Below are 230,686 nucleotides of genomic sequence, written 5' to 3'. Positions count from 1 at the left end.
AGCGGCATCGTCGGCGTTGCCCGGTGCGATGGTGGGCACCGCAATCCAGCCGCGCCCGTACCACGGAGAGAATGCCGTTGCTGCCACGGTTTCGACGCCGGCCACGTGGCCGTTCAGTGCCGGGAACGTATTGAGCGTGGCGGCGGCCATCAATAGCGGGTCGGTGGCACGCGGTAATGCGACTTCGCAGGCCATGACCTGGGGGTCAACGCGTTGCGGCAACAACCGCAGCTCGACCTGCATCGGTGAGGTCGGTTGATCCAGCGGATCATCGCCGATACCGAAGCGGCCTGGCCGCACGCCGAGCAGCGTGTAGCTCGCCACGCGCAGCGGCGGCTGAGTCGTCAACGTGATCCTGCGCTGGCGTGCCGCGTCCGGCGCTTGAGCGGTCGCCAACATGGTGCGCGCAACACCGCCCGGTAGCAGGGCCCACACGCCCAGGTAGCAGCGCTCGGCAAGTGGATGCAGTGATGGCACATCGGTGATCAGGGTTGCGGTGCGCAGCAGGATGTCGGTATGCACGCGCCTGTTGGGCAGCTGGAGCTGCGCGGTGACACGGGTAGGGATGGCATGTGTACCTTGAATTCCGCTCAGCGCCTGTAAGCCGTACGACAGCACGGTCAAGCGGTCGGCCGGGATCACGCCGCCGGCAGCGATCTCAAATCGTCCGTCGATAAACCGGTAATGGCTCACGACATCGGCGGTGGTGGTGTGGCCGCCGCCGCCGTGGCGGATGCGCCGGCTTTCGGCCTGCAACAGCGGGGTGAAGGTGTCCAACAACGCACGGCGCGCAGCCGCATCGTCGCGTTGCAAGGCGATGCTGATACGGGTGGCCTGGTAGCCGAACAGCTGCCCGCACAAGCGCTGCAGGTCGGCGGGCGTGGGGAAATGCAGCAGCAACCAGGCCAGCGTTGCCACGGCACCGGCCAGGCTGAGCCCGGTCCAGAATGGCGGCACACGCTGTTGCTGGTCCGCGAGCAAGCTCTGGTTTGCGCTGCCGGCTCCGCGTTGCTTCTGGCGCCCGGCATGTCTGGACGATGCTTTCGAATGCTTGCCGAGCCCCGCCCGCGCTTGAGCGCGACGCACCGCCACGCTGTACAGACGGTAGGCCTTCATTACCCCAACGCCAATCACCTGGATGCCCAACAGCGCCAGTAATGGGCAAACCAGGACGGCCACGACCAACACCGCAATGTGCAACAAGGACATCGTCAAAAACATCGGCGTTAACAACTAGGGTGACGAGGAGAGTGGCAGACGCTGCACAGCGCGCGTGCGCTGCAGCCCGGGGACGCATGCCTGTGCGACAGCCTGGTGCAGCGATGGTTAGTACGTATCCCGCCGCCATCGATGCACTTGCCGGGTCTGTACGACCCCAAGCGCCGCCGAAGCCGCATCAGATCTGTGCCGACCACAATTGGCCAGCGCAGTGCTTGCGTGCCCCTTCGCTCCATATCGCATGGGTGATGCTGGCGTCGCCTGCAGGCACGAAATGACCAAGCACCAGCCCACTTCCCTTGGCCGGCAGCGGGACGGACGCCGCGTTGCTTGCCGCAGTCTTCGTGCGGTGAGCGGCTGCAAGTAGCCTGCGGCCAGCAATGCGCCGGCACTGCGTGCGGTCTTGCGCAGGCCGCGGCGGCGGAAGTTGGTGAATACAGTCATCGCGGTTCCTGGATTGAGGGCAAACCGCCCGCCGGCAGCGATCGAAACACACCGCTGCCACGCGCTCAGTGTTGTTTCGCCACAAAATCGCGCAGCGCCGGCGAGCGATAGAACGTCATGCATCGCGCAAAAATCTTGGTGAACGGCCCACGGCGTGCTTCGTCCTTCATCGGCACCTCGGTGCGGTGATAGTCCGCCGTCTGCTGCGCGACAAAGGCCTGCAAACGCCCGGTGGTGCCGGGCTTCGCATTGTCCAGCGCGTAGGTGGTGAGCAGATACGAGCGGTCGCGCAGTTGGTCGGGCTCCAGCCGGCTGCTGCGTTCGTAGTTTTGCTCCAGGCACAGCTGCAGTGCGTAGGCCTTGACGTCCTCCGCAGCGGCCGGCGTCGACGCCATCGCGGCAGTGGAAATGATGGAAGCCGCGCCAAGCAGCGCCGTGATGACGGTATGGCGAGGGCGAATGGGAAGCAACATGCCGATCCTGCGATTGAAGTGCGTGCAGTCTGCAGCATCGCGTCTCGCTTTGCTCTTTTGAACCCGCTCTGGACCCGGCTGGGCGAGGCGCTGCGGCGTCGCTGCGGCGATGGCCCACGGGCACCAGCGCGTTCGCTCACATGGGGCGCGCGATCTTGTGTTTGCTAGCCTTTGAGCGGGTTAAGCGATACCAGCAAGAGATAATTGTGGAATGACCCATCGCGGGAGCGCATCACCCGCATTGCCGTGACTGCGCCAGGCAAGACGCGGCGTACATCGATCATGCGGGCGGCAGTGCAGGCATCGCTTCGCGTCCAGGAGCGGCTCACACACCGTAGCGATCAGTCCTCAGCTGCGGGTCTACACCGCACAGGAACCGGAAGGTGCAAGTGGGAATGAGGATTCCGGGCACTGGCCATGCCTGCCGGATGGTTGCGCAGTGGTGTTGTCGGCGACAGACCCAATAGGGGGCATGGACGCGTGGCAGGCGATCTATCGCCTGCCACGCGTTGATCGCCCACGCTCGGGTTACTGCCCGAAGTACGTCGAGATCGACGAATACACGTCGGAGAAGCGCGAGTAGTAATCCGGATCGGTCTGCGCCGTGCAATACGAATAGCCGCCATACAGACCGCCGCGCAGCTGATACGCACCGCCGCTTGCGATGGTGAACAGCCCCGAGCCGGACGAGCCGCCTTCGGTGACGCCATCGTTCCAGACCACGCGATACAGCGGGGTCTTGCCGTCGATGGAGGTGTTAAGCCCATTGACCGTGCCCAGCGAGTACTTCTTGACGTCACCGGAGGGGTGATGGATGCCCACGATCGAGGTGCTGGTGGCACCGATCGCCGCGCTGTTCCAGGCGGCATAGAATGCGCCGCTCGGCGGTGCGGTCTTCAGTTCCAGCAGCGCGGTATCGCGCGTGGTGTTGGCATGGCGCAGGAACGCGCCGCCGGTGAGCGTGGTTGCTTGCGAGCTCACGGCGTTGCCGTTGCAGCTGGCCGCGTCGTAGAACCAGTACGTCTGCAACGTATTGGCCACCGTCTGCGTGCTGATGCAGTGCGCCGCGGTCCAGAACAGATTGCGCTTTGGCGTGTTGGTGTTGTTGAGCAAGGTGCCGCTGCACAGGAACGAGCCCTGGCTGGTGGTGAACACCATGCGTGCCACCGCTTTTGCGGCGCTGGTGAAGCCGGCGGTGGGATTGGCGCGGCACACGATGTCGTTCTGGCAGGAATCGCTCTCGCCGATGGCAATGGTCATCATGTCGCGCGGGCTGGCGGTGGGGCTGATATCCAGATGCGACAATTGCGGAACGCTGAGGCCGAAGTTTTCCGGATACAGGCCTGCCGGCAGCGACAGTTCGACCAGCAGGTTTTCGCCACTCACCGTCGGCGACCAGCCGATCGCATCGCCGGTGCCGACGAAGCTGGCGCCGGATTGCTCGAACACGCGGCCATCGTCGCCGGCAAAGCGCAGCGTCACCTTGGACGGGTCGCCCGGTGTTGCGCCGGCACCCCGCAGCACCAAGGCCGCCCGCAATGATGCGGCCTGCGCGGAGCTTAGCTTCAAGGTCGCAACGCGCGAGCCGTCGCCGGCCATCTGCCAATCGAGCTTGGCCAGGTTGACCAACGGCTGCGCCACGGCACGCGAAAAGCCGATCTGCAGCGGCTGCCCATGCTTGACCTGCGCAATGCGGCGCTCGCGTACGGCCCCCAGTTCCTTGCTGCTCGGGGCCGCCAATTGCGCCACGCGCATTGGCATGATGCCGCCGCGCAGGCTGGCCGATTGCAACGTCGCCGCGCCGAGCTTGGCCGCCTGCGGCACGCTACTCACCGGTGCGGCATCCATCTCGGTGGGTGGCGCAGCCAGCGCAACGCCGGACACAGCAGAGAGCAGCGCGAGGTACAACGCATTCTTGCGATTCATGGGTAGTCCTTCTCGTCAGGGAACGGCAGGCTGCGGCGGGGGCCACACCCTGCGGCGCCATCGTTGGCGCCGAACGAGACTAGCGAATGTCTACAACTGAATATGTGCTGAAAATCTCGTTCAGAGATGGGCGATCAATTAAAATAAAATCGCTTATGCGCACATCGATGGACTGCATCGCATGTGCGATAACAGGGGAGCGGCGCGTAGGCATGCGCCAGCGCACGTGTAGGCGTGCGTGCACAGCACTGCTGCTGCAGGACGTTAGGAAAACTGGCAACGCGACCACGCAGGTTGCCACCTGTGCGTGCGGCGCATGCATCACGGCCTATCGCGTTCGAGCGGAATGAATGGTTGCAACGGTCTCACGCCCTGCAGCGCGTGCGTGGTGCGCGCTGCGCGACAGACAACACATAGCGCTCAACACCGTACGCGAAGCGCTATTCCACCGCGTCGCTGGCGCGGAACTCGGTCGAGCGGCCACTGAGTTTCAGGAACACCAACACGCACACCCCCACCACCATCCATGCGCTACCGCCGAGCTGCGCATGCCGGTCGGCGTTGATCAAGACGTAGGCCAGGATCACGCTGCCGATCAGCGGCACCACGCCATGCAACACGACCCGGCGCTGGCTGCGAAAGTGCCAGAGCACCGCGAGATGCAACAGCACGAATGCTGTCAGCGCACCGACGTTGCACAGCGACGACAGCAGCGCGATCTGGCCGACAAACACCTCCCCCAGCACCATGCTCAACGCTGCCACCAGCAGGATGGCGCGTTGCGGCACCCCGGTGCGTGGATGGATGTAGCGCAGGAACGCCGGTAACTGGCGGTCGCGCGCCATGGCGAACAGCAGCCGCGAAGTTGCCGCTTGGGCTACCAATGCGTTGGCGATTGCCGCACTGATCGCCACCGTGAGCGCAATGACGATCTGCAGCCACGGCCCGGCGATCAGATGGCCGATTTCGAAGAACGCATCGTTGGATGCCTGTTCATTGGGGTAGCGCAGCAGGGTGGGTTGCAGCAGTGCGGCCAGCCAGGTCTGCAAGACGAATAGTCCGGCGACCAGCAACAAGGCCAGCAAGGTGGCGCGGCCCACCACGCGGTTGCCGCCACGCGTTTCTTCCGACAGCGTGGAGATCGCATCGAAGCCCAGAAACGACACCACCGCCACCGACAGTGCGCTGAAGATCAGCTGCGGCGAAAACGCCTGCGGATTGTAGAAGGGGCGCAAATTCCACTGCGCGCCATTGACGCCGCGCTGGATCGCCAGCGTCGCCAGCACCACGAACACCGCCAGCACTACCAGCTGCGCATACAAGAAAAACCGGTTCGCCCGCGCCGTCGTTTCGATGCCACGCAGATTGACCACGGTATTGAGCACCACGAAGAACGCGATCCATGCCGGTTGCGGCACCGCGGGCAACACGTTGTGCATGGCGTTGGCGCCAACCACGTAGAGCAGGGTGGGCACCAGCAGGTAATCGAGCAGGATCGCCCAGCCGGCCAGAAAGCCCATGCCGCTGCTCAACCCACGGCCGACATACGCATACACCGAGCCGGCCACCGGAAACGCCTGCGACATCTGCTGGTAGCTCAAGGCGGTGAACAGCATCGCCACGAAGCCCAGCAGATACGTCAGTGGCACCATGCCCGCGCTGATGTCGAATACGCCACCGAAGATCGAAAACGGCGCGGTCGGCACCATGAACACCAGGCCGTAGATCAGCAGATCCTTCAGCGTGAGCTGGCGCTTGAGTTCCTGCGCGTAGCCAAAGCGTTCCAGCTCTGCCGCATCGTCGCGGCCGGGTGTCTCGGTCATGCAAGTGTCCGCTGTAAGGAAGGCACGGTCGCCGCAGGCGCGCGGTCCGTGGGGCCGATGCTGCGCTGCAGCTGTGTGACCGGCATTGTGACGATAATGTGGCCGGCAAGCCCATCCATTGGTAAAAGTGCTAGGTTTTCCGTGCTGGATGTCATCCAGCGGCGTCAACTGCGACGAAGGATCCCCATGTTCGACACTCTGGCCAGCCTGGGCCGCGATCTGCAGGCACTGCACACGCTCGATGCCTGTCTGGACCGGGTGTTCGGCGACGTCTGCGCGCTCGGCTTCCAGTCGCTGGTCTACGACTACGCGCCGGTGCCGCTAAGCATGGAAGGCGGGCTGATCACCCCAACAGTGTTCATGCAGCGCAATGCGCCCGGCGATATGCAGCATGTCTGGTGCGAACACGGTTACTACCAACATGACCCCGTTCAGCAGCGCGCAACGCGCCGCACCACGCCCTTCGTGTGGTCGTACCGCACCGACGGCAACCGACCAGGGGTGGAATACGTCGGCGCGCAGCACCGTCAGGTGACGCGCTATCTGTGCGATAGCGGGATGGGTAACGGTGTCACGGTGCCGCTGCATCTGCCTGGCGGCGCGTTTGCCACGCTCAGTGGCGCGGTGGATGCGGTTGCCGCCGAAGCGCCGCGCCTGGCCGAAGCACAGCTTTCGCCGTTTTTGCTGCTTGCCCATGCATTTCAGGCGCGCGCGCAGGAACTGCTGGACCCGCAGGAGCGACGCTGTCACCACATCGCGTTGACCCGGCGCGAGCGCGAATGCCTGCAGTACTCGGCCAAGGGGCTGACCGCCAAAAGCATCGCTGCCGCGCTCAATCGGTCCACCGCCACAGTGAACCTGCATTTGAATTCAGCCGCGCGCAAACTGGGCGCACGCAATCGCGTCGAGGCGGTGGTGCGCGGTATGCACTATCGCTTGCTGGAGCCGTAGGCGTATTGCCGTCGCTGTTGGTGGCATTGGCTGCATATACGCATCGATGCGCGGCGATCGACGCTCCCAATGACCCGCGCCGCGTTACTCAGGCTTAGATGCGGCTGCTGACGTGTTGGCAGCGCAGGCGAGGACAGTGCGGCGGTGGCCTTGAAGGGCTTGCTCCCGTTGCACGCCACGTCAGTTGCAGTGACCGAGCCGATAGTCGCCGACCTCGAACATCGGGCGTGTCATTGGTCGGCACAATCACCCGTGCTGCCAAGAGATAGTTCGAAGCCCGTCCAACGCGCAAGCCACGAACACTGCCCCGAAAACGCCGCAAACCTGTGACATTTGCCAGTTAACGCGAAGTGGACTGCCCGCTAGGCTCGGCGCTCATCATTGCCGAGCAGGCGCAGGTCATGCAGTCCACCGAAGGGTATGTCCAATTTCGCGGCTATCGCACCTGGTACCGCATCAGCGGCGACCTGCGTAGCGATGCCTACCCCCTGGTGGTCGTGCACGGCGGACCGGGCTGCACGCATGACTATGTCGACAGCTTCAAAGACCTGGCCGGCAATGGTCGTGCGGTGATTCATTACGACCAGCTTGGCAATGGCCGCTCAACGCATCTTCCCAACGCGGATCCGGCGTTCTGGACGGTCGGGCTGTTTTTGGACGAATTGCAGACGCTGATCGAGTCCTTGGGCCTCTCGCAATACGCCCTGCTCGGGCAGTCGTGGGGCGGGATGCTGGCGGCCGAACATGCGGTGCGTCGGCCCAGCGGGTTGCGAGCGCTGGTGATCGCCAATTCGCCAGCGTCGATGGGCTTGTGGCGGGCGGCAGCGCTACGCCTGCGTGCCGGCCTGCCCGAGCAGGTACAGGCTGCATTGGACGAGCACGAGGCGGCCGGTACGCTGGATCACCCCGACTATCGGGCGGCCAGCCAGGCGTTCTACGCGCAGCATGTGTGCCGCCTGGTTCCATGGCCGGAGGAAGTGGCGCGCACGTTCGTCGCGATCGATGCCGACCCGACGGTGTATCACGCCATGAACGGGCCAACCGAATTCCACGTGGTAGGCAGCCTGCGTAACTGGAGCATCATCGAGCGGCTGCACCGCATCATGGCGCCGACGCTGGTGCTGTCGGGCAAGTACGACGAAGCCACGCCGGAAACTGTTGAGCCATACGCGCGGCTGATTCCGGACGCACATTGGCACGTGTTCGCCAACTCAAGCCATATGCCGCACGTAGAAGAACGGGCGGCCTGCATGCGGCTGGTCGGCGATTTTCTCGAGGATCACACCCCCTGGCCGGGCGGCGAGCTTACGCACGCGTCGGGGTTGGTGAACCGCGCCGTGTGAGGTGCGGCCCCGCTTGGGGGCAGCTTGCCTGTTGCGTGGTGGCGTTGCGGTTACGCGATCTTGGCGTTCGCGGTGACAGTCGTGAGCGTTGCGCATTGCTGCGCGAGTCTGTTGCAACGGTGCATCGCACCGAGCGTGCAGCTGGTTGTTTGAGAGCGCCCTACGGACGCTCGGCGAGGTGTCGATCGCGTGCGTCGACGATACGCGGTTGCACTGCTCGATCAATGCGCTGCTTGCGGCGCTACTCCAGCCCAGGCAGGCTGCGCACCCTGTGTCATCGGCTTCCATGATCCACGCACTGTCGGTCGCGCGCGTTGCGCGCCTGTCACGTGGGCCGAGTCAGCCCGCCATCGCCAAGCGCCCCGGCTGATCCGACAGTGCGCGGCTTGCGCAGGCATGGCATCAGCACGCGCCGGAGCAAGCCGTGTCTGCGGCAAGTGCGCGTCACTTCAGCGCTGTCATGCGGGTGCGATGCATCGATGCTGCATGGGTTTGTCCTCTGCCGCACCGCACGGCGGTGATGTGCCGCCCGTGCGGTGGCGCAGGACATCGCACTGCAGCAACGGGTTGAATCAACGTGTTGCAGCAACGCAACCGGATAGCAGCCTGCGCTGACATAGCTGCGCTCGCACGTAGCGCGCGCGCACGTGGGCATCTTCGAGCATGCCTCGACTGCACGCACGGCAGTGTCCTGTCCTGCGTGTCTCTCGCTGTCTCTTTTGCATGTCCCGCAAAGAGAACACCGTGGTGCGTCAAAGTTTCAAAGATGTATAATTGTTTTATGTTTTAAATCGCGCGAAGAATGCGGCCCCCACGCACTGCTTTGCCGACGTCGTTGCCATCGTGCAGACGTCGCGCATCGCCTATCGACTTCTTTGGGAGAGGCTGCATGACCAGCAAGATGCTCCAGGGCGCACTCGCGCTCGCACTGTCCGCCTGCGCTGCAAGCGCCATCGCCGGCCCGGTCGGTTACGGCGCTGCCACCACCGGCGGCGGCAACAAGACACCCGTCAACGTGGCCACCTTCGAAGCGATGCAGGCAGCCATCGATGGCTACTCAGGGAGTGGCGGTCTGGTGCTCAACTACACCGGCAAGTTCGACTTCGGCACCATCAAGGATGTTTGCGCGCAGTGGAAGCTGCCAGCCAAGACCGTGCAGATCAAGAACAAGAGCGATGTCACCATCAAGGGCGCCAACGGCTCGGCGGCCAACTTCGGGGTGCGCGTGGTGGGTAATGCGCATAACGTCATCATCCAGAACATGACCATCGGCCTGCTGCAAGGCGGCGAAGATGCCGATTCGATTTCGCTGGAAGGCAACTCCAGTGGCGAGCCGTCCAAGATCTGGGTCGACCACAACACCGTGTTCGCGTCGTTGACCAAGTGCTCCGGTGCTGGCGATGCCTCGTTCGATGGCGGCATCGACATGAAGAAGGGTGTGCACCACGTCACCGTGTCCTACAACTACGTCTACAACTATCAGAAGGTCGCCCTCAACGGCTACAGCGATAGCGACACCAAGAACTCGGCCGCGCGCACCACCTATCACCACAACCGCTTCGAGAACGTGGATTCGCGCGTGCCGTTGCAGCGTCGCGGGTTAAGCCACATCTACAACAACTACTTCAACAATGTCAGCACCTCCGGCATCAACGTGCGCATGGGCGGCGTGGCCAAGATCGAGTCCAACTACTTCGAGAACATCAAGAACCCGGTGACCTCGCGCGACAGCAGCGAGATCGGCTATTGGGACCTGATCAACAACTACGTCGGCAGCGGCATCACCTGGGGCACGCCGGATGGCAGCAAGCCCTACGCCAATGCCACCAACTGGATCAGCTCCAAGGTGTTCCCGGAATCGCTTGGCTACATTTACACCGTCACGCCGGCTGCGCAGGTCAAGGCCAAGGTGATCGCCACCGCAGGGGCGGGCAAGAATCTGGCGGAATAAGCGCCGGCGCAGCAGGACGTCTTCAGATCCCCGGCACTGCCGGGGATCTTCTTATGTGTGGCAATGGCGCCGGTCACGTCGTTCTGCGGGGTCTGACGTAGCCACGCGCCGTGGCGAGACGCCAGTTGGAAGACGAAGGACGATGACGGCTGCGCATCGCCGCCGGGCGGTAAGCAATGGCGCCGCAGATAAGTATTGCGGTACGAGATCACGGCGTGGTTGGGGTGACTTCGATGAGCGCGCTCGGCGAGGGCGCCACGTCGCAGCGCCGTGTTCACACCGATCGATGCGGCTGTTGTCTTGGCGAGTGCAAGACTGCCGCTGCTTGTACCATCGGTGAGTGTGCACTGCAGCATGGCGAGCGCGCGTCGTGCATTGGTATGTCCTTGGGCTACTGCCTTGGAGGGGAGGACGCGCTGTCGACGACGCAGCCGCGCCGTCAGCCTGGCTTGGGCGTCTTCGTCAAGAGGCGCGGCCGGCGTCATGACGCGGTATCGTGTCGCGTTACCACCTTCCCGATCCCGTCCATGTCGCTTCCGACCGATCCTGTTGCTGAGACCGCTGCGCCCGCATTGCGCCATGCCTTGAAACCGCGGCAATTGATGATGATGGGCCTGGGCACGGCGATCGGCGCCGGGTTGTTCCTGGGCTCGGGGGTGGGCATCCATGCGGCCGGCCCGGCCGTGCTGGTGTCCTATCTGATTGCCGGTGCGCTGGTGATCATCGTGATGAACGCGCTCGGCGAGATGGCTGCGGCCAAGCCGGCCAGCGGCGCCTTTTCGGTGTACGCGGCCGATGCGATGGGGCCGACCGCCGGTGCAACCGTGGGCTGGCTGTGGTGGTTGCAGATCGTGGTGGTGATCGCCGCCGAGGCGGTAGGCGCGGCCAGTCTGCTGGCGACGGTGTGGCCGGCCTTGCCGGTGCCGATGCTGGCGTCGATCTTCATGGCCACCTTCACCGTGATCAATCTCTTGGGCGTGCGTAATTTCGGCGAGTTCGAATTCTGGTTCGCCATCCTCAAGGTGGTCGCCATCGTGATCTTCCTGTTGATCGGCTGCGCGTTGCTGGCGGGCTTGCTGCCGGGCGTGGCATCGCCGGGGTTGTCCAATTTCACCCAGCACGGCGGGTTCGCGCCCAAGGGCCTGGCCGGCGTGGGCACCGCATTGCTGGTGGTGGTATTCGCCTTCGGCGGCACCGAGATCGTGGCAGTGGCGGCGGCTGAAACCGCCGACCCGGGGCGTAGCCTGGCGCGCACCATCCGCACCGTGGCCTGGCGCATCCTGGTGTTCTACATCGGGTCGATCAGCGTGATCGTGGCCGTAGTGCCGTGGACCAGCGCGGCGCTGAGTTCGCCGTTCGCCGCCGTGCTGGAAGTGGCGCGGATTCCCGGCGCGGCGACCGGCATCACGCTGGTGGCGGTGGTGGCGCTGTTGTCGGCGCTCAATGCCAACCTTTACGGGGCCTCGCGCATGATCTTCTCGCTGGCCCAGCGGGGTGAGGCGCCGCGTTGGCTGGGCAATACCAGTCGCCAGCAAGTGCCGCTGACGGCGGTAATCGCCAGCGTGCTGTTCGGTTTTGCAGCGGCGGTGCTGGAGTTGTTGTATCCGGGCAAGGTACTGCCGATGCTGCTCAATATCGTCGGCGCCACCTGCCTGCTGGTGTGGACCATCTCGCTGCTGTCGCAGTTGATCCTGCGCGCGCGCGCTGACCGCGCAGGCATCGCCTTGCCGTTCCGCATGCGTGGGTATCCGGTGCTGACGTTGCTGGCGTTGGCGATCCTGGCGGTGATCTTCGCGTTGCTGGCGTCTTCGCCTGACACCCGCGCGCAATTCCTGTCGATGGTGGGACTCACTGCCAGCATCGCGTTGGTCAGCGAGTTGGCCCGGCGGATGCGTACGCGCTAGGCCGCATCGGTGGATCTGCGGCGCGTGCGCGCCGCGTTCCGGCACCGGCGTTCGGCGCGCAAGGGCCCACGCGCGGCACGGCGGGTGTCGACTGCTTTGGCCTGCTTCAAGACGGCTCAAGTCACTGTCATCGCCGATAGCGTCCGTGCCGCCCTGCAGGGCGGCACGGCGCAGGTGCATTGATTCAACGCAGTTCACGCGCGACACGTTGACGCAGTGCGACGCCGTGTCGCATCGGGAACGGGTGCATGCGTCCCTATCATGATCGTGTCGCACGCAGAACCTGCTCGCACACACCGGCGGTTCTTCGGCGATCGATCCGCGGCCATGTGCCGGCGGTCATCCCCACTTTCCTGGAGCCTCCTCCATGGATGCCCTGCTGCTGTCGCGTATCCAGTTCGGATTCGTCATCGCCTTCCACGTCTTGTTCCCCGCCTTCACCATCGGTCTGTCCAGCCTGTTGGCCTTCCTGGAATGGCGTTGGTTGCGAACGCGCCTGCCGGTCTGGCGCGAGCTGTATTTCTTCTGGCAGAAGATCTTCGCCGTGTCGTTCGGCATGGGCGTGGTCAGCGGCATCGTGATGGCGTTCCAGTTCGGTGCCAACTGGCCGGAACTGAGCCGTATCGCGGGCGGGGTGATCGGGCCATTGCTGAGCTACGAAGTGCTCACCGCGTTCTTCCTCGAAGCCAGTTTCCTGGGCGTGATGATGTTCGGCTGGGGGCGCATTTCCGAGCGCCTGCACTTCTTTGCTACCTGCATGGTGGCGCTGGGTACGCTGTTTTCCACGTTCTGGATTCTCTCGTCCAACAGCTGGTTGCAGACGCCGGCCGGCTATGACGTGATCAACGGCATCGTGCATCCGGTCGACTGGTTGAAGATCATCTTCAATCCCTCATTCCCGTATCGGCTTGCGCACATGGCGCTGGGCTCGTTCATCACCACCTGTTTTGTGGTGGGTGCGGTCGGTGCCTGGTATCTGCATCGCGGTGTGCACCGCGAAGCAGGCCTGCGCATGCTCAAGCTGGCAGTGGTGTTCGCGGCCATCACCGTGCCATTGCAGATCTTCGTCGGCGACATGCATGGCTTGAATACGCTCAAGCACCAGCCGATGAAGATCGCGGCGATGGAAGCGCACTGGCATGCCGAAGAACCGGGCAAGGGATTTCCGTTGGTGGTGTTCGCCGTGCCAAATGCGCAGGCCGAGCGCAACGATTACGAGCTGGCGATTCCACGCCTGGGCAGCCTGATCCTGACCCACAGCCTGGACGGCAACATCGCGCCGTTGACCTCGGTACCGGCGCACGACCGTCCACCGGTGACGCCGGTGTTCTTCGCCTTCCGCATCATGGTGGGAATCGGCTCGCTGATGCTGCTGGTCGCCTGGGTGTCGGCATTCGCATTGTGGCGCGGCACGCTGGTGCAGTGGCGCTGGTTGCTGGCGACCTGGCGCTGGATGCTGCCAAGCGGCTTTATCGCGCTGATTTCCGGCTGGTTCGTCACTGAGATCGGCCGGCAGCCGTACGTGGTCTACGGGCTGCTGCGCACGGCCGATGCGGTAGGCCCGCAGTCGGCGCTGATGACGGCGATCTCGCTTGCGGTGTACGTGGCCGGCTATGCGTTCGTGTTCGGCTGGGGCATCTGGTACCTGGTCAAGATCGGCAAGCTCGGGCCGACCCCGCACGATGCGCCGCAGTTGGACCATGGCGAACACACGCCCGCACGGCCGCTATCGGCCGCGGACGAACCGATCGATGGAGCTGCCTGATGGACATGACGACCATTCTGCCGGTGGCGTGGTTTGCGGTGATCGGCTTCGGCGTGCTGATGTACGTTGTGCTGGACGGCTTCGTGCTCGGCATCGGCATCCTGGCGCCGTTTCGCAAGGACGAGGCGCAACTGGACCTGATGATGAACACTGCCGCGCCAATCTGGGACGGCAACGAAACCTGGCTGGTGCTGGGCGGGGCAGGGTTGCTGGCAGCGTTTCCCAAGGCCTACGCGGTGATCCTGTCGGCGCTGTATCTGCCGGTGTTGCTGATGGTGATGGCGTTGGTGTTCCGCGGCGTGGCGTTCGAGTTCCGCTTCAAGGCGCAACGGTCGCGGCGGTTATGGAGCAATGCGTTTGCTGCGGGCTCGATCCTGGCCACGTTTGCGCAGGGCGTGATCCTGGGCGCGTTGGTGCAGGGCCTGCCGATCGAGAACGACCGCTATGTGGGCGGGATCTGGGGCTGGTTCAGCCCGTTCGCCATGCTGACCGGCGCTGCTTTGGTGTTCGGTTATGCGCTGCTCGGCAGCACCTGGCTGATCCTCAAGACCGAAGGCCACGTGCATGCGCTTGCGCGTCAGTTGAGCCGGCCATTGACCCTCAGCGTGCTGGTCTTCATCGGCCTGGTGAGTGCCTGGCTGCCCTCGTTGCAATCGCATGTGATGGATCGCTGGTTCAACGATGCGCATTACCTATGGCTGATGCCGGTGCCGGTACTGGTTGCAACGGTGGGCTATGCGCTGTGGAGCGCGACCGAGCCGGGGCGACCGGACACGGCGCCGTTCCTGTTGGCGATGGGCTTGTTCGTGCTTGGGTTTGTGGGCCTGGTGCTGGGCATGTGGCCGTATCTGGTGCCGCCGGTCTACACCATCTGGCAGGCTGCTGCGCCGCCGTCCTCGCAACTGTTCGCGATGGTAGGGTTGGTGATGTTGCTGCCGCTGATCCTGGGTTACACCGTGTGGTCGTACCGCGTGTTCCGCGGCAAGGTCACCGCAGAAACGGGCTACCATCACTGAGTGCCCGCATCAGGTCATCGCACGCTGCGCCGGATGAAATCCGCAGTGAGGCGTAGCGGCGATGGCCGACGTGTGTACCGCGAGTACCGCGTCCGGCCCTTCGCTTTCAGTGATGCGATCTCCCCTCACTGAGCAAGCGTCCACTGCGCGCGAGCGCAACCACGCTCAGCGCAGGCGCTGCTGGAACATCCATTTCCACATCGCCGGGTCGGCGTAGGTCACGTCCCAGACGTTGTGGCCGCCTTCGGGATATTCGCTGTAGCGCAGATTGGCGCCCACGCCTTTCGCGGCGCGGTACAACGCGCGATCGTCGTGCGGCGGCACGGAGGTGTCCTTGGCGCCATGGAACGTCCAGATCGGCACGTACTTGAGTTGGGTGACCGCTGCCGTGTACGGGTCGGCTTCCTTGGCGACCAGGCTGACGTACAACGTGCGGCGCTCATCGCGTGGCGCCTTGAGCGCGCCGCAGACCGGCACGATCGCGGCAAATCGCTGCGGCTGCATCAGCCCGATTTCCCATGCGCCGTAGCCGCCCATCGAAATGCCGGTGAGGTAGGTGCGTTGCGGGTCGGCAGCGAACTCTGCGCTGGCCGCATCCAGCGCGGCGATCGCCATGCGTGCATTGACGCCCAGCCATTCCTCGTCGTCGGGTACCTGCGGCAACACCACCAGTGCCGGGAATTCGGCGGTGTGTTCGCTCAGGTAAGGGCCGACGCCGACCTCGGCCTGATCGCGCCCGTTATCGCCGCGCTCGCCCGAGCCGTGCAGGAACAACACGATCGGCCGTGGCTGCGGTGCCTTGGCGGCCGGCACGAACACCTGGTAGCGGTATAGCCGCCCCTCCAGCTGCAGGGTGCGGGCGACGAAGTGGCCGCGCCGCCCGTCGTGCTGGCGCTCAGCCATGCTGGAGCAACCGGCAAGCACCAGCGCAAGAATTCCAAGTAAGACGCACCGAACGATCACGCAGCACTCCCCATCGATCACCAGGCTGCAGTATCGCCGTATGCAGGCGCGCTGGCACGTCGCGTTGCGGCGAGCGCTCTGGATGCCTCATTCCGCCCTTCATTCGCGGTTGCGCGTGCACGCGATCAGACGCATGCGCTTACGCTCACGGCATCAGGATCAACGTGGCCAGGCCCAGGAAGCTCAAAAAACCCATCACGTCGGTCAGCGTGGTCAGGATCACGCCACCGGCCAGGGCCGGGTCGAAGCCCAGCCGTTTGAGCGTCACCGGCACCAGCACGCCGCCGAAAGCCGCGGTAAGCATGTTCAATGTCAGCGCCGTGCCGATCACCAGCGACAGCATCGGCTGACCGAACCAGGCCAGCACGATCAGCCCGAGCCCAACGCCCAGGCACAGCCCGTTGATCAGCGCGACGGTGAGCTCCTTCTTGAGCAGGGTCATCACGTTGGACGAGCCGATCTGCCCCAGCGCCAGGCCGCGCACCATCAGCGCCAGGACCTGGGTGCCGGCGTTGCCGCCCATGCCGGCCACGATCGGCATCAATGCCGCCAGCGCCACCAGTTTTTCGATGGTGCCCTCGAAGCGGCTGACCACGCTGGAGGCCAGAAAGGCGGTGCACAGATTGATGCCCAGCCAGATCAGCCGGCGACGGAACGCGCGCCGCGCCGGGCTGAACATGTCCTCGTCTTCGTCCAGGCCGGCCGCGCTCATCGCCTGGTGCTCGGCCTGTTCGCGGATGATGTCCACCACGTCATCGATGGTGATGCGGCCGAGCAGGATGTTGTTGTCGTCCACCACCGGGGCGGAGATCCAGTCGTGATCCGAGAAGCGCCGCGCCACCTCGTCGGAGCCATCGCCCACATCGATTGCCGGTTGTTCGTCGTCGATCAGCCGGTTGACCGGCGTGCTGTCCTCGTGCGTGACCAGCGCGGCCAGCGATACACGGCCCAGATATTGATGGCGCCGGCTTACCACGTACAGGTGATCGGTGTGATCGGGTAGCTCGCCGCGCAGGCGCAGGTAGCGCAGCACCACATCGACATTGACGTCGGCGCGCACCGTCACCACGTCCGGATTCATCAGGCGGCCGGCGGTGTCTTCCGGATACGACAGCACCTGCTCGAGCCGCTCGCGGTTCTCGCGGTCCATCGACTTGAGCACTTCGTCGATGACAGTGTCGGGCAGGTCTTCGACCAGATTGGCCAGATCGTCGATGTCCAGGTCTTCGACCGCAGCGACGATTTCGTCGGTGTCCATGTCGGCCAGCAGGCTTTCGCGCACTTCGTCGCCGACATGCAGCAGCACTTCGCCATCGTCTTCCGGGTCGACCAGTCCCCACACCACCTCGCGCTTGCCGGGTGGCAACGATTCGAGCAGGTTGCCGATCTCCGCCGGCGCCAGTGTGTTGACCAGCCGGCGTACCGGCCCCAGGCGTCCGCTATCCAGTGCGTCGGACAGCAATCGTAGCTGGCGCGCAGTCTTGTCGTGGCGGACGGCTTCGGCCATGCGCGGCTCCCCGGAAGAGTGGACGCGCCGTCAGTGGAGGACGCGGTGCTGGATCAGCACGGCATTATCGCTTGCGCATGGTGACGAAACATACAGCGCAGTGGCGATCCATCTGCAGATTGCCGAAGCGATGCGTGATGCGCCCGGAAATGGTGAGCGCATTGCGCGGACGCTTGCCACATGGGCGAACGACGTAGGGCGTTCGCAAGCTGCTATGACATGGCCGACTCTGCGTGTCGCTATGCGTACAGGGATGGGGCGATCAGTCGCCCGTGGCACTACCGCAACACAGCTTGCGCATTGCAGGCCAGCCACTTCTCGATGCCCTTGCGGTCGCGTGTGCGCAATAGCTTGTCGCCATGCACGCGCAGCTCGCCCAGGTGGATGTCGCGCACTGCGCGGCGGACTTCCAGCAAGGTGGCCGGATGCAGGCTGAATTCGGTCAGTCCCAACGCCAGCAACATCGGCACGAAGCGCGGGTCGCCGGCAATTTCGCCGCACACCGCCACCGGCTTGTTGTAGGCGCGCCCGGTGGCGATCACCTGCGCAATCAGCCGCAGCACCGCAGGGTGCAGCGGCGAATACAACTCGCCCAGCGCCTCGTTGTTGCGGTCCACCGCCAGCAGGTATTGCACCAGATCGTTGGTGCCGATCGACAGGAAGTCGATGTCGTCGATAAAGCAATCCAGCGCCAGCGCCGCAGCAGGCACTTCGATCATCGCGCCCAGCGGAATGTGCTCGGCAATCTCGTGGCCTTCGTCGCGCAGCTGCGCGGTGAGCTTTTTCAGCTGTTTGCGCACCAACAGGATTTCTTCGCGGCCGCTGACCATCGGCACCAGGATGCGCACCGGCCCGTAGCCGGAAGCGCGCAGGATGGCGCGCAACTGCGCCTGCGCCACCGCCGGGCGGGCCAGCGACAGGCGCACGCCACGCAGGCCCAGGGCAGGGTTGTCCTCGTCGCTCAGGGTCAGGCCGGTGCGGTCGGCCTTGTCGGCGCCCAGATCCAGCGTACGGATCGTCACCGGGCGGCCGCTCATGCCCAGCACGGTGTCGCGGTAGGTGTGGAACTGTTCGTCTTCGTCCGGCAGCTCGTTGCGCTGCAGGAACAGGAATTCGGTGCGATACAGGCCCAGGCCGCTGGCACCCAGCGCATGCGCGCGCGCCACGTCTTCCAGCGACTCGGCATTGGCCAGCAGGGTGATATCGACGTTGTCGCGGGTGCGCGTGGGCTTGGAGCGCAGCCGCCCGAGTTCGCGCTGCTCCTTGGCCAGCGCGCGCAGGCGCTCGCGGTAGTCGCGCAAGTGGTCGGGCGTGGGGTCGACGATCACCTGCCCGGAGCCGGCATCGACGATCAGCACATCGCCATCGTCGATCCGCTGCACCGCGTCGCTCACTCCCACCACCAACGGCAGGTGCAGGCTGCGCGCCAGGATCGCGCTATGCGACAGCGCACTGCCGGCGGTGGTAACAATGCCGACCACGCCTTGTGCCTGCAGCTGCGCCAGTTCTGACGGCGCCACGTTGTCGCAGACCAGGATCTCGCCGGCCACACCCTTGAGGTCGGGCGCACGCTTGTGCAAGAACGCATGGATGCGGCCGATCACGTGATCCAGATCGTCCATGCGGCTCTTGAGGTAGGCGTCTTCCATGCCGTCGAACACCGCCGCCAGCCGGTCGCGCTGCACGCGCAGCGCATAGTCGGCGCTATAGCGGTGGGTGCGGATCAGCTCATCCAGCCCCTGCAGCAGTTCCGGGTCGTCCAGCAGCAGCGCATGCAGTTCGAGAAACTCGCCGACTTCGCGCGCGAGTGCGCCATGCAGGCGGTCGCGCAGCTGCTGCATTTCGACACGGGCTGCCTCGATGGCGGTGTGCAGGCGCTGCAACTGCGTTTCCACCTGGTTGGCGGGGACGCGTTGTTCGGCCACTTCCAGCGTATGACTCTGGCGCACGCGCGCGCGCCCGAGCGCATTGCCGCGCGAGGCCCCATGTCCGCGCAGGCGCAGGCTCATGCGCGTGCCTGGCGCGGCGGCGCCGTGTCGGTCGCAATAGCACCGACGCCGCGCATGCTCAGCTGTCCTCGTCGAAGCGACGCTCGAACAGCTCCACCAGCGCCTGCAAGGCGTCGGCTTCGTCTTCGCCATCCAGCCGCACCACCACGCTGGTGCCTTGGCCTGCGGCCAGCAACATCACGCCCATGATGCTCTTGGCATTCACTTCGCGGCCCTTGGCCGCCAGCGTGGCGTTGCTGCGATAGGACGACAACGTCTGCACCAGCTTGGCGGTCGCCCGCGCATGCAGTCCGAGTCGGTTGGACACAATGAGTTCGCGTTCAAGCATCGTCGATGATCGCTCCGTTGCGGGTACCTGCCGCCGCAGTGGCGGGCAGCTCCTGCAAACCTTGTTCGGGATAATTCATCACCCGCAGCAGCATCGGTAGGCTCAGTGCGGACACGCGACGGACCGGCGTGCCCAGCTTGGCCAATCGGCTGGCGAGATTGCTGGGGCTGGCGCCGTACAGGTCGGTCATGACCAGCACGCCGTCGCCGCTGTCGACCCGGCGCATCGCCGCCGAGGCCTGGGGCAATAATGCGTCCAGGTCTGCATCGAACGGCACGTCGAATGCTTCGGTCTTCAGCGGCAAGTGCCGCAACAGCCCCGTCGCCACGTTCAACAACGCTGCGCCGATGCCGGGATGAGTAATGAGGAGAATGCCACAGGCCATGCCGAAACGTTAACAGGTCAGCGTGACCGCGCGATAGCGTTTGCCCGCACCGATGCGTTGCGAACTGAATAGCCGTTTAGGACCGCTGCAGCAAGCCGGCGCAACGGCGTGTCGCCATCGCGTGACTGGGTGTGGTGTAGATGCGTGACGTACGCAGCGTCAGCAATGCGGACCAGATCGCAAGCGAACGCCACCGTTCTCAATTTAGCGGGCGGGGCCGCGTAGCCATGCGTGGCGGAACGGCACCAATGCAATGGTCTTGCAGCGTCGCGCAGCGCCTCAAGCGAAGACGCCGAGCGGCTTCTAGAACGTCGGCGCCCAGTCACGTCATGCGCAGCCTTGTCGCCTCGCGCATCAACCAGATGCAAGCCATGCGCAAAGATCGCAACCCAACACACGGCACTGCAAGAGCGCCATTTAACGTTAAGTACAGCACGCCCCCATCGCATGATGCCGCTTTGGCGAATCCCGAATCCCGAATCCCGGCCCCTCAGTCCTGCTCGCGATGAAACGTCGCCACTTCCGGCCAGCCCTGTTCGCGTGCATGCCGCGCCATGCGTTCGGCCATGTACACCGAGCGATGCTTGCCGCCGGTGCAGCCGAAGGCGATGGTCACGTAGCTGCGGGTGTCGTTACGCAATCGCGGCAACCAGGTGTCGAGCAAGTCCACGATCTGTGCGCTGTAGCGCTGCACATCCGCTTCGTTGTCCAGGTACTCGCGCACCCCGGCATCGCGGCCGGTGAGCGGGCGCAGCTCAGGGTCCCAGTGCGGATTGGGCAGCACGCGCGCATCGAACACGAAGTCGGCCTCAGCCGGCACGCCGCGCTTGTAGGCAAACGATTCGAACAACAGTGACAACCGGTCGTTGGAGCCGAGCGCGAATTCGGTGACCACGCGGCGACGCAACTGGTGCACGTTCAGCGTGCTGGTATCGATGATCGCGTCGGCCTGCGCGCGCAGCGGCTCGGTTAACTGGCGCTCGCGGGTGATCGCCTCCGGCAAGGCCAGGCCGAGATGACTGAGCGGATGACGCCGGCGGGTATCGGCGTACCGTTTGATCAGCGCTTCATCGCTGGCTTCGAAAAACAGCAGACGTGCCTCGATGCCGTATTCCTGCGCAGCCTGGCGCCACTGCGCCAGCTGGGTCAGGTCGCTGCGGCTGCGCACGTCGATGCCCACCGCCAGGCGCTGGTCGCCGATCGGATTGCCACGCAGGCGGCTCTTGACGAAGTCCGGCAGCAGCTCCACCGGCAGATTGTCAGAACAGTAGTAGTCCAGATCCTCGAAGGTCTTCAACGCGACCGATTTGCCCGAGCCGGACAGCCCGCTCACGATCATCAACGTGGAGGGCGCGATGCTCATGGCGTACGTCGCTCCAGCAGGTTGCTGTGGCGGGCAATGAACATCGCCGCCGGGTCGATGCCCTTGGTGCGCAGGATATGCAGCCGCGTGGCCGCTTCGGTCAGCACCGCCAGGTTGCGGCCGGGCATCACCGGCAAGGTGATCAGTGGCACGTCCAGGTCCAGCACGTGGCGGCTGCCGGAATCGCCGGTCAGGCGCTCGTAGCCGGAGGGCGTGGGTTCGGTCATCGGCCGGGTCAGGTGCACGATCAGGCGCAGGTACTTGTTCTTCTTCACCGCGGTGTCGCCGAACATGTCGCGCACGTTGAGCACGCCCAGGCCGCGCACTTCCAGCAGGTCCTGCAGCAGCTCGGGGCAGGTGCCGTCGAGCACATCGGGGGCGATCTGGGTGAATTCCGGCGCATCGTCGGCCACCAGGCGGTGGCCGCGGCTGAGCAGTTCCAGCGCCAGTTCGCTCTTGCCCGAGCCTGCCTCGCCGGTGATCAGCACGCCGATCGAATAGATCTCCATGAACACGCCATGCAGGGTGACCCGCGGCGCCAGCGTGCGCGCCAGATGGTAGGAGAGGTGGTTGAGCAGTTCGTGGCCGCGCTTGGGCGAGATCCACAACGGGGTGTTGGATTCGTCGGCGGCGGCGCGCAGGTCTTCCGGGCAGGATTGGTTCTTGCTGATCGCCAGTGCCAGCGGTTGCACCTGGATGATCTTCTCGATGGTTTCCCAGCGCTGGCGCGCGTCCAGCGAATCCAGCCAGGCCAGCTCTTCGGTGCCCAGGATCTGCACCTTGTTGGGATAGATCACGTTGAGATAGCCAGCCAGCGACGGGCGGCGGGCGTTGTTGCTGCCCGCCTGGATCTCGCGGTGCTCGCCCTTCTGCCCGGCGACCCAGCGCAGCGCCAGCTTGTCGCGCTGCTGGTCGAACAGTTCGCGTGCGGTGATGCTGGTATTCATGCGGCGCTAGCCTGTGGAGGAGGCGCATCGGTGAGCAACGCCATCAGCGCGTCGGCATCGGGCGCGGCGCGCAGTTGCTGACGGAAGTGCGCATCGGAGAAGCGCTCGGCCAGTTCCGACAACAGCATCAAGTGCTGGTGGGTGTAGTGCGCAGGCACCGCCATGGCGAACACCAGGTCCACCGGTTCATCGCTGCCGAACGCAACCGGGGCGTCCAGCCGCAGCAGCGCACCGCGGGGTTCGGTCAGATTGGGGCAGCGTCCATGCGGAATGGCAATGCCGTGGCCGATGGCGGTACTGCCCAGGGCCTCGCGCTCGCACAGGTTGGCGTAGAGCTCGTCGGCGCCGGCCTGGCGGCAGGACAGCAGATCGGCGGCGGTGTGCAGGACGGTGTCGCGATCGGCGGCCGGCGACACCACGGTGCGCACGGCCGCCATCAGATCGTTTAAAGGCATGAGGGCATCAAGCGGGAAGCGTCATGCGGGATTGTCGCGCACCTCGCGTGCGTGGTGGTTACATTTCTTTTCTTTGTGCTTGAGCACCAGGCGGTCGAGCTTGTCGACCAGCAGGTCGATGGCGGCGTACATGGTGGAACCGCTGGCATCTGCGTGCAGCGTGCGACCGGGAAGGTTGACGGTGGCGACCACGTGGTGGTCTGGCTTGCGAACGGCCAGCTGCGTTCGGACTTCACAGTGCTGGTCGAAATGGCGCTGCAGTCGCTGCAGCTTGCTTGCCACGTACTCCCGCAGGGCGGGGGTCACTTCAAGCTGGTGGCCATACGTCTCGATGCGCATCGGATACCTCCATTGGTCGGTGGGCCAATGAACCGTTCCGGTGATCCGACTAACCCGGCGCAGGCCGGCGTTGCGGTGGTTGCAACGTCAGGCGATGCGCACGCGTTCGTGGGAGGCGGAAATGTTCATGGCCTCACGATACTTCGCAACGGTGCGCCGCGCCACTGGTACGCCGGAGGTTTTCAAAAGATCCGCCAGCTTGGCGTCCGACAAGGGTTTGCGCGGGTTTTCTGCGTCGATCAGGCGCCGGATCATGGCCTGGATGGCAGTGCTGGAGGCCTCGCCGCCGCTGTCGGTGTCGATGCCGGAGGCAAAGAACGAGCGCAGCGGGATGGTGCCGCGCGGGGTACGCACGTATTTGCGGGCGATGGCGCGGGAAATGGTGGATTCGTGCAGGCCGAGCTCGCCTGCGATCTCGCGCAGGGTTAGCGGGCGCAGCGCCTGCGCACCGAATTCCAGGAACCCGGCCTGGTGCTGCAGCAGGCAGCGCACCACCCGCAGCAGGGTTTCGCCGCGCGCTTCCAGGCTCTTGAGCAGCCAGCGCGCCTCCTGCAACTGTCCGCGCAGATAGCCGGCATCCGATTCGCCGCAACTGCGGATCAGGTTCTCGTAGCCGCGGTGGATGGTGACCTTGGGCTGCGAGCGGCCGGCCAGCGAGGCGCGCCACACGCCGCGCTGGCGCCAGATCACGCAGTCGGGCACCACGTAGGTGTCTTGCGAGAGGTCGCCGATCTGCTTGCCCGGGCGCGGGTCCAGCGAGCGCACCAGCTGCACGGCTTGTTCGACATCGGTGGCGGAGCGCTTGAGTTCGTGCGCCAAGCCGGCCACACCGGCGCGCGGCAGGCGTTCCAGCGGGCCGGCGACGATCTGTAGCGCCAGTTCGCGCCCCGGGATGGCCGGGTCGAGCACCGCCAATTGCAAGGCCAGGCACTCGCCCAGCGTGCGCGCACCTACGCCGACCGGGTCGAAGCGCTGGATCTGATGCAGCACGGTGAGCACTTCGGCCTCGTCGACCGACGCGCCCAGGGCCAGTGTTTCGAGAATTGCCGATAACGGCTCGCGCAGATAACCGTCTTCGTCCAGCGCATCGATCAGCAGCGCGCCGATCTGTCGGTCGCGTGGCGACAGCGGCGACAGGTGCAACTGCCACAGCAGATGATCGGCAAGGGTTTCGGATTCGGCCACGCGCTCGGCGGCGTCCCCGGACTCGTCATCGTCGAAACTGCCGCCGCTGCCCGAGCCGGTCCACTGCAATTCGTCCTGCGACCAGTCGTCGTCGCGCTCGGCCGGGGCGGGTTGCTCGCGCTGGGGTTCCTCGCTGGACGAGGAGGGCGAGGACTCGGGTATGTCGCCGGCCGCATGCGCGGCCTCGTCGGCCCATTCGAGCAGCGGGTTGGTTTCCACCGCTTCGGCGATTTCCAGTTCCAGCTCGGTGGTGGACATCTGCAATAGCTTGATCGCCTGACGCAATTGCGGCGTCATGACCAGCTGCTGTCCTAGCGATGTCTGAAGCCGGGCTTTCATGCAGGCACTGACTGGAAGAATCGATGGCGCGGCGACGCGCTCAAAGGCGGAAAGTTTCCCCCAGATACACGCGACGGACGTCGGGATTGGCTAGCAGCGCTTCCGGTGCCCCCTGCGCCAGCACGCCTCCCTCGGCGAGGATATACGCACGGTCGCAGATTCCCAAGGTCTCGCGCACGTTGTGATCGGTGATCAACACGCCGATGCCGCGTTCCTTGAGGTGAATGATGATGCGCTGGATCTCGCCGACCGAAATCGGGTCCACGCCTGCAAATGGTTCGTCCAGCAGCATCATGCGCGGCTTGGCCGCCAGCGCGCGTGCGATTTCGCAGCGGCGCCGCTCGCCGCCGGAGAGGCTGGCGCCGAGCTGATCGGCCACATGGGTGATCTGCAGTTCTTCCAGCAGCGAGGCCAGTTCCTTCTCGCGACCGGCGGTGTCCAATTCCTCGCGCAGCTCCAGCACTAGCCGGATGTTGTCGGCCACGGTGAGCTTGCGGAAGATGGACGGCTCCTGCGGCAGATACCCCACGCCAAGCTTGGCGCGCGCGTACATCGGCTCGGCGGTGAGGTCGCGACCGTCCAGCTCGATGCGACCGGCATCGGCTTCGACCAGACCGACGATCATGTAGAAGCAGGTGGTCTTGCCCGCGCCGTTGGGGCCGAGCAGGCCGACCACTTCGCCGGCCTCCAAGGTGAGGCCGAATTCCTTGACCACTTCGCGTTGCTTGTACTTCTTGCGCAGACCGGTGGCGACCAGCATTACTTCTTCCCCTGCGGCTTGGCTGCAGGCTTGGTGGCCGGCGCCGGCGTTGCCGCGGCGGGGGCAGCGTTCTTGGGCTGGATGATGGTGCGCACGCGGCTGCCGTCGCCGCCGCTTTGCATATTGCCGGTCTTGGTGTTGTAGACCATGCGCTGGCCGGCATTGGTGCCCTTGGGCGAGTCGACCTTGTAGTTGCCGCTCAGGATGATGATCTCGTCGGCGACCTTGTATTCGATGTTGTCGGCCTGGCCGTTCATCATCGCGCCGTCGTCCATCTGCTGCTTGAGCGTGGCCTGCTTGCCGGTGAGCACTACACGGTCGGTCTGGCCGTTCTTCTGGAAGATGTCGGCGGTATCGGCGTGGATTTCCAGCGTGCCCTGGGTGATCACCACATTGCCGCTGAAGCGGCACTTGCCGCTGTCGTCGAGCATGTTGCAATCGTTGGCATTGGAGTCGATCGCCATCGGCTGATTGCGGTCGCTGGTCTTGGCCATCGCCATGGCAGGCAACAGCAGTGCGGCAAACGCCAGTTTAGCGGGCAGCATTCGGTTCATAGCGGGTCTTGACCTGGGAAAGGAGCTTGTACTGGCGCGATTTGAGATCGGCCTCGAAGCCGACCCCACTTTGCATGATACCCGGCCGACGCATGGTCACCGGAGCCGCGGTCTTGGCGAGGTTCTGCTGCGGAAACACGTCCAGACTCTCGGTGCGGAAGGTGGTGGGCGGCGTCGCGCCGGCGGTCGGGCTGTCGCCTTCGACATCGCCGCGCAAGCGCAACTCGTCGCCCTTGGGGCTGACCCAGCCGGTCTTGGCGCGCAGCGTCCACGGCTGGTTGGCGTTATCGGGTAGCAGGAACACCGGGGTGGTGATGTCGGCGGTCTGATCGGCGCGGTTGCGGTGCATCTCGGGCGCACGCAGCGTCATCGCTTCCTTGCCGGTCTGCTTGTCCAACGTGATCAGTTCGAAGTCGCGCAGCACGTAGTCGGCTTTGGACTCATCCACCACTGCCGCAGCCGGGCGCGCGCGCTGCTGCCATGCCGACCAGCCGGAGATGACCGCGGCGGCAAACAGCACCACGCCCAGGGTGGTGCGCCAGTTGAAGTTCATGCGGAAAACCTTTCGATGATGCCCTCGACCTGGCCTTGCGCGGCCAGCACCACGTCGCAGACCTCGCGCGCGGCGCCTTCGCCGCCACGGGCCTGGGTGTGCCACTGCACGCGCTCGGCGATCCACGGGTGTGCGTTCGCTGGCGCGACCGGCAGGCCAACCGCCAGCAATGCCGGCAGGTCGGGCAGGTCGTCGCCCATGAACAACACCTGGTCCAGCGACAGGCCGTGTTCCTGACACAGGGCCAGCACGGCCAGGCGCTTGTTCTTGACCCCGATCTGCACGTGCAGGCCCAGATCCTGGCCGCGCTTTTCCGCCGACAGGCTGGCGCGTGCGGTGATCAGCGCAACGTGGATACCGGCGTATTCGAGCTGCTTGAGGCCCTGGCCGTCGAGCACGTTGAACGCCTTGCTCTCGTTGCCGGCATGGTCGTAGTACAGGCGCCCATCGGTCAGGGTGCCATCGACGTCGAAACAGGCCAGACGGATACGCGCGGCACGTTCGATCAGCTCGGCGGGGAGGTGGTGCAAGGGAGAGTAGGGCATCGGCAACGAATCGGTAAGAACGGGGGCGCAGTTGAAAACTGAACCTGTTAAACCACCTTGGCGCGCAACAGGTCGTGAATGTTCAACGCCCCGACCGCGCGCTGCTGCGCGTCCACCACGATCAGGCCATTGATCTTGTAGTCCTCCATCAGCCGTGCGGCCTCGGCGGCCAACTGGTCGGCGCCGATGGTGCGCGGGTTGCGCGTCATCACCTCGGCGATGCCGGCGCTGCGCACGTCGATGTCGCTATCCAGCGCGCGGCGCAGGTCGCCATCGGTAAACAGGCCGATCAGTCGGCCATCGTCGTCGACCACTGCGGTCATGCCCAGCCGCTTGCGGCTCATTTCCATCAGCGCCTCGCTCAGGCTTGCGTCCTCACGCACGCGCGGCAGGTCGTCGCCGCCGTGCATGACATCGGTGATGTGCAGCAGCAGGCGCCGGCCCAGGCTGCCGGCCGGGTGGGAACGTGCAAAGTCGTCGGCGGTGAAACCGCGCGCATCCAGCAGTGCCACTGCCAGCGCATCGCCCATCGCCAGTGAGGCAGTGGTGCTGGACGTCGGCGCCAAATGCAACGGGCAGGCCTCCGCAGAGACGCTGACATCCAGGTGGACGTCAGCGGCCTGGGCCAGGCTGGAGCCGGGGCGGCCGGTCATGGCGATGATCGGGTTGCCTTGGCGCTTGAGTACCGGTAGCAGCATGCGCACTTCGTCCGATTCGCCCGAATACGACAGCGCCAGCACGATATCGGCTTCGGTGATCATGCCCAGGTCGCCGTGGCCGGCTTCGCCGGGATGCACGAAGAACGCCGGCGTGCCGGTGGAGGCCAGGGTCGCGGCGATCTTGCGCGCGATATGCCCGGATTTGCCCATGCCGGTGGCGACCACCCGCCCGCGCGACGCCAGCACCAGCCGGCAGGCGGCAGCGAAGTCGCTGCCGATGCGCGCGCCCACGCTGGCGAGGGCTTCACGCTCGATCTCCAGCACGCGCTGTCCGCTGGCGACCAGGCTGGCGTCGCTGACGGTGGCGGAGGGCAGGTGCGAGACGGCCATGCGGGACTCGGGTGAAGAGTAGAATGTGCGCTCATTTTATGAGGAAACGCCCTGTGGACGCCGAAACCATCCGTAAACTCATCGAATCCGGGTTGCCCGAAGCCCGCGTCGACGTGCACGGCGACGACGGTGTGCACTTCGAGGCGACCGTGATCAGCCCCGCATTTGCCGGCAAGGCGCCGCTGGCGCGCCACCGCATGGTCTACGCCACCCTGGGCGAGCTGATGGGCGGAGCGATCCACGCGCTGCAGCTCAAGACCCTGGCACCCGAGGAAGGCTGAGCGCCGCCGCCGCGCTCGCGGCCGGGCGGGCTGGGTCGGGGCAGTGCGCAGGGTGGGAGCGGGAGGCGGTACGCACCTGCATCGCCTCGGCTGGCGTCGTCCAGGTCCACGCAGTGACTGTGTCCAGCGCGTCCCTGGCAGTGCCGTATTCGGCGCCGCTCGTCCCCAGTTCCCGCGCGCGCCGCGTGCAGCACGCTCGATACATCCTTCGCTTCATTCCCCCGACATCCCTTCTACTTTCGGATTTCTCAGATTCCCATGGCAAAAATCGTAGTGACCGGCGGCCAAGCGCTGCATGGCGAAGTGAATATTTCCGGCGCCAAGAACGCAGTGCTGCCGATCCTGTGCGCCACCCTGCTGGCCGATGCGCCGGTGGAAATGAGTAACGTGCCGCACCTGCACGATGTGATCACCACGGTGAAGCTGCTCAGCGAGCTGGGCGCCGAAGTCACTATCGACGAAGGCACCCTGGCCAAGGGCCGCTCGATCCTGGTCGACCCGCGCTCGGTGACCCATCAGGTCGCGCCGTATGAGCTGGTCAAGACCATGCGCGCCTCGATCCTGGTGCTGGGCCCGCTGCTGGCGCGCTACGGCACCGCCGAAGTGTCGCTGCCCGGCGGTTGCGCGATCGGCTCGCGACCGGTGGATCAGCACATCAAGGGCCTGCAGGCGCTGGGTGCGGAGATCAGCGTGGAGAATGGCTACATCAAGGCCACCAGTAATGGGCGTCTGAAGGGCGGCCGTTACGTGTTCGACATGGTCAGCGTTACCGGTACCGAGAACGTACTGATGGCCGCCGTGCTGGCCGACGGCACCACGGTGCTGGAAAACGCGGCGATGGAGCCGGAAGTCACCGACCTGGCCGACTGCCTGATCGCGCTGGGTGCGCAGATCGAAGGTGCCGGCACGCCGCGCATCGTGGTGCAGGGCGTCGAGCGCCTGGGCGGCGGGCACCACGCGGTGCTGCCGGATCGCATCGAGACCGGCACCTTCCTGGTCGCCGCGGCGATGACCGGCGGCAGCGTCACCGTGCGCCGCGCCCGCCCGGACACCCTGGACGCGGTGCTGGACAAGCTCACCGAGGCCGGGGCCACCATCACCACCACCGCCGACAGCATCACGCTGGACATGCACGGCAAGCGCCCGCGCGCGGTCAACCTGACCACTGCGCCGTATCCGGCGTTTCCCACCGACATGCAGGCGCAATTCATGGCGCTCAACTGCGTGGCCGATGGCGTGGGCGTGATCAACGAAACCATCTTCGAAAACCGCTTCATGCACGTCAACGAACTGCTGCGCCTGGGCGCGGACATCCAGGTCGAAGGCCATACCGCCATCGTGCGTGGCGCCGAGCGCCTCAGCGGTGCGCCGGTGATGGCCACCGACCTGCGCGCGTCTGCTTCGCTGATCCTGGCCGGGCTAGTGGCCGACGGCGACACCACCATCGATCGCATCTACCACCTGGACCGTGGCTACGAAAACATCGAGGAGAAGCTGGGGGCGCTGGGCGCGACCATCCGGCGTACCGCATGATCCTGCGCGGCCGCTTCACGACGCGACGCAAGATCCTGCTGGGCGTGATCGTGCTGATCCTGGCGTGGCTGGCCTATGCCTGGAGTGTGGGCATGGCCATCACCCAGGGCGTGGAGTTCAAGGACATGGACTGGAACGGCGACGGCACCACCAGCCGCGACGAGATCGCGCAGTCGTTTTACGCGGTGGCGGTGAAAAAGACCGTCGAGGGCAAGCGCCATTGCGACCTGTTCTATTGGCGCAAGAACGACGCGCAGATCCGCGTGGATTGCCGCACGGTATTTACGACTGGCGATGACAAGGCTGTCGGCAAGCCTTGAGAGGTCGTACGTGGTCTGGCTCCGAGCGGTGGGTGAAGAGCGTCTGAGCTGCAGCTTGGCTGCAGGGCCTTGCCCGCATCATCACGGGACACGCTGCAAGTACGTCTTTGTAAGCTCTTTGGCGGCATCCATGCCGCCAAGGGTCCCGCGACGGTGGGCGGGCAAGGGCCAGTCACGATGGTCGGCGCCCAGGGTTTCGGCACAACCAGCAAACCGCGCGACGCGGTGGTTTCGTTCTTCAACAAAACCACAGACAAACTGTCTGGTGCTGTGAGGGCGCCGCGCCCTCGAGGTCTTCGCGTCTGCTGCAGGGCCCTTGCCCGCGCACCATCGCAGGACACGCTGCAAGTACGTCCATGTAAGCTCCGCGGCGGCATCCATGCCGCTAAGGGTCCCGCGATGGGGGGCGGGCAAGGACCGGTCGCATTAATCGGTGCCCAGGGTTTGGCACGGCAACCAGCAACCCCGAAACCGCGACGCGTTGGTTTCGTTCTTCAGCAAGAGCATCAGCAAACGGTCTGGTGAGGGCACCGCGCCCTCGAGGTCTTGGCGTTTGCTGCTGGGCCCTTGCCCGCCCACCATCGCAGCACACGCTGCAAGTACGTCCATGTAAGCTCCGTGGCGGCATCCATGCCGCCAAGGGTCCCGCGATGGTGGGCGGGCAAGGGCCGGTCGAGTTTGTCGGTGCGCAGGGTTGCAGCACAGCAACCAGCAGCCAGCAAACCGCGCGACGCGGTGGTTTCGTTCTTCAACAAAACCACAGACAAACTGTCTGGTGCGGTGTCCTTGCCGATTGCGGGACCGTTGGCGGCATGGGTGCCGCCAACGACCCTCCACGGATGGATTCACGGCGTGTCCCGCGAGCGGTGAGGGCACCGCGCACTCGTTTCACCAAGCTTTAAACCGCTTTTAGCGACTGTCCACACGCGATGCGTGCGCAGCAGCGCACCTCAGCGTGCTCCTGGGCACGCTCGGTCAGGGACGGATCGCTTAGCGCAGAGACTTGATCGTCAGGTCCAGTGCGTCCTGACCCTTTTCCTTCTGCAGCAAGCGCGCCGGCACCGGGAGATCCTTGACCACCCAGGCGATCAGTTCCTTGTCGCCATCCACGCGCGAGACCTTGGTGGCCTGCTCCTGCTTGCCGTTGACGGTGATGGTTTCCTTGCCGATCACCTTGTAGCTCATCGGCTTGATGCGGCCTTCGTCCACCATGCGGTAGTTCAGCGGCTTGCCGGCGGCCAGGTCGCGGGTGATTGCCAAGTTGATCAGTAACGCGTCCATATCGCCGGGCTGCAACTTGACTGGCCCCCGGCGGTCCGGCTTGATGTCGCCGCCCCAGGTCGCCTGGCTGGTCTTCCAGTCGTAGTTGGCGGTGACGTTGCGGCGCTTAACCATCATCGACGAGGTGTCGTTGCTGCTGACCGGACGCAGCTGGCCGCCGGCTTCTTCGAACACCGTGCTCTGGGTCAGGTTGGCCAACTGGTTCTGGATGGTCAGGGTGTAGCGCCACTGGTTGGCGCCGGCGGACGCCAGGGTCATCGTGCCGTTGGCCTGCATGCCCATGTAATTGGCAGAGTAATCGGCCTGGAACGGCTGCACGGCGAGCGCCGGCAGGCTGGCCACAGCCAGTGCGGCAGCGGCGATCAAGGCGCTAGTGCGGGAGAAGGTTTTCATGGTCAGACTCCTTGGTATTCGACCAGGCGGAGATCGACCTGATCCTCACCTTTGTCACGTTGCAGGATGCGCACCGGGGTCGGAACCCCGTTGGCGATCCAGAGGATGGTTTCGTTGTCGCCGCTGTTGACGCGGTACACGCGCAACGCGTCGTAGCTCAGGTCGCCGACCTGCACCACCTCGGTGGTGTCAGCTGCGCGATAGTCGTATTTGCGTACCCGGCCCACATCGACATAGCGGTAGCTCAGGCTGCGGCCGGGCTGTGCATCGCGCATCAGCGACAAATTCAGCGACAGCGCACTTTGATCGCCGTGCTGCAGCGGAATGGGCTGCTGGCGCTCTTCCTTCAGGTCGCCGTCCCATTGCGCGGTGCCGGCTTGCCAGTTGTAGACGCCGGTGACCTTTTTGCCGAAGAACATCGCCTTGCGCACGGTGCTCTGGCTCAACGGCACGTAGGTGTCGCCATCGACGCGAAACACCGTGCTCTGTTCCAGGTTCAAGCCCAGGATGCTTGCAAAGCCCTTGCGGCCGCGCACCGACATGTCGATCCGCCACTGGCTGCCGTCGCCGTGGCTGACCTGCATGGTGGCATCGCCGGCTTCCTTGCCACGGTAGAACGCCTGGTAGGTCGCCACGAACGGCTCCAGTGGCGGCGGCGTCCAGGTGTTCGCGGGCAGCGCGGCTGTCGTCGCGGACGCAACAGGCGGAGCGGGCGTGGCAGGTGCTTGAGGCGTCGCTGCCGGCGGGGCAGCTGCCTGTTGCGCACGGCTCGGGCTGGCCTGGCAAAGCAGGGCCGTGGTCAACAGCGCGGCGGCGATCGGGATGGCTTTCATGCGCGGGAGCTGAGGCATGGGGCCGCAAGGATGTCCGAGACAGGATGAGGAGGGCGTATCCGCATTCAGGCGAGCGCGGTGTCAGCGGACTCTAGTCGTAGTGGCGTAAACAGGCACTGACCGTCGACATGCACCGCATCGCGGTCTACCCGGAGGCGTCCGCTGGCCAGCAGTGCCAGTGTGGCGAGCAGCAGCGGGTGCTCGCGGGCCAGGACGCGCGCGGCCAATTGCTCGGCGCTGTCGCCGGGAAGCACCGGCACGCGCGCCTGCGCGATCACGCTGCCGGCATCCAGTTCCGGCACCACCAGGTGCACGCTGGCGCCGTGCTCGGTATCGCCGGCCTCCAGCGCGCGCGCATGGGTGTGCAAGCCCCGGTACTTGGGCAGCAGGGACGGGTGGATATTGAGCATGCGGCCGGCGAAGCGGTGCACCAATGGCTCGCCCAGGATGCGCATGTAGCCGGCGCAGATGATCCAGTCCGGCTGCACGGCAGCGAGGGCATCGCCCAGTGCGGCGTCGAAGGCCTTGCGGTCGGCAAAGTCGCGCGGGTTCGCGCTCCAGCGGCGTGCCACGTCCACCTTCTGCAGTGCCGGCGCCTGCGGGCGGTCGGAAAACACTCCGACCACCTCCGCACGCAGCCGCCCACCCGCGATCTCGTCAATGATGGCCTGCAGATTGCTGCCGCGGCCGGAGGCCAGCACGGCCAGGCGCAGGCGCGGGTCAGTCGCGTGCATTGAACAATGTCCTCACCATGGGGTAGGCAGCGAGGCTGCCGAGGGTTGCCAGCAGCATGTCGGTATGCGCGTCCCAGGGGTCGCCCTGCTGGCCGTTGTAGGCTTCGGCGGCCTGTGGCGACAGCAACAGCGCGATGCCCCACTCGAACCACTCGTAGACCAGGCTGACGCACATGATGGTCATCACCGTCAGCGCGAAGGCCTGCCGCAGTGTCAGGCGGGGCCACCGCCGCAACGCCAGTTGCGCAATGGCCGGCGTGAAACACAGCCCGAACAGCAGATGGATCAGCCGGTCGAAATGATTGCGCGTCCAGCCGAACGTGGCGCCGGGCGACCAGTACAGCAGCTGCATGCTCCATTGCTCGTAGGGCACGTTGGAATACAGCCAGCGCGCGCCGATGCAGTGCAATCCGATGAACACGCAGATCGCCACGAACGCGGCGTTCTCCAATGGCCAGCGACGGTCGGCCCACACCAGTGCGATCAACCCGAGCACAGTCAGCGAACTGTGCAAGGCCTGCTCGACCGGCCACAGTGGTGCGATCCAGCTTGCCCCGAACACTGCGATGGTGACGATCAACGCAGCCGGCTTGGCGCGGCTCACGGCCCTGATGATCACGTGGCTCTCAGGCAGCGGTAGCGGCAGGGCCGAACAATGCCTTGACCTGGGGGCGCAACAAGGTGACCAGCGTGAACACGCCGAGCACTGTGCCGAACGGCATGAAGGAGCACGAAATGCCGGCCACGATCAGGCACAGCACATGCCGCCGGCGCTGGGCGATGCAACGGCCGGCATAGGCCATGAAGCCGGCCAGCGTCATGCCGCAGATGATGAGCGCCGCTGCAAACACCACGAAAATCCAGCCGAACATCCGCATCTCGTCCGGCGCCGTTTCGCCGTTGTTGCCGTTCATCGGCAATTGCCCGGTGACGATGGCAAGACCCATGAACAAGTGGATCAGCGGAAACAGCGAAAACAGCCCGGTGATGCCGGCCAGCACGTAATGAAAGATCGACAGCAGCTTGAGGTGCTGCAGGTCGTCGGCGCTGGCCGGCGTCGGCAGGGTGGGAGGGGAAGCGTCCATGCGGGTCTCCTAGGCTTAGCCAATCCGCACGCGTTCGTCGCCGTGCGCGGCGATCACCTGGCCAATGCGCCAATGCGCCAGCGATTGCGCGTCCAATGCCTGCTCCAGCGCGGCGGCCTGCTCGGGCGAGGCGATCAGCACAAAGCCAATGCCGCAGTTGAAGGTGCGCCACATTTCGGCATCGGCCACCGCGCCTTCGCGCTGCAACCAGGCAAACACCGATGGCAAGGTCCAGGCCTTGGCATCGATATCCAGGCCCAGGCCGTCGGGAATCACGCGGATAATGTTTTCGGTGAGCCCGCCGCCGGTGATGTGGGCCATGGCATGGATCGCCTGGCCATGCGACTTGAGCAGGGCAAGCACCGGCTTGACGTACAGCGCGGTCGGCGCCATCAGCGCGTCGATCAGCTTGATGCCATCGTCCAGCACCAGCTCGGCGGGTGCGCCGGCACGTTCGTAGATCTTGCGGATCAGCGAATAGCCGTTGGAATGCGGGCCCGAGGACGCAATGCCGATCAGCAGATCGCCCTCGCGCACCTGCGCGCCGTCCAGCAGCTGCGATTTTTCCACCGCACCCACGGTGAAGCCGGCCAGATCGTATTCGCCAGGCGGGTACATGTCGGGCATTTCGGCGGTTTCGCCACCGATCAACGCACACCCGGACAGCTCGCAGCCGCGCGCGATGCCGCCGACGACGGCCGCTGCGGTATCCACGTCCAGCTTGCCGGTGGCGAAGTAGTCCAGGAAGAACAGCGGCTCGGCGCCCTGTACCAGCACGTCGTTGACGCACATGCCGACCAGGTCGATGCCGATCGTGTCGTGGCGGCCCAGTTGCTGCGCCAGCTTGAGCTTGGTGCCTACTCCGTCGGTACCGGAGACCAACACCGGCTCCTTGTACTTGCCCGACAGGTCGAACAGCGCGCCAAAACCGCCCAGGCCACCCATCACCTCCGGCCGGAAGCTGCGCTTGACCAGCGGCTTGATGCGTTCGACCAGGGCATTGCCGGCATCGATGTCGACACCCGCGTCGCGGTAGGTCATGGGCGAGGGAATGGAAGGCGTTGGGCTGGTCACGGGCGGGGGTGGCTCGGCAGTAAAGGCGGCGATTTTAACAGCCACGTTGGCGCTAGCGCCCCATTCGGGCAACAATTCACCCGGATACGCTTACGCCATGGAACCGTCGATGCGCCGCAGTCTCGCTTTCTTTCTCGCCCTCGTGGTCGCCATGCCTGTGGTTCCGGCCTTTGCGCAGGCCGATCTGCGCACCGAAGGCGACGTCGCCAAGGCGCAAAGCGCCTACGATGCCGAAGTGCCGGTCAACAGCCAGGGCGAATCCGATCGCCCCGGTGCCTTGGCACGCGCGCTGGGCGCGGTGCTGGGCAAGGTCTCCGGCGATCGCTCGGTGATGAGCCGTCCCGGCGTGCCGCAGGCGCTGCGCAATGCGCCCAATTACGTCGAACACTACGACTACCGGCAGGATCAGGGGACATCGCGCACCGGGGCGCCGACCTTCCGCACCACCCTGGTCGCGCGTTTTCGCCAGTCCGATGTGGATGGCCTGATCGCCGCGCTCGGCCTGCCGGTGTGGCCGCTGCCGCGCCCCAAGCCGGTGTTGTGGCTGGCCATCGATGACGGCAGCGGCCCGCGCCTGGTAGGTGTTGCTCAGGCCAATGCTGCACGTAGCGTGCTGGACCGTGCGATCGAGCGCGGCTACCGGCTTGGCCTGCCGGGCGGTGCGGCCGCCGAGCAGGCGCTGGCCGGCGCGATCTGGCGCAAGGACACCGCGGCAGTGTCGCGCGCGTCGGCCAAGTACAGCCCGCCGATGCAGTTGATCGGCAAGCTCTACCGCAATGCAGCCGGCTGGACCGCTGACTGGGTGTTTGTGGACAACGGCAATGCGCTGTCCAGTTGGACCAGCAGCGACGGCGATGCACGCCGCGCGATGGCCGCCGGTGCCGATGGCGCCGCCGATGCCTTGGTCAAGCGCTATGCCAAGCGCGTGGATTCGGGAGTGCCGGGCGTGTACCGCGCCGTGATCACCGGCATTCACAGCGCCGATGATTACCTGCGGGTTGCCGCTGCGCTGCAGGGCGTGTCGGTGGTACGCAGCATCCGCCCGGTCAGCGCCAACGGCGACCGCATGGAAGTGGATCTGGAACTGCTCACGGGCATTTCCGGGCTCAACCGTATGCTCGGCGACAACAGTCCGCTAGTCTCGGTTTCGGTACCGACCGAGGGCCCGATCATTCTCGACAACGAGCACGCCGAGTACCGCCTGAAATGACGTTGACTCCCGAAGCCGAAATCGCTCTATTCCTGCGCCGTCTCAAATGGACGGCGGTGATTGTTGGCGTGTTGTGGGTGGTCTCGCTGCTGGCGCCGATCCTGACCCCGTTCGTGCTTGCGCTGTTGTTGGCCTGGCTGGGCGACCCGCTGGTGGACCGCATCGAACGTGCCGGACGCTCGCGCAACATGGCAGTGTCGCTGGTGTTCGTGCTGGCGACGCTGCTGTTCGTGTTGGCGCTGATGATTCTGGTGCCGATGATCGAGCGCCAGATCATGACCCTGATCGATGCCTTGCCGCAGATGCGCGCCTGGGCAATCAGTACCGCCATTCCATGGCTGGAAGCCAAGACCGGCGTGGAGCTGATGGGCTGGCTGGACCCGGAGCGATTGATCGACTGGATCCGCAGCCACTGGGAACAGGCCGGCGGCGCCGCGAAGACCTTCTTCGGCTACGTCTCGCGTTCGGGTTTTGCAATGGTGACCTGGGTGATCAACCTGGCGCTGCTGCCGATTCTGGCGTTTTATTTCCTGCGCGACTGGGACCGTCTGGTCGAGCGCGTCGCGGCGGTCATCCCGCGTGCCTACATCGGCACCGTGAGCCGGCTGGCGCTGGAATCCAACGACGTGCTCGGCGGCTTCATCCGCGGCCAGTTCCTGGTGATGCTGGCACTGGGAGCGATCTATGCCACCGGTTTGTCCATCATCGGGCTCAACCTGGGGTTGTTGATCGGCATCATCGCCGGCTTCATCAGCTTCATCCCGTATCTGGGCGCGACCACCGGCATCGTGCTGGCGCTGCTGGCAGCGATCGTGCAGGCACAGGGGCTGGATCTGAAGCTGCTGATCGGCGTGGGTGTGGTGTTCACGGTCGGCCAGTTGCTGGAAAGCTACGTGCTCACTCCGCGTATCGTCGGCGACAAGATCGGCCTGCATCCGGTGGCGGTGATCTTTGCGGTGATGGCCGGCGGCCAGCTGTTCGGCTTCCTCGGCATGCTGCTGGCCTTGCCGGTGGCAGCGGTGGCCAACGTGCTGCTGCGGTATGCGCATGAGCAGTACACGCGCAGCGACCTGTATGCCGGTGAGCGTGCGGGCATCGTGCTGCAGTCCACCACGGCCGAGCGCAGCGTCATCATCGACCCGACCCAAGACGCCAATCGGTCGTGAGCGTGCCGCAGTTGCCATTGGCGTTGCGCGCGCCATCCGATCAGCGTTTCGATAGCTACATCGCCGCGCCCGAGGGCTTGCTTGCGCAATTGCAGGCGCTGGCGGCTGGGCAGGTGAGCGATTGGCTCTATCTTGCCGGGCCTGCCGGCACCGGCAAGACACATCTGGCGCTGGCGGTGTGCGCGGCGGCCGAGCAGGCCGGGCGCGCCACCGCGTATCTGCCGCTGCAGGCGGCAGCCGGCCGCCTGCGCGATGCGCTCGAAGCATTGGAGGGGCGCAGCCTGGTGGCACTGGACGGCGTGGACAGCATTGCCGGGCAGCGCGACGACGAAGTGGCGCTGTTCGATTTCCACAATCGCGCGCGCGCTGCCGGCACCAGCTTGCTCTACACCGCACGGCAGATGCCCGACGGCCTGGCGCTGATACTGCCGGATCTGCGTTCGCGGCTGTCGCAATGCATCCGGATCGGGTTGCCGGTGCCCGACGACGCGGCGCGCGCCGCAGTGCTGCGCGACCGTGCGCAGCGGCGCGGGCTGGCGCTGGACGATGCGGCAATCGACTGGCTGCTGACGCACAGCGAGCGCGAACTTGCCACCTTGGTTGCCCTGCTGGAACGTCTGGATCGCGAATCGTTGGCGGCCAAACGCCGTATCACGGTGCCGTTCCTGCGTCGCGTGCTTGAGGATCGCGGGGCGTAAAGCGGCTGATCGGCTGCTTTTTTGCAGGGCCCGTGCCCGCCCACCGTTGTGGGAGACGCGGCAAGTCCGTTCCTGTAAGCGCTGACGCGACCTCTATGCGTCCGGTCCCGGCACATTAGCCGAGCAAGGGCTAGTCGAAATGGTCGGCGCGTGGTTGCGAGCACTGCACGCGGTGCGGCCTGTCGATCACGTGCGGTCTGGTCAGCTCCTTTCGTCCCAGCGATGTCATTGCGAGTTCTGACATCACTTCATCCTTCGTCGAGGGCACATGCGGCAGGCACGTTGCAACCAGCGAGCCAGTGCTAGAAGGGTTTTAGTTGATGCGCTTGATGCGAGCGTTGCAGCGACGAGGTTGCGATCAGCCGCCGTCGCGCAAGAGCTGTGCATCCAGCTCCTCCAAACGCTGCGGAGTGCCGACATCGGTCCAGCGCCCGGCATGGTGGATGCCAGCGATGAGGCCTGCCGCCATCTGCGCGCGCAGGATCGGTGCCAGCGGGAAGCGCGGCGACGCTCCGGTATTTTCAGGTGAGGCGCCGATGGTGGACTGCCAGTTATGCAGCAAAGCCGGCCGGTAGATGCCGACGCCGGCGTAGGTGTGCGTGGCAGGCAGATCGGCATGGACCTTGCCATCGGCGTCCAGCGCAAAGTCTGCGCGTGCCGCATAAGCCGGTCGGTCGACCAGCACCAATTGCGCCAGGCCGTCGGGTGTGGCGGAAAGACGGGCAAAGTCGAAATCGGTCCAGATATCGCCATTGACCAACAGGAACGGTGCATCGCCCAACAGCGGCAGTGCGTGCAACATGCCGCCGCCGGTTTCCAGCGGCGTTGCGCCTTCATAGGAATACGTCAGGCGCAGACCGAACGCGCTGCCGTCTCCCAGCGTTTGCGGGAATTGCTCGGCCAGCCACGAGGTATTGATCACTACCTCGTCCACGCCCAGCGCCGCCAGCTTGCGCAGATGCCAGACGATCAACGGCGTGCCGCCGACCGACAGCAAGGGTTTGGGCATGTGGTCGGTCAACGGCCGCATGCGCTCGCCAAAACCCGCTGCAAAGATCAGCGCTTTCATGCGTTTACCTGCGCTGCGCGCGTTGCCAATGCGGGTTTGATGACCTCGTCCAGCAGCGCAATCAGCGGCGCCAGCTCGGCGTAGCGCGGCAGTACTTCGTCCAGATAGGCAATGAAGCGCGGCACATTGTCCAGATACCAATGCTTGCCATCGCGATGGCTCAGGCGCGAAAAAATACCCAGGTTTTTCAGATGTCGCTGCACGCCCATCCAGTCCGCGTCGCGCAGAAATTGGTGCAATGGCGGCACCGGCAATCCGGCCGCCTGAGCACGTGCGTGATAGCGCGCCAGCCAATTGTCGACGCGCGCGATCGGCCAGCTCACCGAGGTGTCCTTGAACAGACTGATCGGGTCGTAGGCAATCGGCCCGATCACACAATCCTGAAAGTCCAATACCGCAGGGCCATCGGGCACCGGCATCAGATTGCGCGGCATGAAGTCGCGATGGGTGAACACGCGCGGCTGCGCCAGTGCGTTGTCCATCAAGCGCCGCTGGACCAACTGCAACTGTTCGGCCTGGCCGCAGTCCAATTGCACGCCAAGATGGCGACCCATAAACCATTCCTCGAACAAGCCGGCATCGCGTTGCAGCAGCGCCTCGCCGAACACGCCGCAGTCGGAAGGTGGCGGGATCTGTTGCAGCAACAGCAATTGCGCGATTGCGCCATCCAGCAGGGTGTCGGCATTGGCGTCGGTCAGGGCCTGCGCCAGTGTCGGTATGCCCAGGTCTTCCAAGAGCAGGAAGCCGATCTCCAGGTCCTGGGCCAGTACGTGCGGCACACGGACTCCATGCGCGCCCAGCACGGCGTGCATGCGCAACCACGGCGCCACGTTTTCGAGCTCCGGCGGCGCATCCATCAGGATGCGATCGGTACCGCGTCCCTGCGTGCGCCAATAGCTGCGAAACCCGGCGTCCACCGAGGCGCGTTGCAAGCCGGCAGATGGGTCGTCCAGTGCATGTCGCGCCCATTGCAGGCGCAGCGCTTCGCGCGCAGGGTCAGAAGGCGATACCGTCATGGGTCGTGGTTGCGTAGTGAAATGAGGACGAAGCGCGATGCCGCGGTCAGCGTTTGCTGCCACTGAACAATCGCAGTAAGGCAAGGATGGCGATGGCGCCGAGCAACGCCCCGAGGAAGCCGGCTGGTTCGCCTGCGTGGTACCAGCCCATGTAGCGGCCAAACCAGCTCGCCACCACCGCCCCGGCGATGCCCAGCACGATGGTCAGCAGGCACCCCAGGCGCTGCGTGCCGGGCGTGATGAAACGCGCCAGCAGCCCGACCACAAATCCCACCAGCAGAATGTAGAGCCAGCTGTCGCTACCAAACAAAGTGTTCATTGCAGCACCGAAGGCGGACGGGATCGGCAGACTAGCATTTCGGACGTCGGCGACTCATACCGCAAGCGCAGTGCTTGCGGCCCTGATGGTGTGCCTTCAGCAAGTCCTGGGCCGTGTCGTCGCAGCGCCGCTCCACAACGCCGGTCCAATACTCGATCGGTCTTCAACCGAATGGTCGAGTAGCCAGCGGCTGCCTTGGCACGGCAGCCGCTGGGTGACAGGCAATGGGTCCCGTCGCCGTTGCTGATTTGTTCAAGTCGACTGCAACGCAAGGCTTGAAGTCGGCACACGGCTTCGACCCTTGGTGGTCTTTGGTCGCCTCAACAGCAACCATGTCCACCATGACGGGTACCGCTATCGGCAGCCACCGGCGAGCCGCTGGTTTCGCCGCGCAGGCAGGCGGCGTGATGCTCGGCGATCACCTTGGACACGCAGGCCGTCACCCGCTTGCCCATCGGGATATGCAGGAACTCGTTAGGCCCATGCGCATTGGAATGCGGGCCGAGCACGCCGGTGATCATGAACTGCGCGCCGGGGAACTTCTCGCCCAGCATGCCCATGAACGGAATCGAGCCGCCTTCGCCCATGTACATCGCCGGCTTGTCGAAGAACGCCTGGCTGGCGTCGTCGATGGCGTTCTCCAGCCACGGCGCCATGGCCGGCGCATTCCAGCCGGACGAGGCCTTCTCCAGCTCCAGCGTCACCTGTGCGCCATTCGGTGGGTCGCGCAGCAGTGCCTGCTTGAGCAGCTCGCCGCAGGCCTTGCCGTCTGCGGTCGGCGGCAGGCGCAGCGACAGCTTCACCGCCGTTTGCGGACGCAACACGTTGCCGGCAGAGGCCAGCGGCGGCATGCCGTCCACGCCGGTGATCGACAGCGCCGGGCGCCAGGTCCGGTTCAATACCAGTTCGGTCAGATCCTCATGCATCGGCACCAGGCCATCGACCATCGGGAACTTGTCGAAGATGGCGGTATCCAGCGTCGCCGCCGCGGCCTTGGCCTGGGTCAGGCGCTCTGCCGGCACCTCCACGTGCAGGCCTTCCAGCAGGATGCGGCCCGTCGCCTCGTCTTCGATGCGCGAGAGCAACTGGCGCAGCAGGCGGAAGCTGGACGGCACCACGCCGGAGGCATCGCCCGAGTGCACGCCTTCCTCCAATACCTTCACGGTCAGGTTGCCGCCGGTCAGCCCGCGTAGCGAGGTCGTGCACCACAGCTGCTCGTAATTGCCGCAACCCGAATCCAGGCAGACCACCAGCGACGGCTTGCCGATGCGCTCGGCCAGATGATCCACGTAGGCCGGCAGATCGTAGCTGCCGGACTCCTCACAGGCTTCGATCAGCACCACGCACCGCGCATGCGACAGGCCCTGGGTACGCAGCGCCAGAATCGCCGCCAGCGAACCGAAGATTGCGTAACCGTCGTCGGCGCCGCCGCGCCCGTACAATTTGTCGTCGCGCAGCACCGGCTCCCAGGGGCCCAGGTCGGCATCCCACCCGGTCATCTCCGGCTGCTTGTCCAGATGGCCGTACAGCAGCACGGTGTCGTCGCCGGACTCTGCGCCGGTGGCCGGGATCTCGATGAAGATCAGTGGCGTGCGACCGTCCAGGCGCACCACCTCGACCTGCATCTCGTCGATGGCCTGTGCCCGGGCCCAGGTTTCCATCAGCGTGACGGCCTGCTCCATGTAGCCATGGGCCACCCAATCGGCGTCGAACATCGGTGACTTGTTCGGGATACGGATGTAATCGACCAGCTGCGGGACGATCTCGCGGTCCCAGGTGTCGCTGACGAATTGGTCGATCTTGGCGCTGTCCATGAAGGCTCCGAATGCGTGACGTAATGACACATTCTACGCCCGGGGCCAGGGGTAGGTATTTCCCTACAAGGCGGCGCGCAGTTCACCGGCTGTGTGAAAAGTTCGTTGGCGATAGGATTGCTGCATGTGGCGCGGGACACTGGCTCCGCCGGCAGGAATGCTGGCTAGGACCATCACCCAAGCCACAAGGAGCGTTGCAATGAAGTCATTTACCGTAGTCCTGAAGTCCCTGCTACTGGCGTTGTTGTTGTCCTCGAATGCGTACGCGCTTGAAAAGGTCGATATCAACACCGCGTCTGCTGAGGAATTGGACAAGGTGCTGACGAATGTCGGGCGATCAAAAGCCGAGGCAATCGTCGAGCACCGTCAGGCAAACGGTCCCTTCAAAAGTGCCGAGGAACTGGCACTGGTCAAGGGCATCGGTCTCAAGACGGTCGAACGGAATCGTGACCTGATCGAAGTAGGAGCCACGATGGCTCCCGCCAAGAAGGCTGCCAAGGGGGCGGCGGTGAAACCGGTGGGACGGCGTTAAGGGGAAAGGATCCGAGATACGGTTCGACGCGAGGATGCGTGGCCGCAACCTAACTGGACAGGATGTCCGGGGGATGGCTGGAAGCCGACAAGGACGTGGAATCGCCCGGTGTTGCACTTGGATGTGCAGCCGGGCGTTTTTCGTTTCAGGGGTGCTGTTCTGCCGCGCGGCCGCAAGAGGGCCCGGGCGTCGGGCTTCGGGCACAATGTGCCGATGCAGCTGACAGACCTGAGCAGCCGGGTGATTCCGGCCACCGAGTACCGCCGCGAGCGGTGGCGCAATCAATTGGGTTGGACGCGCGAGATCCTGCGGCTCGGGGAGCCTGATGCCTGGGAATTGCGGCTGTCGATTGCCGAGATCGAACAGGACGCCGCGTTTTCTGAATTTCCGGGGATCGACCGCGAACTAGTGTTGCTGCACGGGAACGGCATGCGGCTGCAGTTTGGGGCTGGCGGGCGCGATGTCGGCGATTGTGCTGCCCGTGGGGCTGCACTGATTGCAGGCCAAACCGATGCTGGCGCAAGCGTTGCCGGCGCAAATCGTATCGTCGAATTGCTGCCGCCCTACCAGCGCGTCCGATTCGCTGGCGAGGAGACTGTCGACGCGAGCTTGCTCGATGGGCCGACGCAAGACTTCAATCTGATGTGGCGCCGCGATCTGCTGCACACCGAACTCCTGCATCGCCCCTTGGTCGGCACCATGCTGTTCTTTGCGGATCCGGGCAGCGCCTGGGCCATCCACCTGCTGGCGGGCCAGGCCAGCTTTGGGCGCGACAGCGAATTGCCGCCCATGGCTGCAGGCGACACAGCGTGGCTGAGCGCGTCGACGCGGACCCGCTACGTGCTCGATGGTGGCGGCGAGCTGCTGGCAATTCGGGTGAGTCCGCTTTCTAAGATCTCCGATTAGCCATTCAACGCAGGCAAGAGCGTTCTTGCTTGCGTTGAACGGCCGAGATGCAAGTACAAGTACAAGCGCAGCCAAAGACCGGCGGCCAGCACTTCGGATTGGCACGTGTTGCGCGCGTTGTCTGCCTGAGGCATTAGAGAGACTGACAAAAAGCTAGCGAGTACTCGTCAGGCGGCCTAAACGGCGCGCTGGGACCGGCGTGTAATTGGCACATCAGCATTCCGAGCTCTGGCCGCCTGGCGGCCGCGCAGTCGTGTTGCTCGCTGTTTTTAGAGAACGCTCATAAATGCAACGTACCGAAGCGCATAGATGCAGAGCACGGTTGCGGCAAACGAGCATTGCTGCATGCCAGACCGATACGCAATGACCTCCCACCGATCACTACGTGATGACTGCGCTCCACGGTCCCAGCTTGCAACGTCAGCCTACTTGCTCTCTATTCAATACACGTCGCGACGGTAGCGGCCGCTGCGCAGCAGCTCTTGCCTGACCTCGATGCCCAGCAGGGTATCGAGGGTGCTGTCCACTTCCGGCGCCATGCCGCGCAGGCTGCCGCAGAGGTAGATGCAGGCGCCGCGGTCGATCCATTGGCGCAGGCTGTCGCTGGCGGCGGCTAATGCATGTTGTACATAGCGCACCGATGGGTTGTGAGCGCGCGAGTACACCAGGTCCAGACGCGCGATCCAGCCATCGTGTTGCCACTGCCGCAGTTCGTCGGCATACAGCGCATCGTGCGCGGCATTGCGTTCGCCAAAGATCAGCCAGTTATCGCGCACACCGGCGGCGATGCGTGCGCGCAGGTGTGCGCGCAACCCGGCGATGCCGGTGCCATTGCCGATCAGCAACATGGGTTGCTCGGGGGCGGGCGGATGAAACCCCGGATTGCTGCGTAGGCGCAAGGCGATCGACACGCCGACGGGAGCATGCACACAGAGCCAGCCGCTGCCGAGTCCGAGCTGCCCATCGGCATGCCGATGTTCGCGAATCAACAGTTCGGCGTGGCCCTCGTCGCGGACCGAGGCCAGCGAGTATTCGCGATGTGGCAGTGCAAGCAGGCCACGCACCAGGGTGGCTGCGTCCGATGACGCCGCGGCCGCTGTCTGTGCATCGGTCGGCAGTTGCGAGCGGCCAAGCCAGTCGCGCAGCGTACGACCGTCGATGATGTCCGAGCCGTCGCGGCGATGGCGCTGCAACCAGGCTTCGACACTGTCCGGTGCGTTCGGTGGTGCGATCTCGGCGATGTCGCCAGCCTCCCACTGCGGTAGCGAGCCATCGATAGGCGTGAGACGCAGCCGATGGATCGGTGCGCCGGCACTGCCTGGATTGATGTGGACGCGTTCGCGCAGCTGCCATGCGGCGTAGGTCGGCACGCTCCAATCCGGCTGCGTCGCAAGTGCAGGCGCCAATGTCGACAGACGCTGCTGCCATTGCTGCAATGCGCGCGGGTCGGCATTGTCGACCTCGATACGTTCGAACAGGCGGGTGCCGCCACGCGCCTGCAGGCGGTGGTCGATACGGCGGCCGAATGCGCAGAACTGGGTGTAACGGCGATCGCCGAGTGCCAGCACCGCATACTGAACGGCGGCCAGATCCTGACCGTTGTCGGCGAGCCAGTAACGCTCCGCAGCCTGTGCGTGATCCGGGGCATCGCCTTCGCCCGTGGTGCTGACGATGCACAGCAAACGCGGCACGCGCGCAAGCTGCTCGGTACCCACTGCCTCCAGCGGAAGTGCGTAGGCGCCGATACCTACCGATTGCAAGGCCACAGCGCTACGCTCGGCCAGTTCGCGGGCGAACCCGGTCTGGCTTGCCCACACGATCAGTATGCCGCTGTTATCGCCATGCGCCGTGTTGGCGCGGGCCCGGTGCAGGAAGACCGCAACGCACAGCACGGCATACGCGGCTATTCCGACGGCGGCTAATTGCCAACGATGCGGTGTGGGCGGGCTCCACCACGCACCGTCGTGCAGGCGGGCAAGCCATCCGACGAAGGCGGCAAGTGTCAGCAGCGCCATCCCGTTACCCATCCACACGCGTGGGCTTGCGGCACTCATGACGCCGCCAGATGCTGCGCGAACGCAGGGCTCATCGCTTCGTGCAGGTTGCCATCGTAGCGCGTCAGAAAGCGCACTGCCAGGTCGGTCTTGGCGGCATAGGCAAGACCGGCATCGGTGCCGAGCACGGTCATCGCGGTGGCCCAGGCATCGGCCTGCATGGCATCGCGCGCCAGGACGGTGACGGCGGCAGGCGCATGCGGAATCGGTGCGCCGGTGCGTGGGTCGAAGGTGTGCGCGTAGCGCAGGCCGTCGGCATCGAAGCGGTGCCAACGATCGCCCGAGGTAGCGACTGCCAACCCGTCCAAGGTGAGCACACGTACCGGCAATGCCGCGCCGGCGTCTTCATCGGGTGCGGATTCGACCAGCACACGCCATGCGCTGCCATCAGGTTTGCGCCCATAGCCGGACAGCTCGCCGCCCACGTCGATCAACGCGCTGGCGATGTCGGCCTGTTGCAAGGCGTGCCGCACGCAGTCCACGCCAAATCCTTTTGCGATGCCGGACAGATCCAGCGCGATAGCACCGGGCTGCAGCACCCGCTGGTCGTCCAGCGTCAGGCGTTGCCAGCCGCAGCGCAGCCTGGCCAGCGCGATTTGCTCGGGCGAGGGCACGTGGCGCCGGCTGGCGGAGGCGCCAAAGCCCCACAGTTCGACCATCGGCCCGACCGTGGGGTCGAACGCGCCGTCGCTGGCCTGCGCAACCTGCAGTGCGGTGCGCAGCACGGTGAAGAAGTCATCGGGCAATGTCTGCCAGTGACCGGCCGCAGCACGGTTGTAGCGGCTGATATCCGAGTCCGCTTCCCAGGTGCTCATTTGCGCGACCACGCGGTCGAGCGCACCCTGGATACGCGCATGCAAGGGATGCAGGTCGCGCGCACGCGGCGCCACCAGCTTCACGCTCCAGGTCGTGCCCATGCTATGGCCGCCCAGGGTGGCAAGCGTGGTGTCTGCGGGAGCAAGTGAGTTCATACGTGGACTGGTGAGCGGCTACTGCAGCAGGAACATTGATGGTGACGCGCGGCGCAGCCGATTGCATCAGCATTCCGGTGGTGGGCGATGGACGCCATCGGCCGTGCGCATCATCCCGACCATCCCGACCATGCCGACGTGGCCGTCGCCGCACGGACAACAGCGCGGGGCGACGGCTCCATCGAGCAAGGGGCCTGGCACGTCACCAGGCCCCTTGCCTGCGGTTAAAAACGTAGCGAGCGGTCGCCAGGAGGGTGTGAACGGCGCACGGGAGCCGGAGTGTGCGAGGGGGAACACGCGGATTCCGGGCACCGACCGCACCCACTTTGCGGCAGCGTCGCAGTGGTGTAAGCCGCGCTATTGCGGCAACACTTCCAGCGTCACCACATAACCCAGGCGACGCTGCTTGGCCTGCGGCAGCGAGGTCTTGGTGTCTTCGCTGGTGGTTTCCAGCCAGTACATGCCCGGTTCCGGCCAGGTCACGCTGAAGCTGCCCTTGGCGTCGGTCTTGAGCTTGATCTCGTTCTGCGCATCGCGATAGCGCGTGCCGCCACGCACGATCTCGATCTCCAGCCCGGCTGCCGGCTTGCCGTCCAGTTGCAGGGTGAACTGCGCCGCTTCACCGGCAACCAGATCGTTGGGGTGGGTGACCGGAATCAGCTCGATCCCCTTGCCGCTGGGCTTGAACGCGGTGGTCGTCGGCGCGCCACGGGTCACGAAGGTTTCCACGCGATTGAGCGATTGCGACACCTGCAGCTCTTTCGCGTCTTTCGGCACTTCGGTGGCGAAGCTGGCCTCGTTGCCCCGCCAGCGCTTGGGTTTGCCGTCTTCCTTCCAGCTGGCGAACAGGCCGGCGTTGAGGATGCTGAGCTTGTAGGTGCCCGGTTGGGTGAGTTGCAGATCGAACACGCTGCGGTACTTGCCGGTGGCCGGGTTCTCCGGCTTCAGCGTGCTGCCATCGGGCGCGGTGATGCTCAGGTTGTCCAGGCGCAGCGGCACATGGTTGAAGTAGAACAGGTCGTTGGACACCGCCGCATCGACAGTGATCCACGGCGCCTCGCCGGCAATGACGGTCTGTGAGGGCAGCAGCCAGGCCTTGTGCGCGAGTGCGCTGACGGGCAGTGCGGCAAGCAGGGCGACCAGAACGAGCGAACGTTTCATGACAACTCCTTGAAGGACGATAAGGCGGGTGGGTCACGTGTCTGATCAGCGCACTGCGGCGCTGCGTGGATGCGTGGGGAGCAAAGTCGATACGCACCTGCGCAACGCAGCGCGTGCGTCATACACATGGATGCATGCACGGCGGCACCGCATCCGCGCGCATCTGCATCAGGGCTTGGCCGTCAGGCTCACTGCGCCCAGTTCGCTGCTGCCGCTGGCCTTGGCAGACTGCGCAGACGTCGCGGGCCAGGTGAAAGGCACCTTGACCAACTCGCGGCCACCGACTTCGCGCGCGGCTTCCACCACCAGCGTGTACTGGCCAGCCGGCAGCGACTTCAGCGCGCCCTTGGTGTCGGTGAACGACAACGCATGCGCGCCGGCCGGCCGGGTCGGTCCGGTGACGCCATCGACCGGCACGTCCAGCGTGCGCCCGCTCTTGCGCCACCACTGGCGCAGATCCGGCAACCACTTGGTGCCGTGGCCTTCGGCGGTGTCCTTGGATTGGTACCAGACCGCCAGATTGGCGGCGACCTTCTGGTCTGCGCCTTCCAGCCAGATCGCCACGTACGGGCGGTGGTATTCGGCGACATTGAGCTTGGGTATTTCGACGTTGATGTCGAGCATGGCCGCATACGCCGGCATGGCGAGCAGGCCGCTCAGAGCGATGGTCAGGGTGGCGCGCATGATCGTCTCCGGTGAGGTAGGTCAGTGGATCAACAGCAAGGCAAGCAGCAGCGGAATCAGCAGGCCCAGGCCGACCAGCGGCCAGGTCATGCTGCGCTGACGCGCATGCAGGTGCAGCAGGAACAGGCCGGTGATGCAGAACACCAGGCAGGCGATGGCGAACACGTCGATGAACCAACCCCAGGCCGGCCCGGCGTTGCGGCCCTTGTGCAGGTCGTTGAGATAGGCGATTGCACCACGCCCGGTGCGTTCGTATTCGACCGCGCCGGTGCTGCGGTCCAGGCTCAGCCAGGCGTCGCCGCCGGGTCGGGGCAGCGCAACATACACCTCGTCGGACGACCATTCGCCGTTGCGCGTGCCGATGCTGATATCGAGCTCGCGCCCCAGCCATTGCGCCACGCGCGGCGGCAGCGGGGCGTTGGCGTCCTGGCGTGTGCCCAATGTCTTCAGCAGCGTAGGCGGAAGGGTGAGCGTGCGTTGCTCGGTGGACGGGCTGGCTTCGATCCGCGCGGCGTGATTGAGAGTGAGCCCGGTGACCGTAAACAGCAGCATGCCGATCAAACACAACGCCGAGCTGATCCAGTGCCATTGATGCAACATGCGCAGCCAGAAACCGCGGCGTTGCTGTGCAGTGGCGATGGTGTCGTTGGAAGCGGGCATGCCGGTTTATGCCACGTCTGCGGTAACGGGCGGTTGCAGCTGCGACTGCCGCGCAGCCACATCGCTGAGCAAGGCGCGCAGACGCGGCTGCGGCGCGTTGGCCAGCACGGGCGTGAGCTGATGCAGGAAGCCGGCATGCCCGCCGTCGATGGCGCGGCGCATCCAGTGCTCGGCCTGATCGAGCCTGCCTTCATCGGCGAGCAATGTTGCATAGCTGGCCTGTCCGCGAAAATCGCCCGCCTCTGCGGCGCGGCGATACCAGTCGCGTGCCGCCAGCGGATCTGCGACGCAGGCCAGACCCTGATCAAGATAGCGCGCCACAAAATTCATCGATTTGGCGTGACCACGTTCGGCCGCGGTGCGGTACAGCGTCAATGCGTGTGTATGGTCCTGCGCCACGCCGCGGCCGGAGGCGTACAGATGCGCCAGGTTGTATATGCCCCAGTCCAGGCCATGCTCGGCGGCGCGGCGATACCACAACGCGGCCAGCGTCTCGTTGATGGCGGTGCCAAAGCCCAGCTCGTGACAGCGGCCCAGTTGGTTCATCGCTTCCGGATGCCCTGCATTGGCAGCCACCTCGTACCAGAGCATCGCCTTCGCCGGATCGGCGGCAATGCCGCGGCCTTCGGCATACAGCTGCGCGAGCAACAGTTGTGCAGTCACATCCTGCCCGGCGGCTGACTTGCGCAGCAATGCCACTGCCTGAGCGGGCTGGGTCTGCAGCAGCGCAATCAGCAGGGCCGGGTCAATCGCAGGCTCAGACATCGGCCCACTGCCGCAGCAGGTTGTGATACACGCCGGTGAGCTGGATCAACGACGGATGCCCGGGCGTGTCCTGGGTCAAACGACGGATCGACACGTCCAGTTCGAACAACAGACGGCGCTGCGCATCGTCGCGCAGCATGCTTTGGGTCCAGAAGAACGAGGCGACACGCGTGCCGCGCGTCACCGGCATCACTTTATGCAGGCTGGTGCCGGGGTAGATCACCAGATGTCCGGCTGGCAGCTTCACCGACTGCGTGCCGTAGGTGTCTTCGATCACCAGCTCACCACCGTCGTAACTGTCCGGGTCGCTGAGAAACAGCGTGCCCGACACATCGGTGCGTACCGGCTCGGCCCCACCGCGGCTGCGGTCGTAACGCACCGCGTTGTCGACGTGATACCCGAACGACTGCCCGCCGCTATAGCGATTGAACAACGGCGGATAGATTCGACGCGGCAGTACGGCGGAAAAGAACGTGCTGCTGCGGGAGAGCGCCTCCAGCACCAAGGCGCTGGCCTCGCGCGCAACCGCGCTGTCCTCGGGTAACTGCGCGTTGTCCTTGGCCTGTGCGGATTGATGGCCGGCGGTGATGCGGCCGTCTGCCCAGTCGGCCGCGTCCAGCCGCGCGCGCAACTCGCCGAACTGCGCGGGCGTCAAGACATCGGGAATGGGCAGCAGCATGCGGCGATCTCCATGCCGTCCGGAATGTGGGGACGGCGTGCCGGAAGGTTAGAAACTGAAGGTAGCGTTCAACACCGCCGAGCGGCCATCGCCCGGCAACGCCCAGCCACTGCCAGCGGTCACGGTACCCGCGGCGTTGACGGTGAGGTTGTTGCGGATGCTGGTGTAGTACTCCTTGTCGAACAGATTGTTGACGTTCAACTGCAGGCTGAGCCAGTCATTGACGCGCAGGCCGACCATCGCACGGTGTACCCAGTACGCGTCGGTCTTGTGGTAGACCGCGGTCGAGGTGTTGTTCGGGTAGAAGCTACCCTGGTAATTGACGCCGTAACCGAACGTCCACTGGTTGAGCGCATAAGTGGTCCAGAGATTGCCGGCATTGCGCGGGGTCTGCACCAGTTCGCGTCCGGCAATCGGGTCGCCGGTGAGGCTGGCGGTGCGGTTGGAGACGCTCTGCAGCACCTCGCTGTCCAGGAAGGTGTAGTTGGCGAAGACCGACCAGCGCTCGGTGAGGTAGCCGGCCGCGCCCAGTGCGATGCCGTCCACGCGCGCCTTGCCGTCGAGCACCTGCTCGGGAATCAGCGGGTCGCCGCTGTTGACCTTGTAGTTTTCGCGCTCATTGCGGAAGACCGCCGCCGTCAGAGCCAGACGCTCGTTCAACACGTCCCACTTGCCGCCGAGTTCGATATTGACCGCGCTTTCAGGCGCGACATTGCAGTTGGCGCCGGCCGTGGCGGTAGCGATCGGCGTGCATGAGCCGTTGACCGATGCCTTGGACGGGGTCTTGCTGTTGGCGTAGGACAGATACAGGCTGGCGTTGTCGACCGGCTTGAATACCAGACCGGCGCGGTAGGAGAACAAATCCTCCTTGCTGCCTGCCGGGAAGCCCGGAGTCACGCCGGTCACACCGCCGGTGGCATTGACGGTGTAGGTGGTGCTGTCGCCTTCGTTGTGTTCGTAACGGCCGCCCAGGTTGAGCATCCATTGCTCGTTGAACTGCAGTGTGTCGAACAGATACACCGCCTGATTGGTCAGACTGCCCTTGCTGCGTCCGGTGCGGAAATAATTCTGCGGGCCGGTCCAGATGTTGTACGGGTTGTCGAAGGTCTGCAGCGGATAGGTGATGCCGGTGGTGGAGCCGTCGGCGTTGCGGAAGACACTGCCGCTGTTGAGTTCGAAATCTTCCTTGCTGAAGGCCACGCCGGCGACCACGCGGTGCTCGATGGCGCCGGTGTGCAGGGTGGCGGTCAGGTCGGTCTGGCTATGCGCGATGAAGTTCTCGGTGTCGCGCACCAGCCCGCGTGGGCCGCTATTGGGATTCCAGGTGGACGGCGGCTGGCCGACGCAGGCACGGCCGGTGTAGGCGTTGGTGTTGTTGGGCAGGCACCAGGTGCCTTCCGGTGCGGTAGCCGATGTGGTCTGGTCCACGCGCTGCAGCCGCGCCAGGCTGCGCAGCTTGACGTTGTCGTCGAAGTCCATTTCCAGCACGCCGGTCAGCATGTCCACGTCGATTTCCTGGCGCGACACATTGCGGTAGCCGTAATAGGTTTCGCGGTCCACGCCCGGCAGCGGGCCGTCGTTGAACGGGCTGAGCGCGAACGGCACGCCGTACTGCGGCAGATTGTTGTCGTGCTGGTGCAGGTAGCTCAGCGTGAAGCGCGTGTCCGAGCCCAGGCCAAACGCGATCGACGGCGCAAAGCCCCAGCGGTGACGGAACTCTTCATCGCGGCCCGGCACATCTTGCGTGTGACCCATCGCGTTCAAGCGCACGGCGGTGCCGTTTTCGAAGTCGTAGTTGCTGTCGACGGTGAGGCGTCCGTAGCGGTCGCTGCCGCCGCCGATCAGCACGTTGGTGAAGTCGCCTTGCCCGGCGGTCTTGGTCACCAGGTTGATGTTGCCGCCCACCGAGCCGGCGCCGGACATGGCCGAGTTGGCGCCGTTGATCAGCTCCACCGCCTCGAGGTTGAAGGTGTCGCTGCGGCTGTACTGCGCGCTGTCGCGCACGCCATCGGTGGTGATGTCGCTGCTGGCAGTGAAGCCGCGCAGGTTGATGCTGTCGCCGTAACCGCCGCCGCCTTCGCCCGCGCCGAAGGTGATGCCAGGCAAGGTGCTCAGCACGTCGCGCAGCGACAGCAGGTTTTGCTGGTCCATGGTCTGCTTGGTGACCACGGTGATCGTCTGCGGGGTGTCGCGCAGCGCTTCGGTGTACTTGGGCGAGGACGGCTTTTGCGCACGTTCCTGCTGTACCCGGATGGCATCCAGATCCACCGCGCCCGGGGGTGCCGGCGCATCGCCGGGCTGGGCGAACGCGGGAGCGGACAGGGTCAAGAGCACGGCCGAGGTGAGCGGGGAAATCCTGGGAGTCATGAGACGTCTCGAAAAGGAAAGCGGTGCTCCGGCCTGGCGATGGCTCGGCGGATGCGGAAGGGTGTGCGTACGCTCGCTAGCCCGTCGCAGCCGACTGTCGTTTACCGCACGCGTAGCCGCGCCGCGCTGGGAAGCGCGGGCGAGGCATACGTAGAGCGAAGCTGTCGAACAGTGCAGGGCGCATGGGATCGCAGGGCAGGTCAGATGTTAAGAAGACCTGAAGGGCTGCGATCTTAAATGCAAATCATTCTTCTTTGCAATCGTTGCCGACCAAAGGCGCCTGCGATGAAACAGATGGCGGACTCAGTCGCGCCCCTTTGCCGCTTGACGCTGCCGCGCTAGCGGTCGTCGCGGGTCCAGATGCCGTCGTGTTTGCGTTTGACCGGGAACTTGGGCACGGCAGTGTAGGCGGGCGCGCACAGCGGGCGGCCATCGCGTACGTCGAAGCGCGCGCTGTGCAGCTGGCATTCGATGGTGCCGGCAACCGGGTCGAAGCTGCCGGGCGACAGCTCGTAGTCTTCATGGCTGCAGCGGTCTTCCAGCGCGTACAGCGTGCCGTCGAGGTTGAACACCACGATGGGCGCGTCGGTCACTTCATCCCACACGGTCTGCAGTTCGCCGGGCAGCAGCGCGTCGCTTGCGCAGACGAAGGTCCAGGTTTCGCTCATGGCGCAGAGACGTCCAGCGGTTTTTCCAGCACTTCGAAGCGCAGATCCTGCCGCAGCGGCACGCCAAAGCGTTCGTCGCCATACGGGAAGGGTTTAACGATACCGGTGCGGCGATAGCCACGGCGTTCGTAGAAGGCGATGAGCTCGTTGCGCACATCGATGACAGTCATGCGCATCACCGGCAGTTTCCACTCGGTGGCCACGATGCGCTCGCCTTCGGCCAGCAGCGTCTTGCCGAGCCCGCTGCCCTGCAGGGACGGGTCCACCGCGAACATGCCGAAATACCCCGCGCCGTCGTCGTCGGCGATATGCGCGCACGCCAACAGGCGCCCGTCCTGTTCCACCAGCAACACCAGGCTGCGCTCGCGCAGGATGTCCTGACGCAGCACCGCCGGATCGATGCGCGCCCCATCGAGAATATCCGCCTCGGTGGTCCACCCCACGCGGCTGCTGTCGCCGCGATAGGCCGAGGTCACCAGCAGGACAAGGGCGTCGATGTCATCGACAGTGGCAGTGCGGAACGTAGTGGTCTGCATGAAGGCGGGTTGTTGGCAGTGGGAATCGGGAATCGGGAATCGGGAATCGGGAAAAGCATTGCGCTGCTCGAAGAGCGAAATATAACGCGTCGAACTGCAACAGAACGCGGGAGAGCCGCTTTTGCAATTCCCTATTCCCTATTCTCGATTTCCATCAGCCCAGTAGCTGACGCACCTTCACCAACGCTGCAACAAAGCGCTCGATCTCGTCGTGCGTGTTGTAGAACGCCAGCGACGCGCGGCAGGTTGCCGCAACACCGTAAAACTGCAGCAGCGGATGCGCGCAGTGCTGGCCGGAGCGCACTGCCACGCCTTCGAGGTCGAGCAGGGTGGCCAGGTCGTGCGAATGCGCGCCATCGATCAGGAACGACACCACGGCGGCCTTGTCGGGCGTGGTACCGAAAATGCGCAGGCCGTCGATCCGCTGCAGCTCTTCGGTGAAGTGCGCCAGCAGGTCGGCCTCGCGCGCTTCCACATGCTCCAGGCCGATCGATTCCAGATAATCCACTGCGGCGCCCAGGCCAATGAAGCCGGCGATGTTGGGCGTGCCGGCTTCGAACTTGTGCGGGGCATCGTTGTAGACGGTGCCTTCGAAGCTGACTTCCTTGATCATTTCGCCACCGCCCAGGAACGGCGGCATGGCCTGCAGATGCTCGCGGCGTGCCCACAGCGCGCCGGTGCCGGTGGGCCCGCACATCTTGTGGCCGGTGATGGCGTAGAAATCGCAGCCGATCGCGGCCACGTCGATGCGCCGATGCGGCGCGGCCTGCGAGCCGTCCACCATGGTGACGATGCCGCGCTTGCGTGCATCGCGGCAGATCTCGCGCACCGGGTTGACCGTGCCCAGCACGTTGGACACATGTGTGATCGCCAGCAGTTTGACGTCCGGCGTCATCGCCTTGCGCAGTGCCTCCAGATCCAGCGCGCCCTCGGGGGTGATCTCGGCCACGCGAACGCTGGCACCGGTGCGCTGGGCCACCAGTTGCCACGGCACGATGTTGGCGTGGTGCTCCATGCGCGTGATCAGGATGACATCGCCTGGCCCAAGGCGCGGCAACGCCCACGAATACGCCACCAGATTGATCGCAAAGGTGGTGCCGCTGCACAGCACCAGCTCGTCGGCACGCACGTTGAGAAAGCGCGCCAGCTTGCTGCGGGCGCCTTCGAATGCGTCGGTGGCTTCGCTGCCCAGCGCATGCACCGCACGGCTGACGTTGGCGTTCTGACGCCGATAGAACTCGTCGGTCGCGGCGATCACCTGCAGCGGCTTCTGCCCGGTGTTGGCGTTGTCGAAATAGATCAGCGGCTTGCCATGCACCTGCCGCATCAGCAACGGGAAATCCGAGCGGACACGTTCCCAATCCGGGGTACTAGACTGAGTGACGGCAGGCGCGTTCATGCCACGCCCGCCGAATTCAGGGCACGGTCCAGCTGCAAGGCCAGCACGGCGCTCAACGCAGCCGGCAGCACCCGCAGTGGCTCGTGGCAGAACGCTGCGCTCAACAGGCGCTGCGCCTCGGCTTGCGGCAAGCCGCGCGAGCGCAGATAGAACAAGGCGTTGTCGTCGAGCTGACCCACGGTAGCGCCATGCGCCGCCTGCACTTCGTCGGCATCGATCACCAGCACCGGCTGCGTATCGATTTCGGCATTGGAAGAGAGCAGCAGATTCTTGTTGGACAGCCGCGCGTCGGTGCCATCGGCGCCCTGGCGGATATGGATGCCGCCGTGGAATACCACGCGGCTGCGGTCGGCACCGACACCGCGCCAGACCAGCTCGCAGGCGGTGTCACGGGCAATGTGTTCGATGCCCAGACGAGTGTCGACATGGCGGCGGCCATTGCCCAGCAACACGCCATTGGCGGTGAGCTGGGCATTGCTGCCTTCCAGGCGCACATTGAGTTCGTGCCGCGACAGGCCGGCACCCAGTTCCAGATCCACGCGTTGGTAGCGCGCATTCCGAGCCAGTACGGCATCGGTGCGCAGCAGGGCGGTGGCGTGCACGCTGTCGGCCTGCACGCGTGCATGCGAAAGCGTCGCGTCCTGGCCCAGATGGACATGCATCACGCTGTTGTCCAGATGCGCCGCGTCGCCGACGTGCAGATGATGCTCGACGACGTTGAGCGCTGCACCGGCCCGCAGTTCGATCAGATGCCGGTAATGCCAGGACAGATCGTGCTCGCCGGCCACGCCGACAAAGACGATGTGCAGTGGCAGCGCGATCTGCGCGCCATCGTGCACGCGCACCAGCACGCCTTCGTCGGCCAGCGCGGCATTGAGACGGGCGAAAACCGCATCGCTGCCGTCGAAGCGGCGGCCGAGCAGGTGCCGTGCGTCATCGCCTGCGGCCAGTGCGGCAGACAAGGTGTCTAGCTGCACGCCGTCCGGCAAGGTCGAAACATCGCTTAGCGCTGCGGAGGGGCGCCCGTTGACGAACACCAGCCGCGGCGCGGGGATGTCGTCCAGCACGGCGGCATCGAGCAGCGTCGGCACCAGCGGCGCCGGCTGAAAGCTGCGCCGTTCCAGCTGACGCAGCGAGGTGTATTTCCACGCTTCTGCGCGCGGGCCGGGCAGGCCGGTCTGCAGCGCTGCGTCAAGCTCGGCGCGGCGCGCGTCGTCGCCACTGAAACCGCGGGCCAGGGAGTCGAGCAGGGCGCTCATCAGGCGGCAACCTCGGGCACCACGCGATCCTTCAGAAAGTGGTAGCCGTGTTTTTCCAGCTCCAGCGCCAGCTCCGGACCGCCGCTCTGCACGATGCGTCCTTCGGACAGCACATGCACCACGTCCGGCTTGATGTAGTCGAGCAGGCGCTGATAGTGGGTGATCACCAGGAACGAGCGCTCCGGCGAGCGCAGCGCATTGACGCCGTCGGCCACACTCTTGAGCGCATCGATATCCAGGCCGGAGTCGGTTTCGTCTAGGATGGCCAGCTTGGGCTCGAGCACGGCCAGCTGGAAGATCTCGTTGCGCTTCTTCTCACCGCCTGAGAAGCCTTCGTTGACGCCGCGATGCAGCAGCTCGTCCTTCAGGTGCAGCACGGCCAGCTTCTGCCGCACCAGCTTGAGGAACTGCATCGAGTCCAGCTCTTCCTCGCCACGCGCCTTGCGCTGCGCATTGAGTGCCGCGCGCAGGAAATAGGTGTTGTTGACGCCGGGGATTTCCACCGGGTACTGGAACGCCAGGAACAGGCCGGCGGCAGCGCGTTCTTCCGGCGGCAGATCGAGCAGGTCCTTGCCGTCGAACTGCACGCTTCCTTCGCTGACTGCATAGCCATCGCGCCCGGCCAGCACGTTACCCAGCGTGGACTTGCCCGCGCCGTTTGGCCCCATGAGGGCATGCACCTGGCCGGGCTGGATGTCCAGCGACAGGCCTTTGAGGATGTCTTTGCCGGCGATGCTGGCGTGGAGGTTGGTGATCGTTAGCATGTCATCTTCCATCGAATTCTTTTTTAGCCCCTCTCCCGCCGGGAGAGGGGTTGGGGTGAGGGTACGGGCCAGTAGTTGCGCGGTCGGGTGCACGAGGCTTCGCTCGTACCCTCATCCGGCGCTTTGCGCCACCTTCTCCCGATGGGAGAAGGGCAGCAGCGTCAGCCGACGCTGCCTTCCAGCGAGACTTCCAGCAGCTTCTTGGCTTCCACGGCGAACTCCATCGGCAGTTCGCGGAACACCTGCTTGCAGAAGCCGTCAACGATCAGCGACACCGCATCTTCCTGGCTGATGCCGCGTGCGCGGCAGTAGAACAGCTGGTCGTCGCTGATCTTGGAGGTGGTGGCTTCATGCTCGACGGTGGCGCCTGGATTCTTCACCTCGATATAGGGGAAGGTATGCGCACCGCATTGCTTGCCGATCAACAGCGAGTCGCACTGGGTGTAATTGCGTGCGCCATCGGCATTGCGATCCACTTTGACCAGGCCACGATAGGTGTTCTGGCCGCGCCCGGCGCTAATGCCCTTGCTGACGATCTTGCTCTTGGTGCGCTTGCCGATGTGGATCATCTTGGTGCCGGTATCGGCCTGCTGACGATGATGGGTGAGTGCCACCGAGTGGAACTCGCCTACCGAGTCGTCGCCGAGCAGCACGCAGGACGGATACTTCCAGGTAATCGCCGAGCCGGTTTCGACCTGGGTCCAGGTCACCTTGCTGCGGTCGCCACGGCATTCGGCACGCTTGGTGACGAAGTTGTAGATGCCGCCGCGGCCTTCCTCGTCGCCGGGGTACCAGTTCTGCACGGTCGAGTACTTGATTTCGGCATCTTCCAGCGTCACCAGCTCCACCACCGCGGCGTGCAGCTGGTTCTCATCGCGCATCGGTGCGGTGCAGCCTTCCAGATACGACACATAGGCCTTGTCTTCGCACACGATCAAGGTGCGCTCGAACTGGCCGGTGTGGCCGGCATTGATGCGGAAATAGGTGCTCAGTTCCATCGGGCAACGCACGCCCTTGGGAATGAACACGAAGCTGCCGTCGGAGAACACCGCCGAGTTGAGCGCGGCGAAGTAGTTGTCGCCCACCGGCACCACGCTGCCCAGGTACTGTTTGACGATCTCCGGATGCTCCTTGATCGCCTCGGACATCGAGCAGAAGATCACGCCCTTTTCGGCGAGTTCCTTGCGGAACGTGGTGCCGACCGAGACCGAGTCGAACACCGCATCCACCGCAACGCCGGCCAGCCGCGCGCGCTCGTGCAACGGCACGCCAAGCTTGTCGTAGGTGTCCAGCAGTTCCTTGGGTACCTCGTCCAGCGAGGCGTACTTCGGGCCCTTGGGCGCGGAGTAGTAGCTCAATGCCTGGAAATCGATCGGTGCGATCTTGAGCTTGGCCCACTCCGGCATCGGCATTTTCAGCCAATGGCGATAGGCCTCAAGACGCCAATCGGTCATCCACTGTGGCTCGTCTTTCTTGGCCGACAACGCACGGATGGTGTCTTCGTCCAGACCAGGCGGGAGCGAATCGGATTCGATCTCGGTGATGAAGCCGGCGTCGTAACGTCGGCCCAGCCGTTCGATAATTTCGGCGTTTTGCGGGGGAGCAAGTTCGGTGGCCATCGGGCTGCCTACAGGTCAGGTGGTCGCGACGCGCGCGGCGATGGAACGCCGACGGCTGTCGCCAGGGAGAGAGAGGGGCTGCAACATCTGCGCAAGCGTGACGCGACGCAATGCGTCGCCAACCACGTCGTTGATCAGGCGCCAGTTGGAACGCACGCCGCATGTCTGTGCGATGCCGCACTGGCTGTGGTCCTGGCTGCATTCGGTGATCGCCAGCGGGCCTTCCATTGCCTCGACGATCTCCACCAGGGTGATCTGGCCGGCGTCGCGCGCAAGCCGGTAACCACCGTGCACGCCGCGCAGGCCTTCCACCAGTCCGGCCTGCGACAGCGGCTTGAGGATCTTGCTGACGGTCGGCGCTTCCAGGCCCGCCTGTTCGGCCAGTTCGCTGGCGCTGAGCACTTCGCCGCTGCGCGCGGCAAGCACGGTCAGCACGACGGTGGCGTAATCGGTGAGTTTGGTGACGCGCAGCATGAGCAAGCGGGAACCTTAAAGCGGACCGAAATTGTACTCTTTTCGGCCGGGCAGGGCCAACCGCCCGGTTCAGCCGCCGGCAAGCGTGCGCCGTTGCGAGCGGTGGTGCGCTTGTGCTTGGCGCATGGGCGCACTGCGGTCACAATGAGCGGCCCCATCACTGGACCCTTACATGTCGCGCAAAGTTGCCGCCCGCAAGTCACGTATCCACGGCAATGGCATGTTCGCCCTCGCCCCGCTCCGCAAGGGCGAGCGCATCATTCAGTACAAGGGTCGGCTGCGCACGCATGCCGAAGTGGACGCCGACGACACCGGCGATGTGGAGAGCGGCCACACCTTCCTGTTTACGCTCAGCGACGATTACGTGCTGGATGCCAACTACGAAGGCAATGTCGCGCGCTGGATCAACCATAGCTGCAATCCCAATTGCGAAGCGGTGATCGAGGAAGCCGAAGGCGACGACCGCAGCAAGGACAAGATCTTCATCGAGGCCAAACGCGCCATCAAGGCCGGCGAAGAACTCACCTATAACTACGGCATCACCTTGAGCGAGCGCCACACGCCGCGTCTGAAGAAGATCTGGGAATGCCGTTGCGGCTCCAAGAACTGCACCGGCACGATGCTGCAGCCCAAGCGCTGAGCATGGACAGGGGCGTTGCGCGCTGACGTGACGCACACATCGGTTCACGGGTGCGCAACAGCGCGCTGCCTAGGGTGCGGGCTTCTTTCATCGAGTAGCCCCACATGTCTTATTCGCTCTCCGGCAAGACCGTCGCCGTCCTGGCCACCGATGGCTTCGAGCAATCCGAACTGACAGAACCCAAGCGCCTGCTGGAATCTTGGGGGGCCAAGGTCGATGTCATCGCACCTGGCGATGGCGCAAAGATTCGCGCCTGGAATCACACCGACTGGGGCGATTCGGTCGCTGTCGACCAGCATCTCGAACAGGCAACCCCCGACAGCTACGACGCGCTGGTGCTGCCCGGTGGCGTGCTCAATCCGGACACGTTGCGCACGGACCCGCAGGCGATTGCCTTCATCCGCGCCTTCGCCACGGCCCGCAAGCCGGTCGCTGCGATCTGCCACGGCCCGTGGCTGTTGTTGGAAAGCGATCTGGTGCGTGACCGCAATGTCACCTCGTGGCCATCGGTGAAGACCGATCTGACCAATGCCGGTGCGCGCTGGCAGGATGCCGAGGTGGTGGTCGACGGTCAGCTGATCACCAGCCGCAAGCCGGACGACATTCCCGCATTCAGTGCGGCGGTGGCCAAGGCGTTGGTTGCATAACCCGGGCTGGTCGCTACGTTCTACCCCGCTCAATCAAAAGGCCCGGCGCTGTTGCGTCGGGCCTTTTGCATGATGGCTGGCATGTGTGTGCGGATCACGCAGGTTACGGTTGCGCCGTCTGCCGGCAGATGTGCGGGCCTATTTGCCCGACAGCGCCGCTGCCGGCACCATTTGTTCGATGTTCTGATTGAAGTTGACCGCCACGCGCCCGTTCTGGATGCCCACCGATTCCACCTGCACGGCGCCCATGACTGCGGCAATCGACGGATCGATGCGATAGATGGGTTCCTTGCGCGCGTAATCGGCCAGCCAGGTGTTGAGCAGCTGACGCGTGCTGTGGTCGAGCTTTGCGCCGGAATTGGCCGGGCGGAAATCGTCGATGCTGGGCTGGTCGAGATAGAAGCCCTGTTTGGCGACGTCGTAGCGCAGCGCGCTGGTCAGGGTCACATTGCCCACCGGAGCGGGGGCGCCGCCAGCGGTTGCTACGGCCAAGTCGAACGCCATTTTGAGCCGGTCGCCCGGCGGGAGCGACAACACCGGATTACTGACCGTCATTGCAATCAAACCACCGAGCGTGTCGTGCGTCTGCGGAAAGCGACCGCCCAGATACTGCTGCAGGTCGCTGGCCTGCACGCTGATCTGATGGCCCTGGATCTGCGGCGCGGCCCAGGCGCTGCTCATGGGGAGCGCCATGGCGAGGGCAAGCACAGATCCGGCAAGCGAACGCAGTTTCATCGGGTGACTCCGGTAACAGGTGACCCAACCTTAGTCGGCGCCGGTGAACCACGGGTTAGCGCAGGACCGGGTGCAGGGTGGCCGAGTAGATTTCCCAGTTGTCGCTGCCGGCACGCGGTTGCAGGCGATAGGCGCCGACCAGCTGCTGCGTGCCGGAACCGGTACGCACCGTGATGCGCACCGGCACCTCGATGCGCCGCGGCGGGGATTCCTGATCCAGCGGCATCGGTGGGTCGTTGTTGATGCGCATCGAGCGGATATCGCCGATGCCGCGCAGTACCGCATCGTCCGGCACTGGCGATGGCCGTCCGCCGGCCCACAACGCATCGGCATCGGCGCGTGCAGCGCCGGGCAGTGCACCCAGATAACGCTGCACGGTGGCGCTTGCTTCGGCAAAGCCGGCGCGCGCTTGCGCATCGCCGGGGTCTTCGGTCGCAGGCGGCATCGGTGCCTGTTTGGCAGTCGCCGCGGCGGATGCTGCCGGCGTACTTGCGGTGGGCAAGCTGGTTGTCGCACCCGTGTCTTGATCTGCAGTGCGATGACAACTGCAGCCTGCGAGTGCGACGACTGCTATGGCAATTGCGATCGAGCGCATGGCGCCTCTCCGTCCCTCAAGGCGCGCAGTGTAGCCGGCGTATGCGCCGCGAGGTGACTCAGACGCCGGGGTGTACGCGCTGCAGGCGGTCGAGCAGCAGCTGCAGCTTGGGCCGTAATGCATCCAGCGCATCGCTGGGCTGCGCGCGTGGGCGGGCCGCCAGGTCTTCCAGCAGTTGCGAGCCGACGGTGAGCGCAGCGCATTCGTCGCTGCTCAGATCGCGGCGCAGATGCAATTCTTCGAGCAGGCGCATCCAGTCGGCGCGCGAGCGCTGTTCGAACTCGATGGTGCAGCGGTCGTCGCAGGGACGCCCGTCGTTTTCGATGGGCGTGACCGTAATGCGATAGCGTTTTCGGGACATGGTGGTCGCGTCACTCCTGGGCTGCGTCCACCATAGGGGCAGGCCGCCGCGCGCTCGAGAGTGCGGGCCATGACGCAGTGTTCCAACCTGCTCAGTCGGCAACCTGTGGCGCGGTTTTACGTAAGAGCGGCAGCGGATCGTACGCACCGTTGCGCCCATAGACACCGTAATGCAGGTGCGGCGGCGTGCCACGCGCGTTGCCGGTGGTCCCCACCATGCCCAGCGCGGTGCCTGGCTCGACGACATCGCCAACCGCCAGCCCGGATGCCCAGTCGTCCAGGTGTGCGTAATAGTGCCGCTCCATCGCCGGCCCGATCACCCAGACCTGTTTTCCACCCAGCCCGGCATCGCGAATGGCACTGACCACACCGCGGGTGGCGGCGACCACCGGCGTGCCGCGCGGCGCGAAAATATCCACGCCGGCATGGCTGCGGTCGCGTCCGCGGGGTGCACCGAAGGTGTCGGCGATCTGGCGGGCACGGACATTTTCCACCGGAATCTGCAGGGCTTGCGGCGGCGGCATCCGTGATAGCTCCCAGCTGGTACGCAGGCGTTCGGCCATCGGCGACTGCCAGGCCCAGCGCGCTGCCACACCCAACGCGCACAGCAGGGCGATCGAGACCAGCAGGCGGCGCGCGCGCCGGGCAGGGCTGCGGGTGGATGGTGCGGTCATCGGCGACTCAATTGCGAACTCACTGCCAGGGTAGGCGGGCGGCGATGAGTGCGATGTGGTGTGTCGACACGCACCGCCAACAAGATGCGGGAAAGGCGCAAAAAAAAAGACGGCCCGAAAGCCGTCTCGATGAAACCGGATGCGTGCTCAATTAGAGCGCGGCGTCCTTCAACTTCTTCAGCAAGCGGGCCTTGACCTTGAAGCTGGCCGGCTTGGCTGCGAAGGTCTGCTCTTCCTTGGTGAAGGGGTTGATGCCCTTGCGCTTCGGCTTGGCCGGCACATGGACGCTGGTCAGCTTCAGCATGCCCGGCAGGGTGAACGAGCCGGCGCCTTTCTTGCTCAGCGACGAATGCGCGGCCGATTCCAGCGTCGCCAGAACGGCGCGGACGTCCTTCGGAGCCAGCTGGGTGGTTTCGGCGATATGCGCGACCAGGCCGGTCTTGCTCAGGGCTTCCTTGATCGGCTTCGGTGCGGCGGTCTTGGTAGCGGCCTTGGCCGGCTTTGCGGTCTTGGTCGCGGCGACCTTTTTCACTGCCTTCTTGGGGGCAGCCTTTTTAGCGGCGGTTTTTGCCATGAGGTATTCGTTCCGTATTCGTTGGTGGTGTTGGGTCTGCCGACCCAGTCGGCAACGCGAAATGTAGGGCAACTGCTGCGCGCCGCCAATAGGCAATCGATGAAACGACACAAAAAAAGCGTCTTTCGACGGGGATTCGTTCACCAGTGGCGCAAAAGGCGCCTAAAAATCAGTGCCGAACGCGTGCAGCGCGCAGACATGTGCCGGATCTGACGCAGGGCAGCAGATCGTTGCGCAAGGTTGCGGTCGCAATGCGCATGCCAAAGACGATGCATTGGACAATCCCGTTCCGCTGCCGATGGCAGATGCCTCGCCGCGAGATGCCGAACACGTCGCGCGCGAACGTCTGGCAAGCGCCTATTGGCATCGATTGCAAAACGTTGGGCGCTGCGTGGAAGGATGCGTGATGCCTGAAACCGGATGCCGTACGGCGGGCGGCGACTGCTTGCGATGCAGGCCATCGATCACGCGGCGCGTTGCGGATTGCCGATGCAGCCAGCAACGCGTTTGCGCGAACCGCTACCGGCTAATCGTTAGCTGCCGACAAGCTGCGGCCGCGTTCGGTCGCCGCGGCAATTGCTCGCGCTGTCAGCGCTTCGAATCCGCCTGCCTGGAACGTTTCGATGGCCGCTTGCGTGGTGCCGTTGGGCGATGTCACGCGACGGCGCAAGACCTGCGGCGCTTCACCCGATTCGGTGAGCATGCGCGAGGCGCCAAGCAGGGTTTGCAGGACCAAGGTGCGCGCGGTATCGGCCGGCAGACCCTGCGCCAGGGCCGCCGCTTCCATCGCTTCGGCCAATAAAAAGACATAAGCCGGGCCGCTGCCGGAAACGGCAGTCACCGCGTCCATCTGCGCTTCGTCGTCGATCCATACCGTCACACCGGCGCTGTCCAGCAACTGAGTTGCCTGCGCGCGTTGCGTATCGGAAACGCGTGCAGTGGCATACAGCCCGGTGACGCCGGCGCCAAGTAGCGCGGGAGTGTTGGGCATCGCGCGGACTACTGCCGTGTCGCCGCCGCACCAACGCTGCAACTGCGTGGCAGTGATGCCGGCGGCAATCGACAGCAATAGTGGCTGCTGCGCTTGTGCAAGCTCGGCCAACTCAGCGCACACGTTTGGCATGACCTGCGGTTTAACCGCCAGCACCCAGGTGGCTGCGCCATCGGCTGCATCGCGCGCGCTGTCGACCACCTGCACGCCAAAGTCGCGCGACAACCCCGTGCGTAACTCCGCCACTGGCTCGGCGACGCGCAGGCTGGCGGCCGGCACACCTTGCCGGAGCAGTCCGGCGATCAGGCTGCGCGCCATGTTGCCGCCACCGATGAAGGCGATCAGCCCGGCATTGGCGGGCGATGGCACAGGCGGCGTGGGCTGAGTCATTGCGGTACCTCTACTAAAAGGAATGGATTGGGCGATGCGCGAGGTGGATCAGGCGGACGCGGCGGGCGCGCGCGCACCGAACAGGGCTGTGCCCACACGCACCATGGTGGCGCCAGCCGCGATCGCTTCGGCAAAGTCCGCGCTCATGCCCATCGACAAGGTGTCCACCTGGCGGTGGCGCTGCTGCAACTGTGCGAACAGGTCTTGCATGCGCGCGAACGCCGAAACGCGGCGTGCCTGGTCCGGGAAGGGTGCCGGAATCGCCATCAGGCCGCGCAACTGCAGCCGCGGTTGCAGTGCGATGGCATCGGCCAAGCGGTCGATGGCGTCGGGCGCGCATCCGTACTTGCTGTCCTCATCATCGATGTTGACTTGGATCAGCACGTTCAATGGCGCGCGGTCGTCGGGGCGGTATCGCGCCAGCAGCGGGATCAACTTGGCGCGGTCCACCGTTTGCACCCAGTCGAAGTACTGGCTGGCGATATCGGCCTTGTTGGATTGCAGGTGGCCGATCAGGTGCCATTCCAGCCCCAGTTCGCGCAGCGCGGCGATCTTGGTGTGCGCTTCCTGCACGTAGTTTTCGCCGAAGGCACGCTGCCCTTGTGCAGCCAATGCGGCGACGGCATCGGCCGGTTTGGTCTTGGAGACCGCCAGCAACCGGACGTCGCTACGCGCATGCTCGGCTGCTGCGGCATGGATGGCATCGAGAATCTGCTGCAGCGACGAAGCCGGCACGTGGCGATCCAGAAAGAACGGGAGCGCTAGTGTGCCGCCGCCGGTGGCTTCCTTCCAGCGCGCCGTGACCGCGCTGACGGCGGCAATGCCCACCGACAGCGGCGCCGCGATGAGGCGCAGGGTGCGGTCGCTGCGTGCGCACTCCAGCCTGGCCGGAGCCGATACAGGCAAGCGCCGTGCCCGGCCACGCGGGAAAACAACGCCTTCAGCCCCACGTGGCACTGCCGACCTGAACCGGCGGCAAGCCGCTTCCCGCCAGCAGCCAGAACGCTATACTGCCGGCCGGGGAGTACCTTCCAATCGCAGCCTAGGGGAAAAGCAGCGCATGGATATCGCTGAACTATTGGCGTTTTCTGTCAAGAACAAGGCATCGGACCTGCACCTGTCTGCAGGGCTGCCGCCGATGATCCGTGTCGATGGCGATGTCCGTCGCATCAATATTCCGGCGTTGGACCATAAACAGGTGCACGCGCTGGTGTACGACATCATGTCGGACAAGCAACGGCGCGATTACGAAGAATTCCTCGAAGTCGACTTCTCGTTCGAGATTCCCTCGCTGGCGCGCTTTCGCGTCAATGCGTTCAATCAGAACCGCGGTGCCGGTGCGGTGTTCCGCACCATTCCCTCCGAAGTGCTGACGCTGGAAGACCTGGGCTGTCCGCCGATCTTCCGCCAGCTGATCGACCAGCCGCAGGGCCTGATCCTGGTGACCGGCCCGACCGGCTCTGGCAAGTCGACCACGCTGGCCGGCATGATCGATTACATCAACAAGAACGAATACGGCCATATCCTCACCGTCGAGGATCCGATCGAATTCGTGCACACCTCGCAAAAGTGCCTGATCAACCAGCGCGAAGTGCACCGCGATACGCACGGCTTCAACGAAGCGCTGCGCTCGGCCTTGCGCGAAGACCCGGACATCATCCTGGTCGGCGAGTTGCGCGATCTGGAAACCATTCGCCTGGCGCTCACCGCCGCGGAAACCGGTCACCTGGTGTTCGGCACCCTTCACACCAGCTCGGCGGCCAAGACCATCGACCGCATCATCGACGTGTTCCCGGCCGGCGAAAAGCCGATGGTGCGCTCGATGCTGTCCGAATCCCTGCGCGCGGTGATTTCGCAGGCATTGCTCAAGAAGGTGGGCGGCGGGCGTACCGCAGCCTGGGAAATCATGGTCGGCACCCCTGCGATCCGTAACCTGATTCGCGAGGACAAGGTGGCGCAGATGTATTCGTCGATCCAGACCGGCCAGCAATACGGCATGCAGACGCTGGATCAGCATCTGCAGGACTTGGTCAAGCGCAGCCTGATCACGCGCAACCAGGCTCGCGAGTACGCCAAGGACAAGCGGATATTCGAGTGATTCGGGAATAGGGAATCGGAAATGGGGAATCGCAACAGCACGCTTCCCTGACCGGTCCCGGCTCCCGGCTGCTGGCTTTCCAATTCCCGATTCTCGATTCTCCATTCCCGGCTCCGAGGGAGCACGCCATGAGCACCATCGACTTCACTTCCTTCCTCAAGCTGATGGCGCACCAGAAGGCGTCGGACCTTTTCATCACCTCCGGCATGCCGCCGGCGATCAAGGTGCATGGCAAGATCAGCCCGATCACGCAGACGCCGTTGACCGCGCAGCAGAGCCGCGACCTGGTGTTGAACGTGATGACGCCCTCGCAGCGCGAGGAGTTCGAAAAGACCCACGAGTGCAATTTTGCCATCGGCGTGTCCGGGGTCGGGCGTTTCCGTGTCAGCTGTTTCTACCAGCGCAACCAGGTCGGCATGGTGCTGCGCCGGATCGAGACGCGCATTCCCACCGTGGAAGAGCTGAGCCTGCCGCCGGTGATCAAGACCCTGGCGATGACCAAGCGCGGCATCATCATCTTCGTCGGCGCCACCGGCACCGGTAAGTCCACCTCGCTGGCGGCGATGATCGGCTATCGCAACCAGAATTCCACCGGGCACATCATCACCATCGAAGACCCGATCGAATTCGTGCACAAGCACGAAGGCTGCATCATCACCCAGCGCGAGGTCGGCATCGATACCGACAGTTGGGAGAACGCGCTGAAGAACACCCTGCGCCAGGCGCCGGACGTGATCATGATCGGCGAGGTGCGCACCCGCGAAGGCATGGATCACGCGATCGCCTTCGCTGAAACCGGCCACCTGGTGCTGTGCACGCTGCATGCCAACAACGCCAACCAGGCGATGGACCGCATCATCAACTTCTTTCCGGAAGATCGCCGCAACCAGCTGCTGATGGACCTGTCGCTGAACCTCAAGGGCGTGGTGGCGCAGCAGCTGATCCCGACCCCCGATGGCCGCGGCCGCCGCGTGGCGATGGAAATCATGCTGGGCACGCCGCTGGTGCAGGACTACATCCGCGACGGCGAGATCCACAAGCTCAAGGAGATCATGAAGGAGTCCACCAACCTGGGCATGCGCACCTTCGATCAGAGCTTGTTCGAGTTGTATCAGGCCGGCGAAATCAGTTACGAAGACGCGCTGCGCTACGCCGACTCGCAGAACGAGGTGCGCCTACGCATCAAGCTTTCGCAAGGCGGCGATGCCAAGACCTTGTCGCAGGGGCTGGATGGCGTGGAGATCGCCGAGGTTCGGTAACGCGGTCCACTGCCGCAATGTCCGCGCGGTTTACGGCCGGCGCCGGTGCGGTCGTTTGCAACGGTGATCGATACGGCGCCTGGTATTGGCGCCTTTGGTGGCCGCGGTTGCTCTGGATGGGTCACGGCGCGCGTTTCGTACGGAGACATCGCCGCTGTTTCAGATGTAACCAGGGCGGCCGATAGTGTCTAATATCGCACCCCACTGCAGTGCCCAGACCCGTGAGCCTTCCCGATTCCGACCTCCGTCCGGAGCAAGAACCGTTGCCCGACGACGGCACCGTGGTGACCTCCGGGCGGCTGACGCCACCGCCGGATTCGGCAGGGACCACGGCTGACGACCACGCGTATCACCATTCGGTGGCCGAGGACGTGCAGGGCATGGTGCTGGCCACGCTGGTGGCCTCCCTGGGCTTGGCGATCTTCGCCAAGGGCGGGCTGATGATTGGCGGCATGGCCGGCGTCGCCTTCCTGCTGCACTACGCGTTGCACTGGAATTTTGGCGTGGTGTTCGTGCTGGTCAATCTGCCGTTCTACTGGCTGAGCGTGCGCCGCATGGGCTGGGAGTTCACCCTGAAGACCTTCGCCGCGGTCGGTGCCTGCGGTGCATTGACCGACCTGCTGCCGCGCTGGGCCGATTACGCGCACATGAGCACCGCGTTTGCGGCCATCGTCGGCGGTGCGCTGGCCGGGCTGGGCATCCTGTTCTTTATCCGCCACCGCGGCAGCCTGGGCGGCATCGGTATCCTGGCGGTGTATCTGCAACGCGAACGCGGTTGGAGTGCAGGCAAGGTGCAGATGAGCTTCGATGCGATGCTGATGCTGGTCGCCTTCTTCGTGCTGACGCCGGACAAGGTGCTGTATTCGGCATTGGGTGCGCTGATGCTGAGCCTGGTCCTGATGTTCAACCACCGCCCGCATCGTTATATGGGCGTGTGACCCTGTCAGGTAACGTCGTCGCGCGCAGGGCAATCGGTGGGCAAGTTCAAGCGTTGCATCAGCCCGCGTGCGTCGAAGGGCGCATGGACTTTCATGTCGTTGTCGAAATAGCAGTAAACATCGCGTTTGGCACGTTTCACCGCGCGTGCACCGACGCGGGCCGCATCGTCCGGTTCGCCGCCGTGTGCCCAGGCATCGATGCGGGCGGCCCAGCGATCCAGCGCGGTGTCGCTATAGCCGCTTGCGTAAAGCTGCGCATCCCCATGCAAGCGCAGATAGACGAAATCGGCGCTGACATCTTCCAGGTAAGGGAACTTGCCCGCGGTATCGGCGACCACGACGGCCACCTTGTGGCGGCGTAGCAGACGCAGGCAGGCCGGGTCCATGAAACTTGCGTGGCGCACTTCCAGCGCATGCCGGATCGTCCGCGCTTTGTCGATCGCAAGTGCGCTGCGCCCATGGAGCAGCGCTGTGTCGCGCTTGCGTGCCAGGGCCAATGCAGCTTCGCTATCGCCTGGCAGGCTTCCCAAGAACGCATCCAGCAACTCGGCATCAAAGCGCAGCGTGGGTGGCAGCTGCCACAGGATGGGGCCCAGTTTGGGCCCCAGTCGCAAGACGCCGGACGCGAAGAAATTCGCCAGGGCCTGTTCGCAATCACGCAGGCGCTTCATGTGGGTGATGAAGCGCGGCCCCTTGACCGAAAAGACGAAGTCATCCGGTGTTGCGTCATGCCAGTTCTGAAAACTTTCCGGGCGCTGTAGCGAATAGAACGAGCCGTTGATTTCTACACTGGGAAAACAGCGCGCCGCGTATTCGAGCTCGCGCCGTTGCGCCAGGCCGGTGGGATAGAACGTGCCGCGCCAGCGCGCATAGCGCCAGCCGGAAATGCCGATGCGAATAGCCATGGCGCGACCATGCCGGCTTCGGTGTTCAAGCCTCGTGCAAGCTGCGCCAAGGCGACGTCGACTACCAGGATGCAATCAGCAGTGGTGCTGGATCGAACCTTGATCAGGCTGCGGAGAGCGGACGCAGGCGCTGCGTTTCGAGACGGCTGCACGGCAAGCCTAGGGTCCGCGCTGGCTGAGGTTGCTGCCAGCTGCGGCAATGCACGGCGGCTATTCCGGACGCGCAACCGCAGCCACCAACGCCACGCCGGATCGTTCGCGTCTTGAGCGCAGCGGCAGGGTGGTGACCTGATTGCCGGGAGCATCGAACAGCCACAGCGCGCAACATCCGTCCGGAGCGGTCAGAAAGCTGCTGCGAAAGAACACGATGCTGGCGCTATAGCAGGCTTGGCCGTGGCGTACACGAAGGTCGGCGACATAATCGAAGCTGTAGTGGCCTGCACCGTGCCAGGGCCATTGATCGGCCTCGTCGGGATCGCCACTGGTCTGCACGGGGCAGCGTGCGGCCGGGTCCGGTGCGCGCTGGGTTCCATCCGGCGCAAATGCAAGCTGCTGCAGCTGACGGTCCATGGCTGCCTGCAGTTGAGGGTGTTGCGCCAGCCAATGCGATGCCTGTTGTTCTTCGGGTGTTGCGCTGGCCGCGTCGTGCGATGGTGGCGCAAGCGTGTGCTGGTAGCGATAGCGTACCTGCAGCACCTGCGTGTCCACAGGCTCGCCGGGCGAGGGCAATGGACGCGATACGGTCACCGTGTCCTGGAAATAATCGCCATCGCGGTAGGCCGCGTAGCTTTTGCCATCGATGCGCAGCCAGTACAAGGCCTGATCGCCGCCGCGACCATTGATGCTGAAGCTGCCCGGTGTGCTGTCGGCGTCGACCGCATTGGCCGCTAGCGGGAGAAAGCCTTGGGTACGGTCGAAGTGCAGCACGGAAATGGTGTTGAACAGCCCGGTGCCGCCGACATACGCATCGTCTATCAGATCGCGCTGACCATCGTCGTCCAGGTCGACCAACATGTAATGGTGGTAGCCGTTTTCGGCGATGTCGTTCTCTGCACTCGCGCTGGTGGCGCGGTAAGCCTGTAGTGCCGACCACTCTGCCTCCGTGACCCCTGGCGGCGGCACGGCCGGGGTTGCTTCGGTATCGTCGGTGTCGTCCAGCCTTGACATATCGAAGCTCAACCCGGTGGTGTCGGCATGGCGCTGCAGCACGGTCTCGATCGGGACGGGATTGGTGGCAGGCTTGGCGGCAATTTCGCGCCGCAATTGGTCGAGCACCTGCGACACCGTCCCCGCGGATGGCGCGGACGCCTGTGACTGCAATATCAGCCCAGCCTGGGCGGCCAGTACGAGCAGATAGCCGTGACGCCTGCGCGCCGAGGCAAGCGATGGCGCCACACCGAAAGCGTGCGTGCCTCCAGGCATGAACATCGGTGTGCTCATGCTGCCTGCATCCAGGCTGGTTTGAGTGTGGCGATGCGTTTGAACACCGGGCATTGTGCGTGATGTGCACCTGGCAGGTAACCCAGGCTCATCAGGAATTCGCCGGTGATTTCGCCGCCGGTGAAGCGGAAGGTCTTCTTGAACAATTTGACCCAGGCCGGCTTTTCGAGCGGATGCTGGGCATCCAGCCATTGCGCAAAACTGCCATGCGAACGACGCAAGGTCTGGATGACCTGCGCATTGTGGATGGCGGCCAGGATTTTCAGCCGATTGCGGATGATGCCCGCGTCGCTCATCAAGCGCGCAACGTCAGGCTCGCCATAGGCCGCGACGGTATCGACGTCGAACCCATCGTAGGCCTGCTGGAAATTGCTGCGTTTGCGCAGGATGGTTTCCCAGCTCAGGCCTGCCTGATTGATTTCCAGCACCAGGCGCTCGAAAAGTTCGCCTTCTTCGCGCTGCGGGAATCCATACTCGTGGTCGTGGTAATGCCCGTGCACCGGGTGGCCGGGTGCGATGCTGCAGTAGCCGCTCATGGCTTCTGCTCCCGTGTGCGTGCATTCGCCGACGGCGCAATGCGCATCCGCTCTGCACCGGGAAACTGCAAATCCGGCCAGCGTCGCTGGTGGGTGGTCAGACGGCCCTGACGCACCGCCTCGCGCAGCGCTTCCTGATCCTGCTTGCGTTCGGGGAGGCTATCTAGCGTGTCCACTTCATACCACCCTTGTGCATCACGCGTGTACAGAAAACAGCGAATGCCAAAGCGATCCGAAATATCGCACAGCAGCGCGTCGTTCTGGCCATCGCCATCGATGTCCTGGCTGCTGACAATGCATTCGCGATCGGGCTGCAGGCAGACGTCAGCGTCGAGTTTGCCCTGTGCCAGCGCCTGCCACCAGTCCGGGTCTGGAGCCTGGCTGCCGGTCGCAATGGCCAGATGCGCGCGCAGTGCATCTGGGTCACTGATGCGCGTGCGGCGCAAGTTCTCTGGCGCGGCTTCCAGCTCCCAGCGCTGCTGCCGTGCCAGCACCTGATCGAGTCGTTTGCTGCGCTTGGCATCGTTGGCAAAGGCCGGTGTGGTGCGCAGCGCTTGCAGTGCCTGGTAGCCGCGCCGGCCGTTGTCGAAGCGCAGGAATTCCAGGTCCTCCCGCTCGGCATCCGGATTCACTGTGCCTGTGCGCGCAAGCAGCTGCTTTGTCTGGCTATCGACCACGATGCGGTACGGGTCCAGCAATGGCGTATTGACTAACACTGCCAATGCGATCACCAACCACGACAACGCGATATTGCTGCTGGCCAGATGGCCCAGCCAGCGTCCGGGTTGCGGACGCAGCACCGCAGCTGCGTAGCCTAACGCATAGGCTACTGCCGCGAGGGTCAGCGTAGCTCCCCAGAAACGCTCCCCGGTCCAGCCGTATTGGGCCACGCGCAGGGCCACCGCGTACGCGGCCAAGCCGGCATACAGCGGCAGGGTCAGCAAACCGGCCTCGACCACGCGACGCAGCCAGCGCGGGTAGGGTGGCTGTGCGCGGCCGTCCTGATAGACCGCATTGGCGAACAGCACCAGCGCGAACACCATGCATAACAGGATGGCCGCGGCCGAGCGCGTCTGCCACAACGCCTGCAGGCCGGTCAGGGGCAAGGTGAGCGCAAACAGCAGCGCGATGCAGGCCAGCAGCGGCAACAGGCCGGTGCAGATCGCAAACAGGATCTGCCGCATCACCTGCACCGCGCGATGCTGGGTGCGCCCGATCAGGATGCCAAGGCCGGCCATGGTGCCAGTGGCCAGATAGATGAAGGGGTCTTCGTGGAACAGGCTGCGGAAGAAGGTGATCTTCACCAGCGCAAATAACTCGGCCCACAGCGACAATACCGCCCAGCACACGCCCACAAACACTAGGGCAAGCGCCAGGGTCAGCGCGTTTTGCCATGCATGTTCAAAGAGTGCGGTGTATGCCGCACGCCAACGACCGTGCTGCTGGCGATGTTGCAGCCACGGCAACGCGACAAACAGCCCGGCCGCCATGCTCAGCCCGAACGGAGTCAGTAGTTTGTGGCTTTCCAGGCCGGGTGCACCTGTAGCGCTCCAGGCCGCCCAGCCAGCCAATGTGGCGAAAACGGCACTGACCACAGCAACGTGCTGCCACAGGCGGCGGTCATGCAGGTGCTGCACGCTCAGCAGCAGCATGCTGGGCACGGCGAGCACCAGCGTGTACCAGCACACCCGCGGCCCCAGTGCTGCCAGCGGCCCGCTCGCGTGGGTGCTGCCCCATTCGGCGGCATACAGCAGCGCGCCCTGCAAAAGTGCCACCAGCACGATGAACGCGCGGGTCTGCCGCGGCAGGGGCGTCTCTGCGGGGCTCGGAGTGTGGGGCGAGGTCGTTTGCATTCACGGTCCATGTTCGTCGCAAGTGCCAAGTATGGCAGCGGCTCTGCGCGCGACGGAACGAACGGCTAGAATGCGGCCATGTCTGTTTTGCCCACGCCTCTGGCCAACCAACTGCTGATCGCGCTCCCGGCGCTGTCCGATCCCACCTTTTCGCGTAGCGTGGCGCTGATCTGCCAGCACGACGAAAATGGCGCGATGGGCGTGCTGGTCAACCGGCCGTCCGAGTACACGCTGGGCGAAGTGCTGTCGCAGATGGGGATCGATACCGACGATGAGCAGCTGCGCGAGCAGATCGTGCTCAGCGGGGGGCCGGTGCACCCGGAGCGCGGTTTCGTCATCCACGACGATGCGCGCGAATGGGATTCCAGCCTGGAAGTGGGGCAGGGCGTATTCCTGACCACTTCGCGCGACATCCTCGAAGCCATGGCGGCCGGCGAAGGCCCACCCCATGCGCTGGTGGCGCTGGGCTGTGCGGGCTGGGGTGCAGGCCAACTGGAATTCGAACTGGGCGAGAACAGCTGGCTGACCGCGCCGTCGGACGTTAGCGTGCTGTTCGCCACTGCGCTGGAAGATCGCTGGCAGGCCGCGGCCGGGCGTATCGGTGTGGACCTGTTCCGGCTCACGGACTATTCCGGGCATGCCTGAGGCGGCAATCCGCCCCGATGGAACGGTGCTGGGCTTCGATGTGGGGTCGCGCCGGATCGGCGTGGCGGTCGGTACCGCACTGGGCGCCGGTGCGCGTGCAGTCGCCGTCATCAATGTGCATGCCAACGGCCCGGACTGGGTCGCGCTGGATCGGGTGCACAAGGAATGGCGACCCAACGGCCTGGTGGTCGGCGACCCGCTCACCCTGGACGACAAGGACCAACCCGCACGCAAACGTGCGCATGCGTTCGCCCGCGAACTGCGCGCGCGCTATGCGCTGCCGGTCGTGCTGATCGACGAGCGCTCCAGTTCGGTCGAAGCCGCACAGCGGTTCGCGCGCGAACGCGCCGATGGAAGCAAGCGCCGCCGCGACGCCGACGCGCTGGACGCCATGGCGGCAGCGGTGATCGTCGAACGCTGGTTGGCCGCGCCCGACCAAGCCACTCTTCTCCCTTGATTCCCGACCTGCGATGACCACCATGCAACTCGATTCGGACGGACGCCTGCGTCACCTCCTCACCCTGGAAGGACTGCCGCGCGCCACGCTGCTGCAACTGCTCGACCGTGCCGGCCAGATCCGCGATGCCGCGGTCGGCCGCGTCGGCAAGCGTAGCGTGCTGGCGGGCACTGCGGTGTGCACGCTGTTCTTTGAACCCTCCACGCGCACGCGCAGCTCGTTCCATCTGGCCGCGCAGCGACTGGGCGCGGACGTGCTTAATTTCGACGCGTCCACTTCCTCCACGCGCAAGGGCGAAACTGCGCGTGACACCTTGAAGAATCTCGAAGCGATGGGTGTGCGTGGGTTTGTCGTGCGCCACCCGGATGACGGCGCGGTGGAAGCGCTGGCTGCGGCCGCAGGCGAGGGCACCGCGTTGATCAATGCCGGCGACGGTCGCAGCGCGCATCCCACTCAGGGCTTGCTCGACATGCTGACCCTGCGCCAGGCCAAGGGCACTGATTTTTCCAAGCTCAAGGTCGTGATCGTTGGCGACGTGAAGCACTCGCGCGTGGCGCGCTCGGACCTGCATGCGCTGCGCACGCTGGGCGCTGGCGAGATCCGCGTCTGCGGCCCGGCCAGCCTCTTGCCCGATGACGACATGCTGGACGGCTGCGTGGTCGGCCAGGATTTCGACGCCATGCTCGAAGGTGCCGATGCCCTGATGATGCTGCGCCTGCAACGCGAGCGCATGGAAGAAGGCCTCGTGCCGTCGTTGGAGCAATATCACAGCGACTACGGGCTGACCCGCGAGCGTCTGGCGCGCGCCGGTCGCGATGCTGCGGTCCTGCATCCTGGCCCGATCAACCGCGGCGTGGAAATCACTGACGAGGTTGCCGATGGCGCGCAATCGTGCGTGCTGCGTCAGGTCGCCAACGGCGTCGCCGTACGCATGGCCGTGCTGGAAACCCTGCTGGGCTGATTGCCCGCATTGCGCGTGCACGCACCGCGCGAACGCAGTGCGTGCGGAAGATCCGCCGAATACCGGGCGCAGCGACAGCCGTCGCAGCGCCCGTCTTTCTGCCAAACGCAGGCACGTATCAGTGCGCAATGCCGGGTCTGAGCATAGGCGCCTGTCAGCATCGCTACCCAGCCACCAGCTGCGCGCAGCCAGTACTCCGAATCGGACTCCACCGCACCGAGGCAGCGCCTCCGTCGCGATGCATGTCGCTACCGCTGCTCGTCACTGCTCCCGAGTCGCCGTCAACCTGCAGTTGCTGCGTGACTAAATGCATACGGTGAGCGCACGCTCTTTCGAATCCCGAATCCCGAATCCCGAATCCCCACCGTGGCGTCGTCCATCTGCGAACGTCCCGGCAACAAGCACCAAGCCCTAACACCCGCTCGCCTAAGGTGACGGTCCCTTTCAATCGCAGGAGATCGCAATGGGTATTTCGCGTCACGCCACCGCTCACTGGGAAGGCGACCTCAAGACCGGCAAGGGTCAGCTCAGCACGCCGCAAAGCGGCTTGATGGACAACACCCGCTATGCCTTCAGCAGCCGCTTCGGCGACGAGAAGGGCACCAATCCGGAAGAACTCATCGCTGCCGCGCACGCGGGGTGTTTCACCATGGCGCTATCGGCGCAGCTGACCGAAGCCGGTTTTCCACCGACCTCGCTGGATACCCGTGCAGATGTCGACCTGTCGATGGAAGGCGGCCCGCAGCTGTCGCAAATCCGTCTGAAGCTCAAGGCTGTGGTGCCGGGTATCGATGAAGCCAAGTTCCGCGAGCTGGCCGACACCGCCAAGAAGAATTGCCCGGTTTCCAAGGCACTGAGCGCTGTGCCAATCAGCCTGGAAAGCGAATTCTCCAACTGATCGGCGTCCAGACCGCGAGCGTCGGCGGAGCATGCCGGCGCACGCAGCTGGCGGAAACCTGAATAGGCCTTTTTATCGCCTGTTCGGTTCAGGGCGGTTTCACCGCAACAAGCACACGCATCGGCTGCGTGTCCTCCCTGTGAAGCTGCCGCAATGAAAACTCTTGTGCTTGGTGCTCTGGTGATGGGTCTGGCCGTGGCGGGCAATGCAACGGCGCAGCGCTATGACAGCGGCTACCGCGACAATGCGCGTGGTAGCTACGAGGACGGTCGTTACGAATACGCACGCGTGGTGCGCGTGGACCCGATCATCGTGTCCGATTCCTACAACGAACGCGGCAGTAGCGAACGCTGCTACAACCGTCCGTCAGACGGCTACTACACCAGCAATGATGGCTACTACCGCGATGGTGGCAGTTATGGCTCACCCAATGCGTCCAACCGCGGTGTTGCCAGCGTCATCGGCGGTATCGCCGGTGCGGTGCTCGGTAGTCAGGTTGGTGGTGGTAACGGCCGTCTGGTCGGCACCGCCGTCGGCACCATGGCTGGCGTGGCGGCTGGCCGCTCGATCTACGAGGCCAACCACCGCACCTACCAGGGCAACGTCAGCGTTTGCGAACCTGTGTCATACCGCACCACGCGCGAGCGTGTGGATGGCTACGACGTAACGTACGAATATGCGGGGCGCACCTATCACACGCGCAGCGATTACAACCCGGGAGACCGGATCCGTGTGCGCGTGGACGTACGCCCTGACTGATTGACCATATCTGGGCTGTTTGGAAAAAAAAACGCTGCGGGAGACCGCAGCGTTTTTTCGTGTGAGCACCCATGCAGTGAGCGAGCGTCATGCGGGGAGTGCTGCTGGCACGTCACATGCGAAAGATTGCCAACATTTCTGGATTCAACTGCCAAGCGCATGCGCCGTGCGTTGGATGGTGCTCGACCGAGCTTCCGGCGCAGCAGAATTTAGCTGGGTTTGCCCTTAAGACCACCCGGATGAGGCTTGGCGGAGACAGTGACGCTGCAGCACACAGCGCTTAGCCCCAGTCCAAGGTCCCGCGAATCACGGTCTGCACCTGGCCGCCCGACCATACGTCACCGTTGCTGTCGATGCGCAGCTCCAACAAGGCGTCGAAGCCGATCTCGCGGCCCTGGCTGACCACGTAACGCCGGTCCTTGCCCGGCAGTGCGTGGCGGCTGTCCAGCCAGGCCGCAAGCACGGCATTGGCGGCGCCGGATGCCGCATCTTCGAAACGCCGGCCATTGCCGACAAACGCACGCACTGCCAGATCGTAGCTGCCGCCGGTGGCGGCACGCGCGTAGGCGAAGACGCCCATGCTGCCGGTGGATTCGGCCAGCGCGGCGATCGCATCCCAGCTCGGCTGCAGACTGCGCAATGCCGCTTCGCTGGCCAATTCCACCACCCACCACGTGCGGCCGCCATCCATCAACGCGGGCGGCAGCGTGCCGAGCGACCAGCCGTGCAGCGCATCGCGCAGGCGCAGGTCGTCGGCTTCCACCTGTTCGGCAACGCGCGCGCGCGGCGTGCGGATGGCGATGCTGCGGTGCCCATCGATCTGCTCCACGCGCAGCGGCAATTGCCCGGCAATGCCGTCCTGCACCAGCAGGCCGTCGTCTGGCGCGGCCAGGCCGGCGTCGAGCACCGCATGCGCTGTGCCCACGCTCGGGTGGCCGGCGAAGGGGACCTCTTTTTGCGGCGAAAACATCCGCAACCGGTAGCTGCTGTGGGCATCGGCTGCAGGAAAGACAAAGGTTGTTTCCGGCAACTTGGTCCAGCGGGCGATCGCCTGCATCGCCTCATCGTCCAGCCCCTGCGCATCCAACACCACCGCCAGCGGATTGCCGCTGCCGGGGTGGGCGGAGAACACATCCAGTTGCAGGAAACGGCGGGTGGTCATGGTGGCGGATCCGCGAACAGGGCGCGGCAGCTTACCAATCGATGCGGCCGTCGATCACCTGCAGCGTCGTTCCGCCAATCCACACCTCGCCTGCGTCATCCACTTCCACATGGATGCGGCCATCGCGGCCGACCTCGCGGCCCTGGCTGGCGACATAACGCGATGCCGCGCCCGGCAGGCGGTTTTCTTCGTGCAGGCGCGCGGCGATGCAGGCATTGGCGCTACCGGTCACCGGGTCCTCTGGAACGCCGTCGCCAGGGCAGAACGCGCGCACCACCAGATCTGCGTCGCCGTCCTGCACAGGGGCGTAGACCGCCAGCCCGGTAGCGGCGCTGGCCTGGGTCAGGCGGGTAATCGCAGCAAGATCCGGCGTTGCCTGGCGCACCGCTGCGGCATCGGCGAGTTCCAGCAGCCACCAGTTCGGGCCGTTGTTCCAGAGTGCCGCCGGGTGCGCTGCCACGCGCAATCCGGCGCAGGCTCCCTGCAATGCCGCCGCATGGGTGTCGCCAGTTGCGATGACGCGTGCACGTGGCGCTCGCAGCCGCACCTGCAATGCGCCGTGGCGGTCGAACACGTCCACCGGCAATACGCCGGCCGCGCATTGCTGGTGTAGCCGGCCCTCGGCCTTGTAGCCGGTCAGTCCATGGGTTGCCGCGACCCACGCCGCGCCGACACTGGGGTGGCCGGCAAATGGCAGCTCCGCACGCGGGGTGAAGATGCGGATGTGATAGTCGGCATCCGGCGCGCTGACCGGCACAAAAAAGATGGTCTCCGACAGGTTCAGCCATGCGGCGATCTGCTGCATCTGCTCGGCCGACAACGCGCCTGCGTCGAACACCACGCCCAGCGGGTTGCCGGAGCCGGTGCGGCTGGCGAAAACATCCAGTTGCAGGTAGCGGTGCTTGCTCATGCGTGGTGCGATCTCGGTGCTAGGAATCGTGCGGATGGTTGCAGCGCAAACCGTTGCCGCGATGAGGAGCGGCGCTGCGGAGTGCGACCGCACGCGGGGTCAGATGCGCGTCATTGGCAGTAGAATCGGAGGTTCCGCCCGGCATCCCGGCTTCTTCCCCCATCATAAACGCCTACTCCATGTCAGCTCCCCACTCTACCGATCGTTGGATCGTCCTCAAGTTCGGCGGCACCTCGGTGTCGCGTCGTCATCGCTGGGACACGATTGGAAAACTGGCGAGCAAACGGGCGAACGAAACCGGCGGCCGCGTGCTGGTAGTGGTGTCTGCGCTTTCGGGCGTAACCAACGAACTCACCGCTATCGCCGATGGCGCTGCCGATAGCGCACAGCGCGTGGCAGCGTTGGAGCAACGCCATCGCGAGTTTCTGGCCGAGCTCGAGCTCGATGCCGATGCGGTCATCGGCGAGCGGCTGGCCGCGTTGCACGCGCTGGTTGCCGATGCGCGCGCTGCCACGCGCACTCTCGATTGGCAGGCCGAGGTGCTGGGGCAGGGCGAATTGCTGTCGTCCACCATCGGTGCGGCCTATCTGCATGCCAGTGGCCTGGATATGGGCTGGCTGGACGCGCGGCAGTGGCTGTCGGCGTTGCCGCCGCAGCCCAATCAGAGCGAGTGGTCCAAGCGTTTGTCGGTGTCGTGCCAGTGGCAGTCCGACGCGGACTGGCGCACGCGCTTCGATGCGCAGCCCACGCGCTTGCTGATCACCCAGGGTTTCATTTCGCGGCACGCCGATGGTGGTACGGCCATCCTGGGCCGCGGCGGCTCGGATACTTCGGCGGCGTATTTCGGTGCGCTGCTCGGCGCCAGCCGGGTGGAAATCTGGACCGACGTGCCCGGCATGTTCAGCGCAAATCCAAAGGAGGTGCCGGACGCGCGCTTGCTGACCCGCCTGGACTATTACGAAGCGCAGGAAATCGCCACTACCGGCGCCAAGGTGCTGCATCCACGCTCGATCAAGCCATGCCGCGATTCCGGCGTGCCGATGGCGATCCTGGATACCGAGCGCCCGGATCTGCGCGGCACCAGCATCGACGGCAATGCCGAGCCGGTGCTGGGCGTCAAGGCGATCAGCCGTCGCAACGGAATCGTGCTGGTGTCGATGGAAGGCATCGGCATGTGGCAACAGGTGGGCTTTCTGGCCGACGTGTTTACCTTGTTCAAGAAGCACGGGTTGTCGGTGGACCTGATCGGCTCGGCCGAAACCAACGTCACCGTGTCGCTGGACCCGAGCGAGAACCTGGTCAACACCGATGTGCTGGCGGCGCTGTCGGCCGATCTGTCGCAGATCTGCAAGGTCAAGATCATTGTTCCTTGCGCGGCGATCACCCTGGTCGGGCGCGGCATGCGCTCGTTGCTGCACAAACTGTCGGACGTGTGGGCCACGTTCGGTCAGGAACGCGTGCACATGATCTCGCAGTCGTCCAACGACTTGAACCTGACCTTCGTCATCGACGAAGCCGATGCCGACGGCTTGTTGCCGATCCTGCATGGCGAGTTGATCGACAGTGGCGCGATGCCGGTGAGCGAAGGCGAGGTGTTCGGGCCGCGCTGGCGCGAGATCATCGGCTCGGTACGTCCGCGTCCCACGCCGTGGTGGCATGCTGAGCGCGCGCATCTGCTGTCGCTGGCCAAGGCCGGCACGCCGCGTTACGCGTACCACCTGCCCACCGTGCGCGCGCGTGCGCATGCATTGGCGCAGATCGCGGCGGTGGATCAACGCTATTACGCGATCAAGGCCAACGCGCATCCGGCGATCCTGATGGCGCTGGAGCAGGCCGGTTTCGGGCTGGAATGCGTCTCGCATGGCGAATTGCGTCGTGTGTTCCAGACACTGCCGGAGCTGTCGCCGCGTCGCGTGCTGTTCACCCCGAGCTTTGCGCCCAAGGCCGAATACGAGGCCGCGTTTGCGCTGGGCGTGACGGTCACCGTGGACAACGTCGAGGCACTGCGCAACTGGCCGGAGGTGTTCCGTGGCCGCAACGTCTGGCTGCGTATCGACCTGGGGCATGGCGATGGCCATCACGAGAAGGTCAATACCGGCGGCAAGGCATCCAAGTTCGGCCTGTCGTCCACGCGCGTGGATGAGTTCGTTGAAGCGGCGCGCACGTTGGAAGTCACCATCACTGGTGTGCATGCGCACCTGGGCAGTGGTGTGGAGACCGGCGAACACTGGCGCATGATGTACGACGAACTGGCCGGCTTCGCGCGCCGCATCGGCACGGTGGAAACCATCGACATTGGCGGCGGCCTGCCGATTCCGTACAGCGCCGAGGACGAGCCGTTTGATCTGGAGGTGTGGGCCAAGGGCCTGGCCGAGGTCAAGGCCGTGCATCCGGGCTACCGCCTGGCGATCGAGCCGGGCCGTTATCTGGTGGCCGAGGCCGGCGTATTGCTGGCCGGCGTCACCCAGGTGATCGAGAAGGATGGCGTGCAGCGGGTGGGCCTGGATGCGGGCATGAACACCTTGATCCGCCCGGCGCTGTACGATGCCTGGCACGACATCGAAAACCTCAGCCGCCTCGATACGGCTGCCGATGGCGCATTCGATATCGTCGGCCCGATCTGCGAGTCGTCGGACGTGTTCGGCAAGCGCCGCCGTCTGCCGTCCAGCACCGCTCCAGGCGATGTGGTGCTGGTGGCCGATGCCGGCGCGTACGGCTATTCGATGGCCAGTACCTACAACCAGCGGGAGCTGCCGCGCGAAGAGGTGATCGATGCGCCCGCTGGCTGAGTTCGTTGTGCTCAGCACGCTGGCCGGTGGCGTGGCGATGGTGTTTTCCACTGCCATCGACATGGCTGGCCTGCGCATGCCATGGACCGATAGCCTGAAGTGGGTGCTGCCGGCGCTGGCGGCGTCGGGCGTCGGCGCATTTGGCGCAGCGTTTTGGCAGCGTCGGCGCGATACGCGAGCGCCCGCGCAGCATGCCGGGGGTATGGCACTGCGTACGGTGGTATTGAGCGCGCTCAGCTATCTGCCGGCGTTGCTGCTGTATCTGCTGGTGGCGTTAGCAGTCACTGGCGATGCACGGGTGATTGGCTCGCAAGTGATGTTGCTGTTGTTCGTCATCGGCTGCCTGCCTCTGCTGTGGGCCGCGGTGCCGTTTTCCATGATTGAATATGCCCTGTGCCGACGCTATCTGCGTCGGCAACGGGTTCTTGCAGGTAGTCCATGAGCGCTTTCGACAAACACCAGATCTCCACCTTCCGCTTCGTGCGTTGCGCACTCGACGCGCAAACCGGCGTGGCGACGCTGGTGTATGCCTTCGACCAGGGTCCGGAACTGGTGGAAACCGTTGCCGTGCCCGGCGCCCCGTTTGTGCTGGACGGCGCGCGTGCCGTTGCCGTGCAACAGGCCTTGCGGTTGCTGCACCTCATCGCCGGTGCGAGTTACTACAAGGCAGCGGTGCCGCCGACCATTGCCATCGACGACTACGGAATCGATGCCGACACCGCCGCGCTGGTGGAAAGCGTCTATCTGCACGGCCTGGGCGAATTCGCCTACCGCAATGGCTTGAACCTGCACGGCAAGATCAACTTTCCGGTGGCTGCGCCGGCAGCTGCACAGGCGCCTGCGTTGGGCTTGCGCGAGCATGCATTGGTCGCCATCGGCGGCGGCAAGGATTCGCTGGTCAGCATCGAAGCGTTGCGGCACGCCGGCATCGCGCAGACCGTCAGCTGGATCGGCGGCTCGCAACTGATCCGGGCCTGTGCCGAGCGCACTGGCCTGCCGGTGCTCAACATCGGCCGCGTGCTGGCACCGGAGTTGTTCGAGCTCAACCGCCAGGGTGCGTGGAACGGACATATTCCGGTGACGGCAGTGAACTCGGCCATCCTGGTGTTGTCCGCGCTGCTGACCGGCGTGGATCAGGTGGTGTTCTCCAACGAACGCTCGGCCAGCTACGGCAGCCAGATTCCCGGCACCGGCGAGGTCAATCACCAGTGGTCCAAGGGCTGGGCGTTCGAGCAGGCCTTTGGCGAGTACGTGCAGCGCCATGTGGCGGCTGATCTGCGTTATTACTCGCTGCTGCGGCCGCTGTCGGAGCTGGCGGTGGCGCGGCAGTTTGCCAAGACCGATCACTACGACGCGCATTTTTCCAGCTGCAACCGCAACTTCCACATCATGGGCGAGCGCCCGGTGCACCGCTGGTGCGGCGTGTGCCCCAAGTGCCATTTCGTGTTCCTGGCGCTGGCGCCGTTCATGCCCAAGACGCGTCTGGTCAAGATCTTCGGGCGCAATCTGCTCGACGATGCCAGCCAGGCTGGCGGCTACGATGCGCTGCTGGAATTTCAGGACCACAAGCCGTTCGAATGCGTGGGCGAAGGCCGTGAGTCGCGTGCGGCGATGGCGCTGCTGGCAACGCGCGCGGAGTGGAAGGAAGACGCGTTGGTCAAGCGTTTCATCCGCGAGATCCAGCCGCAGCTGGACACCCAGGATCTGCAGGTCGCGCCGCTGATGGCCATCGATGGCGAGCACCGGATTCCCTCGGCGCTGTGGGAGCGCGTGCGTGCGAATTTCGCAACTTGAGGGCAGGGCGGTTGCGTTATGGGGGTGGGGGCGCGAGGGGCGCGCTGCCTATCGTGCGCTGCGTAGCGCATTACCCACGCAACCGCTGACCGTCTTTTGCAACACCGAAGAAGCGCGCGAGCTGGATGCATTGGCCGACGCGGCGCTGCAGGTGGAAACCGACGCCAGCGCGCAGGCGTTGGGCCGCTTCGAGGTTGTGGTGAAGTCACCGGGCATCAGCCCGTATCGCGCCGAAGCGCTGACTGCCGCTGCCGCGCACGGCACGCAGTTCATCGGCGGCACCGCGCTGTGGTTTGCCGAACATGCGCAGGCCGACGGTGGCGTGCCAGGCGCCATCTGCGTGACCGGCACCAAGGGCAAGAGCACCACTACTGCTTTGCTGGCGCACCTGTTGCGCAGCGCCGGGCATCGCACCGCCCTGGTCGGCAACATCGGCCAACCGTTGCTGGAAGTGCTGGCACCGCAACCGCCGCCTGCGTACTGGGCGATCGAGTTGTCCAGCTACCAGACCGGCGAGGTCGGGCGCAGTGGCGCCCGCCCGCAACTGGCACTGGTCTTGAACCTGTTTCCCGAACATCTTGACTGGCATGGCGACGAGGCGCGTTATGTGCGCGACAAGTTGTCGCTGGTGACCGAAGGCCGCCCGCGGATCGCCTTGCTCAACGCGGCCGACCCGCTGTTGCGCGGGTTGCAGCTGCCCGAGAGCGAAGTGCGCTGGTTCAATCATGCCGATGGCTGGCATCTGCGCGGCGATGTGGTGTATCGCGGCGAGCGGGCCATCTTCGATACGGCCAACGTGCCGCTGCCTGGCGAGCACAATCGCCGCAATCTTTGCGCGGTGCTGGCCGCGATCGAGGCGCTGGGCCTGGATTCCGCGGCGTTGGCGCCAGCGGCGCTGAGCTTTCGTCCGTTGCCCAACCGGCTGCAGTTGCTTGGCAGCGTGGACGGCATCAGTTACGTCAACGATTCGATCAGCACCACGCCGCATGCGTCGTTGGCTGCACTTGCCTGCTTTGCGCAGCGGCGTGTCGCCTTGTTGGTCGGTGGGCATGATCGCGGGCTGGATTGGCAGGACTTTGCTGCGCACATGGCGCAGCAGGCGCCGCTGGAAATCGTTACCATGGGCGCCAACGGCCCGCGTATCCATGCGCTGCTGGAACCGCTGGCCGAAGCTGGCCGTTTCGGCTTGCACGCCGCCACCGATCTGGAACATGCCATGCAGCTGGCGCGCGACGCATTGGGCACGCAGGGCGGTGTGGTGCTGCTGTCGCCGGGCGCGCCGAGTTTCGGCGCCTACAGCGATTACGTTGCACGCGGCCGGCACTTCGCCCAATTGGCCGGATTCGACCCGGCGGCGATCAGTGCCATCCCCGGGCTTGGCGTGCAGTAAGGCCTCTGGCTGTCAGGTGATCGCGCAGGCAACCTAGCTGAGCAAGTCGGACGCTCGCATCTCCGACATCGGTCGGGCCGCGTCGCCGCTGGCGTGCCGCTTCCGTGCGCCGCGACCAGTCCTGCACGCCGCCTGGGCCTACACTCGTGCAAATCCCGGGAGCAAGCGCATGCACAAGCAATGGTCGTGGAGCAGTGTGGGACTGGTCGGTGTGTTGGCGTCGTTGGCATTCCCGGCGATGGCCGTGATGCAGGCCAAGCCGCTGGAATGGAAGGTCGGCAAGGACACTTATAGCGGCGTGCTGGTGTACGACGATGCCGGCGACACCAAACGCCCTGGCCTGGTGATGGTGCCTAACTGGCGCGGCGTCAACGACTCGGCGGTGGCCAAGGCCAAGCAACTGGCGGGCGACGATTACGTGGTGCTGGTGGCCGATGTGTACGGCAAGGGTAAGCGGCCGGCCAACGACAGCGAGGCGGGGCAGTTCGCCGGCGCGTTGAAGAAGGACCCGCCGACGTTGCGCGCACGCGCGCTGCAAGCGGTCGACGTGCTCAAGGCGCAGGCCGGTAAGGCACCCCTCGATGCGACGCGCATTGGTGCAGTGGGCTTCTGTTTCGGCGGGACCACGGTGCTGGAACTGGTGCGCGCCGGCGCACAGCTTGCCGGTGTGGTCAGCCTGCACGGCGGCATCGCCACACCCAGCCCAGCCGCTGCCGGCTCGGCAAAAACCCCGCTGCTGGTGCTCAACGGCGCCGACGACAAGAGCGTGAGCAAGGCGGACATCGCCGCGTTCGAAACCGAGATGAATGCTGCAGGCGCCGATTGGCAGTTCGTCAATTTCAGCGGGGCGGTGCATTGCTTCGCCGAAGCCGATGCCAACAGCCCGCCCGGTTGCCTGTACAACCCGCGCGCGGCCAAGCGTGCGTATCGCATGCTGGGCGACTTCTTCGATGAGCGGTTTGCTCAGTAGCCGGGATTGGTGATTCGGGATTCGCAACAGCGTGGTCCGGACGCTCGAATTTTCCGTGAGCCTGTGCTCAGGAGCTTGCGCTGAACATCGCTGAGCGCCGGGATTCGTAAGAGCAGCCAAGCCGCTTTTACGAATCCCCAATCCGCAAGCCCGTGCGGCACGCGTCACGCGCCGGATCAATGCGTGCGTTGGACCGCGTAACGGGCTAGGCCGCGTAGGGCGGCCACTGCCGGGCTGGCGGGCAGCGTTGCCAGCGCCTGTTCGGCGGCGGCGGCGTATTCGGCCGCACGCTGGCGGCTGTAGTCCAACCCGCCGGTGGCATGAATGGCGGCCAGCACTTCCGGCATCGCGGCTGCATCGCCCTGTTCGACGATGGCACGCAGGCGCTGCCGCGTGGCCTCATCCGAATGCGCCATGGCGTGGATGAGCGGCAGCGTTGCCTTGCCTTCGGCCAGATCGTCGCCCAGGTTCTTGCCCAGATCCTCGGCCTCGGCGGCGTAATCGAGTACGTCGTCGGCGATCTGGAAGGCAAAGCCCAGCTGCATGCCATAGTCGTACAGGCGCTGCTGCACATCCGCATCCGCACCCGACGCCAGCGCGCCCAGGCGGGTGCCGGCGGCGAAGAGCACCGCGGTCTTGCGCTCGATCACGCGCAGGTAGGCGGCTTCGTCGGTGTCGGGGTTATGCACGTGCAGCAGCTGCAGCACCTCGCCTTCGGCGATGCGGTTGGTGGTGTCGGCCAGGATCTGCATGACTTCCATGCGGTCCAGCTCGACCATCAACTGGAAGCTGCGCGAATAGAGAAAGTCGCCCACCAGCACACTGGGTGCATTGCCCCACAACGCGTTGGCCGTGCTGCGCCCGCGGCGCAGATCCGACTCGTCCACCACGTCGTCGTGCAACAAGGTGGAGGTGTGGATGAATTCGATGATCGCCGCCAGCTGGTGGTGCTCCGGGCCGGAGCCGCCAGCGGCGTGGCCGGCCAGCATCACCAGCATCGGGCGCAAGCGTTTGCCGCCAGCGGAGATGATGTGATCGGCGATCTGGTTGATCAGCACGACGTCCGACGCCAGGCGGCGGCGGATCAGCGCATCCACCGCGGCCATGTCGGGCGCGGCGAGGGACTGGATCTGGGGCAGGCCCAGGACGGTGGGGAGGTCTTCGGCGATGGTCATGCGCAGGCGTTCGTGATGTGCGCCGATTATAGGTGCCCGGGCCGGATCCGTCCCGCCGCGTGTGCTGCGGCCGCCCGAACAGGACGGAAACCGTTGCGGTGCCTGACGTGCGGGGCTGCCGGCCGGTGCTCATTCCCAGCTGCCGGCGCGGGATTTCCCGGCCCGGCAGCGGGCTGCGCGGCGGCACCCGGGCAGGGCAGGTGCGGTAACATTGGCCCCAAGACATTCACCGCCGCGCCCCTTTGGCGCCGGCGCACCATCGGAAGCATTTATGGCCCGCGGCATCAACAAAGTCATCCTCGTCGGCAACCTCGGCAACGATCCCGACACCAAGTACACCCAGGCCGGCATGGCGATCACCCGCGTGAGCCTGGCGACCACCAGCATGCGCAAGGATCGCGAAGGCAACAACCAGGAGCGCACCGAGTGGCATCGCGTGGTTTTCTTCGGGAAGCTTGGTGAAATCGCCGGTGAGTACCTGCGCAAGGGTTCGCAGGTGTATGTCGAAGGCGAACTGCGCTACGACAAGTACACCGGTCAGGACGGCGTGGAGAAGTACAGCACCGACATCGTCGCCAACGAGATGCAGATGCTCGGCGGCCGTGGTGAAGGTGGCGGTGGCGGCATGGGCGGCGATCGCCCGCAGCGCTCGCAGGCCCCGCGCCAGCAGCAGGGCGGGGGTGGCGGCGGACAAGGCGGCGGCTACGGCGGTGGCGGTGGCGGTCAGGATTATGCCCCGCGTCGTCAACAGCCGGCCCAGCAGCAGTCGGCACCGCCGATGGACGATTTTGCGGATGACGATATTCCGTTTTGACCGGCGTCCAAGCGCTCGTGTCATTCAGAAAGGCCCGCTTGCGCGGGCCTTCTGCGTCTTGCGTTGCCGACCTAGCGCAGGGCTGGTGAAGGCGTGCGTTTGCTCCAGATAATTGAGTGGAGCGAGGTCGGTACAGCGGCGTCGCCCGCACCTGGATCACGCCGAGGCACGATCGCGCCCGCGCTGCTTGGCGCGATATAGCGCCGAATCGGCGTCGTGCACGATGTCGTCGGAGCTCATTGGGACTTCGCCCGGTTCGAAGGTGGCAGCACCGACGCTGACAGTGACGTGTGCGCTGGTCGGGCTGGACAGATGCATCAGGCCGAGTTCGGCCACGGCGCTGCGCACGGCGTCGGCCAGGCGCAGCGCACCGGCGGCATCGGTGTGCGTCAGGATCATCCCGAATTCTTCGCCGCCGTAGCGTGCCGCCACGTCATTGCTGCGACGCGCGCAGCCGGTAATGGCGCCGGCAATCAGGCGCAGGCAGGCATCGCCGTTCACATGGCCATAGGTGTCGTTGTAGAGCTTGAAGTGATCGACATCGAGCATCAGCACGGACAACGGCGATTGCAGGCGCACCGCCTCCTGCAAGGCTTGCGACAACTGGTGGTCGAATGCGCGCCGGTTGGCGATGCCGGTCAGTGCATCCACCCAGGCCTCCGAACTGAGCTTGGCTTCGTTGCGATGCATGCGGCGCAGCTGCAGGTCCAGCCAGATACCCACGCCTAGCAGCAAGGCGCAGCCGAGCGTGGCGATGACGACGCGCTGACCTGCGGCCTGCCGCCAATTGGCCAGCGCATCGTCTACCGATACACCGGTCAGCACGGTCAGCGGATACGGCCGTGCCGGGGCGAAGCTGGAGATGCGCTCCACGCCATCGATCGGCGAGCGATAGGTCGCCGTGCCATGTCGGCGCGCGCGCATGCTCACGTAGATCGAGGTGCCGGCAATCGAGCTGCCGATGGTGCCCTGCTTGTCGGGCCGACGGACCAGCACAATGCCATCGTCGTTGGTCAGGCCGATGGTGCCGTGTGGTCCAACCTCGAAGGTGCTGTAGTAATGCTGGAAATACTTCAGCTGCAACGTCACCAATACCACGCCGGCAAACTCGCCAGTCGGGCCATTGAGGCGGCGGCTCAGGGTCAGGACCCAGCTGCCATCGGAGCGGCTCTTTACCGGCTGCCCGACCAGCGACAACGCGTCGCGATGGTCGCGGTGATATTTGAAGTAGGCACGGTCGGCGTTGTTGTGGGTTCTGGGCGTGCTGTCCAGCGACGAGCTCACCCAGCTGCCATCTGCCGCGTAGAGAAAGATGCCACGCAGCCGGTCCGAACGCCTTGCTTAGCGCACCAGAAACTCGTGCAGTGCTACGCGGGTGCCGGTGTCGTTCTGGTCGTGTTCAACACGCGCGACCAGGCCGGACAGCACTGCGTCGGCAATCGACATGGTGTCGCTGGCGTGCTGCGCCAGCGAGTTGGCTAGGTTCAACGACTGTGCCTCGGCACTGCGCAGCGCCGAACCGCGTTCTTCGTGGATGGACCAATATTCCGAACCGAGCAGTAGCACCCATGAAGCGGTCAGCACGAAGTGCAACGCAATGCGTTGTGCACGTTGCCGCCGCTGCTTGGTTGTTGACGTCACTGTAGCTACCTGTCCGGACACCAGGGAGATGCAACCGGTGTGCCAGCCTATGCATCACCGTTGTGCCGGCTGCGTACAGATGCGGTTGCACAACGCGTTTCTGTGATTTGGAGCGCAATGCAACGCGGCATGCCGGGGTGTGACAACGCGGCGCAGCATGCAGCGGCCGCTGACGACGGTGTCATTACGCTACCGTTTGCGCCCCATTGGCGGACACCGGGTGCCGTCCTTCAAGCCAGCTCGACTGCATTCGCGTAACGGCGCCCGTGCTATCGATGGAATCGAATTCATTACTTGAGGACTTCCCCATGCGCGCTGTTCGCCTCTCGCATCCTGCTGGTCTCAACGCACTGAAATTGGTCGAATTGCCCGATCCGGGCCAGCCCGCAAACGGGCAGATCCGGGTACGTCTGCACGCCAGCTCGCTCAATTTCCATGATCTGGGCGTCGTGCTCGGGCAGATGCCGACGGCCGATGGACGCATCCCGATGTCCGATGGCGCCGGTGTGGTCGAAGCGGTCGGCGCAGACGTCAGCGAGTTCGCCGTTGGTGACCATGTGGTGTCTACGTTCTTCCCGCAATGGCTGGATGGCGAACCGCTGCACACTGGCTTTGCGACCACGCCGGGCGATGGTATCGATGGGTATGCACGTAGTGCGGTTGTGTCCGCTGCGCAGGCATTTACCCATGCGCCAACCGGGTACAGCCACGCACAGGCGGCCACCTTGACCACTGCCGGCGTCACCGCCTGGCGTGCGCTGGTTGCCAATGGTGGCCTGAAGGCAGGCGACAGCGTGCTGGTGCTGGGCACGGGGGGCGTGTCGATCTTTGCGCTGCAGTTCGCCAAGGCGATGGGCGCGACCGTGATCGCCACGTCTTCGTCCGATGAGAAGTTGGAAAAGGTACGGGCGCTGGGTGTCGATCACGTCATCAACTATCGGCAGCACGCCGAGTGGTCGCGGCAGGTGCTGGAGATCACCGACGGGCGCGGCGTGGACCATGTGGTCGAGGTCGGTGGCCCCGGCACGTTGGCGCAATCGATCCGTTCTGCGCGGGTGGGCGGGCACATCGCCTTGATCGGTGTGTTGACCGGTGCGGCCGGCCCGGTGCCGACCGCAGAGATGATGGGGCGTCAGCAGCGCCTGCAGGGTTTGGTGGTCGGCAGTCGCCGACATCAGCAGGAGCTGGTGCGCGCCCTGGATGGGCTGCCGCTGCGCCCGGTCATCGACCGTAGCTACGCGCTGGACGACATTGGCGAGGCGTTCGCATTGCAGAAGGCCGGTGGGCATCTTGGCAAGATCGTGCTGGAGTTCTGATACCCCGATGCCCGGACGCGCTGGCCTCACGACTGTGGCCAGCGTCGTTGCGCCGAGTAGATTCGAGTAATGGCATCAGCACGCGCCGCGCATTGATAATCCGCGATCATTGACCCGTATTGCGTGACCAGCGCGACGCAGCCAATGTGTGATTGTGCTCGCAGTCGATGCTGCCAAAGCCTCCTGCTATTGCCGTGTTGCTTTCCGGCAACTCCATACAGTGATGAGCACGTTTCATAGACGCATGCCGGCTCCAACGCCAATGCAGGCGTAGGCGACAACTAGAATCGAATGACTGCCCAGTGCATCGCGCCCACGGCGTACTCACACGCTTGTGACCGTCGGCGCTGCACATTGATAAAAAACTGTACTAGCCAGCATTGTTGGAGATGCCAGCCATGAGAGACATCAAGATGACCCGTCGCGAAGTACTGATCGCTGGCACGGCGTCGGCAGCCAGCGTTGCCGCAACCCAATCAATGGCGGCCGCGGCCGTGTCGCAACGGCAGGCGGTAGAGCCGGCAAATTCTTCCAGCGAGGTTGCGTTCGAGGTCAATGGCAAGCCGGTGATGCTGACACTGGATAACCGCACCACCTTGCTGGACGCCTTGCGTGAGCATTTGCAGCTGACCGGCACCAAAAAGGGCTGCGATCATGGACAGTGCGGCGCATGTACCGTCATCGTCGATGGGCAGCGCATGAATTCCTGCCTGTCGTTGGCAGTGATGCATCAGGGCGCAAAGGTCACCACCATCGAGGGCCTTGGCACACCGGACAAGCTGCATCCAATGCAGGCAGCTTTCGTCAAACACGATGGCTATCAGTGTGGTTATTGCACACCCGGCCAGATCTGTTCGGCAGTGGCGGTGCTCGATGAGGTCAAACGCGGCATTCCCAGCCACGTGACCGAGGATTTGACCGCCAAGACCCGGCTCACCACGCCGGAACTGCAGGAGCGCATGAGCGGCAACATCTGCCGTTGCGGCGCGTATTCCAACATCGTCGAAGCGATCAATGAAGTTGCCGGAGCGCGGGCATGAAGGCTTTCAGCTACGAGCGCGCCACCTCGGCGGCAGATGCAGCGGCCAAAGCCGCGCGTCAGCCGGGCGCCAAATTCATCGCCGGCGGCACCAATCTGCTGGATCTGATGAAGCTGCAGATCGAAACGCCATCGCATCTGATCGACGTCAACGGATTGAGCCTGGATACCATCGACGCGACGCCTGAGGGCGGCCTGCGCATCGGTGCACTGGTGCGAAATACCGACCTTGCCGCCGATGCGCGCGTTCGCCGCGATTACGCAGTGCTGTCGCGCGCGCTCTTGGCAGGTGCATCCGCCAGCTGCGCAATCGCGCGACCACGGCGGGCAATCTGCTGCAGCGCACGCGTTGCCCGTATTTTTACGACACCAATCAGCCGTGCAACAAGCGCCTGCCTGGAAGTGGTTGCGCGGCCATTGGCGGCTTCAACCGTCAACTGGCGGTGATCGGTGCCAGCGAAGCCTGCATTGCCACTCATCCCAGCGACATGGCCATTGCGATGCGCGTGCTGGACGCCACGGTGGAAACCGTGCGGCCGGATGGACAGACGCGCGCGGTGCCGTTGGCCGAGTTCTATCGGGCTCCGGGGACCACGCCGCATCTGGAAACCGTGCTGGAACGGGGCGAGCTGATCACTGCGGTGACCTTGCCCAAGCCGCTCGGCGGAACGCATGTCTATCGCAAGGTGCGCGACCGCGCCTCGTATGCGTTTGCCTTGGTTTCGGTTGCCGCTGTCGTGCAGCGCGATGGTACGGCGCGCATCGGCGTGGGTGGGGTGGCGCACAAGCCATGGCGCAGTGAAGCGGCCGAAGCGCAATCACGCCAAGGCGCACGTGCCATCGCTTCTGTGCTGCTGGATGGCGCACAGCCCACTGAACACAACGCATTCAAGGTGCCGCTGGTGGAACGCACCTTGACCGCGATCCTGGCCGACACGAGGGCCTGATATGAAATTCGATACGCCTGCCGGCACCAATCCTATCGATCAAGGCAAGATCGTGGGCAAACCCGTCGATCGCATCGATGGGCCACTCAAGACCACTGGTCGAGCACCATACGCTTACGAACATCATGACTTGCCTGGCCGCGCTGCTTACGGCCATGTCGTCGGGGCAGCGATTGCCAAGGGCACGATCCGCAGCATCGATCTGAGCGCCGCGCGCAATGCGCCTGGTGTGCTCGGCATCGTCTCCGCACAAAACGCCGGCAAGCTGCACAAGGGCAAGCTCAATACCGCTAAGTTATTGGGCGGCCCGGAGATCCAGCACTACCACCAGGCGATTGCAGTGGTGATCGCCGAAACCTTCGAGCAGGCGCGCGCAGCGGGGCAGTTGATCAAGGTCGACTACGGTCGCCATGTCGGCGCATACGATCTGAAAAAAGCGCGCAGTGGCGCCGAGGTCACCAAGGAAGGCGGTGCCCCCAATAGCGCCGTCGGCGATTTCGATAGCGCCTTCGCCGTGGCGCCGGTGCAACTGGACGCCGAATACACCACGCCCGATCACTCGCACGCCATGATGGAGCCGCACGCATCAACTGCGATGTGGGACGGCGACAAGCTCAGCGTGTGGACGTCCAACCAGATGATCAATTGGGGCGCGCGCGATCTGGCCGTCACGTTGGGCATTCCGCGCGAGAATGTGCGGATCATGTCGCCCTATGTCGGCGGCGGTTTTGGTAGCAAGCTGTTTCTGCGTGCCGATGCCGTATTGGCCGCGTTGGCCGCGCGCGAAGTCAAACGTCCGGTCAAGGTCATGCTGCCGCGCCCGCTGATCGCCAACAACACCACGCATCGTCCGGCCACCGTGCAGCGCATCCGCATCGGTGCCCAACGCGATGGCAAGATCACCGCCATCGCCCATGAGAGTTGGTCGGGCGACTTGCCTGGCGGCGCGCCCGAAATCGCTGCATCGCAGACGCAATTGTTGTACGCCGGTGCCAATCGCCTGATCTCCACGCGACTGGCGGTGCTGGATCTGCCCGAGGGCAATGCGATGCGCGCGCCCGGCGAAGCACCGGGCTTGATGGCGTTGGAAGTGGCGATGGACGAAATGGCCGAGAAGCTGGAGATGGACCCGGTCAAGTTCCGCATCGTCAACGATACCCAGGTGGACCCCGAAAATCCGCAGCGGCCGTTCTCGCAGCGGCAGTTGGTCAAGTGCCTGGAAGATGGGGCAAAGCAGTTCGGTTGGTCCAACCGCAAGCGCACGCCTGCCAGCACCCGTGATGGCCGTTGGCTGGTTGGCATGGGCGTGGCCGCTGCATTCCGCAACGCCATCGCCATGACCTCCGGTGCGCGGATGCGCCTGGAGCAAGGCGGCCGCGTGGTGGTGGAAACCGACATGACCGACATCGGCACCGGCTCCTACACCATCATCGCGCAGACCGCTGCCGAGATGCTGGGTGTGCCGCTGAACTGGGTCGACGTGCGGCTGGGCGATTCGAGCTTTCCCGCATCGTCCGGTTCCGGTGGTCAGTGGGGCGCCAATAGCTCGACGGCTGGCGTATACGCAGCCGCGGTCAAGCTGCGCGAAGCGATCGCCAATCGACTGGGTCTTGACCCGGCCAAGGCCGAATTTGCCGACGGCCATGTGCGTGCCGGCGGCAAGCGTGTCCCACTCGGCGATGCCGCAGCGAGCGGCGCCCTGGTGGTGGAGGACAAGATCGAGTTCGGTGATCTGTCCAAGACGCATCAGCTGTCAACCTTCGGCGCGCACTTTGTCGAAGTCGGCGTGGATATCACCACGGCCGAGGTGCGCATCCGCCGCATGCTTGCAGTCTGCGCGGCTGGACGCATCCTCAACCCCAAGTCGGCACGCAGCCAGGTGATTGGCGGCATGACCATGGGCGCGGGCGCGGCGTTGATGGAGGAACTGGCGGTGGACAAGCGCTTTGGGTTCTTCGTCAACCACGACCTGGCCGGTTACGAAGTGCCGGTACATGCGGACATCCCGCATCAGGAAGTGGTGTTCCTGGAAGAAAGCGACCCGATGTCCTCGCCCATGAAGGCCAAGGGCGTGGGCGAGCTGGGCATTTGCGGTGTGGCTGCGGCGATTGCCAACGCGGTCTACAACGCAACAGGCGTGCGTGTGCGCGACTATTCGGTCACATTGGAAAAACTGCTACCGCATCTGCCCGAGCAACTGCGCGCGTGAGTGCAGTCGTCGCTCCGGTCACGCATGCAACGCCGGCCAAGCCGGCGTGGCCGGCATGGCCGAGCTACGCATTGCATGACGATCTGCTGCCGGTGCTCACTGCCTGGCACCGCGCCGGCCAGCGGGTTGCGATCGCGACGTTGATCGATGTGCAGGGCTCCTCGCCGCGCCCATTGGGAAGCGAAATGGCGATCGCGGCCGATGGGCAGGTTGCCGGCTACGTATCCGGTGGTTGTGTCGAAGCGGCGGTGGCGCATGAAGCGATGTCCGCACTACGCGATGGACAGCCCAGGTGGCTGGATTATGGCGAAGGCAGCGAGGTGCTGGATATCCAGCTCAGCTGTGGCGGCCGTATCGGTGTGCTGGTATGGCCGGTACCGGATCTGGCTGAATATCTGGCGCGCTGGCGCAATGCGCGTCAGCATCGCCGCGCGTTTCATGTGGCGCTGGATCGCAGGACCGGAAGCGTGCGCTACCCATCGGCCATGCACGATGTGCGTCCAGGTGAATTTCTACGCGTACATCGGCCGCCCTTGAGGCTGGTGCTGGTCGGTGCTGACCCGGCATTGCTGGTGCTAGTAGCAATGGCCAATCAGATGGGGATCGAGATGCGTGTGCTGCGGCCACACGGCCCCAGTGAACCGCCGCCCGGTCTTGCGCCTGAACACTATGATCGCCGCGGCCTGCACGATGCGTTGCGAGAGTTGCAACTGGATGCCGGCACGGCGCTGTACAGCCTTGCGCACGACAGCGAGATCGATCTGCAGGTCGCGTGTCGCGGCCTGGAATCCGATGCGGCGTGCATCGGCATCCTGGGCAGCCGAAGCAAACGCGACAACCGTCTGCAGGCGTTGCGCGCGCTGGGGCACGACGATGCTGCGCTTGCGCGTCTACGCCTGCCTGCGGGGTGGCGCATGGGTCGCTCGTCGCCGCACACCATTGCGCTGGGCATCATTGCAGAAGCAACGCAGGCGATGGCGGATCTGCACATCGGTATTTCTGCCGCTTAGGTGATTGATGTTTTAAGCGTGATGTCGCGCTTCGCGTCCGCGGTCTTCGCCAACGGCTCGCTTCGTGCACGTAATCCATCTGGAAGCAGCGCCGTGCGCGCCATCCTTGCGAATCCGTAGCACACATGGCACGTCGATCATCTCGATAGGCTCGATAGCAGGGCACATTGATGGATCTGTCGCGCGTTGTTGCATGACGAGATGGCGCGAGCGCTATACGTAGTTGATCGTCGCGTAGTCACCCCGCACGCACAGCGCGGTCTCTACGCTGAGGCGGTCTCCATTACACACGACGTCGCCATGTCTCCTGATTTCTTCTCTTATGACGCCGTGTTTTGCGACATGCCTATTGTCGAATCGCCGCTAGGTGGCAACTGCTCGCATGCAGGGCTCAGCGATGCAAGCAGGTTGGATGCCGCGGGCAGTCACGGCGGCATGTGTGGCAGTTGTCATGCATTGACCAGGCCTTGCGTATGAGCAGCGACCATGCCGCATTGGTGTTGGCAGCAGGTGCAGGGAGCCGGCTCGGCCGCTCCAAGCAATTGCTGATGCGCGACGGCGAACCATTGCTGCGGCGCTCTGCACGCATTGCATTGCAGACCGCACCACGCCGCTGCGTCGTCGTGCTGGGCGCCGATGCCGATCGGCTATCGGATGTACTGCAGGGGCTGGACGTAGAAGTGCTGCGGCATGCCGACTGGTCTGCCGGGATGGGCTCCAGCCTGGCGGCGCTGCGCCGGCATGTGCGGGACGACGCGACGCTACGACGCAGCCTGATTCTGGGGTGCGATCAACCGGCATTGGAAGCACCGCATTTGCGGGCTTTGCTGGACGAAGCCGATCGTGCCACTTCGGGGTGTGCCACCAGCGGCTATGCCGGCGTGCGCGGCATTCCTGCGGTGGTGACACATACCGCCTGGGCCGACGTTACGCTGCAGGGCGATAGCGGTCTGCGCGCGCTGTTCGCCGGTCTGGATGTGCAGACGCTAGGCTGCGTCAGCGCACCGGCGCTGGCGCTGGACGTGGACACGCCGGCCGATCTGGCGGCGGCGCAGCAACGCGGGTGGGTGGACCGGGAGTGAGACGCGATGACGGGTATCAGCTGTCGATTTCCGACAGCCTGATCCGCGGTGCGCCGATGCCGATCAGGACCAAAGCACCAAGGCTTCCCGGATGACCAGAACGTAGCCCACCACCATCGCGGTCTTGACCGGAAACTGGAACTTTCTGAGCAGATACATGCCAACCCTCCCCAAGGTGTCGTTCGAGCGCGCCCTGATCCCCTGCAAGCCGTCTGCGCTCCCGTGGCGGCTGCTTGTGAAGGGTTCTTCACCCTTCGTTGCGGAATGTAGCGCTCAGCGAGACGTGTGTCACGTAAGAATTTTCCTACCCGGATGCCAGTGTCCGCCCGACGGTGTGGCCATGCGTCAAAGAGCATGCTCACTATGCCAAACGCGGGGCCATCGGCCACTCTCCCGCGGCCCCTTGAGTAAGGGCATGTTGGCTCCCGGACGCGGCACGGTTTGTCCCAATTCCTCGCGTGATGCGCCTGTCCGGCGCGCTCGCACCTGTGTTTGACCGCTCTACTCACCGCCCGGAGGACCCCATGGACCAGTCCCGCTACGTCGTACGCATTCACCCCGAACAAGGCGGCTGGTGGGTGACCCGCCCGGAATGGTCGCCGCTGCGCTACCTGCGCGAGCAGGGCGCGCTGGAAAATGCCGAGCTGATGGCCAAACTGCACTGCCTGACCACCGGCCAGCCCAGCGGCGTGGTGCTGAATACCGCCGAAGGCGAACGTGTGGTGCGGCGCTACGGTTGAGCGCTTGGCGTGTGCCGGCGTTGATCGTGATGGCCAGCGCAGCGTGGGGTGCCCGAGCGGTTTGGACAAAGCGATGCAACTGCGACGCTACCTTGTTTTCCAGCTGCTGGCTCATCGCCGCGTGACCCTGCTATCGCCAGCCGAGCGGGACCGAGCGTTCACCCTCACTCTGCGCGACTAGCGAAGCGATCCATCGCATCCGCGCTCAGGCCTGCCTCGAACGCCGTGGTCGCAGCAGCCGGAATCGCCAGAAGGGTTTGCGCTACCGACGTGGTCGGCTAGATTCACTGGCATCGGCCGCTCCCGGCGCGATCCGCGTTGGCGGCCCTCTGTCCGGATGACCGCCTGCGGTGAATGCGCCTGCGTCTGCACTGATTCAAAACGATATCGTCGTCTTCGGCCTGATCGCCGCCACCCTGGGTGCGGTGTTCTGGACCGCATCGCGCACGCAAGGCCCGTGGCGGCGCTTCTATGCCGTGGTACCGGCCTTGTTGCTGTGCTACCTGCTGCCCGGCATCTACAACACCGTCGGGCTGATCGATGGCGCCAACACGCGCCTGTACAACCCCATCGCTCGCGACGTGCTGTTGCCGGCCGCGTTGATCCTGCTCACGCTGAGCATCGATCTGCGCGCGATCCTGGGGCTGGGCCCCAAGCTGGTTGCCATGTATCTGGGCGCATCGGTGAGCATCATGCTGGGCGCGGTGGTCGCTTTCTGGGTGATGCGGTGGCTGCACCCGGCCACCGTCGCCGGCGACACCTGGGCGGGCATGGCCGCATTGGCCGGTAGCTGGATCGGCGGCGGCGCCAACATGCTGGCGATGCGCGAAGTGTTCAATGTCGACGCGACCACGTTCGGGCAGTTTGCGGTGGTCGATGTCGGCGTCGGCTACGTGTGGATGGCGGCGCTGATTTTCCTGGCCGGCCGCGCGCGCAAGATCGATAGCCGCAGCGGTGCCGACACCCGTGCGCTGGACGCCTTGCAGGAGCGTATGGCGCGCTTCCACGCCGAACACGCGCGTATCCCCAGCCTGGCCGACCTGATGGTGATCGTGGCGGTGGCATTCGGCGGGGTCGGCTTGGCCCACGCGCTGGCTAGCCCGTTGGCCACCTGGTGCAAGGCGCACCTGAGCTGGTCCGGCCAATTCAGTCTGGACGCGCCGTTCGTGTGGGTGGTGGTGCTGGCGACCAGTCTGGGATTGCTGTTGAGCTTCACCCGCGCGCGGACCCTGGAAGGCGCGGGCGCCTCCAGGATCGGCTCGTTGCTGCTGTATTTCCTGATCGCCTGCATCGGCATGCAGATGGACCTGCTGGCGCTGCTGGATCGGCCGTGGCTGTTCCTGCTCGGGCTGATCTGGATCGCTGTGCACATCGCGCTGCTGTGGGCGCTGGGGCGCTGGTTGCGGGTGCCGTTCTTCTATTTTGCGATTGGCTCGCAGTCAAATATCGGCGGACCGGCATCTGCGCCGGTCGTCGCTGCGGCGTTCCATCCGGCGTTGGCTCCGGTGGGCGTGTTGCTGGGCACGATGGGCTATGCCACCGGCACTTATCTGGCCTATCTGGTGGGCATCACCTTGCGGGCGATGGCCGGGGCAGGCTAGTGCTGCGTTACGCCGTGCGGCCGGTGTCATGGAGCTGCTGCCTGGAACAGCCCCATGACACCGCCGATCGGTTTGCTGGGCAAAGGGATCGGCTTTGTGCGGCCACTCGCACCGCACGCGTCTACCTGACGAACGCTGACTGCGGCACCGTTTGCCGAGCAAATTATTGCTGAATCACGCGACGCTGCTCTTCCTGCTGCTGGGCAGGCTGCTGCGTGTGCTGCTGGTTGTGCTGCTGCAACTGACTGACATTGCCTTGTGCAGGTTCGTTGGCAGCTGACGCGGTCTGTACATGGCTGCGCAGATGCGCCGGGTCGTCCATGCGGCCTTGCACCGCAATCAGGCTGTCGCCATCGCGGTTGGGCACCAGATGATCGATCCGCTGCAGGCCGTCGTTACCTGCACGCGCAGCCACGCTGGCGGCCGTGTTGATAAACGCGGTGTTGTCGCGCAGCCCCAGCCGCTCGCGTTGGCCATCCAGCTGCACCACCGCGTCGTTGAACAGCTGGCTTCCAGGCTGCAACGACGCGCCACGCGCCTGGTCGGGCGACTGCATGTCCTGCGCCTTGATCACCGAGTCCATGCCGTGCAGGTCCAGGCGATGCTTGAGCATCATGCCGGGTACCAGCCGCTGCCCGAACGACAGCGGGTCCGGCTCCGGCAATTCGATCTGGTGACCTGCCGCGTTGGGCATCGTCCACTTCAGCGGAATGCTGTCTTCCTGCAGATGGGTGAGGATTTCGTTCTTGACGTGGTAGCCGCGAATCAACTCGTCGCTGGCGTACTGCTTGGCTGCCGATGCATCCAGACCCTCGCGTTCAAGGGTGCGGTCGTTGACGCCGGCCGCGTTGTACGTCACTGCGGGAATATCGTTGACCATGGCCGACGCCGATGCCAGACCACCGCCCAACGAATGGCCGGAGATCACCACCTGGTCGCCGAAGGCCTGTTTGACCTGGCTGCCGAGCTGGATTGCCGATGCGTATTGCGCATCGTCGAAGCCCAGGCCCTGGCCGATGTTGTGCTTCCAGTCCTTGCCTTCGTCGGTGCCGCAAAAACCGAGCACCACCTGGCCTTGATCGTTGCGATAGAACGCGGCATCGAAGCCGCTTTTGGCGTCGTGCAGCAGCGCCGGATCGATGCCCGCCTGCTGCAACGCGCTGTCGTCCATGCGCGACCAGCCGTTGGCCAGCGGCGCAAAGCTCTCGGCGCCGCCTTCGCGGCGTTGATTGGCGGTGGCGTAGAGATCTTGCAGCAGCGCCGGAAACTGCCGGTCCTGCGGCTGCGGTTGTTGTCCGCGCATCGACTCGGCGAACGGGGTGGATGAGTCACTGGAATTTGACGGGGGCATGCGCAGCTCCTTGCGTGCGTCGTACGGAAAGCGCGCTTAGCGGCTGCTTTCCACGGGAATGTTATGGGCGCTCAACCAAGCGCGCACATCCGACCTGACCTGTTGTCCGGTGGCATTGAGCAGCCGATCCGGCGTAGTGAAAAAATATGCCTGGAAAGTTTTCTGCTGCGCATTGCGCACCGTGGGGTTCACGCCGGCCTTGAGCAATTGCAGCACTGCCGGGCTGGAGGCGCCGCTTTGTGCGGCCAGATGCAGCAGGCTGTTACCGGGGTGGTCGACACGCTGCACGTCGGCGCCTGCATCGAGCAACAGGCCGATCTGCGCATCGCGCTTGCTTTGCACCGCGCGGAACAGCGGCGTCCACCCGGCGCGTGCGCTGACCACATCGATCGGCGCCTTGTGCCGCAGCAGAATCTTCAGGTATTCCGGGTCCTGCGCCATGGCGGCCATGTGCACGACGGTTTCCTGGTCCATGCCTGGCAGTGCGGGGTCCGCGCCTGCGTCGAGCAGCGCGTCCAGGGCGCGTGGTTGTTCGTTCCAGATCGCCCATTCCAGCAAGGTCACGTTCTGATCGCCATGTGCGGCCAGATCGACGGTGGGGGCGAGCGTTTTGATCCGTGCAACGTCGCCGTGCGCGATGGCGTTGGCGATGTCGGTCAGACCGGGGTCGCGGAAAGCGACGGCGTGGTCCTGCAGCGTAGCTGACATGGTGGTTTGCTCCTTGGCACCGGGCGAGGCGGTGCATGAGACCGCGAAAAACGAGGTCGCAAGAACGAGCAGGGTGGGGAATCGCGTCTGCATCGAAATCTCCTTCTCCTGATCGCATTCCTGGTGACGCTGCGGCAAGTCCCGCCACAGCGGGGCGATCCTACCAGCTGTAAAAATCATAAGCGGTAAGATTTTGTGACATGGGCGCGGAGGTTGGTCACCTGGTCGGGTCTGCTTGATGACGGACCTTTTGGACGCGCGCGCGGGCGTAGTTCTCCCCCTGCCAGCACCGCGCCACAGCCGACGGTCACAAGCTGGCCGGCATAATGGCGCTTTGCGAGCAGATGGGTGCAATGGCGTACGAGCTACTGATCAGTGACTGCGATGGGGTTCTTGTCGACAGCGAAATCCTGGCCGACCGAGTGATGCGCGAGGCGCTGGCAGCATTCGTGCCGGCCGTGCCGCTGGAACATCTGCTGGGGACCACGTTCGGGCAGACCACGCGCGAGGTGTTGCGGCGGGTGGAAGAGCACTTTGCGCTGCAGTTGCCGGACACCTTGCTGGCGCAGATCCAGGCGCGCAGCGAGGCCTTGATCAAGGCCGAGGTGCAGCCGATTGCAGGCGTGCGCGAGGCGCTGGAGCAGATTCCGTTGCCGTTGGCGGTAGCCTCCAACAGCCGGCGTCACAACGTGATCGCATCTGTGGAGCGGGTTGGGCTGACCGCGCGCGCTGCCGGGCGCATTTTCAGCGCCGATATGGTGGAGCTGCCCAAGCCGGCACCGGATGTATACCTGCTGGCCGCGCGCACCGCCGGTGTCGCGCCGGAGCGTTGCCTGGTGATCGAAGACAGCCCGACCGGTGCCACCGCGGCGCTGGCAGCGGGCATGCAGGTGCTGGGGTTTACCGGTGCCAGCCATATTCCGCAGGGGCACGGCGAGACCTTGCGTCGGATCGGCGTGCTGGAGGTGTTCGACGATATGCGTAATTTGCCTGCGTTGTTCGAGCGGCTCGTGCAAAAGCGCGCTGGTTGAGGATGTCGCGTCGTCGCATCGTTTGGCTGCAGTCGAATGCCTAGAGCAGCTAATACGACGACTGCGCAGCCACCAGGCGGGCGCGGCCGGTGCCTGACGACTGCTCGCGACGTTTTGTGAGCCCCTTTTAGATCAAAAGCGTCGTTGGTCGAGCGTGCGATGCCCTCACCGCTTGCGGGACACGCCGTGAACCCGCCCCTGGGGGCTCGGTGACGGCATCCATGCCGCCACACGGTCCCGCAAGCGGCGAGGACACCGCACCAGAGGGTTGGTCGGTCGCTAGGTGAAAACCAGGCCAGCTTGCTAGTTGCATTGGCTTGCTGCTGCGGGCCGCAACGACATGAGAATTCGCCAATTGCAAGCACCTCATCTTGCACACCGACCATCTCGACGGGTCCTTGCCCGCTCACCGTCGCAGGACCTTGCGCGGCATGGATGCCGCGTAAGAGCTTACAAGGACGTCCTTGCTGCGTGTTCCGCGATGGTGAGCGGGCAAGGGCCTTGCAGCAAAACTGCAGATCAGCCCTCTGCCTTGCGGGGCGTCCCGTGATGGTGGCAGGCAAAAGCCCTGCGGTTAACTCAAGCCATCAACGCAACAGGGCACGATTCGCATCGCGCCCTGTTGCGGTTTCACTAGATGATCAGCCACTCAGCTAATCAGCAACAACGAAACCCGCTCTTTCCGCCGTAGCGCGCATCCTGCCGCTCGCGAAAGAAGGTGGGGTAGTCCATCACCGGTTTGTCCGGGTGTTTTTCCAGCATGTGGCGCACGTAGTTGTCGTAGTCGGGAATGCCGCAACACAGGCGCGCGGTCTGGATGAGCCGCCGCCAGAGACGGCGATGTACCTGATATTGACTGGCAAGAACGAGTTGGGTGCCCATCACAGATCCGCCATCTGATGCGGCTGCAAGGCTACGTACGGTGTTTCGCGGTCAGTGCGTTGCGGGTTGCGGCGCGCGGCGATGATCGTCTTGATCGCATAGAGCAGGATCGACGCCACCACGAACAGGAACAGCACGGTCAGCCCGGTGTTGACGTAGGCATTGGTGACGATCTGCTGCATCTGCGGCGCCGTCTTGGCCGGTGCGGTGATGGTGTTGCTGGCGATGGCGGCCTGGAACTTGTGCGCCTGCGCCAGGAAGCCCTGCGCCGGGTTGCTGTCGAAGATCTTGATCAGCCCGGCATAGGTCGTGCAGAGCAACAGCCACAGCGCCGGCACGATGGTGACCCACGCATAGCGGTCGCGCTTCATCTTGAACAGCACCACGGTGCCCAGCATCAACGCAATACCCGCCAGCATCTGGTTGGAGATGCCGAACAACGGCCACAGCGTCTGGATGCCGCCGAACGGATCGATCACGCCGGTATAGAGCAGGTAGCCCCACAGCGCCACGCAGCCGGCGGTGGCGATGATGTTGGCGGTCCACGATTCGGTCTTCTTCAGCGCCGGGATGAAGTTGCCCAGCAGGTCCTGCAGCATGAAGCGGCCCGCACGCGTGCCGGCATCCACCGCGGTGAGGATGAACAAGGCTTCGAACAGGATGGCGAAGTGATACCAGAACGCCATGGTGTCTTCGCCCGGCAATAGCTGATGCAGGATCTGCGCGATGCCCACCGCCAGGGTGGGCGCACCGCCGGCGCGGGCCAGGATGCTGTGCTCGCCGATGTCCCTGGCCGTGGCTTCCAGCACGTCAGGGGTGATCGCAAAGCCCCATTCGGAGACCTTGGCCGCAACCGCAATGGTGTCGGTGCCGACAAGCGAGGCGGGGCTGTTCATGGCGAAGTAGATGCCCGGCTCGATGATCGAGGCCGCCACCAGCGCCATCACCGCCACGAACGATTCGATCAGCATGCCGCCGTAGCCGATGTAGCGCATGTGGCCTTCGTTGGCGAGCAGCTTGGGCGTGGTACCCGAGGCGATCAACGCATGGAAACCGGAGACTGCGCCACAAGCGATGGTGATGAACAGGAACGGGAAGATGCCGCCCTTCCACACCGGGCCGTCGCCGGTGGAGGCGAACTGGGTCAGGGCCGGCATCTTCAGATCCGGCATCACGACCAGGATGCCGATCGCCAGCGCGAGGATGGTGCCGATCTTGAGGAAGGTGGACAGGTAATCGCGCGGCGCCAGCAGCAGCCACACCGGCAGCACCGAGGCGACGAAGCCGTAGCCGATCAGCATCCAGGTGATCTGCTTGGCGGTAAAGGTGAAGGCCGGGCCCCAGGTCGGGTCTGCGGCGACCTTGCCGCCCAGCCAGATCGCGCCCAGCAGCAGGATCAGCCCCACCACCGAGATCTCGCCGATCTTGCCGACGCGGATGTAGCGCATGTACACGCCCATCATGATCGCGATGGGCATGGTGGCGATCACCGTGAACATGCCCCACGGGCTCTCGGCCAACGCCTTGACCACCACCATCGCCAGCACCGCCAGGATGATGATCATGATCAGGAAGGCGCCGAACAGGGCGATGGTGCCGGGCACCTGGCCCATTTCCTCGCGCACCAGATCGCCCAGCGAGCGGCCGTTGCGGCGGCTGGACAGGAACAGCACCACGAAGTCCTGTACCGCGCCGGCGAACACCACGCCGACCACCAGCCACAGCAGACCGGGCAGGTAGCCCATCTGTGCGGCGAGCACCGGGCCGACCAGCGGTCCGGCGCCGGCGATCGCAGCGAAGTGATGCCCGAACAGCACGTGCTTGTTGGTGGGCACGTAGTCCAGGCCATCGTTGTTGGCCACCGCCGGCGTGGCGCGGGTGGGGTCGAGCTGCATCACCTTGTCGGCGATGAACAGGCTGTAGAACCGGTAGGCGATCAGATAGATCGACACCGCCGCCACCACAATCCACAACGCGTTGATATGCTCGCCGCGCTGTAGCGCCACGGTACCCAGACAGAACGCGGCCAGCAGCGCGAGCGCGCCCCAGGCCAGCTTCGAGAACCCTTTCATGCATGCCCCTCAGGAACGATTCGCCCAAGGGTCCCCCCGTGCCCGGCTGCGGTCAATGGCAGCGCTCCGCGGCAGGGTAAAACTTTGGTCGTAGAGCGTTCGGGGACGCGGTGCGCTAGCGCCCGCCACACGGCGGCCAGCGTTTGGAACGATCGGTTGCAATGGCCGTGGTTGGGCGCTGCAGCATGCGCACCCATCATTGGCGCACCGAAACACGGCACAGGGAACACGCAATGAGCACCACCACCACGACAGCGGCGCATGTGCTGCGCACCATCCGCGGCCTGCCGACCTCCGACGGCGCCGGCGTCAAGCTGACCCGCGTCATCGGCACCCAGCAGCTGCCGGAGTTGGACCCGTTTCTGATGCTCGACGAGTTCGGCACCGAAAAGGCCGAGGACTACATCGGCGGTTTTCCGAGCCATCCGCATCGCGGCTTCGAGACGGTGACCTACATGCTCGACGGGCGGATGCGGCACAAGGACAACCACGGCAACGAAGGCCTGCTGACCCCGGGCAGCGTGCAGTGGATGACCGCCGGCCGCGGCCTGATCCATTCGGAAATGCCGGAGCAGGAATCCGGGCGCATGCGCGGCTTTCAGCTGTGGGTGAACCTGCCGGCGCGCGACAAGATGACCAAGCCCAAGTACCAGGAATACGCGCCCGACCATATCCCGGTGGCGCAGCCGGCGCCTGGCGTGACGGTCAAGGTGATTGCCGGTGCGGTGGGCGAGGTGATCGGTCCGATCCTGCAACCTGCAACCAGCCCGGTGTACCTGGATATCGCCTTGGAACCGAATGTGGAGTGGGATTACCTGCTGCCCGGCGGCCACAACGCGTTTGCGTATGCGTTTGAAGGCGACGTTGCAATGGGCGAGGGCGATGCTGCGCGCAGGCTGCCTGCGCAGGAACTGGCGGTGCTGGGCGGCGGCGAGCGGCTAACGCTGCGCGCTGGTGCGCAGGGCGCGCAGCTGATCCTGGTAGCGGGCCGGCCCCTCAACGAGCCGGTGATGCGGCATGGCCCGTTCGTGATGAACACCAAGCAGGAATTGATGCAGGCGTTCGTCGACTTCCAGGAGGGGCGGTTCTGACCGTGTCGAGGTCATATACCGCAGGAGAGTGCCATGAGTGACCGCCCCGTCCATGTCAGCACCGAAGCGGTGCCGTACACCGTCAGCATCCACGATGGGCAGCACCGCTGGTTGGGCGATACCCAGCCGGCAAACGGCGGTGCCGATGCCGGGCCGGATCCGGAGTCGCAAGTGCTCGGTGCGTTGGGTGCGTGCACCGCGATCACGGTGTCGATGGTGGCGGCACGCAAACGGTGGCCGCTGACGGCAGTGCATGTGCATCTGCATTACACCCAACGCGGTGCGGCAGGCACCGACATCAGCCGTGAGATCGTGCTCGAAGGCGCACTGGATGACGCGCAACGCGCGCGGTGATGGAAGTGGCCGACAAATGCCCGATCCATCGGCTATTGACCGGCGAGGTGCGTATTTCCAGTGGGTTGCAGGCAGCGGACGCTGGCGGCGATCGCGCGAGCTGAGCTTGGCGAAAGGCTGTTGCATCGCATCTGGGTGGTGCGTGGTTAGACCCTCAGCACGGCAAGCGCTAGGCCTGCCTTGTAGGTCATGTGTGATGCACGCGTGGCATCACGCCACGCAGCACCCAGCGTTGCCTCAGCGTTGCAAGGCCAGGCTGGCCGGCTGCAGATCCATCGCCTGCACCAGCGATTGCATCGAGGCGAGTTCCTCGGTGCTGGCTCCGTCGATCCAGAGTTGCGCGTAGCGCTTCTTGCCCAGCTCCACCACGGTGACGCGACGCGATTCCATGCCCGGCATCTCGCGGCCGCCCAGATCAAGCTTGTACCAATAAAACTGTTCCTGCTGGATCTGGCCCTTCTCGGCGCGGCGGTCGCGGGCCAGGGCCATGGCGGGGTCGCGGGTGGTGAGCATCACGCCCACTACCTGGCGGCCGTCGGCGGTGACCGCCTTGCAGACCAGATAGTCGGCTCCGGCCAGCTCGTTCCATTGCAGTCCCGATGCGGGCGGCAGGGGCGGGCAGACCGGCGCAGTCTGGGCGTGGGCGGTTGCGGCGGCCAACAGCAATGGCAGGCCGAACAGGCAGGATGCGGACTTCATTCAAGTGTTCCCCGGCGATGGATGACAATGCGGGGCGACGTCGTCTTTCGTGCCGCTGCACCGTCCCAAGCTCCCCGCTCGAGCGTGCCGTCCACGCGACGTGCTCCGACTACGGCAGTATCACTACCACAGTTTTGTGGGCGTGCTCAAGCTGGGTCGCATCCATGCGTGGCATCGCTTGTGTGGCGGGGCACTTCCGTTGCGAGACCCGCTGCGGTTGCGTCCGCCAGGTCCGTTTCGCGCATGGTTTCAGGGGTAATTGACCGGATTGGGTGCCGGCGTTTCCGGCAGCGGGATGAACTCCTTGTCGTCACCGGGGATGCTGCCGAAGCGCCCGGCCTGCCAGTCGTCCTTGGCCTGTTCGATGCGCTCCTTGGAGCTGGACACGAAGTTCCACCACAGGTGACGCGGGCCATCCAGCGGCTCGCCGCCGAGCAGCATGGCCTTGAGCGGTGTCTTGGCGCGCAGGCGCCCGCGCGCGCCGGGCGAGGGCACGATCAGGTGGCGCGACGGCACGTCGGCACCATCCAGCTGCGCTTCGCCTTCCAAAATATACAGCGCGCGCTCGGCGTGTCCGGTGTCCAGATCGATCTCGGCATCCGGGGCCAGATCCAGCGCCACATTGAGGGTGCCGCTGAACACCTGCACCGGCGATTCTTCGCCATAGGCGCGGCCGGCGATCACGCGCAGCCACACGCCATCGCGACGCTGCTGCGGCAGGCTCGCGGCGGCGTGATGGTGGAAGGCCGGTGCGGTTTCTTCTGCAGAGCGCGGCAGCGCGATCCAGGTCTGCATGCCATGCAGTGCATGTTCGCGCGCGCGCTCGGGGCCGGGCGTGCGTTCGGAGTGGGCGATACCGCGGCCGGCAGTCATCCAGTTGACGTCGCCTGGGCGGATCACCTGATCAGAGCCGAGCGTGTCGCGATGGCCGATCTCGCCCGCCCACAGGAAGGTCACCGTGGCCAGGCCGATATGCGGGTGCGGGCGCACGTCGATGCCGTGCTCCGGCTCCAGCACGGCCGGGCCCATATGGTCGACGAACACGAACGGGCCCACGCTGCGCGCCTGCAAGGTGGGCACGGCGCGACGCACTTGCAGCCCGCCGATGTCGTGGACGCGTGGGACGATCAGCGTGGTCATGGCGGTGGCTCGTGACGAAGTCGCGCGTAGCTTCCCACACTTAAATCCATCTGGCAGTGGCTCCGGCAGGCGTGGGTCGATGGTCGATAGCCGCGGGGGTGTACGCCTGTGCGGAAGCCGGCGCGTCCTGGCGATCTTGTGACCCGTCCTGCAGGGCTGACCCATCAATGCCGCTGCACCTGAGCAATCTTCGTTTTTGAAGACGGGGAGGTGAGGTTCGGTCACGTGCTGTGCGGTGGCGAGAGATAGTGTTACGCGCCGACTTGACGCGCTGTGACGTTCGAGGGCCGGCGTGCACGCTGTATTTCACGTTTCCACTCATTGCTCTGGAGAAATGCCAATGCTGTTTTTATCGGGAAGCCGCAGCAAATTCCGTGTGGCGTTATGTGTTTGCGCCATGATGGTTGTAGTTCCGTTCGCACAGGCGCGCGATCCCCGCATTCCTGGTGCGGTCGAACTGTATGCCTTCAATTCGTCGCCTAGCGTCAAGGCACTTTTGCTGACGGATATACGTGGCCCGCAGCTGTGTCTCAAGCTTGGCGGAGCGAAAAATCGCTTGCAGAACATCGACAAGAACGTCCAGTACACCGTCATCGGGATGAGCACGCTCGATTGCCGTACGGGAACGGGGGTTGCAGGCGTCAACACGCAATTCATTACGCTTGGAGATACCGTGATTCTCACCATCAACACAACGGGCATCGGGGCAAAGATCCAATAAGCGCAGATAACAGAACGACTGCGTAGCGTCCAGGCGGGCGCGGTCGGTGATCGGAATCGGTATGCACCCGTCCGTACACTCCGGTTCTGAGCGCCGCCCGCACCATCTTGACGACCGCTCGCTACGAGTTGTCAGCGGCTCCAAGACGGCCTGCGTGCCGATGGAAGTGGTTCGCCGAAGACTCGCGATGGCATTGGCGACATGGCGGGCGTCAAGACGCCTTGTGAGGATCACGCAATGCATACCCCAGGCGGCGAGCTGGGGCGTCAGGCTTCTTCGATGCTTCAAACACCAGTGTGCGCTGTGACCGCAACTGATGCTGTGGGTCAAAACAGTGTGCCTGGCCCGGTCCCTTGCAGGACGACCTCGCCGCGCCGCGAGGCCAGCCGATCGGCCAGGCGGGTGGGTTCGGGCAGGCGATAGCCGCGCAGTGTGCGCACGGTCCAGTCGAGTGCGCCTTGCATCGAGACGCGATGCCCGGGCGAGACGATCAACGGATTGCAGCGCGGCTTGCTGCGTAATGCCCAGCCGATCTGCGTGCCGCCGAGCAGGATGCGGCTATGCTCGCCGCGCTCCGGGCCGGGGTCGACAAAGCGGCCGGCCAACCGTTGCTTGGCCACGCCGATGCTCGGCAACCCCGTCACCACGCCGAAGTGCGCAGCAATGCCGAGCTTGCGCGGATGCGCGATGCCCTGGCCGTCGACAAACACCAGGTCCGGGGTACGCGACAGCAGTGCCAGCGCCTGCAGCAACGCCGGCAATTCGCGAAAGCTGAGCAGGCCCGGCACATAGGGCATCGAGGTGGGCACGCGGGCCACATGCGTTTCCAACGGGAGCAAGGTCGTTGCATCCAGCAGCACGGCGGCGGCGCGCGTGGTCTGGCCATCGTCTTCGAAGCCCACATCGAAACCGGCCAGCAGTTGCGGCGCTGCGGCGACTTGGTCTTGCAAGACCACGCGGTGTGCCAGTTGCTGCTGCAACTGTCGCGCCTGTGCGGCGCTGCCGTCCCAATCGGCGAATACGCGAGCGATGTTCGACATCACCGCAGCATCGCGCGCCACACGTGGGCAGATCGTGCACGCCAGCGAGGCGCTGGCTGCCGCTACAATCGCAGGCTGATCGGCCCCCAATCGGAGAACCGTAGTGACCCGCAAACTCGTACTGCTGCGCCATGGCCAGAGCCAATGGAATCTGGACAACCGTTTCACCGGCTGGGTGGATGTGGAACTCACCGAGCAGGGCCGGCAGGAAGCCATGGCGGCCGGCAAGCTGATGAAGGACGAAGGGCTGCAGTTCGATGTTGCCCACACTTCGGTGCTCAAGCGCGCCATCCATACGCTGCAGGGCGCATTGAAGGAACTCGATCAGGACTGGCTGCCGGTGTCCAAGAGTTGGCGCCTCAACGAGCGGCATTACGGCGGTCTGCAAGGCTTGGACAAGGCCGAAACCGCGGCCAAGCATGGCGAAGAGCAGGTCAAGATCTGGCGCCGCTCGTATGACATCCCGCCGCCGGCGATGGACGTCAACGATCCGGGGCACCCGTGCCACGACCGTCGCTACGCCACGCTGGATCGCAACGCATTGCCGGGCACGGAGTCGCTGGCAACCACGCTGGTGCGCGTGTTGCCCTACTGGCACGATGCGATCGCGCCGCAGTTGAAGGCTGGGCAGACCGTGCTGGTGACCGCGCACGGCAACTCGCTGCGCGCGCTGTACAAGTACCTCAACGACGTGTCCAACGAGCAGATCCTGGAGCTCAACATCCCCACCGGTATTCCGTTGTTGTTCGAACTGGACGACAACCTTCAGGTGCGCAGCTTCCGTTACCTGGGCGACCCGGAAGCGGCCAAGCGCGCTGCAGAAGCGGTGGCCAATCAGGGTAAGGCGAAGTAGACCTGTGCCCGATGCCGCGCATACAGGCGCGGCGTGCAGTGTCCACAGCGCGGCGAGCGCTGCGGTGATTCGGTCCGGTACGCCGGGCGCTGCGTGCTGCAGCGCCCGGCGTGCCCCGCATGCAAGGACGACAGGATGTCCGCCAGACGTAGACACCAGCAAATGAGCGCCACCTACTGCCGTGCCTATCTGGTCACGGTGGGGGTGTTGCTGGCAGGCGCCAGTGCTGCATTCGGGACGCTGGCCGCTGGCAGCGTCTCCAGCGATGCCTTGCTGGTGGCGCTGCTGATCTGTGTGATTGGCGTAGTGGTACTGGCGTTCGGGTTGTTCGGGCCATCGTCACAGATGGAGGCATGGGCTGATGCCGCATCCGGGCACGAGGTTGCGTTGGTGCTCATGCTGTTGGCGTACCCGGTGTATCTGCTGATGGCGCCGTTTTACGCGCGCCGGTAGCCGTAGGCGCTGATGGGGCAGTGCATCGGGCAACATCTGCACGCCGATGAATGTTTTCGGTAAGGCGCGGCAACCGACACCTGGGTGGCGCAGCGCCGTTGCAGCCACCCGTGCGTGCGGCGTTTTGCAATGCGTTGCCCATGCCCCTCTTTCGACTGCGCAAACGCGGTCATCTGCCTTGGAGAATTGAATGAAGTCGAGCAAGTTCGCGCCGCTGTCGCTTGCCGTGACCATCGCGGTCACGCTGTCGGCCTGTGGTGCCTCCGAGGATACCGCCAAGGCAGCGCCCGAGACCCGGGCCGCGCCGACGCGTGTAGATGTCTCCAAGCTGGACGCGCCGATCGTGGCGTTTGGCAATGGCGACCTGGATCCGTCCATCAATGCATGTCAGGACCTCAATGGGTTCGTCAACGCCAAGTGGCTCAAGGCGAACCCAGTGCCGTCCGATCGCAGCAGCTGGGGCAGCTTCGAAGTGCTCGCCGAGCGGTCGTTGACCATCCAGCACGCACTGGTGGAGCAGTTGGCACGCGGCAATCTGTCGGCCGGCTCGGTGGATGCAAAGATTGCCGACTTGTGGCGGACCGGCTCGGACGAGGCGGCCATCGACAAGGCCGGCATCGCCCCGCTGCAGCCGCAGTTGAAGGCCATCGATGCGCTGACCGACGCGCCAGCCATCGCAGCGTGGCTGCGCGACAGCTACGCGCAGGGCCAGGGCTTCGTGTTCTCGTTCGGTGCCAATGCCGACTACAAGAATTCCGAGCAGATGATCGCCTACGCGGGGCAGGGCGGTCTGGGCCTGCCCGAGAAGGGCTATTACACCGATCCGGCGCAGGCCAAGATCCGTGAGCAGTACGTGGCCTATATCGCGCGCGTGCTGGAGTTGTCCGGCATTCCCGCCGCGCAGGCGGCCACGCAAGCCAAGGCGGTAATGGCGTTCGAGACCCGCCTGGCCGCCGCCTCGCTCTCGCGCATCGAGTTGCGCGACCCGGCCAAGCGCTACAACCCGGTCGATGTGGCCGGTGCCAATGCAGTGACGCCGCATTTCGACTGGAAGGCGTTCTTCACCACGCTCAAGGTGCCGGCTGGCACCTTTTCGCTGAGCCAACCGGGCTACTTCGCCGAGCTTGATGCAATGCTTGCCGACACGCCGGTGGACCCCTGGAAGGCGTACCTGCGCTTCCACAGCATCGACGAGGCGGCGCCGTATCTGGCCAAGCCGTTCGAGCAGGCCAATTTCGATTTCTATTCGAAGACGCTGCGCGGCCAGCAGGACATGCTGCCGCGCTGGAAGCGCACCTTGAATGCGGTCAACGAGGCAATGGGCGAGGCATTGGGCCAGCTGTATGTGCAGTCCGCATTTCCGGCAGAATCGAAGGAGCAGATGCAGCAGCTAGTGCAGAATCTGTCGGTCGCCTTGAAGGCACGGCTGGAAAAGCTGGATTGGATGAGTGCGCAGACCAAGCAGCGTGCGCTGGAAAAGTGGGCAAGCTTCACGCCCAAGATCGGATACCCGGATCAATGGCGTGACTGGTCGGGCCTGGAGACGCGCGGCGATGGATTCCTGGCCAACATGCAGGCCGCTCAGGCATTCAACTACCGCTACATGCTGGACAAGATCGGCAAGCCGGTCGACAAGCGCGAGTGGCATATGACCCCGCAGACGGTCAATGCGTACTACAACGCCACCCGCAACGAGATCGTGTTCCCGGCGGCGATCTTGCAGCCGCCGTTCTTCGACCCCAAGGCCGACCCGGCGCTCAATTACGGCGGCATCGGCGCGGTGATCGGCCACGAGATGATGCACGGCTACGATGACTCCGGCAGCCAGTTCGATGCCAAAGGCAACTTCGACACATGGTGGACCGACGCGGACCGCAAGCTGTTTACCCAGCGCACCGATCAATTGGTCGCGCAGTTCGATGGCTATGAAGCGACCCCCGGCGTGCACGTTAAAGGCAAACTGACCCTGGGCGAGAACATCGGCGACCTGGGCGGCCTGACGGTGGCTTACGACGCCTTGCAGATGGCATTGAAAGAGCAGCCGCAGGCCAACAAGGACATCGACGGTCATTCGCAGGATCAGCGCTTTTTCATGAACTGGGCAACCGTGTGGCGCCGCAACTTCACTGATGGCGAACTGCGTGTGCGCTTGAACACCGACCCGCATGCACCGGCAAATTTCCGCGCCAACGGCGCGCCGTCGAACATGCCGGTATTTGCGCAGGCGTTTCACTGCAAACCCGGCGATGCGATGGTGCGTGCGGACAAGGATCGCGTGGCAATCTGGTAAGCGCAGGTGTTGGAACGATTGCGCTCGCCGTTGTGGGCGCAACCGTTTCCTGATCTCGGCATTGCGCAAGCGGACGCTTGTCTGCAGTGCCGAGATCAACCGTCAAGGCGGGCGACAGACTACGTTGGCAAAATCCGTGCGTGGTGGTCGGCGCAGAGGTGGCCCTCGCGCAGTCGCAGTGGCGGTCGTCGAGGTAAAACCGCTTGTTTTACAGGCTTGTTGAGCTCGCTTGCGTGTCAGGCTCTGCACACGCAGCGAGATGTGCAGCATCTACACTGCCGCGCTGGCAACTTCGGGCCCGACAGTGACAAAGCGTAACGTCTTCAAATGGTTCGGTATCGGCATGCTGGTGCTCGTGGTGGGTAGCGTGCTGTCGCTGTACGGCTATGGCCGTTTTGCCGACCGCCAACGCGGAACGATGAGCCACGCGCTGCCGGCCACCGCCATGGTCACGCCGATCGACCAGGCGGTTGCGCCGTTGCAGCAGGTACATGCCAGACAGACCGGCATGGTGATCCTGTCCGACAACATCGATGCGTTTGCGGTACGTGCGCTCACCGCGCGTGCGGCAGGGCGCAGCCTGGATCTGCAGTACTACATCTGGCATGCCGACTTCACCGGCAACCTGTTGCATAACGAGCTGCTACGCGCGGCCGACCGTGGTGTGCGCGTGCGGCTGCTGCTGGACGACATGAATATCCACGGCAGCGACTCGGTGCTGGCGGCGCTCGACAGCCACCCGATGATCGAAATTCGCCTGTTCAATCCCACCCGCGCGCGCGAAGGCACACTGATGCGCGGGGTGGAGATGGTGCTGCGCATGTTCAGCATCAACCGCCGCATGCACAACAAGGCCTGGATCGCCGATGGACGCATAGCGGTCGTGGGTGGCCGCAACGTGGGCGACGAATACTTCGATGCTGCGCGCGATACCAACTTCATGGACATGGATGCGGCCGTGATGGGGCCGACGGTGCAGCAGGCCGAGCGCAATTTCGATGCGTACTGGAACAGCCCGAACGCATTGCCGCTGGCCGCGCTGGTGACCGCCAGGCCGCAGGCACTGGAAGCGCTGCGTGGCAGCCTGGATGCGGGCATGGCCTCGGCGCGCGCGCACCCGTATGTGGAGCGTTTGCGGCGTTCGCCAAGTGTGCGCGAACTCATGCATGGTGATCGTCCGGTACATTGGCTCGAGCATGCGCGCATTGTCTCTGATCCGCCTGAAAAGGCCGATGGCGCGGAGCCCCAAGCGCACTGGATGACGCCGGTGTTGATCGGCGAGATGGCGCATGCGCAGCGCGAGTTGAAAGTGATTTCGCCGTACTTCGTGCCGGGCGAGGAGGGCATGCGCTGGATCGGCGATCTGCGTCGGCACACGGTGCGGGTCAGCATTCTGACCAATTCGCTGGCGGCCAACGATGTGGTGGCCGTGCACAGCGGCTATGCCGATTATCGCGTGCCGCTCCTGCAGCAAGGTGTGTGCCTGCATGAGCTCAAGGCGATGGGCAAGCCGGATGGAAGCCTGTTCGGGTCCAGCGGCGCGAGCCTGCACACCAAGGCATTTGTGGTGGACGACACGCGTGGTTTCATCGGCTCGTTCAACCTCGACCCGCGCTCGATGAATCTGAACACCGAGATGGGCTTGCTGTTCGAGGACCGCACCGTCACCGCGGAGCTTGAGCGCCTGTACAACCACAAGGTCAGTGCGCCGGTGAGTTATCGGGTCGCTCTGGAACAGGGCGAGTTGCGCTGGCACGACGATGCGGCGCGGCCGCCACGCGTCTGGACGCGCGAGCCGGAGGCCAGTGTCTGGCGTCGGAGTGCGGCGAAGGTGCTTGGGTGGCTACCGTTGGATTCGCAGCTGTAAGACTTGCCCGTGCACCTGCCGGCAGCGCATGACCGACGCTTACGGTGAGGTGTTGCGGCCGACAACACGGCTGCGCTTACGCCAGGCGAGCGCGTCCCGAGTTCGCTGCGACATGTGCCACGTGTAGATGCCGGTCCTGAGCGCGCGTTTCATACGCGGCTGACGACCGCATGCAATGTGGTGCTGCCGCACTTAGTGCAGGCGGGGACGGGGAGGGCTGTCGTCCCGGCACGCCTGCGCAGGGCCTGCAGCGCGGTGCGCATCAGCCGGCGCGAGCAGCGTCGCACGTGCCTGTGCCCAGTCGCGGCGCAGCCCTGCCTGTGGGCAATGCGCGGCCGGCAGCTGTTGCAGACGTGGCTGGGCGCCATGCGCGTCGACAAGGACATCGGTAGCGGGTGCCACCAATCCCGCGCAGCGGATATTGGCGCCTGCTTCGATCACGGGGTCGACAATCACCGAGTCCACACTGACCGGGTCGACAAACAGGCCATCGGTAAGATCGCGCGTCGTCATGGTGAACCTCCGCTCCCGGGACGGCGATACCGCCGCCTTGGGTGACCCGCGCAATGCTGGGTCTTCAATCAGGTTAGCGGCAGCGACGGCGGATCTTTAGGCGGCCGTGGACGCCGGCACAGCGGTACGCGACCTGTGGCCGGAAGACACGGCCCGCGTGGTGGCGCCGGAATACACCGCACGTGCGCACGGTCTCGGTGCATCGCCGAACGCCGCTTGCGCACTTTGTGTCCATCGCGCTGATGCCTGCCAGCTGCCGACCGCGCCGCATGCGCTTGCAGGCAAGCGTCTACTGCAACTGCGTCACGATCTCCCGCGCCATGGCGCCCAGCGGCAGGATGCGGTCCGCGCCGCCACGTTTGATCGCTTCTTTTGGCATGCCGAACACGATGCTGGTGTGTTCGTCCTGGGCCACCGTGCGCGCACCGGCCTGGCGCATTTCTAGCAGGCCGGCGGCGCCATCGTCGCCCATCCCGGTCATGATGATGCCCAGCGCATTGCTGCCGGCCGCACGCGCGGCAGAGCGGAACAGCACATCCACCGAAGGGCGATGCCGATTGACCGGCGGGCCTTCCAGCACTTCGACGAAATATTGCGCGCCACTACGACGCAGCAGCAGGTGTTTGCCGCCGGGCGCGATCAAGGCGCGTCCCGGCATCACGCGGTCGTTGTTGGCAGCTTCCTTCACGGCGATCTGGCACAGCCCATTGAGGCGTGCGGCAAACGCAGCGGTGAATTTCTCCGGCATGTGCTGCACGATCACGATGCCCGGACACACGCGCGGCAAGGCGGTGAGCACCTCTTCCAGCGCCTGGGTACCACCGGTGGAGGTGCCGATGGCCACGATGCGTTCGGTGGTCTGTGCCAAGGCACGCCCGGTCTGCGCAGGAAGGATGACATCAGCGGTGTGCTTGACTTCGGCCTCCAGCGGCGCGGCAGTGACGCGCGCGGCAAGGCGTTTGACGTTGGCGCGCGCAGCGCTACGCACGGTGGCGACCAGTTCGTCGGCCGACTCGGTGAGGAATTGCTTCAAGCCCAGGCGCGGCTTGGTCACCACTGCCACGGCGCCGGCGGCCAGCGCATCCATGGTGACGCGGGCGCCTTTTTCGGTGAGCGTGGAGCAGATCACTACCGGAGTGGGTCGCTCGCTCATGATCTTGCGCAGGAAGGTGATGCCGTCCATGCGTGGCATTTCCACATCGAGCACGATCACGTCCGGCCACTGCTGACGCATCTTTTCGATGGCCAGCAGCGGGTCTGCGGCAGTGGCGATCACCTCGATGCCGTGCGCGTCGTTGAGCACGCCCACCAACACCTGGCGCACCACCGCCGAATCATCGACGACCATCGCCTTGATGGTCTGGGACTGCGGAACGGGGCGGTTGAACGCTGTGGACACGGTGGATCCCTGACTCAGGCTTTGCGGAAGATCGACGGTGCCACCTGGATGAGATCGATATCGAGCTCGCTCAAGCTTTCCGAATGGCCGATGCAAAAATGTCCGCCCGGTTTGAGGTTGGCCAGTACGCGCAAGATCACTTCACGCTTGGTCTGGCCGTTGAAATAGATCATCACGTTGCGCAGGAAGATCACATCGAAGCTGCCCAGCATCGGGAGCGCGGCGTTGAGATTTGCATGCACGAACTTGACCCGGTCGCGCAGGCGACGCTCTACCAGCAGGGTGCCGGCGTATTCGCCCTGGCCGCGCAGGCAATAGCGCTTGAGATAGGCCTGCGGAATGCCGTCGATGCGTTGCAAGGCGTAATGCCCGCTGCGGGCCTTGGTCACCACGCGGCTGCTGATGTCGGTGCCGACCACCTCGAATGCGCGGCCTTGCAGCGTGTCGTCCAGCACCATTGCCATGCTGTAAGCCTCTTCACCGGTGGAACTGGCCGCGCTCCAGCAACGCAAGGGTTGCCCGCCACGGTGATCGACGGCCAAGCGGCGCAGCAGGTCAAAGTGCTTGGGCTCGCGGAAGAAGTAGGTTTCGTTGGTGGTGAGCAAGTCGATCGCTGTCTGGATTTCCTCGCGGTCCTGCCGGCTTTCCAGCAGCTGCAAATATTGCGTGTAGCTGTTGAACTGGTGCTCGCGCAGGCGTTTGCCTAGCCGTCCGCACAGCATGGCCTTCTTGCCTGACGAGATACTGATGCCGGCGGCTTCGAAGATGAAACGCTGGAAGCGGCCAAATTCCTGCTCGGTAATGGCGGTGGAGGTGTTCATGGGCTCAGGCAAAGTCGGCATCGGTGGGGAGCTCGCTGCTGCACAGACGGGCGATACGTGCGGCGTGCTCGCGCCACCACTCCGACAGCATCGGGCCAGGCATCGGCGAGGCCATCAGGTAGCCCTGCGCCAGGTCGCAGCCAAGCTCACGCAGCAGGCGCCAGTCGTCCGGCGTTTCCACGCCTTCGGCAACGGCGGTGAGTTCCAGCCGGTGGGCCAGCTCCAATGTGGATTCCAGCACCGTGCGCTGGCTGCGGCTGCGGTGCGCGGCTTGCACGAAGCTGCGGTCGAGTTTGAGCTCGGTGAACGGGATGCTGGCCAGCCGCTGCAGCGAGGAAAAACCGGTGCCGTAATCGTCGATCGACAATCCGAAACCATGCAAACGCAGGCGCGCGAGCATGCTCAAGGCATTGGCTGGTTCCACAATCGCGCTTTCGGTGAGCTCCAGCACCAGGTCCCCTGGTGTCAGCCCGTTGTCGGCCAGCTTGCCGCACAGGTGCTCGAGGAAATCTTCTTCGCCCAGCAGATTGGGCGACAGGTTCAAGGCGAGCGTGAGTTGCAGGCCTTCGGCGCGCCAATCCACCAACTGCGCAATCGCCTTGTCGATCACCTGTTGGGTGAGCGCATGGATCAGGCCTTCACGCTCGGCCAGCGGAATGAAGCGGTCCGGTCCGATCATGTCGCCTTGCGGGCGACGCCAGCGTGCCAACGCTTCCACACCGCGCAGGCGGCCATCGCGCAGATCCAGCTTGGGCTGATACGCCACGCGAATTTCGCCACGCCGCATCGCACGATCCAGTCGGGAGGCAGCGGCGCCACCACTGGACAACAGGGGTGAGATCGTCGCCGCAAGCGTGGCAGGCGTTTCGGTGGTCGATGTCGGCACGCAGTCCAGCGTGGTGGCCAGGTCCTGCAGGCGCAACGGTTTTTCCAGTCCTGCCAGCACGCGCACACCTGCGCTGCGGCTGAGCTGCATCACTGCATCGATCAATGCGCCGCCGCGTTGGGAGACCACCACCACCGGGACGTTGTGCTGGCCGCGTGCCAGGGCATCGAGCAGTTGCACCCCATCCATGCCAGGCATTTCCAGGTCGATCAACAGCAGAGAGGGCGCCTCGGCTCGGCCCAACCAGGCGAGTGCGGCATGGCCGTCGCTGGCGCCTTCCACCAGGCTGGCGCCCAGTTGACGGCACAGTGCCATCGCGTGTTCGCGCTGGACCATGCTGTCGTCAACCACCAGCACCGGACCGGCCAGCGCGCAGTTGCAGGAGAGAAGCGGAGAATGCATGGGAATCCTGGCGTGCACGGGAAAAGTCAGGCCGCCAGGGCGGCGGTGGGTAGCTGCGCCAACATGTCGTTGGCCAGCACGGCATCGGCATTCAGTAGGATCACGAAGCGCTCCTCGCGCTTGGCCATGCCCTGGATGAAATCGCGGTGGATGCCAGCGCCGAAGCTGGGCGCGTCGGCAATGTCGGCCGGCGCAATTTCCACCACTTCGCTGACCGCATCCACCAGCAGGCCCAGCACCTGTTGCTCACCGCCGCGTGCGATTTCCACGATCACGATGCAGCTGCGTTTGGTGATGCCGCTTGCATTGCGGCCGAAGCGCGCCTGCACGTCCATCACCGGCACCACTGCGCCGCGCAGATTGATCACCCCGCGCAAGGCTGGCGGCATCATCGGCACGTCGGTCGGGATGCGGTATTCGATGATTTCCTTGATGCCCAGGATGCCAAGTCCGAACATGTCCCCGCCCAGCGAAAAAGTAAGGTATTGCTGAGGCACGGACGATGGAGGCGTCCCGTTGGTGTCCGCGTTGCGCTGTTGCATCGTCGATTCCTCAGAAGGTGACGAACTGCGATTCATCCACCACATCGGCGGCGACCGCTGCATTGATGGGACGCACGTTGGTACGACGCAGTTGGAAGTTGGCAGCCGGCGCAACACGCCGCGCGGGCTGCTTGGCAGCGCCTGCGCCGCTGCGGTTGCTGGCACCCAAGCGGAAGAAGCCCATCAACTGTTGCAACTGCTCGGCCTGCGCGCTCATTTCTTCGGAGGTGGCGGCCAGTTCTTCGGCATTTGCGGCGGCCGATTGGGTGGTCTGATTCAACTGGCCCACCGCAGTATTGATCTGGCTGACACCGGCGGTCTGTTCTTCAGAGGCAGCGGCGATTTCCTGCACCAGATCGGAGGTGCGGCGGATCGACGGCACCATCTCGCCCAGTACACGGCCGGCGCTCTCGGCCAGTTCCACGCTGGAGCCGGCCACTTCGCCGATCTCCTGCGCGGCGATCTGGCTACGCTCGGCCAGCTTGCGGACTTCTGCAGCCACGACCGCAAACCCCTTGCCATGTTCGCCGGCGCGCGCAGCTTCGATGGCCGCATTGAGCGCGAGCAGATTGGTTTGGTAGGCGATGTCGTCGATGATGCCGATCTTCTTGGCGATGTCCTTCATCGCCACCACCGTTGCGCGCACGGTGTCGCCACCGTCGGCCGCTTCGCTGGCGGCCTTTGCAGCCATGCTGTCGGTGACGCGGGCGTTCTCGGTGTTCTGCGCGATGGAAGAGGTCATCTGCTCCAGCGAAGCGCTGGTTTGCTCCACGCCGGCGGCCTGCTCGCTGGCGGCCTGGGCCAGGGCCTGCGCGGTGGCGCTCACTTCTTCCGATGCGCTGGCGAGGTTTTCGGCATTGCGATTGACCTCGTCGACGATCTCGGTGAGGCGGGTCATGGTGGTGTTGACGTAGCGCTGCATGTCCGCAAATGCGCCCTCGTAGCGACCCTCCACGGTGTGGGTCAGGTCACCCTCGGCCATCGCACCCATCACCTGAATCACCTCGGAGATACTGCGCAGGTTGCCGCGTGCGCACTCGATGGTGTCATTGATGAAGGCCTTTTTGCCGGGCAGCTGCGCCAGCGGCGCATCGAAGTTGCCGCGGCCGAATTCTGCCACCACACCCATCGCCAACTTTTTGACCGCGATATGCGCGCCGACCATTTCGTTGATGCCGGTGGCCATGCTGCGGAAGTCGCCATCGAAGCGGCTGCTGTCGATCACCACGTCGATGTCGCCTGCTTCATGCTCGGCCGACATGTGGTTGATTTCGCGGATCAGACCGGTGAGATTGCCGCGCACCTGCTCGATGGTCTCGTTGATGAACCGCTTCTTGCCCGGCAACAGCGGCATCTGCGCGGTGAAGTTGCCGCGACCGAACTCGGCCACACACGCGATGGCCTGCTTCTTCACTGCGATGTGGCTGCCGACCATGGCATTGATGCCTTCGGCCATGCGGCGGAAATCGCCGGTGAACCGGCTGCTGTCGATGACCACGTCGATATCGCCGGCGTCGTGCTCGGCCGACATGCGATTGACCTCGGCGACCAGGCCGGTGAGGTTGCCGCGGATCTGGTCGACCACATCGTTGATGAAACCCTTCTTGCCGGGCAGGCGTTCCAGCTCGGCAGCAAAATTGCCGCGGCCGAAGTCGGCCACACAGGCCATGGCCTGCTTGTTCACTGCCAGGTGGCTGGCAACCATGCGGTTGATGCCATCGCCCATGGTGCGGAAGTCGCCATCGAAGCGCGCCACATCGATGCGTGCCTGGATTTCGCCGGCGTCGTGTTCGCGCGAGACCCGATTGATCTCGTCGTTGACGTGGCGGATGCCACTCTGCACCTTGCGCAGGCCGCGCAATACATCGCCGGAATGCTCGTCGCGTGTCTGCGGCAAGGCGACATCGAAATTACCGCGCGAAAACGCGTCCAGCGTGGTGGTAGCCAGGTCCAGCGCGCCACCGGCGATGCGGATCGCCGACGCCAGCAGCGCGCCACTGATGAGTGCTGCAACGATGCTTCCGCCGAGCAGTGCCGCATGCGACAGCGTCAGCGCGAAGCCGGCAACGATCACGAGGACGGGCAGGGCCACCGCAAGCGCTGCGGTGAACCATAACTGGGTGGTGATCGGAAGGCGGTGTGACATGGCGATGGTTCCTGGGGTCAGGTAACGACGAACGACGCGGGTTGTAGTCTGCGAGACTGTGATGTTCAGGCCGCCAATGCGTCCTGATTGGGATGCAACTGTTGAATCAGACTGGGCACATCCAGAATCAGCGCCACATCGCCGCTGCCCAGGATGCTGGAGCCACTGATGCCTTTGACCTGTGCGAAGACCTTGGACAGCGGCTTGATCACCGTCTGCCATTCGCCCAGCAAGGTGTCCACGACCAGGCCGAAGCGCTGTGCGCCTTGACGGATCACCACGATGCTTTCGCGCGCCGGCGTCCTGCCGCCGAGCGCGAACAGTTCACGCAGGCGCACGTACGGCAGCACGCTGCCGCGCAGGTCGATATAGTCGCTGGCGTACTCGGGCGCGAACTCCACGCATTCCTCCACCACATCCAGCGGGACTACGAACACCGATTTGCCCACTCCCACCTGGAAGCCGTTGATGATGGCCAGCGTCAGCGGCAGGCGCACGGAAATGGTGGTGCCCAACCCGGCGGCGCTGTCGATCTCGACCGTGCCGCGCAGTGCGGTGATATTGCGCTTGACCACGTCCATGCCGACGCCGCGGCCGGACAGGTTGGTGACCTTTTCTGCAGTGGAAAAGCCCGGTTCGAAAATCATCGCGAAGACTTCGCGGTCGCTGAGCTGGCGGCCGGGCTCGATCAGGCCGCGCTCGAGCGCCTTGGCCAGGATGCGGTCGCGGTTCAAGCCGCCGCCATCGTCGGTGATCTGGATGACGATGCTGCCGGAGTCGTGATACGCGTTGAGGCCCACCGTGCCGCGTGCAGGTTTGCCGCGCGCCACGCGCACGTCCGCCGGTTCGATGCCGTGGTCCATGGCGTTGCGCACCAAATGCGTCAGCGGGTCGCCGATTTTTTCCACCACCGACTTGTCCAGTTCGGTGTCTTCGCCGGCAACCACCAGCGCGATGTCCTTGCCCAGTTCGCGTGCCACATCGTGCACCACACGCTGGAAGCGGCTGAAGGTGCCGCCGATCTTGACCATGCGCAGCTGCAGCGCGCTCTCGCGCACATCTTCGACCAGGCCAGCCAGGATCGAGGCCGATTCCAGCAGCTGCGCATCGCCTGTGCGCTGCGCATTGGCGTTGGTGCTGCTGACCGCGATGATGAGTTCGCCGACCAGATCGATCATGCGATCGAGCTTGTCGGCATCCACGCGGATCGAGCGCGCGTCGTTGTTGCGGCCGCCTGCCTCAGGTGCGTTGCGGGCCGGTGCCGCTGCCGCATTGGGCACGGCGGCAAGCACGCTGGCCGGCGCAGCGCCCACCGCCGGCTCGCTGGCCAGCAGCATGGCGGTGTCGGTTGGCGCAGGCACTGCGGCGATGTCCAGATCGCAATCGTCGCGGACGAACTCGAACACCTCTTCGATCGCGGCGCGGTTGGCATCGCTGCGCAGCAGGATCTGGAAACCAAGATAATTGGCTTCCGGGTCGAGTTCTTCAAACCGTGGCAATTGGCTGTAGTCGGTACCGACCGATTCCACCGAGCCCAGGCCGCGCAGATTGCGGATCAACTTGAGCGGCGAATTGCCGAAGCGCAGTGCGTCGGCGAAGAGTTTGAGTGAGATGCGCCAGTAACCACTCTGTTTTTCTGGCGTGCTGTGCTGGATGGCAGCGGCGGTGACGCCGCAGGCACTGCTTTGCAGATAACTCTGCAATTGCGCCAGCAGCGGCTCGGCTTCGGCAGCCAGCGCAGCGGCATCGGCATGGCCGGGGTCGGCGGCGGTCTCCACCAGTGCATGGATATGATCGCAGCACACCAGCAGCAGCCCGATCAGTTCCGAACGCAGGGTGAGCGAATCTTCGCGCACCAGATCGAGCACGCTTTCCACCACATGGGTGAAGCCGACCAGCTGCGGGAGATCGAATAATCCGCCCGAACCCTTGATGGTGTGAGCAGCGCGGAAAATTGCATTGACGGCATCGGGCGAGGACGTACCGCGTTCGGCTTCGAGCAGATGCCGTTCCATGTCTTCGAGCAGGTCCCGGCTCTCGGCCAGGAAGGTCTGCATCAGCTGATTCATGTCCATGCGCGCGTCATCAGTCCGTTAGTGAATTCGTTCGCCGAGGCCGGCAACCGCATGCGGATACAGTGCCTCAAGCAGGCCGAGCAGCTCGATCACATCGAACACCGCACGGCTGGAATCGGTCAGCGAAAATGGCCGCCCATCGGCCTGAATCGCCTGCTTGGTGGCCAACAGCAGCTGCAGGCCGGTGGTGTCGATCTCACTCACCGCCGCCAGGTCAAGATGCAATCCACCCGGATGCGCCAATGCCGGCTGCAGCAGTGGCTTGAGTTCGGCGGCGCGACGAATGGTCATCTCGCCTTCGAGCGCAAGCGTGAGTGGAGCGGGAAGATCCGAAGAAAAGATGTCCATTGCGACCTCGAGATGCGGCGACACGAAGAACGTGGCATGACGCGGGGGAGTTCTCGACACTGGCTTCACGCGTACGCGGTAAGGCAACGACATGTCGGTCTATGCAGGTATCGGCGCGTAACGGAAATATTTAGGTCAAATTCAGCGCAAAGCCCAAAATGAGACCGGTGTCGCCGGTTCAGACTTAATGGCTCATGTTTGAGAAGCCGGCCACTGCCGTTGCGGCCGGGCGCTTGTTTAGACAGGCTCTTCCGTGGAGACCATGGCATGCCAACGTTGTCGCCTTCAGTCGCTCTGCTGAACACGGCGCAGCACTGACGGGCGCTCACTCGGGTGCCACACGCCGCGTCGGAAGGGTTTTAAGTGAGCTCAGCAGTTGAGGTCAGGAGCGAGCTGGAGCGGCTGCCGCGGAGATGGGCAGCGCAGTGGGCGGCAGCGCTTGCGGACAAATGCAATGGCGCGCCGGATCTCTGGTGGGTCAAGGCGATAGACGCCGGCGCACAGCCTCCAGCGTGGTGATTGTCAGCGCAAGAACCGCCCGAATGCGCGGCTGGGTCGCAGCGCCGGTGTATGACGTAGTTGCTCTCTGCGCCACGCTGCATGCGTGCGCAGGCCTTGGTGCGGGCATGATGGCATCGGTCCGTAAGCTAGCCTTGTGGCGATCGCGCGCGCCGGGCGTATGCCCGGCATCACTAAGCTGCACAACGTACGCCGCGCCTGGGAGCGCTCAGCCCGGCGCCAGTGCAGCCAGCAAACCACGTGCGGCATTGAAGCGGTCTGCGCCCTCGGGCATCGGTAACTTGATGCGCAGTTTGTCCGGGCCATCCATGGTGTAGATCTTCGGCTGCTTCTGGATCATCTGGATGATGGTCATCGGGTCGATCGCCGGCTTGGCCTCGAACACCAGCCGCCCGCCGTTTTCGCCCAGATCCAGCTTGCGGATACCCAGCGCATTGGCCTGCAGCTTGAGCTCGGCAATGGCGAACAGATGCTTGACCGGATCCGGCAGCAGGCCGAAGCGGTCGATCATCTCCACCTGCAGTTCGCGCAGCGCATCGGTGTCGCGTGCACTGGAAATGCGCTTGTACAGCGTCAGGCGGGTATGCACGTCGGGCAGGTAATCCTCTGGAATCAGCGAGGCCACGTGCAGCTCCACTTCGGCGCCGCGCACTTCTTCGCCGGCATCCAGGTCGGGCAGCTTGCCCTGGCGAATGCTGCGCACCGCGCGTTCCAGCAGCTCGGTATACAGGCTGAAACCGACCTCGGCCATCTGGCCGCTCTGGTCTTCGCCAAGCAATTCGCCGGCGCCGCGGATTTCAAGATCGTGCGTGGCCAGCGTAAAGCCCGCGCCGAGTTCGTCCATCGATGCGATGGCTTCCAGGCGTTTTTCTGCATCGGAGGTCATCGAGCGCCGATCCGGCACCACCAAGTATGCATAGGCGCGGTGATGCGAACGGCCCACGCGGCCACGCAGCTGATGCAACTGTGCAAGGCCGAAGCGGTCGGCGCGGTTGATGATGATGGTGTTGGCGTTGGGAATGTCGATGCCCGATTCGATGATGGTGGTCGACAACAACACGTTGAAGCGCTGCTTCTGGAAATCCAGCATCACCCGTTCCAGCTCGCGCTCGGGCATCTGCCCATGCGCGATGCCGATGCGCGCTTCGGGCACCAGTTCGGCCAGGTCGCGCTGCATGCGCACGATGCTTTCCACGTCGTTGTGCAGGAAATACAGCTGGCCGCCGCGACTCAACTCGCGTTGGAACGCTTCGCGCAGCAGCGTGTTGTCCCAGGCGGTGATGAACGTCTGCACCGCCAGCCGGTTCGGCGGCGGGGTGGCGATGATGGACAGATCGCGCAGGCCGGCCATGGCCATATTGAGCGTGCGCGGGATCGGCGTGGCAGTGAGCGTAAGCAGATGCACGTTGGCGCGCATCGCCTTGAGCGCCTCTTTCTGCCGCACACCGAACCGTTGTTCCTCGTCGACGACGACCAGGCCCAGATCCTTGAACTTCACGTCCGGCTGCAACAAGCGGTGCGTACCGATGATGACGTCGATATCGCCGCTGGCAACCTTCTCCAGCTCGGCCTTGATTTCCTTGGTGCTCTTGAAGCGCGACAGCACTTCCACTTTCATCGGGTAATCGGCAAAGCGGTCGCGGAAATTGCGGTAATGCTGCTCGGCCAGCAAGGTGGTTGGTACCAGGACGGCAACCTGCTTGCCGGCACTGGCCGCGGCAAATGCCGCGCGCACCGCCACTTCGGTCTTGCCGAAGCCGACGTCGCCGCAGACCACGCGGTCCATCGGCTGGCTGCTGCCCAGGTCGCGCAGCGTGGCATCGATGGCCGCGAGCTGGTCGGTGGTTTCTTCGAACGGGAACCCGGCTGCGAAGGGTTCGTACATTGCGCGGTCCACCTGCAGCGCCAGGCCGGCGCGCGCGCGGCGGCGGGCCTGGATTTCCAGCAGTTCGGCGGCCACGTCGCGCACTTTCTCTGCGGCCCTGCGCTTGGCCTTGGTCCACTGCTCGCCGCCCAGCGAATGCAGCGGCGCGGTTTCGGCCGATGCACCGGAATAGCGGCTGATGAGATGCAACTGCGCCACCGGCACATACAGCCGGTCGCCCTTGGCGTATTCGATTTCCAGGAACTCGCCGGGCATGCCACCGGCATCGAGCACGATCAGCCCGCGGTAGCGGCCCACACCGTGATCCTCGTGCACGATCGGCGCGCCTTCGGACAGCTCGCCCAGGTCGCGGATGATTGCTTCCGGCTCACGCCCGACCCGGCGCGTGCGGCGCGGTTGGTTGGCCCGCTCGGGAAACAGCTGGCGCTCGGTGAGTACCGCAATCTGCGGGTCGTCCAGTGCAAAGCCGTCTTCCAATGCGGCGACGGTAATGCCGAAGCGCACCTTGGCCGCGGCCAAAAATGCCGGCACATCGGCAACCACATCCGGCTTGAGCTGCGCGGCGGCCAGCACTTCCATCAAGGCTTCGCGGCGGCCGGCCGAATCAGCAGCGACCAGGACACGGCCCGGGTAATGGCTCAGGAACGAAGCCAGTGCCCGGCCGGCCGGTGCGTCTTTTGCAGCGACCGGTAGCGGCGGCAACGGCTGGTCGCCTAGCGCTGCGGCCTCGTCGATGCGTGCATGATCGCTGGCCCAGACTTCGATACGTGCCAGCTTGTTGAGCCGCTCGCGCAAGGCATCCGGCGATTGATACAACTCGTCCGGCGGCAGCAGCGGGCGTTCCACATCGTGGCGACGCTGCTCGTAGCGGTGTTGCGCCTGGGTCCAGAACGCATCGGCAGCATTGGACACGCCGGTGGCGATCACCGACAGCGCACGCTTGTCCAGATAATCGAACAGGGTGGCGGTTTTGGCGAAGAACATTGGCAGGTAATACTCGATGCCAGACGGTGCGATGCCTGACTTGAGATCCTGATACAGGGCGCTGCGCCGGGTATCCACGTCGAAGCGTTCGCGCAGGCAGGCCAGTACGCGCTCCACGCTGGCATCGTCCATCGGCACTTCGCGGCCGGGCAGCATCTTGACCGCGTCGACCTTGTCCAGCGAGCGCTGCGATTCCGGGTCGAAGGCGCGGATGGAGTCGATGTCTTCATCCAGCAACTCGACGCGCAATGGCGTTTGCGCGCCCATCGGGAAGACATCCAGCAAGCCGCCGCGCACCGCAAAATCGCCCGGGTCCATCACCTGGGGGACGTTGCGGTAACCGGCGCTTTCCAGGCGGCGCTTCTCTCCATCCAGATCCAGCCGCTGGCCGACCCTCAGATCGAAACTGCCGCCGACGATGTAGCTCAGTGGCGCCAGCTGCTGCAGCAGGGTCTGCACCGGGACGATCACTACCCCCTTGGTCAGGCCGGGCAAGCGATGCAGGGCGGCCAGGCGCTGGCTGATGATTTCCGGGTGCGGGCTGAACTGGTCGTAGGGCAGGGTTTCCCAATCGGGAAACGGCACCACCGGCAACGCAGACGTCTCGCCCAGCAGCGCCAGCAGATCGGCCTCGATCTGATGCGCGCTCTGGTTGTCGCGTGCGATCACCAGCAGCGGGCCGGCATGCGCTTCGGCAGCGCGGGCAATGGACCAGGCCAGTGCCGTCGGAGAAGACGGAGAGCGCCAGTAGGCGCGGAGCTGGCCAGACTTGGGCAGCGGCGGCGAGGGATAGGTAGGCTGCGGCATCAGCCGGCGATTTTATCAGAGCGCCAGCAGTGCCCGGTCCATCGGGCGTGAAAGATGGCCTTGGTCCGCCTGTGCGCAAGCACGCCGCAGAGCCCTGCCTTACGTATTGCCAGTGGAAGGCCTTGCCCAAGGAGTGTTTTGGAAGCGCCAGCGCGGTTCACAAGCGGTTTGTTGAATGGCCGGCCGCAAGCTTCTTCGAAGCTCTGTGGAAAGCGGTCCGGCCGAGTACGACCAGAGGCAGGGCATCGTTTGGCGACGACAGAGCATTGATGACGCGATGATGAAGGCGCCACCGGCACAGTAAGCTGTCGGCCCAAGCCCGACGGTTCGGGGAAAAGGCAGCAGGCGCCACCTGCTGGTGGACGGCCGCGGGGTCTCGTGGTCGCTTGTCGTGACCGAGGCTAAAGTTCATGACTGCAAGCGCCTTGACACAGGTGCTCATCGCCATCGTCGTCAAGCGCAGGAGTCCGCCAGACAGGCCAGGGGAGTTGCCGGATCGTCCAGCCGCTCGCCTTCGGCGCGGGCGATATCGGCAAGCGAAGGCAGCGTCAGCGTGATGGGCAGCGGCAGCTCCACCCGCAGCCCGGGCAGGCGCAAGAGACCGCCGATCATGCCTGGGTTCGCACGTGGCCCAACGCTTTCGTGCAGCAGGCGGACACATTCGCATTCCCCGCTATCTTGGGTATCAATCGTCGAATTTACGCCGCACGGTGGATGTTTTTTACAGGATACAGTCACATGAATAAATTGAACCCGCTCTTCCATTCAAGCAGGCCCCAGCACGATAGAGCCAATGAAGCGACCACCTCCAGCCCATCGCGTCAAGGAGCGGCGTCCAGCGACTGTGCATCACCTGCCCTGGCTCCCCTGGCTCCCCTGGCTGCCTTGGCAGAGGCAAGTCCGAGACGTCACAGTGGCAAGGCAGGCGCTCGCCCCCGGACCAGCCACTTGTCCGCCCACTCGCACCCGCCGCCGCACCCCTCCATGTTCAGCAGGATGCGGGGATGGGTGGCGGAAGCGGCGTCGAGCAAAATCCTCGAACCCAGAGCCTGGATCGATGCCAACTTCCCGCATGCACGGGCTGCCAGGATAAGCCTGCTCGACACTGCAGCCGCAGTGACCCGTTCGTCGGAATTCACCCTGCCCGCACGACAAGGCGGGCATCAGTTCCACATGTACCTTGCAGCCGATGCATCCGGCACAAATACGATAATCCTGGCCCCGGGGCAGGAGTTGATCCCCGGGCTACTGCGGTCCGACAAGATGATCGAGCTTTCGTCGAGCCACCTGGGTCAGCTCAACGCACTCGCCACCAAGCACCCAATCGTCAAGACGCAAATGCCGGACACCAAACCATGCTTGCGGGTGATCACACCTGAAGTCGCTGCCAATCTGGCAGCGGCACGCGAGGCCATCGACCTAGTCAAGGCACTTCTTCCCTACGGGGCTGGCAACCAGATCAAGGACATCGCAGCAACCGAGGGGGAAAGTGTGCTCCACTCTTCGTTAGCGTTCAGAATTGGGGGAAGACCGGAGTTCCGCGCCTTCGCCGCAATCCGGGCGCAAGGTGGCTACTGCGACGCGCAAGCTGGCCTGACGTACCAACTGCTGTCGCAGAATCCTGCGCTGAGGGACTGCAGGGTAGACATGGTGAGCGGAGGAGACCACGTGTTCGTGGTGATCCGGGGGCAGACGCCGGAACAAGATATCGTGGTGGATGCGTGGGCGCCTTTCGCCTCACCCACGCTTACCCAGGATGCACTCCCCATGCACCGGGCGATCCTGCGCGGAGCAGAGCTTGACTACACCAAACCTGCCGGCACCGTTCTGCCGGCCCTGAACATCGGAGAGGCGCTGAGGCAGCAGGCTATCGACCGCAGTAATTACCCGTCGATACGCGAAAATTTCGTCGCTGAAAAATATCGAGATCCCGACAGCGACATCGCGGACCAACTGGCAACTCCGGTCGATCAATGGGATGTACCCTTCAGTGGCAATCCCAATGTCCGCTATGAGGTACGTGACGAATCCGGCCGCCGGTTGATCGCCGGTCCGCTCAGGTTCGACATGCAGCGGATCCCATTCTCTCCGGGACCTTACCAGACGCAGGATGCATGACGCCCGCCGACGCAGGTGTATGCGCGACGCTCGCTGATTAGTCAAAAGCCCAGTCGGTCGAGGGTGCGGCGTCCTCACCGCTTTTGGGATATGCCGTAAACCTATCCCTGAAGTGACCCCCAAGAGCTCGACAGTTGGGCATTCATGCCGCCAAACCGTCCTGCAAGCGGCAAGGACACCGCACCGGAGAGTGGGTCGGCGCTCACTTGAAGAGTTGTTTGTAGTGCGGTGTGCATCAGACATGGAGCCGATGCTTCATGATCGAACAAGGCGCATCCAGCAAGGCTCCTACCATGCACCGACCAAACTTGACTGGTCCTTGCCCGCCCAATGTCGCAGAGCTTACAAGGACGTGCCTGCAGCGTGTCCCGCGAGGGTGAGCGGGCAAGGGCCTTGCAACCAGGCCGCAGATCGCCAGCTCTAAGCCGATTCCCAAATCCCGATTCCCAGCCCCTCAGGCATCCAGCTCCAGCACCATCCGCACCAATTCTGGCGATTCCGGATGCGCCTGCGGCTTGAAGCCCAGCGATTCGGCCAGCTGCAGCATCGGCACATTGCTTTGCAGCACGTCGCCGAACAGGCAGTCCAGGTACTTGCGGCGCGCCCACTTCACCAGTTTGCGCATCAGCTGCCGGCCCAGGCCCTGGCCAGCGACAAAGCTGCTGACTAGGATGGTGTACTCGGCCTGGCGGGTGCCGGGTACCAGCGCTGCGCGCGCCACCGCGCCCACCAGCGCTTCGCCGGGGGGCAACTGTTCGGCGGCCACCAGCACGATCTCGGTCTTGGGGTTGGGATGGGTCAGGCGCTGCACCATCTCCGGGGTGATTTCGGCGGAGGAGCGCACGAAACGTGCGCGGATTTCCTCCGGTCCCAACAGGCTGAAAGCCCCTTGCAGCGGCGGACCATCCTCGGGACGGATCGGGCGGAGCAATAGGGTGCGGCCATTGGGCAGGCTGAAGTTTTCATGCCAGGGAGGCATGCGATTGCGAATGGCCATGACCGGTGTTCCTTAAAGATCGGAAGATTCTGGCACCAGCCCGGCGCGCAACCGTGAATGAATCCGGTGCGCCGCTGGGGGCCATCGAGAGGTGGCAGTGCTTCCCACACAACTGTAACGAGCGGAGCCGTGAGCCGGTCGTGAGCTTGCTGCGCGCGCGATGACTGGGCAGTGGGCCTGCGCCCGCGGGCACAGGCTGCGGACTGGCTGCCTCGATGGGATGCCTTGAGAGCCGGGCCCCTGCGGCCAGCCGTAGGGCCCAGTATCACGCCAGTGTCGGGCTGCCGGGCTTGTCAACCAAGCGGCAGCGGATGCGCACCACCGCGCGTGCGACACGGCCTGCGGCATGTGCAGTCGCCGCGAAGGCTGCCAGCCGCGCGCTGCACGCATCACCGGTGGATCAGGCGTCCTGGCGCAGCCATTCCAGCCGCGTGGAGGCGCCCAGTTCGCCAAGATGCTTCTTGAGCACCGGCAATGCCGGCGCCAGTACCTTGTCGAACTGCCAGGGCGCATTGACGATTAACAGCCCGCTGCCGGTCAGGCGCAGCGGCGAGTCGTCCGGGCGCACCTGCAGCTCGGCCACCAGCACCGACTTGGCCGGCAGCGTGGCCGCCTTGCGCATGAACGGCTGCAGGCTGCGACGCAGCTTGATCGGGTACCACACCATGCAGATCGCCTGCGGCCAGCGCGCCAATGCCTCGCGCACGCTGTGGATGATCTGCTGGTACTCGGCGTCCTGCGATTCGTACGGCGGATCGATCAGCACCAACCCGCGGCCGATCTTGGTGTCGCCGGCGCGCGGCGGCAGAAACGCGCGAATGGCGGCATAGCCATCGCCGGCATGCACGCGCACGCGGCTGTCCTTGGCGAACAGACCCTTGAGCGCTTCCGCCTCGTCTGGCTGCAATTCGCAGAACGCCATGCGGTCCTGCTCGCGCAGGGCCTGCGCGGCCAGCAGTGGCGAGCCAGGATAATGATTGAGCTGGATGCCGGCCGTGGGGCGCGCCGGCTTCTGCCCGGGCGTGGCGGGGCGGGCGACGGTCTGGTTGTCGGCCTGCACCGCACGCAGGTAGCGCTCGACCACCTCCGGCAAGGTGGACTCGGCCATCAACCGCATCACCCCGGCATCGGCCTCGTTGGTCTTGCGGCTTTCTTCGCCGCCGAGCTGGTAGCGCCCACGTCCGGCGTGGGTGTCGAGCACGAAGAACGGGGTGTCCTTGCGCTTGAAGGTGTCGATCAGCGCCAGCAAGGCGATGTGCTTGAGCACGTCGGCATGGTTGCCGGCATGGAAGGCGTGGCGATAGTTCATCGGGGAAGTGTAGAGCGTGCGCGGCTCTTTGCGCTGCGCGCCAGGTACGCGGCGTGGCGGGATGCACCCGCCGCAGGGCCGTGAGGGCGTGGCGCCGGGAGCGTGCCGCTGCCCCGGACATCCGCTGCCAACCTCTGTTGCCGACGCTGGCGTGCGCGCCGCGCTGGCTGCGCACGCGCTATGGGCCGCGCCGGCATGCGGCTATGCTGCGCGCCATGTCCGATACTCCCTTCCGCGTGCTCGTCGTCGAAGACGAAGCCGCCATTGCCGATACCGTGCTGTACGCCTTGCGCAGCGAGGGCTATGCGGCCGAGCATTGCCTGCTGGGGCGCGAGGCACTGGCGCGGCTGCGCGCCGACCCGGCCGATGTGGTGGTGCTGGATGTGGGCCTGCCGGACATCAACGGCTTCGAGGTGTGCCGCAACCTGCGCAGTTTCAGCGAGGTGCCGGTGATCTTTCTGACCGCGCGCACCGACGAGATCGACCGCGTGCTCGGGCTGGAGCTGGGCGCCGACGATTACATGGCCAAGCCGTTCTCCCCGCGCGAGCTGGTGGCGCGGGTGCGCGCACGCCTGCGCCGTCGCAGCGTGGCAGCGGTGGCCGAGCCGGGCTGGCAGCCGCATGGGGCCTTCGCGATCGACCGCGAAGGCAGCCGCATCCGCTACGGCGATGCCTTGTTGCCGCTGACCCGTTACGAATACGCGCTGCTGGCCGCGTTGCTGCAGCGCCCCGGCGCGATCCTGAGCCGTGCGCAGTTGATGGATCGCGGCTGGGACGCCAGCGCCGACAGCGCCGATCGCACCGTCGACACCCATATCAAGACGCTACGCGGCAAGCTGCGCCTGGCCGGCGTGCCGGCCGACCCGATCCGCACCCATCGTGGCCTTGGCTACGCACTGGAGCTGTAGGCGATGGTTGGCTATATATCGGGTGCGTTGATCGGAGCGGCGCGCTGATATGCGCCTCGGTCTCAAGCTGTTTCTGGGCTTTTTCCTGATCGTGGGCCTGGCTGCGTTCTTCGTGATGCGGGTGTTCGTCAACGAGGTCAAACCGGGTGTGCGCCAGGCGATGGAATCCACCTTGGTGGATGCGGCCAACGTGCTGGCGGAAATGGCCAGCAGCGATCTGGCCGCCGGGCACATCGTCGACGGCCGCTTTGCGCGCAACCTGGCGCAGGCGCAGCAGCGCGACCCCAAGGCCTGGGTGTGGCGCTTTCGCAAAAACAATGTGGATTACCGCGTCACCGTGACCGACGCGCGCGGGGTGGTGGTCTTCGATTCGCTAGGCCGTGAAGTGGGCCGTGACAACTCGCGCTGGAACGATGTCTACCGCACCTTGCGGGGCGAATACGGCGCGCGTTCCAGCCCGGAAACCGGTGGCGACCCCACCGCAACCGTCATGCATGTGGCCGCGCCGATCTACGCGCCCGACCAACCCGGCAAGTTGATCGGCGTGCTTACCCTGGCGCAGCCCAACCGCAGCATCGATCCGTTTATCGAAGCCAGCCAGCGCAACATCCTGCAGCGCGGCGCCTGGTTGATCGGCATCTCCGCATTGATCGGCATTGTGATGACGTGGTGGTTGATGCGCGGCATCGGCCGGCTCAACCGCTATGCGCAGGCGGTGAGCGCCGGCATCCCGGTGCCGCCGCCCAAACCGCGCGGCGATGAAATCGGCGACCTCGGTCAGGCGCTGGAAACCATGCGCCGCAAGCTGGAGGGCAAGGCCTATGTCGAGCATTACGTGCAGTCGTTGACGCACGAAATGAAAAGCCCGCTGGCGGCGATCCGTGGCGCATCGGAGCTGTTGACCGAGCCGTTGCCGGAAGCCGACCGCCAGCATTTTGTTGCCAGCATCCGCGCGCAGGAACAGCGGCTCACCGAAACCATCGACAAGCTGCTTGCGCTGGCCGAAGTGGAGCAGCACGGCTGGCTGCAGACGCGCGAGCGCATCGCCGTGGTCAGCGTGCTGCACGCGGCGTTAGAGGCGGTAATGCCGCGTGCTGCCGCCGTGGGTGTGCAACTGGAGCTTGCCGCGCCGCCCGATTCGACCGGTGAGCAGTACGTGTCTGGCGATGGGTTTCTATTGCGTCAGGCGCTGATCAATTTGCTCGAAAATGCAATTGCGTTTTCGCCACAGGGCAGCAGCGTGCTGCTGCGTGCGCAGATGGACGCCGGGCAATGGCAACTGTCGGTCGAAGACAGAGGCAGTGGTGTGCCCGATTACGCCATCGAGCGCGTATTCGAACGCTTTTATTCGTTGGCGCGCCCACAGACCGGGCAACGTAGTTCCGGCCTCGGGTTGCCGTTCGTGCGCGAGGTGGCGCGCCTGCACGGTGGCGATGCGGCGCTGGGCAATCGCGACGGCGGCGGTGCGATTGCGGTCCTGCGGCTGCCCATTGGCTAAAAGCGACCAAGCAAGGGCGTGCGTTGCACGCGGATTTTCGGCTTGGGTCACGGTGTCGGCCGCCGCTCGTGTAGAGCGGTAACTTCACGTTCGCTTCAAATTCACCTCAAACCCTCGACACCGGCGCCTTGCACCCTGGCCACCTCCCAGAACGAGGATGGCCGATGAAATCCCTGAAACTGTTGTTGCGGTTCGCCACCATCGGCGGGCTGATCCTGTTGTTGCTGATTCCCTTGTTGTTGATTCGCGGCACCGTGCAGGAACGTGCGCAATATCGCGACGAGGCGGTGGAGCGGGTGGCGCAAAGCAAGGCCGGCGAGCAGCAGTTCATCGCACCGGTGCGGGTGCTGCCGTACACCGAAGACGTACAGGTGACCGAGCCGGACGAGGAAGGCAAGCCGCACAAGGTCTGGCGCAAGCGCGATGGGCAGCTGCTGCAGACCCCGCGCACGCTCACTCTGAGCGGCGAGCTGACGCCGTCCGAGCGCAAGATCGGCCTGTTCCGCGTGCAGGTGTATTCGTGGAAGGCCAAGCTCAAGGCCGAGTTCGACCCGTTCGAGTATCCGGCCGAGGCCGGGCGTAGCTATGGTCAGCCGCATCTGGCGGTGGGCATCTCGGATGTGCGTGGCTTGGTGGGCACGCCAACGCTGCGGGTGGACGGCCGCACGCTGGCGCTGGAAAGCGGCGCTGGCGGCCTGGCATCGCGCTCGGCCGGCATTCACGCCGATCTGCAGCCGTTGGGCGATCCGCTGGCCGGCAAGCTGGTCGATGGAGATACGGTGGACATGGCATTCGTGCTGGATGGCACACGCAGTCTGGCCATCGCGCCGATTGGCGACAACAACGACATCGCATTGCGCTCGGCGTGGCCGCACCCGTTGTTCGGTGGGCGCTTCCTGCCAAATGCCCCGACCATCAGCGAGCGCGGTTTCGATGCGAGCTGGTCGCTGTCGTCCTTGGCGACCGGTGCGCAAACGCAGCTGCAGTCGTCGCAATCGTCGCTGGACACGCTGGAAGTGCGTCTGGTCGACCCGGTGGATGTGTATACCCAGGCCGACCGCGCCAGCAAGTACGGCAGCCTGTTCGTGGTACTGACCTTTGTAGCGTTCGTGTTGTTCGAACTGATCAAGCGGTTGCCGATTCATCCGTTGCAGTACCTGCTGGTCGGCCTGGCGCTGGCGATCTTCTTCCTGTTGCTGCTAAGCCTTTCCGAGCACATTGCGTTCTGGCAGGCGTATCTGGTGTCGGCGGCGGCATGTATCGGCCTGCAGTTCTTCTATCTGTCTGGCGTGCTGCGCAGTTGGAGCCGCGCTGCGGGATTCTCGGTGATGCTCACTGCCTTGTATGGCGTGCTGTACAGCCTGTTGATCTCCGAGGACAACGCATTGCTGATGGGGTCGCTGCTGCTGTTCGGCATCCTGGCCAGCATCATGTGGGTGACGCGTAAGGTCGATTGGTACGAGCTTGGCAACAGCCTGCGCTGAGGTCGACATGAGCGTCCAGGCACAGGTGTACCGGCGGGCGCAGCGTCTGCTGCCCGCCGGAATCGACACGGTGGCGCTGCTTCCCGCAGCGCCACTGTCGCAATGGGAATGTTCGCCGCTGTCGGCGTTGCCGCTGGCGTGCGAGGGCCGCCGTGGCGTGATCGGCCTGCGCCTGCATGCGCGCACTGCGCAGGCACTGCGTGCGGATGGATGCGGTTTTTTGCAAGCAACGCGGCGGCAACAGGCGTCTTCACAGGACGCCTGTGTACGCAGCTACGGGCCGTGGCAGCGCTTGAGCAGCGGCAGTTACTGGGCGCGCAGTCGCGATGCGCTGCTCGGGGTGCTGGTGGCCCAGGAAGACGCGGCGGTGTGGCTGATGTGGCAGCAGCCCGGCAACGCGACCCAGCGCCATGGCGGCTGGCTGCGGTGAGCCGTGGCAGCGCAGCAGCGCAACGCAGCCAGGCTCGCTTACCATGGCCGCATGACTGGCACCTCCCTGAACGTTGAAACAGTCCACGGCAACGCGGTGTTGCCGTATCTGGATGCGGTAGCGCGGCTGCGTATCGCGGTGTTCGGCGCATGGCCGTATCTGTACGACGGCGATGCCGGCTACGAACGCGCTTACCTTGCCGCCTACGCCGCGTCGCCCGATAGCGTATTCGTCCTGGCGCGCGATGGCGATGCGGTCATCGGCGCTTCCACCGGGCTGCCGTTGCTCGACGATAGCGATGCCTTCCACATGCCATTCACCGCCGCCGGTATCGACCCGGCCAGCGTGTTCTATTTCGGTGAGTCGGTGTTGTTGCCGGCGTATCGCGGGCAGGGCATCGGTCATGCATTTTTCGACAGCCGCGAGGCGCATGCCCGCGCATTGGGCAGATTTACGCTCGCCGCATTCTGTTCGGTGGAGCGTGCAGCAGACGACCCGCGCAAACCTGCCGACTATCGCTCCAACGATGCGTTCTGGCGCAAGCGCGGTTACGCGCCGCAGCCGGGCATGCAGGTACGGCTGGAGTGGGCGGAGTTGCAACGTGGGCAGATCGACCACAGCTTGAGCGTGTGGACGCGCGCGCTGGAACCTTGAGCGTGGCGCAGTCGATCATGGTGGTACGCCCCGTTGCCTCACTCCAGCGCCGTTAGAGGAATCTTGCCGATGAATGCTCCCCTCGCCATTGCCGTTGCCAGGTATCCGATCGGCAAACCTGCGGACTTTGCAGCCTTCGCGGCGCGCATGTCAGCGCTGATCGGCGAGGCCGCGGCGGCCGGCGCGCGGGTGGCGGTGCTGCCGGAATATCTGTCGCTGGAGCTGGCTGCCACCTTCGGCACGCAGGTCTCGGCCGGACTGCCTGAGTCGCTGGCGGCCATCCAGACGTTGCGTGCTGCGTGGTTGGAGCTGTTTGCCGGCCTGGCGCGGCAGCACCGGCTGCATCTGATACCCGGCAGTTTTCTGCTGGATCTGGGCCAGGGCCGCTACCGCAACCGCAGCGACTGGTTCACGCCCGACGGCGGCCACGGTTGGCAGGACAAGCTGCAACTGACCGGGTTCGAAAAGGCCACCGGGCTGATCGAGCCGGGTGATGCGTTGAAGGTGTTCGACCTGGACGGCGTGCGTGCGGCGATTGCGATCTGCTACGACAGCGAATTTCCGTTGCCAGTGCGCGCGCAGTACGAGGCCGGCGCGCGCCTGTTGATCGTGCCCAGTTGCACCGACACTGCCGCCGGCGCCACCCGCGTGCGGGTCGGGTGTCTGGCGCGTGCATTGGAAAACCGCATGTTCGTCGCGCAATCGGTGACCGCTGGCGAGGCGCCCTGGAGCCCCACACTGGACGTCAACACTGGCGAAGCGGCGGTATTTGCGCCAATGGATGTGGGCTTCCCCGCCGACGGTGTACTGGCGCAAACCGATGCGGACACCGTGTGGGCGTACGCCACGCTGGACTTCGACGCGTTCGAGGCCAGCCGCGCCCACGCGCAGGTGGCCAACGACCGCGATTGGCCCGGCCAGTTGGCGCCGCAAGTCGCGCGTGCCAAGCTGGTCGCGTTCGATTGACCAAGAACGATTGATCGCTGCCCACACCGCGCTGGTGCGGCAGCTGCAGACACGACCGGTGCTGCGCACTTGCCGCTGCACGCAGCGGCGGCGCAGTCATTGGCGCATGCCTTCAATCGCTCAGCCTTGCAACGCCACCCACCAGGTTCCCATGCCCAAGAAAACCCTGATTCCGCACAGCGTCCGGCTGGAGTTCGCTCCTGGCGCGCTGGTGCACAGCAATCTGTCCGGCGCAGCGTTTACCGACGACTGGCTGTGGGTGGCCGGCGACGAAGCCTGCGCGGTGGACCGCCTGCGCAGGCTGCAGCCCAGCCAGCGCGAGACGCTGCGCTTCGGCGAAGGCCAGAGCTTCGCGCTGGCCGAGTTGCTGGATCTTCCCGGTGAGGACGCCGAGGAGGCGGACCTGGAAGGCATGGGTCTATCGGATGGTTATTTGTGGTTGGTCGGCTCGCATGGCCTGAAGCGCAAGAATGCCAAACGCGGGCGCGACGACGCCGACAACGCCAAGCGCCTGACCAAACTCAAGCTCGACGCCAACCGCCGCCTGCTGGCCTGCCTGCCGATCGAGTGCGATGCCGACGGCACCCCGCGCCTGGTGCGCGAAGCGGCCGATGGCCGCCGCGCGCTGCGGCTCAAGGGCGACGCCAAGCACAACCAGCTCACCGAGCTGCTGGCCGACGACCCGCATTTCGGCCCGTTTTTGAAGATTCCCGGCAAGGACAACGGCTTCGACATCGAAGGCATCGTGGTCGACGGCAAGCGCCTGCTGCTGGGCCTGCGCGGGCCGGTGCTGCGTGGCTGGTCGGCGATGCTGGAGATCCAGGTGGAAGCGCATGGCGACCATCTGCGCCTGGCGCCGCTGGACAACGATGGCACGCTGCTGCGCAAGCACTTCCTGCAATTGGGCGGCCTGGGCATCCGCGATCTGCATTATTCCGGCGACGATCTCTACCTGCTGGCCGGCCCCACGATGGTGTTGAACGGCGAGATCCGCCTGTTCAAGTGGCCGGATGCACGCACCGTGCTGGCCGCCAACCGCGCGCCGGTGCGATTTCAGCACGATTTGCTGGAATCGGCGGTCCTACCGCACGGCAAGGACAGCGACCGCGCCGAGGCCATCTGCAATCTGCCACCGCAGCTGGCCGGCAAGGTTCCCAGCTGGTTGGTGTTGTACGACGCGCCCGGTCCGGCGCGCAGCGATGGCGAATGCGTGGTGTACGGCGACCTGTTGCGTAATCGCTAAAGCACGCCGACGCGCCGGCGGCAGCGTCCCTTGCGCAGCTGGCGGTCGCGCAGCAACGGTGCCGATCGCAGCGCAGACGCGAGCGATTGAACGCATTGCGTGGCAGGGGGAGGGCGTGCGTGCCGGCACTGCGGCCGATGGACGATGCAGCGCCAATGCGGTACCCGACATCGCCGCCTTAGCACCAGACCGGGCAGGGCCACGCTGCGCAAGGTAAAATCGGCGCACTCCCGTTTCGCCGAGCGCTCCATGACCTGCCGCACCCGCTTCGCTCCCAGCCCCACCGGTTACCTGCACATCGGCGGCGCCCGCACCGCCCTGTATTGCTGGCTGGAGGCGCGCCACCGCGGTGGGCAGTTCGTGCTGCGCATCGAAGACACCGACCGCGAGCGCAGCACCCAGGCGGCCATCGATGCCATCCTGGAAGCGATGGATTGGTTGGGTCTGGGCTACGACGAAGGCCCGATCTACCAGACCCAGCGTGTGGCCCGTTACCAGGAAGTGGCCGAGCAGCTGCTGGCGCAGGGCAAGGCCTATTACGCCTACGAAACCCGCGAAGAGCTCGATGCCATGCGCGAGGCCGCGATGGCCAAGCAGGAAAAGCCGCGCTACAACGGTGCCGCGCGCGAGCAGCAGCTGCCGTATCGCGACGACCCGAATCGCGTCATCCGCTTCAAGAACCCGGTGGGCGGCACGGTGGTGTTCGACGACCTGATCAAGGGCCGTATCGAGATCGCCAATAGCGAGCTCGACGACATGGTGATCTTCCGCCCGGACGGCTTCCCCACCTACAACTTTGCGGTGGTGGTAGACGATTGGGACATGGGCATCACCGAGGTGATCCGCGGCGACGACCACATCAACAACACCCCGCGCCAGATCAACATCTATGAAGCGCTGGGCGCGCCGGTGCCCAAGTTCGCGCACATGCCGATGATCCTGGACGAGCAGGGCGCCAAGCTGTCCAAGCGCACCGGCGCGGCGGACGTGATGCAGTACAAGGACGCCGGCTACCTGCCGCATGCGCTGATCAACTACCTGGCCCGTCTGGGCTGGTCGCATGGCGACCAGGAGTTGTTCAGCCAGCAGGAGCTGCTGGACCTGTTCGACGTCAAGGACGTCAACTCCAAGGCTGCGCGCCTGGACATGGCCAAGCTCGGCTGGGTCAATCAGCATTACCTGAAGACCGACGACCCGGCCAGCATCGCGCCGCAGCTGGAGTATCAGCTTGCCAAGCTTGGCCTGGACATCGCTGCCGGCCCGGCCGCTGGCGATGTGGTGGTGGCGTTGCGCGAGCGCGTGCAGACCCTGAAGGAAATGGCCGAAAAGGCCGTGGTCTGGTACCAGCCACTGGAAACCTACGACGAAGCAGCGGTGATCAAGCACCTGAAATTAGGCGCGGAAGTGCCGCTGGGCAAGGCGCGCGAGATGCTCGCTGCGCTGAGCGAGTGGAGCGTGGAGAGCGTGTCGGCGGCGCTGCACGATGCCGCCGCGGCGCTGGAACTGGGCATGGGCAAGGTTGCCCAGCCGCTGCGGGTGGCCATCACCGGCACCCAGGTCAGCCCTGACATTTCGCAGACGGTGTACCTGGCCGGTCGCGAGGGTGCCTTGAAACGCATCGATGCGGCACTCATCAAGATTGGAGCGGCCTGACGCCGGAGCCTGTATGACCAAGCACACCCACACCCAAACGCACGACCAGGAACATGCCTGCACGGCACCGCACCACCACGTGGACGATGCCAACAGCTTCGTGCGTGCGGTGGAGCGCGCCTGCAGCGAACGCGGCCTGCGGCTGACGCCGATCCGCGCCAATGTGCTGCGGCTGATCGCCGATGCCGGCAAGCCGGTAAAGGCGTACGAGCTGCTGGACTGGGTGCGCGAAGGCAAGGGCGTGGGCGCCGATGCGCCGCCAACGGTGTACCGCGCGCTGGATTTTTTGATGGCCAATGGCTTTGTGCACAAGCTCGAATCGGTCAATGCCTTCGTCGCCTGCCATCACCCCAACAGCGCCCAGCACTCGGTGCCGTTCCTGATCTGCGACCGCTGCCATAGCGCCGTGGAACTGGAAGACCGCGACGTGGTCTCGCAACTGGAAGCCCGCGCCAAGGCGCTGGGTTTCCAGCCGCAGGCGCAGACCCTGGAAGTGCATGGGCTGTGCGCCAAGTGCGCGGTCGCGGAGTAGGCGCTGCGAGGTTGCGCAGAATGCGCGGCCGTGACGTTCCTTTAGAGCGCGACGCTGCGGTTTCAGGGTGCGTGTTGACCCATTGAAGCGTCAGCAGCGCGCCGTTGATCGAGCGCCGCAGACGCCAAGTCCTGGCGCTGCCCGGTCACTGCGCATTGCGTAGCGCTGTGCAGCCCGGCGACTCGCGTATTGCACGTTGCTTTCGACACAGCCTGTGATTCGACAGCGACGCGTGCCTTCGCTGTGCCTGACCTGAGCTCGATATCACCGACATCCCAACGTCGATGCAGGACGTGAAACGTAGCCGACAGCTCGGGTACGCCTGAAACAGCGCATGCGTGAGGCCGGTGGTGCTCCACAGCGTTGAGTGCTCGGTCCTCCCATCGTTCAACGACCGCGCAGGCCGACGCATGTGCAGTACGTGCGCGCTTCCACTCATCCTCTAGCGCAACATATCGACGACGAGCGTCCGCACGCAGCCCATCACGGCGTTTGGCCTGCATCGAGCGCATACGCCGCCAGGAACAGCTCCACCGCGCGCTGCACGGCGCCATGCAGATACTCGGGCGAAGGATCTTTGAGCGCGCCAAACAGGCAGGGCATCATGGTGTCGGCTTGCAGCAGGCCGCCGAATTGCCGTGAGGCATCGATTGGGTCGGCGCGTCGTAGCACGCCCTGCTCCATCTGCCTGCTCAGATACTCGGCCACGCGCCGCATGCCTTCTTCCGGGCCACTGTTGTAGAACAGCGCGCCCACCTCCGAGCGCCCGGAGACGCCGATGATGGTCTGCCAGATGGTGATCGAGGTGGGGGCGCACAGGAAGGTGAGGATGTCGCGGCCAAAGGTGTGCAGCGCCTGCTCCACCGGTGCGTCGGTGCTCTCCAGCGCCACGATCAGCGGCTCGATATAGCTGTCGGCCATGGCGGTGGCCACCGCGACGAACAACTCTTCCTTGGATGGGAAATAGCCGTACAGCGTGCGTTTGGAGCCGCCCACGCGGGCCGCGATCTGCGACATCGACGCCCCCTCGAAGCCCATTTCCAGGAACACCTCGCTGGCCGCCTCAATGATGGCGTCGCGCTTTGCTTCGGTTCTGACCCGCATCCAATCACTCCACTTTTGAACTTTAAGTATACCGACTGGGCAGAAATGCTTGACGGCCACGGATGAGCTTATTAGGATACCAAACCGTACCGTTTAGCTTTTCAATCGCGCGTCCTCGGAGACCTCCTCGTGCGTCCTCATGCCTCGTATCGCTTGCCCCTAGTCGCTGTTGCCATTGCTGCCGCCGTCCTGCTCAGCGCCTGCGGCAGCCCGCCGGGTGGTCCGCCGCCGGAAGAGGGCACCCCCGAGATGGCGGTGCTGACCGTCAAGCAGCAGCCGGTGCCGCTGACCACCGCGCTGCCGGGACGCACCGTGCCGTACCTGATCGCCGAAATCCGCCCGCAGGTGGGCGGCATCGTGCAGTCGCGCCAGTTCACCGAGGGCGGCGACGTCAAGGCCGGGCAGACGCTGTACCAGATCGATCCGGCCACCTACCGCGCCAGCTATGCCAGCGCCCAGGCCACCCTGGCCAAGGCGCAGGCCAACCTGCGCACCGCCAGGCTCAAGGCCGAGCGCTACACCGAGCTGGCGCAGATCAAGGCGATCAGCCAGCAGGAAGGCGACGACACCGCCGCAGCGCTGGGCCAGGCCGAGGCCGACGTGGCTGCCGGCAAGGCCAGCGTGGAAACCGCGGGTATCAATCTGGCCTTCGCCCGTCTGGACGCCCCGATCTCCGGGCGCATCGGCCGTTCCAGCGTGACGCCGGGCGCCTTGGTGACCGCCAACCAGGCTACGGCGCTGACCACCATCCAGCAGCTGGACCCGATCTATATCGATGTCACCCAGCCCAGCGCGGCGGTGTTGCGGCTGAAGCAGGCGATGGCGCGCGGCGACCTGGAAACGGCCGGCGAGGGCGCGGCCAAGGTGTCGCTGCTGCTGGAAGACGGCAGCGCGTATCCGTTGCAGGGCCAGCTGGCGTTCTCCGATGTCACCGTCGATCAGAACACCGGCTCGATCACCCTGCGCGCGGTGTTCCCGAACCCCAACGCCGATCTGCTGCCGGGCATGTACGTGCGCGCGGTGCTGCAGGAAGGCGTCAAGCAACAGGGCCTGCTGGTGCCGCAGCAGGCGGTCTCGCGCAATGGTGCCGGCAAGCCGACTGCGTTCGTGGTCGGTGCCGACCACAAACTGCAGTTGCGCGTGCTGGACACCGACCGCGAGGTCGGCGACCAGTGGCTGGTGCGCAGCGGCCTGAAGCCCGGCGAACAGCTGGTGGTCGAAGGCGCCTCGCGCGCGCGCGACGGCATCCAGGTCAAGACCGTGCCATGGCAACCCAAACGCACCGACGCCGCGGGCGCGCCATCTGCGCCCACCACGCCGCGTGCAGCGAATTAAGGCGGATCACACGACATGGCACGCTTTTTCATCGACCGTCCGATCTTCGCGTGGGTATTGGCCATCATCGTGATGCTGGCCGGCATCCTGTCCATCGCCACCTTGCCGATCGCGCAATACCCCAGCATCGCGCCGCCCGCGGTCGCCATCACCGCCAATTATCCGGGCGCTTCGGCGCAGACGCTGGAAGACACCGTCACCCAGGTCATCGAGCAGAAGATGAAGGGGCTGGACCACCTTAGCTACATGGCCTCCACCAGCGAATCCAGCGGTGCGGTGACCATCACGCTGACCTTCGACAACGGCACCGACCCGGACACCGCACAGGTGCAGGTGCAGAACAAGTTGTCGCTGGCCACGCCTTTGCTGCCGCAGGAAGTGCAGCAGCAGGGCGTGACGGTCACCAAGTCGGCCACCAACTTCGTCAACGTGCTGGCCTTCACCTCCGAAGACGGCAGCATGAACGATTCGGACCTGTCCGATTACGTGGCCGCCAACGTGCAGGAAACCATCAGCCGCGTCGAAGGCGTGGGCGACACCACCTTGTTCGGTTCGCAATACGCCATGCGCATCTGGCTGGACCCGGACAAGCTGAGCAATTTCAATCTCACCCCGGTGGATGTGCGCACCGCCATCCAGGCGCAGAACGCGCAGGTGTCGGCCGGCCAGCTCGGCGCATTGCCGGCGGTGGCCAACCAGCAACTCAATGCCACCATCACCGCGCAGACCCGGCTCAAGACCGCCGAGCAGTTCGAAAACATCCTGCTGCGGACGCAGGCCGATGGCTCTCAGGTGCGGCTGCGCGATGTGGCGCGGGTCGAACTGGGCAGCGAAAGCTACAACACGGTAGGCCGCTACAACGGCAAGCCGGCAGCGGGCCTGGCGATCAAGCTGGCTACCGGTGCCAATGCACTGGATACGGTGCGCGCCATCGACAAGAGCCTGGAGGAGCAGGAGCAATTCTTCCCGCCGGGCATGAAGGTGCAAAAGCCCTACGACACCACGCCGTTCGTGCGCATTTCCATCGAGCAGGTGGTGCATACGCTGGTCGAAGCGGTGGTGCTGGTGTTCCTGGTGATGTACCTGTTCCTGCAGAACTTCCGCGCTACCTTGATCCCGACCATTGCGGTGCCGGTGGTGTTGCTGGGCACCTTCGGCGTGCTGGCCGCGTTCGGTTTCACCATCAATACGCTGACCATGTTCGCGATGGTGCTGGCGATCGGCCTGCTGGTGGACGACGCCATCGTGGTGGTGGAAAACGTCGAGCGCGTGATGGGCGAGGAGCAGTTGTCGCCCAAGGACGCCACGCGCAAATCGATGGAACAGATTTCCGGCGCGCTGGTCGGCGTGGCGTTGGTGCTGGCGGCGGTGTTCGTGCCGATGGCCTTCTTCGGCGGGTCCACCGGTGTGATCTACCGGCAGTTCTCGATCACGATTGTGTCGGCGATGACCTTGTCGGTGCTGGTGGCGATGATCCTGACCCCGGCCCTGTGCGCCACCTTGCTCAAGCCGGTGCACAAGGGCCATGGCATGGCCACCACCGGCTTCTTCGGCTGGTTCAATCGCCTGTTCGATCGCGGCAATACTCGCTATCAAGGCGTGGTTCGGCACATGCTGGGCAAGGGCTGGCGCTACATGCTCGCCTATGCGGTGCTGCTGGCGCTGGTGGTGGTGGGTTTCATGAAGTTGCCGGTCGGCTTCCTGCCGGATGAAGACCAGGGCACCTTGTTCGTGCTGGTGCAGTTGCCGCCCGGCGCCACCGATGCGCGCACCAGCGAGGTGCTGAAGCAGGTGGAGCATCACTTCCTGGTCGATCAAAAGGATTCGGTGTCCGGCGTGTTTGCGGTGTCCGGTTTCAGCTTCGCTGGCACCGGGCAGAACGTGGGCCTTGCCTTCGTCAAACTGCGGCCATGGGACGAGCGTACCGGCAAGGGCCAGAGCGTCACCGACGTGGCCGGCAAGGCTGGCGCTTTTTTCGCCAGCATCCGCGATGCGAGGGTGTTCGCCTTCGCGCCACCGGCGGTGTCGGAACTGGGCAATGCCACCGGCTTCGACTTGATGCTGCAGGACCGTGCCAATCTTGGACATGCGGCCTTGATGCAGGCGCGCAATCAATTGCTGGCCGAGCTGTCGCAGGACAAGCGGCTGGTGGCGGTGCGCCCCAACGGGCAGGAAGACACGCCCGAGTTCAAGCTGGAGATCGACCCGCACCGGGCGCAGGCAATGGGGGTGTCGATCTCCGACATCAACAACACCTTCGCCAGCGCGTGGGGCAGCGTCTACGTCAACGATTTCATCGACAAGGGACGCGTCAAGAAGGTGATGCTGCAGGCCGACGCGCCGTACCGCATGAACCCGCAGGACATCGATCGCTGGTTCGTGCGCAACAGCGCCGGCACCATGGTGCCGTTCAATGCCTTCGCAACCGCCAGCTGGCAATCGGGCTCGCCGCGCCTGGAACGCTACAACAGCGTGCCATCGGTGGAAATCCTGGGCATGGCGCTGCCCGGCGCGGCCTCCAGTGGCGAAGCGATGCAGATCGTGGAAGCGGCGGCGGCCAAGCTGCCGCCGGGCATCGGCTTCGAATGGACCGGGTTGTCGCGGCAGGAAAAATCCTCCACCGGCCAGACCGGCCTGTTGTACGGCCTGTCGATCCTGATCGTGTTCCTGTGTCTGGCCGCGTTGTACGAAAGCTGGGCGATCCCGTTCTCGGTGATTCTGGTGGTGCCGCTGGGCGTGTTCGGCACGCTGCTGGGCGCGATGCTGACCTGGAAAATGAACGACGTGTACTTCCAGGTGGGGTTGTTGACCACCATTGGTCTTGCATCGAAAAACGCGATCCTGATCGTGGAGTTTGCCAAGGAGCTGCACGAGAGCGGCAAGAGCCTGATCGAATCGGCGCTGGAAGCGGCGCGCATGCGCTTGCGGCCGATCCTGATGACATCGCTGGCCTTCATCCTCGGCGTGGTGCCGCTGGTGTTGACCAGTGGCGCCGGCGCCGGCGCACAGCATGCGCTGGGCACGGCGGTGATCGGCGGCATGTTGTCCGGCACGGTGCTGGCGATCTTTTTCGTGCCGCTGTTCTTCGTGCTGGTCAGCGGCGTGTTCAAGCGCCGCGCACAGCCTGCCGCGCCCACGACTCCGTAACCGACAGGACACTGACATGACACCGATTCGCATGACCCTTGCCGCGATCGCGGTGGCCAGCGTGCTGTCTGGCTGCACCATGATGCCGCGCTACACCCGCCCCGACGCGCCGGTGCCGGACCACTTTGCCGGTGCCGGGTCCGCCCCAACGCCCGATGCTGCTGAAACCGAACAAGCGCGTAGCGTGGCCGATATCGGCTGGCGCGAGGTCTTTACCGACCCTGCGTTGCAGCAGGTCATCGCGCTTGCGCTGCAGAACAACCGCGACCTGCGCGTGGCCGCACTCAACATCGAAGTGGCGCGTGCGCAATACCGGGTGGAGCGCGCTGCGTTGGTGCCTGCCATCGATGGCACCGGCACCGCGAACAATTCGCGCACGCCCACGGAGCTGGCCATCCCCGGGCAGCCGGCGGTGTTCCGCACCTACAGCGCCAACATCGGCATCAGTGCCTACGAACTGGATCTGTTCGGGCGCGTGCGCAGCCTCAAGGAACAGGCGTTGCAACAGTTCCTGTCCACCGCCGAAGCCCGTCGCAGCACGCATATCAGCCTGGTCGCAGAAGTCGCCACCGCCTATCTGACCCTGGCTGCCGACCAGGCATCGCTGCAACTGGCGCAGTCCACCCTGAGCAGTCAAAGCGATAGCTATCGCCTGCAGCAACGCAGTTTCGAGCTGGGCGTGGCCTCGCAGCTGACCCTGCGCCAGGCGCAGACCACGGTGGAAACCGCACGCGTGGACGTGGAGCGCTACACCGCGCAGGTGGCGCAGGATCGCAATGCGCTGGTGCTGCTGGTCGGTACGGCCGTGCCGGAATCGTTGTTGCCGCGCGCGTTGCCCGACGGTGCCAGCGTGGACGGCAACGTGCTGGCCAGCGTGCCGGCCGGCTTGCCGTCGCAATTGCTGCAGCGTCGCCCGGACATCCTGGAGGCCGAGCGCAACCTGCGTGCGGCCAATGGCAATATCGGTGCAGCACGTGCGGCGTTTTTCCCCAGCATCAGCCTGACCGGCTCGGTGGGTTCGTCCAGCAGCAGCCTGTCGAACCTGTTCGATTCGGGCACGCGCGCCTGGAGCTTTGTGCCCACGCTGACCTTGCCGATCTTCAATGCCGGGCGTAATCGCGCCAATCTGGACATGGCCAAGGCCAATCGCGATATCGAGGTGGCCCGCTACGAAAAATCCATCCAGAGTGCGTTCCGCGAAGTGTCCGACGCGCTTGCTCAGCGCGACACGCTGGGCCGGCAATTGCAGGCGCAACAGGCATTGGTCGACGCAACCGCCGATAGCTATCGCTTGTCGCAGGCGCGTTTCGAACGTGGCATCGACAGCTATCTGCAGGCACTGGATGCGCAACGGTCGCTCTACAGCGCGCAGCAGACCTTGATCAGCACGCAGCTGTCGCGCTTCACCAATCTGGTGACGTTCTACAAGGCGATGGGCGGCGGCTGGCTGCCATCGGATGCACCGACTGCCGGCACGACCCCGGCAGCGGAGCTGCCGCGTGGATGATGCCGCGCCGTCCATCGCAACCGGGCGTGCGCCGCACGACAAACGCGGTGCCATCCTGGCGGCGGCACGCGCGCTGTTCCAACAGCACGGCTTCGACAGGACCAGCATGGACACCATCGCCGAGCGCGCGATGGTGTCCAAAGCCACGGTCTATGCGCATTTCGCTTCCAAGGAGGTGCTGTTCCGCACCACCCTGGAGGCGCTTGCGCACGCCTCGCCCAACCGCTGGAACGCCCTGCTGGAACTGCAGGGAACGCTGGAGCAACGCCTGGCTGCAGTGGCGGATGCGGTGTTGCGAGTGTCTGCCAGCAACCTGCTGGATGATGCCGCGTATGGCCTGGTGCGCCCGCCACTGTTGCCCAGCCAGATGCGCGAGGAAATGTGGACGCTGTGCTTCGAGCGTTACGACAGCATGATGCGCGCGCTGTTGGCGCGCGAGGTGCAGCGTGGCGCACTGGTGATCGACAACCTGCCGGATGCATCGGTGCATTTCTTCGGGTTGATCACCGGGCGGCCGGCCAATGCGGCGATGCGCGGCGATGCGCTGGATACGGCATCTGTACGGCTGGATGCATATGCCAGCGGCGCGGTGACGTTGTTCTTGCGTGCGTATCGCCCACAACCATCGGCGGTGACGGCGGATGGCAAGCGCGAAGCGCCGAGCGGTTTCTAGTTGCGGGGGCAGGGCGGCGCGCTGGATGACTGGCGTCGTTGGCGCGTTGCCGGCGTTCGCGTACGCAGATTCGCGTCTGCGATCCGGCAAACCTGCGCGTTGATGAGGGTCGTTCATAAGCGTTAGCACCGCGTGCTGTGCAATGCACCCGTGGCGCCAGACTATCGTGGCGCATCGGTGCTGCAGCGGTGTTGCCGTCTGCGGCCGACTCATTCGATGCGGCCGTTGCCGCGGGAGCAAACGATGCAAACACGACAGTTGGGAAACAGCGGATTACAGGTGTCTGCGCTGGGCTTGGGCTGCATGGGTCTAAGTTATGGCTATGGGCCGGCGACCGCGCACACGCAGGCCGTCGCGTTGCTGCATGCGGCAGTGGAGCGAGGCGTCACCTTCTTCGATACGGCAGAGGCCTACGGGCCTTTCGCCAACGAGGCGTTGCTAGGCGACGCGCTGGCGGCGCACCGCGACCAGGTGGTGATCGCGACCAAGTTTGGCTTCAAGGATGGACATGCCGATGCCGGGCTCGACAGCCGCCCCGAACGGATTCGTGCAGTGGCCGAGGCCAGCCTGACGCGTCTGAAGACCGACCGCATCGACCTGTTCTATCAACATCGCGTGGACCCGGCGGTGCCGATCGAGGAGGTGGCCGGCACGGTTAAGGACTTGATCGCCGAGGGCAAGGTGATGCATTTCGGCCTGTCCGAAGCCGGTGCCGACACCATCCGGCGTGCGCATGCGGTACAGCCGGTGACGGCGGTGCAGAGCGAATACTCGTTGTGGTGGCGCGAGCCGGAGACCAGCGTGTTACCGACGCTGGAAGAACTGGGGATCGGCTTCGTACCGTTCAGCCCGCTCGGCAAGGGCTTTTTGACCGGCGCCATCGGTGCCGACACGCAATTTTCCGCCGACGATTTCCGCAATCAGGTGCCGCGGTTCGCCGCCGAAGCGCGGCAGGCCAATCAGGGACTGGTCGAACGTATCCAGTCCATCGCCGCCGACAAGGGTGCCACGCCGGCGCAGGTGGCGCTGGCGTGGTTGTTGTCGCGCAAGCCGTGGATCGTGCCGATTCCCTGCACTACCAAGCTGCATCGCCTGGAAGACAATCTGGGCGGCGCTTCGTTGACCTTGAGCAGCGAGGATCTTGCCCGCATCCAGCAAGCGCTGGATGCGGTAGCGATTGTCGGCGAGCGTTATAGCCCGGAGCGGCAGAAGCTGGTCGGTAAATAATCCCCGCGCTCCAGCCGCCCGCAAACAGACGCTGCCACCGGCAGCGCGCGATGCGGCGTTACCGATAACGCTTGGTAGCGCGCAGATATGCTTCTACACAAGCGCGTCAATGCAGCAGAGCGTGCCGAAGTACGTCGATCCCCGCCTTTAAAAGTGCCGCAAACCGAGGCGATCGTAGAAGCACTTTTGCGCGCGATGGGGCGTTACCGACAGGGCCTCGTCGCGCGCAGGCAGGCTCCTGCACGCGCGTGTCAACGCGCCAGATCGTGCCGCAATGCATCGATCACCACTTTGAGTGCGCTCGAAGACTGGCGGCGGCTGGGGTAGTACGCGTAGTACCCCTCGAACGGCTCGCACCAGTCTTCCAGCACGCGGCGCAATTGGCCGGCGGCGATGTGGTCCAGCACCATGGATTCCGGCAGATACGCTAAGCCCGCGCCGGCCAGCGCGGCGCGCAACATCGCACCGCTGCTGTTGAAGGTCCATTGCCCATCCACGCGCACCTTGATCTCGCGGCCCGATTGTTCGAACTCCCAGGCCAGCAACCCACCGTGCGTGGGCAGGCGCAGGCCGATGCAGTTGTGCTGCGCCAGATCGGCCGGGGCGGCGGGGATGGTGTGATGCACGAAGTAGCCCGGCACCGCGACCACCGCCATGCGCTGGGGAGGGCTGATCGGCACCGCGATCATGTCCTTGGCGACCTGGTCGCCCAGACGGATGCCGATGTCGTAGCGCTCGGCCACGATGTCGGCCAGGCCGTAATCCACGGTGACCTCGATCTTGAGGTCCGGGTAGTCGGGCAGCAGCTTGGACAGCGCCGGCCACACGTAGGCGTCGGCGGCGTGTCCGGCGGTGGTGATGCGGATGGTGCCGGCCGGCTTGTCGCGAAAGTCGGTGAGTGCGGACAGCTCGTCGTCGATCTCCTGCAGCCGCGGTGCAACCGTCGCGAACAGGCGCGCGCCGGCTTCGGTCGTCGACACGCTGCGCGTGGTGCGGGTCAGCAGGCGGATGCCCAACCGCGTCTCCAGTGCGCGCACGGTATGGCTCAACGCCGATTGCGAGACGCCCAGTTGCGCGGCGGCGCGAGTGAAGCTGCCTTCGCGCGCGACGGTGACGAAGACCTGCAGGTCGTTGAGGTTTTCCCGAGTCATTGCTGCCAGTGCCCGCTCCAGGCATGCGATTCATGCGGCAGCATCATGCGCGAAAGTGCGTGACGGCCTCAACGCCGCAGGGCGCGCAGCATGTGCATTGATGCGCTGCGTTTCTAGCTGCATGCAGATTTGCATGGGCAGTGCGCGTCCATCGGCGCGCTACAGTGCAGGCGACCGGATGCAGGGCAGCGCGCCCACTGTTGACTGCCAGATCGATGCGGCTGCTGTTCGACAGCGCAGCAGCTGCTGGTCTGCTCGATCTGCTGGGCGTCGTCCTTCGCGCCGCCTGGCAAGCGACCGCTACTTTGGTTCACCACGCTCTAGGAGTAACGCAATGAATTTATTCGCAACTGCAATGTCGTTATCGATGATGGCCGCGTCCCCAGCGCCAGGTGGCGAGGGCAAAGGTGGAGACGCGCAGGCTCCGATCAAGATAAACCGTGCCGGCGGCGCGGCGTCGGCGGTAGGGCCGGCCGACTACTTCACCGGCAAGGTGCGCATCGATGCGCCATTTCAGGCCGATGCGCCGGCACACGTGGGCGGCGCCACGGTGACTTTCGAGCCGGGCGCGCGCACTGCGTGGCATACCCATCCGTTGGGGCAGACGCTCATCGTCACCGCCGGTGTGGGGAGGGTGCAGGAGTGGGGCAAGCCGGCGCAGGAGATCCGCCCCGGCGATATCGTGTGGATTCCGCCGGGCGTCAAGCATTGGCACGGTGCAAATGCCACGGTGGCGATGTCGCATATCGCCATTGCCGAGTCGGTGGATGGTTCGCCGGTGACCTGGCTCGAACAGGTGACAGAGGCGCAGTACAAGGCCGATTGAGAAAGCAATCATGCTGCCGTGGTAGATCTGCCGTTTGCGACGGCACCTACTCACAGCATCAGTATTGCTGCAGGGGCGAGGCGGCTGTGGCGCACAGCGCAAGTTCTGCGTGCAGACGGCGGCGGCGGCGTCAGGCCGGCAGTCTCACGCCGCTTCGGTGGCGTCGGGCGCACTTGCGCGTAAGCGTTGTGCATCGCGCGCGGGCGGCTCGCCGAGGATGCGTGCGTAGTCGCGGCTGAATTGCGATGCGCTTTCATAGCCCACGCGAAATCCCGCGTCGGCAGCGGTCAGCGCCTCGGCCACCATCAACCGGCGCGCCTCGTGCACGCGCAGATGCGAGCGGTATTCAAGTGGCGTCATTGAGGTCACCGCCTTGAAGTGCGCATGGAAGGTGGAGCGGCTCATCGCCGACAGATCCGCGATCTGCTCGATGCTGAAACGCTGCGTGTAGTGCTCGCGCAGCCACACGACGGCCTTGGAGATCTGGTTGAGGCGGCTGTCGGCGACCGCCATCTGGCGCACCACCGCATTGGTGGGGTCGGCCATCAGGCGATAGAGCAATTCGCGCGTGACCAGCGGGGCCAGCGCGGCGATCTCCTGCGGTCGGTCGAGCAGGCCTGCCAGCCGCACCGCGGTGTCGTACAGCTGCGGCGTGCTGCGGTTGAGCAACAGGCCAGCGCTTGCGGTGTCGCGCTGCGGTTCGGCAAGTTCCGCATGGTGGATCGACAGCTCGCTGAGCACCGCGGTGTCCAGGTCCAGGCAGAAGCACAGGTACGGGTGCGCGGCGCTGGCCTCGATCACCGAGCCGACGATGGGCAGGTCCACCGATGCCACCAGATACATCTCCGGATGGTAGTGATAGGCCTGCGCTCCCAGCATCGCGCGCTTGCGGCCTTGCGCTACCAGGCACAGCATCGGTGTATACACGGTGGGGATGGAGTCGGTGGCGACGGCGCTGCGCATCACGTGCAAGCCGGCGATCGGCGTGGCGTGCATGCCATCGGCCGGCGCATGGCGCAGCAGGATGTCGGTCAGGTCGGCAGTGGCAGAGGACATGCGGGACGCTCGTGCGCGGCGCTGTGCGGCACAGCCGCGGTCCCGCGATCCTACAAGGGACGCGGTGTTGCGCCCATCAGTGGCGGACGCGACAACGCCGCGGGCGCTTGCGCGTGGCGGTGAGGCCGTAGCCACCAAGGCAATGTCGCTGATCGATCACTCACGCACATTCCGTATTCTTGCGACCTGTCTCCGGTGTCCCGATCGTCATGCCTGCGAAACCCCGACCCCTAGCTGCGCCCTCCACCCCTGCCGATTGGAAGGCGATCGAAGAGGCGGCGACCGCCGAGCTTGCCAGGCGCACGCAGCTGGCGCATCAGCAGATCATCGGCCTGCTGGGCACGCACGGACATCTGCTCAGCGATGCCCAGCGACGCGCGCTTGGCAAACGCCTGCAGCGCAGCGGGAAGTAAGAGGTTCGTTACCGCGCCCTCGGCATCCCGGCCGGGTCGAGCACGCGATGGCCTGGGCGTGGAGTGCCACACGTAAGCGGTCGCATGCGCTCTCTACGCGAACGATCCTCTATCAGGCCGTACGCAGGCGCTCATGTGCCAGAAACAGCGTCCCATGGCGGCGTCTGGCCGAAATGTTCGAGAAGGAAGTCGACGAACGCACGTACCCGTGGCGGCTGCAGCTGGCGTGCGGGCATGACGGCGCTGATGTTGGAGGCGGGAGGCGGGTGGTCCGTCATCACTTCGACCAGTCGGCCGGCGCGTAGTTCGTCGGCGATGTGCCAGTACGAATGCATCCCGATCCCTTGCCCGGCGAGCACCGCATCGCGTACCAGTTCGCCGAAGTTGCTCTCGAAGCGGCTTTGCATGCGCACCCGCACCTGGCCGCCATCCGGTGTCTGAAGTGTCCATAGGTCCTGGCGGCCATCGCGGCCCATCAGCAGCACGCCGGCATGCTGCATCAATTCTTGCGGAGTACGCGGTGTGCCGTGCCGTTGCAGATACGCCGGCGAGGCGGCCAGCGTGCGTCGGTTGTCGGCGATGCGTCTGGCCACCAGGCCAGAGTCGTCCAGCGCGCCGATGCGAATAGCCAGGTCGAACCCCTGCTGGACCAGATCCACCACGTCGTCGCTCAGATGCGCGCTGATGCGCAGGCGGCGGTGGCGGGCCTGGAACGCCGGCAGCAGCGGGGAGATGTACTGACGCCCGAACGACGCCGACAGGGTCACGCGCAAGGTACCGCCGACATCCTGGGCACTTTCGCGCAGGTCGTCGGCCAGCGCCTCCAGGTCGTCCACCAGCACCCGGCCGCGCTCCGCCAGCTGCTGTCCTTCCGGCGTGGGATGCAGGCGGCGGGTGGTCCGGTGCAGCAGGCGCACGCCAAGGTCCCGTTCCAGCCGCTTCAAACGCTGGCTGGCCACCGCCACCGACAGATCCAGGGTGTGGGCAGCGGCGGTGATCGAGCCCAGGTCCAGCACGCGCAGGAACAGCGCGATATCACCGAGACGGTCCATGCATTATCAACGTGGCATTGAACGTGAATCAGCATAACAAGGCTTCTTGAAGAGGATTGTGCGGCGCAGGCTGTGCGCAGTCCTTCCCAGGTTCCTGTCATGTCCTCTCCTGCGTCCCGTCTACCGCCGGCCCTGCTGGCGCTGACCATCGGTGCCTTCGGCATCGGAACCACCGAATTCGTCATCATGGGCCTGTTGCAGCAGGTCGCCACCGACCTGGGCGTCTCGCTCACCGCGGCTGGCCTGCTGATCAGCGGCTATGCGCTAGGCGTGAGCATCGGCGCGCCGGTGCTCACGTTGCTCAGCGCCCGCTGGCCGCGCAAGGCCGTGCTGGTGAGCCTGATGGTCGTGTTCACGCTGGGCAATCTCGCCTGCGCCCTGGCGCCCGACTATGCCAGCCTGATGGTGGCGCGGGTGCTCACCTCGCTGGCGCATGGCACGTTCTTCGGCGTCGGCGCGGTGGTGGCCACCTCCCTTGTGCCGCCCGAGCGGCGCGCCTCGGCCATCTCGTTGATGTTTGCCGGCCTCACCGTGGCCACGCTGCTGGGCGTGCCGGCCGGTGCATGGCTCGGCCTGCAACTGGGCTGGCGGGCCACCTTCTGGGCGGTAACGATGATTGGGGTGCTGGCCACGGCCGCGGTGGCACTGTGGGTGCCGGCCGCCGCAGGTGCAGCCGCGCCGGTGTCATGGCGACAGGAAATGGCTGTGTTGCGGCGCGGGCAGGTGGTGCTGGCGCTGGCGATAACAGTGCTGGGGTACGCCGGCGTGTTCGCCGTATTTACCTATATCCAGCCGCTGCTGGTGCAGGTGACCGGGTTCGCCCAGGCAGCGGTGTCGCCGGTGCTGCTGGTGTTTGGCATGGGCATGATTGTGGGCAATTTGCCGGGCGGACGGCTGGCGGACCGGCGCGCCACTGCCGCCTTGCTGGGCACACTGGCCGCGCTGGTGGTGGTGCTGGCGGCGATGGGCCTGGCCCTGCACAACAAGACCGCGATGGTGGTGGTTGTCGGACTGTTGGGCGTGGCCGCCTTCGCCACCGTGGCGCCGCTGCAATTGCGTGTGCTCGAATATGCACGCGGCGCCGGCCAGAACCTGGCCTCCAGTCTCAATATCGCCGCATTCAATCTGGGCAATGCCCTGGGCGCCTGGCTGGGCGGCGTGGCGATCGCCACGCACGCCGGCCTGGTCGCCACCCCGTGGGTTGCCGCGCTGTTGAGCGCCATCGGCCTGGGTATCGCATTGTGGAGCGTGCACCTGCAACGCCGCCACGCTGCGGCGCCGGACGCATGCGCGCAGATGGGTTGATTCGATTCTTCAGGCGTAGCGCGCAGACCGCGCAACCGCAGGCGTGCGCGATCGGCGCCTGTGCTCGGCAGAGCGCGTCGCGCCTGGCGCCGCATGTTGCTGGATCCACCGGCACTGCGTGGACTTTCTTTCGGTTTCAAGGAGCATCGCGATGGACACACGTTTTCTCGGCCGTTCCGGCCTTCAGGTACCGGTACTCGGCTTGGGCGCCGGCACGTTTGGCGGCAAGGGGCCGTTGTTTTCCGCCTGGGGCGATACCGACGCGGCGCAGGCGCAGCGCATGATCGATTTGTGCCTGGATTCGGGCCTGAACCTGTTCGACACCGCCGATGTGTATTCCGACGGCGCCTCCGAAGAGATTCTTGGCCAGGCGCTGCAGGGCCGCCGCGATCAGGTGATCCTGTCGACCAAGACCGGTCTGCGCCTGGGCGAGGGGCCCAACGATGCCGGCGCCTCGCGCTTGCGCTTGCTGCGCGCTGTGGATGCCTCGCTGCGCCGTTTGCGCACCGACTATATCGACCTGCTGCAACTGCATGCATTCGATGCAATGACGCCGGTGGAGGAAACCCTGTCCACGCTCGATGGGTTGGTGCGCGCCGGCAAGGTGCGGTATCTGGGCGCCTCCAATTACGCCGGTTGGCAGCTGATGAAATCGCTGGCCGTGGCCGACGCGCAGGGCTGGAGCCGCTTTGTTGCCAACCAGACCTATTACTCGCTGGCCGGGCGCGACTACGAATGGGAGCTGGTGCCGCTGGGCATCGACCAGGGCGTGGGTGCGGTGGTGTGGAGCCCGCTCGGCTGGGGCCGGCTGACCGGCAAGCTACGTCGCGGCCAACCGCTGCCGGACAACAGCCGCCTGCACGTCACCGCCGCAGCCGGCCCGGCGATCAGTGACGAACGCCTGTTCGATATCGTCGACGTACTCGACGCCATTGCCGAAGAAACCGGCCGCAGCGTGCCGCAGATCGCCATCAACTGGCTGCTGCAGCGGCCTACCGTGAGTACGGTGCTGATCGGCGCGCGCGACGAATCGCAGCTGCGCCAGAACCTGGGGGCGGTGGGCTGGGCGCTCACGGCCGAGCAGCGCACGCGCCTGGACGCAGTGAGTGCGGTGGAGCCGCTGTATCCGTATTACCCGTACTGGCGCGGCCATTTTACCGAACGCAGCCCGCTGCCGGTGTAACGCGGGCTGTGCCATCGCGCTACGCTGCCGCCAGGTGGCGACAGCATTGCGTGCATCACTGTCGCCGCATCATAACGGTCGTACCGCGCGCGGAATCACCTCGGGCACGATCGCTCCCACGCCCTTGCTGCCTTGCAGCTGTTTGCAATTGTCCAGTGCGGTGGCCACCGAGTCGTAGCCGATCATCGCGCTGCCATCGATGGCCGATGCATAGACCAGTGTGCCGCCGGTACGTGAGGCCAATCCACCGGCGATGGCGGGCGTGGTATTGAACAGTTTGATCGAGGAGCCAAGCAAGATCAGCTGGCCGCTGCGGGTTTCGAGCGCTGCGGCCACGCGCGGGGCTTTCCCCGTCGGAACCACGGCGCCCGTGCGTGCGGCCGTGCCGGCATCGAGATAGATCGCGTAGCGGTCGAAGCGTGCAACCGGGGCGTCTGTGGTGGTTTGCGACGCCGGCACTGCGCGTGCGGCGGTCGTTGCAGGCGCGTCGTCGGCCAGCCTGACCACTGCGCCGGGAATCAGCCGGAAGCTGCTACGTCCTGCAGCGATGGTCGGCCCGGTCGCCGCAGCGTGCAGGCGTTTGCTGTCGACCAGCTGCGCCGATGCGGGAGCGCAGACGCCGGCTGCAACGACAACGAGCAGAGTGAGTAAGGATGTCTTCATGTCAGTGACCCACCACGCGCATTTCGAATTCCTCCAGTTGTTCCTTGCCCTGGTCGGCGAGCATGTCGTCGACTTCCAGGGTCCAGCGCCCGGCCGAGGGTTCGTCCAGGAAGGCGTTGCTCGACGTCAGCCAGACCACGGTGCCGTCGGGGGCCTGATCGAGTGTGGAAAACGGCGTCATCACCGTGCTGCGCGTGCCGCTGGGCGACACCAGCACCACGCGCAGGTGACTTGGGTCCTTGTGGGTGGCCGAGAAATACAGTTGCACGCCTTCCACCTTGAAGGATTGGGTGATGTTCAGTGACAACCTGGCCGGTGCCGCGACACCTCCGATGGTGCTGCTGTTGCCTTCATACACTTTCCAGGTGGTGTCCTGCAGGGCGGGCAGCGAAGTGAAGTGCATTGCACGTTCTACAGCCGCAGCGGCGTCCACCAGCCCGAAGCCATACCAGTTGCTGAAACGATGGCCCGCCGCATTGGTCACCCAACCCGGGTCGATCACTGTGCCGTTGTAGAGGGCCTTGGGTTGAGTTGGGTCGACCTGGGTCGCGGTGGTTGCGAGGATGTATTTGACATCTCGCAGGGTCAGCTTTGGATTGGCGCCCAACATCAACGCCGCCACGCCCGCCACGGTAGGCGATGCCGCCGAGGTGCCGTTCATGCGCGCGGTGTAGTTGCACGATGCATCGATCTTGGAGCGGCTGCTGTCGAGCGCGTTCTGCATCTGGCGGGTGCGATCACGATTGTTGCCCGCTGCACAGCCGCTGAGGTCGGTGGTGACGATTGCGGCTTCATAGAAGCGCCGCAGCGGCAGAAGGTTGGTGAGCCCATAAGAGGGCCGGGCTGTTTCCGGGTGCGGATCGAAGGCGCGCTGAAACCCATACTCGCCACCCAGCCCGGAGACCCACAGCGCAGAGCCTGGAGATGAGTACGACGCCCGCACGCCATCGGCGTTGACGGAACCGGCCACGATCGTGGTGATCAGGTTGTTGAACTGGTCGGTGTTGGCGAGTGCGCAGCCGACACCGAGCTTGCGGGTCTGGTCTGCGCAGCGATCCACCGGATTGCCTTGTGCATCGTTCTCGATAAGGGCAAAGAACTCATTGCCGGCAGCTTTGACATACACCCCGCCTTTCCCGCCACGCTGCGCCTGCATGAGTCTTTCGAGCGACTGTTGTTCGTCGACTTCGGTGTAGGGATACACGCGCGACGTAGCGCCCCAACTATTGTTGAACACCTCCATGGCGCGCCCTTCCGGCCCGTCGCCCCAGGCGTAGCGAATGTCGACGTACTGCTTGCTGCCATCCGTCTCTGCAATTGCATTGAAACCAGCCAGCTTGGCCTCCGGTGCAACGCCACGTCCACCGATCCCGTTCCATCCGCGCTCGGCAATGATGCCCGCAACGGCGGTGCCGTGGTCGCTATCGATCTCGCTCGCTGCTGGCGTTGGGTCGTTGGAGCCGGTCAGGAAATTGCGCGAGCCGTTGGCGACGATATTGTCGACCAGGTCCGGGTGGGCAATCTCCAGGCTGTCATCGATCACTGCCACGTTGACGCCCGCACCGCGGATGCCGAGCGCGTGCAGGATCTCCACGTCCAGATCCACACCCGGAACTGGTCTGCCATCGCCAAAGACAGGCTGGCCGCGGTTGAGCAGATGCCATTGATAGCGGAACAACGGATCGCTGCCCACGGCGACGCCGCGTAGTGCAACGCTGGCACCAGGCGGTTGTGCGTTGACTGCGCCAAGTGCTGTAAATAGCGAGAGCGCAAGCGTACCCGCAGACGCCAGCGTCAGGCGGTTTGAAGGAGGTTTCATCTCGATGCCTTATGGGAAGGGGGCGGACGGGGGCCTTGCTGTTGCTGTGAAGCGCTGTGACGGGCAGGGCCGCATTGCGTGGATATCCGTGTATCAACCGGGCTTGCGCGGCCGTCCATGGCAACGACCGCAGACATCACCAAGCCGGAAGCGTTGCGTTCGCGTCAGTGCCCCACAATGCGCAGCTTGAAGTCCTGCAGCACTGCAGTGGCGGTCAGCCCGGTCATGTCAGTGACTTCCAGTGTCCAGTTCCCTTGCGCCCGTTCGTCCAGAAATGCATTGCGGGAGGTCAGGTCGATATAGAAACCGGTCTTGGCGTAGGCGGTGGCATCCAGTGCCGAGAACGGCGTAAGCACATAGCTGCGGGTCCCGCTGGGGACTTGAGTACCACGCGTAGATCGGTCGGTGTGCGATGTGTCGTGGCAAGCGAAAGTTGCACCGCTTCGACCTTCATATCCTGCGTGATGCGGATGCGCTGCGTTGCCGGGCGGGTGGGGTTGCCGATTCGGCTTGCTGCATCAGTGGATGGGCGCCACTGCGTATCGCGCAGTGGGGGTAATGACTTGAAGTTGATCGCCTTGTAAACAGCGGCTGCGCCGTCGGCCAGGCCGAAGCCATACCAGTTGCTGAAGCGGTGCCCCGCCGCATTGGTGATCCACCCCGGATCGACCACGCTGCCCTGGTACATCGCACGCGGTTGCCATGGATCGACCTGGCGCGCAGTGGTTGCGAGGATGTACTTAACGTCGCGGGCGCTTAGGGCGGAATTGGCACTCAACATGAGCGCGGCAACGCCTGAAACGGTCGGCGCAGCAGCGGAGGTACCGTTGAAGCGCGCGGTGTAATTGCAGTGGCGGTCGATCTTCGAACTGCTGGTGTCCAGTGCATTGGCCGGATCGAGACCGCGGTCCTGGTTGTAGCCTGCGGCGCAGCCGCTCAGGTCCGTTGTCACCAGCGCAGGCCCGTAGGCAAATGGCACCGCTTCAGCGGGCAAGCGCGCGCTTGGGTCAGGGACGAAGGCGCGTTGCATGTCGATCAGGCCGCCAAGCCCTGACACCCATACCGCCGAGCCGGGGGAAGAATATCCGGCGCGTTTGCCGGTGGCATCGACGCTTGCGACCGTGATGGTTTCGAAGAGGTTGTTGAGCGGGTCGAGATTGGCCAACCCGCAGCCGACCCCCGCCGTGCGGGCGCGTGGGCCGCGGAGGTCGCGCAGATTTCCGTGCTCATCCGGCATCTCCAGGCTGAGGAAATTATCGCCCGCCAATTTGACGTAAATGCCTCCCAGTCCGGCGCGGGTGGAGTGCATCAATGCCTCCCAGGACTGCTGCTCCTGTTGCGGAAAATCCATATAGAACGCGGCCGGCTGGGCCCAGCTATTGTTGAAGATGTCGATGGTTTTCGCTTCGACTCCATCGCCCCAGCCATAACGCACGCTGGCCAGGTTCCTGGACGCATCGCGGGCATCGAAATCGAAACCCGCAAGCATCGCTTCGGGCGTCACCCCGCGGCCACCGCGGCCATTCCAGCCAACGGCGGCGGCGATGCCCGCAACAGCGGTGCCATGTGGCGTAAACGGATCGGTGGAGGTGACGTCATGCGACCCGGTCTCGAAGTTGTATGAGCCGTTCGGATGATGTTGTCGGCCAGGTCTTCATGGCCCAGTTCCAGTCCGTCATCCACCACGCCCACGCGGACGCCTCTGCCCCGTAACCCCAGCTCATGCAGGATCTCCACGTCCATGTCCACGCCTGCAACCGGACGGATGTCACCGATGACCTGCTGGCCCCGATTCGAAATATGCCACTGATACCGCAGCAGCGGGTCGTCGTTGGCCGCACGCACTGCGGACCCGGGAGACGCCTTGGCGGCGGTCACCGCCATGAGCAGCGAGGGGGGCGATCAGCAGCACACCAATCACGAGCAAGCGCTGGCGTTTGCGAACAAGGTACATACCGTCTTTCTCCGGTCGATGACGAGGCAACGTCGGGCGAAGCGGGGACCATTCACCGGTGCGTGCGCAGGTGACACCGCGCTGTCGCTTGCCCGTGCGCTGCAGTGACGGTGAACGAGGTGGGTAGATGCGTCTGCGAACCGCCCGCCGCGTCGTTGCGCGACGGTTGGCCTGCTGCTGTGTGCTACATCGGTTGCATGACCGATTGCTGCACCACCAGCGCCGCCTGGATGCCCGGCTGGCTGGCGCGTAGACGGGTCAGCGCCTGTTGCGTCTTCTCGATCGAGGGATAGGCGATGACTGCGCTGTTGTCGATCCGCGAGGTATACACGATGCGCCCACCGGAACTGGTCGCCAGCGCGGTGGCACTGTCTGGTGTCGTATTGGTCAGCTTGAGCTGTGGTTGGACCAGGACCACACGCCCATTACGTTCGTTCACTGCCGCGGCAAGCGTGCGTTCGGTGGGGGCGTTCGATGTGGCAGCGAGGGTGGATGCACTACGCGCAGCGTTGGTTGACGGAAGCACTACCGCATACGGGCCGATCCGTGCGGCGACCTTGCCAGTGGCAGATGCCGCTGTGCTGCTGAGACGTGCGGTTGCGGCCGCCGCGGGAGGAGTGGCAGAGCGTTCGTCCGGCGCGGGGTCGGAGACCACCATGCCAGGCAACATGCGATAGCTGTCGCTTCCGGATTTGAATCGCTCGCCAGTGGCCGCAGCGCTAAGCGCCTGCGCATCCATGTATTGGCCAGCGTAAGCGGCACCGCAGGTAGCCAATGCTGCGATCAATGCCGAGCTGAGAAATGTGGTCTTCATGTCAGTGCCCCAGGATGCGAAGTTTGAAGTTTTGCAGTGCCGCGGTGGATGTCGACGCGGTCATGTCGGTCACTTCAAGGGTCCAGACGCCTTGCGCCCGCTCGTCGAGAAATGCGTTGCTGGAGGTGAGATCGATATAGAACCCGGTTTTCGCATAAGCGGCGGGGTCCAGTACCGAGAACGGAGTGACGACATAGCTACGCGTTCCGCTGGGAGATTCCAGCACCACACGCAAATTGGTCGGAGTGCGATGCGATGTGGCAAGCGACAGCTGCACGCCTTCCACCTTCATGGTCTGGCTGATTCGGATGCGTTGTTTGGCTGGTCGCGCGGGGCCACCGATCTGGCTCGCGGCAGCAGTGGATGCAACCCATTGGGTATCGCGGACCGGAGGCAGCGGCTTGAAGTACCTCGCTTCATAAACGGCTGCGGCGCCATCGACCAGGCCAAATCCGTACCAGTTGCTGAAACGATGGCCGGCCGCATTGGTGATCCAGCCTGGATCGATTACGCTCCCCTGGTAGACCGCAGGAGGCTGCCAGGGATCGACCTGTCTCGCGGTCTTGGCCAGGATGTATTTGACGTCGCGCGCGTTCAGGCTCGGGTTTGTGCTTACTATCAGGGCCGCGACGCCGGAGACGGTGGGTGCAGCAGCCGATGTGCCGTTCATGATGGCGTTGTAGTTGCATAACGCATCGATCCTGGACTTGCTGCCGTCCAACGCATTGTCGACGGTGAGGCCATCAACGTTGTCGCCTGCCGCGCAGCCGCTGAGGTCGGTGGTGACGATGGCAGGATCGTAGACGTAGGGTGCTGTGTCTGGCGCGGCGCGGGATGCTGCATCGGGGTCGAACTTGCGTTGCCGGCCAAACTCGCCGCCAAGACCGGAGACCCATAACGCGGAACCTGAAGACGAGTACGACGCGCGTTGACCTGTGGCATCCACGCTGGCGACGACGATCGTGCCGGGAAGACTGCTGCGTGGGTCGATGTTGGCCAGCGAGCATCCCACCTTCAATACACGCGATTCTTCGCTGCAGAGGTTAATGACGTTTCCGCTTTCATCGCGCGTACGCAGCCGCACGAAACTGTTGCCAGCGGACTTGACGTAAATGGCCCCGCGCCCACCGCGACTAGAGCGCATCAATGCTTCCCAGGACTGTTGTTCTTCTACCGGAAAATCCAAATAAAACGGAGCGACCGAGCCCCAGCTGTTGTTGAAGATATCGATATTGCGCGCCTCCGGGCCGTCGCCCCACGCATACCGGATGTTGGCATCGGAGTCGGACGATGCACGTGCAAGAAAATCGAATCCTGCCATCAGCACCTCGGGCGCCACGCCACGTCCGCCGCGGCCGTTCCAGCCTACGGCGCCGATGATGCCGGCCACCGCAGTGCCGTGGCCGTTATCCGGATCGACGGGCGTCGTGTCGTGGGACCTATCGCCAAAGTTGTACGAACCGTTTGGCAGGATGTTGTCGGCCAGATCTTCATGGCGTAGCTCCAGCCCGTCATCCACCACACCGACCCGCACGCCGCGGCCGCGGATGTTCAGGCCATGCAGGATATCCACGTCCAGGTCCACGCCGGGCACCGGACGGCTGTCGCCAATCACGGCCTGGCCCTGGTTGGAGAGATGCCACTGATAGCGATACAAGGGGTCGCTGCCTCGGGATTCGGCGGAGACGGTGATGGCATTGATTGCGTTGCTGGTGACAGCCGTGACCGGTGGTGTAGCCAGCGCCGAAAGTGAGGTGCTGGCGATCAGTAGGGCGCCGATCGACAGTGCGAGGGGTTGCCTGCGAAAAGAGTTCATTCCGTTTGATTCCAGTCAAGGGTAGGCGCGGTCGAAGCAACACGGTCCTCCGTTCGGCCAATCGCACGATCGGTCGTTGCAGCTGCGCCATTGCCTCGGGACGCGCCTATGAAGCCCGAGTCGTTGGAGCCGGAAGAGGTATTGCGGTCGAAAAGCCCGGCGCGATCGTCCGGGTCAGGAGAGGCTCGTCAGGCAACCTCACTTGCAGGCGATTTGCACCACGGGCCGGCCTCCGCCATGTGGCGATGACGGGGCGCGAAAAGGATCAGTGCGGCAGCGGCAGGAGTCATGTCCGTTTATCCCAGGAGAGCGACACGGCGCATCGGTCCGGCGATGGAGTGGATGCGGTCAGGTGGTTCGTCGGCTCCCCTGTGCGTCTGAACGCAGCCGATGTTGGCAATGCATCTGCAGCGTCAACGCCTCGATTAAAGATGGGGCAATCATTGCCTGCAAGGCACGCGACGTACGCCATCTGCGTGACACATCGCGCACTCTATGGCTGACATGCAGATTTGCGCGTTGCATGCGACGTTTTGTGCACAGATGCTGTCGAATAAATTTGCGGAAGCGAGCGTATCGATCGAAATAACGCATCGCGATGCGTCGTTCTGCTTCGCAGCGGCGACCGCTGCGAGACGGTTGCCATCACGTAGCCGCACTGCACGCGTCATGCAGAAGCCTGCACGCCCGCTGCGCAGGGTGTTGCGCAACGACTCAACGACTGTCGCCGACGCTTGGCATACGACAAGGATGCGTGGCGAAGAGGGCAGCGCAAGGCCTGTTGCCGGGCTCCGCGCAGCGGCATTGCGCCGCTGCGCGCGCCAGTCACCTACAGCTCACCAGCGATACGCCACCGACATCTGATATTGCCGTCCGGCAATCGGCCGGCCCATGAACACGCCGCCGGTCGTCGCGCCCGGCACGCGGACGTTGCCTTCGGTGAGCCCCAGCGTGTCGGTGACGTTGCTGCCGCTGGCGGTCACTTCCCAGTGCTCGCCCACATGCAGGTTGGCGCCGATATCCAGCATGTCGTAGGAGGGCAGGCGCTGGCTGTTGGCCAGATCGGCAAAGCGATCGCCTATGTACGAATACGTGGCAAACACCTTGAGGTCGCCGAACGGCAGCATCCAGTAATAGCTCGGCGTCAGCCGGAACTGCCGTTTGGGTTGGCGCATCACCTGGTTGCCGGTGAACTCGCGGTAGTTGCGGTACTTCGCATCCAGCCACACCCCCGTGCCGGCCAGCTCGAAACCGCCGAACGGACGGATCGCACCTTCCACCTCCAGGCCGCGCGCGCGCGAATCGCCAACGGCGGTGAAATTGTCGCCGTTGGCCAGAAACGCCTGGAACGGCGAATTCTTGAACGTGTTGTAGAACGCAGTGAGATACAGATCGTAGGCGCTGGCACCGGACTTGAGCCCAAGCTCGTACTGATCCACCTCCTGCACGCGGTTCTGATCATCGCGCAGGTTGTCGAAGCCGGGAAACTTCACGCCCGAGTTGACCCGTGCAAACAGGCTGCTGCTGTCGTTGAGCTTGAAGTTCAAGCCGGCCGTCCACGAAAACGCTTCGTCGTCCTGATCGATGCGCCGCGTGGTCGCCAAGGCCAGCGAGGTGGCGTTGTCGTACAGGGTCGCGGGGTTGCCGTCCAGGTCGACCGTGCTGGTGTCGTGCACGTTGCCGGTCACGCTCTGGCGCTCGTAGCGCGCCCCAAGGTCCAGACGCAACCTGTCGTTGAGTTCCCATTCGTCGGCGACGAAGGCAGCGATGTTTTCGCCGTCGTAGTTGGCGCGCAGATTCAAGAACGCGGTGCTGGTGAAGCCCTGGCGTGTGGCCTGGCGTCCATCGTCCAATGCCACGTCGATGCGACGTGCGTTGTTTTGCGCCGTGAGCAACATGGTGTTGCCCAGGTACCAGGTGTCGGCCGAAGAGTACTTGGCGTAGTACGCACCGACGGTCAAGGTATTGCCGGCAAACAGTTCGCGGCTCAAGCGCAGATCGTTGGTGAATGAATTCAGACGCTTGTCCACCGACCACCAGCCGGCTTCGAGCACCTGTTGGTTCGGGTCGACCGCGCCGCCGCCATTGGTATAGGTGGCGGTGCCGCTACTGCCGTAGCCGGCAATGAAATCGCTCAACCGCTGCGGCGCGTCGCCAGTGAACAACGCATACGTCGGCGCGCTGCCGCTCATCACGTTGAAGCGGTCGGCGATGGTCCAGTCGCCGATTTCCCAGTTCAGTTCGCCGCCGAACACATCGATGTTGACGCCGCGCCCGTCGGCCAGGTCGCGCTGCACGGTCTCACCGTTCGGCCCGACCAGCAGATCCACATTGCGGAAATCGCGACCGAGCAAGGTGCCGGTCTGCGCATTCAAGCCGGGGAAGCTGGACAGGTCGTTGCCGTTATTGCGCGAGAGCAGCGGAATGGCCGTGTAGAACGCGTTGTTGTCGTCGGTATGCCGCGCATAGAACGACAACTCGCCGCTGTCCCAACGCTTGCTCAAGGTGGCACTGAACTGGCCGCCCTTGTCGGCGGAGAACTGCGGGTCGCGCACGCCATCGGTTTCGCGGAAGAACCCACCCACGCTGTAGTACCAGCCATTGCCCATCGGGCCGCTGTTGAACACGTCGATACGGCGCAGGTCGTTGTTGCCACCGGTCAGGCGCACGCTCCCTTCGGGTTCGTCCTGGCCTTTTTTCTGGATGAAATTGACGGTCAGCCCGGGCTGCCCATTGGAGAAGATCGGGCTGGAGCCGCCACGCAACACTTCCATGCGTTCGACGGTGTCGTCGACACGAAACAGCGTGGAGTTTTCCAGAAACGACAGCGTCGGCGGTGGAAACAGCGGTGAGCCGTCCAGCTGCATGGTCACGAAAGGTGCGTCGCCCTCGGACGGCATGCCGCGCACGAAGATATTGGCGCCGGTGCCGCCGCCGCTGGGCTCGGCCCAGACGCCCGGCACGATCTTCAACAGGTCGGCGGTGCTCTGCGGCACCGCTTGCTGGATCTGTTCCGGGCTGGCGGTGGTGATCGAAAAACTCGCATCGCGCTTGGCCAGGCCCTTGAAGCGTGCCGTGCCACTGACGATCACGGCATCCAGGGTGGTGGCATCCGGCGTGCCGGAGGCAGTGGTCGATGTCTGGGCACGGCCATCCGGCGCCAACAGTGCGGCGGCAACGGCGAGCGAAAGGGTGTAACGGGGTGCGGGAAAACGCATGCGCAAGGCTCCTGGTCTCACTGCGAGAGGACTGCCGTGACGCGTGTGGTGGCGCATGCAGCGGCAGGCAGTGCACGCGCAAGTGCGCGCCGCATCGGCGCATCATTTGCGCCCCCTGTCAGCGCATTGCACGGAAGTTGTACCGCAGATGCGCCAGCGCGCGTTGTGCGACGCAGCAGCTAGCGGCTGCGGACGCATGCATGCACTGCCTCGCAAGCGCTCGCTGCCGTGCGGGATGGCGCATGGAGAGTGGGGTCACAACCTTGGCGCACGCGATGGCTGCAGCGACCCCAGCGCAGCGACCCAGACGACTTAACCACCAGGCAGGCGCGGGCGCTGCTCGGAATCTGATCTCCCTCTCGTGCGCTGCACCTACCTGAGGCTGCGCGCCAAGTGTGTCAGCCATTGAAAAACAAGAGGCCGCCCGAAGGCGGCCTCACTTCTACTCAGCGGGGGAGAGAGACCGCTGTCAGAAGAACATCCGCACGCCGAACGAGGCGCTGCGGCCAGGCAACATCACATCGTCCTTGAGGAAGGAGGTGTGCACGCGTGCGTCCTGATTGGTCAGGTTGTTGCCGTCCAGAAACACTTCCCACGCATTGCTGCCACGGTCCACGTGATACGCCAGATGTGCATCCACGAAGGTGTAGCCATCGGTCGGGGTTTCGTTCACCGCCACCTTGTCCTGCCTCATGGTGCGGGTGGCGCCGATCGAGGCGCGCCATGCGTCGGCATTCCAGCGCATCTGCGCACCGAAGCGGCCCGGTGCAATGCGCGGCAGATTACCGCCATCGCTCAGGCGCGCACGCACCGTGTCGCCGAATACACGCAGGTCCCACGCGCCGGTGTCGTTGTTGGCCAGGTGGAAAGTGGCTTCGCCTTCGAAGCCGTGGAAGATCGCATCGGCCTGCGTCCACTGGCGGATCGGCAGGAAGTCGTTGTCCTCTTCGTTGAACCACTGGCCGCCGGTGTCGACGATGTACACGAAGTCGTTGTAGCGGTTGTAGTACGCCGCCACCTTGGCATCCACCCATTCGTTCTGGAAGTTCAGGCCCAACTCGGCCTGGTTGGCCTTTTCGGTCTTCAAATCCGCATCGCCGATCTCGAAGGCGAGGGTGGCGATGTGCGGCCCGTTGGCGAACAGTTCTTCCTCGGCCGGAGCGCGCTCGGCGTGGTCCAGGTTGGCGGTCAGGCGCCACTGTTCGTTGAAGCGGAAACCGCCGCTGGCCGAGAAGCTGGTCGGGGTGAAATCGCGGTCCACGCCAATGTTGGTCTGGTACTTGACCTTGTCCACGCGTGCGCCGACTTCGGCGGTCACGCGTTCCCAGCTGTTGCGCGCGACGGCGAAGGCACCGAGCGAACGGGTATCGGTCTTGGGCACGAAGGATTCTTCGCCTACTGCCTGGAAGGTGGTGTCGCTGCCCTGCAGGCCGAACGCGGTCTGCCAACCGCCGCCGAAGGTGAAGGATGCTTCCACGCGGCCTTCGTTGGCGCGCTTGGTGAACACGGTGCCCACTTCGTCGCCTTCGAACTCGGTGTGCGCGTAATCGGTGTGGCCGAAGCTGTAGCGCAGCGCGCTGCCTTCGCCCCACGGATCGGTCAGCCCGCCCTTGAGGTCGTAGCGGTCCTGCTGCAGCTTCAACGACACCCCGCGCTCGCCGATGGACGGGTCGCCCGGTTCGCCGGGGTTGCCGTAGTTGTCGCGGAAGCGCGACGCCGACAGGCCCACGAAACCCCAGTCGCCGGAGAGCGACGCGCCGATCGAGCCCACCTTGGAATCGATCCAGCTATTGAGCTGGCGGCCCTGCGGGGTGTCGTAGTCGTTCTGGTTGCGGTACACGCCATCGGCATGGATCGACAGGCCGCTGCCATTGCCGGCATCGACGCGAAACATGTCGGTGTTGCCGTCCTTGTCGCCGCCGTCGAAGCGCACTTCGGCGCGGCCGCTGAAGCCGTCCACCGGCGTTTCGGCGATGCGGCCGTCGACAACATTGACCACGCCGCCAATCGCGCCGGAGCCGTACAGCAGCGTGGACGGGCCCTTCAACACTTCGATCTGGTTGGCCAGAAACGGCTCGATGGCCGGCGAATGGTCCTGGCTGACGGTGGACACGTCCTGGGTGGACAGCCCGTCGCGCAGCACTGCCACGCGCGGGCCGTCCAGGCCGCGGATGATCGGCCGGCCCACGCCGGGGCCGAAGTTGGAACTCTGCACACCCGGCAGGCTTGCCACGGTTTCGCCCAGGCTGGAACTGCGCACCTCATCCAGGCGCTCGCCGGCCAACACCTCGACCGGGCGGCTCAACTCGCCGGCCGCATCGCGCAGCGGGCTGGCAGTGACCACCACCTTGTCCAGGTCCTTGATATGCCGGCCGCTGGAATGGGTGGCGTCATGCCGGGTGTCCGATGTCGGTGGCGTCTGCGGGTCGGCAGCGACCGGCGCGTCTTCGGCCATGGCCAGGGCAGGAGTCAGCAGACTGGCCATTGCCAGCGAGAGGGCGGAGCGGCGCAGCGAGGGGATGAGCGTGGGGGCCATGTGGATCGGACTCTCTAATTGTTACTATATATCAATGGGATGGCGCAGCTTGCCTGCTGTGCCGACGGCAAGGCCCGTCCTGCGCGATGCAGTGGTGCGGGCCTGGAACAGGGAAGATGTTATATTATTCCACGTCGCCGTGAATACCTGCTGGAAGTCATGCCTCTGCCCACACTTCGCCATCTGCTGGACCGCTTCGGTGCGACTGGGTCGCTGCTGTGCGCCGTGCACTGCGCGGTGCTGCCGCTGGTGCTGGCCCTGGCGCCGTCGCTGGGGTTGTCGTTCTGGCTGGGCGACGGCGTCGAACTGGCGATCGTCGTCTTTGTCACCCTGCTTGGGCTTTTCAGCCTGGTGCTGGGCTATCGTCGCCACAAGGCGTTGCATGCCTTGGCGTTGCTGCTGCCGGGCCTGGCGCTGCTCTGGCTGGGCCTGTTGTACGACCCGTTGCACCATTCGGTGGTGCCGCACGCAGTGGTGATGACGCTGGGCGGAGCCTTGGTCGGTATCGCTCACTTGGTCAATCTGCGCCTGAATCACGGGCATGGGCACGTGCACGACGCCAGCTGCGCACACTGACGGTGCGCTGATGGGCGACTGCGCGACGATTGCAGTCGGTGATCTGGAAGCCTGTTTCAGGCCGGGCGCCGGTCGCTGAGCGCCGGACGCGGCCAATGGGTGGATCTAGTCCAGGAGCCGCTGGTTCACAGCCCGGCAGGCCCCACGGCTGCGCGGCCCGGGGCCGACGTGGTAGGCTTGCCGGCCTTGCGCGAGGGCGCAGCCGGTGCAAACCTCGCCAGACCCGTGCCAGCACGGGAATTTGTATTCACATTCAGGAGTCGACGAAATGGGTAAGGGTGACCGTAAGACCGCCAAGGGCAAGCGCTACAACGCCAGCTACGGCAATTCGCGTTCGCACGCGGTGAGCAAGGTTGTCGTGGGTGCAGCTGCTCCGGTTGCCAAGAAGGGCGTGGTCAAGGCGCCGGCCAAGAAGGCTGTTGCCAAGAAGACCGTCGCCAAGGCCAGCTGACCCCGGCCCGCTTTGCGATCTGAAAACGCGGCGCTTGCGCCGCGTTTTTTTTATGTCCGATACCAGCGCAAAACGCCGTTCGTCAGTGTGCTAGCGTGCCTGGACGGATGCTGGTCCGCGTGGACCAGGTGGTGCATCACGCCGCCGGCACCCATGGCGAATCAGCGCAGCACGGGTCGACTAGCGGTTGCGCCATGGCATCCATCGGCGCTGTCCATGATGGATCGGAGAGCCTTCGCCTCGCGGGTGCAGTGTCTTTAGTGCGTTGTGTCCGCAGCCGGTGCTGGATTCTTCGCCGCCGGGGCCAGCAACTGCTCGGCCAGTCCCCGATAGATCGGCGTCTTGCACACCAGGCCGGACACTGCGCGTGCAATCAACACGGTGGCCAGGATCGGCAGCAGCATCTGGCTGGTGTCGGTGAGCTCCAGCGAGATCACTGCCGAGGTCAGCGGTGCCTGGGTGACACCGGTCAGGTAGGCGCACATGCCCAGCAGCACGAAAGTACGCGGGTCCACGCCCGGCATCAGCACCGACAGGTTGTGGCCGATGCCGGCACCCACCGCCAGTGCGGGCGAGAACAGTCCGCCCGGGATGCCGGCCAGGTACGAGACCAGATTGGCGACGAGCTTCATCAGGCCGAACTCATGGCCGACCACGGCATGCCCCTGCACCAGGCTGCGCGCTTGCTCGTAGCCGGTGCCGAAGGCGCCTTGCCCGAACACCATCGCCAGCCCGACCAGGGCGACGCCGCACAACGCGGCCAGCAGCACCGGATGACGTTGGCGCAGCGCGCCCAACCAGCGCGGTTTACCGCTGACACTGGCCAGCACCAGCCGCGCAAAGATTCCGCCGAGCAACCCGGCCACACTGCCGCACAACGCGATCGCCAGCCATGCCTGGCCCAGCGGCAAGGCCACTGCCACCTTGCCGAAGTAGGTGTAGTTGCCCAACAACCCCAGCGAGACCACGCCGCCGACGATCACTGCGGTGAGCAAGGTGCCGGAGAAGCGATGCTCGAAGCGCCCGCTCAGTTCTTCGATCGCAAAGACCACGCCGGCGAGCGGGGTGTTGAATGCTGCCGCGATGCCTGCGGCGCCGCCGGCAAGCAGAAAATGCGAGAGCTCGCGCGGATCGTGGAAGCCGAACCAGCGCCCGAACACGTGCATCAGGCTGGCGCCGACATGCACGGTGGGGCCTTCGCGTCCGACCGATGCGCCGCCGAGCAGTGACAGCGTGGTCAACGCGAGTTTGCCCAGCGACACGCGCAGCGACAGGTTGGTATCGCGAAACGCCCGGTCCGGATGCTCCAGGGCGGCGATGACCTGCGGAATGCCGCTGCCGCGGGTGGGACGCATCGCCCCGGAGGTGAGCCAGGCGAGCAGGGCGAAGATGCCCGGCGTCAGCAGCAGCGCCCACCAGATCGAATGCGCGGTGATGCGTTGAAACAACTGGAAGGCGGCGTCGCTGGCCTTGGCGAACACGATGGCCACCAGCGCCACCGCAATTGCGCCACCCCACAGTGCAGCGCGACGACGCCAGCCTTCGCTGGACAACAGCGGCCGCAAGCGACGCGGCGAGGGATTGGAACCAGACATTGCGCCATTGTCGCACTACCTGGCGTCACACGGGTCTGCAGCCATCCACAGTCCTGCAGTGTGGCCGGCATCGATGCGCGCAGCAGCGAGGCAGAACAGGGCCTTTAAGCGGGAGATAGCAGCGCTGACGCGAAGAGGTGCATGCATGCTCGGCACCCGTTTTGACGATACCTGCCGCAGCTACTCGGTGCGGGTGGCCGGCGACACGCGCAAGGCCGGCAGTAAAGTGGCTGGGTTGCCGTCGTTGGGCGCGGCGGGGATACCCAGAAGCCGGGTCATCAGTGTGTAGACATCCACATTGTCGAAGCCCGGCAAGGTCTTGCCCTGCGCCAGATCCGGGCCTTGCGCCACGAACACCGCACGCATCGACGGCAACGCTGGATCGAAGCCATGCGAGCCACGCGTACCTTGCTGCGCACGTTTGGCGAGTTTGTCGGGAAACAGTGCGTCCCAGCCTTCGTGCATCTGGCACAGGATCGGCGGAATGCGTGGGTGCGTGCCGTAATGCCAGCGCGCCGGCAGCTCGGCCTTGCGCCAGCAATCGTAGTGCGCATGCGTACCGAGCAGCAGCGTCTCGGCGCTGGCCTGTTGCCCGGGCAGCGGATTGAAACCGATCACCTGTCCGTCGGTGACCGCGGTGGCAATCGTGGGCGGCGCGATGGCTTCCACGCTGATCGCGTGTCCCGGCGCCACCTCGGCCATGCCGTGGTCGGACACCACGATGATGTTGGTGCGCACGCGCGTGCCATCGCGCTGCATGCCGGCCAGCAGGCGGCCGATGGCGGTATCAACTGCGCGCACGCTGTCGGCATAGTCGCGCGATTCCGGGCCATGATCGTGGCCGGCTTCATCCACGTGTTCGAAGTACAGCGTCACCAGGCGATTGCGCTGCGCGCCGGAGCGCGCCAGCCAGCCCAGTACCTCGTGCACACGGGCGTCCATGCCGACGCCTTCTTCATAGTGACGCCACTGCGTGGGTCGCACGCCCTGGATGGGCGCCTCGCTGCCCGGCCACGACCAGGTGGCCGCATGTAAACCGGCCTGCTCGACTCCCACCCACAGCGGCTGGCCACCCCACCAGCGCGCGTCGCTCACGGCGTCCTGCTTGCTCAGCCAAAAGCCGCCCAGCACCGGGTCGCGCATGCTGTTGTGCACGATGCCGTGGTGGTCAGGGCGCAGGCCGGTGACCAGCGTGTAGTGATTGGGGAAGGTCAGCGACGGGTACGACGGCGTCATCCAGCGCGCGCGCACGCCATCGCGTGCAAGCTGGGACAGGTTCGGCGTGATACCGCGATCGAGCATGTCTGCGCGCAGGCCATCGATGGAGATCAGCAGCAAGGTATGTGGCGCCTCGTCGGGCGTCGCTGCGGCCGATATCGGCGGCGATGCACCGTGCTGCGCTGAGGCGTTACGTACGCCAGGCTGGGTGGAGCAGGCCGCGAGCAGCACGGCGGCCATCGCGGCAAACACAAGACGTCGGTCGATCATGCCGCCAGTTTACGGTGCGGCGATGACGTCGCGAAGTCAGCGTAGGTGCGCTGCGCGTTGATCGGCTAACAGGTCGTCGGCACGCGCGATCCGGCGTGGCGACCAGCCTTCCAGCTGCAACAACGCCTGCTTGGTCGGCAGGCCGCCGCCGAAGCCGGTCAGCGCACCATTGGCACCGATCACACGATGGCAGGGCAGCACGATCGGTAAGGGATTGCGGCCGTTGGCAGCGCCCACCGCGCGGCTGGCGGCAGGGCGGCCTACCGCCTGCGCGAGCTGCGCATAACTCCATGTCTGCCCGAACGGAATCTGCGCCAACGTGTGCCAGACCTGCAGTTGAAAGGGTGTGCCAATCGGTGCCAGTGGCAGGTCGAAGCTGCGTCGCCCGCCATGCAGGTAATCGAGCAATTGCTCGCGTGCCTCGCGCACCAGCGGCGCATCCGGGGCGTGCAGCCAGCGCGCACGTCCGATGGCGTCGTAGCGGTTCTGCGCAAACAGGATGTGGTGCACGCCGGTGTCGTCGGCGGCCACGCTGAGCGCGCCGATCGGCGAGGGAAAGGTGTCGTAGTAGAGCATGTTCATGGGCGGGTGTCCTTGCGATCGACGGCGAGATGCCACAGGTGCAACACGGCATACGCGCGCCATGGGCGCCATGCCTGCGAACGCGCCTCGGTGGCCCGTTCGCTCAAACGTCCCGGCGCGCCGAGCACCTGTTGCAGGATCAGATCGCCGGCGGGAAATGCATCCGGATGCGAGAGCGCGCGCATGGCGATGTAGTGCGCCGTCCACGGCCCGATGCCGGGCAGCGCGGTGCAGGTGGCGACAAAGTCCGACAAGCGCTGGCCGGCACCGAAATGCAGCCGCCCTTGCGCGCATGCAAAGGCCAGTGCGCGCAACGTGGACGCGCGTGCGCGTGGCAGCCCGAGTTGTTCCAGCGGCGCGTCGGCGAGCTGTGCAGGCGTGGGGAAACTGCGGTCCAGGCCGGGCGGCATGTCGGCATGATGGCCGCCATGGCGGTCGACCAACCGCGCTGCCAGCGTTGCGGCACCAGCCACGCTGATCTGCTGGCCCAACACCGCGCGCACGGCGACTTCGAAGCCGTCCCATCCCCCCGGCACGCGCAGGCCGGGCCGGCGTTGGATCGCCTCTGCCAGGAGCGGTTCGGATGCCAGCGTGGCATGGACGGCCTGCAGGTCGGCGTCCAGATCGAACAGCCGACGCACGCGGCGCACGATCTGCGGAATCTGGCGCGGGTCGGTGGCACCGATGCGCAGCAGCAACTCCGCCCGCTGCGGCGCGGCGGCAACCTCGATCAAGCTGGCGTTTCCCGGCGTGCCGATCACGCGCCGGTAGCCGCTGGCGTCGACCTGCTCGATCCCTGGAATCGCGCGGCGCTGCAAAAACCCGAGCATCGCTGCCCAGTCCAGCGGCGGGCGATAGCCCAGGCGCAGGCACAGTTGACCGCCTGGGACCTCGACGCGCTGCTTGCGCAATGCCGACGGCGGCATGCCACAGCCCTGCAAAAAGGCGGCGTTGAAACGCCGCAGGCTGTTGAAGCCGGCAGCAAGAGCCACCTCGGTGACCGGCAGGGCGGTTTCGGTGAGCAGCTGCTTGGCCAATAGCAGCCGGCGCGTGCCATGCACCTGGATCGGGGTGGCGCCGAGTTGCTGCACGAACTGCCGCTGCAGCTGCCGTGCGCTCACCCCCACCGCATCGGCCAGCGTCTGCACCGGCTGCTCCTGCAGCACGCCGTCGGCAATCATCGCCAGCGCGCGCTGCACGCTCTCCTCGCCCAGATGCTGCTGCGCCTGTGGCGACAGTTCCGGCCGGCAGCGCAGGCACGGCCGGTAACCGGCCGCACTGGCGGCCGCCGCGCTCGGGTAATAACTGACATTGCCCGGCTTGGGCGGTGGCGCCGGACATACTGGCCGGCAGTAAATGCCGGTGCTGCGCACCGCCGTAAAAAACAGCCCGTCGAAGCGCGCATCGCGCGCCAGCCGGGCGCGGTCGCATTGGATTCGATCGGGCGTCAACGTCTGCATGGCGCCAGTCTATGCCCTGGCTTCGGCCGCAGCTGGCCGTTTTCGGACAGGGTTGCTGCAGAGATGTCTTCCGCCCGGATATTCTTTGCCGGATCTGCCGATCAAGTCGTGAGACAGGACGCAAGGATGATTGTTCCCAGACACTAGGCCGAGGCCCGTATCCAGCATCGGGAAGGCAAACGCAGCATCACCGTCCGCCGATTCGGATGGTCTGATGAAAGCTACGCTGCGGCTGAACTGCATGCACGTGGTCGGGTCGGTGAGGCGCTCGAAGAGATCCTGAGCGGCAAGCCGCTGCCTCGCAGGGAGCGACTTGCGGCCTATGGAGAAGGCGTGCCGATTCGCGAAGAGATTGTTGCGAAGGAAGGTGACCTGGTACTCACCCGCAACAGCTATGGCGCCTTATGCCTGAACACTCCCAACGTGCTGTTTGCGGATGTGGATTTTGCAAATTTGCCGCGTAGAGGCCTGGGGTTTGGTTGGAGTTTGCTGCTCTTGGTGAGCGTGATGTCGCTGGGCACGGTTCAATTCCATCTGTTGGGCGGGGTGATGTTGGCGACGGCGGTGACTTGGGCATCGAACCGCCTAGCGCGGTCTTGGCGTCGTCATCGTTTTCGTCGCGCAGGTACACCAGAACAGCAGGCCCGGCGGCGTATCGATGATTTCGCAGCCGCACGCCCGCAGTGGCACCTGCGGCTATACCGGACGCCCGCCGGGTTTCGTCTGCTGGCGTTGCATCGCTGTTTTGAGCCGGATGACGCAGAGGTCGCCGCTTGTTTCTCGCAGCTCGGCGTTGACCCGGTCTATGCCCGGATGTGCCGTATGCAGCAATGCTTTCGGGCCCGGGTGAGCCCCAAGCCGTGGCGTATCGGCATTCATCGACGCATCCGGCCGCCCTATGCCGCATGGCGCGCGGAGCACGCAGCGCTACCGGAGCGCCTGCAGTGGATTGCAGACTACGAGCACGCCAGTGGCGCCTTCGCAGCATGCAGATACGTCGCCTCGTTCGGCGAGGAGCGCAGTGTGGCCGATGCAGCTCGACAGGTGCAGGAGCGTCACGACGCCTGGTGCCGTGCGGATCAGCCAGATCTGCAACTGGCATGACAGGCCGCAGATTAAGGCAGCGTTCGGGGCCTGGACCGCGTCCGCTCTAGACTGAGCGCCCGCTCATGCCCCTGTCCGGTGCTCATTTCGATGCTCAAACCGCTTTGTCTGTCGCTTGCTTGTGCAGTGCTGCTGATTGCATGCGACCCAGGCAGCACATCCGCCGATGCTGCCGGGGCACAGCAGACCGGTGCTGCGCAGGCAGGCGATGGCGATCATATGGTTTCGGTGGATACGCCTGAGCCGATCCCGCCGCCGCGTCCGCGCGCGCAGGCGGGGGAGGCCGGGTGGCCAGCTGCAGCGCTTGAGGCTGGCCAGGCCTGGATCAGTTGCGCCACCGATTACAGCAAGGAGGCCGGCGACGGCACGCTGCTGCCGGCGCTGGACCGGGCCAGCGTGGAGGCGGCATTGGCGCCGTGTCGCGAGACCGGGCTGCTGCGGGTGCGCTACGCGGGCAAGATCAATGCCGGCTTTGCCGCACTGGTATGGCGCCTGGCGACGGTGGCCGAGCAGTGGAGGTTGCCGCATCGCATCCTGGACCTGGATTCCAGTGGCGGACAGGTGGAGGCGGCGATCCGCGCCGGCGACACCATCGGCGAATCCAACTGGACCATCTGGGTGCGTGAAGGCTCGATCTGCCACAGCGCCTGCGTGTTCGTGCTGGCGGCCGGCGACAACCGCCTGGTGGCCGGCAAGGTGGGCATCCACCGGATGATGCGGATCAGTTCCAAGGCGACGTCGCGGGCAGAGCTCAATCGCGAACTGCGCGAGGTCTACGGCAACGTCAAGGATTATCTGGAGCGTAACGGCGTGGCAGTGGCGGTGGCCGATCTGATGATGACCGTGCCCAACCGCAGTCTGCGCCTGCTCACCATGGAAGAGCTGCGCGAGTACGGCCTGGACGGCACCAACGCCGTGCAGGACGACCTGGAACGCATTCGCCAGATGCGCAAGTGCGGCGATGCATTCGTGCGCCGCAAGGACGCGTTTCTGGTGGCGTTCGACCAGAAGTGCAAAGGCGAGGGCGCCGATCTGGATGCGGTCAACGCCTGTGGCCTGGCCTTGAAGCAGCGCTTCGGCTTTCCGGATGCGGCCTGCCCGGAAGAAAGTCCGCTGGCCGAAACCGATGCGGCGGCCCTGCCGGCCACGCCAGCGCTGGATGTGCAGAATGGAGCGCCCACCAACACCACGCAGCCGCCCGCGCCGGTTGCCGAACCAGCCCAGAACGCTGCGCAGGCCGATTCGCCGGCGCCAGCGCCCGCCGACGGTTGAGGCCGCTGCAGCTTTCACGCGTATCGCACTGAGCGCTGCCTATGGTCGCCGCATGACAACCGGGTCAGGGGGCAGCATGCGGGGCAAGACCAAAGGCGTTTTACTGGCGTACCTGCCATCGGCGTTGCTGGTGCTGGTGGGCTTCGGTGTGGCCGAGCTGCTGCGCGTGGTCGCCGAGGCAATGCATGAGCAATGGCCGGCCACGCTGGCGATGTGGCTAAGCCTGGCGGCATTGATTGCGGCCATCGCACGCGCGTTCTGGGTGAGCTGGCGGCTGTGGCGTCCGCGCGGCGTGGCTGCCGTGCCGCCCGCTCCAGGCGGAGAGCTCTAGCGGTTCGACTCGGTCCGATCGTGCCTGGTTACGGGTGGATGCAGCGGTGAAGGCGCGGTCCGCATTGTCCGCGCAAGGCCGCGCAGGTTCGGGCGTCGCCTGCGCCTCACTAGCGGCCCGGTTACACGCCAACGCGACAGTGCCGTCCCGATCATGTAGTCGGCTGCTCCCACCCGGATCGTGCTGCTTGTGTTGCGCAGGGGCGTCCCTAGACTGCGCTACCCGCTGCAATCTGTGCGGTCCATCTCTTTCCAACCCGTTCAAGGTGCTGTCCCATGCTCCGTCCTCGTTTGCTTCTTGCGTTGGTGTTGGCTCCAGCGCTGGCGTTCGCTCAACAACCGCAGCCTTCCCGCGCGGCCACAGCCCAGCCGGCGTCTTCGGCGCAACGGGCGGCTGCCGGTCAGCCCGCGCCAGCACTGAGCGCGGCCCAGCAGGCGCAGGTCGCCAAGCAGGACGTCGAGATGACCCAGGCCGCCCTGCGCGTAGCGCAGATGGTCGATGCCAACAAGGCCGCCTCGCTGTGGGACGGTGCGTCCAGCGTGGCCAAGACAGCGGTCAAGCGCGATGCCTTCGTCGCCCAGCTCGCCGGCGAGCGTGCACGTCTGGGTGCGATGGTCGGGCGTGGCCAGGGCTCGGTCACGCGGGTGAAGTACGGCCCTGGCGCGCAGGTGCCGGAAGGGTTGTACGTCAACGTCAGCTTCCCGACCCGGTTTGCCAACGCGCCGCAGCCGGTACGCGAGCTGGTGTCGTTCCGTCTGGACGAAGACAAGACCTGGCGCGTTGCGGGTTACAGCCTGCGCACGGCCGCCAAGTGACGCGGCAGCCAGCGAGGAGAGTCGCATGCAACTGACCATCGAACTGCAGATGCTGGGCTGGGCCATGGTGCTCGGCCTGGTACAACTACTTGCTGCATCGGCCAGCATGACGGCCCAGCGCGGCACCAAGTGGAATGCCAGCGCGCGCGACGGCGATGCCAAGCCGTTGACCGGTGTCGCCGCGCGGCTGGATCGCGCGTTTCGCAACTACCTGGAAACCTTTCCGATCTTTGCCGCAGCGGTGCTGGCAGTAAGCGTGGCCGGTCGCACCAATGCGGAAACCGCCTTGGGCGTGCAGCTGTATCTATGGGCGCGAGTGGCGTATGTGCCGGTTTACGCGGCCGGCATTCCGTACCTGCGCAGCGCGATCTGGGTGGTGTCGTTCTGGGGCATCGTCAAGCTGGTGCGGGCGCTGCTGGGTTGGTAAGGCAGTGCGGTTCTGGCGCGTGCACGGCTGCCGTGCACCGCGCTTGATCCTGATCAAGGGCCGCGCCGCGCGTTGGCCCTAGACTGGCGCATCGGTGGTAGCAGGTGTGCAGCATGCAATCGGTGGATATCGCGATCATTGGTGCCGGGCCGGTTGGCCTGAGTTTTGCGCGTGGGCTAGCCGGCAGTGGCGTGTCGATTGCGCTGATCGATCAACAGCCACGCGAGCAACTGGCCAAGCCGGCCTTCGATGGGCGCGAAATCGCGCTGACCCACGCCTCGCGTGGGTTATTGGAGCAACTCGGCATCTGGCAGCAGTTTCCTGCCGAGGCCATCTCGCCGTTGCGCGCTGCACGGGTGATGGACGGGCACTCCGCATTTGCGCTGACCTTTGCTGCCTCTGCCTCCGGCGCGGGCGACCTGGGTTGGCTGGTACCCAATCACCTGATCCGACATGCCGCCTGGCGCGCCGTGCAGACGCAGGCGTCGCTACAGATTCGCGGTGGCTGCACGTTGCAAGCGGTGCAGCAAGGCGCCAGACGGGTGGAGCTGCAATTGTCCGATGGTGAGCGGCTGTCGGCTCGCTTGCTGGTAGTCGCCGACAGCCGTTTTTCCAGTACCCGCCGACTGCTCGGCATCGGTGCGCAGTTGCGCGATTTCGGCAAGACAATGCTGGTGTGCCGGGTGCGTCACGCGCTACCGCATCGGCATGCAGCGTGGGAGTGGTTCGGGTATGGCAAGACGCTGGCGTTGTTGCCGCTGCACGACAATCGCGCCGGTGCTGTGCTTACCTTGCCGCCGCGGCAGATCGACACGCTGCTCGCGCTGGACCAAGCCCAGTTCAGCGCTGCGGTGACCGACGCGTTCGAGCATCGGCTGGGCACGATGCACCAGGACGGGAGCCGGCATGCTTACCCGCTGATTGCCACCTACGCACAGCGCTTTGCATGCGAGCGCGCCGCATTGATCGGCGATGCGGCGGTAGGCATGCATCCGGTCACCGCGCATGGGTTCAACTTTGGCCTGCAGAGCCAGGCGCGATTGGCCGAGCGCGTGCATCACGCGATCGCCACCGGGTGCGATATCGGCGCTGCCGATCTGCTGCGCGACTACGAACGCGCGCATCGCTTGGCCACACGGCCCTTATACGAAGCCACCAACGCGCTGGCCGCGCTCTATACCGACGATCGCAGACCGGCGCGCGTGCTGCGGCGTGGCGCACTGCGTGCGGCGCACGCCATCGCGCCGTTCAAGCAGGCGATTGCATCCCATCTGACGCAGCGCACCGCGTGATGCGTCGACGCGATGGCAGTGGCCATGGTCTATGCAGCACTGCGCTGTTCCGATCCTCGCCAAGGGTGCTTTGCGATGGTTTGCATACACGCGCAAGTAGACGCGGGTGCGACGGTTCGGGGTTGCCTGTGCGGCCAGCGTGCGAGCGTGCGCCTCAGCCCGCCACAATCAGGTGTGCTGCAATCAACTAGGCGCGTTTACCCGCGCAAGGATCGCATCGATCGCCGCCTGCGCATCGTCGCGGTGCATGGCTTCTTCCAGCAAGGGAATCGCCCAGGCACACCCGGCATGGGTCAGATGCAGGCGCCAGTCGCCCCGCCAGCCGTCCAACTCGTGCAGCGCCAGCATGATGCAACCGCCACGTTCGGCATGGCCGCCATGGATGGATTGCTCCAGCCAGAACGGGCGCGCCGCGCCGAGTTCGATCGAAAAGACATACACGTCGTGCTTCGGATCTTCGGACGACGGCGCGATATTGCGCTGACCGATCTCGATCACGCTCATTCGCCAGGCTCGGCGTCGGGGTCCATGGCCATGACGCGAATCTCCACCTCATCCAGTTGCACGAGCTGACCGGGGCGGATCTTGGCGGTCTTGCGCAGCTCCTGCACACCATCGACGCTGACCGCACCGCTGGCGACGATGGCCTTGCCCTGGCCGCCGCTATCGGCGATGCCGGCCAGCTTGAGCAACTGGTTGAGTTCGATGTACTCGCCGTCCAGGTCGAATTCCAGGAGTTGCATGCTGCGCTCGGTCAAAAAGAAATCGATTATCCGCCCGGAGTCGATGCCCGCACCACATGCGCATGCACGCGATCGCTGCCGCCTCCGCCGTCATGCCGCTCGCGGCGTCAGCAGGCGGCCACCTTCAGCACGATGCCCCGGTGCTGTTGGAGCAGGGCGCTGACGCAGGTTTGCAGGTTTGTGTCCAGTGGCATTGCTCCGGTGCCGGGCAGGAAGGCATGTCAGGATGATTCGCACGAGCGGGCGAATCCTCACAACCTGAACAAAACGTCACGACCCTTCGACACGAAGGGGGGTAAGGGCGCACACTATGCTGCTTTGCGCCTGCCGGCTCCGTGCGGCGCCTCCGGAGTTACCCATGACCCAAGAATCTTCCGCGCCGCTGCTGTTTGCAGACCTCGGCCTCTCGGACGCTGTGATGAAAGCCGTTGCCAACGTTGGCTACGAGTCGCCGTCGCCGATCCAGGCTGCCACCATTCCCGCGCTGCTTGCCGGGCGCGATGTCCTCGGCCAGGCGCAGACCGGCACCGGCAAGACCGCCGCGTTCGCGCTGCCGGTGCTGTCCAACGCCGATCTGAATCAGCTCAAGCCGCAGGCACTGGTGCTGGCCCCGACCCGCGAGCTGGCCATCCAGGTCGCCGAGGCCTTCCAGAAATATGCCGAAGCCATCCCTGGCTTCCGTGTGCTGCCGGTTTACGGCGGCCAGCCCTACGCCCAGCAGCTAAGCGCGCTCAAGCGCGGCGTGCACGTGGTGGTCGGCACCCCGGGCCGGGTGATCGATCACCTGGACCGCGGCACCCTGGATCTGTCCCAGCTCAAGACGCTGGTGCTGGACGAAGCCGACGAAATGCTGCGCATGGGCTTCATCGACGATGTCGAAGCCGTGCTCAAGAAGCTGCCGGAAAAGCGCCAGGTGGCGTTGTTCTCGGCGACCATGCCGCCGGCGATCCGTCGCATCGCGCAGACCTATCTGAAGGACCCGGCCGAGGTCACCATCGCGGCCAAGACCACCACCTCGGCCAACATCCGCCAGCGCTACTGGTGGGTGAGCGGGCTGCACAAACTGGACGCGCTGACCCGCATCCTCGAGGTCGAGCCGTTCGACGGCATGATCATCTTCGCGCGCACCAAGGCCGGGACCGAAGAGCTGGCGCAGAAGCTGCAGGCCCGTGGCCTGGCCGCGGCGGCCATCAACGGCGACATGCAGCAGGCGGCGCGTGAGAAGACCATCGCCCAGCTCAAGGACGGCAAGCTGGACATCCTGGTCGCCACCGACGTGGCCGCCCGCGGCCTGGACGTGGAGCGCGTCAGCCACGTGCTCAATTACGACATTCCGTACGACACCGAAAGCTATGTGCACCGCATCGGCCGTACCGGCCGTGCCGGCCGCAATGGCGACGCCATCCTGTTCGTCACCCCGCGCGAGAAGGGCATGCTGCGCTCGATCGAGCGCGCGACCCGTCAGCCGATTGAAGAAATGCAGCTGCCGAGCGTGGATGCGGTCAACGACACCCGCGTGGCGCGCTTCATGACCCGTATCACCGAAACCCTGGCCGGCGGCCAGATCGATATGTATCGCGATCTGCTGCAACGCTACGAGGCAGAAAACAACGTGCCGGCGATCGATATCGCCGCAGCAATGGCCAAGTTGCTGCAGGGCGATGCCCCGTTCCTGCTGACCCCGCCGGTACGTGGCGCGCGTGAGGAGTTCACCCCGCAGCGCAACGAGCGTGCCGACCGCGGCGACCGTGGCGAGCGCCCGCGTTTCGAGCCCAAGTTCGAACGCGGCCCGCGCGCTGACGGCGAGCGCGCACCGCGTCCGCCGCGTGGCGACGATGCCGGCGGCGAGCGTCCGCGTCGCGATCCGCCTGCGCCGCGCGGCGAGCCGGAGTTCGGCATGGAGAGCTACCGCATCGAAGTGGGCCACACCCACGGCGTGAAGCCGGCCAACATCGTCGGTGCCATCGCCAACGAGGCAGGCCTGGAAAGCCGCTACATCGGCCGGATCGACATCCAGGACGATTACTCGATTCTGGATCTGCCGGCAGACATGCCGCGCGAGCTGCTGACGCACCTGAAGAAGGTCTGGGTGTCCGGCCAGCAGCTCAACATGCGCAAGCTGGAAGAGGGCGAGGCCGCAGCGTCGCCGTCCAAGCCGCGCTTTCCACGCGGTGGCAAGCCGTCCGGTCGCCCGAACGGCCCGGGGCGCCCGATGGATCGCGCCGGCGCGCCGCATCGCAAGGGTCCGCCCAAGCCGCGCGGCGAGTAAGTCACGCTGACAATCGGTTGCGCAGCGAAGCGCATGCGCAGCCGGTACCAGCGCCGCTATTCCTTTTAGGACATAGCTTTGATGCAACTCGGCGTGTTCCGACCGGGCGCACAACCGGATAATGGTCAGCCAGGCTGACGTTTTCCACCGGCTGTCCGGCAGACGGACGCCGCCATACAGACTCGGCCATGACGGCCGCTACTGCCTTCAGGCGCCCACTGGGCGCCTGACTCGCATTGGGCGGCGGTTGGATGAGGATGGCAATGGCGCAGGCAGCACGCAGCACACGCAGTGGCCAGACCATGCACATGGTGCGCGGTTGGCTGACGCTCCCCTTGGCGCTGCTGATGGCCGTGGCTGTCGGCATGGCCGTGCTGTCTGCTCTGGCGATCGAAATCCAGTCCGGCGCCACCGCCTGGATCGTTGGGCAGGGCCATTGGTCCAATGCCCAGCAGGAGTCGGTGTACTGGCTGGAGCGCTACCTGGCGAGCGGCGACCCGACCGATCTGCAGGCCGCCTGTCGTGCATTGGAGGTGCCCCTCGGCGATCGCGCGGCCCGTGAGGCGGTCGAACAGCCGGTGATTGCCTGGGCGGCGGTGTATGCCGGGCTCGCGGCAGGGCGCAATGCCCGCGAGGACATGCCACAAATGGTGCGGTTGTACCGCTACGGGCAGGTTTTTCCGTATCTGGGCGATGCCATCACGATGTGGAAGCACACCGATGCCGACCTGCTGAAGCTGAGTGCACTGGCCGACCGTGCTGCCTCCGTGCAAGCCGCGAGCAGACCGGATGCCCGCGCGCTGCAGACCCTGCGCGACGAACTGCATCTCCTCGATGGCCGCATGCGCCATGATGCGGCGCAATTCCAGGCGCAGCTGATCCTCTGCGCACGGCTGCTGCACGACCTGATGGTGGTCTGCAGCCTGGCGACCTTGTTGTTGGTGCTGGTCACCTGCGTGCTGGCGATGCGCCGCATACGCGACTATCTGCTTTCGCACGAATGGCGCTTTCGCACCGCGTTTCAGCAGGCAGCGTTGGGCATGGTCAAGTTCGATCTGAGCGGCCACGTGCTGGATGCCAATGTCTCGATGGCCAACATCCTGCGCTGCCGTCCGGAAGAGCTGCAGGCCTGCACGCTGGCCGAGGTGATGCACCCGGATGACATCGTGCTGGACAGCCGCGGCATGATCGACTGGCCGCGGCTGATGCAGTCCGGCGAGTTGCGCTTTCTGCGTGCCGATGGCGGGGTGATGTGGGGCCGCTGGAGCGCCTCGCTGGTGGAGCCTGGCCCGGAAGAACCCACCCTGGTGCTGGCGGTGATCGAAGATGTTTCGCACGCGCACGAACTGGCCGATGAAGTCGCCTTCCATGCGCGCCACGACGCCTTGACCGGCCTGATCAACCGGCGCGAGATCGAGCGTCGCCTGCTGCATCTGATCGAGCCGCCGCAATCGCCGCAGCTCTGCCATGCGTTGTGCTTCGTCGATCTGGATCACTTCAAGCTGGTCAACGACACCTTCGGTCATGCGGTTGGCGACAAGTTCCTGTGCCACTTCGCCGACGTCATCACCATGCAGCTGCGTCCGGGCGACTGGCTGGGGCGGCTGGGTGGCGACGAATTCGCGATCCTGTTGGCCAACACCGATCTGGCGCAGGCGCAGGCATTGCTGGAACGCATGCATGGCGTGCTCGGGCAGCCGTGGAGCCATCAGGGCGGCCGGCCGCTGACACCGAGTTGCAGCTTTGGCGTGGTGGAAATCCGCCAAGGTGCCAGCGATCTCAATGCCTTGATGACCGCGGCAGATCTGGCCTGTTACGCAGCCAAGGAAGAAGGGCGCAACCGGATACGGTGCTTTGGCGAGAACGATCTGGCATTGGCGCGGCGTCGGCATGACGGCGGCTGGATCAGCGCCGTGCAGCAGGCCATCGCCGAACAGCGGCTGCTGCTGTACGCACAGAAGATCCAGGTGCTGAGCGACCCCGGACGGCTGCAGTACGAGGTGCTGGTGCGCATGCGCGCGCGCGATGGACGCGTGCTGAGCCCCGGCGAATTCCTGCCCGCGGTGGAACGTTACGGTCTCGGGCGCATGGTCGACGCCTATGTGCTTGAAACCTTGTGCGCGCAGCTGGCCGACAACCCGATGCATGTGGCGACCCTGGACCTGTGCCACGTCAACCTGTCCGCGCAATCGATCGCGCAGCCGGATTTTCTCGACTTCGTCTGCGCCCTGTTCGAGCGCTACCCCACGCTGGTGTCCAAGCTGTGCATGGAAATCACCGAGACCGCCGTCATCGGCGACCTGGAGCATGCGCAGCGCTTCGTGCAGAGCGTGCGCGCGCGTGGCTGCCATGTGGCGCTGGACGACTTCGGCAGCGGCCTGGCCTCGTTCGGTTACCTCAAGCAATTCACTGTCGATGTGTTGAAGATCGATTGCGGCTTTGTGCGCAATTACGCGCACGACGCGGTGGACCGCGCCGCGGTGCATTCCATTGCCCAGGTCGGCCTGGCCTTGGGCATCGAAGTGGTTGCCGAAGGGGTGGAGTCGGAGGCGGATATCCCCGGCCTGCGCGATGCCGGCGTGGGCCAGGTGCAAGGCTTCAGCCTGCACCGCCCGTGCCCGCTGGAAGAGCTGGTCATGCCACAGCTACTGCTGGCGGTGACCGGCTAGGCTGGCCGGCAGCCCTCCGCGCGCCAGATGGTGACGGTGCAAGAGTGCGTTGCCGGCTGCAAATCGCCGATAATCCAGCGATGACAATCCGACTCAACAAACATATCGCCGATACCGGCTTCTGCTCGCGCCGCGAGGCCGACCGCCTGATCGGCGAACGCCGCGTCACCGTCAACGGCGTGGTCGCCGGCACCGGCGCGGTGGTTGGCGAGGAAGACACCGTGCTGGTGGATGGCCAGCCGCTACGCGCGCGCGAGGCCAAGAAGCCCGGGGGGCGCAAACATGTCTACATCGCGCTCAACAAGCCGGTGGGCATCACCTGCACCACCGAGAGTTCGGTCAAGGGCAATATCGTCGAATTCGTCGGCCATGAGCAGCGCATCTTCCCGATCGGCCGCCTGGACAAGGAGTCCGAAGGGCTGATCCTGATGACCAGCAACGGCAACATCGTCAATGAGATCCTTCGCGCTGAAAATCGCCATCAAAAAGAGTATCTGGTGGCGGTCAACAAGGCGGTGACCGACGAATTCTTGCGTGGCATGGCACGTGGTGTGCGCATCCACAACGAGACCACCTTGCCGTGCCGCACCGCGCGTATTGCCAAGTTCGGCTTTCGCATCGTGCTGGAGCAGGGCTTGAACCGGCAAATCCGCCTGATGGCCGCCGAATTCGATTACCGGGTGACGCAACTGCGGCGGGTACGGATCGACAACATCAAGCTTGCCGCACTCAAGCCGGGGCAATGGCGCAACCTGAGCGATGCAGAATTGCACGGCTTGCTGCCGCAGCGTACCGACTGGTAAACCGGCCGGTGGATCAAGTGGCGGATGCGCAGACGGCCAGTGGCCGCTTGTGCGGATGGCACGCTCCAAGGGGTTTTGGCATACCGCCGACGATAACGATTCAGCAGGGGGCTGGGCGCGTGATCAAACCGCAATTGCCAGGAAACGAAGCCGAGCGGCTGATCGCCCTGCGCCAATACGAGTTGCTGGACTCGCCGCCCGAGCGCGCCTTCGACGATCTCACCCTGGTAGCGTCTACCGTGTGCGAGACGCAGATGGCGGCCGTGGTGCTGGTGGACGAACACCGGCAATGGTTCAAGGCAGCCCACGGAGTTCCGCGCAGCGAAGCGTCGCGCGATCTCTCTTTCTGCGCGCATGCCATCTTGCGCCCTGACGAGGTGATGACCGTCGAAGACACCTTGTTGGACCCGCGCTTTTTCGACAACCCGATGGTCACCGGTGAAGGCGCCGTGCGCTTTTATGCCGGCGCACCGTTGGTGACCAGCGAAGGCATGCCGCTGGGTTCGCTCTGCGTCTTCGACCAGGCGCCGGCGCAGCTGCGCAACGACCAACGCGCAGCCCTGCAGGCGTTGTCGCGACAGGCCTCGCATCTGCTGGAGCTGCGTCTGGCCGGCAAGCAGCTGCGTCGCCAGCTGCGCGAGCGCGAATGGTACGAGCAGCAGATGGCGCAGTATTACGCGGCAATGGAAGCGGTCAACGCCGATCTGGTCGAGCAGACGCGTACCGACCCGCTGACCGGCCTGCCCAATCGCCGCGCTTTCACTGCGGCACTGGCTGCAGCGACGCAGCAGACGCACATTGCTAGCCAGCCGCTGTCGGTAGCGCTGCTGGACGTAGACCACTTCAAGGTGGTCAACGACGTGCATGGACACGACCAAGGCGACTTGGTGCTGCGTGAGCTGTCCGCGCTATTGCGTGCGCATGTGGCCGGTGCCGGCACCATCGCGCGTTACGGCGGCGAAGAGTTCGTGCTGCTGCTTCCCAACGTGGACCTGCAGCAGGCGAGGGTGCAGTGCGAATATCTGCGCCAGAGCGTGGCGACGATGTCGATTGCGCTGCCGGTGACGGTGAGCATCGGCGTGGCCATGTTGTATCCACACGAAAGCGTGGAAGCGGTGATCAAGCGTGCCGACCAGGCCCTGTATGCCGCCAAGCGCGGCGGCCGCGATCAGGTGGTTGCGCTGGAGTAGGTGTGGGTGTTGTTGCCTGCGAACGCCAGGTGCGGGCAGGCGTTGCGTAGGGTTGGACGGCACGCTCGGACCGAAGCTTACGGCTGGTCCATTGTGAGCCCGAGCACCGACCTTGCCTGCGTGACGGTGAGCGCAATGGTTGTGGTGCCGCTCTCAGTCGACGATGTTCTTGGCTTCGGCCGTGCCCAGCAGTTCCGGGTGCACCACCTTGCGCCGGCGTTCCAGCACCGGATGCAGAAAGACCGCGCCGAGAATGATGGCCACGCCGAGATAGAACTGCAGGGTGAGTTCGCGCTGCTCGCCCAGCAGTGCGATGGCCAGCACGATGGCGTAGACCGGCTCCAGATTGGTCACCAGCTGCACAGAGTAGGCGCTGAGATGACGCAGCGCGACCAGCGCCAGCGCAAAGGGCAGCAGGGTGCAGGCCAGCGATAGCGCGAGCAGCAACACGCCATCGTGCAGGCTGGGAAGTGTCAGCAACTTGCCATGCAGCGAAGGCAGCAACAGCGGCATGGCCGGTGCCAGCACGGTCAAGGTCAGCGTGCCGGCGCCCAGTTCCAGGGCAGTGACGGTGAGCGGGTCGGCATGCGCCACCATGCGTTTGTTGAGAGAGCCAAACAACCCGACGAACACGGCCGAAATCGCGCCGACCACCACGCCGGCACGCATGCCGTCGGGCACCCCGCCGACCACCAGCGCCACCCCTGGCAACACAGCAAGGCCGAACAACAGCTCACGCGGGCGGAACGGCCGCTGCGTCACCCAAGGCTCGATCACGGCGGTGAACACCGGCGCCAAGGCGATGCAAGTCGCCGCCACCGACGCGTTGGCCAGCTTGATCGCGCCGTAGAAGGTCAACCAGTGCAGCGCTACCAACGCGCCGATGCCGCAATAGCCCAGCACCACCCGTGCGGACAGGCCGCGCAAGCCACGCCATACCCGCGGCCACAAGGCCAAGGCGACCACCACGATCAGCATGCGCCACCACACCAGCGGCAGTGCCTGCAGCGTGATCAACTTGCCCAGGATCGCGGTGATGCCCCAAAGCAGCACGCAGAAATGAATTTGCAGTTGCGCCTTGCGCAGGTCGGTCGTGGGCATGCCCTATTGTCGCCGAAAAGCCAACGATCGGCGCCCTGCAATGTGCCTTGTTGGAGCAGCTAACACACCCTCGCGAACAGCCGCCAGGTGGGCGCAGTCGGCGCGCCCAGAGACGGAATTGACGCATGGCACACGCTCCGCACCAGGTGCCGGCCGCACCCGCCTGGCGGTGAGCGCAGTGGCTGTGTTGGCTGCTTCAACACGTCGCCCCATATGCTGGCCAGCGGGGGCGCCGCTGCCAGCAACAGGTCATCCAGTAGAGAGCTGTTTCAACAGCGCCATCGCTGCAGCCGGATTGCGTTCCTTCGCCGAACTGATGAAAAACACGAACACCTCGCGCGGCGTGCGGGCCGCCGGTGACGTGGCGTCGACATGCGGCAGATCGGCCGGGTCTTCGCCGCGTCGCCACGCGTGGATCCGCTCGGCCCACTGTTTCAATGCCGGCGCCGGATAACCGGCATGCAGACGTGCCTGGCTACGCATCAGACGCGCATAGACGAAGTCGGTGGAGAGGTCGGCAAAGGAGGGATGCTCGTCCGAATCGGTGAACACGGTGGCCACACCGTGGCGGCGCACCAGCGCGAGCAGCGACGCATCCACCGCCGCATGGTCTCGGATTTCGAGTACATGCCGCAGGCGGCGCTTGCCTGCCTGTTTGGGCAGCAAGCTCAAAAAGGCATCCAGGTCATCGGCCTGCAGCCGATGCCCCTGCTCGAATTGCCACACCAGCGGGCCCAGGGTGTCACCGAGCTCGACAATGCCGCCGACGAAATCCTCTACCTGCGCCTTTGTGCCGGCCAATATGCGTGACTGGGTAATGCGCCGCGGCGCCTTGGCGGAGAACACGAACCCGGGCGGAACCTCATCGCGCCATTTGGCGTAAGTTGCCGGCTTCTGCGTCCCGTAATAGGTACCGTTGATCTCGATGGCGGTGACATGGCGGCTGGCGTATTCCAGCTCGCGCCGCTGCACCATGCCTTCGGGATAGAACATGCCCGCGCGCCACGGCGCATACACCCAACCGCCGATGCCGACGTGGACACCGTCCAGGGCCGGTGGCGCATCCGCAAACAGATCAGTCATTGCCGGCACACGCGGGCATAGCGAAGTAGATCATGGCTGCGGTTCTCCATCTGATTTCTAGCCGAAGAAGATCATAGCCTTGCGCACGGCTTGTTGATGGCAATGTGACAACTGCGGCACGGCTGACGCTCGGCCAATGGTTGCGCTTGCCTCTTGGGGTGAACACGCGGTATTGCCGTCGGCTCGGCAGCGGCCGATCATTTGCGGGTGCGCGACCTAGGCTTTCAACACCTCTCCACGCAGGTGCACCGCTCTCTCGCACCTACTTCCAGGCGGGCGCGCGACCACCGTCACGGTAGCGCGGCAATGCTGAGGTAGCTGGTCTGCCCAGTAGCGCAGGGCGCGTCGAGGTCTGTGCGACTTGTCGCACACAAGCGTTGCTGCCAGGCTTGAAACATGAGAATTGGCCACAGATGCGTATGCCACTTGCGTTGACCACCGATAAACGCACTCCACATCTGGCTGACGATCGCAGGTTCGAAAATACCGCGTTGTTCCAGCTGGGTCGGGAGTAATAACGCCTCGGCCCAGTCACGTAGCGGGCCTTGCAACCAGCGCCCGACCGGGGCACCGAAACCGCGTTTGGGACGATAGATCAGCTCGCGCGGCAAGTAGCGTTCCAGCAGACGTTTGAGGATGTATTTCTGTTCGCCGCCGGCAGTCTTGAGCTCGAGTGGAAGCTGCCAGGCCAGTCGAAACACGTCCGCATCAAGAAACGGCGAAGCAGGCGTCAAACCGTGCGCCATGCAGGCACGATCGACCTTGGTCATCAGGCCTTCTCTCAGCTCCATCGCAACATCCAGAAACAACACGCGCTCACCTGGCGCGCCTACACTGAGTTGATCCGTCGGGGTATCGTAGAGCGTGGGATATTCGCTTGCGCCGCGCAGCACGGCAGCCGGATGACGCCAGCGCGATACGCGGAGTAGATAGCTGTCTTCGACCGAGCGGCTTGCTGTTTCGCCCAGGACTGCGCGCCAGCCGCCCAGACGTGCCGATTCGCAGGCATACGTGCCTTGCCGCTGCAACCGGCCGCGCAGGCATTCCGGGAACAGTGCGGTCAATCGACCGTTGCGAATTGCACGCGCGTAAGCGGCGTGGCCGAAGAACAATTCGTCGCCGCCATCGCCGGTCAGGGCATGGGTCATGCGGGTGCGCGCGTAACTGGCAGCCAGCAGCATGGGAATCTGCGACGAATCGGCGAATGGCTCGCAGAACGTATCCGCAGCGCCAGGTAGTAATCCCAGCGCCTGTTGGTCGCTGATTCGGTGCGCCGTATGACGGGTGCCGAGGTAATCGGCGACCTTGCCGGCCCAGTCCATTTCGTCGTGATCGGCATCTTCGAATCCGATCGTGAGTGTGTCGACAGGCGTTGCGCGCTGCGACTGCAGCAGTGCGGCAATCAGGCTTGAATCGGTTCCACCGGAAAGCAAGGCGCCCGCGGTATTGGCTGCACTGCGTTCGACGGCGCCATCAAGCGCGTGTTGCAACCTTGCGATGGCCAGCGTCTCGCCGATTGCCGGTCGTTGCGTAATCAACGCCTCGACTGTTCGCTTGGCATCCCAGTACCGCACGCGCTCGTTCGGAACATGGCCGGCCGCGCCTCGTTCCACGTCCGCCAAGCCAAACACCTGCACTGCGCCGGCGGCCAATTTGAATATCCCCTGGTAAATGCAGAACGGTGCGGGGATATAGCCAAAGCGCAGCAGGAGCGTGAGCGTATTGCGATCGACCTGGTTGCCGAAGTCCGGCAGTGATGCGATGGCTTTGAGTTCGGACGCAAAGGCAAAGCCCTGCGCAGTCCAGCCGTAGTAAAGACTGGTGCGCCCCATGCGGTCGCGCGCCAGGGACAAGGTCTGCAGGCGACGATCCAGCACGGCGATGCAAAAACCACCGTCCATGCATTCGAGCGTGCGTTGCAGCCCCAACGCCTGGATCCGTTGCGCGAGCTCGCTGGCGGTGTGGTCGCCTGTCGTGACACCTTGCAAGCGAAACAACGGGGGGGTATGCACCTGGCCGGCCAGTGCGACCAGGTAGCGACCATCGGGCGAAACACCGAGACGCGCGCCGATTCCAGGCGCTTCGCCGCTGGCGGCCAGCATCACTGCCTGGCTGGCGACGGTGGCAACGCATGCGTTGTGTCCGCGATGTCTGAGTGCCATCACCATGCGATGGCCATGCCTGCGAAGACTGTCGTCGTCGCCGACAGTTGAACCGGACCACATTCCTGAAATACCCGACATCTATGCCACCACCATTGACCATGAATGCGCGTGCTGGCTTAGGTGAGTGGCCGACGTGGCCGCCGCCGTCACCCGCCGCGCGTGCTGCGCATCCTTGGTTTGCGGTGTTCATGTTCCGACGAGAAATGATCGAGGAATGATGGAGAACTGCCGTCATGGGTAGCTGCGGCGGCGTGTGAATGGCGGTGGCTGCCAGACGTCATGTGTCTGTCGACCAATGCGCAGGCCACCCATACGCCGCCGGGGCCGGCTACCATGCCTGCTCAGCCGCTCGAGACTGCACCGATGACCTGGACCACGCCCGATCTGTGTGACCGCTTTCCCGAGGTGATCGTTGCCGAGCCGTTATTCCGCCACTTTGGCGGGCGCACAGTGTTCTGCGGTTCGATTGCGACAGTGCGCTGCTTTGAAGACAACTCGCGCGTGCGTGAGCTGGCGTCCACGCCGGGCGCTGGGCGGGTGCTGGTGGTGGACGGCCAGGGCTCGCTGAAGCATGCGCTGCTGGGCGACCAGATCGCGTCGCAGGCGGTGGCCAATGGTTGGGCCGGCGTGCTCATTCATGGCTGCGTACGCGATGTCGAGATCCTGGCGACGCTGCCGCTGGGCGTGCTGGCATTGGCCGCCTGCCCGCGACGCACCGAACGACGCGATCTGGGCGATGTGGATGTGCCGGTGAACTTTGCCGGTGTCCCGTTCGTACCCGGTCATTGGCTGTACGCCGATACCAATGGCGTATTGGTGACGCCGCTGCCGCTGGACAGTGCCGGTGGCGCAATCTGATCGACAACAACCGATCTGACCGATAACAAGAAGATCTGGGAGTGACCTTGAACGGATGGCTGACGGGAGGCGTGCTGATGCTGTCAACCCTGGTGACAACGACGCATGCGGCGGAGCTGCCGGCCGGCATGCAGCAGTTCGATGCCCAGATGGAGCGCGTGCGCAAGCAGTTCGATGTGCCCGGCATTGCAGTTGCCATCGTCAAGGATGGTCAGGTGGTGCTGGAACGCGGCTACGGCGTGCGCGTGATCGGCAAACCCGAGCCAGTGCAGGCAGACACGCTGTTTGCGATCGCCTCCAACACCAAGGCGTTTACCGCCGCATCGCTGTCGATCCTGGCCGACGAGGGCAAGCTGTCGCTCGATGACAAGGTCATCGACCACCTGCCGTGGTTTCGGATGTCCGACCCCTACGTCAGCGGCGAGATGCGCGTGCGCGATCTGCTCGCGCACCGCAGCGGGTTGAGCCTGGGCGCCGGCGACCTGTTGTTCTGGCCGACCACCAGCTATACCACCGAAGAAGTGGTGCAACGGCTGGCCAAGGTGCCGCTGAAGGGCGGATTTCGCGACCGCTACGCGTACGACAACATCCTTTACGCGGTTGCCCAGAAAGTGATCGAGCAAGTGTCGGGGCAGAGCTACGCGGCATTCTTGCAACAACGTCTCTTCGGCCCGATTGGCATGCGCGGCACGCGTTTCAACGCCGACCATCTGCAGCCCGGCGATAACGCCGCAGTAGGACATGCCAAGTACGACTTCACCGACTTGCGCACGGTCGCGCCATTGACCTGGTCCAACAACTCCGGGGCCGGCGGCATCTATTCCAGTGCGCACGACATGGCGCTATGGATGAAGGTGCAGTTGGCTGGCGGCATGTTGCCCGATGGCACGCGGTTATTCAGCGCCAAGCGCCAGGAGGAAATGTGGTCGATGATCACGCCGATCATGGTCGGAGAGGCCCCGGTGCCAGAACTTGCCGCAGCGCGGCCAAACTTCGCCGGTTACGGCGAGGGCTGGAGCCTGAGCGATTACCGCGGCCATCGCATGGTGTGGCACACCGGTGGCTGGCCCGGCATGGTCTCGCGTTTGACGCTGCTGCCGGATCAGAAACTGGGCGTGGTGGTGTTGACCAACCAGGAAGTAGGCGCGGCGTTCAGCGCGGTGACCTTCCAGGTGCTGGATGCGTTCTTGCAGGTGCCGCCGACCGACTGGACCGCTGCCTACGCCAAGTTGGTGGCCAAGGCCGACAGCGATGCCGACACCAGCTGGAAGAAGCACCAGGACGCACGCGTAGCAGGCTCGACGCCCTCGTTGCCGCTGCGTAGTTATGCCGCCACCTATCGCGACCCATGGTATGGCGATGTGGTGATTCGCCAGGACGGCAAGCGCCTGCGGCTGCAGTTTTCCAAGACGGCCCAATTGGTGGGCACGCTGGAGCACTGGCAGCACGACAGTTTCATCGTGCGCTGGGACGATCGCTCCTTGAATGCCGATGCCTTCGTCAATTTCGCGCTGACGCCCGATGGCGAAGTGCGCGAGATGCGCATGGAGGCGATCTCACCACTGACCGATTTCAGTTTCGATTTCCAGGATCTGCTGTTGACGCCGGTTCCGGCGGCATCTGCCGCTTCGCAATGACAGGCGTCCGACGGCGGCCGCGACGCGTCTGCTGCGCTGCGCGCCACCCGGCACTCAACGAGGCGGGCGTGTCTATCCAGAGCGGCTGAATGTTCCTGCCGATGCCGCAACAGCCGCGCTCGCCCGCACGGCGGCTACCTTCCGAAGGCGCGGCTCGCTATGATCCGCGCACTTCTCAAGGATGTCCCCGCACGCATGACCACTCCGCAGATGTCGGTGTATTTTTTTCTGCAGGCCGCAGCGATCCTGCTGGTCTGTCGGTTGGTCGGCATGCTGGCCAAGCGCCTTGGGCAGCCGCAGGTGGTGGGCGAAATGATCGCCGGCGTCATGCTGGGGCCGTCGTTATTCGGTCTGCTGGCACCGGGCGTGCAGGCAGCATTGTTCCCCAAGCAGACCATGGACGTGCTGTACGTGTTCGCGCAATTCGGCGTGGGCCTGTACATGTTCTTGGTCGGTACCGACTTCCGCGGCGATCACTTCCGTGCGCGCTATCGCAGTGCGATGAGCGTGTCGCTGGCCGGCATCGCAGTGCCGTTTGCGCTGGCATTTGCGATGTGCCCATGGCTGCTCACCGTGGACGGCCTGTTCTCGGAAAAGGCCAAGCTCATGGAGGCGTCGCTGTTCCTGGGCGCGGCCATTGCGATCACCGCATTTCCGATGCTGGCGCGCATCATCCACGAGCGCGGCCTGACCAATAGCCCGTTGGGTACGCTGGCACTGACCGCCGGCGCGTTCGACGATGCAGCGGCGTGGTGCATCCTGGCGGTGGTGCTGGCGAGCTTCGGCGGCAGCTGGGGCAGTGCATACCTGGCCATTGGTGGTGGCGTCGCCTATGCGCTGTTCATGCTGTTCGTCGGCCGCCATCTGCTGCGTCGCCTGGCAGATTACGTGGTGCCGGACCAGCCGCTCAGCAACAGCGTGCTGGCGATCGTGCTGATGGTGTTCTGCCTCAGCGCCTGGGCGATGGATGCGATCGGTATCCACGCCGTGTTCGGCGGTTTCCTGCTGGGCGTGTGCCTGCCCAAGGGTGCATTGACCGAGAAGCTGCGCGAGATGATGCAGCCGTTTGTGGTGGTGCTGCTGCTGCCGTTGTTCTTCACCTATTCGGGGCTCAAAACCCAGCTCAGCGTGTTGCTGCAGCCGCAGATCATGCTGGCCGGCGTGGCCATCCTGGCGGCATCGTTCATCGGCAAGGGCGTGGCCTGCTGGGCTGCGGCGCGCGCCACCGGCGAAAACAACCGCGACGCGCTGGCGATCGGCTCGCTAATGAACGCCCGTGGGCTCATGGAGCTGATCATCATCAACATCGGCTTGCAGGCCGGGGTGATCGAACAGGGCCTGTTCTCGGTGCTGGTGCTGATGGCGATCCTGTCTACGCTGATGGCCACACCGCTGTTCAACTGGATCATGCGTCGCCATGCCCACGTGAGCGATGCGGTGCCGAGTCTGCAGCAGCGCTGAACGTTTGCCACTGCGTGCGTGGCGACGTAGCTGCATCGCTGGCGGCAATGCACGGTTGTCTGTCGATTGTCCGTGTTGGCGGTGATACGTCATGCAGGTCGCCTGTTGGAGCCTGCACAGCGGCGGGTGATCGCGACGCGTCATGCGCTGTGCGCTTCAGATGAACGCACTGCCTGGTGAGCCGATGTCCGCCGCGTTCTGCCTGCAGTCGTACTGCAGATGCATTGAGGCGTGCGTGCCATCGACGCCATACTGGCATCGGATCTCCGCAATCGAGTCGTCATGACCAAGGCAAAAAAGAAGGCCGCCCAGCAGGCAGTGCAGCCCCCGGTGCCGATTTACCAGCTGCACGTCGCATTGACGGGCAGTGCGCCGCTGGTATGGCGCTGTGCATTGGTGGCTGGCGCAGTGCGGTTGGCGACCTTGCATCGCGTACTGCAGCCGGTGATGGGTTGGAGCGGTGTGCACCCGTACGAGTTCGATGTTGGCGGCGGGCGCTACGGCGAGTCCGGGCTGGATGTGCCGGATCGCTCGCGGCTCAAGCATGCCGCGCGGGTCACCCTGGAAAGCGCACTGGGTGAGCTCGATGCATTTGGCTATTTCTATGGGGCCGGCGCAGGCTGGCAGCACACGGTGCAGGTGCAGGCCGTGCTGCCGCCGGATGCGGGGCTGCGCGTGGCACGCTGCATCGATGGTGCCAATGCCTGCCCGCCGGAAAGCCGTGGCGGGATCGACGGCTACCAGCAATTTCTGCAGATCATCGCCAACCCGGATCACCCGCAGCATGTGCAGGAATTGGCCACGCTCGGTGGGCGTTTCGACCCGGGTCACTTTGATCTTGTCGAGATCAACCGGCTGCTTGCGCGTGTTCGTGAATAAATTCGCCTTCTGACACAGCCGCGTCATGGCGTGCTGAAGCAGCGCACTGCAGCTTGACGCCTGATCGGCTAGCCTGACCGCCCGGTGTTCGCGAAGTACATGCAATGTTCCGCTGGTTCGAGTCCCTGATCGATATTTTCCCGCCCATCGAGCGGGAGATGCCGCCCCGCAGCGTGTGGCGATTTTATCTGCATTATCTGCGGCCGTTATGGCCGATCCTGCTGGCCACGTTGGTCGCCGGGCTGCTGTTGGCGCTGGTGGAAGTGGCGATGTTCGACTTCCTCGGCCGCATCGTGGACATGCTGGCCGAGCGGCCTGGTGCTGACTTCTTTCGCCGTCATGCTGGCGAGCTGCTCTGGATGGCGGCGATCACCCTGGTGGCGCGGCCCCTGTTCACCGGGTTGCATAACCTGCTGGTCAATCAGGCCATCGTGCCGGGCCTGAGCAACCGCTCGCGTTGGCTGATGCACAACTACGTGGTGCGCCAGAGCTTGGGCTTTTTCAACAATGATTTTGCTGGCCGCATCGCCAACCGCGTGATGCAGACCGGTACCTCGTTGCGCGAATCTGCCGTGCAAATGGTCGATGCGCTCTGGTACATCGTGGTCTATACCGGCAGCGCCCTGTGGCTGTTTGCGCAGGCCGACCCGTGGTTGATGGTGCCGCTGCTGCTCTGGTTGGTGGTGTATGTCGCGTTGATGGCGTTCTTCGTGCCGCGCATGAAGGCGCGTGCCTGGGTCGCATCGGACGCGCGCTCCAAGGCCACCGGGCGCATCGTCGATGGCTATACCAATATTTCCACGCTCAAATTGTTCGCCCACGCCGGCCGCGAAGAAGCCTACGTGCGTAATGCAATCGACGAGCTGGCGGTCAAGCATCGCCGGCAGACGCGCGTGACCACTGCCATGGATACCGCCATCGCGGTTGCCAACGGGTTCCTGATCGTCGGCACCTGCGCGTTGTCGCTGTGGCTGTGGAATCGCGGGCAGATCAGCGTGGGCGCGATCACGCTGGCGACCGGTCTGGTGATCCGCATCCACAACATGTCCGGCTGGATCATGTGGACAGTCAACGGCATCTTCGAAGACATCGGCAGCGTGCAGGACGGCATGCAGACCATTGCCCAGCCGCTCACCGTGCAGGACGCGCCGGATGCGGTGCCGCTGCGGGTCATCCAGGGGCATGTGCAGTTCGACCAGGTCCATTTTCACTACGGCAAGCGCGGCGGGGTAATCGCCGGGCTGGATCTGCAGGTGCGCGCGGGCGAAAAGATCGGTTTGGTGGGCCCTTCCGGCGCGGGCAAGTCGACCTTGGTCAACGTGCTGCTGCGGCTCTACGACCTGGAGCAGGGGCGTATTTTGATTGACGGGCAAGACATCGCGCAGGTCACGCAGGAAAGCCTGCGCGGGCAGATCGGCCTGGTGACGCAGGACACCTCGCTGCTGCATCGCTCGATCCGCGACAATTTGCTGTATGGCCGGCCGCAGGCCAGCGATGCGCAGATTCTGGAAGCCGTACGCAAGGCGCGCGCTGAGGGCTTTATCGAAGCATTGGTCGATGGCGAAGGCCGCCACGGCTTCGATGCACACGTGGGCGAGCGCGGCGTCAAACTTTCCGGCGGTCAGCGCCAGCGCATCGCCATTGCGCGCGTGCTTTTGAAGGACGCGCCGATCCTGATTCTGGATGAAGCCACCTCGGCGCTGGATTCGGAAGTGGAAGCGGCGATCCAGGACAGCCTGGATGCATTGATGGGCAACAAGACCGTCATCGCCATCGCGCACCGGCTGTCTACCATTGCGCGCATGGACCGCCTGGTGGTGATGGACGGTGGACGCATCGTCGAAACCGGCACGCATGCGCAGCTGATCGCGCAGGGAGGGCTGTACGCACGCCTGTGGGCGCGGCAGACCGGCGGGTTTGTTGCGGCGGATGCGTGACAAGAAGTGCAGGTAAGTGCGGTGCTGGATGCTGCAGGTTTGAAGCTCGACTGGAGAATCGTGACAACCTTCGCCGCTGGCCCCTCTCCCGGTGGGAGAGGGGTGAGGGTACGGAGCGGAGCGCCCTTGGTGTGCCACCTCCGACGGCGTGTGGCGACGTTTGACGTCGCAGGCGGTGACACCTTTCCGCGGCGCCCCGCATCGGCCCCTGCGGGCCACCTTCTCCCGATGGAAGAAGGGAGAGGCAGCCGTCCAGAGGCATGGCTATCGCACGCCTCTCCAGCGCGACACGCGATCAATCACTCGATCGGCTGATCCAGCATCAGCTCGCGTGCAAAGCGCACCGGCGGGGCGCCGTACGACAGCATCTTGTCGTGGTAAGCCTTCAAGTTGAAATCCTTGCCCAGCTTGTCCTGCACCGCCTTGCGCGTATCCAGATGTTCCTGCACGCCGACGAAATATGTTGGCAGCTGTGCCGACGACAGCTGCGCGCGCACCCACTTGCCCGAGGCTTCGCTCTCCTGCTGGAAGGTGTCGTGCGTCATCAGGTGCATCGCCTTGTCGCGATCCCAGCCGTCCACATGCACACCCTGATCGAGGATGGCGTTGGCAATGGTGCGCAGGTAGAACTTGAGCTGCACCAGGTGGAACAGCGGGTCGTTATCCAGATAGCCCTGTTCCTGCATCATGCGTTCGGTGTACACCGCCCAGCCCTCGGCGAACATGCCCGAGCGCAGCACCGCACGTAGCGTGGAGGGGAACTTGGCCGAGTGCCAGCCTTCCAGGTAATGGCCCGGCGTCCCCTCGTGGATGCTGAGCAAGTGGATCATGCGGGTGTTGTATTCGCGCAGGAACGAATCGACCTGTTTGTCGTTCCAGTCGTCGGGAATGGGCGACACCGCGTAGAAGGTTTTGAGATTCTTGTCGAGCGGGCCTGGCGAATCGCAATACGCCACCGCCACGCCACGCTGGAACTCCGGCATCAGGATGATGTCCACCGGCGAATCTGGAAGCGTCATCAAATCCTTCTGGCGCACGAATTCGGTGGATTGCGCCAGCGCTGCCTTGGCGGCGTCCACCACCTTGTCGCGCGCGGGCTTGTCGGCATAGGCCAGCTCCAGCGCCGCTTCGATTGCCGCCTGTTGCTGATCGTCGGTTGGCGAGGCGGGCAGCTTCGGTGCGCCCGGCTTGTCCTTGAGCACGGTGCGCGCAATGCCGTACATCTCGCCACGCACGCGTTTGAGCTCGGATTCCGCACGCTGTTTGATCTCGGCGCGCGACAGCGACGACAGCAGCGCGAATTTCAGCTTCTGGTCGTACTTGTCCGCACCGACACGGAAGTCGCCCTTGGCATTGGGTACCAGCACGGTGTCCAGCCAGGTCTGCTGTTCGGTCACGGCCTTGCGCAGGTTGTCGATGGCCGCCTGCGCGCGCGCTGCTTCGATCGGGCCGAGCTGGCTGATGTTGGGCGCGATGAAGGTGTCGACGATGCTCAGGATGCCCTTGTTCTGCTTGGCCACCGTCTCGGCGTGGATCTTGGGCACGCGCGCCGGGTCCAGGTTCTCGCGCGCCTGGGCGAAGATGCTGGGGATCTTTTCCATGCGCTGGGTGGCCGAGGCCAGGCGCTCGGACAGTGGCGCGAACTCGCGCGCCATCAGGCCGTACAAGGCGCTGCCGGCCAGCCCGTTATAGACCTGCGGGTCCCAGGCCCAGCTTTGCAGGACTTCGGTGTTCCAGATTTCCGACTGCAGCTGGTTACGCAAGATCGCCGCATCGACCTGGTTCTCGCGCGACAGTTTGGCAACGTCGATCGCCTCGAGCTCGGCCAGCAACTTCTTGCCGGCATCCAGACTGCGCTGGCGCCCGGCGGTGCTGAGATCGTCGATCTGCGTATCAAAACGGTGATCGCCGGTCTGGGTGGCGGTGACCGGCGACAGCTGCATCCAGGTGTCCAGGGCTTGCTTGGACAGCGCGGCAAAACGTGCATCCGGGGTCTGCGCATCCTGCGCACCGGCGGGCGGGGTGGTGCCGGCACGGGGCGATTCGGGCTGCTGCTGGCAGGCACTCAAGCCGGCGATCAGGGCGAGGACAAGCAGGCGTTGACGCATAGTGGGTCCTGGTGGAGGCAATCGCCCAGCATAGGCAACTGTGCGGTTGTCCGCATCCGTCATTGGTTTAGAGTGGCGGTCGAATCGGGACGCAGCCCGTCAAGCGGGCCCTGGCTGGTGCCGGATCGTCAGTTGCGTCGCCAGTGTTCGCCCGTAGTACGTCACCGCGAGGTGGCGCCTTCCAAGGAGGATCACCATGTTGTATGCCGGTAGCTGTCATTGCGGACGCATCGCTTTCGAACTGGAGACCGATGCGCCGATCACCGAGGTTTACGACTGCAACTGCTCGCTCTGCCGCCGCCGCGGTGGTCTGCTCTGGTTCGGCACGCGCACCCAGCTGCGCCTGCAGGCAGAGCCGGAGGCGGTCGGTACGTACCGCTTCCATCGGCACCATATCGATCACCATCATTGTCCGCAGTGCGGCATCGCGCCTTTCAGCGAGGGCGCCAACCCCAAGACCGGCGAAGCCAGCGTGGTGGTCAACGTACGCTGCCTCCCGGCGCTGGATTTGACTACCTTGAGCGTGCAACAGGTCGATGGAGCCAGCCGATGAGGCCTGGCATGCGCTGGTGCGGCGTCGCGCTGCTGATCGGCTGGGCCGTGTGCGGATGTGCGCGGCATCCGGGAGAGATGGCCGCAGACGGCGGTGCCCCGGCGCCGGCGCCACCCGCCGCACAAGGCAATGCGCTTGCCTACGAGCACGATGTGCGGATCGAATTGCCCGGCGATCAGATCGGCCAGCGCATCGCGGCCGTGCGCGCTGCCTGCCAGAGCGCGCAGTTCGGCACTTGCGCGCTGTTGGCAGTGGAACAGGATGGCGGACGCGAGCCCAGCGGCAGCGTTCGCGTGCGCACGGTGCCCGATGGCGTCGAACCATTGGTGCAACTGGCCGGCCAACATGGCGAGGTGGCCGCACGCAGCACACGTGCCGAGGATCTGGCCCAGCAGATTGCCGATACCGGGCTGGCGCAGGCGCGTCTTCAAAAGGAGCACGCGCGCCTGCTGGAATTGCAGCAGCGCCGCGATCTGGCGGTGAGCGATTTGCTTGCGTTGTCCAAGCGGCTTGCCGAGATCGAGGCCGAAGCGCAGCAAACGCAGCAGGAATCGGCGCAACAGCAACGCCGCGTCCGCACCCAGTTATTGACGCTCAACTTCCGTAGTACGGGCGGGGAACAGGGCAAAAGCGAGATTGCGCAGGCCTCTGCCGAATTCGGGCAGGTGTTTTCGTCCAGCGTGGCGTTCGTGATCCGCGCAGTGGCGGCATTGCTGCCGGTGGCGTTACTGGCAGGTCTCGCCGGTTGGCTACTGCTGCAGGCGTGGCGCTGGCGTGCGCGGCGGCGCCGGATGTCCTGACCTTTGCGCGGCTGGGTGGCACTGCCATCCCCGCCGGGTATTGGGGCCATCATCGGGCGCCATGGAGCACCGCTGCCTGAGTCCTGCCGGGTGCGTGCAATGACTGGCATCGCCTGTCTGCATGGAGTCTGGCGGCCAGCGTCGTCTCTAGCGTGCTGCAAAGCGGCTACCAAAACGTAGCGCGCGATCGTCAGGTGAGTGCTGGCGGCGCGCTCAGAACCGGAATGTGCGAGTGGTACATTCCGGTTCCGAGCACCGGCCGCGCGGTTTGTCGGCTGCGTTAAGCCTACGGTGTGAGCATCGCCTGTCGACGCAAGGCGCCAGCTGACCAAGGGTTCCGGCAAAGGAAAGGGCAGGCCGACTGCAGACATCGACCGATGCTGCAGTCGCGCCGGAAGCAGGGTCAGCCTTCGTCGAACTCGTATTCGACAAACACGTCCAGCTGCAACGCCAGTTCCTGCACTGCGTCGCGCACCTTCTGCGCGGTGGCGTCGTTGCCGGCTTCCACTTCGAACTCGTGGCTACCCGGACCTTCGTCGTCGGACAGGCCGGCCGAGCTGGAATCGTCGTCGTCCAGATGCGGCATCAGGTCGTCCACTTCTTCGACGTGCTCGATGCCTTCGATGCTCTGCAGCAGGTTGGCGATGGCACGTGCGTCGTCGTCGGTGCCGGTGATACGCATGCGAAGAGTCGGCATGGGAGAGCTTCCTTGGATTGGGGACCCAAAGCCTAGGCAGCCATCAGGCAAGATCGAGTGATGGCTGCGTGCGCCCGCTGCTCACGTGCCCCGCGCCGACGCCGGTGCCGTGGATTGGCACCAGCAGCGCCTGGGCGGCAGTGCGCAGCAATGCTGGCGCGATGTAGCGATGATGCACGCCGTCCACAAAGGCCATGTACACGCGGCCAAAGCGGTTGCGGCAGGCCACCCGCGTTTCCAGGCTCAGCTCCACGCTGCCATCGTCCAACACTTCCACGCCGACGCTGCTACGGAACATCAGGTGACGGTCGTCGGCGCCCAGCAACACCTGCACGCGTCGATCCAGCGGCGCGTTGTCTTGCGCAAGCACCGGGAATCGCCCTGCGAACAGGCAATCGCGCTGTTCCGACAGCAACGAAGATACCGGGCAGCCCAGTGGCGAAGTCCGCAACTGCAGCGGTGCCACCAGCGCGTTGCGCAGCCGCATCAGCCAGGTCACGCCGCGCGGCGCGCGCTGCGTGAATCCTTCCAGCAGCAGCGCCATCAGGGTGTGCGCACCCCGCTGACGCAATTGATGCGGCTGCAGGCGCAGGCGCACGCTGTCCTGATGATCAAAGCGTTGCAGATGCCGGGTCAACAGCGAATCGGGCTTGAGCTCGGTATGCACACTAACCTGCGCCAGCTGCGGTGCAAGCGCAACAAACCCCATTGGCTGACGCAGCCGGCCAAACGCCTGGCGCAGCCTGCCGCTGAGCGAACGCAGTCGGCCGCACCATGCAAACCGGCTGCTGCCCGGTGCCGCGGCCAGCGACAGGCCCACCGTGGGAATCTGCAGTGCACGCACCTGCGCCGAAGCCAGTAGCGCAATCACCGTGTCGGGCAGCGTTTCGGTAAGCGTGGCGATATCGGCGGTGCCGGACAGCACGCGTGCGCGCACCGCATCGCTCAACTCGCCGCCGGCCTCATCGCTATGGCACGACAGCGCGAAAAACGCCGGGTGTGCGGCCTGCGCCTTCAGCGGTGCGAACTGATGCCAGGTGCCGCCAAAGCGCACGGTGAACAGGCAGTCCGCCGGCAGGTCGATATGCCGCAATGCGGCCAGAAAGTGCTGCGGGTCCTGTTCGATCTGCTCCATCGAAGCGGTGCAAAAGCGCAGTTGCGCGCCGCTGCTGCCGGTGATGGCGGTGAACATGCGGTGCCCGGCGTGGCGATGGAATGGGTGGCCGTTGGCGCCCACTGCAAACGAGAACAGCGCGGTGGATTCGCCCTGCGCAAAGTCGGTGCCGGCCAGGCGCGCCGACGGCTCGTCCAGCGCATCGTGAAAACCGGGATGCGCGCGCTGGCGGCGGCAGGCCTGGTCGATCAATGGGTTGCCTGCGCCTACGCCCAGCTGTGCGATCAGCGCGACCTCCACCGGCAGACCGCCGCTATAGGACTCCAGGCGGACCGACGGAAAACCTGCGTGTGCGTCGGCAGGGCGTTGCTGAGGCGTGCTGAACATCGGCATGAGTCCCTTGCGGCCGGAGGAAGTCAGGAGGTTTTCTTGGTCAAGGCGCGCGCCTTGCGCTTGAGCGGCGCCGAGGCCGGGCAGACTTCAAAGGCAAAGCTGCTGAGCGTGTTGACCAGGTTGTCCGGGGTGAGCCGGTAGACCACGAACTGGCCGCGACGCTCGCTGGACACCAGCCCGGCGGTTTCCAACACCGACAGATGCCGCGAGATGGCCGGCGCGCTCATTTCGAACAGTTGCCCGATCTGTCCGGCGGTGAGTTCCTGTTCCGCCAGGCACGCCAGCATCTTGCGGCGGGGCTGGGAGGCGAGGGCTTCAAAGACGCGGTCGATGGACATAAGGGCTTAAGTAATTAACGAATTAGCTAATTACTTATTTTGTGGTGCCCGATGTCAAGCGGTTTCTTTGGTAGCGCCGCGCACCCGATGGCGGATACGGCTGGCGACTGTCGCGAGCCTTGCCGTGGGTGGCGATGGTGTGCTGCTTCCGTCGAAAGCGAAAAGGGATCTGTCGGCGTTGCGGTGCAGCTCGCGGCTAGTGGTTGATACCGGACTAGCCACTCGCACCGGCATGCCAAATCCATCCGACAGCACCTGCGCACACTTCGAGCGCCACGCGCGACGCAGGCGGGCACGCAAAGCCCGGTCGGCAACACGACAGGGATGAAACCAACTGCCTCAAGCCGCCGGCAGCGCCACCAGTTCTGCCGGCAATGCGGGCATCGGCGTGCGCTCGTCCATGGCTTCGCGTTTGAGCCAGTCGATGAATAACGCCGCTGCCGGGCTGGGCTCGCGGTGGCTGGGGTGCACGATGTAATACGCGTAGCGCGCCTTGAGCGTGGGGCCTGGCAGCCGCACCAGTTCGTAGCGTTGCAGGTAGGGCTGGGCGATGTGCTTGCGTGCAAGCACCGCGCCCAGGCCGTACACCGCCGCGCGCATCGCATCGGTGCTGTCGTTGAAGGTATGCATCGGCGGCAGCGTGGAGCCACGGACTTGGGCGGCGCGAAACCAGTCGCGCCAGCCCTGCGGCGACATATCGCTCAGCAGCGGCAACTGGGCGATCTGCGCTGGCGTGCGCAGTGCTGCCACTTCCGGCAACGAGGGCGATGCCACCGGGAACAGTTCATCGTCCATCAAATGGTGCGAGGTCAGTCCGGGCCACGCGCCTTGCCCATACCGAATGCCCAATTCCGGGCCGCCTTCTTCGAAACGCGAAAACGCCGGATCCGATTGCAGGTCCAGGCGGATGTGCGGATGGGCGCGGCAAAAGCGCGGCAGGCGCGGCAATAGCCAGCAGTACGAGAGCGAGCGCAGCGTGGTCACCCGTAGCGGGATGGCATCTTCGCGCGGATGCAGGTTGCCGGCCACCGCGGCGATCTCGGCCAGGGCGGCGCTGGCGGCATCGGCCAGCTGACGGCCTTCGGCGGTGAGCTTGACCCCGCGCGGCAGCCGCTGAAACAAGGTCACGCCCAGCAGCGCTTCGAGCTTGCGCACATGGTGGCTGACCGCGCTGGCGGTGAGATGCAGTTCTTCGGCAGCATGCGCAAAGTTCTGATGGCGCGCAGCGGCGGCGAACACGCCCAGTGCGGGCAGCAGGGTCGGACGCAGATTCATCGAGGCATGAGTCAGATTTGTGGCTGACCGCGATACTACGCGCTTGTCGGCCCTGCGATGGCCGCCGATGCTGCGTCATCCCGTCGCGATGGTCGTGCCATGTACCGCTATTTGCTCAAGCTTGTCTTCCGCCGTTTCAGCACCGTACGGCACGCCGCGGAAGTACGGCCATGAGCGCGCAATCGTCGCTGCAGCCGGCCGTTGCGGCACGTGAATGGCGCACCCCGCTCGAATTGGGTTTTCTCGGCATCGTATGGGGTTGCTCGTTCTTGTTCATGCGTGTGGCTGCGCCCAAGTTCGGCACCGTGGCATTGGTGGAAATCCGCCTGGCGCTGGGAGCGGCGGTTCTGCTGCCGTTTTTGTGGCTGGCACGCGATCGGTTCCCCTTACGCCGTTGGCCGATGCTTGCCGCGATCGGCGTGTTGAACTCCGCATTGCCGTTTCTGTTGTTTGCCTGGGCCGCACAACGCGCGCCGGCCGCTGTCGGTGCGATCTGCAATGCGATGACCGTGTTGTTCACTGCGCTGATTGCGTTTTTGTTCTTTGGCGAACGCATCGGCACGCGACGCGCGCTGGCCCTGCTGGTCGGATTCATCGGCGTGCTGGTGCTGGCGACCGGCAAATCGGCCGGATTGAGCGTGGGCCCGGCAGCTTTGGCCGGCGCCACCGCCTCGCTGCTGTATGGCATTGGCTACAACCTGGTGAAGCGCCACATGGGCGACCTGCCACCGGCTGCGTCGGCGGCGTCTACGCTGGGATGCAGTGCGTTGCTGCTGGCCCCGTTGGCCTGGCTGCAATGGCCGACCACGCCGGTGCCGGCAGTAGCCTGGGCCTGCGCGACCGCGTTGGGCGTGGTCTGCACCGGGTTGGCATTCTTGATGTATTACCGCCTGATCCAGCGCATCGGCCCGGCGCGTGCATCCACCGTGACCTACCTGGTGCCGGTATTCGGCGCGCTGCTGGCCTGGTCGCTGCTGGGCGAACCGCTGACCTGGACCATGCTGCTGGCCGCAGCGCTGATCCTGGGCAGCGTCGCCTTCAGCCAGCGGGCGCGTTAAGAGCGGCGAACAAGGCCATTGCGCTCGGCGCCGGGCGGGTGCGGACGGTGTTGGAAGTCCACATGTACCACTCGCCACTCCGGTTCCAAGTACACCGGCCACACCCGCCGGACCACTGCCTGCTACGTTTATGAGCTGCGCTAACCACGCGCAGCCCGCTTCTACGAATCACCAATCCCCAATCCCGAATCGCAATTCAGCCAGCCGGCGGCGTCCGCACCGGTAGCGGCACATTGCACAGATCGATATGCCCGGCCGGGCGTTTGTAGAAATCGTCCCTGCGATTGCGGCGTGCTTCGGTCATGTCGCGGAAGGTCTGGCTGTCGGTGCGCAACAGCTGTAGCGGCGTACGCTCGGGCGCCGGAACTTCGCTGGCCAGACGAATCGCGCGGATGGGCGAACGCTGCGCGGCATCGGCGTAGAAGCCCATCGGATCGGGCCCGCGCGGAATCACGCTGAGCAGTTCCATGCCCTTCACCACGCGGCCGACCACGGTGATGTTGCGGTCGAGCTGGCGCGGCGACTGGCCGGTGACCACGTAGAGCTCCGTGCCGATGCTGCTGTCTGCGTCGATGTTGCGGCCCGCGCCCAGGGTGCCGTAGCAATGCGCCAGCCAGGTCTTGCCGGTGGCGCTGTCGCGCCCGGCCGGAAAGCCGTCCACAAAGCCGACCTGCGGTGCCCAGCCGTCGCTATCGGGCAAACGCTGGAAATCCAGGCCTTGCGAGGCACGCTCGAACTCGGCCGGCAGATGCGTTTTGGCCGATCCCAGGGGTTTGGCCTTGCCCTGCGTATCGGCATCGGGGTCGCCGAACTACACCACAAAGTTGTCCTGCGAACGATAGATGCTCAGCCCGTCCCAGAAGCGCTCATGCGTCAGCGTGCGAATGTTTCCTACATGCTCGGGCGCAAACTGCGGCGCCAGCTCGATGATGACCCGCCCGCCATCGAGCTCCAGGTACAGAGTGCGCTCGGGATCGAGCACGCGCCATGCGGCGGCCGGTGAACTGTCCAGTATCTGTTGCGGGCTGCGATAGGCCGCGTTGGCGGCGACGGTGGGCAGGGCCAGGGCGAGCAGGCAGGCAGAAGCAACAGTGCGCAGCAGCATGAAGGTCACCAGCGAGGAGAGGTGCTTGATTCTTGACCAAGGCGCGCAGGGACGCAAAGTGACGATTCGCATATCACGACGTCGGCGCATGACGCCGACATCGTGTCGTTGATGACCGCGTGTTGCGGCGGCCGCTTAGTGGTTGCGCACGTGCGGGCTGGTGTGACGTTCGGTCGCACCGTGGTTGTTGCGGAACAGCGGCACCAGCTGCCACAGCGCGGAGATGCCGACCAAGATGTAGACCACGCGTGCGAGTGGTGCGTCCTGTCCGCCGAACAGCGCGGCCACCAGGTCGAACTGGAACAGGCCGACCAGGCCCCAGTTCACTCCACCGACGATAAGAAGTACCAGGGTAAGGATGTTGATCGCTTTCATGCGGGCGTTTCCGTGTGAGTTGGGAGACTCAAGAATCTGCATGTCGCAGCGAGTGTGTCGTGAGCAGCGTCGACACGCTGCCTGCGTTGCAGACATGACGATCACATCGAGCGGATGCCTCACGATCGGATTGGCGCATGGACATCGATCGTCTGTGCGTGGACAGCGCGACCGTGTTGCAGTTAGCGGGCCGGCTTGCGCTTGACGTAGAGCTGCTTGCGCACACGCGCAACGACGTCGCCATCGCGGTTGTGGATTGCGTTTTCGAACCAGCGCAGATGCTTGTCTCCACTGGCGGTGGCCTCGCGCAGATCGGCCAGCATGTCGTTGTCGATCACAAAATCCGCGCTCACCGTGCCGCGCCCGGGCTTGACGAATTCGATGCTGCCGGCCTTGTCCCAGACGTAGTAATCGCGTCCCAGGTTCTGCATGACCAGCAGCATCCAGAAAGGATCGGTCATCGCGAACAGGCTGCCGCCGAAGTGGGTCCCCACGTAATTGCGATTCCACGGGCGCTGCCGCAATTCCACACGTGCAAAGCGATAGTCAGCCGATAACACGGTGACGTGGATGCCCGAGAACAGATAGGGCGGCCACAGGTTGATGCCGAGCTTGAATAGTGAAGCGCGCATGCGGGCCTGGTTCCATGGCAGATCGGGTGCGCAGCATAACATTCGCATGCGTATGGTGACGGCGCCAATGGCCGTTCACCGAAGCGGCCGTGCGCGTGATGTGGGTCGGCTCCAGGCCTTCGTCATCTTCGGCCGCGCAGTTGCGCTACCTAACGCCACAAGCGTTCGTCAGTAGGAGCGGACCTGGCCGCGATGGCGCGTCACCGTTAGCCGTGGGCGATGCATCGCGACGGGAAATGCCTTATCGCGGCCACGTCCGCTCCTACGCGTTCATGGCTGCTGCGAGGGTGTCGACACACGGTGCGCGGTGCCCTGATTGCGGGCGGGCCTCGCGCCTTGGTCGGCGCAGGATGCAGACCTTGCACCGTCGCATGCCGAATTTTGCGGTCGACACGGTGCCTGCAACCGATCGCAGCGCAGGCAACCGATCTCAGGCACGCGAAGCCGCGCCTCGCACTGCACGGCCAGGCGCTCTCAGAACACCAGCGCCGACATCTTGCGGCGGTAGCGGCCGACCAGGTCTTCGTCTTCGATCACGCGGAACGCATCGATCAGGCTGCGGCGCGGTAGGTTGTCGTCGAAGGTGCGATCCTGGCGCAGCATTTCCAGGAACTGTTCCAGCGCCGCTTCGTCATTGCCGTCGAGCAGATGGCGCACGCCCAGCAGGTGACGCGCGCGTAGGTCGGCGCCATCGGCGTCCACGCTGGCCTGCAATGCGCTGGCGTCCGGGGCGTCCTTGAGCACATTGGCAAAACTCAGGCGGGCCTTGGCACGCACCGCGCGGTCGTCGGTGGCCAGGTTGGCGGGCAGGGCATCGATCAGTTGCTCGGCCTCGGCGGTGTCGCCGGTCCTGAGCAAGGCCAGCGCCAGGTCCAGCTTGAGCTCGTCCCTGTCCGGCTCGGCGGCGATGGCCTCGCGCAGCGCGGCGGCCTGGGCCTGCGGGTCCAGCGGTGCCTCGGGCGGCAGCTCTTCGGTGATCTGCGGCTCGGCCGGCAACACGCCGTGCTGGGTCAGGAATTCGCGCACCTGGCCTTCCGGCATCGCGCCGGGGAAGCCATCGACGATCTCGCCGCCCTTGACCAGGAACACCGTCGGCACCGAGCGGATCTGAAACGCCGCGGCGATCTGCTGTTCCTTGTCCACATCGACCTTGGCCAGCTCGAATGCGCCGTGGTACTCGCCTGCCAGTTTTTCCAGGATCGGCGTCAACGATTTGCACGGCCCGCACCAGGTGGCCCAAAAGTCCACCAGCACCGGTGTCGTCAACGATTTCTGCAGGACCTCGGTCTCGAAGGTGTCGGTGGTGACATCGAATACATGCGGCTTGTCGGACATGGGCTTCCTGATGGGATGACGGCAATAGTGGATGGTAATGGTGGCAAACCCGGCCGACACAAGCCTTGCCGCAATGACGCGTTCCCGGGTCCGGCGTGCCCGTTAGGCGTACTGCTCTGGCAGCGGCGGGGGTTCACGCCGCGACCGCCCGGCCTGACAATGCCGCGTTCTGGTGGCGCACGGCGCCCCGTGTTGGAGTAACGCAATGGCAACCACCGACAGCGCGCAGCGCTACCTGGGGCTGATCGCGGCAACCGTGTTCGTCCTGGCGGTGGCCGGGTTCGGCGCCACGTTGCCGGGCTATCTGCAGGCCAGCCACCCGGTCGCACTGCTCGGCGCGCAAGGCGTGCCGCACGCACTGGGCTTCAACCTGCTGGCGTTTGTTGCGGTCGGTGCGCTGGGCATGGTCACCGGCGTCAGCCTGCTGGCGCGCATGCCGCCCAAGGCCAGCTGGAGCCTGCGCGTGGGCGGACAACTGATCGTGCTGGCTGGGCTGGCCTTCGTCGGCATGGGCATGCTGCCGCTGGATCCCACCGATCTGGACGGCCGCGCCAGTCAGGCGCATGCCACGGCCTGGTTGCTGTGGGCGGTGGCGTTTGTGCCGGGCATGCTGTTGATCGCCGCGGCGCTGCTCAATGCCCCCGAGACCCGCGCGCTGGCCTGGCTCAGCCTAGTGGCCGGGCTGCTGGTGGCGGTGCTGGCGTTCGGCCCGCCCGGCCTGCTGCGTCAGGCCATCGCGCAGCGCCTGGCGTTCCTGGCGTGGGTCGGCTGGCTGGCCGTGGCGGCGTGGAGTTGGCCGGCAAAGTCGCCCGCGCTGCGGTAACGGTTTGGAGCACCTGCTGCACTGCGGTACCCTGTACCGCTTTGCACCGCCCGAGCATCCGCTCCCAATGTCCACCGTCGAACCGAACGCCTACGACCCGCAGCAGGTCGAATCTTCCGCCCAGCAGTTCTGGGACGCCACCCGCGCCTTCCAGGTCGACGAAACTTCGGACAAACCGAAGTTCTATTGCCTGTCGATGCTGCCGTACCCGTCCGGTGCGCTGCACATGGGCCATGTGCGCAACTACACCATTTCCGATGTGGTCAGCCGCTACAAGCGCATGACCGGCCACAACGTGATGCAGCCGATGGGCTGGGATGCGTTCGGGCTGCCGGCGGAAAACGCCGCGATCAAGAACAAGACCGCGCCGGCCAAGTGGACCTACGCCAATATCGAACACATGCGCGGCCAGCTGAAATCGCTGGGCTACGCGATCGATTGGTCGCGCGAGTTCGCTACCTGCACGCCGGACTATTACGTGCACGAGCAGCGCATGTTCACCCGGCTGATGCGCAAGGGCCTGGCCTATCGCCGCAATGCGGTGGTGAATTGGGACCCGATCGATCAGACCGTGCTGGCCAACGAACAGGTGATCGACGGCCGCGGCTGGCGCTCCGGCGCATTGGTCGAAAAACGCGAGATTCCGCAGTGGTTCCTGCGCATCACCGACTACGCCCAGGAACTGCTGGACGGCCTGGATCAGCTGGACGGTTGGCCGGATTCGGTCAAGACCATGCAGCGCAACTGGATCGGCCGCTCGGAAGGGCTAGAGATCCAATTCGACGTGCGCGATACCGACGGCGCCGCACTGGACCCGCTGCGTGTATTCACCACCCGCCCGGACACGCTGATGGGCGTGACCTTCGTGTCGATTGCCGCCGAGCACCCGCTGGCGCTGCATGCGGCCAAATCCAACCCCGACCTGGCGCGCCTGCTGGAAGAGCTCAAGCACGGCGGCGTGTCCGAAGCCGAGCTTGAAACCCAAGAGAAGCGCGGCATGGCCACCGGCCTGACCGCGGTCCACCCGATCAGCGGCGAGCAGGTGCCGGTGTGGGTGGCCAACTTCGTGCTGATGGGCTACGGCACCGGTGCGGTAATGGCCGTGCCCGGCCACGACCAGCGCGATTTCGAGTTCGCCAACAAGTACGGCCTGCCGATCGTGCAGGTGGTCAAGCTGCGCGAGCCACGTAATGAAGACGAACAGACCTGGGACGCCACCCAGTGGCGCGACTGGTACACCGACAAGAGCCGCACGCTGGAGCTGATCAATTCGGCCGAGTTCGACGGCCTGGATTTTGGCGGCGCCTTCGAAGCCTTGGCCGAGCGCTTCGAGCGCAAGGGTCAGGGCCAGCGCCGGGTCAATTACCGTCTGCGCGATTGGGGCGTGAGCCGCCAGCGGTACTGGGGCTGCCCGATCCCGGTGATCTACTGCGCCAAGTGCGGCGCGGTGCCGGTGCCGGAAGACCAACTGCCGGTGGTGCTGCCGGAAAACGTGGAATTTGCCGGGACCGGTTCGCCGATCAAGACCGACCCGACCTGGCGCCAGACCACCTGTCCGGACTGCGGCGGCCCGGCCGAGCGCGAGACCGACACCTTCGACACCTTCATGGAGTCGAGCTGGTACGTGGCGCGCTACACCAGCCCCAACGCACGCGACATGGTCGACCGGCGCGCCAACTACTGGATGCCGGCCGACCTGTACGTGGGCGGCATCGAGCACGCGATCCTGCACCTGATGTACTTCCGTTTCTATCACAAGCTCATGCGCGACGCGCGGCTGGTGGACAGCGACGAGCCGGTAACCAACCTGCTCACCCAGGGCATGGTCATCGCCGACACCTTCTATCGCGACGCCGACAACGGCGGCAAGGACTGGATCAACCCGGCCGACGTGGAGATCCAGCGCGATGAGCGCGGCCGCGTGACCGGCGCGGTGCTGCTCGCCGACGGCCAGTCGGTGCACATCGGCGGCACCGAGAAGATGTCCAAGTCCAAGAACAACGGCGTGGACCCGCAGTCGATGGTGGCCAAGTACGGTGCCGACACGGTGCGGTTGTTCTCGATGTTCGCCGCGCCGCCGGAACAATCGCTGGAGTGGAACGAAGCCGGCGTGGACGGCATGGCGCGTTTCATGCGCAGGCTGTGGGTGCAGGTGCACAAGCATGTGGGTGAGGGCGCCGCCGTTGTGCTGGACGCCGCCAGCCTGAGCGCCGAGCAGAAGGCGATCCGCCGCAAGACCCACGAAACCATCGGCAAGGTCAGCGACGACTACGGCCGCCGCCACAGCTTCAACACCGCCATTGCCGCGGTGATGGAGTTGTCCAACGCGCTGGCCAAGTTCGACGACGCCAGCGACCAGGGCAGGGCGGTGCGGCAGGAAGCGCTGGAAGCGATGGTGCTGCTGCTCAACCCGATCACCCCGCACGCCAGCCACGCGTTGTGGCAGGTGCTGGGCCGTGGCGAAACGCTGCTGGAAGACGTCGCGTTTCCGCAGGCCGATGCCAGCGCCCTGGTGCGCGATGCATTGACCCTGGCGGTGCAGATCAATGGCAAGCTGCGCGGCACCATCGAGGTGGCAGCGGACGCGGCACGCGAGCAAATCGAAGCGCTGGCCCAGGCCGAACCCAATGCCGCGAAGTTCCTGGATGGGCTGACGATCCGCAAGATCATCATCGTGCCGGGCAAGATCGTTAACATCGTGGCGGGGTGATCGTTGCTGATCGGTCGGGTTGCCACCGCCGCTCCGGGCGCTTTCCCGGAGCGGCGGTGGCGACGCGGCGCAAGGTTGCTGCGGTGGTAGGGGCAATGTGCTGCACTGGCGGGTGGTGCTACGCGGGTCCGATTGCTGCAGTGGTTCTCTGCGATTAACGGCACTGGTGCGTCGCGACACACGGGTGAAGTTTCCGCCATGGTTCCTGGCACGTCATCTCAGTCGCGCTTGGCGACGTGCGGGTGAGTTGTTGGGGGTAGCTTCTGATCATTCGTTTCACCGGCGCGTGGCGACGCGCTTGTCCTTTCTGGACGCCGCTCTTTTCCGCGGCGCCCTATCAAGCCCCGTTCACGCGTGCTGCGTCAGGCTAGCCGCCTGTTGCCGCCGCCGGGGCGCTCATCCAGACTGTGCCCATGATTCGATTTCCTACTGCTTTCGCTGCGTCCCTCGTGCTGGTCTCCAGCCTTACCGCCTGTGGCTTCCACCTGCGCAATTCGCTTGCGTTGCCGCCCGATACCCCCGCCGTGAAGGTGCAGTCCGCAGTGCAGTACAGCGAGCTCGCCAAATTGCTGCGGCGCGGCCTCAAGGCGTCCGGCGCCACCCTGGCGGATGAAGACGCCAAGAGCGGCTTTGCGCAGGTGCAGGTGTTGTCCGAGCGCTGGGGCGATCTGCCGATCGCCATCGACAGCCAGGGCCGCGCGCAGGAATACAGCCTGCGCTATGCGGCCATTTTCACCGTCACCACTGCCAATGGCTCGGTGTTGGTGCCGCAACAGGTGATCGAGCTGTCGCGCGATTATGTGTCGCCGCCGGTGGACGCCACCGGTACCGCGACCGAGCGCGAGATTCTGGCCGACGAGTTGCGCAAGGACATGTCGGCCTCGATTTTGCGCCGTATCGATAGCGTGGTGCGTGCGCGCATACAGCGCGGCGAAAGCCTGGAAAGCACGCCGACCGCGCCCTTGCCCCCGGCTCCGACGACGCCGGCACAGCCCACGACGACCCCCGAATCCAGCGTGCCGGCGTCATTGCCGCCGGCGCCGACATCGGGCAACTAAGCCGCAACCGCGTTTTCGATATGGAACTTCGCCCCGAACAGCTGGCCGGCCAGTCCAATCAGCCGTTGCAGCCGGCTTATCTGATCGCCGGCCCGGAAACCTTGCGCGTGCTCGAAGCCGCCGATGCGGTGCGCGGGCGAGCGCGCGCCGAAGGCATTGGCGAGCGCGAAGTGTTCGATGCCGACGGCCGCGAGTTCGACTGGAACCAGCTGGATGCCAGCTTCAACGCGCCCAGCCTGTTCAGCCCGCGCCGGCTGGTGGAAGTGCGCCTGCCCAGCGGCAAACCGGGCAAAGACGGCGCCGAGGTCATCACCCGCTTCTGCGCCAACCCGCCGCCGGATGTGGTGCTGCTGATTACCGCCAACGACTGGAGCAAGGCGCATCAGGGCAAGTGGGCCGAGGCGATCGGCCGCATCGGCACCATTGCTCTGGCCTGGGCGATCAAGCCGCATGAATTGTCCGACTGGATCGAGCGCCGCTTGCGCGCCCGGGGCCTGCGCGCCGACGCAGCCGCAGTGCAGCGCCTGGCCGAGCGGGTGGAAGGCAACCTGCTGGCCGCTGCGCAGGAGATCGACAAGCTGGCGTTGCTGGCCGACGGCAAGACGCTGGATCTTGAGGCGATGGAATCGCTGGTGGCCGATGCCGCGCGGTACGACGTGTTCCGCCTGGCCGAAACCACCTTCTCCGGCCAGCCCGCCGCGGTGATCCGCATGCTCGCCGGGCTGCGTGCCGAAGGCGAAGCGGTCGCGGCGCTGATGCCGATCCTGATCAAGGAACTGCTGCGCACCGCTGCACTGGCGAAGGTGCAGGCCAATGGCGGCAACCTGGCTGCCGAAATGAAGGCGCAGGGGCTGTGGGAATCCCGCCAGGCCCCATTCAAGCGCGCACTGCAACGTCACCCCGAGCCGCGCAGCTGGGAACGCTTCGTCGCCGAGGCCGGTCTGGTCGACCGCATGGCCAAGGGCCGCGCCGACGGCGATGCCTGGGTTGGCCTGGAACGCCTGCTGGTCGCGGTGGCCGAAGCGCGCGCGGTGAGATTGCTGGCGTGACAGCGGGGCAGGCCGGGCCCGGAAACTACGCGTCCGTGAACAGGGACACGCGATCCGAAACCCGAACCACTGCACCGACCAGCCAGGAGGTTGTCGCTCCCACCGGCACTGAGACCACCGCGTCGGTGTCTGACGCCAGGCCGGCCGCACCGGCTGCCGGCCGCTCCGATTCCCGATTCCCGATTCCCGATTCCCGGCTCCACCTTTACTACGGTGGTACCTTCGACCCGATCCACCTCGGTCACTTGGCCATTGCCTGCGCGGCACGCGACGAACTCGGGGCGCTCGTGCATCTGGTGCCGGCCGCCGATCCGCCGCATCGCGCCGCACCCGGTGCCACGGCCGCGCAGCGTGCGCAGATGCTGGAACTGGCGTTTGCCGGTCAGCCGGGTTTGCAGTTGGACAGCCGCGAGCTGCAGCGCGCCCGCCGACAGCTGGCGCCGTCCTACACCGTGGATACCTTGCGCGAGCTGCGCGAGGCACTCGGCCCCGCCACGCCCATCGCCTGGCTCCTGGGTGCCGATGCCTTCGTTGGATTGCACCGCTGGCACCAGTGGGAGGCGTTGTTCGAGCTGGCGCACTTTGTCATTGCCGCGCGGCCGGGAACCTCCCTGGACCTGAGCGATGCGCCGCAACTTGCCGCTGCGGTGCAGGGCCGCTGGGCTAGCAGTACCGATGCATTGCGCGCTGCGCCGGCCGGCGGGCTGTGGCAGTTGCACCACCGGCTGCGCGGCGAATCGGCCAGCGCGGTGCGCGCACAGATCGCTGCAGGTGGCGCCTGGCACGCGCTGGTGCCGCCGGCCGTGGCCGGCTTTATCGCGCGGGAAGGCCTGTATGGCTGCGCCCGCCCGGCTAGCTGAACACGCGTCCGCCCGGACCGGCCTATAATTCCCGCCAATTCCATCGAGTTGCCCGCTTTGACCAGTCAAGCCCAAGTCATCAAGACCTCCCTTCCGAATCCGCCGCCGTCTGTGCCGGCCCTGTTGGCTACCGTGCGCGAGGCCGTGGAGGAGCTGAAGGCCAAGGACGTGGTCGAGATCGACGTGCGCGGCAAGTCCAGCGTGTGCGATTACATGGTGGTGGCCTCGGGCACCTCGACCCGCCATGTCAAATCGATCGCCGAAGAAGTGGTCAAGTTCGCCAAGCGCCTGGACGTGATGCCGTTGGGCGTGGAAGGCGAGCGCGAGGCCGAGTGGGTGCTGGTGGACCTGGGCGACGTGGTAGTGCATGTGATGCTGCCGCGCGTACGCGAGTTCTATGCGCTGGAGCGCTTGTGGACGGTAGGCGACCAGCGTCCGTCCGATCAAGACGACGCCGACGAGCAGCTCTGAGTCGACGCACTGCACGTATGTGATGCAGAACGCACGAACGGCGCCCTGGGGCGCCGTTTTTGTGTGTGCAGCAGCGTCAGGACTGCGCGGCTTACAGCGGCCCGCGTTCCCACGGGCCGGTGATCGCCACGGTGATGCCTGGGGTCTGGATGTTGACGAATAAGGTGCGTGCCAACGGGTCCCAGCAGGCGCCGCAGAACTCGGTGTCGCGGTAATCGCCTTCGGCAATGGTCTTGCCGGCATCGGCGATCTGCTGCGAGGTGAGCTGCACGTTGTTCTTGGCCAGATAGAACGATTCGCCGTTGCGGGTCAGGCCTAGCAGACGCGCGCCGGGGCCGTAGTCGTCCGGACTTTCGCCGCCGTCTTCGCACAGCACCACGCCGCCGCGTGCGCTGACGGTGACGTTGTCAGGGTTGTGCGCCGCCAGCTGGTTGCCGCTGACGAACAGCGCGCTCAGGCGCTGGGTGAACAGGTCCAGCACCCACACCGCGCCATTGCCGTAACCGCGCCGGCCCTGCGCATCCACGCCGGTGCTGGTGTCGACGATGAACAGCTTGCCGTAGCTGTACCAGATGCCTTCGCCGCGGCTCATGCGCAGCGCGCCATCGGCCCAGGCCTGCGCAAACGGGCCGCTCAAGGTGTCGTTGGCGCCGATATCGGCAAAGCCGGCCGGCGCGGCGATGCTGTCCAGATCCGGTTCTTCGATATCCACCCATTCCAGTTGGAATTGCTGGCCGATGCTGACCACGGTCAGATCGGCATTGCGGCGCCCGCGCCCGCGTGCGGCCTGCAGCCGGCCACCGTTTTCCAGCGATCCGTTACGCCCACGGCGGTCGTTGGGAATGAAGCGGTACAGCCCGGCCTTGTTGCGGTCGTCCTCGGTGAGATAGACGATGCCGGTGCGCGGATCGATCGCCACCGCCTCGTGGCTGAAGCGGCCCAGGCCCACCAGCGGCCGGCCGGTGGTGCGGTGGCTGTCCGGGTCCACTTCGAACACGTAGCCGTGCTTGCGGCCGGTGCTGGACACCGCATTGGTCTTGATCTCCTCGCAGCTCAGCCAGGTGCCCCACGGGGTCGGGCCGCCGGCGCAGTTGACCAGGGTGCCGCCCAGGCTGGGTTCCAGGCAGCCCCAGCCACGGCGGCCGTAACTCAGCGTGGTGGTGCCGCCGCCGGCGGACTGGGTGCCGCTGACGATGCCGGTGTCGTACATGGCCGGTGCGCGGAACGGTGTGCCGGCGCCGCGTTCGTGGTTACGGATCAACACGTATTCCAGGCCGCGCAGCGGGTCGCTGCCTGGGCGCCAGTCCGGCCGGCGCAGGCCGACCACGGCCATGCCATCGTGACGGTCGGGACAGGGCTGACCATCGTCCATGCGGTCGCCGCTCCAGCCGAACGAGCGGTAGCTGAAACCGCGCGGCAGCTGCAGCAGCGGCAGGCCGGTGCTCTGGTCGGCAACCGGGGCCAGTGGGCCGTAACGGCTGGGGACCGGTGCGAGCCGCACCGACGGGGAGGTGGCGGCCTGGGCCTGGCGCGATTGCAAGGCGGCCAAGCTGCCAAGGGCGCCGGCGGCCATGATGGCGGCGCTGCCCTTGAGAACCTGGCGGCGGGCGGGATCGAAAATCGGCATCGAACGACTCCTGCGGGGCTGGGTTGTCCGGCGACACTAATTGCCGCCTGTAACCACGCCATGACACGCGACGGCACATCGCCACGGACTGCCCAGGCTGTGACGCGGATATCATGTACGGATGAAATGCCGACTCATCGCCACCGGCGAGCGCGCACCGGCCTGGGTGGCGCAAGGTTTTGCCGAATATCAAAAACGTCTGTCGCACTGGATGCCGCTGGAGCTGGTCGAGATCGAACCCGGCCTGCGCGGCAAGGGACGCGATGGGCAGCGCGCCATCGACGACGAAGGCCGCCGCGTCATCGCCGCGCTCCCCAAGAACGCGCATGTCGTGGCGCTGGATGTGCCCGGCCGGCCGCTGAGTTCAGAGCAACTTGCGCAGCGCATGGAGCATTGGCGGGGGCAGGGGCGCGACCTGGCTTTCCTGATCGGAGGTCCGGAAGGCCACGCGGCCGAAGTACTGAAAAATGCCACCGAAAGCTGGTCGATCGGCCCGCTCACCTTGCCGCACATGCTGGTGCGTCTGATCGTGGCCGAGCAGCTGTATCGCGCTGCCGCGATGCTGGCCAATCACCCTTACCATCGTGCGTGATGGTGTGACGCGGGCGCCGTGCGGCTGGCCTCACCAGGGACTTGATTACCAAAGGCCCGCGAAATCGGCCCGCTTACTCTTCCGAAGCATGCCCGCGCATTTGATCGTAGTCGAGCAATTGCACCACGCTGCGGCGATGCCGGCCAATCGCCCGATTCGGCGCGCCTGACAGCTCCTCAGTCAGCAAGCAACGGCTTGCTTGATACCAAGAATGCCTAAGCTTGCTCAACATTCCAGGCGAATGCGATCAGACCTTATGGACGCGGTGTGTCGCGCGCCGTTGTCGGTTTTGAACGCGTCGGCGGGACCCGTCGGGCTGCCGCTCGCGTTCTTGTGTTGGCAGCTCAGCCCAGTAATGCGGCAGATCATTACGGGCGTCTCCATTGGTGCTGCGGCAGGTGAGTGACTCTGTATGTGACCGCTGCGCTTACCTAGCACGCGTGCGTTCCTGGCGGGTTGCTTGGCGCCAGCAGGTGCGTGGACTTTTGCAGTGTGCGGCGGCTGCAGTTGCAGGCCGCCGCGTCAGTCAACAGGTCAATTCAAGGAAAAGCTCACCGGCACCAATCCGTAGGCCTGCACGGCCTGGCCGTTCTGCATCGCCGGCTGGAAGCGCCAGCTGCGCAGCACCTGGCTACGCGCGGCCAGATCGAGCGCGCGATGACCGCTGCTGGTCTGCACGCTCACTTCGGCCGGGCGTCCATCGGTACCGACCAACACGCGCAGCAGCACCGTGCCTTGCTGGCCTGCGCGCAGTGCAGCCACGGGATAGCTCGGCGCCGGGGAACTCAAATACTGCAACTGGCCTGCCTCGACCGGCCCGCTGGGCGCTGTTGTCGGGGGGGCGCTTTCTGCGACGACGTCGGAGACCGTTGTGGCAACAGCAAACGGTGCGCTGTCGACAACGGACTCCTGACTGATCACCGGGGTCTGTATAGGCACCGGCACCATCTTGGTCGGAGAATGCGTTTTCGGCTTGAACTTCACTTCGATCGGAAACACCGGCGGCGGTGGCGCCGGATCCTGCAGTACCAGCATCGGCAAAATCCAACGCTCTTTGGGCGCGGTCTGCTGCGGAATCGCCCGGTGCGAGAGCGGAATCAACAATAACCCGCCCGCCAGTAGGTACAATGCCACGGCCGTGCTCATCGCCAGGACGCGCGAGGTGTCGATGCCAAGGGGACGGGAAGAAACCTGCGATTGCGTGCGAACCATCATCCACCTCCAAAACGGAACTGCGGAAAGGACCAGCGCGGCCCGGACGCACTACACCATCTGGTAGCGTAGGTTTACCGCAGCGCGCGCGGCTGCACAAGCACGGCGCGCATCTGCGAAGGACGCGCCACGTTGCGAAGGATGCCGGGGCCAATTCGCCGTCGTGTCGATCTCGATGACCAGCTGGTTCTTAAAACGGCATTACACAAGCATTGGCATGCAGACGCCCAGCCGAAGCTGGGCGTTGCGGTAGAAAAGCCCAGCCCGTGACCGGGCCGGGGAAACGACGCTGACGGGAGAGTGCGTCAGTAGTCGTACGACACCGAAAACATCGCGTAGCGGGGCTGGGTGAAGAACGCGCCCATGCCGTAGGTGTTGGAAAGCGTGAACGCGCCGTCTTCCCAGGTGGAATCGACCTGCAGCGGCTTGCGCTCGTTGAAGATGTTGAAGGCCTGCAGCGTCATGGCGAGCTTGTTGTCGGCAAACGCCGGGCGATAGGTCAGGCCCAGGTCGACGATCTTGGTCCACGGCAAGCGGCCGGCATCGCCCGGACGGGAGGGCTGCCCGTTGCAGATGTGGTGGGCGGAGCCGTAACCGATCGGATCGCCGGCATCGGAATCTTCGCTGATGCCATTGATGCTGACGTAGCCCAGGCACGACTTCGGGGTGCCGGACAGGATGCGGATGTTGCCCGCGACCAGCCATTCCGGTGCGATCTGGTACGACCCGTACAGCTTGATCTGGTGGCGACGGTCGTTGGCCAGGTAGCCGCCGGAATACCACATCAACGCAGCGGCATCCCAGTCCTGGGTCTTGGAGACATCGGTCTGGCCAATATCGGATTTGATCTGGCCTTCGGTGTTGCCGAAATTACGTGACCAGGTGTAGTCGATGCGGCCTTCCCACCTGCCGTCGAAGGGGTGCTGCAGGAACAGGTCCACGGCCAGATAGGTGCGCTTGGCCTTCTTGTCGAAGCCCCAGTCCGACGGCGACATCGAGACCGATGTGCGGCCGGAGCCATCCAGGTTGGCTAGGCTGAAGGAATTGGTTTCCCCGGGATTGAAGATGATGCAGCCTGGGACGTTGACGGTGCTGGGATCCACGCCGATCGCGGTCAACTTGGTCCGCATCCGGTCGGCGTCGCAGACGTCGTCGATGGTGGCGCCTAGCGTGCGGTAGGTGGCCTTGGCACCGGTCACCCAGTTCTCGCCGAGCGTCTTGTCGAAGCCAAGCATGAACTCGTCCTGGTACATCGATTTGAGGTCGGTGGCGGCGATGCCGGCCGCATCCGGCGCCTGACCGCATTCCAGGCCGGCCGAGACGACATTGCCGGAACAGGTGAATCCTGCCGATGGATCGACCGCAACCGGCGTCAGTCCGGTGGGATTGCCCTGGGCATCGATACCGCTGTAGGTGAAGTACTCGTTCGTGAACGTGGATGGCGATGCACCGCGGATGGCCACGCTGTTCGGTAGCGCCAGATAGTAGCGGCCGGCGTTGCCATACACCTTGAGCGACGAATCCCCCAACACGTCCCAGCTCACGCCCAGACGCGGCGCCCATTGATCGCCGCTGGACACATAGGCCACGCCGGCATCGTTGAAATTGGTGAACTTGTCGTTGCGAATGCCCAAGGTCAGCAGCAGCGTATCGGTCACCTGCCACTTGTCTTCGAGAAAGTAGGCTTTCTGTTCGACCGACATGCTGGTGGCGGTGTTGAACACCGTCTGATTGACGAAATAGCCATTGCCACCTGCCGGGCCAACCCCGAGCCCAGCGCGGATCGGCGAGGTGGGGCGCGAGGAACGGCCGTAGGTCCAGGTGTAACCGGGCCCGGTAGTGATGACGCCTTCATTGCTCGCATCGAAGTGCATGTTGTCCACACCCGCGGTCAGTGTGTGGACGCCCAATACGTACTCCAGATCGATCCGCAAGCCGCGTGTGGTGTTTTCACCATCCCGGGCCTGGCTGGAGGTCTGGTTGTTGCGGATTTCCTGCCCCCCGGTGATGGCTGGGTCCTGCAGATTCGTTCCGGAAAGCCGTGCCGCAGTACTGGGATTGTTGCGGAAGTCGGTCTGTCTGCTCTTGCCGTATGTCGCGCTCAAGGTCAGGTCATCGGTGATGTAGCTGGTGTACTTGCCGATGTAGTAGCGGTCGTTGACCTTGACCGTATCGGCGAAGGCGCCGGCAGCATCGCCACCGAGCCCTTCGTAGCCCAGGAAGTCGCTATAGGCGCCAGCTTCGCGATAGCTGTTTTTGATGCCGGTCAGTTCGAGGATGTTGCTGTCGTTGATGTTCCAGTCGACCTTGGCGTAGACCTTCGGCTCATCGATGCGGTAGTTGTTGCGGCCGATCACCGGGTCGTCGCGGCGTGCGGTCGACACGCCTTCGCTGCGCTCCTGCTCGGCGGCGACGAAGACGAACAGGCGGTCTTCGATCAGCGGGCCACCGGCATAGACGCTGTATACCGTGTTCCAGAACTGGTCGTCCTTGCGACTGCGGTACAAGCTGCCTGGCAGGGATGGGTCGCTGTATTCATAGCCGTCTGGCGGTGTGGTCGTGGGATAGAGCACGTTCTTGTTGTCGCTGGACAGCGACTTGGGCCGCCACAGCACCTGCGCACCGAAATGCCACTCGTTGGTGCCGCGCTTGCCGACCTGGCTGAGCACGCCACCCGCCGAGCGGCCGTAGCGCGCACTGTAGCCACCGGTATAGGTTTCCTGTTGATCGATGGCGCCGAAGGGCAGGGTGACGCCGCCGATATTTGTCAACGGGTTCGAGGTGAGATACCCATTGAGGTAGTAGGCGTTTTCGGTGACGCCAGCGCCGCCAAAGGAAATCGCATTGCCGAAATAACCGCTGCCCTGGACGGCGCCGGGCGACAACAGTGCAATCGCTTCTCCGGAGCGTGCTAGGGGCAGGCGCTGCAACTGCTCGGCGGTAATCACGGTACGCGAGGCGGTTGCGGACACATCCACCGGCGAGATGTTCTTGCCGGTTACGGTAACCGTACCCAGGGTGGTGGCATCCGACGCGGTGCCGCTGCCGAACGAGACATCGGTGCCAGCACCGACACGCAGGGCGATGTTTTTGCGTGACTCGATGGCCTGGCCGTCGCGTTGCAGGGTGACGGTGTAAGTGCCCACCGGAAGATTGCCGATGGCGTAGCGCCCGCTGGCGTCGACGGTCGCCGTGCGTGCAAAACCGGTGTCGCTCTGCGCCGTAACGGTTGCGCCGGCAGCAGTGGGCGCGCTGCCATAAATGCCTGCAGTGGTGCTTTGCGCAGCCGCAGTGCCGGATGCAAGCGCACCGATGGTGCCGCTCAACGCAAGCGCAAGCATGCTGACGCGGGCGTAGCGTGCACGCGAAGGTGCATGACGCGATGGGGGATGGAACGTAGGCTTCGAGGCGGCGTTGTCGGTCATCATCTCTCTCCAGATGAGCGCCATCACGAATATGACGGTGCGCTGACAACCGATGCTAGAGAGCTGTAGAGCCTGCTTAAAGAATGATTTCTCTAAATTTCATGTTTTTTTAAGCACAAACCTCAAAAGCGCCTATTCATATCAATAATGTGGAATAGGGCACTTGCAGGTTACCGATGTTCAAGTCGCGGACGCGCTGCCAGCTATGACGCTTGGGATGCGCTCGGCCGCAGGCGGCCTTCGCACCAGCACTCCGCAAAAAACACTGCCCTCCGGAGAGGGCAGTGAGGGACGCGCTTTGGGACGGTGTCTGCTTCTGTCAGCGACCCAGCTCGAAGGTCACATCCAGCGTGATCGACAGCGTGCTCTCGCCCGGTGCCACCTGGGTGTCCATTTCGGCCTTGGCCGAGCGCATCGAGGCGGCCATCATCATCGGGCGCACCACGCCGCCACCGGCGCGGCCTTCGGAGATGCTGACGATGCGGCGCACCTTCAGGCCCAGCGACTTGGCATAGGTGTCGGCGCGGGTCTGGGCTTTTTTGAGCGCAGCCACGCGGGCCTCGTCGTAGGCCGGCTCGGGCTGGTCGACCGAGAAGCTGGGGCCGTTGATGTCGTTGGCACCTTGCGCGGCCAGGGTGTCGAGCACCTTGCCGAGCTTGGAGATATCGCGCACCTTCAGGCTGACCGTGTTGCTGGCCTGGTAGCCGTTGATCTTGGGCGCTTCGTTTTCCTTGTAGGTGTACTGCGGGCTCAGGTTGATGCCGCTGGTCTGCACGTCCTTGTCGGCGATGCCGGCGGCCTTCACCGCAGTCATGACCTTGCTCATCTGTTCGGCGTTCTGGCGCATCGCGCTGTTGCTGTCGGCAGCCTGGGTGACCACGCCTGCGGACAGCGTGGCGATATCCGGCACGCGCTTGGCTTCCGCTTCGGCCGAGACATTGAGCAGGGTGCCATCGTTGGGGATGGTGTAGTTCGACGCGGATTGGGCGTGTGCGGTCATGGCGGTTCCGGCAGCGATGGACAGGGCCAGCAACAGCGGCTTGAGGGTGGTACGC

Annotated in this window: 198 protein-coding genes, 3 other RNA genes and 9 pseudogenes (2 of these 210 running past the window's edge); 94 read left to right on the top strand and 116 right to left on the bottom strand. The window is 65.0% G+C overall.

Translation table 11 applies throughout. The annotated features are described in order from the left end of the window. The 5 genes and pseudogenes from BJD12_RS23730 to BJD12_RS05840 all read right to left on the bottom strand — a co-directional run. Positions 1-1,209: the 5' portion of a hypothetical protein gene (locus BJD12_RS23730; RefSeq protein ID WP_126936603.1), read on the bottom strand. Its footprint begins 153 nt before the window's first position; only the first 1,209 of its 1,362 coding nucleotides appear in the window; it begins with the start codon at positions 1,207-1,209; its stop codon lies beyond the left edge, outside the window. A 179-nt stretch (positions 1,210-1,388) separates the two neighbouring features. Next, positions 1,389-1,522, bottom strand: a pseudogene (locus tag BJD12_RS24895) (MBL fold metallo-hydrolase); the annotation flags it as partial. A 205-nt stretch (positions 1,523-1,727) separates the two neighbouring features. Next, positions 1,728-2,135 carry a hypothetical protein gene (locus BJD12_RS05855; protein WP_005995075.1) on the bottom strand — a complete coding sequence of 136 codons (408 nt, stop codon included), beginning with the start codon at positions 2,133-2,135 and terminating at the stop codon, positions 1,728-1,730. A gap of 528 nt (positions 2,136-2,663) precedes the next feature. Then, positions 2,664-4,061: a trypsin-like serine peptidase gene (locus BJD12_RS05850; RefSeq protein ID WP_005995076.1), complete on the bottom strand. Its 1,398-nt coding sequence runs from the start codon at positions 4,059-4,061 to the stop codon at positions 2,664-2,666. 440 nt (positions 4,062-4,501) lie between these two features. Next, positions 4,502-5,884 (bottom strand): APC family permease, encoded by a 1,383-nt coding sequence (locus BJD12_RS05840; protein WP_005995078.1) that lies wholly within the window; start codon positions 5,882-5,884, stop codon positions 4,502-4,504. Between the two features lie 186 nt (positions 5,885-6,070). On the opposite strand from BJD12_RS05840, the gene BJD12_RS05835 reads away from it, so the two are divergent. The 3 genes from BJD12_RS05835 (at position 6,071) to BJD12_RS05820 (ending at position 10,129) form a co-directional block, all read left to right on the top strand. Next, positions 6,071-6,835 (top strand): LuxR family transcriptional regulator, encoded by a 765-nt coding sequence (locus tag BJD12_RS05835; protein ID WP_005995080.1) that lies wholly within the window; start codon positions 6,071-6,073, stop codon positions 6,833-6,835. Positions 6,836-7,236: 401 nt separating this feature from the next. Then, positions 7,237-8,178 carry a proline iminopeptidase-family hydrolase gene (locus BJD12_RS05830; protein WP_042828322.1) on the top strand — a complete coding sequence of 314 codons (942 nt, stop codon included), beginning with the start codon at positions 7,237-7,239 and terminating at the stop codon, positions 8,176-8,178. 889 nt (positions 8,179-9,067) lie between these two features. Further along, complete coding sequence (locus tag BJD12_RS05820) at positions 9,068-10,129, top strand: pectate lyase family protein (RefSeq protein WP_005995086.1); 1,062 nt, start codon at positions 9,068-9,070, stop codon at positions 10,127-10,129. Here the strand turns inward: BJD12_RS05820 and BJD12_RS24115 are convergent. Further along, entirely contained in the window at positions 10,051-10,614 is a 564-nt protein-coding gene (locus BJD12_RS24115) for a hypothetical protein (RefSeq protein ID WP_126936604.1), read from the bottom strand. The genes BJD12_RS05820 and BJD12_RS24115 overlap by 79 nt on opposite strands. Before the next feature lie 42 nt (positions 10,615-10,656). Between BJD12_RS24115 and BJD12_RS05815 the strand changes: the two genes are divergently transcribed. The 3 genes from BJD12_RS05815 to cydB all read left to right on the top strand — a co-directional run bounded on the left by BJD12_RS05815 (position 10,657) and on the right by cydB (position 14,814). Then, complete coding sequence (locus BJD12_RS05815) at positions 10,657-12,033, top strand: amino acid permease (protein ID WP_039421660.1); 1,377 nt, start codon at positions 10,657-10,659, stop codon at positions 12,031-12,033. A 367-nt stretch (positions 12,034-12,400) separates the two neighbouring features. Continuing rightward, positions 12,401-13,798 carry a cytochrome ubiquinol oxidase subunit I gene (locus BJD12_RS05810; RefSeq protein ID WP_005993202.1) on the top strand — a complete coding sequence of 466 codons (1,398 nt, stop codon included), beginning with the start codon at positions 12,401-12,403 and terminating at the stop codon, positions 13,796-13,798. Further along, entirely contained in the window at positions 13,798-14,814 is a 1,017-nt protein-coding gene (gene cydB, locus BJD12_RS05805) for a cytochrome d ubiquinol oxidase subunit II (RefSeq protein WP_005993204.1), read from the top strand. Before BJD12_RS05810 ends, cydB begins: the two co-directional genes overlap by 1 nt. A gap of 165 nt (positions 14,815-14,979) precedes the next feature. Here cydB and BJD12_RS05800 read toward each other — a convergent pair whose 3' ends face one another. From BJD12_RS05800 to BJD12_RS05730, 15 genes are all read right to left on the bottom strand, one after another. Continuing rightward, the gene (locus tag BJD12_RS05800) at positions 14,980-15,717 is read right to left on the bottom strand and encodes a carboxylesterase family protein (protein ID WP_005993206.1); all 738 of its coding nucleotides are present in this window, start codon (positions 15,715-15,717) and stop codon (positions 14,980-14,982) included. Positions 15,718-15,922: 205 nt separating this feature from the next. Then, on the bottom strand, positions 15,923-17,284 hold the full coding sequence (mgtE, locus tag BJD12_RS05795; RefSeq protein ID WP_005993208.1) for a magnesium transporter: 1,362 nt from the start codon (positions 17,282-17,284) through the stop codon (positions 15,923-15,925). Positions 17,285-17,562: 278 nt separating this feature from the next. Next, entirely contained in the window at positions 17,563-19,293 is a 1,731-nt protein-coding gene (ptsP, locus tag BJD12_RS05790; protein WP_005993210.1) for a phosphoenolpyruvate--protein phosphotransferase, read from the bottom strand. 58 nt (positions 19,294-19,351) lie between these two features. Continuing rightward, positions 19,352-19,621 (bottom strand): HPr family phosphocarrier protein, encoded by a 270-nt coding sequence (locus BJD12_RS05785; RefSeq protein WP_005993212.1) that lies wholly within the window; start codon positions 19,619-19,621, stop codon positions 19,352-19,354. Continuing rightward, entirely contained in the window at positions 19,614-20,006 is a 393-nt protein-coding gene (locus BJD12_RS05780) for a PTS sugar transporter subunit IIA (protein WP_005993214.1), read from the bottom strand. Before BJD12_RS05780 ends, BJD12_RS05785 begins: the two co-directional genes overlap by 8 nt. 490 nt (positions 20,007-20,496) lie before the next feature. Continuing rightward, a complete protein-coding gene (gene rapZ / locus BJD12_RS05775) occupies positions 20,497-21,369 on the bottom strand; it encodes an RNase adapter RapZ (protein WP_005993216.1) in 873 nt (290 codons plus the stop codon). Then, positions 21,366-22,316 (bottom strand): HPr(Ser) kinase/phosphatase, encoded by a 951-nt coding sequence (gene hprK, locus BJD12_RS05770; protein ID WP_005993219.1) that lies wholly within the window; start codon positions 22,314-22,316, stop codon positions 21,366-21,368. Before hprK ends, rapZ begins: the two co-directional genes overlap by 4 nt. Further along, positions 22,313-22,771: a PTS sugar transporter subunit IIA gene (locus tag BJD12_RS05765; protein ID WP_005993221.1), complete on the bottom strand. Its 459-nt coding sequence runs from the start codon at positions 22,769-22,771 to the stop codon at positions 22,313-22,315. Before BJD12_RS05765 ends, hprK begins: the two co-directional genes overlap by 4 nt. A 21-nt stretch (positions 22,772-22,792) precedes the next feature. After that, complete coding sequence (gene hpf / locus BJD12_RS05760) at positions 22,793-23,110, bottom strand: ribosome hibernation-promoting factor, HPF/YfiA family (protein ID WP_005913379.1); 318 nt, start codon at positions 23,108-23,110, stop codon at positions 22,793-22,795. A gap of 87 nt (positions 23,111-23,197) precedes the next feature. Next, positions 23,198-24,634 (bottom strand): RNA polymerase factor sigma-54, encoded by a 1,437-nt coding sequence (locus tag BJD12_RS05755; RefSeq protein WP_005993223.1) that lies wholly within the window; start codon positions 24,632-24,634, stop codon positions 23,198-23,200. A gap of 40 nt (positions 24,635-24,674) precedes the next feature. Then, positions 24,675-25,394: an LPS export ABC transporter ATP-binding protein gene (gene lptB, locus BJD12_RS05750; protein WP_005993225.1), complete on the bottom strand. Its 720-nt coding sequence runs from the start codon at positions 25,392-25,394 to the stop codon at positions 24,675-24,677. Beyond that, entirely contained in the window at positions 25,394-25,948 is a 555-nt protein-coding gene (gene lptA / locus BJD12_RS05745) for a lipopolysaccharide transport periplasmic protein LptA (protein WP_074052488.1), read from the bottom strand. Before lptA ends, lptB begins: the two co-directional genes overlap by 1 nt. Continuing rightward, on the bottom strand, positions 25,926-26,501 hold the full coding sequence (gene lptC / locus BJD12_RS05740; RefSeq protein ID WP_005993230.1) for an LPS export ABC transporter periplasmic protein LptC: 576 nt from the start codon (positions 26,499-26,501) through the stop codon (positions 25,926-25,928). The genes lptA and lptC overlap by 23 nt, the downstream gene beginning before the upstream one ends. Then, entirely contained in the window at positions 26,498-27,046 is a 549-nt protein-coding gene (locus tag BJD12_RS05735) for a KdsC family phosphatase (protein ID WP_005993231.1), read from the bottom strand. The genes lptC and BJD12_RS05735 overlap by 4 nt, the downstream gene beginning before the upstream one ends. Before the next feature lie 47 nt (positions 27,047-27,093). Next, positions 27,094-28,095 carry a KpsF/GutQ family sugar-phosphate isomerase gene (locus tag BJD12_RS05730; protein WP_005993233.1) on the bottom strand — a complete coding sequence of 334 codons (1,002 nt, stop codon included), beginning with the start codon at positions 28,093-28,095 and terminating at the stop codon, positions 27,094-27,096. A gap of 53 nt (positions 28,096-28,148) precedes the next feature. On the opposite strand from BJD12_RS05730, the gene BJD12_RS05725 reads away from it, so the two are divergent. From BJD12_RS05725 to BJD12_RS05715, 3 genes are all read left to right on the top strand, one after another. After that, positions 28,149-28,376 (top strand): BolA family protein, encoded by a 228-nt coding sequence (locus BJD12_RS05725; RefSeq protein WP_042828101.1) that lies wholly within the window; start codon positions 28,149-28,151, stop codon positions 28,374-28,376. A 258-nt stretch (positions 28,377-28,634) separates the two neighbouring features. Continuing rightward, entirely contained in the window at positions 28,635-29,909 is a 1,275-nt protein-coding gene (gene murA, locus BJD12_RS05720) for a UDP-N-acetylglucosamine 1-carboxyvinyltransferase (RefSeq protein WP_005993238.1), read from the top strand. Continuing rightward, on the top strand, positions 29,906-30,229 hold the full coding sequence (locus tag BJD12_RS05715) for a hypothetical protein (protein WP_005993240.1): 324 nt from the start codon (positions 29,906-29,908) through the stop codon (positions 30,227-30,229). Before murA ends, BJD12_RS05715 begins: the two co-directional genes overlap by 4 nt. A 990-nt stretch (positions 30,230-31,219) precedes the next feature. Here BJD12_RS05715 and BJD12_RS05700 read toward each other — a convergent pair. The 6 genes from BJD12_RS05700 to purM all read right to left on the bottom strand — a co-directional run bounded on the left by BJD12_RS05700 (position 31,220) and on the right by purM (position 35,704). Then, positions 31,220-31,903, bottom strand: coding sequence for a DUF3108 domain-containing protein (locus BJD12_RS05700; protein ID WP_005993242.1), 684 nt, complete (start codon positions 31,901-31,903; stop codon positions 31,220-31,222). Positions 31,904-31,905: 2 nt separating this feature from the next. Then, positions 31,906-32,736: a DUF3108 domain-containing protein gene (locus BJD12_RS05695; protein ID WP_039421323.1), complete on the bottom strand. Its 831-nt coding sequence runs from the start codon at positions 32,734-32,736 to the stop codon at positions 31,906-31,908. Positions 32,737-32,801: 65 nt separating this feature from the next. After that, entirely contained in the window at positions 32,802-33,470 is a 669-nt protein-coding gene (gene purN / locus BJD12_RS05690) for a phosphoribosylglycinamide formyltransferase (protein WP_005993246.1), read from the bottom strand. Continuing rightward, the gene (locus BJD12_RS05685) at positions 33,457-34,074 is read right to left on the bottom strand and encodes a DUF2238 domain-containing protein (RefSeq protein ID WP_039421342.1); all 618 of its coding nucleotides are present in this window, start codon (positions 34,072-34,074) and stop codon (positions 33,457-33,459) included. The genes purN and BJD12_RS05685 overlap by 14 nt, the downstream gene beginning before the upstream one ends. 22 nt (positions 34,075-34,096) lie before the next feature. Beyond that, a complete protein-coding gene (locus tag BJD12_RS05680) occupies positions 34,097-34,555 on the bottom strand; it encodes a hypothetical protein (RefSeq protein ID WP_005993250.1) in 459 nt (152 codons plus the stop codon). Between the two features lie 15 nt (positions 34,556-34,570). Beyond that, positions 34,571-35,704 (bottom strand): phosphoribosylformylglycinamidine cyclo-ligase, encoded by a 1,134-nt coding sequence (gene purM / locus BJD12_RS05675; protein WP_172797279.1) that lies wholly within the window; start codon positions 35,702-35,704, stop codon positions 34,571-34,573. Positions 35,705-35,726: 22 nt separating this feature from the next. Between purM and BJD12_RS05670 the strand changes: the two genes are divergently transcribed. From BJD12_RS05670 to hda, 3 genes are read left to right on the top strand one after another with little or no spacing between them, the layout of a single operon-like run. Further along, positions 35,727-36,839 carry a DUF2066 domain-containing protein gene (locus BJD12_RS05670; protein ID WP_039421315.1) on the top strand — a complete coding sequence of 371 codons (1,113 nt, stop codon included), beginning with the start codon at positions 35,727-35,729 and terminating at the stop codon, positions 36,837-36,839. After that, on the top strand, positions 36,836-38,005 hold the full coding sequence (locus BJD12_RS05665; RefSeq protein WP_005993256.1) for an AI-2E family transporter: 1,170 nt from the start codon (positions 36,836-36,838) through the stop codon (positions 38,003-38,005). Before BJD12_RS05670 ends, BJD12_RS05665 begins: the two co-directional genes overlap by 4 nt. Then, positions 38,002-38,703, top strand: a complete 702-nt coding sequence (gene hda, locus BJD12_RS05660; protein ID WP_005993258.1) for a DnaA regulatory inactivator Hda — start codon at positions 38,002-38,004, stop codon at positions 38,701-38,703. Before BJD12_RS05665 ends, hda begins: the two co-directional genes overlap by 4 nt. A 358-nt stretch (positions 38,704-39,061) precedes the next feature. Here hda and murU read toward each other — a convergent pair whose 3' ends face one another. From murU to BJD12_RS05640, 4 genes are all read right to left on the bottom strand, one after another. Continuing rightward, a complete protein-coding gene (gene murU / locus BJD12_RS05655; RefSeq protein WP_005993260.1) occupies positions 39,062-39,772 on the bottom strand; it encodes an N-acetylmuramate alpha-1-phosphate uridylyltransferase MurU in 711 nt (236 codons plus the stop codon). Further along, positions 39,769-40,788 (bottom strand): aminoglycoside phosphotransferase family protein, encoded by a 1,020-nt coding sequence (locus BJD12_RS05650; protein WP_042828103.1) that lies wholly within the window; start codon positions 40,786-40,788, stop codon positions 39,769-39,771. Before BJD12_RS05650 ends, murU begins: the two co-directional genes overlap by 4 nt. 46 nt (positions 40,789-40,834) lie before the next feature. Then, on the bottom strand, positions 40,835-41,107 hold the full coding sequence (locus BJD12_RS05645; protein ID WP_005993264.1) for a GlsB/YeaQ/YmgE family stress response membrane protein: 273 nt from the start codon (positions 41,105-41,107) through the stop codon (positions 40,835-40,837). Positions 41,108-41,427: 320 nt separating this feature from the next. Continuing rightward, positions 41,428-42,921, bottom strand: a complete 1,494-nt coding sequence (locus BJD12_RS05640; protein ID WP_005993266.1) for a M20 family metallopeptidase — start codon at positions 42,919-42,921, stop codon at positions 41,428-41,430. A 157-nt stretch (positions 42,922-43,078) separates the two neighbouring features. Here BJD12_RS05640 and BJD12_RS05635 point away from each other — a divergent pair, with 157 nt between their 5' ends. Both BJD12_RS05635 and BJD12_RS05630 read left to right on the top strand, forming a co-directional pair. After that, positions 43,079-43,453 carry a ComEA family DNA-binding protein gene (locus BJD12_RS05635; RefSeq protein WP_005993268.1) on the top strand — a complete coding sequence of 125 codons (375 nt, stop codon included), beginning with the start codon at positions 43,079-43,081 and terminating at the stop codon, positions 43,451-43,453. Between the two features lie 213 nt (positions 43,454-43,666). After that, the gene (locus tag BJD12_RS05630) at positions 43,667-44,359 is read left to right on the top strand and encodes a HutD/Ves family protein (RefSeq protein ID WP_005993270.1); all 693 of its coding nucleotides are present in this window, start codon (positions 43,667-43,669) and stop codon (positions 44,357-44,359) included. 440 nt (positions 44,360-44,799) lie between these two features. On the opposite strand, the gene BJD12_RS05625 is transcribed toward BJD12_RS05630, so the two are convergent. From BJD12_RS05625 to BJD12_RS05550, 16 genes are all read right to left on the bottom strand, one after another. Further along, a complete protein-coding gene (locus tag BJD12_RS05625; protein ID WP_042828104.1) occupies positions 44,800-46,413 on the bottom strand; it encodes a sulfite reductase subunit alpha in 1,614 nt (537 codons plus the stop codon). Continuing rightward, positions 46,410-47,384, bottom strand: coding sequence for an FAD:protein FMN transferase (locus BJD12_RS05620; protein WP_005993274.1), 975 nt, complete (start codon positions 47,382-47,384; stop codon positions 46,410-46,412). The genes BJD12_RS05625 and BJD12_RS05620 overlap by 4 nt, the downstream gene beginning before the upstream one ends. Positions 47,385-47,606: 222 nt before the next feature. Continuing rightward, positions 47,607-47,681, bottom strand: a non-coding RNA gene (locus tag BJD12_RS05615) — sX9 sRNA. A 60-nt stretch (positions 47,682-47,741) separates the two neighbouring features. Continuing rightward, positions 47,742-48,545, bottom strand: a complete 804-nt coding sequence (locus BJD12_RS05610) for a DUF4198 domain-containing protein (RefSeq protein WP_005993276.1) — start codon at positions 48,543-48,545, stop codon at positions 47,742-47,744. A gap of 168 nt (positions 48,546-48,713) precedes the next feature. Next, positions 48,714-49,229 (bottom strand): DUF2271 domain-containing protein, encoded by a 516-nt coding sequence (locus BJD12_RS05605; RefSeq protein WP_005993278.1) that lies wholly within the window; start codon positions 49,227-49,229, stop codon positions 48,714-48,716. A 21-nt stretch (positions 49,230-49,250) separates the two neighbouring features. Further along, a complete protein-coding gene (locus BJD12_RS05600) occupies positions 49,251-49,889 on the bottom strand; it encodes a PepSY-associated TM helix domain-containing protein (protein ID WP_005993280.1) in 639 nt (212 codons plus the stop codon). Positions 49,890-49,895: 6 nt separating this feature from the next. Then, positions 49,896-50,654, bottom strand: a complete 759-nt coding sequence (locus tag BJD12_RS05595) for a tetratricopeptide repeat protein (protein ID WP_005993282.1) — start codon at positions 50,652-50,654, stop codon at positions 49,896-49,898. Further along, on the bottom strand, positions 50,647-51,333 hold the full coding sequence (locus BJD12_RS05590) for a Fe2+-dependent dioxygenase (protein WP_005993284.1): 687 nt from the start codon (positions 51,331-51,333) through the stop codon (positions 50,647-50,649). Before BJD12_RS05590 ends, BJD12_RS05595 begins: the two co-directional genes overlap by 8 nt. A 48-nt stretch (positions 51,334-51,381) precedes the next feature. After that, positions 51,382-53,700: a TonB-dependent receptor gene (locus tag BJD12_RS05585; RefSeq protein WP_005993286.1), complete on the bottom strand. Its 2,319-nt coding sequence runs from the start codon at positions 53,698-53,700 to the stop codon at positions 51,382-51,384. Between the two features lie 338 nt (positions 53,701-54,038). Continuing rightward, complete coding sequence (locus BJD12_RS05580) at positions 54,039-54,368, bottom strand: non-heme iron oxygenase ferredoxin subunit (RefSeq protein ID WP_005993288.1); 330 nt, start codon at positions 54,366-54,368, stop codon at positions 54,039-54,041. Further along, positions 54,365-54,904, bottom strand: a complete 540-nt coding sequence (locus tag BJD12_RS05575) for a GNAT family N-acetyltransferase (protein WP_005993290.1) — start codon at positions 54,902-54,904, stop codon at positions 54,365-54,367. The genes BJD12_RS05580 and BJD12_RS05575 overlap by 4 nt, the downstream gene beginning before the upstream one ends. A 154-nt stretch (positions 54,905-55,058) precedes the next feature. Next, complete coding sequence (locus BJD12_RS05570) at positions 55,059-56,303, bottom strand: cysteine desulfurase (protein WP_005993293.1); 1,245 nt, start codon at positions 56,301-56,303, stop codon at positions 55,059-55,061. Continuing rightward, positions 56,300-57,562: a Fe-S cluster assembly protein SufD gene (gene sufD / locus BJD12_RS05565; RefSeq protein ID WP_005993295.1), complete on the bottom strand. Its 1,263-nt coding sequence runs from the start codon at positions 57,560-57,562 to the stop codon at positions 56,300-56,302. The genes BJD12_RS05570 and sufD overlap by 4 nt, the downstream gene beginning before the upstream one ends. Further along, a complete protein-coding gene (sufC, locus tag BJD12_RS05560) occupies positions 57,562-58,326 on the bottom strand; it encodes a Fe-S cluster assembly ATPase SufC (protein WP_039420055.1) in 765 nt (254 codons plus the stop codon). Before sufC ends, sufD begins: the two co-directional genes overlap by 1 nt. Positions 58,327-58,487: 161 nt before the next feature. After that, positions 58,488-59,945: a Fe-S cluster assembly protein SufB gene (sufB, locus tag BJD12_RS05555; RefSeq protein WP_005990418.1), complete on the bottom strand. Its 1,458-nt coding sequence runs from the start codon at positions 59,943-59,945 to the stop codon at positions 58,488-58,490. 15 nt (positions 59,946-59,960) lie between these two features. After that, a complete protein-coding gene (locus tag BJD12_RS05550; protein ID WP_005990420.1) occupies positions 59,961-60,419 on the bottom strand; it encodes an SUF system Fe-S cluster assembly regulator in 459 nt (152 codons plus the stop codon). A gap of 172 nt (positions 60,420-60,591) precedes the next feature. Here BJD12_RS05550 and BJD12_RS05545 point away from each other — a divergent pair, with 172 nt between their 5' ends. Both BJD12_RS05545 and BJD12_RS05540 read left to right on the top strand, forming a co-directional pair. Then, positions 60,592-61,059 carry an SET domain-containing protein gene (locus BJD12_RS05545; RefSeq protein ID WP_039420039.1) on the top strand — a complete coding sequence of 156 codons (468 nt, stop codon included), beginning with the start codon at positions 60,592-60,594 and terminating at the stop codon, positions 61,057-61,059. Between the two features lie 104 nt (positions 61,060-61,163). Then, complete coding sequence (locus BJD12_RS05540; protein WP_005990423.1) at positions 61,164-61,706, top strand: type 1 glutamine amidotransferase domain-containing protein; 543 nt, start codon at positions 61,164-61,166, stop codon at positions 61,704-61,706. Between the two features lie 138 nt (positions 61,707-61,844). Here BJD12_RS05540 and BJD12_RS05535 read toward each other — a convergent pair whose 3' ends face one another. The 7 genes from BJD12_RS05535 to BJD12_RS05505 form a co-directional block, all read right to left on the bottom strand. After that, positions 61,845-62,441 (bottom strand): YceB family lipoprotein, encoded by a 597-nt coding sequence (locus BJD12_RS05535; RefSeq protein WP_005990424.1) that lies wholly within the window; start codon positions 62,439-62,441, stop codon positions 61,845-61,847. A 55-nt stretch (positions 62,442-62,496) separates the two neighbouring features. After that, the gene (locus BJD12_RS05530) at positions 62,497-62,886 is read right to left on the bottom strand and encodes a hypothetical protein (RefSeq protein WP_005990425.1); all 390 of its coding nucleotides are present in this window, start codon (positions 62,884-62,886) and stop codon (positions 62,497-62,499) included. Positions 62,887-63,094: 208 nt separating this feature from the next. Beyond that, positions 63,095-63,397, bottom strand: coding sequence for a DUF3861 family protein (locus tag BJD12_RS05525; protein WP_005990426.1), 303 nt, complete (start codon positions 63,395-63,397; stop codon positions 63,095-63,097). A 91-nt stretch (positions 63,398-63,488) separates the two neighbouring features. Beyond that, positions 63,489-64,070 carry a M23 family metallopeptidase gene (locus BJD12_RS05520; protein WP_005990427.1) on the bottom strand — a complete coding sequence of 194 codons (582 nt, stop codon included), beginning with the start codon at positions 64,068-64,070 and terminating at the stop codon, positions 63,489-63,491. 151 nt (positions 64,071-64,221) lie between these two features. Then, positions 64,222-64,644 carry an HU family DNA-binding protein gene (locus tag BJD12_RS05515; RefSeq protein ID WP_005990428.1) on the bottom strand — a complete coding sequence of 141 codons (423 nt, stop codon included), beginning with the start codon at positions 64,642-64,644 and terminating at the stop codon, positions 64,222-64,224. Between the two features lie 526 nt (positions 64,645-65,170). Continuing rightward, complete coding sequence (gene proC, locus BJD12_RS05510) at positions 65,171-66,025, bottom strand: pyrroline-5-carboxylate reductase (protein WP_005990429.1); 855 nt, start codon at positions 66,023-66,025, stop codon at positions 65,171-65,173. Between the two features lie 48 nt (positions 66,026-66,073). Beyond that, complete coding sequence (locus tag BJD12_RS05505) at positions 66,074-66,760, bottom strand: YggS family pyridoxal phosphate-dependent enzyme (RefSeq protein WP_039420053.1); 687 nt, start codon at positions 66,758-66,760, stop codon at positions 66,074-66,076. Positions 66,761-67,085: 325 nt separating this feature from the next. On the opposite strand from BJD12_RS05505, the gene BJD12_RS05500 reads away from it, so the two are divergent. The 3 genes from BJD12_RS05500 to BJD12_RS05490 all read left to right on the top strand — a co-directional run bounded on the left by BJD12_RS05500 (position 67,086) and on the right by BJD12_RS05490 (position 70,320). Next, entirely contained in the window at positions 67,086-68,123 is a 1,038-nt protein-coding gene (locus BJD12_RS05500) for a type IV pilus twitching motility protein PilT (RefSeq protein ID WP_003489919.1), read from the top strand. A gap of 128 nt (positions 68,124-68,251) precedes the next feature. Next, entirely contained in the window at positions 68,252-69,382 is a 1,131-nt protein-coding gene (locus tag BJD12_RS05495) for a PilT/PilU family type 4a pilus ATPase (RefSeq protein WP_005990431.1), read from the top strand. A gap of 263 nt (positions 69,383-69,645) precedes the next feature. Further along, on the top strand, positions 69,646-70,320 hold the full coding sequence (locus BJD12_RS05490) for a YitT family protein (RefSeq protein ID WP_042827786.1): 675 nt from the start codon (positions 69,646-69,648) through the stop codon (positions 70,318-70,320). 5 nt (positions 70,321-70,325) lie between these two features. On the opposite strand, the gene BJD12_RS05485 is transcribed toward BJD12_RS05490, so the two are convergent. The 4 genes from BJD12_RS05485 to BJD12_RS05470 all read right to left on the bottom strand — a co-directional run bounded on the left by BJD12_RS05485 (position 70,326) and on the right by BJD12_RS05470 (position 75,054). Continuing rightward, complete coding sequence (locus BJD12_RS05485; protein WP_005990433.1) at positions 70,326-71,225, bottom strand: DUF72 domain-containing protein; 900 nt, start codon at positions 71,223-71,225, stop codon at positions 70,326-70,328. Positions 71,226-71,435: 210 nt separating this feature from the next. Further along, positions 71,436-72,665: a hypothetical protein gene (locus tag BJD12_RS05480; protein ID WP_005990434.1), complete on the bottom strand. Its 1,230-nt coding sequence runs from the start codon at positions 72,663-72,665 to the stop codon at positions 71,436-71,438. Continuing rightward, positions 72,662-73,201 (bottom strand): DNA-3-methyladenine glycosylase I, encoded by a 540-nt coding sequence (locus BJD12_RS05475; RefSeq protein ID WP_058564120.1) that lies wholly within the window; start codon positions 73,199-73,201, stop codon positions 72,662-72,664. Before BJD12_RS05475 ends, BJD12_RS05480 begins: the two co-directional genes overlap by 4 nt. Next, complete coding sequence (locus BJD12_RS05470) at positions 73,198-75,054, bottom strand: DUF4153 domain-containing protein (protein WP_074059329.1); 1,857 nt, start codon at positions 75,052-75,054, stop codon at positions 73,198-73,200. Before BJD12_RS05470 ends, BJD12_RS05475 begins: the two co-directional genes overlap by 4 nt. A 78-nt stretch (positions 75,055-75,132) precedes the next feature. Here BJD12_RS05470 and BJD12_RS05465 point away from each other — a divergent pair, with 78 nt between their 5' ends. From BJD12_RS05465 to BJD12_RS05445, 5 genes are all read left to right on the top strand, one after another. Beyond that, the gene (locus BJD12_RS05465) at positions 75,133-75,699 is read left to right on the top strand and encodes a YqgE/AlgH family protein (RefSeq protein WP_005992507.1); all 567 of its coding nucleotides are present in this window, start codon (positions 75,133-75,135) and stop codon (positions 75,697-75,699) included. After that, entirely contained in the window at positions 75,692-76,156 is a 465-nt protein-coding gene (gene ruvX, locus BJD12_RS05460; protein WP_005992506.1) for a Holliday junction resolvase RuvX, read from the top strand. Before BJD12_RS05465 ends, ruvX begins: the two co-directional genes overlap by 8 nt. A gap of 13 nt (positions 76,157-76,169) precedes the next feature. Next, complete coding sequence (locus tag BJD12_RS05455) at positions 76,170-77,117, top strand: aspartate carbamoyltransferase catalytic subunit (RefSeq protein WP_005992504.1); 948 nt, start codon at positions 76,170-76,172, stop codon at positions 77,115-77,117. Between the two features lie 463 nt (positions 77,118-77,580). Beyond that, the gene (locus BJD12_RS05450; protein ID WP_005992502.1) at positions 77,581-78,015 is read left to right on the top strand and encodes an OsmC family protein; all 435 of its coding nucleotides are present in this window, start codon (positions 77,581-77,583) and stop codon (positions 78,013-78,015) included. Between the two features lie 153 nt (positions 78,016-78,168). Beyond that, positions 78,169-78,774 carry a glycine zipper 2TM domain-containing protein gene (locus BJD12_RS05445; protein ID WP_005992500.1) on the top strand — a complete coding sequence of 202 codons (606 nt, stop codon included), beginning with the start codon at positions 78,169-78,171 and terminating at the stop codon, positions 78,772-78,774. A 280-nt stretch (positions 78,775-79,054) separates the two neighbouring features. Here BJD12_RS05445 and BJD12_RS05440 read toward each other — a convergent pair whose 3' ends face one another. Both BJD12_RS05440 and BJD12_RS05435 read right to left on the bottom strand, forming a co-directional pair. Beyond that, positions 79,055-79,936, bottom strand: a complete 882-nt coding sequence (locus BJD12_RS05440; RefSeq protein WP_005992498.1) for a PhzF family phenazine biosynthesis protein — start codon at positions 79,934-79,936, stop codon at positions 79,055-79,057. Positions 79,937-79,967: 31 nt separating this feature from the next. Further along, positions 79,968-80,846 (bottom strand): PhzF family phenazine biosynthesis protein, encoded by an 879-nt coding sequence (locus tag BJD12_RS05435; protein ID WP_005992497.1) that lies wholly within the window; start codon positions 80,844-80,846, stop codon positions 79,968-79,970. Positions 80,847-81,025: 179 nt separating this feature from the next. Between BJD12_RS05435 and BJD12_RS05430 the strand changes: the two genes are divergently transcribed. The 5 genes from BJD12_RS05430 (at position 81,026) to BJD12_RS05410 (ending at position 87,789) form a co-directional block, all read left to right on the top strand. Continuing rightward, a complete protein-coding gene (locus tag BJD12_RS05430; RefSeq protein ID WP_005992495.1) occupies positions 81,026-83,635 on the top strand; it encodes a bifunctional aspartate kinase/diaminopimelate decarboxylase in 2,610 nt (869 codons plus the stop codon). Then, entirely contained in the window at positions 83,619-84,077 is a 459-nt protein-coding gene (locus BJD12_RS05425; RefSeq protein ID WP_005992493.1) for a hypothetical protein, read from the top strand. Before BJD12_RS05430 ends, BJD12_RS05425 begins: the two co-directional genes overlap by 17 nt. Continuing rightward, complete coding sequence (gene murL / locus BJD12_RS05420) at positions 84,074-85,429, top strand: UDP-N-acetyl-alpha-D-muramoyl-L-alanyl-L-glutamate epimerase (RefSeq protein ID WP_005992491.1); 1,356 nt, start codon at positions 84,074-84,076, stop codon at positions 85,427-85,429. The genes BJD12_RS05425 and murL overlap by 4 nt, the downstream gene beginning before the upstream one ends. Continuing rightward, the gene (murD, locus tag BJD12_RS05415; RefSeq protein ID WP_039420017.1) at positions 85,410-86,819 is read left to right on the top strand and encodes a UDP-N-acetylmuramoyl-L-alanine--D-glutamate ligase; all 1,410 of its coding nucleotides are present in this window, start codon (positions 85,410-85,412) and stop codon (positions 86,817-86,819) included. The genes murL and murD overlap by 20 nt, the downstream gene beginning before the upstream one ends. Before the next feature lie 169 nt (positions 86,820-86,988). Further along, on the top strand, positions 86,989-87,789 hold the full coding sequence (locus BJD12_RS05410) for a dienelactone hydrolase family protein (RefSeq protein WP_005997849.1): 801 nt from the start codon (positions 86,989-86,991) through the stop codon (positions 87,787-87,789). A 176-nt stretch (positions 87,790-87,965) separates the two neighbouring features. On the opposite strand, the gene BJD12_RS05405 is transcribed toward BJD12_RS05410, so the two are convergent. Next, positions 87,966-88,964 (bottom strand): polyprenyl synthetase family protein, encoded by a 999-nt coding sequence (locus BJD12_RS05405; protein ID WP_005997851.1) that lies wholly within the window; start codon positions 88,962-88,964, stop codon positions 87,966-87,968. A gap of 271 nt (positions 88,965-89,235) precedes the next feature. Between BJD12_RS05405 and BJD12_RS05400 the strand changes: the two genes are divergently transcribed. After that, positions 89,236-89,778: a single-stranded DNA-binding protein gene (locus tag BJD12_RS05400; RefSeq protein WP_005998344.1), complete on the top strand. Its 543-nt coding sequence runs from the start codon at positions 89,236-89,238 to the stop codon at positions 89,776-89,778. Positions 89,779-89,934: 156 nt separating this feature from the next. Here the strand turns inward: BJD12_RS05400 and BJD12_RS05395 are convergent. Then, positions 89,935-91,419, bottom strand: a pseudogene (locus BJD12_RS05395) (sensor domain-containing diguanylate cyclase). A gap of 308 nt (positions 91,420-91,727) precedes the next feature. Between BJD12_RS05395 and BJD12_RS05390 the strand changes: the two are divergent. The 8 genes and pseudogenes from BJD12_RS05390 (at position 91,728) to BJD12_RS05355 (ending at position 101,363) form a co-directional block, all read left to right on the top strand. Continuing rightward, positions 91,728-92,735 (top strand): zinc-dependent alcohol dehydrogenase family protein, encoded by a 1,008-nt coding sequence (locus BJD12_RS05390; protein ID WP_039420010.1) that lies wholly within the window; start codon positions 91,728-91,730, stop codon positions 92,733-92,735. Between the two features lie 398 nt (positions 92,736-93,133). Further along, the gene (paoA, locus tag BJD12_RS05385) at positions 93,134-93,775 is read left to right on the top strand and encodes an aldehyde dehydrogenase iron-sulfur subunit PaoA (RefSeq protein ID WP_039420008.1); all 642 of its coding nucleotides are present in this window, start codon (positions 93,134-93,136) and stop codon (positions 93,773-93,775) included. After that, positions 93,772-94,721, top strand: a pseudogene (locus BJD12_RS05380) (FAD binding domain-containing protein). The gene paoA and the pseudogene BJD12_RS05380 overlap by 4 nt, the downstream one beginning before the upstream one ends. 1 nt (position 94,722) lies before the next feature. Continuing rightward, the gene (gene paoC, locus BJD12_RS05375) at positions 94,723-96,930 is read left to right on the top strand and encodes an aldehyde oxidoreductase molybdenum-binding subunit PaoC (RefSeq protein ID WP_005998360.1); all 2,208 of its coding nucleotides are present in this window, start codon (positions 94,723-94,725) and stop codon (positions 96,928-96,930) included. Next, positions 96,927-97,940 carry an XdhC family protein gene (locus BJD12_RS05370; protein WP_039420006.1) on the top strand — a complete coding sequence of 338 codons (1,014 nt, stop codon included), beginning with the start codon at positions 96,927-96,929 and terminating at the stop codon, positions 97,938-97,940. Before paoC ends, BJD12_RS05370 begins: the two co-directional genes overlap by 4 nt. A gap of 473 nt (positions 97,941-98,413) precedes the next feature. After that, the gene (locus BJD12_RS05365; protein WP_005998367.1) at positions 98,414-99,022 is read left to right on the top strand and encodes a nucleotidyltransferase family protein; all 609 of its coding nucleotides are present in this window, start codon (positions 98,414-98,416) and stop codon (positions 99,020-99,022) included. Positions 99,023-99,546: 524 nt separating this feature from the next. Further along, positions 99,547-99,762, top strand: coding sequence for a hypothetical protein (locus BJD12_RS05360; protein WP_039420004.1), 216 nt, complete (start codon positions 99,547-99,549; stop codon positions 99,760-99,762). 350 nt (positions 99,763-100,112) lie between these two features. After that, positions 100,113-101,363 (top strand): DUF819 family protein, encoded by a 1,251-nt coding sequence (locus BJD12_RS05355; protein WP_005998373.1) that lies wholly within the window; start codon positions 100,113-100,115, stop codon positions 101,361-101,363. A gap of 163 nt (positions 101,364-101,526) precedes the next feature. On the opposite strand, the gene BJD12_RS05350 is transcribed toward BJD12_RS05355, so the two are convergent. Together BJD12_RS05350 and BJD12_RS05345 are read right to left on the bottom strand one after the other, a co-directional pair. Beyond that, positions 101,527-102,714 carry a Tle-like phospholipase domain-containing protein gene (locus BJD12_RS05350; protein ID WP_042828809.1) on the bottom strand — a complete coding sequence of 396 codons (1,188 nt, stop codon included), beginning with the start codon at positions 102,712-102,714 and terminating at the stop codon, positions 101,527-101,529. A gap of 36 nt (positions 102,715-102,750) precedes the next feature. Next, entirely contained in the window at positions 102,751-103,560 is an 810-nt protein-coding gene (locus tag BJD12_RS05345; protein WP_162096976.1) for an ankyrin repeat domain-containing protein, read from the bottom strand. A gap of 188 nt (positions 103,561-103,748) precedes the next feature. Between BJD12_RS05345 and BJD12_RS05340 the strand changes: the two genes are divergently transcribed. Beyond that, entirely contained in the window at positions 103,749-104,453 is a 705-nt protein-coding gene (locus BJD12_RS05340; RefSeq protein WP_039420001.1) for an HAD family hydrolase, read from the top strand. 657 nt (positions 104,454-105,110) lie between these two features. On the opposite strand, the gene BJD12_RS05330 is transcribed toward BJD12_RS05340, so the two are convergent. Both BJD12_RS05330 and BJD12_RS05325 read right to left on the bottom strand, forming a co-directional pair. Beyond that, the gene (locus tag BJD12_RS05330; RefSeq protein ID WP_005993531.1) at positions 105,111-105,335 is read right to left on the bottom strand and encodes a YbdD/YjiX family protein; all 225 of its coding nucleotides are present in this window, start codon (positions 105,333-105,335) and stop codon (positions 105,111-105,113) included. Continuing rightward, positions 105,335-107,407: a carbon starvation CstA family protein gene (locus BJD12_RS05325; protein WP_005993529.1), complete on the bottom strand. Its 2,073-nt coding sequence runs from the start codon at positions 107,405-107,407 to the stop codon at positions 105,335-105,337. Before BJD12_RS05325 ends, BJD12_RS05330 begins: the two co-directional genes overlap by 1 nt. A 233-nt stretch (positions 107,408-107,640) precedes the next feature. Between BJD12_RS05325 and BJD12_RS05320 the strand changes: the two genes are divergently transcribed. Together BJD12_RS05320 and BJD12_RS05315 are read left to right on the top strand one after the other, a co-directional pair. After that, positions 107,641-108,498, top strand: coding sequence for a pirin family protein (locus BJD12_RS05320; RefSeq protein ID WP_005993526.1), 858 nt, complete (start codon positions 107,641-107,643; stop codon positions 108,496-108,498). Positions 108,499-108,531: 33 nt separating this feature from the next. Further along, positions 108,532-108,956 (top strand): annotated as a pseudogene (locus tag BJD12_RS05315) (OsmC family protein). A 133-nt stretch (positions 108,957-109,089) separates the two neighbouring features. Here BJD12_RS05315 and BJD12_RS05310 read toward each other — a convergent pair. Together BJD12_RS05310 and BJD12_RS05305 are read right to left on the bottom strand one after the other, a co-directional pair. Next, positions 109,090-109,551, bottom strand: a complete 462-nt coding sequence (locus tag BJD12_RS05310) for a hypothetical protein (RefSeq protein WP_005993521.1) — start codon at positions 109,549-109,551, stop codon at positions 109,090-109,092. A 249-nt stretch (positions 109,552-109,800) separates the two neighbouring features. After that, a complete protein-coding gene (locus tag BJD12_RS05305; RefSeq protein ID WP_005993519.1) occupies positions 109,801-110,691 on the bottom strand; it encodes a pirin family protein in 891 nt (296 codons plus the stop codon). A 340-nt stretch (positions 110,692-111,031) separates the two neighbouring features. Between BJD12_RS05305 and BJD12_RS05300 the strand changes: the two genes are divergently transcribed. Together BJD12_RS05300 and BJD12_RS05295 are read left to right on the top strand one after the other, a co-directional pair. Further along, positions 111,032-111,412 (top strand): hypothetical protein, encoded by a 381-nt coding sequence (locus BJD12_RS05300; protein WP_126936607.1) that lies wholly within the window; start codon positions 111,032-111,034, stop codon positions 111,410-111,412. A 61-nt stretch (positions 111,413-111,473) separates the two neighbouring features. Beyond that, positions 111,474-111,549, top strand: a non-coding RNA gene (locus BJD12_RS05295) — sX9 sRNA. 189 nt (positions 111,550-111,738) lie between these two features. Here BJD12_RS05295 and nfi read toward each other — a convergent pair. Next, positions 111,739-112,452, bottom strand: coding sequence for a deoxyribonuclease V (gene nfi, locus BJD12_RS05290; protein WP_005993515.1), 714 nt, complete (start codon positions 112,450-112,452; stop codon positions 111,739-111,741). A gap of 103 nt (positions 112,453-112,555) precedes the next feature. Between nfi and gpmA the strand changes: the two genes are divergently transcribed. The 4 genes from gpmA (at position 112,556) to BJD12_RS05270 (ending at position 117,915) form a co-directional block, all read left to right on the top strand. Continuing rightward, positions 112,556-113,305, top strand: a complete 750-nt coding sequence (gpmA, locus tag BJD12_RS05285) for a 2,3-diphosphoglycerate-dependent phosphoglycerate mutase (RefSeq protein ID WP_005993513.1) — start codon at positions 112,556-112,558, stop codon at positions 113,303-113,305. Between the two features lie 135 nt (positions 113,306-113,440). Then, a complete protein-coding gene (locus BJD12_RS05280; protein ID WP_042828115.1) occupies positions 113,441-113,758 on the top strand; it encodes a hypothetical protein in 318 nt (105 codons plus the stop codon). A 190-nt stretch (positions 113,759-113,948) separates the two neighbouring features. Then, complete coding sequence (locus BJD12_RS05275; protein ID WP_005993509.1) at positions 113,949-116,048, top strand: M13 family metallopeptidase; 2,100 nt, start codon at positions 113,949-113,951, stop codon at positions 116,046-116,048. 304 nt (positions 116,049-116,352) lie between these two features. After that, positions 116,353-117,915 carry a phospholipase D family protein gene (locus BJD12_RS05270; RefSeq protein WP_042828120.1) on the top strand — a complete coding sequence of 521 codons (1,563 nt, stop codon included), beginning with the start codon at positions 116,353-116,355 and terminating at the stop codon, positions 117,913-117,915. Between the two features lie 192 nt (positions 117,916-118,107). Here BJD12_RS05270 and BJD12_RS05265 read toward each other — a convergent pair whose 3' ends face one another. From BJD12_RS05265 to mfd, 9 genes are all read right to left on the bottom strand, one after another. Next, positions 118,108-118,428 (bottom strand): hypothetical protein, encoded by a 321-nt coding sequence (locus BJD12_RS05265; RefSeq protein WP_042828114.1) that lies wholly within the window; start codon positions 118,426-118,428, stop codon positions 118,108-118,110. A 289-nt stretch (positions 118,429-118,717) separates the two neighbouring features. Beyond that, entirely contained in the window at positions 118,718-119,845 is a 1,128-nt protein-coding gene (locus BJD12_RS05260; protein ID WP_039421063.1) for a protein-glutamate methylesterase/protein-glutamine glutaminase, read from the bottom strand. Continuing rightward, complete coding sequence (locus BJD12_RS05255; protein ID WP_005993501.1) at positions 119,842-120,648, bottom strand: CheR family methyltransferase; 807 nt, start codon at positions 120,646-120,648, stop codon at positions 119,842-119,844. Before BJD12_RS05255 ends, BJD12_RS05260 begins: the two co-directional genes overlap by 4 nt. 4 nt (positions 120,649-120,652) lie before the next feature. Then, entirely contained in the window at positions 120,653-121,936 is a 1,284-nt protein-coding gene (locus BJD12_RS05250; RefSeq protein WP_005993499.1) for an EAL domain-containing response regulator, read from the bottom strand. 26 nt (positions 121,937-121,962) lie between these two features. Further along, on the bottom strand, positions 121,963-122,478 hold the full coding sequence (locus BJD12_RS05245; protein ID WP_005993497.1) for a chemotaxis protein CheW: 516 nt from the start codon (positions 122,476-122,478) through the stop codon (positions 121,963-121,965). Positions 122,479-122,488: 10 nt separating this feature from the next. Next, on the bottom strand, positions 122,489-124,624 hold the full coding sequence (locus BJD12_RS05240; RefSeq protein ID WP_005993495.1) for a methyl-accepting chemotaxis protein: 2,136 nt from the start codon (positions 124,622-124,624) through the stop codon (positions 122,489-122,491). Between the two features lie 65 nt (positions 124,625-124,689). Further along, a complete protein-coding gene (locus tag BJD12_RS05230) occupies positions 124,690-126,699 on the bottom strand; it encodes a chemotaxis protein CheA (protein WP_005993493.1) in 2,010 nt (669 codons plus the stop codon). A gap of 18 nt (positions 126,700-126,717) precedes the next feature. After that, positions 126,718-127,047: an STAS domain-containing protein gene (locus BJD12_RS05225; protein WP_005993490.1), complete on the bottom strand. Its 330-nt coding sequence runs from the start codon at positions 127,045-127,047 to the stop codon at positions 126,718-126,720. Positions 127,048-127,774: 727 nt separating this feature from the next. Next, positions 127,775-131,242, bottom strand: coding sequence for a transcription-repair coupling factor (gene mfd, locus BJD12_RS05220; protein WP_005993487.1), 3,468 nt, complete (start codon positions 131,240-131,242; stop codon positions 127,775-127,777). Positions 131,243-131,343: 101 nt separating this feature from the next. On the opposite strand from mfd, the pseudogene BJD12_RS24110 reads away from it, so the two are divergent. Then, positions 131,344-131,721 (top strand): annotated as a pseudogene (locus tag BJD12_RS24110) (transposase family protein); the annotation flags it as partial. Here BJD12_RS24110 and BJD12_RS24105 read toward each other — a convergent pair. Next, positions 131,714-131,857: pseudogene (locus tag BJD12_RS24105) on the bottom strand (EcsC family protein); the annotation flags it as partial. The pseudogenes BJD12_RS24110 and BJD12_RS24105 sit on opposite strands and share 8 nt — an antisense overlap. Before the next feature lie 369 nt (positions 131,858-132,226). On the opposite strand from BJD12_RS24105, the gene BJD12_RS05210 reads away from it, so the two are divergent. Further along, positions 132,227-133,360: a hypothetical protein gene (locus tag BJD12_RS05210; protein ID WP_005993482.1), complete on the top strand. Its 1,134-nt coding sequence runs from the start codon at positions 132,227-132,229 to the stop codon at positions 133,358-133,360. Between the two features lie 454 nt (positions 133,361-133,814). Here BJD12_RS05210 and BJD12_RS05205 read toward each other — a convergent pair whose 3' ends face one another. Continuing rightward, positions 133,815-134,357: a GNAT family N-acetyltransferase gene (locus BJD12_RS05205; RefSeq protein ID WP_005993480.1), complete on the bottom strand. Its 543-nt coding sequence runs from the start codon at positions 134,355-134,357 to the stop codon at positions 133,815-133,817. Positions 134,358-134,757: 400 nt separating this feature from the next. Then, positions 134,758-135,666, bottom strand: a complete 909-nt coding sequence (locus BJD12_RS05200; protein ID WP_005993478.1) for a 23S rRNA (adenine(2030)-N(6))-methyltransferase RlmJ — start codon at positions 135,664-135,666, stop codon at positions 134,758-134,760. A gap of 203 nt (positions 135,667-135,869) precedes the next feature. Between BJD12_RS05200 and creB the strand changes: the two genes are divergently transcribed. The 9 genes from creB (at position 135,870) to BJD12_RS05155 (ending at position 145,034) form a co-directional block, all read left to right on the top strand. After that, a complete protein-coding gene (creB, locus tag BJD12_RS05195; RefSeq protein WP_005993476.1) occupies positions 135,870-136,574 on the top strand; it encodes a two-component system response regulator CreB in 705 nt (234 codons plus the stop codon). Between the two features lie 49 nt (positions 136,575-136,623). Next, positions 136,624-138,072 carry a two-component system sensor histidine kinase CreC gene (gene creC / locus BJD12_RS05190; RefSeq protein WP_005993474.1) on the top strand — a complete coding sequence of 483 codons (1,449 nt, stop codon included), beginning with the start codon at positions 136,624-136,626 and terminating at the stop codon, positions 138,070-138,072. A 164-nt stretch (positions 138,073-138,236) separates the two neighbouring features. Next, positions 138,237-139,556, top strand: coding sequence for a cell envelope integrity protein CreD (gene creD, locus BJD12_RS05185; protein WP_005993472.1), 1,320 nt, complete (start codon positions 138,237-138,239; stop codon positions 139,554-139,556). A 7-nt stretch (positions 139,557-139,563) separates the two neighbouring features. Continuing rightward, a complete protein-coding gene (locus BJD12_RS05180) occupies positions 139,564-139,986 on the top strand; it encodes a hypothetical protein (protein WP_005993470.1) in 423 nt (140 codons plus the stop codon). Between the two features lie 51 nt (positions 139,987-140,037). Then, entirely contained in the window at positions 140,038-140,640 is a 603-nt protein-coding gene (locus tag BJD12_RS05175) for a GNAT family N-acetyltransferase (protein ID WP_005993468.1), read from the top strand. A 69-nt stretch (positions 140,641-140,709) separates the two neighbouring features. Further along, positions 140,710-141,606, top strand: coding sequence for a carbon-nitrogen hydrolase family protein (locus tag BJD12_RS05170; RefSeq protein ID WP_005993466.1), 897 nt, complete (start codon positions 140,710-140,712; stop codon positions 141,604-141,606). Positions 141,607-141,757: 151 nt separating this feature from the next. Then, entirely contained in the window at positions 141,758-142,849 is a 1,092-nt protein-coding gene (locus tag BJD12_RS05165) for a DUF3616 domain-containing protein (RefSeq protein WP_005993464.1), read from the top strand. 249 nt (positions 142,850-143,098) lie between these two features. Further along, positions 143,099-144,502 (top strand): glutamate--tRNA ligase, encoded by a 1,404-nt coding sequence (gene gltX, locus BJD12_RS05160; protein ID WP_005993462.1) that lies wholly within the window; start codon positions 143,099-143,101, stop codon positions 144,500-144,502. 13 nt (positions 144,503-144,515) lie between these two features. After that, positions 144,516-145,034 (top strand): transcriptional repressor, encoded by a 519-nt coding sequence (locus tag BJD12_RS05155; RefSeq protein WP_005993459.1) that lies wholly within the window; start codon positions 144,516-144,518, stop codon positions 145,032-145,034. A gap of 483 nt (positions 145,035-145,517) precedes the next feature. Here BJD12_RS05155 and BJD12_RS05150 read toward each other — a convergent pair whose 3' ends face one another. After that, the gene (locus tag BJD12_RS05150) at positions 145,518-146,138 is read right to left on the bottom strand and encodes a TetR/AcrR family transcriptional regulator (RefSeq protein WP_005993457.1); all 621 of its coding nucleotides are present in this window, start codon (positions 146,136-146,138) and stop codon (positions 145,518-145,520) included. 129 nt (positions 146,139-146,267) lie between these two features. Between BJD12_RS05150 and BJD12_RS05145 the strand changes: the two genes are divergently transcribed. The 5 genes from BJD12_RS05145 to BJD12_RS05125 all read left to right on the top strand — a co-directional run bounded on the left by BJD12_RS05145 (position 146,268) and on the right by BJD12_RS05125 (position 154,027). Next, on the top strand, positions 146,268-147,473 hold the full coding sequence (locus tag BJD12_RS05145) for an efflux RND transporter periplasmic adaptor subunit (protein ID WP_042828113.1): 1,206 nt from the start codon (positions 146,268-146,270) through the stop codon (positions 147,471-147,473). A gap of 15 nt (positions 147,474-147,488) precedes the next feature. Continuing rightward, complete coding sequence (locus tag BJD12_RS05140) at positions 147,489-150,620, top strand: efflux RND transporter permease subunit (protein ID WP_058564074.1); 3,132 nt, start codon at positions 147,489-147,491, stop codon at positions 150,618-150,620. Between the two features lie 16 nt (positions 150,621-150,636). Beyond that, complete coding sequence (gene adeC / locus BJD12_RS05135; protein ID WP_042828450.1) at positions 150,637-152,127, top strand: AdeC/AdeK/OprM family multidrug efflux complex outer membrane factor; 1,491 nt, start codon at positions 150,637-150,639, stop codon at positions 152,125-152,127. After that, a complete protein-coding gene (locus BJD12_RS05130) occupies positions 152,120-152,800 on the top strand; it encodes a TetR/AcrR family transcriptional regulator (RefSeq protein WP_005995934.1) in 681 nt (226 codons plus the stop codon). Before adeC ends, BJD12_RS05130 begins: the two co-directional genes overlap by 8 nt. A 243-nt stretch (positions 152,801-153,043) precedes the next feature. Continuing rightward, positions 153,044-154,027, top strand: coding sequence for an aldo/keto reductase (locus BJD12_RS05125; RefSeq protein WP_042828452.1), 984 nt, complete (start codon positions 153,044-153,046; stop codon positions 154,025-154,027). A gap of 251 nt (positions 154,028-154,278) precedes the next feature. Here BJD12_RS05125 and BJD12_RS05120 read toward each other — a convergent pair whose 3' ends face one another. Continuing rightward, a complete protein-coding gene (locus BJD12_RS05120) occupies positions 154,279-155,178 on the bottom strand; it encodes a LysR family transcriptional regulator (RefSeq protein WP_005995938.1) in 900 nt (299 codons plus the stop codon). A gap of 334 nt (positions 155,179-155,512) precedes the next feature. On the opposite strand from BJD12_RS05120, the gene BJD12_RS05115 reads away from it, so the two are divergent. After that, entirely contained in the window at positions 155,513-156,004 is a 492-nt protein-coding gene (locus BJD12_RS05115) for a (R)-mandelonitrile lyase (protein WP_058564073.1), read from the top strand. Between the two features lie 144 nt (positions 156,005-156,148). On the opposite strand, the gene BJD12_RS05110 is transcribed toward BJD12_RS05115, so the two are convergent. Then, a complete protein-coding gene (locus BJD12_RS05110) occupies positions 156,149-157,060 on the bottom strand; it encodes an AraC family transcriptional regulator (RefSeq protein ID WP_005990800.1) in 912 nt (303 codons plus the stop codon). A 209-nt stretch (positions 157,061-157,269) separates the two neighbouring features. Between BJD12_RS05110 and BJD12_RS05105 the strand changes: the two genes are divergently transcribed. Next, entirely contained in the window at positions 157,270-157,473 is a 204-nt protein-coding gene (locus tag BJD12_RS05105; protein ID WP_005990798.1) for a hypothetical protein, read from the top strand. Positions 157,474-157,604: 131 nt separating this feature from the next. Here the strand turns inward: BJD12_RS05105 and BJD12_RS05100 are convergent, their stop codons facing one another. Beyond that, positions 157,605-158,525 carry a LysR family transcriptional regulator gene (locus BJD12_RS05100; RefSeq protein ID WP_005990796.1) on the bottom strand — a complete coding sequence of 307 codons (921 nt, stop codon included), beginning with the start codon at positions 158,523-158,525 and terminating at the stop codon, positions 157,605-157,607. Positions 158,526-158,624: 99 nt separating this feature from the next. Between BJD12_RS05100 and BJD12_RS05095 the strand changes: the two genes are divergently transcribed. Together BJD12_RS05095 and BJD12_RS05090 are read left to right on the top strand one after the other, a co-directional pair. Further along, the gene (locus BJD12_RS05095; protein ID WP_005990793.1) at positions 158,625-159,830 is read left to right on the top strand and encodes an MFS transporter; all 1,206 of its coding nucleotides are present in this window, start codon (positions 158,625-158,627) and stop codon (positions 159,828-159,830) included. Positions 159,831-159,981: 151 nt separating this feature from the next. Then, a complete protein-coding gene (locus BJD12_RS05090) occupies positions 159,982-161,013 on the top strand; it encodes an aldo/keto reductase (RefSeq protein WP_005990791.1) in 1,032 nt (343 codons plus the stop codon). A 69-nt stretch (positions 161,014-161,082) separates the two neighbouring features. On the opposite strand, the gene BJD12_RS05085 is transcribed toward BJD12_RS05090, so the two are convergent. The 7 genes and pseudogenes from BJD12_RS05085 to BJD12_RS05040 form a co-directional block, all read right to left on the bottom strand. Then, positions 161,083-161,676, bottom strand: coding sequence for a hypothetical protein (locus BJD12_RS05085; protein ID WP_005990790.1), 594 nt, complete (start codon positions 161,674-161,676; stop codon positions 161,083-161,085). A gap of 1 nt (position 161,677) precedes the next feature. Next, the gene (locus tag BJD12_RS05080) at positions 161,678-163,495 is read right to left on the bottom strand and encodes a S8 family serine peptidase (RefSeq protein ID WP_042827834.1); all 1,818 of its coding nucleotides are present in this window, start codon (positions 163,493-163,495) and stop codon (positions 161,678-161,680) included. 164 nt (positions 163,496-163,659) lie between these two features. After that, positions 163,660-165,379 (bottom strand): annotated as a pseudogene (locus BJD12_RS24100) (S8 family serine peptidase). A 254-nt stretch (positions 165,380-165,633) separates the two neighbouring features. After that, a complete protein-coding gene (locus tag BJD12_RS05055) occupies positions 165,634-166,263 on the bottom strand; it encodes a hypothetical protein (RefSeq protein ID WP_005990778.1) in 630 nt (209 codons plus the stop codon). 1 nt (position 166,264) lies between these two features. Beyond that, positions 166,265-168,079: a S8 family peptidase gene (locus tag BJD12_RS05050; protein ID WP_005990776.1), complete on the bottom strand. Its 1,815-nt coding sequence runs from the start codon at positions 168,077-168,079 to the stop codon at positions 166,265-166,267. A gap of 836 nt (positions 168,080-168,915) precedes the next feature. Then, positions 168,916-171,297, bottom strand: coding sequence for a TonB-dependent receptor (locus tag BJD12_RS05045; protein WP_058564053.1), 2,382 nt, complete (start codon positions 171,295-171,297; stop codon positions 168,916-168,918). 469 nt (positions 171,298-171,766) lie between these two features. Next, on the bottom strand, positions 171,767-173,833 hold the full coding sequence (locus BJD12_RS05040) for a TonB-dependent receptor (RefSeq protein WP_005998312.1): 2,067 nt from the start codon (positions 173,831-173,833) through the stop codon (positions 171,767-171,769). A 159-nt stretch (positions 173,834-173,992) separates the two neighbouring features. Between BJD12_RS05040 and BJD12_RS05035 the strand changes: the two genes are divergently transcribed. Next, positions 173,993-174,409 (top strand): MerC domain-containing protein, encoded by a 417-nt coding sequence (locus tag BJD12_RS05035; RefSeq protein WP_003487534.1) that lies wholly within the window; start codon positions 173,993-173,995, stop codon positions 174,407-174,409. Positions 174,410-174,677: 268 nt separating this feature from the next. Next, positions 174,678-174,860, top strand: a complete 183-nt coding sequence (locus BJD12_RS05030) for a 30S ribosomal protein THX (RefSeq protein ID WP_003487537.1) — start codon at positions 174,678-174,680, stop codon at positions 174,858-174,860. Between the two features lie 257 nt (positions 174,861-175,117). Here BJD12_RS05030 and BJD12_RS05025 read toward each other — a convergent pair whose 3' ends face one another. The 4 genes from BJD12_RS05025 to BJD12_RS05010 form a co-directional block, all read right to left on the bottom strand. Continuing rightward, the gene (locus tag BJD12_RS05025) at positions 175,118-176,455 is read right to left on the bottom strand and encodes a chloride channel protein (RefSeq protein WP_039423667.1); all 1,338 of its coding nucleotides are present in this window, start codon (positions 176,453-176,455) and stop codon (positions 175,118-175,120) included. 180 nt (positions 176,456-176,635) lie between these two features. Further along, positions 176,636-177,943: an alkaline phosphatase family protein gene (locus tag BJD12_RS05020; RefSeq protein WP_005998308.1), complete on the bottom strand. Its 1,308-nt coding sequence runs from the start codon at positions 177,941-177,943 to the stop codon at positions 176,636-176,638. Positions 177,944-177,979: 36 nt separating this feature from the next. Further along, positions 177,980-178,525, bottom strand: coding sequence for a methylated-DNA--[protein]-cysteine S-methyltransferase (locus tag BJD12_RS05015; RefSeq protein WP_005998306.1), 546 nt, complete (start codon positions 178,523-178,525; stop codon positions 177,980-177,982). After that, positions 178,522-179,985, bottom strand: a complete 1,464-nt coding sequence (locus BJD12_RS05010; RefSeq protein WP_005998304.1) for a DNA-3-methyladenine glycosylase 2 family protein — start codon at positions 179,983-179,985, stop codon at positions 178,522-178,524. The genes BJD12_RS05015 and BJD12_RS05010 overlap by 4 nt, the downstream gene beginning before the upstream one ends. 333 nt (positions 179,986-180,318) lie before the next feature. On the opposite strand from BJD12_RS05010, the gene BJD12_RS05005 reads away from it, so the two are divergent. The 6 genes from BJD12_RS05005 to ubiM all read left to right on the top strand — a co-directional run bounded on the left by BJD12_RS05005 (position 180,319) and on the right by ubiM (position 185,226). After that, a complete protein-coding gene (locus BJD12_RS05005; protein ID WP_005998302.1) occupies positions 180,319-181,089 on the top strand; it encodes a hypothetical protein in 771 nt (256 codons plus the stop codon). A gap of 90 nt (positions 181,090-181,179) precedes the next feature. Beyond that, positions 181,180-182,361, top strand: a complete 1,182-nt coding sequence (locus tag BJD12_RS05000) for a COG3904 family protein (RefSeq protein ID WP_039423666.1) — start codon at positions 181,180-181,182, stop codon at positions 182,359-182,361. A gap of 76 nt (positions 182,362-182,437) precedes the next feature. Next, positions 182,438-182,692 carry a hypothetical protein gene (locus BJD12_RS04995; RefSeq protein WP_005998298.1) on the top strand — a complete coding sequence of 85 codons (255 nt, stop codon included), beginning with the start codon at positions 182,438-182,440 and terminating at the stop codon, positions 182,690-182,692. A 275-nt stretch (positions 182,693-182,967) separates the two neighbouring features. Next, positions 182,968-183,507 (top strand): DUF4019 domain-containing protein, encoded by a 540-nt coding sequence (locus BJD12_RS04990; RefSeq protein WP_005998296.1) that lies wholly within the window; start codon positions 182,968-182,970, stop codon positions 183,505-183,507. A 25-nt stretch (positions 183,508-183,532) separates the two neighbouring features. Beyond that, positions 183,533-183,934: an MAPEG family protein gene (locus BJD12_RS04985; protein WP_005998294.1), complete on the top strand. Its 402-nt coding sequence runs from the start codon at positions 183,533-183,535 to the stop codon at positions 183,932-183,934. Positions 183,935-184,047: 113 nt separating this feature from the next. Beyond that, positions 184,048-185,226, top strand: a complete 1,179-nt coding sequence (gene ubiM / locus BJD12_RS04980) for a 5-demethoxyubiquinol-8 5-hydroxylase UbiM (RefSeq protein ID WP_005998292.1) — start codon at positions 184,048-184,050, stop codon at positions 185,224-185,226. A 183-nt stretch (positions 185,227-185,409) separates the two neighbouring features. On the opposite strand, the gene BJD12_RS23715 is transcribed toward ubiM, so the two are convergent. From BJD12_RS23715 to BJD12_RS24095, 3 genes and pseudogenes are all read right to left on the bottom strand, one after another. Further along, positions 185,410-185,730, bottom strand: a complete 321-nt coding sequence (locus tag BJD12_RS23715; protein ID WP_005998291.1) for a hypothetical protein — start codon at positions 185,728-185,730, stop codon at positions 185,410-185,412. Then, positions 185,727-185,969: an RNA-binding S4 domain-containing protein gene (locus tag BJD12_RS04970; protein ID WP_005998288.1), complete on the bottom strand. Its 243-nt coding sequence runs from the start codon at positions 185,967-185,969 to the stop codon at positions 185,727-185,729. The genes BJD12_RS23715 and BJD12_RS04970 overlap by 4 nt, the downstream gene beginning before the upstream one ends. Before the next feature lie 113 nt (positions 185,970-186,082). Next, positions 186,083-186,163, bottom strand: a pseudogene (locus BJD12_RS24095) (RNA polymerase subunit sigma-70); the annotation flags it as partial. A 164-nt stretch (positions 186,164-186,327) separates the two neighbouring features. Here BJD12_RS24095 and BJD12_RS04965 point away from each other — a divergent pair. From BJD12_RS04965 to BJD12_RS04950, 4 genes are all read left to right on the top strand, one after another. Continuing rightward, the gene (locus BJD12_RS04965) at positions 186,328-188,238 is read left to right on the top strand and encodes a DEAD/DEAH box helicase (protein ID WP_039423664.1); all 1,911 of its coding nucleotides are present in this window, start codon (positions 186,328-186,330) and stop codon (positions 188,236-188,238) included. Between the two features lie 263 nt (positions 188,239-188,501). Further along, the gene (locus BJD12_RS04960) at positions 188,502-190,907 is read left to right on the top strand and encodes a putative bifunctional diguanylate cyclase/phosphodiesterase (protein WP_039423662.1); all 2,406 of its coding nucleotides are present in this window, start codon (positions 188,502-188,504) and stop codon (positions 190,905-190,907) included. An 80-nt stretch (positions 190,908-190,987) separates the two neighbouring features. Then, the gene (locus BJD12_RS04955) at positions 190,988-191,710 is read left to right on the top strand and encodes a pseudouridine synthase (RefSeq protein ID WP_005994668.1); all 723 of its coding nucleotides are present in this window, start codon (positions 190,988-190,990) and stop codon (positions 191,708-191,710) included. An 80-nt stretch (positions 191,711-191,790) separates the two neighbouring features. Next, positions 191,791-192,900 (top strand): GGDEF domain-containing protein, encoded by a 1,110-nt coding sequence (locus BJD12_RS04950; protein WP_425480530.1) that lies wholly within the window; start codon positions 191,791-191,793, stop codon positions 192,898-192,900. Positions 192,901-193,053: 153 nt separating this feature from the next. Here BJD12_RS04950 and BJD12_RS04945 read toward each other — a convergent pair whose 3' ends face one another. The 3 genes from BJD12_RS04945 to BJD12_RS04935 form a co-directional block, all read right to left on the bottom strand. Next, entirely contained in the window at positions 193,054-194,001 is a 948-nt protein-coding gene (locus BJD12_RS04945) for a DMT family transporter (RefSeq protein WP_005994672.1), read from the bottom strand. 249 nt (positions 194,002-194,250) lie between these two features. Continuing rightward, complete coding sequence (locus tag BJD12_RS04940) at positions 194,251-195,084, bottom strand: DUF72 domain-containing protein (protein ID WP_005994675.1); 834 nt, start codon at positions 195,082-195,084, stop codon at positions 194,251-194,253. A 290-nt stretch (positions 195,085-195,374) separates the two neighbouring features. Continuing rightward, on the bottom strand, positions 195,375-197,246 hold the full coding sequence (locus tag BJD12_RS04935; protein ID WP_229003496.1) for an asparagine synthase-related protein: 1,872 nt from the start codon (positions 197,244-197,246) through the stop codon (positions 195,375-195,377). Positions 197,247-197,612: 366 nt separating this feature from the next. Here BJD12_RS04935 and rraA point away from each other — a divergent pair, with 366 nt between their 5' ends. The 5 genes from rraA (at position 197,613) to BJD12_RS04910 (ending at position 204,021) form a co-directional block, all read left to right on the top strand. Continuing rightward, positions 197,613-198,107, top strand: coding sequence for a ribonuclease E activity regulator RraA (gene rraA / locus BJD12_RS04930; RefSeq protein WP_005994680.1), 495 nt, complete (start codon positions 197,613-197,615; stop codon positions 198,105-198,107). A gap of 41 nt (positions 198,108-198,148) precedes the next feature. Next, positions 198,149-199,744 (top strand): serine hydrolase, encoded by a 1,596-nt coding sequence (locus BJD12_RS04925; RefSeq protein WP_139052602.1) that lies wholly within the window; start codon positions 198,149-198,151, stop codon positions 199,742-199,744. 195 nt (positions 199,745-199,939) lie between these two features. Beyond that, positions 199,940-201,205 (top strand): cation:proton antiporter, encoded by a 1,266-nt coding sequence (locus tag BJD12_RS04920; RefSeq protein WP_039423676.1) that lies wholly within the window; start codon positions 199,940-199,942, stop codon positions 201,203-201,205. A gap of 282 nt (positions 201,206-201,487) precedes the next feature. Beyond that, positions 201,488-202,084, top strand: a complete 597-nt coding sequence (locus BJD12_RS04915; RefSeq protein WP_039423656.1) for a plasmid pRiA4b ORF-3 family protein — start codon at positions 201,488-201,490, stop codon at positions 202,082-202,084. 104 nt (positions 202,085-202,188) lie between these two features. After that, the gene (locus BJD12_RS04910; protein WP_005994688.1) at positions 202,189-204,021 is read left to right on the top strand and encodes an ABC transporter ATP-binding protein; all 1,833 of its coding nucleotides are present in this window, start codon (positions 202,189-202,191) and stop codon (positions 204,019-204,021) included. 299 nt (positions 204,022-204,320) lie between these two features. Here the strand turns inward: BJD12_RS04910 and BJD12_RS04905 are convergent, their stop codons facing one another. Next, positions 204,321-206,129 (bottom strand): DUF885 domain-containing protein, encoded by a 1,809-nt coding sequence (locus BJD12_RS04905; RefSeq protein WP_005994690.1) that lies wholly within the window; start codon positions 206,127-206,129, stop codon positions 204,321-204,323. 196 nt (positions 206,130-206,325) lie between these two features. Between BJD12_RS04905 and BJD12_RS04900 the strand changes: the two genes are divergently transcribed. Next, on the top strand, positions 206,326-206,682 hold the full coding sequence (locus BJD12_RS04900) for a GFA family protein (RefSeq protein WP_005994692.1): 357 nt from the start codon (positions 206,326-206,328) through the stop codon (positions 206,680-206,682). Beyond that, positions 206,679-207,482 (top strand): DUF4349 domain-containing protein, encoded by an 804-nt coding sequence (locus BJD12_RS04895; protein ID WP_005994694.1) that lies wholly within the window; start codon positions 206,679-206,681, stop codon positions 207,480-207,482. Before BJD12_RS04900 ends, BJD12_RS04895 begins: the two co-directional genes overlap by 4 nt. Before the next feature lie 164 nt (positions 207,483-207,646). Here BJD12_RS04895 and BJD12_RS04890 read toward each other — a convergent pair. From BJD12_RS04890 to BJD12_RS04870, 5 genes are all read right to left on the bottom strand, one after another. Next, positions 207,647-207,723: non-coding RNA, sX9 sRNA (locus tag BJD12_RS04890), on the bottom strand. A 162-nt stretch (positions 207,724-207,885) separates the two neighbouring features. Then, positions 207,886-208,179 (bottom strand): hypothetical protein, encoded by a 294-nt coding sequence (locus BJD12_RS04885; RefSeq protein ID WP_005994696.1) that lies wholly within the window; start codon positions 208,177-208,179, stop codon positions 207,886-207,888. Between the two features lie 43 nt (positions 208,180-208,222). Further along, on the bottom strand, positions 208,223-209,686 hold the full coding sequence (locus BJD12_RS04880) for a DUF2867 domain-containing protein (protein ID WP_005994698.1): 1,464 nt from the start codon (positions 209,684-209,686) through the stop codon (positions 208,223-208,225). Positions 209,687-209,709: 23 nt separating this feature from the next. Continuing rightward, positions 209,710-210,024, bottom strand: coding sequence for a metalloregulator ArsR/SmtB family transcription factor (locus BJD12_RS04875; RefSeq protein ID WP_005994700.1), 315 nt, complete (start codon positions 210,022-210,024; stop codon positions 209,710-209,712). A gap of 339 nt (positions 210,025-210,363) precedes the next feature. Then, positions 210,364-211,299 carry a LysR substrate-binding domain-containing protein gene (locus tag BJD12_RS04870; RefSeq protein ID WP_005994702.1) on the bottom strand — a complete coding sequence of 312 codons (936 nt, stop codon included), beginning with the start codon at positions 211,297-211,299 and terminating at the stop codon, positions 210,364-210,366. Between the two features lie 170 nt (positions 211,300-211,469). Here BJD12_RS04870 and BJD12_RS04865 point away from each other — a divergent pair, with 170 nt between their 5' ends. Beyond that, positions 211,470-212,357 (top strand): DMT family transporter, encoded by an 888-nt coding sequence (locus BJD12_RS04865; protein ID WP_005994704.1) that lies wholly within the window; start codon positions 211,470-211,472, stop codon positions 212,355-212,357. A gap of 196 nt (positions 212,358-212,553) precedes the next feature. Here the strand turns inward: BJD12_RS04865 and BJD12_RS04860 are convergent. The 4 genes and pseudogenes from BJD12_RS04860 to trxA form a co-directional block, all read right to left on the bottom strand. Continuing rightward, positions 212,554-213,528, bottom strand: a pseudogene (locus BJD12_RS04860) (peptidylprolyl isomerase). Between the two features lie 69 nt (positions 213,529-213,597). Continuing rightward, a complete protein-coding gene (locus BJD12_RS04855) occupies positions 213,598-213,837 on the bottom strand; it encodes a DUF378 domain-containing protein (protein ID WP_039421081.1) in 240 nt (79 codons plus the stop codon). Between the two features lie 182 nt (positions 213,838-214,019). After that, positions 214,020-214,469, bottom strand: coding sequence for a DUF4442 domain-containing protein (locus tag BJD12_RS04850; RefSeq protein ID WP_005994712.1), 450 nt, complete (start codon positions 214,467-214,469; stop codon positions 214,020-214,022). Positions 214,470-214,943: 474 nt separating this feature from the next. After that, a complete protein-coding gene (gene trxA / locus BJD12_RS04845; RefSeq protein ID WP_005994714.1) occupies positions 214,944-215,804 on the bottom strand; it encodes a thioredoxin in 861 nt (286 codons plus the stop codon). Positions 215,805-216,009: 205 nt separating this feature from the next. Here trxA and BJD12_RS04840 point away from each other — a divergent pair, with 205 nt between their 5' ends. From BJD12_RS04840 to rsfS, 6 genes are all read left to right on the top strand, one after another. Beyond that, positions 216,010-216,627, top strand: a complete 618-nt coding sequence (locus tag BJD12_RS04840) for a DUF998 domain-containing protein (RefSeq protein WP_005994715.1) — start codon at positions 216,010-216,012, stop codon at positions 216,625-216,627. A 67-nt stretch (positions 216,628-216,694) separates the two neighbouring features. Further along, positions 216,695-219,337: a leucine--tRNA ligase gene (gene leuS, locus BJD12_RS04835; RefSeq protein ID WP_005994717.1), complete on the top strand. Its 2,643-nt coding sequence runs from the start codon at positions 216,695-216,697 to the stop codon at positions 219,335-219,337. A gap of 413 nt (positions 219,338-219,750) precedes the next feature. Continuing rightward, positions 219,751-220,395, top strand: coding sequence for an LPS-assembly lipoprotein LptE (locus tag BJD12_RS04830; protein WP_005994719.1), 645 nt, complete (start codon positions 219,751-219,753; stop codon positions 220,393-220,395). A gap of 20 nt (positions 220,396-220,415) precedes the next feature. Continuing rightward, positions 220,416-221,444, top strand: coding sequence for a DNA polymerase III subunit delta (holA, locus tag BJD12_RS04825; RefSeq protein ID WP_005994721.1), 1,029 nt, complete (start codon positions 220,416-220,418; stop codon positions 221,442-221,444). Further along, positions 221,441-222,304: a nicotinate-nucleotide adenylyltransferase gene (gene nadD, locus BJD12_RS04820; protein WP_005994722.1), complete on the top strand. Its 864-nt coding sequence runs from the start codon at positions 221,441-221,443 to the stop codon at positions 222,302-222,304. Before holA ends, nadD begins: the two co-directional genes overlap by 4 nt. Positions 222,305-222,361: 57 nt before the next feature. Then, positions 222,362-222,775: a ribosome silencing factor gene (rsfS, locus tag BJD12_RS04815; RefSeq protein ID WP_039421089.1), complete on the top strand. Its 414-nt coding sequence runs from the start codon at positions 222,362-222,364 to the stop codon at positions 222,773-222,775. Positions 222,776-222,866: 91 nt separating this feature from the next. Here rsfS and BJD12_RS04810 read toward each other — a convergent pair whose 3' ends face one another. Continuing rightward, positions 222,867-224,402, bottom strand: a complete 1,536-nt coding sequence (locus BJD12_RS04810) for an alkaline phosphatase PhoX (RefSeq protein ID WP_005994726.1) — start codon at positions 224,400-224,402, stop codon at positions 222,867-222,869. A gap of 121 nt (positions 224,403-224,523) precedes the next feature. Between BJD12_RS04810 and rlmH the strand changes: the two genes are divergently transcribed. Then, entirely contained in the window at positions 224,524-224,994 is a 471-nt protein-coding gene (gene rlmH, locus BJD12_RS04805) for a 23S rRNA (pseudouridine(1915)-N(3))-methyltransferase RlmH (RefSeq protein WP_005994728.1), read from the top strand. Between the two features lie 534 nt (positions 224,995-225,528). Here rlmH and BJD12_RS04800 read toward each other — a convergent pair. The 3 genes from BJD12_RS04800 to BJD12_RS04790 all read right to left on the bottom strand — a co-directional run. Further along, complete coding sequence (locus BJD12_RS04800) at positions 225,529-226,209, bottom strand: energy transducer TonB (RefSeq protein WP_005994730.1); 681 nt, start codon at positions 226,207-226,209, stop codon at positions 225,529-225,531. Positions 226,210-226,511: 302 nt separating this feature from the next. After that, positions 226,512-229,547 (bottom strand): TonB-dependent receptor, encoded by a 3,036-nt coding sequence (locus BJD12_RS04795; RefSeq protein ID WP_074059511.1) that lies wholly within the window; start codon positions 229,545-229,547, stop codon positions 226,512-226,514. 403 nt (positions 229,548-229,950) lie between these two features. Next, positions 229,951-230,686: the 3' portion of an SIMPL domain-containing protein gene (locus BJD12_RS04790; protein ID WP_005997883.1), read on the bottom strand. The gene runs 2 nt beyond the window's last position; only the last 736 of its 738 coding nucleotides appear in the window; the start codon is cut by the window's right edge — 1 of its three bases falls inside, at position 230,686; its stop codon occupies positions 229,951-229,953.

It is taken from the genome of Xanthomonas vesicatoria ATCC 35937, assembly GCF_001908725.1.
GTDB lineage: Bacteria > Pseudomonadota > Gammaproteobacteria > Xanthomonadales > Xanthomonadaceae > Xanthomonas > Xanthomonas vesicatoria.
Note: the sequence above shows the minus strand (reverse complement) of the source record. Positions and strands in the feature narration are given on the sequence as shown.

Bases quoted from the DNA above. Each gene is read 5' to 3' on its own strand.
- BJD12_RS05855 (WP_005995075.1), bottom strand. From the start codon at position 2,135: ATGTTGCTTCCCATTCGCCCTCGCCATACCGTCATCACGGCGCTGCTT.
- BJD12_RS05850 (WP_005995076.1), bottom strand. From the start codon at position 4,061: ATGAATCGCAAGAATGCGTTGTACCTCGCGCTGCTCTCTGCTGTGTCC.
- BJD12_RS05840 (WP_005995078.1), bottom strand. From the start codon at position 5,884: ATGACCGAGACACCCGGCCGCGACGATGCGGCAGAGCTGGAACGCTTT.
- BJD12_RS05835 (WP_005995080.1), top strand. From the start codon at position 6,071: ATGTTCGACACTCTGGCCAGCCTGGGCCGCGATCTGCAGGCACTGCAC.
- BJD12_RS05830 (WP_042828322.1), top strand. From the start codon at position 7,237: ATGCAGTCCACCGAAGGGTATGTCCAATTTCGCGGCTATCGCACCTGG.
- BJD12_RS05820 (WP_005995086.1), top strand. From the start codon at position 9,068: ATGACCAGCAAGATGCTCCAGGGCGCACTCGCGCTCGCACTGTCCGCC.
- BJD12_RS24115 (WP_126936604.1), bottom strand. From the start codon at position 10,614: ATGACGCCGGCCGCGCCTCTTGACGAAGACGCCCAAGCCAGGCTGACG.
- BJD12_RS05815 (WP_039421660.1), top strand. From the start codon at position 10,657: ATGTCGCTTCCGACCGATCCTGTTGCTGAGACCGCTGCGCCCGCATTG.
- BJD12_RS05810 (WP_005993202.1), top strand. From the start codon at position 12,401: ATGGATGCCCTGCTGCTGTCGCGTATCCAGTTCGGATTCGTCATCGCC.
- cydB (WP_005993204.1), top strand. From the start codon at position 13,798: ATGGACATGACGACCATTCTGCCGGTGGCGTGGTTTGCGGTGATCGGC.
- BJD12_RS05800 (WP_005993206.1), bottom strand. From the start codon at position 15,717: ATGGCTGAGCGCCAGCACGACGGGCGGCGCGGCCACTTCGTCGCCCGC.
- mgtE (WP_005993208.1), bottom strand. From the start codon at position 17,284: ATGGCCGAAGCCGTCCGCCACGACAAGACTGCGCGCCAGCTACGATTG.
- ptsP (WP_005993210.1), bottom strand. From the start codon at position 19,293: ATGAGCCTGCGCCTGCGCGGACATGGGGCCTCGCGCGGCAATGCGCTC.
- BJD12_RS05785 (WP_005993212.1), bottom strand. From the start codon at position 19,621: ATGCTTGAACGCGAACTCATTGTGTCCAACCGACTCGGACTGCATGCG.
- BJD12_RS05780 (WP_005993214.1), bottom strand. From the start codon at position 20,006: ATGGCCTGTGGCATTCTCCTCATTACTCATCCCGGCATCGGCGCAGCG.
- rapZ (WP_005993216.1), bottom strand. From the start codon at position 21,369: ATGAGCATCGCGCCCTCCACGTTGATGATCGTGAGCGGGCTGTCCGGC.
- hprK (WP_005993219.1), bottom strand. From the start codon at position 22,316: ATGAATACCAGCATCACCGCACGCGAACTGTTCGACCAGCAGCGCGAC.
- BJD12_RS05765 (WP_005993221.1), bottom strand. From the start codon at position 22,771: ATGCCTTTAAACGATCTGATGGCGGCCGTGCGCACCGTGGTGTCGCCG.
- hpf (WP_005913379.1), bottom strand. From the start codon at position 23,110: ATGCGCATCGAGACGTATGGCCACCAGCTTGAAGTGACCCCCGCCCTG.
- BJD12_RS05755 (WP_005993223.1), bottom strand. From the start codon at position 24,634: ATGAAAGCCCGGCTTCAGACATCGCTAGGACAGCAGCTGGTCATGACG.
- lptB (WP_005993225.1), bottom strand. From the start codon at position 25,394: ATGCTGGTCGCCACCGGTCTGCGCAAGAAGTACAAGCAACGCGAAGTG.
- lptA (WP_074052488.1), bottom strand. From the start codon at position 25,948: ATGAACCGAATGCTGCCCGCTAAACTGGCGTTTGCCGCACTGCTGTTG.
- lptC (WP_005993230.1), bottom strand. From the start codon at position 26,501: ATGAACTTCAACTGGCGCACCACCCTGGGCGTGGTGCTGTTTGCCGCC.
- BJD12_RS05735 (WP_005993231.1), bottom strand. From the start codon at position 27,046: ATGCCCTACTCTCCCTTGCACCACCTCCCCGCCGAGCTGATCGAACGT.
- BJD12_RS05730 (WP_005993233.1), bottom strand. From the start codon at position 28,095: ATGGCCGTCTCGCACCTGCCCTCCGCCACCGTCAGCGACGCCAGCCTG.
- murA (WP_005993238.1), top strand. From the start codon at position 28,635: ATGGCAAAAATCGTAGTGACCGGCGGCCAAGCGCTGCATGGCGAAGTG.
- BJD12_RS05715 (WP_005993240.1), top strand. From the start codon at position 29,906: ATGATCCTGCGCGGCCGCTTCACGACGCGACGCAAGATCCTGCTGGGC.
- BJD12_RS05700 (WP_005993242.1), bottom strand. From the start codon at position 31,903: ATGAAAACCTTCTCCCGCACTAGCGCCTTGATCGCCGCTGCCGCACTG.
- BJD12_RS05695 (WP_039421323.1), bottom strand. From the start codon at position 32,736: ATGAAAGCCATCCCGATCGCCGCCGCGCTGTTGACCACGGCCCTGCTT.
- purN (WP_005993246.1), bottom strand. From the start codon at position 33,470: ATGCACGCGACTGACCCGCGCCTGCGCCTGGCCGTGCTGGCCTCCGGC.
- BJD12_RS05680 (WP_005993250.1), bottom strand. From the start codon at position 34,555: ATGGACGCTTCCCCTCCCACCCTGCCGACGCCGGCCAGCGCCGACGAC.
- BJD12_RS05670 (WP_039421315.1), top strand. From the start codon at position 35,727: ATGGAACCGTCGATGCGCCGCAGTCTCGCTTTCTTTCTCGCCCTCGTG.
- BJD12_RS05665 (WP_005993256.1), top strand. From the start codon at position 36,836: ATGACGTTGACTCCCGAAGCCGAAATCGCTCTATTCCTGCGCCGTCTC.
- murU (WP_005993260.1), bottom strand. From the start codon at position 39,772: ATGAAAGCGCTGATCTTTGCAGCGGGTTTTGGCGAGCGCATGCGGCCG.
- BJD12_RS05650 (WP_042828103.1), bottom strand. From the start codon at position 40,788: ATGACGGTATCGCCTTCTGACCCTGCGCGCGAAGCGCTGCGCCTGCAA.
- BJD12_RS05645 (WP_005993264.1), bottom strand. From the start codon at position 41,107: ATGAACACTTTGTTTGGTAGCGACAGCTGGCTCTACATTCTGCTGGTG.
- BJD12_RS05640 (WP_005993266.1), bottom strand. From the start codon at position 42,921: ATGGACAGCGCCAAGATCGACCAATTCGTCAGCGACACCTGGGACCGC.
- BJD12_RS05635 (WP_005993268.1), top strand. From the start codon at position 43,079: ATGCTGGCTAGGACCATCACCCAAGCCACAAGGAGCGTTGCAATGAAG.
- BJD12_RS05630 (WP_005993270.1), top strand. From the start codon at position 43,667: ATGCAGCTGACAGACCTGAGCAGCCGGGTGATTCCGGCCACCGAGTAC.
- BJD12_RS05625 (WP_042828104.1), bottom strand. From the start codon at position 46,413: ATGAGTGCCGCAAGCCCACGCGTGTGGATGGGTAACGGGATGGCGCTG.
- BJD12_RS05620 (WP_005993274.1), bottom strand. From the start codon at position 47,384: ATGAACTCACTTGCTCCCGCAGACACCACGCTTGCCACCCTGGGCGGC.
- BJD12_RS05610 (WP_005993276.1), bottom strand. From the start codon at position 48,545: ATGAAACGTTCGCTCGTTCTGGTCGCCCTGCTTGCCGCACTGCCCGTC.
- BJD12_RS05605 (WP_005993278.1), bottom strand. From the start codon at position 49,229: ATGCGCGCCACCCTGACCATCGCTCTGAGCGGCCTGCTCGCCATGCCG.
- BJD12_RS05600 (WP_005993280.1), bottom strand. From the start codon at position 49,889: ATGCCCGCTTCCAACGACACCATCGCCACTGCACAGCAACGCCGCGGT.
- BJD12_RS05595 (WP_005993282.1), bottom strand. From the start codon at position 50,654: ATGTCTGAGCCTGCGATTGACCCGGCCCTGCTGATTGCGCTGCTGCAG.
- BJD12_RS05590 (WP_005993284.1), bottom strand. From the start codon at position 51,333: ATGCTGCTGCCCATTCCCGATGTCTTGACGCCCGCGCAGTTCGGCGAG.
- BJD12_RS05585 (WP_005993286.1), bottom strand. From the start codon at position 53,700: ATGACTCCCAGGATTTCCCCGCTCACCTCGGCCGTGCTCTTGACCCTG.
- BJD12_RS05580 (WP_005993288.1), bottom strand. From the start codon at position 54,368: ATGAGCGAAACCTGGACCTTCGTCTGCGCAAGCGACGCGCTGCTGCCC.
- BJD12_RS05575 (WP_005993290.1), bottom strand. From the start codon at position 54,904: ATGCAGACCACTACGTTCCGCACTGCCACTGTCGATGACATCGACGCC.
- BJD12_RS05570 (WP_005993293.1), bottom strand. From the start codon at position 56,303: ATGAACGCGCCTGCCGTCACTCAGTCTAGTACCCCGGATTGGGAACGT.
- sufD (WP_005993295.1), bottom strand. From the start codon at position 57,562: ATGAGCGCCCTGCTCGACTCCCTGGCCCGCGGTTTCAGTGGCGACGAC.
- sufC (WP_039420055.1), bottom strand. From the start codon at position 58,326: ATGCTAACGATCACCAACCTCCACGCCAGCATCGCCGGCAAAGACATC.
- sufB (WP_005990418.1), bottom strand. From the start codon at position 59,945: ATGGCCACCGAACTTGCTCCCCCGCAAAACGCCGAAATTATCGAACGG.
- BJD12_RS05550 (WP_005990420.1), bottom strand. From the start codon at position 60,419: ATGCTGCGCGTCACCAAACTCACCGATTACGCCACCGTCGTGCTGACC.
- BJD12_RS05545 (WP_039420039.1), top strand. From the start codon at position 60,592: ATGTCGCGCAAAGTTGCCGCCCGCAAGTCACGTATCCACGGCAATGGC.
- BJD12_RS05540 (WP_005990423.1), top strand. From the start codon at position 61,164: ATGTCTTATTCGCTCTCCGGCAAGACCGTCGCCGTCCTGGCCACCGAT.
- BJD12_RS05535 (WP_005990424.1), bottom strand. From the start codon at position 62,441: ATGAAACTGCGTTCGCTTGCCGGATCTGTGCTTGCCCTCGCCATGGCG.
- BJD12_RS05530 (WP_005990425.1), bottom strand. From the start codon at position 62,886: ATGCCGCCTGCGACCGAAGACCCCGGCGATGCGCAAGCGCGCGCCGGC.
- BJD12_RS05525 (WP_005990426.1), bottom strand. From the start codon at position 63,397: ATGTCCCGAAAACGCTATCGCATTACGGTCACGCCCATCGAAAACGAC.
- BJD12_RS05520 (WP_005990427.1), bottom strand. From the start codon at position 64,070: ATGACCGCACCATCCACCCGCAGCCCTGCCCGGCGCGCGCGCCGCCTG.
- BJD12_RS05515 (WP_005990428.1), bottom strand. From the start codon at position 64,644: ATGGCAAAAACCGCCGCTAAAAAGGCTGCCCCCAAGAAGGCAGTGAAA.
- proC (WP_005990429.1), bottom strand. From the start codon at position 66,025: ATGACTCAGCCCACGCCGCCTGTGCCATCGCCCGCCAATGCCGGGCTG.
- BJD12_RS05500 (WP_003489919.1), top strand. From the start codon at position 67,086: ATGGATATCGCTGAACTATTGGCGTTTTCTGTCAAGAACAAGGCATCG.
- BJD12_RS05495 (WP_005990431.1), top strand. From the start codon at position 68,252: ATGAGCACCATCGACTTCACTTCCTTCCTCAAGCTGATGGCGCACCAG.
- BJD12_RS05485 (WP_005990433.1), bottom strand. From the start codon at position 71,225: ATGGCTATTCGCATCGGCATTTCCGGCTGGCGCTATGCGCGCTGGCGC.
- BJD12_RS05480 (WP_005990434.1), bottom strand. From the start codon at position 72,665: ATGAGCACACCGATGTTCATGCCTGGAGGCACGCACGCTTTCGGTGTG.
- BJD12_RS05475 (WP_058564120.1), bottom strand. From the start codon at position 73,201: ATGAGCGGCTACTGCAGCATCGCACCCGGCCACCCGGTGCACGGGCAT.
- BJD12_RS05470 (WP_074059329.1), bottom strand. From the start codon at position 75,054: ATGCAAACGACCTCGCCCCACACTCCGAGCCCCGCAGAGACGCCCCTG.
- BJD12_RS05465 (WP_005992507.1), top strand. From the start codon at position 75,133: ATGTCTGTTTTGCCCACGCCTCTGGCCAACCAACTGCTGATCGCGCTC.
- ruvX (WP_005992506.1), top strand. From the start codon at position 75,692: ATGCCTGAGGCGGCAATCCGCCCCGATGGAACGGTGCTGGGCTTCGAT.
- BJD12_RS05455 (WP_005992504.1), top strand. From the start codon at position 76,170: ATGACCACCATGCAACTCGATTCGGACGGACGCCTGCGTCACCTCCTC.
- BJD12_RS05450 (WP_005992502.1), top strand. From the start codon at position 77,581: ATGGGTATTTCGCGTCACGCCACCGCTCACTGGGAAGGCGACCTCAAG.
- BJD12_RS05445 (WP_005992500.1), top strand. From the start codon at position 78,169: ATGAAAACTCTTGTGCTTGGTGCTCTGGTGATGGGTCTGGCCGTGGCG.
- BJD12_RS05440 (WP_005992498.1), bottom strand. From the start codon at position 79,936: ATGACCACCCGCCGTTTCCTGCAACTGGATGTGTTCTCCGCCCACCCC.
- BJD12_RS05435 (WP_005992497.1), bottom strand. From the start codon at position 80,846: ATGAGCAAGCACCGCTACCTGCAACTGGATGTTTTCGCCAGCCGCACC.
- BJD12_RS05430 (WP_005992495.1), top strand. From the start codon at position 81,026: ATGTCAGCTCCCCACTCTACCGATCGTTGGATCGTCCTCAAGTTCGGC.
- BJD12_RS05425 (WP_005992493.1), top strand. From the start codon at position 83,619: ATGCGCCCGCTGGCTGAGTTCGTTGTGCTCAGCACGCTGGCCGGTGGC.
- murL (WP_005992491.1), top strand. From the start codon at position 84,074: ATGAGCGCTTTCGACAAACACCAGATCTCCACCTTCCGCTTCGTGCGT.
- BJD12_RS05410 (WP_005997849.1), top strand. From the start codon at position 86,989: ATGCACAAGCAATGGTCGTGGAGCAGTGTGGGACTGGTCGGTGTGTTG.
- BJD12_RS05405 (WP_005997851.1), bottom strand. From the start codon at position 88,964: ATGACCATCGCCGAAGACCTCCCCACCGTCCTGGGCCTGCCCCAGATC.
- BJD12_RS05400 (WP_005998344.1), top strand. From the start codon at position 89,236: ATGGCCCGCGGCATCAACAAAGTCATCCTCGTCGGCAACCTCGGCAAC.
- BJD12_RS05390 (WP_039420010.1), top strand. From the start codon at position 91,728: ATGCGCGCTGTTCGCCTCTCGCATCCTGCTGGTCTCAACGCACTGAAA.
- paoA (WP_039420008.1), top strand. From the start codon at position 93,134: ATGAGAGACATCAAGATGACCCGTCGCGAAGTACTGATCGCTGGCACG.
- paoC (WP_005998360.1), top strand. From the start codon at position 94,723: ATGAAATTCGATACGCCTGCCGGCACCAATCCTATCGATCAAGGCAAG.
- BJD12_RS05365 (WP_005998367.1), top strand. From the start codon at position 98,414: ATGAGCAGCGACCATGCCGCATTGGTGTTGGCAGCAGGTGCAGGGAGC.
- BJD12_RS05360 (WP_039420004.1), top strand. From the start codon at position 99,547: ATGGACCAGTCCCGCTACGTCGTACGCATTCACCCCGAACAAGGCGGC.
- BJD12_RS05350 (WP_042828809.1), bottom strand. From the start codon at position 102,714: ATGCCCCCGTCAAATTCCAGTGACTCATCCACCCCGTTCGCCGAGTCG.
- BJD12_RS05340 (WP_039420001.1), top strand. From the start codon at position 103,749: ATGGCGCTTTGCGAGCAGATGGGTGCAATGGCGTACGAGCTACTGATC.
- BJD12_RS05330 (WP_005993531.1), bottom strand. From the start codon at position 105,335: ATGGGCACCCAACTCGTTCTTGCCAGTCAATATCAGGTACATCGCCGT.
- BJD12_RS05325 (WP_005993529.1), bottom strand. From the start codon at position 107,407: ATGAAAGGGTTCTCGAAGCTGGCCTGGGGCGCGCTCGCGCTGCTGGCC.
- BJD12_RS05320 (WP_005993526.1), top strand. From the start codon at position 107,641: ATGAGCACCACCACCACGACAGCGGCGCATGTGCTGCGCACCATCCGC.
- BJD12_RS05310 (WP_005993521.1), bottom strand. From the start codon at position 109,551: ATGAAGTCCGCATCCTGCCTGTTCGGCCTGCCATTGCTGTTGGCCGCC.
- BJD12_RS05305 (WP_005993519.1), bottom strand. From the start codon at position 110,691: ATGACCACGCTGATCGTCCCACGCGTCCACGACATCGGCGGGCTGCAA.
- BJD12_RS05300 (WP_126936607.1), top strand. From the start codon at position 111,032: ATGCTGTTTTTATCGGGAAGCCGCAGCAAATTCCGTGTGGCGTTATGT.
- nfi (WP_005993515.1), bottom strand. From the start codon at position 112,452: ATGTCGAACATCGCTCGCGTATTCGCCGATTGGGACGGCAGCGCCGCA.
- BJD12_RS05280 (WP_042828115.1), top strand. From the start codon at position 113,441: ATGTCCGCCAGACGTAGACACCAGCAAATGAGCGCCACCTACTGCCGT.
- BJD12_RS05275 (WP_005993509.1), top strand. From the start codon at position 113,949: ATGAAGTCGAGCAAGTTCGCGCCGCTGTCGCTTGCCGTGACCATCGCG.
- BJD12_RS05265 (WP_042828114.1), bottom strand. From the start codon at position 118,428: ATGACGACGCGCGATCTTACCGATGGCCTGTTTGTCGACCCGGTCAGT.
- BJD12_RS05255 (WP_005993501.1), bottom strand. From the start codon at position 120,648: ATGAACACCTCCACCGCCATTACCGAGCAGGAATTTGGCCGCTTCCAG.
- BJD12_RS05250 (WP_005993499.1), bottom strand. From the start codon at position 121,936: ATGCATTCTCCGCTTCTCTCCTGCAACTGCGCGCTGGCCGGTCCGGTG.
- BJD12_RS05245 (WP_005993497.1), bottom strand. From the start codon at position 122,478: ATGCAACAGCGCAACGCGGACACCAACGGGACGCCTCCATCGTCCGTG.
- BJD12_RS05240 (WP_005993495.1), bottom strand. From the start codon at position 124,624: ATGTCACACCGCCTTCCGATCACCACCCAGTTATGGTTCACCGCAGCG.
- BJD12_RS05230 (WP_005993493.1), bottom strand. From the start codon at position 126,699: ATGGACATGAATCAGCTGATGCAGACCTTCCTGGCCGAGAGCCGGGAC.
- BJD12_RS05225 (WP_005993490.1), bottom strand. From the start codon at position 127,047: ATGGACATCTTTTCTTCGGATCTTCCCGCTCCACTCACGCTTGCGCTC.
- mfd (WP_005993487.1), bottom strand. From the start codon at position 131,242: ATGCCGCAGCCTACCTATCCCTCGCCGCCGCTGCCCAAGTCTGGCCAG.
- BJD12_RS05210 (WP_005993482.1), top strand. From the start codon at position 132,227: ATGTTCAGCAGGATGCGGGGATGGGTGGCGGAAGCGGCGTCGAGCAAA.
- BJD12_RS05205 (WP_005993480.1), bottom strand. From the start codon at position 134,357: ATGGCCATTCGCAATCGCATGCCTCCCTGGCATGAAAACTTCAGCCTG.
- BJD12_RS05200 (WP_005993478.1), bottom strand. From the start codon at position 135,666: ATGAACTATCGCCACGCCTTCCATGCCGGCAACCATGCCGACGTGCTC.
- creB (WP_005993476.1), top strand. From the start codon at position 135,870: ATGCTGCGCGCCATGTCCGATACTCCCTTCCGCGTGCTCGTCGTCGAA.
- creC (WP_005993474.1), top strand. From the start codon at position 136,624: ATGCGCCTCGGTCTCAAGCTGTTTCTGGGCTTTTTCCTGATCGTGGGC.
- creD (WP_005993472.1), top strand. From the start codon at position 138,237: ATGAAATCCCTGAAACTGTTGTTGCGGTTCGCCACCATCGGCGGGCTG.
- BJD12_RS05180 (WP_005993470.1), top strand. From the start codon at position 139,564: ATGAGCGTCCAGGCACAGGTGTACCGGCGGGCGCAGCGTCTGCTGCCC.
- BJD12_RS05175 (WP_005993468.1), top strand. From the start codon at position 140,038: ATGACTGGCACCTCCCTGAACGTTGAAACAGTCCACGGCAACGCGGTG.
- BJD12_RS05170 (WP_005993466.1), top strand. From the start codon at position 140,710: ATGAATGCTCCCCTCGCCATTGCCGTTGCCAGGTATCCGATCGGCAAA.
- BJD12_RS05165 (WP_005993464.1), top strand. From the start codon at position 141,758: ATGCCCAAGAAAACCCTGATTCCGCACAGCGTCCGGCTGGAGTTCGCT.
- gltX (WP_005993462.1), top strand. From the start codon at position 143,099: ATGACCTGCCGCACCCGCTTCGCTCCCAGCCCCACCGGTTACCTGCAC.
- BJD12_RS05155 (WP_005993459.1), top strand. From the start codon at position 144,516: ATGACCAAGCACACCCACACCCAAACGCACGACCAGGAACATGCCTGC.
- BJD12_RS05150 (WP_005993457.1), bottom strand. From the start codon at position 146,138: ATGCGGGTCAGAACCGAAGCAAAGCGCGACGCCATCATTGAGGCGGCC.
- BJD12_RS05140 (WP_058564074.1), top strand. From the start codon at position 147,489: ATGGCACGCTTTTTCATCGACCGTCCGATCTTCGCGTGGGTATTGGCC.
- adeC (WP_042828450.1), top strand. From the start codon at position 150,637: ATGACACCGATTCGCATGACCCTTGCCGCGATCGCGGTGGCCAGCGTG.
- BJD12_RS05125 (WP_042828452.1), top strand. From the start codon at position 153,044: ATGCAAACACGACAGTTGGGAAACAGCGGATTACAGGTGTCTGCGCTG.
- BJD12_RS05120 (WP_005995938.1), bottom strand. From the start codon at position 155,178: ATGACTCGGGAAAACCTCAACGACCTGCAGGTCTTCGTCACCGTCGCG.
- BJD12_RS05115 (WP_058564073.1), top strand. From the start codon at position 155,513: ATGAATTTATTCGCAACTGCAATGTCGTTATCGATGATGGCCGCGTCC.
- BJD12_RS05110 (WP_005990800.1), bottom strand. From the start codon at position 157,060: ATGTCCTCTGCCACTGCCGACCTGACCGACATCCTGCTGCGCCATGCG.
- BJD12_RS05105 (WP_005990798.1), top strand. From the start codon at position 157,270: ATGCCTGCGAAACCCCGACCCCTAGCTGCGCCCTCCACCCCTGCCGAT.
- BJD12_RS05100 (WP_005990796.1), bottom strand. From the start codon at position 158,525: ATGGACCGTCTCGGTGATATCGCGCTGTTCCTGCGCGTGCTGGACCTG.
- BJD12_RS05095 (WP_005990793.1), top strand. From the start codon at position 158,625: ATGTCCTCTCCTGCGTCCCGTCTACCGCCGGCCCTGCTGGCGCTGACC.
- BJD12_RS05090 (WP_005990791.1), top strand. From the start codon at position 159,982: ATGGACACACGTTTTCTCGGCCGTTCCGGCCTTCAGGTACCGGTACTC.
- BJD12_RS05085 (WP_005990790.1), bottom strand. From the start codon at position 161,676: ATGAAGACATCCTTACTCACTCTGCTCGTTGTCGTTGCAGCCGGCGTC.
- BJD12_RS05080 (WP_042827834.1), bottom strand. From the start codon at position 163,495: ATGAAACCTCCTTCAAACCGCCTGACGCTGGCGTCTGCGGGTACGCTT.
- BJD12_RS05055 (WP_005990778.1), bottom strand. From the start codon at position 166,263: ATGAAGACCACATTTCTCAGCTCGGCATTGATCGCAGCATTGGCTACC.
- BJD12_RS05050 (WP_005990776.1), bottom strand. From the start codon at position 168,079: ATGAACTCTTTTCGCAGGCAACCCCTCGCACTGTCGATCGGCGCCCTA.
- BJD12_RS05045 (WP_058564053.1), bottom strand. From the start codon at position 171,297: ATGCGTTTTCCCGCACCCCGTTACACCCTTTCGCTCGCCGTTGCCGCC.
- BJD12_RS05040 (WP_005998312.1), bottom strand. From the start codon at position 173,833: ATGGCCCCCACGCTCATCCCCTCGCTGCGCCGCTCCGCCCTCTCGCTG.
- BJD12_RS05035 (WP_003487534.1), top strand. From the start codon at position 173,993: ATGCCTCTGCCCACACTTCGCCATCTGCTGGACCGCTTCGGTGCGACT.
- BJD12_RS05030 (WP_003487537.1), top strand. From the start codon at position 174,678: ATGGGTAAGGGTGACCGTAAGACCGCCAAGGGCAAGCGCTACAACGCC.
- BJD12_RS05025 (WP_039423667.1), bottom strand. From the start codon at position 176,455: ATGTCTGGTTCCAATCCCTCGCCGCGTCGCTTGCGGCCGCTGTTGTCC.
- BJD12_RS05020 (WP_005998308.1), bottom strand. From the start codon at position 177,943: ATGATCGACCGACGTCTTGTGTTTGCCGCGATGGCCGCCGTGCTGCTC.
- BJD12_RS05015 (WP_005998306.1), bottom strand. From the start codon at position 178,525: ATGAACATGCTCTACTACGACACCTTTCCCTCGCCGATCGGCGCGCTC.
- BJD12_RS05010 (WP_005998304.1), bottom strand. From the start codon at position 179,985: ATGCAGACGTTGACGCCCGATCGAATCCAATGCGACCGCGCCCGGCTG.
- BJD12_RS05000 (WP_039423666.1), top strand. From the start codon at position 181,180: ATGCTCAAACCGCTTTGTCTGTCGCTTGCTTGTGCAGTGCTGCTGATT.
- BJD12_RS04995 (WP_005998298.1), top strand. From the start codon at position 182,438: ATGCGGGGCAAGACCAAAGGCGTTTTACTGGCGTACCTGCCATCGGCG.
- BJD12_RS04990 (WP_005998296.1), top strand. From the start codon at position 182,968: ATGCTCCGTCCTCGTTTGCTTCTTGCGTTGGTGTTGGCTCCAGCGCTG.
- BJD12_RS04985 (WP_005998294.1), top strand. From the start codon at position 183,533: ATGCAACTGACCATCGAACTGCAGATGCTGGGCTGGGCCATGGTGCTC.
- ubiM (WP_005998292.1), top strand. From the start codon at position 184,048: ATGCAATCGGTGGATATCGCGATCATTGGTGCCGGGCCGGTTGGCCTG.
- BJD12_RS23715 (WP_005998291.1), bottom strand. From the start codon at position 185,730: ATGAGCGTGATCGAGATCGGTCAGCGCAATATCGCGCCGTCGTCCGAA.
- BJD12_RS04970 (WP_005998288.1), bottom strand. From the start codon at position 185,969: ATGCAACTCCTGGAATTCGACCTGGACGGCGAGTACATCGAACTCAAC.
- BJD12_RS04965 (WP_039423664.1), top strand. From the start codon at position 186,328: ATGACCCAAGAATCTTCCGCGCCGCTGCTGTTTGCAGACCTCGGCCTC.
- BJD12_RS04960 (WP_039423662.1), top strand. From the start codon at position 188,502: ATGGCGCAGGCAGCACGCAGCACACGCAGTGGCCAGACCATGCACATG.
- BJD12_RS04955 (WP_005994668.1), top strand. From the start codon at position 190,988: ATGACAATCCGACTCAACAAACATATCGCCGATACCGGCTTCTGCTCG.
- BJD12_RS04945 (WP_005994672.1), bottom strand. From the start codon at position 194,001: ATGCCCACGACCGACCTGCGCAAGGCGCAACTGCAAATTCATTTCTGC.
- BJD12_RS04940 (WP_005994675.1), bottom strand. From the start codon at position 195,084: ATGACTGATCTGTTTGCGGATGCGCCACCGGCCCTGGACGGTGTCCAC.
- BJD12_RS04935 (WP_229003496.1), bottom strand. From the start codon at position 197,246: ATGGCACTCAGACATCGCGGACACAACGCATGCGTTGCCACCGTCGCC.
- rraA (WP_005994680.1), top strand. From the start codon at position 197,613: ATGACCTGGACCACGCCCGATCTGTGTGACCGCTTTCCCGAGGTGATC.
- BJD12_RS04920 (WP_039423676.1), top strand. From the start codon at position 199,940: ATGACCACTCCGCAGATGTCGGTGTATTTTTTTCTGCAGGCCGCAGCG.
- BJD12_RS04915 (WP_039423656.1), top strand. From the start codon at position 201,488: ATGACCAAGGCAAAAAAGAAGGCCGCCCAGCAGGCAGTGCAGCCCCCG.
- BJD12_RS04910 (WP_005994688.1), top strand. From the start codon at position 202,189: ATGTTCCGCTGGTTCGAGTCCCTGATCGATATTTTCCCGCCCATCGAG.
- BJD12_RS04905 (WP_005994690.1), bottom strand. From the start codon at position 206,129: ATGCGTCAACGCCTGCTTGTCCTCGCCCTGATCGCCGGCTTGAGTGCC.
- BJD12_RS04900 (WP_005994692.1), top strand. From the start codon at position 206,326: ATGTTGTATGCCGGTAGCTGTCATTGCGGACGCATCGCTTTCGAACTG.
- BJD12_RS04895 (WP_005994694.1), top strand. From the start codon at position 206,679: ATGAGGCCTGGCATGCGCTGGTGCGGCGTCGCGCTGCTGATCGGCTGG.
- BJD12_RS04885 (WP_005994696.1), bottom strand. From the start codon at position 208,179: ATGCCGACTCTTCGCATGCGTATCACCGGCACCGACGACGACGCACGT.
- BJD12_RS04880 (WP_005994698.1), bottom strand. From the start codon at position 209,686: ATGCCGATGTTCAGCACGCCTCAGCAACGCCCTGCCGACGCACACGCA.
- BJD12_RS04875 (WP_005994700.1), bottom strand. From the start codon at position 210,024: ATGTCCATCGACCGCGTCTTTGAAGCCCTCGCCTCCCAGCCCCGCCGC.
- BJD12_RS04870 (WP_005994702.1), bottom strand. From the start codon at position 211,299: ATGAATCTGCGTCCGACCCTGCTGCCCGCACTGGGCGTGTTCGCCGCC.
- BJD12_RS04865 (WP_005994704.1), top strand. From the start codon at position 211,470: ATGAGCGCGCAATCGTCGCTGCAGCCGGCCGTTGCGGCACGTGAATGG.
- BJD12_RS04855 (WP_039421081.1), bottom strand. From the start codon at position 213,837: ATGAAAGCGATCAACATCCTTACCCTGGTACTTCTTATCGTCGGTGGA.
- BJD12_RS04850 (WP_005994712.1), bottom strand. From the start codon at position 214,469: ATGCGCGCTTCACTATTCAAGCTCGGCATCAACCTGTGGCCGCCCTAT.
- trxA (WP_005994714.1), bottom strand. From the start codon at position 215,804: ATGTCCGACAAGCCGCATGTATTCGATGTCACCACCGACACCTTCGAG.
- BJD12_RS04840 (WP_005994715.1), top strand. From the start codon at position 216,010: ATGGCAACCACCGACAGCGCGCAGCGCTACCTGGGGCTGATCGCGGCA.
- leuS (WP_005994717.1), top strand. From the start codon at position 216,695: ATGTCCACCGTCGAACCGAACGCCTACGACCCGCAGCAGGTCGAATCT.
- BJD12_RS04830 (WP_005994719.1), top strand. From the start codon at position 219,751: ATGATTCGATTTCCTACTGCTTTCGCTGCGTCCCTCGTGCTGGTCTCC.
- holA (WP_005994721.1), top strand. From the start codon at position 220,416: ATGGAACTTCGCCCCGAACAGCTGGCCGGCCAGTCCAATCAGCCGTTG.
- BJD12_RS04810 (WP_005994726.1), bottom strand. From the start codon at position 224,402: ATGCCGATTTTCGATCCCGCCCGCCGCCAGGTTCTCAAGGGCAGCGCC.
- rlmH (WP_005994728.1), top strand. From the start codon at position 224,524: ATGAAATGCCGACTCATCGCCACCGGCGAGCGCGCACCGGCCTGGGTG.
- BJD12_RS04800 (WP_005994730.1), bottom strand. From the start codon at position 226,209: ATGATGGTTCGCACGCAATCGCAGGTTTCTTCCCGTCCCCTTGGCATC.
- BJD12_RS04795 (WP_074059511.1), bottom strand. From the start codon at position 229,547: ATGCTTGCGCTTGCGTTGAGCGGCACCATCGGTGCGCTTGCATCCGGC.